At 62.4% G+C, this 229,274-nt stretch carries 199 protein-coding genes, 5 tRNA genes and 1 pseudogene (2 of these 205 running past the window's edge); 107 read left to right on the top strand and 98 right to left on the bottom strand.

Annotated elements, in window-relative coordinates:
• On the top strand, positions 1–9,859 hold the 3' portion of the coding sequence (locus R2B70_RS11020; protein WP_318161469.1) for a retention module-containing protein. The gene continues 3,350 nt to the left of window position 1, outside the view; only the last 9,859 of its 13,209 coding nucleotides appear in the window; its start codon lies beyond the left edge, outside the window; the stop codon is at positions 9,857–9,859.
• 137 nt (positions 9,860–9,996) lie between these two features.
• Here the strand turns inward: R2B70_RS11020 and glpC are convergent, their stop codons facing one another.
• The 5 genes from glpC to R2B70_RS10995 all read right to left on the bottom strand — a co-directional run bounded on the left by glpC (position 9,997) and on the right by R2B70_RS10995 (position 14,976).
• On the bottom strand, positions 9,997–11,199 hold the full coding sequence (gene glpC / locus R2B70_RS11015) for an anaerobic glycerol-3-phosphate dehydrogenase subunit GlpC (protein WP_318161468.1): 1,203 nt from the start codon (positions 11,197–11,199) through the stop codon (positions 9,997–9,999).
• 51 nt (positions 11,200–11,250) lie between these two features.
• A complete protein-coding gene (locus tag R2B70_RS11010) occupies positions 11,251–11,388 on the bottom strand; it encodes a hypothetical protein (protein WP_318161467.1) in 138 nt (45 codons plus the stop codon).
• Position 11,389: 1 nt separating this feature from the next.
• Entirely contained in the window at positions 11,390–12,655 is a 1,266-nt protein-coding gene (glpB, locus tag R2B70_RS11005; protein ID WP_318161466.1) for a glycerol-3-phosphate dehydrogenase subunit GlpB, read from the bottom strand.
• Entirely contained in the window at positions 12,645–14,327 is a 1,683-nt protein-coding gene (gene glpA, locus R2B70_RS11000) for an anaerobic glycerol-3-phosphate dehydrogenase subunit A (protein ID WP_318161465.1), read from the bottom strand. The genes glpB and glpA overlap by 11 nt, the downstream gene beginning before the upstream one ends.
• A 193-nt stretch (positions 14,328–14,520) precedes the next feature.
• Positions 14,521–14,976 (bottom strand): YchJ family protein, encoded by a 456-nt coding sequence (locus R2B70_RS10995; RefSeq protein WP_318161464.1) that lies wholly within the window; start codon positions 14,974–14,976, stop codon positions 14,521–14,523.
• A gap of 131 nt (positions 14,977–15,107) precedes the next feature.
• Here R2B70_RS10995 and R2B70_RS10990 point away from each other — a divergent pair, with 131 nt between their 5' ends.
• The gene (locus tag R2B70_RS10990; RefSeq protein ID WP_042076974.1) at positions 15,108–16,775 is read left to right on the top strand and encodes a methyl-accepting chemotaxis protein; all 1,668 of its coding nucleotides are present in this window, start codon (positions 15,108–15,110) and stop codon (positions 16,773–16,775) included.
• 104 nt (positions 16,776–16,879) lie between these two features.
• The gene (locus tag R2B70_RS10985; RefSeq protein WP_318161463.1) at positions 16,880–18,091 is read left to right on the top strand and encodes an ROK family protein; all 1,212 of its coding nucleotides are present in this window, start codon (positions 16,880–16,882) and stop codon (positions 18,089–18,091) included.
• Between the two features lie 139 nt (positions 18,092–18,230).
• On the opposite strand, the gene R2B70_RS10980 is transcribed toward R2B70_RS10985, so the two are convergent.
• The 3 genes from R2B70_RS10980 to R2B70_RS10970 form a co-directional block, all read right to left on the bottom strand.
• Positions 18,231–19,763 carry a lytic transglycosylase F gene (locus R2B70_RS10980; protein ID WP_318161462.1) on the bottom strand — a complete coding sequence of 511 codons (1,533 nt, stop codon included), beginning with the start codon at positions 19,761–19,763 and terminating at the stop codon, positions 18,231–18,233.
• Positions 19,764–19,953: 190 nt separating this feature from the next.
• Entirely contained in the window at positions 19,954–21,639 is a 1,686-nt protein-coding gene (locus R2B70_RS10975; protein ID WP_042076971.1) for an aspartate:alanine antiporter, read from the bottom strand.
• Between the two features lie 772 nt (positions 21,640–22,411).
• Positions 22,412–22,487, bottom strand: a tRNA-Asn gene (locus tag R2B70_RS10970).
• A 132-nt stretch (positions 22,488–22,619) separates the two neighbouring features.
• Between R2B70_RS10970 and uvrB the strand changes: the two genes are divergently transcribed.
• From uvrB to R2B70_RS10955, 3 genes are all read left to right on the top strand, one after another.
• The gene (gene uvrB / locus R2B70_RS10965; protein ID WP_318161461.1) at positions 22,620–24,632 is read left to right on the top strand and encodes an excinuclease ABC subunit UvrB; all 2,013 of its coding nucleotides are present in this window, start codon (positions 22,620–22,622) and stop codon (positions 24,630–24,632) included.
• Positions 24,629–24,886: a YkvA family protein gene (locus R2B70_RS10960; protein ID WP_042076969.1), complete on the top strand. Its 258-nt coding sequence runs from the start codon at positions 24,629–24,631 to the stop codon at positions 24,884–24,886. The genes uvrB and R2B70_RS10960 overlap by 4 nt, the downstream gene beginning before the upstream one ends.
• Positions 24,887–25,056: 170 nt before the next feature.
• Positions 25,057–25,710, top strand: coding sequence for a DedA family protein (locus tag R2B70_RS10955; RefSeq protein ID WP_042076968.1), 654 nt, complete (start codon positions 25,057–25,059; stop codon positions 25,708–25,710).
• 222 nt (positions 25,711–25,932) lie between these two features.
• On the opposite strand, the gene dsbB is transcribed toward R2B70_RS10955, so the two are convergent.
• Positions 25,933–26,454: a disulfide bond formation protein DsbB gene (gene dsbB / locus R2B70_RS10950; protein ID WP_209792551.1), complete on the bottom strand. Its 522-nt coding sequence runs from the start codon at positions 26,452–26,454 to the stop codon at positions 25,933–25,935.
• 85 nt (positions 26,455–26,539) lie between these two features.
• Positions 26,540–28,114 (bottom strand): Na(+)/H(+) antiporter NhaB, encoded by a 1,575-nt coding sequence (gene nhaB / locus R2B70_RS10945; protein WP_318161460.1) that lies wholly within the window; start codon positions 28,112–28,114, stop codon positions 26,540–26,542.
• Between the two features lie 333 nt (positions 28,115–28,447).
• Between nhaB and fadR the strand changes: the two genes are divergently transcribed.
• Entirely contained in the window at positions 28,448–29,161 is a 714-nt protein-coding gene (gene fadR, locus R2B70_RS10940) for a fatty acid metabolism transcriptional regulator FadR (protein WP_042076965.1), read from the top strand.
• A 67-nt stretch (positions 29,162–29,228) separates the two neighbouring features.
• On the opposite strand, the gene R2B70_RS10935 is transcribed toward fadR, so the two are convergent.
• The 4 genes from R2B70_RS10935 to R2B70_RS10920 form a co-directional block, all read right to left on the bottom strand.
• On the bottom strand, positions 29,229–30,749 hold the full coding sequence (locus R2B70_RS10935) for a SpoVR family protein (protein WP_318161459.1): 1,521 nt from the start codon (positions 30,747–30,749) through the stop codon (positions 29,229–29,231).
• Positions 30,750–30,759: 10 nt separating this feature from the next.
• The gene (locus R2B70_RS10930) at positions 30,760–32,031 is read right to left on the bottom strand and encodes a YeaH/YhbH family protein (RefSeq protein WP_209792546.1); all 1,272 of its coding nucleotides are present in this window, start codon (positions 32,029–32,031) and stop codon (positions 30,760–30,762) included.
• 24 nt (positions 32,032–32,055) lie between these two features.
• Positions 32,056–33,978: a PrkA family serine protein kinase gene (locus tag R2B70_RS10925; protein WP_042076962.1), complete on the bottom strand. Its 1,923-nt coding sequence runs from the start codon at positions 33,976–33,978 to the stop codon at positions 32,056–32,058.
• 555 nt (positions 33,979–34,533) lie between these two features.
• Positions 34,534–36,456 carry a RecQ family ATP-dependent DNA helicase gene (locus R2B70_RS10920; protein WP_318161458.1) on the bottom strand — a complete coding sequence of 641 codons (1,923 nt, stop codon included), beginning with the start codon at positions 36,454–36,456 and terminating at the stop codon, positions 34,534–34,536.
• 331 nt (positions 36,457–36,787) lie between these two features.
• Between R2B70_RS10920 and sstT the strand changes: the two genes are divergently transcribed.
• Entirely contained in the window at positions 36,788–38,038 is a 1,251-nt protein-coding gene (gene sstT, locus R2B70_RS10915; RefSeq protein ID WP_209792542.1) for a serine/threonine transporter SstT, read from the top strand.
• A gap of 746 nt (positions 38,039–38,784) precedes the next feature.
• Here the strand turns inward: sstT and R2B70_RS10910 are convergent.
• The 3 genes from R2B70_RS10910 to pabB all read right to left on the bottom strand — a co-directional run bounded on the left by R2B70_RS10910 (position 38,785) and on the right by pabB (position 42,275).
• Positions 38,785–40,083, bottom strand: a complete 1,299-nt coding sequence (locus tag R2B70_RS10910) for an HAAAP family serine/threonine permease (protein ID WP_042076959.1) — start codon at positions 40,081–40,083, stop codon at positions 38,785–38,787.
• 191 nt (positions 40,084–40,274) lie between these two features.
• A complete protein-coding gene (locus R2B70_RS10905; protein ID WP_042076979.1) occupies positions 40,275–40,865 on the bottom strand; it encodes a CoA pyrophosphatase in 591 nt (196 codons plus the stop codon).
• Between the two features lie 39 nt (positions 40,866–40,904).
• The gene (pabB, locus tag R2B70_RS10900) at positions 40,905–42,275 is read right to left on the bottom strand and encodes an aminodeoxychorismate synthase component I (protein WP_216990352.1); all 1,371 of its coding nucleotides are present in this window, start codon (positions 42,273–42,275) and stop codon (positions 40,905–40,907) included.
• 210 nt (positions 42,276–42,485) lie between these two features.
• Between pabB and R2B70_RS10895 the strand changes: the two genes are divergently transcribed.
• Positions 42,486–44,009, top strand: a complete 1,524-nt coding sequence (locus tag R2B70_RS10895) for a fumarate hydratase (protein WP_042076956.1) — start codon at positions 42,486–42,488, stop codon at positions 44,007–44,009.
• Between the two features lie 188 nt (positions 44,010–44,197).
• On the opposite strand, the gene R2B70_RS10890 is transcribed toward R2B70_RS10895, so the two are convergent.
• A complete protein-coding gene (locus tag R2B70_RS10890) occupies positions 44,198–44,677 on the bottom strand; it encodes a cell division inhibitor (RefSeq protein WP_042076955.1) in 480 nt (159 codons plus the stop codon).
• Between the two features lie 233 nt (positions 44,678–44,910).
• On the opposite strand from R2B70_RS10890, the gene R2B70_RS10885 reads away from it, so the two are divergent.
• Complete coding sequence (locus tag R2B70_RS10885; RefSeq protein ID WP_005323525.1) at positions 44,911–45,108, top strand: DUF4250 domain-containing protein; 198 nt, start codon at positions 44,911–44,913, stop codon at positions 45,106–45,108.
• Between the two features lie 393 nt (positions 45,109–45,501).
• A complete protein-coding gene (locus R2B70_RS10880) occupies positions 45,502–47,976 on the top strand; it encodes a glycogen/starch/alpha-glucan phosphorylase (protein ID WP_042076954.1) in 2,475 nt (824 codons plus the stop codon).
• Between the two features lie 67 nt (positions 47,977–48,043).
• On the opposite strand, the gene R2B70_RS10875 is transcribed toward R2B70_RS10880, so the two are convergent.
• The 3 genes from R2B70_RS10875 to trxC form a co-directional block, all read right to left on the bottom strand.
• The gene (locus R2B70_RS10875) at positions 48,044–48,598 is read right to left on the bottom strand and encodes a cytochrome b/b6 domain-containing protein (RefSeq protein WP_042076977.1); all 555 of its coding nucleotides are present in this window, start codon (positions 48,596–48,598) and stop codon (positions 48,044–48,046) included.
• A gap of 242 nt (positions 48,599–48,840) precedes the next feature.
• Positions 48,841–50,226 carry an SLC13 family permease gene (locus tag R2B70_RS10870; protein ID WP_318161457.1) on the bottom strand — a complete coding sequence of 462 codons (1,386 nt, stop codon included), beginning with the start codon at positions 50,224–50,226 and terminating at the stop codon, positions 48,841–48,843.
• Between the two features lie 154 nt (positions 50,227–50,380).
• Positions 50,381–50,821 carry a thioredoxin TrxC gene (gene trxC, locus R2B70_RS10865; RefSeq protein ID WP_042076951.1) on the bottom strand — a complete coding sequence of 147 codons (441 nt, stop codon included), beginning with the start codon at positions 50,819–50,821 and terminating at the stop codon, positions 50,381–50,383.
• Between the two features lie 154 nt (positions 50,822–50,975).
• Here trxC and R2B70_RS10860 point away from each other — a divergent pair, with 154 nt between their 5' ends.
• From R2B70_RS10860 to R2B70_RS10850, 3 genes are all read left to right on the top strand, one after another.
• The gene (locus tag R2B70_RS10860) at positions 50,976–53,774 is read left to right on the top strand and encodes a response regulator (RefSeq protein ID WP_042076950.1); all 2,799 of its coding nucleotides are present in this window, start codon (positions 50,976–50,978) and stop codon (positions 53,772–53,774) included.
• Positions 53,775–53,911: 137 nt separating this feature from the next.
• The gene (locus tag R2B70_RS10855) at positions 53,912–55,648 is read left to right on the top strand and encodes an ABC transporter transmembrane domain-containing protein (protein ID WP_042076949.1); all 1,737 of its coding nucleotides are present in this window, start codon (positions 53,912–53,914) and stop codon (positions 55,646–55,648) included.
• A 109-nt stretch (positions 55,649–55,757) separates the two neighbouring features.
• The gene (locus tag R2B70_RS10850) at positions 55,758–57,509 is read left to right on the top strand and encodes an ABC transporter transmembrane domain-containing protein (protein ID WP_318161456.1); all 1,752 of its coding nucleotides are present in this window, start codon (positions 55,758–55,760) and stop codon (positions 57,507–57,509) included.
• A gap of 53 nt (positions 57,510–57,562) precedes the next feature.
• Here R2B70_RS10850 and R2B70_RS10845 read toward each other — a convergent pair whose 3' ends face one another.
• On the bottom strand, positions 57,563–58,744 hold the full coding sequence (locus tag R2B70_RS10845; RefSeq protein ID WP_209792528.1) for a hypothetical protein: 1,182 nt from the start codon (positions 58,742–58,744) through the stop codon (positions 57,563–57,565).
• Positions 58,745–59,176: 432 nt separating this feature from the next.
• Here R2B70_RS10845 and R2B70_RS10840 point away from each other — a divergent pair, with 432 nt between their 5' ends.
• Positions 59,177–59,650 (top strand): DUF4442 domain-containing protein, encoded by a 474-nt coding sequence (locus tag R2B70_RS10840; protein ID WP_290435114.1) that lies wholly within the window; start codon positions 59,177–59,179, stop codon positions 59,648–59,650.
• A 39-nt stretch (positions 59,651–59,689) separates the two neighbouring features.
• Here the strand turns inward: R2B70_RS10840 and ybcJ are convergent, their stop codons facing one another.
• The 4 genes from ybcJ to R2B70_RS10820 form a co-directional block, all read right to left on the bottom strand.
• Positions 59,690–59,923 carry a ribosome-associated protein YbcJ gene (ybcJ, locus tag R2B70_RS10835; RefSeq protein ID WP_010674882.1) on the bottom strand — a complete coding sequence of 78 codons (234 nt, stop codon included), beginning with the start codon at positions 59,921–59,923 and terminating at the stop codon, positions 59,690–59,692.
• A gap of 175 nt (positions 59,924–60,098) precedes the next feature.
• Positions 60,099–60,503, bottom strand: a complete 405-nt coding sequence (locus R2B70_RS10830; protein WP_209792525.1) for a MaoC family dehydratase — start codon at positions 60,501–60,503, stop codon at positions 60,099–60,101.
• Complete coding sequence (locus R2B70_RS10825; RefSeq protein WP_318161455.1) at positions 60,500–62,284, bottom strand: class I poly(R)-hydroxyalkanoic acid synthase; 1,785 nt, start codon at positions 62,282–62,284, stop codon at positions 60,500–60,502. The genes R2B70_RS10830 and R2B70_RS10825 overlap by 4 nt, the downstream gene beginning before the upstream one ends.
• A gap of 92 nt (positions 62,285–62,376) precedes the next feature.
• Positions 62,377–62,727 carry a phasin family protein gene (locus R2B70_RS10820; RefSeq protein ID WP_042076941.1) on the bottom strand — a complete coding sequence of 117 codons (351 nt, stop codon included), beginning with the start codon at positions 62,725–62,727 and terminating at the stop codon, positions 62,377–62,379.
• A 293-nt stretch (positions 62,728–63,020) separates the two neighbouring features.
• Here R2B70_RS10820 and R2B70_RS10815 point away from each other — a divergent pair, with 293 nt between their 5' ends.
• The 3 genes from R2B70_RS10815 (at position 63,021) to pdxY (ending at position 65,627) form a co-directional block, all read left to right on the top strand.
• The gene (locus R2B70_RS10815; protein ID WP_318161454.1) at positions 63,021–63,581 is read left to right on the top strand and encodes a VC2662 family protein; all 561 of its coding nucleotides are present in this window, start codon (positions 63,021–63,023) and stop codon (positions 63,579–63,581) included.
• 78 nt (positions 63,582–63,659) lie between these two features.
• Positions 63,660–64,415 (top strand): DUF429 domain-containing protein, encoded by a 756-nt coding sequence (locus R2B70_RS10810; RefSeq protein WP_318161453.1) that lies wholly within the window; start codon positions 63,660–63,662, stop codon positions 64,413–64,415.
• Between the two features lie 348 nt (positions 64,416–64,763).
• The gene (gene pdxY / locus R2B70_RS10805) at positions 64,764–65,627 is read left to right on the top strand and encodes a pyridoxal kinase PdxY (protein WP_318161452.1); all 864 of its coding nucleotides are present in this window, start codon (positions 64,764–64,766) and stop codon (positions 65,625–65,627) included.
• Between the two features lie 40 nt (positions 65,628–65,667).
• Here the strand turns inward: pdxY and R2B70_RS10800 are convergent, their stop codons facing one another.
• The 4 genes from R2B70_RS10800 to cyaB all read right to left on the bottom strand — a co-directional run bounded on the left by R2B70_RS10800 (position 65,668) and on the right by cyaB (position 67,682).
• Positions 65,668–65,976, bottom strand: coding sequence for an antibiotic biosynthesis monooxygenase (locus tag R2B70_RS10800; protein ID WP_318161451.1), 309 nt, complete (start codon positions 65,974–65,976; stop codon positions 65,668–65,670).
• A gap of 139 nt (positions 65,977–66,115) precedes the next feature.
• Entirely contained in the window at positions 66,116–66,622 is a 507-nt protein-coding gene (locus R2B70_RS10795; RefSeq protein ID WP_318161450.1) for a GNAT family N-acetyltransferase, read from the bottom strand.
• 99 nt (positions 66,623–66,721) lie between these two features.
• Positions 66,722–67,114: an NUDIX domain-containing protein gene (locus R2B70_RS10790; RefSeq protein WP_318161449.1), complete on the bottom strand. Its 393-nt coding sequence runs from the start codon at positions 67,112–67,114 to the stop codon at positions 66,722–66,724.
• 16 nt (positions 67,115–67,130) lie between these two features.
• Complete coding sequence (gene cyaB, locus R2B70_RS10785; RefSeq protein ID WP_318161448.1) at positions 67,131–67,682, bottom strand: class IV adenylate cyclase; 552 nt, start codon at positions 67,680–67,682, stop codon at positions 67,131–67,133.
• Positions 67,683–67,955: 273 nt separating this feature from the next.
• Here cyaB and R2B70_RS10780 point away from each other — a divergent pair, with 273 nt between their 5' ends.
• The 4 genes from R2B70_RS10780 to R2B70_RS10765 all read left to right on the top strand — a co-directional run bounded on the left by R2B70_RS10780 (position 67,956) and on the right by R2B70_RS10765 (position 70,384).
• Positions 67,956–68,801, top strand: coding sequence for a DUF5718 family protein (locus R2B70_RS10780; RefSeq protein WP_318161447.1), 846 nt, complete (start codon positions 67,956–67,958; stop codon positions 68,799–68,801).
• A gap of 268 nt (positions 68,802–69,069) precedes the next feature.
• On the top strand, positions 69,070–69,402 hold the full coding sequence (locus R2B70_RS10775) for a YnfA family protein (RefSeq protein ID WP_039038590.1): 333 nt from the start codon (positions 69,070–69,072) through the stop codon (positions 69,400–69,402).
• Between the two features lie 23 nt (positions 69,403–69,425).
• Positions 69,426–69,881 carry a GNAT family N-acetyltransferase gene (locus R2B70_RS10770; protein WP_318161446.1) on the top strand — a complete coding sequence of 152 codons (456 nt, stop codon included), beginning with the start codon at positions 69,426–69,428 and terminating at the stop codon, positions 69,879–69,881.
• Positions 69,882–69,943: 62 nt separating this feature from the next.
• A complete protein-coding gene (locus tag R2B70_RS10765) occupies positions 69,944–70,384 on the top strand; it encodes an acetyltransferase (RefSeq protein WP_167826382.1) in 441 nt (146 codons plus the stop codon).
• A gap of 70 nt (positions 70,385–70,454) precedes the next feature.
• Here R2B70_RS10765 and R2B70_RS10760 read toward each other — a convergent pair whose 3' ends face one another.
• A complete protein-coding gene (locus tag R2B70_RS10760) occupies positions 70,455–71,843 on the bottom strand; it encodes a DEAD/DEAH box helicase (protein WP_069651325.1) in 1,389 nt (462 codons plus the stop codon).
• Between the two features lie 261 nt (positions 71,844–72,104).
• On the bottom strand, positions 72,105–72,581 hold the full coding sequence (locus tag R2B70_RS10755) for a glutathione peroxidase (RefSeq protein WP_318161445.1): 477 nt from the start codon (positions 72,579–72,581) through the stop codon (positions 72,105–72,107).
• Between the two features lie 208 nt (positions 72,582–72,789).
• Between R2B70_RS10755 and R2B70_RS10750 the strand changes: the two genes are divergently transcribed.
• The 4 genes from R2B70_RS10750 to R2B70_RS10735 all read left to right on the top strand — a co-directional run bounded on the left by R2B70_RS10750 (position 72,790) and on the right by R2B70_RS10735 (position 76,454).
• A complete protein-coding gene (locus R2B70_RS10750) occupies positions 72,790–73,398 on the top strand; it encodes a 2OG-Fe(II) oxygenase (protein ID WP_318161444.1) in 609 nt (202 codons plus the stop codon).
• 250 nt (positions 73,399–73,648) lie between these two features.
• Positions 73,649–74,638, top strand: a complete 990-nt coding sequence (locus tag R2B70_RS10745) for a D-alanine--D-alanine ligase (protein ID WP_318161443.1) — start codon at positions 73,649–73,651, stop codon at positions 74,636–74,638.
• 151 nt (positions 74,639–74,789) lie between these two features.
• Complete coding sequence (locus tag R2B70_RS10740; protein WP_318161442.1) at positions 74,790–75,539, top strand: tRNA-uridine aminocarboxypropyltransferase; 750 nt, start codon at positions 74,790–74,792, stop codon at positions 75,537–75,539.
• Positions 75,540–75,674: 135 nt separating this feature from the next.
• Positions 75,675–76,454: a TSUP family transporter gene (locus R2B70_RS10735; protein ID WP_318161441.1), complete on the top strand. Its 780-nt coding sequence runs from the start codon at positions 75,675–75,677 to the stop codon at positions 76,452–76,454.
• 54 nt (positions 76,455–76,508) lie between these two features.
• On the opposite strand, the gene R2B70_RS10730 is transcribed toward R2B70_RS10735, so the two are convergent.
• Together R2B70_RS10730 and R2B70_RS10725 are read right to left on the bottom strand one after the other, a co-directional pair.
• Complete coding sequence (locus R2B70_RS10730) at positions 76,509–77,372, bottom strand: LysR family transcriptional regulator (RefSeq protein ID WP_318161440.1); 864 nt, start codon at positions 77,370–77,372, stop codon at positions 76,509–76,511.
• A 52-nt stretch (positions 77,373–77,424) separates the two neighbouring features.
• A complete protein-coding gene (locus R2B70_RS10725; RefSeq protein ID WP_216990330.1) occupies positions 77,425–78,342 on the bottom strand; it encodes a DMT family transporter in 918 nt (305 codons plus the stop codon).
• 188 nt (positions 78,343–78,530) lie between these two features.
• On the opposite strand from R2B70_RS10725, the gene R2B70_RS10720 reads away from it, so the two are divergent.
• The 9 genes from R2B70_RS10720 (at position 78,531) to yjjG (ending at position 85,325) form a co-directional block, all read left to right on the top strand.
• Complete coding sequence (locus R2B70_RS10720; protein WP_318161438.1) at positions 78,531–79,418, top strand: AraC family transcriptional regulator; 888 nt, start codon at positions 78,531–78,533, stop codon at positions 79,416–79,418.
• A 261-nt stretch (positions 79,419–79,679) separates the two neighbouring features.
• Entirely contained in the window at positions 79,680–81,314 is a 1,635-nt protein-coding gene (locus R2B70_RS10715; protein WP_042076919.1) for an ATP-dependent endonuclease, read from the top strand.
• A gap of 112 nt (positions 81,315–81,426) precedes the next feature.
• A complete protein-coding gene (locus tag R2B70_RS10710; protein WP_103243070.1) occupies positions 81,427–82,146 on the top strand; it encodes a hypothetical protein in 720 nt (239 codons plus the stop codon).
• Positions 82,147–82,384: 238 nt separating this feature from the next.
• Positions 82,385–82,461, top strand: a tRNA-Met gene (locus R2B70_RS10705).
• Positions 82,462–82,558: 97 nt separating this feature from the next.
• A tRNA-Met gene (locus R2B70_RS10700) sits at positions 82,559–82,635 on the top strand.
• Between the two features lie 97 nt (positions 82,636–82,732).
• Positions 82,733–82,809: transfer RNA gene (locus tag R2B70_RS10695), tRNA-Met, on the top strand.
• A gap of 97 nt (positions 82,810–82,906) precedes the next feature.
• Positions 82,907–82,983: transfer RNA gene (locus R2B70_RS10690), tRNA-Met, on the top strand.
• A 144-nt stretch (positions 82,984–83,127) separates the two neighbouring features.
• Positions 83,128–84,612, top strand: a complete 1,485-nt coding sequence (locus R2B70_RS10685) for a leucyl aminopeptidase family protein (RefSeq protein ID WP_318161435.1) — start codon at positions 83,128–83,130, stop codon at positions 84,610–84,612.
• A gap of 32 nt (positions 84,613–84,644) precedes the next feature.
• Entirely contained in the window at positions 84,645–85,325 is a 681-nt protein-coding gene (gene yjjG / locus R2B70_RS10680; RefSeq protein WP_042075643.1) for a pyrimidine 5'-nucleotidase, read from the top strand.
• Positions 85,326–85,398: 73 nt separating this feature from the next.
• Here the strand turns inward: yjjG and R2B70_RS10675 are convergent, their stop codons facing one another.
• The 4 genes from R2B70_RS10675 to elyC all read right to left on the bottom strand — a co-directional run bounded on the left by R2B70_RS10675 (position 85,399) and on the right by elyC (position 90,748).
• Positions 85,399–86,655 (bottom strand): amidohydrolase, encoded by a 1,257-nt coding sequence (locus R2B70_RS10675; RefSeq protein WP_318161434.1) that lies wholly within the window; start codon positions 86,653–86,655, stop codon positions 85,399–85,401.
• Between the two features lie 1,318 nt (positions 86,656–87,973).
• Positions 87,974–88,945, bottom strand: coding sequence for a 6-phosphofructokinase (gene pfkA / locus R2B70_RS10670; protein ID WP_128344258.1), 972 nt, complete (start codon positions 88,943–88,945; stop codon positions 87,974–87,976).
• A 141-nt stretch (positions 88,946–89,086) separates the two neighbouring features.
• A complete protein-coding gene (tpiA, locus tag R2B70_RS10665) occupies positions 89,087–89,842 on the bottom strand; it encodes a triose-phosphate isomerase (RefSeq protein ID WP_209792494.1) in 756 nt (251 codons plus the stop codon).
• 135 nt (positions 89,843–89,977) lie between these two features.
• On the bottom strand, positions 89,978–90,748 hold the full coding sequence (elyC, locus tag R2B70_RS10660; protein ID WP_318161433.1) for an envelope biogenesis factor ElyC: 771 nt from the start codon (positions 90,746–90,748) through the stop codon (positions 89,978–89,980).
• A gap of 97 nt (positions 90,749–90,845) precedes the next feature.
• Between elyC and cmoM the strand changes: the two genes are divergently transcribed.
• From cmoM to R2B70_RS10625, 7 genes are all read left to right on the top strand, one after another.
• Positions 90,846–91,622: a tRNA uridine 5-oxyacetic acid(34) methyltransferase CmoM gene (cmoM, locus tag R2B70_RS10655; RefSeq protein WP_318161432.1), complete on the top strand. Its 777-nt coding sequence runs from the start codon at positions 90,846–90,848 to the stop codon at positions 91,620–91,622.
• Between the two features lie 115 nt (positions 91,623–91,737).
• Entirely contained in the window at positions 91,738–93,057 is a 1,320-nt protein-coding gene (mukF, locus tag R2B70_RS10650) for a chromosome partition protein MukF (protein ID WP_318161431.1), read from the top strand.
• On the top strand, positions 93,038–93,775 hold the full coding sequence (mukE, locus tag R2B70_RS10645) for a chromosome partition protein MukE (protein ID WP_318161430.1): 738 nt from the start codon (positions 93,038–93,040) through the stop codon (positions 93,773–93,775). Before mukF ends, mukE begins: the two co-directional genes overlap by 20 nt.
• Before the next feature lie 45 nt (positions 93,776–93,820).
• Positions 93,821–98,248 carry a chromosome partition protein MukB gene (gene mukB, locus R2B70_RS10640; RefSeq protein ID WP_318161429.1) on the top strand — a complete coding sequence of 1,476 codons (4,428 nt, stop codon included), beginning with the start codon at positions 93,821–93,823 and terminating at the stop codon, positions 98,246–98,248.
• Between the two features lie 171 nt (positions 98,249–98,419).
• On the top strand, positions 98,420–98,815 hold the full coding sequence (locus R2B70_RS10635) for a septal ring lytic transglycosylase RlpA family protein (RefSeq protein WP_209793139.1): 396 nt from the start codon (positions 98,420–98,422) through the stop codon (positions 98,813–98,815).
• A 147-nt stretch (positions 98,816–98,962) separates the two neighbouring features.
• Positions 98,963–99,436, top strand: coding sequence for a cupin domain-containing protein (locus R2B70_RS10630; protein ID WP_216990320.1), 474 nt, complete (start codon positions 98,963–98,965; stop codon positions 99,434–99,436).
• 47 nt (positions 99,437–99,483) lie between these two features.
• Positions 99,484–99,975, top strand: a complete 492-nt coding sequence (locus tag R2B70_RS10625) for a SixA phosphatase family protein (RefSeq protein WP_318161428.1) — start codon at positions 99,484–99,486, stop codon at positions 99,973–99,975.
• A 104-nt stretch (positions 99,976–100,079) separates the two neighbouring features.
• Here the strand turns inward: R2B70_RS10625 and R2B70_RS10620 are convergent, their stop codons facing one another.
• Together R2B70_RS10620 and R2B70_RS10615 are read right to left on the bottom strand one after the other, a co-directional pair.
• Positions 100,080–100,670: a hypothetical protein gene (locus R2B70_RS10620; RefSeq protein WP_318161427.1), complete on the bottom strand. Its 591-nt coding sequence runs from the start codon at positions 100,668–100,670 to the stop codon at positions 100,080–100,082.
• A gap of 129 nt (positions 100,671–100,799) precedes the next feature.
• Positions 100,800–101,003 carry a hypothetical protein gene (locus R2B70_RS10615; RefSeq protein WP_042075622.1) on the bottom strand — a complete coding sequence of 68 codons (204 nt, stop codon included), beginning with the start codon at positions 101,001–101,003 and terminating at the stop codon, positions 100,800–100,802.
• Positions 101,004–101,242: 239 nt separating this feature from the next.
• Between R2B70_RS10615 and R2B70_RS10610 the strand changes: the two genes are divergently transcribed.
• Positions 101,243–102,109, top strand: coding sequence for a PhzF family phenazine biosynthesis protein (locus R2B70_RS10610; RefSeq protein WP_318161426.1), 867 nt, complete (start codon positions 101,243–101,245; stop codon positions 102,107–102,109).
• 380 nt (positions 102,110–102,489) lie between these two features.
• Here R2B70_RS10610 and R2B70_RS10605 read toward each other — a convergent pair whose 3' ends face one another.
• Complete coding sequence (locus R2B70_RS10605) at positions 102,490–103,068, bottom strand: PhnA domain-containing protein (RefSeq protein ID WP_216990316.1); 579 nt, start codon at positions 103,066–103,068, stop codon at positions 102,490–102,492.
• A 179-nt stretch (positions 103,069–103,247) separates the two neighbouring features.
• On the opposite strand from R2B70_RS10605, the gene R2B70_RS10600 reads away from it, so the two are divergent.
• From R2B70_RS10600 to R2B70_RS10570, 7 genes are all read left to right on the top strand, one after another.
• On the top strand, positions 103,248–104,441 hold the full coding sequence (locus R2B70_RS10600; protein WP_318161425.1) for a methyltransferase: 1,194 nt from the start codon (positions 103,248–103,250) through the stop codon (positions 104,439–104,441).
• Positions 104,442–104,637: 196 nt separating this feature from the next.
• Positions 104,638–106,083, top strand: coding sequence for a chitinase (locus tag R2B70_RS10595; protein WP_318161424.1), 1,446 nt, complete (start codon positions 104,638–104,640; stop codon positions 106,081–106,083).
• A 122-nt stretch (positions 106,084–106,205) separates the two neighbouring features.
• Positions 106,206–106,577 carry a VOC family protein gene (locus R2B70_RS10590; protein WP_318161423.1) on the top strand — a complete coding sequence of 124 codons (372 nt, stop codon included), beginning with the start codon at positions 106,206–106,208 and terminating at the stop codon, positions 106,575–106,577.
• A 174-nt stretch (positions 106,578–106,751) separates the two neighbouring features.
• Positions 106,752–107,150, top strand: coding sequence for a GFA family protein (locus tag R2B70_RS10585; protein ID WP_216990312.1), 399 nt, complete (start codon positions 106,752–106,754; stop codon positions 107,148–107,150).
• Between the two features lie 29 nt (positions 107,151–107,179).
• Positions 107,180–107,389: a DUF4287 domain-containing protein gene (locus tag R2B70_RS10580; protein WP_209792468.1), complete on the top strand. Its 210-nt coding sequence runs from the start codon at positions 107,180–107,182 to the stop codon at positions 107,387–107,389.
• A gap of 71 nt (positions 107,390–107,460) precedes the next feature.
• The gene (locus tag R2B70_RS10575; RefSeq protein ID WP_318161422.1) at positions 107,461–108,072 is read left to right on the top strand and encodes a histidine phosphatase family protein; all 612 of its coding nucleotides are present in this window, start codon (positions 107,461–107,463) and stop codon (positions 108,070–108,072) included.
• Between the two features lie 125 nt (positions 108,073–108,197).
• Positions 108,198–108,608, top strand: a complete 411-nt coding sequence (locus R2B70_RS10570) for an SRPBCC domain-containing protein (protein WP_318161421.1) — start codon at positions 108,198–108,200, stop codon at positions 108,606–108,608.
• A gap of 41 nt (positions 108,609–108,649) precedes the next feature.
• Here R2B70_RS10570 and smrB read toward each other — a convergent pair whose 3' ends face one another.
• A complete protein-coding gene (smrB, locus tag R2B70_RS10565) occupies positions 108,650–109,174 on the bottom strand; it encodes an endonuclease SmrB (RefSeq protein ID WP_209792461.1) in 525 nt (174 codons plus the stop codon).
• 82 nt (positions 109,175–109,256) lie between these two features.
• Here smrB and prmB point away from each other — a divergent pair, with 82 nt between their 5' ends.
• Positions 109,257–110,192, top strand: a complete 936-nt coding sequence (gene prmB, locus R2B70_RS10560; RefSeq protein ID WP_042075606.1) for a 50S ribosomal protein L3 N(5)-glutamine methyltransferase — start codon at positions 109,257–109,259, stop codon at positions 110,190–110,192.
• A gap of 16 nt (positions 110,193–110,208) precedes the next feature.
• Positions 110,209–111,297, top strand: a complete 1,089-nt coding sequence (gene aroC / locus R2B70_RS10555; protein WP_209792459.1) for a chorismate synthase — start codon at positions 110,209–110,211, stop codon at positions 111,295–111,297.
• A 74-nt stretch (positions 111,298–111,371) separates the two neighbouring features.
• Here aroC and R2B70_RS10550 read toward each other — a convergent pair whose 3' ends face one another.
• Positions 111,372–112,184, bottom strand: coding sequence for a substrate-binding periplasmic protein (locus R2B70_RS10550; RefSeq protein WP_412055144.1), 813 nt, complete (start codon positions 112,182–112,184; stop codon positions 111,372–111,374).
• Positions 112,185–112,491: 307 nt separating this feature from the next.
• On the opposite strand from R2B70_RS10550, the gene R2B70_RS10545 reads away from it, so the two are divergent.
• Positions 112,492–113,892 carry a DEAD/DEAH box helicase gene (locus R2B70_RS10545; RefSeq protein WP_318161420.1) on the top strand — a complete coding sequence of 467 codons (1,401 nt, stop codon included), beginning with the start codon at positions 112,492–112,494 and terminating at the stop codon, positions 113,890–113,892.
• A 118-nt stretch (positions 113,893–114,010) separates the two neighbouring features.
• On the opposite strand, the gene R2B70_RS10540 is transcribed toward R2B70_RS10545, so the two are convergent.
• Positions 114,011–114,397 carry an MAPEG family protein gene (locus R2B70_RS10540; RefSeq protein ID WP_318161419.1) on the bottom strand — a complete coding sequence of 129 codons (387 nt, stop codon included), beginning with the start codon at positions 114,395–114,397 and terminating at the stop codon, positions 114,011–114,013.
• 152 nt (positions 114,398–114,549) lie between these two features.
• On the opposite strand from R2B70_RS10540, the gene R2B70_RS10535 reads away from it, so the two are divergent.
• The 4 genes from R2B70_RS10535 (at position 114,550) to R2B70_RS10520 (ending at position 118,671) form a co-directional block, all read left to right on the top strand.
• Positions 114,550–114,741, top strand: coding sequence for a hypothetical protein (locus tag R2B70_RS10535; RefSeq protein ID WP_318161418.1), 192 nt, complete (start codon positions 114,550–114,552; stop codon positions 114,739–114,741).
• Between the two features lie 285 nt (positions 114,742–115,026).
• Positions 115,027–117,102, top strand: a complete 2,076-nt coding sequence (locus R2B70_RS10530) for a DUF637 domain-containing protein (RefSeq protein WP_318161417.1) — start codon at positions 115,027–115,029, stop codon at positions 117,100–117,102.
• A 76-nt stretch (positions 117,103–117,178) separates the two neighbouring features.
• Positions 117,179–118,081, top strand: coding sequence for a PoNi-like cognate immunity protein (locus R2B70_RS10525; RefSeq protein ID WP_318161416.1), 903 nt, complete (start codon positions 117,179–117,181; stop codon positions 118,079–118,081).
• A gap of 158 nt (positions 118,082–118,239) precedes the next feature.
• Complete coding sequence (locus R2B70_RS10520) at positions 118,240–118,671, top strand: hypothetical protein (RefSeq protein WP_318161415.1); 432 nt, start codon at positions 118,240–118,242, stop codon at positions 118,669–118,671.
• Between the two features lie 105 nt (positions 118,672–118,776).
• On the opposite strand, the pseudogene R2B70_RS10515 reads toward R2B70_RS10520, so the two are convergent.
• From R2B70_RS10515 to cra, 5 genes and pseudogenes are all read right to left on the bottom strand, one after another.
• Positions 118,777–119,765: pseudogene (locus R2B70_RS10515) on the bottom strand (integrase core domain-containing protein).
• A 144-nt stretch (positions 119,766–119,909) separates the two neighbouring features.
• Positions 119,910–120,593, bottom strand: a complete 684-nt coding sequence (locus R2B70_RS10510; protein WP_318161414.1) for an RES family NAD+ phosphorylase — start codon at positions 120,591–120,593, stop codon at positions 119,910–119,912.
• A gap of 8 nt (positions 120,594–120,601) precedes the next feature.
• Positions 120,602–121,006, bottom strand: a complete 405-nt coding sequence (locus R2B70_RS10505; protein WP_318161413.1) for an MbcA/ParS/Xre antitoxin family protein — start codon at positions 121,004–121,006, stop codon at positions 120,602–120,604.
• A gap of 252 nt (positions 121,007–121,258) precedes the next feature.
• On the bottom strand, positions 121,259–122,452 hold the full coding sequence (locus R2B70_RS10500; RefSeq protein ID WP_318161412.1) for an aromatic amino acid transport family protein: 1,194 nt from the start codon (positions 122,450–122,452) through the stop codon (positions 121,259–121,261).
• A gap of 302 nt (positions 122,453–122,754) precedes the next feature.
• Positions 122,755–123,759: a catabolite repressor/activator gene (gene cra, locus R2B70_RS10495; RefSeq protein WP_209792449.1), complete on the bottom strand. Its 1,005-nt coding sequence runs from the start codon at positions 123,757–123,759 to the stop codon at positions 122,755–122,757.
• 303 nt (positions 123,760–124,062) lie between these two features.
• On the opposite strand from cra, the gene fruB reads away from it, so the two are divergent.
• The 3 genes from fruB to fruA are packed head-to-tail and all read left to right on the top strand — an operon-like array spanning position 124,063 to position 127,873.
• Positions 124,063–125,163 (top strand): fused PTS fructose transporter subunit IIA/HPr protein, encoded by a 1,101-nt coding sequence (gene fruB, locus R2B70_RS10490; protein ID WP_209792447.1) that lies wholly within the window; start codon positions 124,063–124,065, stop codon positions 125,161–125,163.
• Complete coding sequence (gene pfkB / locus R2B70_RS10485; RefSeq protein WP_318161411.1) at positions 125,163–126,152, top strand: 1-phosphofructokinase; 990 nt, start codon at positions 125,163–125,165, stop codon at positions 126,150–126,152. The genes fruB and pfkB overlap by 1 nt, the downstream gene beginning before the upstream one ends.
• Positions 126,149–127,873: a PTS fructose transporter subunit IIBC gene (gene fruA, locus R2B70_RS10480; RefSeq protein WP_318161410.1), complete on the top strand. Its 1,725-nt coding sequence runs from the start codon at positions 126,149–126,151 to the stop codon at positions 127,871–127,873. The genes pfkB and fruA overlap by 4 nt, the downstream gene beginning before the upstream one ends.
• Before the next feature lie 73 nt (positions 127,874–127,946).
• Here the strand turns inward: fruA and R2B70_RS10475 are convergent, their stop codons facing one another.
• Positions 127,947–128,198, bottom strand: a complete 252-nt coding sequence (locus tag R2B70_RS10475) for a DUF1289 domain-containing protein (RefSeq protein WP_042074209.1) — start codon at positions 128,196–128,198, stop codon at positions 127,947–127,949.
• A gap of 150 nt (positions 128,199–128,348) precedes the next feature.
• Between R2B70_RS10475 and mltA the strand changes: the two genes are divergently transcribed.
• Positions 128,349–129,500, top strand: a complete 1,152-nt coding sequence (mltA, locus tag R2B70_RS10470; protein ID WP_209792441.1) for a murein transglycosylase A — start codon at positions 128,349–128,351, stop codon at positions 129,498–129,500.
• 117 nt (positions 129,501–129,617) lie between these two features.
• On the opposite strand, the gene yfaE is transcribed toward mltA, so the two are convergent.
• The 5 genes from yfaE to ubiG form a co-directional block, all read right to left on the bottom strand.
• On the bottom strand, positions 129,618–129,932 hold the full coding sequence (yfaE, locus tag R2B70_RS10465; RefSeq protein WP_318161409.1) for a class I ribonucleotide reductase maintenance protein YfaE: 315 nt from the start codon (positions 129,930–129,932) through the stop codon (positions 129,618–129,620).
• A gap of 66 nt (positions 129,933–129,998) precedes the next feature.
• Entirely contained in the window at positions 129,999–131,132 is a 1,134-nt protein-coding gene (gene nrdB / locus R2B70_RS10460; RefSeq protein WP_200164787.1) for a class Ia ribonucleoside-diphosphate reductase subunit beta, read from the bottom strand.
• 78 nt (positions 131,133–131,210) lie between these two features.
• Positions 131,211–133,478: a class 1a ribonucleoside-diphosphate reductase subunit alpha gene (nrdA, locus tag R2B70_RS10455; RefSeq protein WP_200164786.1), complete on the bottom strand. Its 2,268-nt coding sequence runs from the start codon at positions 133,476–133,478 to the stop codon at positions 131,211–131,213.
• Positions 133,479–134,044: 566 nt separating this feature from the next.
• Positions 134,045–134,728, bottom strand: a complete 684-nt coding sequence (locus R2B70_RS10450; protein ID WP_318161408.1) for an HAD-IA family hydrolase — start codon at positions 134,726–134,728, stop codon at positions 134,045–134,047.
• Positions 134,728–135,444: a bifunctional 2-polyprenyl-6-hydroxyphenol methylase/3-demethylubiquinol 3-O-methyltransferase UbiG gene (gene ubiG, locus R2B70_RS10445; RefSeq protein ID WP_209792432.1), complete on the bottom strand. Its 717-nt coding sequence runs from the start codon at positions 135,442–135,444 to the stop codon at positions 134,728–134,730. The genes R2B70_RS10450 and ubiG overlap by 1 nt, the downstream gene beginning before the upstream one ends.
• A 199-nt stretch (positions 135,445–135,643) precedes the next feature.
• On the opposite strand from ubiG, the gene gyrA reads away from it, so the two are divergent.
• Complete coding sequence (gene gyrA, locus R2B70_RS10440; protein ID WP_318161407.1) at positions 135,644–138,391, top strand: DNA topoisomerase (ATP-hydrolyzing) subunit A; 2,748 nt, start codon at positions 135,644–135,646, stop codon at positions 138,389–138,391.
• An 82-nt stretch (positions 138,392–138,473) separates the two neighbouring features.
• Here gyrA and R2B70_RS10435 read toward each other — a convergent pair whose 3' ends face one another.
• A complete protein-coding gene (locus tag R2B70_RS10435) occupies positions 138,474–139,871 on the bottom strand; it encodes an alpha-amylase family protein (protein WP_318161406.1) in 1,398 nt (465 codons plus the stop codon).
• Between the two features lie 297 nt (positions 139,872–140,168).
• Here R2B70_RS10435 and R2B70_RS10430 point away from each other — a divergent pair, with 297 nt between their 5' ends.
• Positions 140,169–140,324: a hypothetical protein gene (locus R2B70_RS10430; RefSeq protein WP_318161405.1), complete on the top strand. Its 156-nt coding sequence runs from the start codon at positions 140,169–140,171 to the stop codon at positions 140,322–140,324.
• A gap of 31 nt (positions 140,325–140,355) precedes the next feature.
• Here R2B70_RS10430 and R2B70_RS10425 read toward each other — a convergent pair whose 3' ends face one another.
• Positions 140,356–141,411, bottom strand: a complete 1,056-nt coding sequence (locus R2B70_RS10425; RefSeq protein WP_318161404.1) for a PA0069 family radical SAM protein — start codon at positions 141,409–141,411, stop codon at positions 140,356–140,358.
• Positions 141,412–141,577: 166 nt separating this feature from the next.
• Between R2B70_RS10425 and R2B70_RS10420 the strand changes: the two genes are divergently transcribed.
• A complete protein-coding gene (locus tag R2B70_RS10420; protein WP_318161403.1) occupies positions 141,578–142,168 on the top strand; it encodes a tetratricopeptide repeat protein in 591 nt (196 codons plus the stop codon).
• 4 nt (positions 142,169–142,172) lie between these two features.
• Here R2B70_RS10420 and R2B70_RS10415 read toward each other — a convergent pair whose 3' ends face one another.
• Positions 142,173–142,385, bottom strand: coding sequence for a hypothetical protein (locus tag R2B70_RS10415; RefSeq protein ID WP_128313741.1), 213 nt, complete (start codon positions 142,383–142,385; stop codon positions 142,173–142,175).
• 341 nt (positions 142,386–142,726) lie between these two features.
• Here R2B70_RS10415 and thrS point away from each other — a divergent pair, with 341 nt between their 5' ends.
• From thrS to R2B70_RS10350, 13 genes are all read left to right on the top strand, one after another.
• The gene (gene thrS / locus R2B70_RS10410) at positions 142,727–144,655 is read left to right on the top strand and encodes a threonine--tRNA ligase (RefSeq protein ID WP_318161402.1); all 1,929 of its coding nucleotides are present in this window, start codon (positions 142,727–142,729) and stop codon (positions 144,653–144,655) included.
• A 21-nt stretch (positions 144,656–144,676) separates the two neighbouring features.
• Positions 144,677–145,207: a translation initiation factor IF-3 gene (gene infC, locus R2B70_RS10405; RefSeq protein WP_234923365.1), complete on the top strand. Its 531-nt coding sequence runs from the start codon at positions 144,677–144,679 to the stop codon at positions 145,205–145,207.
• Positions 145,208–145,293: 86 nt separating this feature from the next.
• Complete coding sequence (gene rpmI, locus R2B70_RS10400; protein ID WP_005300673.1) at positions 145,294–145,491, top strand: 50S ribosomal protein L35; 198 nt, start codon at positions 145,294–145,296, stop codon at positions 145,489–145,491.
• 15 nt (positions 145,492–145,506) lie between these two features.
• Positions 145,507–145,863, top strand: coding sequence for a 50S ribosomal protein L20 (rplT, locus tag R2B70_RS10395; RefSeq protein ID WP_010674800.1), 357 nt, complete (start codon positions 145,507–145,509; stop codon positions 145,861–145,863).
• Between the two features lie 310 nt (positions 145,864–146,173).
• Positions 146,174–147,157: a phenylalanine--tRNA ligase subunit alpha gene (gene pheS, locus R2B70_RS10390; protein WP_016350663.1), complete on the top strand. Its 984-nt coding sequence runs from the start codon at positions 146,174–146,176 to the stop codon at positions 147,155–147,157.
• A 12-nt stretch (positions 147,158–147,169) separates the two neighbouring features.
• On the top strand, positions 147,170–149,557 hold the full coding sequence (gene pheT / locus R2B70_RS10385) for a phenylalanine--tRNA ligase subunit beta (protein WP_318161401.1): 2,388 nt from the start codon (positions 147,170–147,172) through the stop codon (positions 149,555–149,557).
• A 3-nt stretch (positions 149,558–149,560) separates the two neighbouring features.
• Positions 149,561–149,857 carry an integration host factor subunit alpha gene (gene ihfA / locus R2B70_RS10380; RefSeq protein ID WP_005300715.1) on the top strand — a complete coding sequence of 99 codons (297 nt, stop codon included), beginning with the start codon at positions 149,561–149,563 and terminating at the stop codon, positions 149,855–149,857.
• A 54-nt stretch (positions 149,858–149,911) separates the two neighbouring features.
• The gene (locus tag R2B70_RS10375; RefSeq protein ID WP_318163343.1) at positions 149,912–153,832 is read left to right on the top strand and encodes an ATP-binding protein; all 3,921 of its coding nucleotides are present in this window, start codon (positions 149,912–149,914) and stop codon (positions 153,830–153,832) included.
• A 1-nt stretch (position 153,833) separates the two neighbouring features.
• Complete coding sequence (locus tag R2B70_RS10370) at positions 153,834–155,084, top strand: response regulator (RefSeq protein WP_318161400.1); 1,251 nt, start codon at positions 153,834–153,836, stop codon at positions 155,082–155,084.
• Between the two features lie 3 nt (positions 155,085–155,087).
• Complete coding sequence (locus R2B70_RS10365; protein ID WP_318161399.1) at positions 155,088–155,702, top strand: GNAT family N-acetyltransferase; 615 nt, start codon at positions 155,088–155,090, stop codon at positions 155,700–155,702.
• 72 nt (positions 155,703–155,774) lie between these two features.
• Positions 155,775–156,548, top strand: coding sequence for a Sir2 family NAD+-dependent deacetylase (cobB, locus tag R2B70_RS10360; RefSeq protein ID WP_318161398.1), 774 nt, complete (start codon positions 155,775–155,777; stop codon positions 156,546–156,548).
• An 84-nt stretch (positions 156,549–156,632) separates the two neighbouring features.
• Complete coding sequence (locus R2B70_RS10355) at positions 156,633–157,109, top strand: hypothetical protein (RefSeq protein ID WP_042074189.1); 477 nt, start codon at positions 156,633–156,635, stop codon at positions 157,107–157,109.
• Positions 157,106–158,764 carry a sensor domain-containing diguanylate cyclase gene (locus R2B70_RS10350; protein WP_318161397.1) on the top strand — a complete coding sequence of 553 codons (1,659 nt, stop codon included), beginning with the start codon at positions 157,106–157,108 and terminating at the stop codon, positions 158,762–158,764. Before R2B70_RS10355 ends, R2B70_RS10350 begins: the two co-directional genes overlap by 4 nt.
• A gap of 57 nt (positions 158,765–158,821) precedes the next feature.
• Here R2B70_RS10350 and R2B70_RS10345 read toward each other — a convergent pair whose 3' ends face one another.
• The 7 genes from R2B70_RS10345 to R2B70_RS10315 form a co-directional block, all read right to left on the bottom strand.
• Entirely contained in the window at positions 158,822–159,847 is a 1,026-nt protein-coding gene (locus R2B70_RS10345) for a substrate-binding domain-containing protein (protein WP_318161396.1), read from the bottom strand.
• The gene (rbsK, locus tag R2B70_RS10340) at positions 159,847–160,779 is read right to left on the bottom strand and encodes a ribokinase (RefSeq protein WP_318161395.1); all 933 of its coding nucleotides are present in this window, start codon (positions 160,777–160,779) and stop codon (positions 159,847–159,849) included. Before rbsK ends, R2B70_RS10345 begins: the two co-directional genes overlap by 1 nt.
• Before the next feature lie 94 nt (positions 160,780–160,873).
• Positions 160,874–161,749 carry a ribose ABC transporter substrate-binding protein RbsB gene (gene rbsB, locus R2B70_RS10335; protein ID WP_318161394.1) on the bottom strand — a complete coding sequence of 292 codons (876 nt, stop codon included), beginning with the start codon at positions 161,747–161,749 and terminating at the stop codon, positions 160,874–160,876.
• 30 nt (positions 161,750–161,779) lie between these two features.
• The gene (gene rbsC / locus R2B70_RS10330; protein WP_318161393.1) at positions 161,780–162,748 is read right to left on the bottom strand and encodes a ribose ABC transporter permease; all 969 of its coding nucleotides are present in this window, start codon (positions 162,746–162,748) and stop codon (positions 161,780–161,782) included.
• Positions 162,745–164,277: a ribose ABC transporter ATP-binding protein RbsA gene (rbsA, locus tag R2B70_RS10325; protein WP_318161392.1), complete on the bottom strand. Its 1,533-nt coding sequence runs from the start codon at positions 164,275–164,277 to the stop codon at positions 162,745–162,747. The genes rbsC and rbsA overlap by 4 nt, the downstream gene beginning before the upstream one ends.
• A gap of 18 nt (positions 164,278–164,295) precedes the next feature.
• Entirely contained in the window at positions 164,296–164,715 is a 420-nt protein-coding gene (gene rbsD / locus R2B70_RS10320; RefSeq protein WP_209792390.1) for a D-ribose pyranase, read from the bottom strand.
• A gap of 261 nt (positions 164,716–164,976) precedes the next feature.
• Positions 164,977–165,594 (bottom strand): glutathione S-transferase family protein, encoded by a 618-nt coding sequence (locus R2B70_RS10315; protein ID WP_318161391.1) that lies wholly within the window; start codon positions 165,592–165,594, stop codon positions 164,977–164,979.
• Positions 165,595–165,866: 272 nt separating this feature from the next.
• Between R2B70_RS10315 and R2B70_RS10310 the strand changes: the two genes are divergently transcribed.
• Positions 165,867–166,622 (top strand): hypothetical protein, encoded by a 756-nt coding sequence (locus R2B70_RS10310; RefSeq protein ID WP_318161390.1) that lies wholly within the window; start codon positions 165,867–165,869, stop codon positions 166,620–166,622.
• 63 nt (positions 166,623–166,685) lie between these two features.
• Positions 166,686–167,351: a DUF2987 domain-containing protein gene (locus R2B70_RS10305; RefSeq protein ID WP_318161389.1), complete on the top strand. Its 666-nt coding sequence runs from the start codon at positions 166,686–166,688 to the stop codon at positions 167,349–167,351.
• Between the two features lie 72 nt (positions 167,352–167,423).
• Here the strand turns inward: R2B70_RS10305 and ttcA are convergent, their stop codons facing one another.
• The 11 genes from ttcA to ccoN all read right to left on the bottom strand — a co-directional run bounded on the left by ttcA (position 167,424) and on the right by ccoN (position 177,637).
• The gene (gene ttcA / locus R2B70_RS10300) at positions 167,424–168,332 is read right to left on the bottom strand and encodes a tRNA 2-thiocytidine(32) synthetase TtcA (RefSeq protein WP_042074174.1); all 909 of its coding nucleotides are present in this window, start codon (positions 168,330–168,332) and stop codon (positions 167,424–167,426) included.
• A gap of 67 nt (positions 168,333–168,399) precedes the next feature.
• Positions 168,400–169,347, bottom strand: a complete 948-nt coding sequence (uspE, locus tag R2B70_RS10295) for a universal stress protein UspE (RefSeq protein ID WP_209792386.1) — start codon at positions 169,345–169,347, stop codon at positions 168,400–168,402.
• 139 nt (positions 169,348–169,486) lie between these two features.
• Positions 169,487–170,242, bottom strand: a complete 756-nt coding sequence (locus R2B70_RS10290) for an FNR family transcription factor (protein ID WP_042076225.1) — start codon at positions 170,240–170,242, stop codon at positions 169,487–169,489.
• 68 nt (positions 170,243–170,310) lie between these two features.
• The gene (locus R2B70_RS10285; RefSeq protein ID WP_318161388.1) at positions 170,311–170,997 is read right to left on the bottom strand and encodes a sulfite exporter TauE/SafE family protein; all 687 of its coding nucleotides are present in this window, start codon (positions 170,995–170,997) and stop codon (positions 170,311–170,313) included.
• On the bottom strand, positions 170,981–171,181 hold the full coding sequence (ccoS, locus tag R2B70_RS10280) for a cbb3-type cytochrome oxidase assembly protein CcoS (RefSeq protein WP_318161387.1): 201 nt from the start codon (positions 171,179–171,181) through the stop codon (positions 170,981–170,983). Before ccoS ends, R2B70_RS10285 begins: the two co-directional genes overlap by 17 nt.
• A 131-nt stretch (positions 171,182–171,312) precedes the next feature.
• Positions 171,313–173,709, bottom strand: a complete 2,397-nt coding sequence (locus R2B70_RS10275; RefSeq protein ID WP_318161386.1) for a heavy metal translocating P-type ATPase — start codon at positions 173,707–173,709, stop codon at positions 171,313–171,315.
• A gap of 88 nt (positions 173,710–173,797) precedes the next feature.
• Positions 173,798–174,286: a FixH family protein gene (locus R2B70_RS10270; RefSeq protein WP_318161385.1), complete on the bottom strand. Its 489-nt coding sequence runs from the start codon at positions 174,284–174,286 to the stop codon at positions 173,798–173,800.
• Between the two features lie 125 nt (positions 174,287–174,411).
• On the bottom strand, positions 174,412–175,389 hold the full coding sequence (ccoP, locus tag R2B70_RS10265) for a cytochrome-c oxidase, cbb3-type subunit III (protein ID WP_042076230.1): 978 nt from the start codon (positions 175,387–175,389) through the stop codon (positions 174,412–174,414).
• Positions 175,389–175,568 carry a CcoQ/FixQ family Cbb3-type cytochrome c oxidase assembly chaperone gene (locus tag R2B70_RS10260; protein ID WP_042076232.1) on the bottom strand — a complete coding sequence of 60 codons (180 nt, stop codon included), beginning with the start codon at positions 175,566–175,568 and terminating at the stop codon, positions 175,389–175,391. Before R2B70_RS10260 ends, ccoP begins: the two co-directional genes overlap by 1 nt.
• Before the next feature lie 11 nt (positions 175,569–175,579).
• Positions 175,580–176,194, bottom strand: a complete 615-nt coding sequence (gene ccoO, locus R2B70_RS10255; RefSeq protein ID WP_042076233.1) for a cytochrome-c oxidase, cbb3-type subunit II — start codon at positions 176,192–176,194, stop codon at positions 175,580–175,582.
• An 18-nt stretch (positions 176,195–176,212) separates the two neighbouring features.
• Positions 176,213–177,637, bottom strand: coding sequence for a cytochrome-c oxidase, cbb3-type subunit I (gene ccoN / locus R2B70_RS10250; RefSeq protein WP_042076236.1), 1,425 nt, complete (start codon positions 177,635–177,637; stop codon positions 176,213–176,215).
• Positions 177,638–177,916: 279 nt separating this feature from the next.
• On the opposite strand from ccoN, the gene R2B70_RS10245 reads away from it, so the two are divergent.
• The 14 genes from R2B70_RS10245 (at position 177,917) to rmf (ending at position 198,220) form a co-directional block, all read left to right on the top strand.
• The gene (locus R2B70_RS10245) at positions 177,917–178,375 is read left to right on the top strand and encodes a hypothetical protein (RefSeq protein ID WP_318161384.1); all 459 of its coding nucleotides are present in this window, start codon (positions 177,917–177,919) and stop codon (positions 178,373–178,375) included.
• Positions 178,376–178,486: 111 nt separating this feature from the next.
• Positions 178,487–178,945 carry a GAF domain-containing protein gene (locus tag R2B70_RS10240; protein WP_042076238.1) on the top strand — a complete coding sequence of 153 codons (459 nt, stop codon included), beginning with the start codon at positions 178,487–178,489 and terminating at the stop codon, positions 178,943–178,945.
• Positions 178,946–179,047: 102 nt separating this feature from the next.
• Positions 179,048–179,692: an RNA chaperone ProQ gene (proQ, locus tag R2B70_RS10235; protein WP_042076240.1), complete on the top strand. Its 645-nt coding sequence runs from the start codon at positions 179,048–179,050 to the stop codon at positions 179,690–179,692.
• An 8-nt stretch (positions 179,693–179,700) separates the two neighbouring features.
• Positions 179,701–181,716 carry a carboxy terminal-processing peptidase gene (gene prc, locus R2B70_RS10230; protein WP_042076241.1) on the top strand — a complete coding sequence of 672 codons (2,016 nt, stop codon included), beginning with the start codon at positions 179,701–179,703 and terminating at the stop codon, positions 181,714–181,716.
• 138 nt (positions 181,717–181,854) lie between these two features.
• Complete coding sequence (gene pepN / locus R2B70_RS10225; RefSeq protein ID WP_318161383.1) at positions 181,855–184,476, top strand: aminopeptidase N; 2,622 nt, start codon at positions 181,855–181,857, stop codon at positions 184,474–184,476.
• 72 nt (positions 184,477–184,548) lie between these two features.
• The gene (locus R2B70_RS10220) at positions 184,549–184,770 is read left to right on the top strand and encodes a DUF2835 family protein (protein ID WP_042076245.1); all 222 of its coding nucleotides are present in this window, start codon (positions 184,549–184,551) and stop codon (positions 184,768–184,770) included.
• A gap of 274 nt (positions 184,771–185,044) precedes the next feature.
• Complete coding sequence (locus R2B70_RS10215) at positions 185,045–189,886, top strand: NAD-glutamate dehydrogenase (protein WP_318161382.1); 4,842 nt, start codon at positions 185,045–185,047, stop codon at positions 189,884–189,886.
• A gap of 59 nt (positions 189,887–189,945) precedes the next feature.
• Positions 189,946–190,956 (top strand): quinone-dependent dihydroorotate dehydrogenase, encoded by a 1,011-nt coding sequence (gene pyrD, locus R2B70_RS10210; RefSeq protein ID WP_318161381.1) that lies wholly within the window; start codon positions 189,946–189,948, stop codon positions 190,954–190,956.
• Positions 190,957–191,041: 85 nt separating this feature from the next.
• Complete coding sequence (locus R2B70_RS10205) at positions 191,042–191,578, top strand: cell division protein ZapC (RefSeq protein ID WP_042076249.1); 537 nt, start codon at positions 191,042–191,044, stop codon at positions 191,576–191,578.
• Positions 191,579–191,852: 274 nt separating this feature from the next.
• Positions 191,853–194,021 (top strand): bifunctional 23S rRNA (guanine(2069)-N(7))-methyltransferase RlmK/23S rRNA (guanine(2445)-N(2))-methyltransferase RlmL, encoded by a 2,169-nt coding sequence (gene rlmKL / locus R2B70_RS10200; RefSeq protein ID WP_209792365.1) that lies wholly within the window; start codon positions 191,853–191,855, stop codon positions 194,019–194,021.
• Entirely contained in the window at positions 194,021–194,248 is a 228-nt protein-coding gene (locus R2B70_RS10195) for a glutaredoxin family protein (protein WP_209792363.1), read from the top strand. The genes rlmKL and R2B70_RS10195 overlap by 1 nt, the downstream gene beginning before the upstream one ends.
• Before the next feature lie 72 nt (positions 194,249–194,320).
• Complete coding sequence (locus R2B70_RS10190; protein ID WP_042076254.1) at positions 194,321–196,231, top strand: ABC transporter ATP-binding protein; 1,911 nt, start codon at positions 194,321–194,323, stop codon at positions 196,229–196,231.
• A gap of 8 nt (positions 196,232–196,239) precedes the next feature.
• Positions 196,240–197,883: a DUF3466 family protein gene (locus tag R2B70_RS10185; protein ID WP_042076256.1), complete on the top strand. Its 1,644-nt coding sequence runs from the start codon at positions 196,240–196,242 to the stop codon at positions 197,881–197,883.
• Between the two features lie 157 nt (positions 197,884–198,040).
• Complete coding sequence (rmf, locus tag R2B70_RS10180) at positions 198,041–198,220, top strand: ribosome modulation factor (RefSeq protein WP_005315693.1); 180 nt, start codon at positions 198,041–198,043, stop codon at positions 198,218–198,220.
• An 87-nt stretch (positions 198,221–198,307) separates the two neighbouring features.
• Here rmf and fabA read toward each other — a convergent pair whose 3' ends face one another.
• The 3 genes from fabA to R2B70_RS10165 form a co-directional block, all read right to left on the bottom strand.
• A complete protein-coding gene (gene fabA, locus R2B70_RS10175; RefSeq protein ID WP_042076258.1) occupies positions 198,308–198,868 on the bottom strand; it encodes a 3-hydroxyacyl-[acyl-carrier-protein] dehydratase FabA in 561 nt (186 codons plus the stop codon).
• Positions 198,869–198,946: 78 nt separating this feature from the next.
• Positions 198,947–200,923 (bottom strand): Lon protease family protein, encoded by a 1,977-nt coding sequence (locus R2B70_RS10170; protein WP_042076261.1) that lies wholly within the window; start codon positions 200,921–200,923, stop codon positions 198,947–198,949.
• A gap of 80 nt (positions 200,924–201,003) precedes the next feature.
• On the bottom strand, positions 201,004–201,492 hold the full coding sequence (locus tag R2B70_RS10165; protein WP_318161380.1) for a helix-turn-helix domain-containing protein: 489 nt from the start codon (positions 201,490–201,492) through the stop codon (positions 201,004–201,006).
• On the opposite strand from R2B70_RS10165, the gene R2B70_RS10160 reads away from it, so the two are divergent.
• The 10 genes from R2B70_RS10160 (at position 201,491) to R2B70_RS10115 (ending at position 208,417) form a co-directional block, all read left to right on the top strand.
• Entirely contained in the window at positions 201,491–201,742 is a 252-nt protein-coding gene (locus tag R2B70_RS10160; RefSeq protein WP_318161379.1) for a hypothetical protein, read from the top strand. The genes R2B70_RS10165 and R2B70_RS10160 overlap by 2 nt on opposite strands.
• Entirely contained in the window at positions 201,729–203,198 is a 1,470-nt protein-coding gene (locus tag R2B70_RS10155; RefSeq protein ID WP_318161378.1) for a replication initiation factor domain-containing protein, read from the top strand. Before R2B70_RS10160 ends, R2B70_RS10155 begins: the two co-directional genes overlap by 14 nt.
• A 27-nt stretch (positions 203,199–203,225) precedes the next feature.
• Complete coding sequence (locus tag R2B70_RS10150; protein ID WP_223949935.1) at positions 203,226–203,546, top strand: hypothetical protein; 321 nt, start codon at positions 203,226–203,228, stop codon at positions 203,544–203,546.
• A gap of 300 nt (positions 203,547–203,846) precedes the next feature.
• Positions 203,847–204,059: a hypothetical protein gene (locus R2B70_RS10145; protein WP_042076273.1), complete on the top strand. Its 213-nt coding sequence runs from the start codon at positions 203,847–203,849 to the stop codon at positions 204,057–204,059.
• Positions 204,060–204,250: 191 nt separating this feature from the next.
• Positions 204,251–205,438: a hypothetical protein gene (locus R2B70_RS10140; RefSeq protein ID WP_318161377.1), complete on the top strand. Its 1,188-nt coding sequence runs from the start codon at positions 204,251–204,253 to the stop codon at positions 205,436–205,438.
• Positions 205,439–205,441: 3 nt separating this feature from the next.
• Positions 205,442–205,756 carry a DUF2523 family protein gene (locus R2B70_RS10135; RefSeq protein WP_042076275.1) on the top strand — a complete coding sequence of 105 codons (315 nt, stop codon included), beginning with the start codon at positions 205,442–205,444 and terminating at the stop codon, positions 205,754–205,756.
• A gap of 3 nt (positions 205,757–205,759) precedes the next feature.
• Positions 205,760–206,962 carry a zonular occludens toxin family protein gene (locus tag R2B70_RS10130; RefSeq protein ID WP_318161376.1) on the top strand — a complete coding sequence of 401 codons (1,203 nt, stop codon included), beginning with the start codon at positions 205,760–205,762 and terminating at the stop codon, positions 206,960–206,962.
• Between the two features lie 81 nt (positions 206,963–207,043).
• Positions 207,044–207,283: a hypothetical protein gene (locus R2B70_RS10125; protein ID WP_318161375.1), complete on the top strand. Its 240-nt coding sequence runs from the start codon at positions 207,044–207,046 to the stop codon at positions 207,281–207,283.
• A 298-nt stretch (positions 207,284–207,581) separates the two neighbouring features.
• Positions 207,582–207,935: a hypothetical protein gene (locus R2B70_RS10120; RefSeq protein ID WP_318161374.1), complete on the top strand. Its 354-nt coding sequence runs from the start codon at positions 207,582–207,584 to the stop codon at positions 207,933–207,935.
• 53 nt (positions 207,936–207,988) lie between these two features.
• Positions 207,989–208,417, top strand: coding sequence for a hypothetical protein (locus R2B70_RS10115; protein WP_318161373.1), 429 nt, complete (start codon positions 207,989–207,991; stop codon positions 208,415–208,417).
• Positions 208,418–208,444: 27 nt separating this feature from the next.
• Here the strand turns inward: R2B70_RS10115 and R2B70_RS10110 are convergent, their stop codons facing one another.
• The 3 genes from R2B70_RS10110 to R2B70_RS10100 form a co-directional block, all read right to left on the bottom strand.
• Complete coding sequence (locus R2B70_RS10110) at positions 208,445–208,795, bottom strand: DUF3653 domain-containing protein (RefSeq protein ID WP_318161372.1); 351 nt, start codon at positions 208,793–208,795, stop codon at positions 208,445–208,447.
• A 219-nt stretch (positions 208,796–209,014) separates the two neighbouring features.
• Positions 209,015–210,292, bottom strand: coding sequence for a site-specific integrase (locus R2B70_RS10105; protein WP_318161371.1), 1,278 nt, complete (start codon positions 210,290–210,292; stop codon positions 209,015–209,017).
• A 289-nt stretch (positions 210,293–210,581) separates the two neighbouring features.
• The gene (locus tag R2B70_RS10100) at positions 210,582–210,887 is read right to left on the bottom strand and encodes a YebG family protein (RefSeq protein WP_318161370.1); all 306 of its coding nucleotides are present in this window, start codon (positions 210,885–210,887) and stop codon (positions 210,582–210,584) included.
• Positions 210,888–211,140: 253 nt separating this feature from the next.
• Here R2B70_RS10100 and R2B70_RS10095 point away from each other — a divergent pair, with 253 nt between their 5' ends.
• From R2B70_RS10095 to rsmF, 4 genes are all read left to right on the top strand, one after another.
• Positions 211,141–211,785, top strand: a complete 645-nt coding sequence (locus R2B70_RS10095) for a paraquat-inducible protein A (protein ID WP_209792353.1) — start codon at positions 211,141–211,143, stop codon at positions 211,783–211,785.
• Positions 211,763–212,371 carry a paraquat-inducible protein A gene (locus R2B70_RS10090; RefSeq protein ID WP_318161369.1) on the top strand — a complete coding sequence of 203 codons (609 nt, stop codon included), beginning with the start codon at positions 211,763–211,765 and terminating at the stop codon, positions 212,369–212,371. The genes R2B70_RS10095 and R2B70_RS10090 overlap by 23 nt, the downstream gene beginning before the upstream one ends.
• Positions 212,372–212,423: 52 nt before the next feature.
• The gene (locus R2B70_RS10085; RefSeq protein ID WP_318163306.1) at positions 212,424–214,976 is read left to right on the top strand and encodes an MlaD family protein; all 2,553 of its coding nucleotides are present in this window, start codon (positions 212,424–212,426) and stop codon (positions 214,974–214,976) included.
• A gap of 142 nt (positions 214,977–215,118) precedes the next feature.
• Positions 215,119–216,549 carry a 16S rRNA (cytosine(1407)-C(5))-methyltransferase RsmF gene (gene rsmF / locus R2B70_RS10080; RefSeq protein WP_318163342.1) on the top strand — a complete coding sequence of 477 codons (1,431 nt, stop codon included), beginning with the start codon at positions 215,119–215,121 and terminating at the stop codon, positions 216,547–216,549.
• 211 nt (positions 216,550–216,760) lie between these two features.
• Here the strand turns inward: rsmF and R2B70_RS10075 are convergent, their stop codons facing one another.
• The 16 genes from R2B70_RS10075 to R2B70_RS10000 form a co-directional block, all read right to left on the bottom strand.
• Positions 216,761–217,018, bottom strand: a complete 258-nt coding sequence (locus tag R2B70_RS10075) for a RepB family protein (RefSeq protein ID WP_042076293.1) — start codon at positions 217,016–217,018, stop codon at positions 216,761–216,763.
• A 172-nt stretch (positions 217,019–217,190) separates the two neighbouring features.
• Positions 217,191–218,180: a site-specific integrase gene (locus tag R2B70_RS10070; protein ID WP_318163341.1), complete on the bottom strand. Its 990-nt coding sequence runs from the start codon at positions 218,178–218,180 to the stop codon at positions 217,191–217,193.
• 324 nt (positions 218,181–218,504) lie between these two features.
• Positions 218,505–219,284, bottom strand: coding sequence for a TatD family hydrolase (locus R2B70_RS10065; RefSeq protein WP_042076296.1), 780 nt, complete (start codon positions 219,282–219,284; stop codon positions 218,505–218,507).
• A 12-nt stretch (positions 219,285–219,296) separates the two neighbouring features.
• On the bottom strand, positions 219,297–220,244 hold the full coding sequence (gene holB, locus R2B70_RS10060) for a DNA polymerase III subunit delta' (protein WP_318163305.1): 948 nt from the start codon (positions 220,242–220,244) through the stop codon (positions 219,297–219,299).
• The gene (tmk, locus tag R2B70_RS10055) at positions 220,229–220,870 is read right to left on the bottom strand and encodes a dTMP kinase (protein ID WP_318163304.1); all 642 of its coding nucleotides are present in this window, start codon (positions 220,868–220,870) and stop codon (positions 220,229–220,231) included. The genes holB and tmk overlap by 16 nt, the downstream gene beginning before the upstream one ends.
• Positions 220,870–221,871, bottom strand: a complete 1,002-nt coding sequence (gene mltG, locus R2B70_RS10050) for an endolytic transglycosylase MltG (protein WP_042076299.1) — start codon at positions 221,869–221,871, stop codon at positions 220,870–220,872. The genes tmk and mltG overlap by 1 nt, the downstream gene beginning before the upstream one ends.
• Complete coding sequence (pabC, locus tag R2B70_RS10045; RefSeq protein WP_318163303.1) at positions 221,861–222,715, bottom strand: aminodeoxychorismate lyase; 855 nt, start codon at positions 222,713–222,715, stop codon at positions 221,861–221,863. The genes mltG and pabC overlap by 11 nt, the downstream gene beginning before the upstream one ends.
• Before the next feature lie 17 nt (positions 222,716–222,732).
• Positions 222,733–223,974 carry a beta-ketoacyl-ACP synthase II gene (gene fabF, locus R2B70_RS10040; RefSeq protein ID WP_042076303.1) on the bottom strand — a complete coding sequence of 414 codons (1,242 nt, stop codon included), beginning with the start codon at positions 223,972–223,974 and terminating at the stop codon, positions 222,733–222,735.
• An 81-nt stretch (positions 223,975–224,055) separates the two neighbouring features.
• Positions 224,056–224,292 carry an acyl carrier protein gene (gene acpP / locus R2B70_RS10035; RefSeq protein ID WP_005300909.1) on the bottom strand — a complete coding sequence of 79 codons (237 nt, stop codon included), beginning with the start codon at positions 224,290–224,292 and terminating at the stop codon, positions 224,056–224,058.
• A gap of 157 nt (positions 224,293–224,449) precedes the next feature.
• Entirely contained in the window at positions 224,450–225,184 is a 735-nt protein-coding gene (gene fabG / locus R2B70_RS10030; protein WP_216990270.1) for a 3-oxoacyl-ACP reductase FabG, read from the bottom strand.
• 13 nt (positions 225,185–225,197) lie between these two features.
• Entirely contained in the window at positions 225,198–226,133 is a 936-nt protein-coding gene (fabD, locus tag R2B70_RS10025) for an ACP S-malonyltransferase (RefSeq protein ID WP_209792327.1), read from the bottom strand.
• Positions 226,134–226,198: 65 nt separating this feature from the next.
• Positions 226,199–227,158 carry a beta-ketoacyl-ACP synthase III gene (locus R2B70_RS10020; protein ID WP_042076307.1) on the bottom strand — a complete coding sequence of 320 codons (960 nt, stop codon included), beginning with the start codon at positions 227,156–227,158 and terminating at the stop codon, positions 226,199–226,201.
• Between the two features lie 9 nt (positions 227,159–227,167).
• Entirely contained in the window at positions 227,168–228,184 is a 1,017-nt protein-coding gene (gene plsX / locus R2B70_RS10015) for a phosphate acyltransferase PlsX (protein ID WP_318163302.1), read from the bottom strand.
• 9 nt (positions 228,185–228,193) lie between these two features.
• Positions 228,194–228,361, bottom strand: a complete 168-nt coding sequence (gene rpmF / locus R2B70_RS10010) for a 50S ribosomal protein L32 (protein WP_005300935.1) — start codon at positions 228,359–228,361, stop codon at positions 228,194–228,196.
• Positions 228,362–228,381: 20 nt separating this feature from the next.
• Positions 228,382–228,903 carry a 23S rRNA accumulation protein YceD gene (gene yceD / locus R2B70_RS10005; RefSeq protein ID WP_029314532.1) on the bottom strand — a complete coding sequence of 174 codons (522 nt, stop codon included), beginning with the start codon at positions 228,901–228,903 and terminating at the stop codon, positions 228,382–228,384.
• A gap of 185 nt (positions 228,904–229,088) precedes the next feature.
• Positions 229,089–229,274 carry the end of an START domain-containing protein gene (locus tag R2B70_RS10000; protein WP_318163301.1) on the bottom strand. It continues 474 nt past the right edge of the window, so only the last 186 of its 660 coding nucleotides appear in the window; the start codon falls outside the window, past its right edge; its stop codon occupies positions 229,089–229,091.

Here is a 229,274-nt window from a genome sequence, read left to right as displayed (position 1 = left end):
CGACAAGGACGGGGACAGGGTCTCCACCGACTTGCCGCTCATCGTCAAGGACGGCAATGCGCCCGTCTTCGTGGCAGGCAGCGGGGTGAGCCTGGATGAGCGCCATCTCGACGGCAGCAACCCCCTGACCGGCACAGGCCACTTCCAGATTGACGCGGGCTCGGATCGGGTGAGCGAGGTGTCGTTTGCCGACATCAGCGAGCAGCCGGCCCTGACCGCCCTGGGTCAGAGCGTGAAATACGAGCTGGTGGACGGGGATCCCGCCATCCCGGGCAACCAGATCCTGAAGGGCTACGTGGAAGTGAACGGCGTGCGCGTCGAGGTGCTTCAGGTCGAACTGGTGGGCAAGCTGGACAACGCCGCCAGCAACGGCTTCGACTACAAGGTGACCCTCTATCAGGGGGTACACCAGAGCGACGGCAACGCCACCGAGCTGCCGTTCAAGATCAGTGTCGTCGACAGCGACAAGGGCAGCGGCAACAACGACAGCACCACGGGCACCCTCAACGTCAGCATCGTCGAGGGCGATACCCCGACCCTCACCCTGACCGGGGTGACGCTCAGTGAAGGCCGCTTCGACGGCGCCGCCAACAACCAGACCGGCGATGATCAGCAGGCCACCGGCACCCTGACCATCACGGCGGACTCCGATCCCGTGGTGGACGTGCGGCTGACCCTCTCCGGCCAGGTGATGGATGGGAGCGGCAACCCCATCACCCACAACGGCGAGACCCTCACCTGGCAAGAGGTGGCGGGCAGCAACGGCCACGGCTTCCAGGCAGTGACTGCCAGCGGCACCCTGGTGCTGACGGTGACCCTGCCGAGCGTACCGGGCCGCATCGAAGCCCACACCCAGGCGACGCTCGACTACCAGGTGAAGGTACATACCAACCTGGATCACGGGGCCGACGACAGGCTCGACCTGATCCTGCCGGTCAAGGTGACCGACAGCGATGGCTCGGTGATCACCGGCAGTACCACGGCGGTGATCACCGATGCCGCCGATCCTCATCTTGACCTCGACGCCGGCGGCAGCCTGCAAGAGGGCGGTGCCAGCCAGATCCTGGACGGCCAGCTGCCGGTCAATGTGGGCAGCGATCGCCTGGTGTCGCTGAACTTCGAGGCGAACCAGCCCGGCCTGAATGGCCTCACCAGCGGCGGCCAGCCGACCCACTATGAGGTGAACGGCAACCGGATCACCCTGCTGGATGCTGGCAACAAGCCCATCCTGACCGTGACCCTGGGGCTGGATGGCAAATATCAGGTGGCGCTCGACGGCGTGCTGGATCAACCGGTCAGCACCAACAGCGTCAACCTGGGGCTGCAAGTACAGGGCACCGACTTTGACGGGGACAAGAGCAACCTTGGCACCCTCAATATTCATATCACCGACGGCGCCTTGCCCCAGGTGGACCCCGTCTCCCTCACCCTGGTGGAGGACAGCGACTGGAGCGCGGCCCAGACCCTCAGCGGCGATCTCAATATCACCGCAGGCGCCGACCCCCTGGTCCATATCGGCTTCGATGCCAGCCAGCCCGGCCTGCAGGGCCTCACCAGCGGCGGCGCGCCTGTGGTCATCAGCGTCAGCGGCAACAGCATCAGCGGCACGGTCAACGGCCAGAACGTCTTCACGTTGACGCTGGATCAGAACGGCCACTACGTCTTTACCCTGAACCAGCCGCTGGATCAGGGCAGTGTCGACAGTCTGCTCAAGGCGGGCTTCACCTTCACGGACAGCGACGGCGACACCGTCTCCTCGACCCTGACCGTGGCCATCGGCGATGGGGCCAATCCGGTCATCAGCGCCGTGACCGGCACCGAGATGACGGAGGCGAACCAGGGGGCGAAGGATGTGGTGAGCCACATGAGCTTCACCGTCAACCACGGTGCTGATGCCTTGGCGCCCGATAGTCTCAAGTTCGATATCGCGGCCATTCAGCAGAGCCTGGATGGCAAGTTCAGCAGCCACGGCAGCAAGGTCACCTTCACCCTGGATGCCAACGGGGATCTGGTGGGCACCAGTAGCGACGGCCACGAGGTGCTGCGGGCCGAGCTGGAACTGGTGGAAACCGACGGCAACTGGAGCGTCACCGCCAAAGTTGTCTTAAGCGGTGAGCTGGATCACCAGGGGAGCGAGTCCCTCAATTTGCCGCTCACCGTCACCCTGACCGACAAGGACGGGGACAGGGTCTCCACCGACTTGCCGCTCATTGTCAAGGACGGCAATGCGCCCGTCTTCGTGGCAGGCAGCGGGGTGAGCCTGGATGAGCGCCATCTCGACGGCAGCAACCCCCTGACCGGCACCGGCCACTTCGATATCCATGCCGGTTCGGATCGGGTGAGTGAGGTCTCCTTTGCGGACGTGAACGAGCAACCTGCCCTGACCGCCCTGGGTCAGAGCGTGAAATACGAGCTGGTGGACGGGGATCCCGCCATCCCGGGCAACCAGATCCTCAAAGGCTACGTGGAAGTGAACGGCGTGCGCGTCGAGGTGCTCGAGGTCGAGCTCGGCGGCAAGCTGGACAACGCCGCCAGCAACGGCTTCGACTACAAGGTGACCCTCTATCAGGGGGTACACCAGAGCGGCGGCAACGCCACCGAGCTGCCGTTCAAGATCAATGTCGTCGACAGCGACAAGGGCAGCGGCAACAACGACAGCACCACGGGCACCCTCAACGTCAGCATCGTCGAGGGCGATACCCCGACCCTGACCCTGACCGGGGTGACGCTCAGTGAAGGCCGCTTCGACGGCGCCGCCAACAACCAGACGGCGGACGATCAGCAGGCCACCGGCAGCCTGACCATCACCGCGGACTCCGATCCCGTGGTGGACGTGCGGCTGACCCTCTCCGGCCAGGTGGTGGATGGGAGCGGCAAGGCCATCACCCACAACGGTGAGACCCTGACCTGGCAGGAGGTGGCGGGCAGCAACGGCCACGGCTTCCAGGCAGTGACCGCCGGCGGTACCCTGGTGCTGACGGTGACCCTGCCGAGCGTGCCGGGGCGTATCGAAGCTCACACCCAGGCAACCCTGGACTATCAGGTGAAGGTGCACACCAACCTGGATCACGGGGCCGACGACAGGCTCGACCTGAGCCTGCCGGTCAAGGTGACCGACAGCGATGGCTCGGTGATCACCGGCAGCACCACGGCGGTGATCACCGATGCCGCCGACCCCGTGATCTCGGCCATAGAGTCCGTGCGGGTCGAGGAGGCGGATCTGGATGGGAGCAGTATCCAGCATCCTGGCACCACTCCGACCGAAAGTGGGGAGACGGCCGGTGGCAAGGTGACCATCAGCGCCGGCTCGGACCGTGTTGCCTCTCTTGAACTCGATGTGGCGGCCTTCAATCAGGCGAACCATCTCAGCTCGGGTGGCAAGGCCGTGACCCTGGCGGCCCATAGCCCCGGCTGGTATCTGGCGAGTGCGGAGGGCGGCAAGCCGGTGTTCTGGATCCATCTCGACGTCAATGGCAGCTACAGTGTGCATCTGGTGGGCCAGCTCGATCACGGCGCCCAGGGCAAGGATGAACTGGGTATCGACATACCTCTGTTCGTGACCGACTTTGATGGGGATCGCAGCCCCAATGTGACGGTGGAGGTGAAGGTGCAGGATGACATGCCCATCGGCACGCATCTGACCCATCACCTGAGCGAGACCGGCAGCGCCGTGAGCGGCGATCTGCTGCCCCCCGCCAACGAGGGGGCCGACGGCGCCAGAGTGGCCTCGGTCACCGTGAACGGCCAGCAGCATGCCATCAACGGCAGCCTGACCCTGGATGTGATGAGCCCGGACGGCAAGCAGGTGATGGGATCCCTGACCATAGGGCAGGACGGCAACTACAGCTTCACGCCGAGGCCAGGCTTCGATCACGATGCCGCCAGCCTCAACCAGATCATCAAGGCTCAGTTGGTGGACGGCGACGGCGATACCGCCGAGAGCACCCTGACCCTCCACCTGCAGGATGAGGCGGTGAGCTTCACCGTGAAGGCGGTCACCGGGCAGGAGGATCAGGGAGCCCAGGATCCGAGCCAGGGCATTGCCATCGACATGCGCCTCGATATCGGCGATTTCGACCGGGGCGAACACGTGGATCAACTGCTGATCCAGGCGCCGGCCAACGCCCACGGTACCTTCTACTACCACGGGGTGGCCCTCACCACCACGGCTGATGGCAAGTGGTTCATCGTGCCGCCGGCGGCCATGGTGACCGCAGACAACGTCAACTACCGGACCCAGGGTCTCACCTTCGTGCCGGCGGATGACTGGTCCAGCTGGAGCAACAACAAGCAGCCGCTGCACTTCCAGGTGCAGTTGCAGGTCGGGGTAAGCGAGGGAACGCCACCGCCCGCCGTGACCGGCGATCTCGCCATCACGGTACAGGGCATCGCCGACAAACCCCTGTGGGATGCGGGCAGCACGCACCAGCACTACAGCACGGACGAGGACAGCAGCGGCATCGCCCTCAACGTCAAGGCCAGCCTCACCGACACGGACGGCTCCGAGACCCTGAGCTACCAGATCGAGTGGGCCTCCGGTGAGGGCTCTCTGACCCTGAACGGCAAGGTGCTCCATCCGGGCAGCAACGGCCTCTACACGGTGACGGCAGGGGATATCAACAAGATCACCGTGGTGCCCGGCAAGGACTACGGCGGTGACATCAGGCTCATTGTGACGCCGGTGAGCACGGAGAAGAGCCCTGTGGTCAGCGGCCAGAACAAGGCGCTCGGGGATCCCCTGGATCTGGTGATCAACGTCAACCCGCAGGCGGATGACGCCAAGCTCACCGTGCGCGAGATCCAGGGCAAGGAAGACACCCTGATCGATCTGGGCAGCAAGATAGGGCTCGCCCATCTGGGAGACACCACTGATGGCTCCGAGAGTCTGTTCGTGCGCATCAGCGGCCTGCCCGCCGGTGCCAGCCTGTTGCTGGGCGGGGTGGCGGTCACCCTGGATGCCAACGGGTACTACGAGGTGCCCTATGACCGCATCAATGACCTCAAGCTGCAGCCGCCCAAAAACAGCAACGTCGACTTCGATCTCACCATCAAGGGGGTGGTGAAGGACACCGCCATCCTGACCGATGCCAACGGCCAGACCCACACAGTGGTGAACGAGAAGGAGACCGGCAGCCAGAGCCTGCACGTGGATCTGGTGGGGGTGGTGGACGAACCCCATTTCGATCTCAATACCAGCGACTGGACCCAGGATGGCAACGGCTACAGCATCACCATCCAGGAGGATGGCCGGGCACCGCTGGACTTCAAGCTCACCTCGGGGGAGTGGACCGACACCCCGCTCGATCACTCGGAAACCCTCAACCTGGTGCTGGAAGGGCTGCCGGAAGGGGCCAGGGTGTTCGACGGCAGTGGCAAGGAGCTGACCCTGACCTTCGCCGGACTCGATGGCAAGGGCAATCCTCTCTATCAGGTGGATGTCTCCAGCCTCGGCAACCTGCAGATCCAGCCTCCCCCCAACAGCACAGCCGATCTGCACCTGGTCGGCCACGTGGTGGTGACCGAGAATGACGGCGACCACAAGAGCTTCGACGTGCCCCTCACCATCAAGGTGGAGCCCGCGATCGACGCCACCGACTATGCCAGGACCAGCCATGGCCTGGAGGATCAGTTCACCGTGCTGGACTGGCAGCCGGACCTGACCGACGGCGCCGAGCAGGTGACGCACCTCAGCCTCTCCGGTATCGAACCCGGTTATGAAGTCTGGATCCGGGTCGGGGGCGTGGATACCCAGCTGACGGTCGCCGGCGGCGCCGTGGATCTGACCCCGAGCCAGCTCGACAGCCTGTTAAACGGCGGCCAGCTGCTGGTGAAAGGGCCCGAGGACAGCGACAGGGACACCACCCTCCAGAGCCATGTCACGGTGACGCAAGTGGATGTGGACTCCAGCGCCACCGCCCAGAAGGTGATCGACGGCACCCTGCACCTGGATATCCAGGCGGTGGTGGAGCCCGATGGCAACCTGGTGCAGACCGGCCAGCTGGAGAGCCCGGACGGGCACGCCATCCCGCTGGACGGCGTCTTCGTGTTCCAGGATCTGGATCCCAGCAGCGATGAGGTCATCGACTACCTGGTCATCAGCGATCTGCCGCCCGGCTTCGTGGTGGTGGGCGGGGTCAACGACGGTCAGGGCAACTGGACCGTGCCCCACGACGCCCTCGGCAACTATGCCCTGCGCTCGCCGGACGGCTTCACCGGCACCGTCACCTTCAAGGTCAGTGCCAGGGTGATCGACCTTGGCGACAACAACGAGGGGGATGTGAGCGCCCCGGCCTATCGGGAGATCACCGCCAGCGCCGACTTCCATGCTGCGACCCACTCGGGCCAGGTGGCGGCCGATGTCGATTTTGACAACAGCGCCCCCATCACCGGGGTGGAGGATCAGGGCGTCAACTTCGGCAGCCAGTTCAAGGACATGGTGACCCTGGGCACGGCGGACATCGGCGACGACGAGCTCAGCATCGTCATCACAGGTCTGCCCCCGGGCGTCAACGTGCAGGGGCTCACCTTCGACTTCGTCAACGGCGAGTACCTCATCAAGCTGCCGGGCGGCCTCGATGATCTCGACAAGCTGACCCTGACCCTGCCGCAAGACTATGCCGGTGACGGCCTGCACTTCAACGTGCGCCTGGTCAACACCGACACCGTGAGCGGTGACACCAAGATGGTGGAGAAGGACGTCACCCTCTCCATCACCCCGGAGGTGGACATCAACGGCGGGGCGGACGGCCTGCCCGAGCTGCAACTGAACGTGAAGGATGTGAACGGCGACGGCCAGCCTGACAACCTGGAAGACACCGACATTCATCTCGATCTTTCGGTCAAGCTCGCTGACATCAGCCCCTCGGTGGCCGATGGCGGTCTCGAGACCGTGGAGCGGGTGGTCGTGACCGTGGATCCCCAATATGGTCACTTCCTCGACAAGAACGGCCAGCCGGTCTCCACCCTCACGGTGAACGACCCGGCGGATCTCAAGGATCTGGTGTTCGTGCCCAAGGAGCACTTCAGCGGCAAGGTGCCGCTGGCGGTGACGGTGGATATTCTTGATACCGCCACCACGGGCACGGATCGGGGGAGCTGGAGCGGCAACGTGAGCTTCGAGGTGCTGCCGGTCAACGATCCGGCCAACCTCACGGTCCAGAACGTCACGGGCCAGGAAGATGGCAGCGTGAGCCTGGGGGGGCTGGGGGCCAGCCTGATCGACAACGATGGCTCCGAGCAGATCGTCGGGCTGCAGATCAAGGGGGTGCCGGATGGCTTCACCCTGTCCGCCCCGGCGGTCAACAACGGCGGCGGGGTGTGGCAGGTGCCTGTTGGCACCGACTTCTCCAAGCTGACCCTGATCCCGCCTGCGGACTTCAGCGGCACAGTGGATCTGACCCTGAGCGCCTTCACCCTGGACAAGGGGCTGACCCTGCCCCTTGAAACCAGTGCGGGCTTCACCGTCACCGTCAATCCGGTGGGAGATGCGGTCATCACCGACATGCAGGATCAGGCGAGCGGCACCGAAGGGGATGTGATCACCCTGCACCTGGGGGTGGAGACCCGGGACACCCATGCCACCGGCGGCAGCGCCGGCAATGTGCACGAGAACGGGCCCGAGCAGGTGCGCGTCACCCTGGAAGGGGTGCCAGACGGTGCAGAAATCCGCTTGCCGAGCGGGGTCAGCGGCACCGTGGTGGATCTCGGTGGCGGCCGCTGGCAAGTCACCACGGACGGGGGCAGGCTCGACGGGGTGGAGCTGGTGACTCATGACGCCAACGGCGCCATGGCGATCAAGGTGACGGCCCAGAGCCTGGACAACGGCGCCCTCGGCCCCGAGGTGAACGGCAGCATCCAGGTGGACGTGAGCCCGGTGAACGATGCCCCCGTCAACGTGCTGCCCGGGGAGCCCCAGGTGGCTCAGGAGGACGAGCCCTTCGTCATCCAGGGTCTGCAGGTCAAGGACGTGGATGCGGGCAACGGCATCATGGAGGTGCGTCTCTCGGTGGAGCACGGCACCCTGACCCTGCCGGCAGGCAGCGGCGTGACCCTGACCGGCAACGGCACCGGCGATGTGGTGCTGACCGGCACCCTGGCGGATCTCAATGCCCTGCTCGCGGGCGGGGTGACCTATCAGGGCGAGCGGGACTTCAATGGTCAGGATGCCCTGACCATGGTGACCAACGACAGGGGCAACACCGGTAGTGGCGGCGCCCTGAGCGACACCGACGTGCTGCCCATCCTGGTACAACCGGTCAACGATGCCCCCGTCAACCAGCTGCCAACGACGCCCCAGGTGGCGCAGGAAGATCAGCCCTTCACCATTCACGGGCTGCAGGTGAGCGATGTGGATGCGGGCAACAGCCCCCTCTCTGTCACCCTCTCCGTGCTGCACGGTACCCTGGAACTGGCGGCGGGCAGTGGCGTGACGGTGAGCGGCAGCGGCAGCAACACCCTGGTGCTGAGCGGTTCCCAGGATGCCATCAATGCCCTGCTCGCGGGCGGGGTGACCTATCAGGGCGAGCGGGACTTCAATGGTCAGGATGCCCTGACCATGGTGACCAACGACAGGGGCAACACCGGTAGTGGCGGCGCCCTGAGCGACACCGACGTGCTGCCCATCGAGGTGCAACCGGTCAACGATGCCCCGATCAACCAGGTGCCGGACGCCATGGCGGTGAAGGAGGACGGTTCGCTGTCGCTTTCCGGCATCAGCGTCAAGGATGTGGATGCGGGCAGCGCCCCCATGTCCATGGTGCTGCGGGTGGAGCACGGGGTGCTGACCCTGCTGGGTACGGCCGGCGCCGTCTCGGTGCAGGGGGCGGGTACCAACGTGGTGACCCTGGTGGGGTCGCTCGATGATCTCAACAGCCTGCTCAACGGCAATCTGCACTACGAGCCGGCCAGGGATTTCTGGGGCGAGGACAACCTCACCATCACCACCTCGGATCAGGGCAACACGGGGGCGGGCGGTGCGCTGACCGATACCGCCACCGTGGGCATCACGGTGACCGCCGAGGCCGATGAGCCGCGGCTCGGCCTCGGGAGCCACGACATCCACGCCCTTCAAGGGGCCTGGGTGCCGCTCAACCTGAGCGCCAGCGTGGTCAACCCGGCAACCGGCGAGCTGTCGGTTCGGATCCAGAACCTGGGCGGTGCCCAGGTGGTGGACGAGCACGGCCAGAGCATGGGCCATGCCGACAACAACGGCGACTGGTTGCTACCCATGGATCACTCGGTGCCGCTCTATGTGAAAGACCTGGCGGCCGGGGAGCACAGCCTGATCCTGACCGCCGAATCGAGTGCGGGGGGACGCACCCTGAGCTCGGCCCAGGAGACCCTCAACATCCACAGCCAGAGCGGCCACGACCTGGTTGGCTCGGATCAGGGGGACTGGTTGTTCGGCTCCACCGGCAGTGATCGGATCCTGGGCGGTCTGGGAGACGACCTGATCCGGGGGGGTCAGGGCAACGATAGCCTGAGCGGCGGTGCGGGCAGCGATCTCTTCGTGTGGGGTCAGGGGGACGAGGGCACGGCGGCGCAGCCTGCCATCGACACCATCACCGACTTCCGCCCCGAAGAGGGGGACAGGATAGATCTGGCGGACCTGCTCAAGGGGGTGACCGGCAACAGCCTGGATGGCTTGCTCAATCACCTGTCGGCCTCCGTCACCACCGGCAGCGGTGGCCTGGGAGACGTCAATCTCTCGGTGTCGCCGGCAGGGGATGGCCACGTCACCCAGCAGATCACCCTGAAGGACGTGGATCTCAGCGGCTGGAACCTGAGCGGCGGCTCCTCCTCCCACGAGATCCTCCAGTCCCTGCTGGATCAGCACAGCCTGATCATCCAGCATCCCTGATGGGAGCGCGCTGAATAAAAAGAGCCGGCAATTGCCGGCTCTTTGTTTATCTGGGTGGAGGACTATGGCTAGCTCATGCTTGCGCCCGGGCCAGCAGGTGGAAGGGGCGTTCACAGGGGAGCATGGCAGTGCTCATCTCAAGCCAGGGCTCTTGCCAACAGGTGGATCGGATGTTCACAGGGGAAGGCCGTGCTCATCTCGATCTGCCACTTGCAGGTCTCGCAGTCGGTGATGACCAGATCGGGCTTGAGCCGGTTTATCTGATCAAACAGCCCCTGGCCTATGGCCTGGCTGGTGTCGTAGTTTTCCGATTTGAAGCCGTAGGTGCCGGCGATGCCGCAGCACTGGGAGTCGAGCACCGTCACCTTGACCCCGGGAATGGCGCGCAGCAGTTCCAGGGTATAGATGACGCCCCCCATCTTCTCCATGTGGCAGGGGGTGTGGTAGGCGATGTGCAGATTGAGCGGCTTCATCGCCGGCTTGTTGCCCTGATAGAACTCGTTCCAGATAAAACGGGTTACCAGCGAGATGCGATCCCGCACCTTATGGTTGTCCTGCTCCAGCAGGTGGGGATATTCGTCCCGCAGGGTGAAGCCGCAGGTGGAGGAGGTGGCCAAGAGCGGCATCTCGTTGCCGAGCAGGGTGTTCTCCAGCTGCTGGATGTTGAAGGCCGCCTGCTGCTTGGCCTTGTCCATGAAGCCGTTGGCGATCAGCGGTACGCCGCAGCACTTCTCCCGCGCCAGCAACTGGACGCCGATGTTCATGGCGTTGAGCACCTGCACCAGCTCCTTGCCGAGCTGCGGGTGGTTGTAGTTCACGTAGCAGCCGTGGAAGTAGGCAACTTGGCGCTCGAAGCGGGCCTGACTCGCTTTCTGCTTCTTGTACCAGCCGCGGAAGGTGCCCTGGGAGTACTTGGGCAGATCGCGGTGGGAGGAGACCCCCAGCGCCTTGTCCAGCACCAGCTTCATCGGCTTGAGGCTGGTGGTGAAGTTGACCACCGGGGCCATCAGGGTGGACATGCCACCCATCAGATCGGTGTGGGAGAGCACGAACTCGCGGATCCCCGGCTTGAAGCCGCTGTACTGGTGCTTGGCCCGGGCTATGATGTCGCCGATGCGCACCCCGCTCGGGCAGGCCACTTCGCAGCGCTTGCAGTTGGTGCAGTATTTGAGGGCGCTGTCGAAGAGTTCCGGGCTCTTGATGCGCAGGCGCTCCCCATCCGGGCCCGCCTGCTTGGGGCCGGGGTAGGCCGGGTTGGCCTTGGCCACCGGGCAGTAGGCGGTACAGACGGTGCATTTGATGCACTGATCGAAAGTTTGGTTGGCATGATCCAGTAGCATGTCAGTTCTCCTCCCGTTTGGTGTGAAGGCACGGGATATGGGACAAATACATCATTGTGCTGCGTTCAGAATATGGCCGGCGGCCTGCCAGCCGGTGGCAACCGCCACGCCTGAGCCTGACCCTTCCTTGGATTGGGCATCGTAGTGGGCCAGCACGCCGTGTCGTGCGAGTGGGAATGTGTGATTCATCTCAGCCCTCCGCCAGAATATGGCCGGCGGCCTGCCAGCCGGTGGCGACCGCCACGCCTGAACCTGACCCTTCCTTGATGGGGTCATAGTGGGCCAGCACGCTGCCGGCGCCAAAGAGGTTGGCGAGGGGCTTACCGCCCCGCAGCACCCGCAGCTGGTCGTCGGTCTTGACCCCGAAGCCCATGAAGGGGTGGTGATCGAACAGGCGGCGACCGGCCCAGGCGTCGCGCTCGGACAGGCTCAGCACATCGGCGTCGAAGATGGGCTCGCGGATGCCGCCAAGGCGTGACTCCAGGCCGCGGCTGAAGAAGCTGCCGGAGGCGAGTACGAAGTTATCCGCCTCGAACAGCTGGTCGTCGCCGTTCTGGCTGTGCACCCCGAGCACCCTGTCCCCCTGGTAGCGGGCACCCAGCACCCGCTCGCTGGTGAGGAAGGTGCCGCCGAGGGCCATGAAGCGCCGCTTGAGGGCCTCCTGCATCCGCATCCCGATGAGGGACGGCGGCATGGTGGCGACTTCGCGAATGGTGCAGCCGGTGCGCTTCTCCAGCTCCGCCAGGCGGGGCCCCACCAGCCCCAGCGACAGGCAGGCGGGCAGCACGATATGGCGGCAGCCCGGCTCGCCGCACTCGATCACCATGCGGCTGATCTCGCGGGCCAGATCCGCCAGCAGTTCCGGTTGGCGGTCGAGCAGGCGGGCGATATCGGCGGAGCGAAACTCGTGGGGATTGCGGCTGAACTCGGCCAGCTGGGGCAGGCGGATCTCCCCGGTCAGGATCCGGCTGTGGGCGAAGCGTGCGTGGGTCGCGAGATTGGCCGCCGCGAGCGCCGGGTGAAAGTCGCGAAAACCGGCCAGAGTGGCCAGCAGCAGGGCGCCGGGGGCCGGGGCCTCGGTGAGGCAGGCACAGGTCTCGGGGGAGAGCCAGGTGGACTTGAGGGTGCCGATGGGGGTGAGGCGCTGGTGGTTGCGCTCCTGGCGAATGAGGGTCAGTCCCTCCTCGGCGCACTGACGCTGCAGCGCATCGAGGCTCGCCAGGATGTTGGCCAGTCCCACCTTGCTGTAGGGGTGATCCGGATGAGTGGCCATGAAATCGGGCAGGGCGGTGCGGGGATCCCCCTCGCTCTCCAGCAGATCGACCGAGCCGGAGGAGAAGTGCAGGGCGCTCTGGCCGGAGGCCATCAGCAGGGTCTTCTGGCCTGCCTCGGCCAGGCGCAGGGCCGCCGAGAGGCCCGCCATGCCGCCGCCTATCACTATGCTGTCAAATTTCATGGCTGCGCTCCTTGGTGGGGTTGGCTGGGGTGCGGGGGGCGAGCGGGAAGGGGGGATCACTCACCAGGTGGGGGGCCGTCCACTCGCCAAGGCCGAACAGCCCCTCGTAGATCCAGTAGGTAAACTCGGCTTCGCGCAGGGCATCCCCCCAGAGCACGGGGCGGGTGCCCTTGTAGCGCTCCTCCAGGAACTGGCGCAGCATGACGCAGGCCTGACGGCCGTCGGCCTTGCCGTATTCCTGCATCAGGCCGGCGGCGCGATAGGCGCACAGCTCCCCCTGACAGGGACCCATGCCCAGGCGCGTGCGGCGGCGCAAGTCCACCAGGTTGTCCACGTCGAGCTCGCGCAGGGCGTATTCAATCTCCCCCGCGGTCACCATCTCGCATTCGCAGATGAGGGCGTTGGCCTTGGGGTTGTCGCGGAAGAAGGCGATGACCCGCTCGCCGTGACGGTACTGGGCCGAGCCTTCGGCGGGCACCGAGAGACCGGGGGCTGAGACCTTCTCCGGATCCCGCGAGCCCGGCAGGGCCAGCTCGGCGGTGCGGCAGGGCTTGCTGTTGCCAAGCTTCCTGGCCAGCAGGTCGGTGGCCCATTCGGCCATCAGGCGGTAGGTCATCAGCTTGCCGCCGGTGATGGTGTTGAAGCCCTGAAGACCGTCGCGCTCCGCATGATCCAGCAAGACGATGCCGCGGCTGATGTTGCGGCCCGACTCGTCGCCGTCCACCGCCACCAGGGGGCGTACACCGGCATAGGCGCGCAGCAGCCGGGTGCGCGCCATGACGGGGGCGAGCTTGATCCCCTCGCGCAGCAGCACCTCCACCTCGCTGGGCTCGACGGTGAGCTGGTCAATCTTGTCGTAGTCGATGCGGCTCGAGGTGGTGCCGATGAGGGAGATGGTGTCGCCCGGCACCAGGATGTCCGCATCCGCCGGCTTGCGGCAGCGGTTGAGCACCAGCTGGTTGAGGCGGTAATCCATGATGAGCAGGGAGCCCTTGGCCGGGAACATGCGGATGCCGAGGTCGGCGTACTCGCAGATCTGCTGGCCCCAGATGCCGGCGGCGTTGATCACCTCCCGGCACTCCACCTCGAACGCCTCTCCGGTGCGGGTGTTGATGGCCTTGACCCCGTGCACCCTATCCTGGGTGCGGAGCAGCCCCAGCACCTTGCTGTGGGTGAAGATGCGGGCGCCGTGTTCTTTCGCGTCCAGTACGTTGGCGGCGGCCAGGCGGAAGGGATCGACCGTGCCGTCCGGTACCTGTATGGCCCCGATCAGCGCCGGGTTGACGTTGGGTTCGAGGCGCAGCGCCTCTCGGGGATCCAGCTGGCGAGTCTCGATGCCCGCCAGGGCGCAGGCATCCATGAAGGTGCGCTGAAAATGGAGGTCATCTTCCGGCAGGGTAATGAAGAGGCCGCCGGTATCCTCCACGCAGTGGCTGGCGATCCGCTTGAGGATGCGGTTCTCCTGAATGCACTCGCGGGCGGACTCCTGATCCGTTACCGCGTAGCGGGCCCCCGAGTGGAGCAGGCCGTGGTTGCGCCCCGTGGTGCCGGCGGCGATGTCGTCCCGCTCCAGCAGGATGCAGTCGATGCCGCGCAGCGCGCAATCGCGCATGATGCCGGCGCCGGTGGCGCCCCCCCCTATGATGACGACTTCCGTGGTTATTCTTTTCATTCTTGCCCGTCTCATCTCTTCCAGATGGGGCCAGTGTGGCGCTTCCCTGGTTGGAAATGTTTGATATGGGCCAAGTTAATGTTCGCAAACGCTCATAAAAAGGGGTGTTAATGAGCGAAACGTGATTGTTGTCACACTCCAGCAACAGCAGAGGGGGCCACCGGGCCCCCTCTGTCGACACGAGTCACGGCGCTTAGCCGCAGCACTTCTTGAACTTTTTGCCGCTGCCACAGGGGCAGGGGTCGTTGCGACCAACCCGCAGCGGCGCCGGATCCTGCTCGCCGTCGGTGTAGACCCAGCGCCCCTGATGACGCACGAAGCGGGATCGCTCGTGCAGGCAGTGACGCTCGTTCCCCTCCAGGAACCAGGCCTTGAACTCCACCGTGCCGGTCTCATCAAGGGGGCCGCCCTGGCTGGCGAGGATCTCGAGGCCGTCCCAGCGGGTATCGGTCCGGGAGAGCTCGGCCGCCGTCAGGCCGTGCAGAAAGTCAGGGTGCCAGCTGTGGACCAGGTACTCCCCCAATCCCAGCACGAAGGCGCTGTAGCGCGAGCGCATCAGCTGCTCCGGGCTGGCGGCGGTCTGGCCTGCGTGGAGGGCGCCACAGCACTGGGAGAGGGGGAGGGAGGAACCGCAAGGACATTGGCTCATGGGTCAGCTCATCGGGTCGATAATAAAAGGTGGCGGGATTGTAGCGAAGGCACTCCCCCCTCGGCCAGCACTCCATGGCTGAGCGAGTAGGAACGAAGCACCCACAATAAAATGGCTAAAGGAAGTACAAGATGACGCTAAAGCAGAAAATTCTGTTGCTGGGGGCCATCCCCGTGCTGCTGATGGCCCTGGTGGTCAACCTCAGCAACTACCTGGTGGCCAGGAACGGTCTGGAGTCCGATCTGGTGGTGGCGAGGGAGAAGGCGGTCAAGGAGCGCAAGGCCCTGCTCAGCAGCTACCTGATGCTGGCCAAGACGGCCATCGAGCAGGCCTATGCCGGGCCAGACAACCCAGAGACCCGCCAGCGGGTGACCGAGATCCTGCGCCCCTTGCGCTATGGCAGTGACGGCTACTTCTTCGTCTACGACTATCAGGGGAACACTGTGCTGCTGCCGACCCGCCCCGAGATGGAGGGCAAGAATCGCTGGCAGGACAAGGATGCCAAGGGCACCTTCCTGATCCAGGGGATCATCAAGTCGGCGCGGGAGGGCGACGGCTTCTCCGAATACTGGACCAACAAGCCGTCCCTCGGCCGGGATGCCCCCAAGCTCTCCTTCAACCTGGTGCTCGACAAGTACCAGTGGGTGGTGGGCACGGGCTTCTACATCGACGATATCGACAACGAGCTGGCGGCCCTGCGCAGCGAGCGCGAGGAGACCATGCACGCCTCCCTGCAAAGCAGCGTGCTGCTCATCCTGGTGATCCTGGGGGTGACCCTGGCTGCCACCGTGGTGATCGGCAACCGGGTCACCCGGCCGCTGGCGGACGCGGTCTCGGCCCTCAACGACATCGCCGACGGGGAAGGGGATCTGACCCGGCGCCTCAAGGTGCAGAGCAAGGATGAGGTGGGTCAGCTGGCCACCGCCTTCAACCGTTTCGTCGAGCGGATCCAGTCGGTGGTGAGCCAGGTGGGTGAGACCAGCCATCAGCTGCTCGGCGCCGTGGACAGGCTGCACAGCCTGAGCGAGCACGCAGACAGGCAGATGCAGGGCCATGGCAAGGAGACGGATCAGGTGGTCACCGCCGTGACCGAGATGAGTTCCACCGCCCAGGAGGTGGCGGCCAGCGCCTCCAACGCGGCCAGCGCCACCAGCGATGCGGCCCGCGAATCTGACGCCGCCCGCGGTGTGGTGAACAGCGCCATCGGCAGCATCAACCGGCTGGTGGACGAGGTACACGTGGCCGCCGGTGTCATCGAGCAGCTCGCCCACGAGACCGGCAAGATAGGGTCCGTGGTGGAGGTCATTCGCGGCATCGCCGATCAGACCAATCTGCTGGCGCTCAACGCCGCCATCGAGGCGGCACGGGCCGGCGAGCAGGGCCGCGGCTTTGCGGTGGTGGCGGACGAGGTGCGCTCCCTGGCCGGTCGCACCCAGCAAAGCACCAAGGAGATCAACGAGATGCTCCAGCGGCTGCAGGGCGGGGTCAGGCAGGCGGTAGAGGTGATGCAGGCGAGCGAGGCCCGCAGCCAGGAGACGGTGCAGGAGGCGAGCCACATCGCCAGCTCCCTCGACAGCATGGTGGCGGCCGTCGGTACCATCAACGACATGAACATCCAGATAGCGACCGCCGCCGAGGAGCAGCACGCGGTCTCCGAGGAGATCAACAAGAACCTGGTGGCCATCCAGCAGATCGTCAGCGAGCTGACCGAGGCGGCCGGGGAGTCCAACACCACCACCCGCGCCCTGGCCGGTACGGGTGACAAATTGCGTCAACTCGTCTCCCGCTTCCGTTACTAGTCACATTTTTGCCGTCTGGACGGGATATCCAGACGGCAAATTTGGGGATCGGCACAGAATGTGGGAAAATCGCGCCATTCGTTCCTTTCGTTAGCCCCAACCCTATGAATGAGATCGTGAAAGGCAGTATCGATTTGATCCGTCAGCTCAACTACGGCCTGGTCTACGCCAGCCTGGAGGAGCACAAGGAGCTGTCCCGTACCGATCTGTCCCGTTTGACCGGCCTCTCTCCCGCCAGCATCACCAAGATCACCCGCGAGCTGCTCGATGGCGGTCTGGTGGTTACCTGTGGCGAGAGCTCGGTGGGCCGTGGCCGCCGTCAGACCCTGCTGCGCATCAACGAGCGCCGCTTCCAGTTTCTCTCCATGCGCCTTGGCCGCGGCTATGTGGACATGGCCCTGTTCGATCTGGCGGGCCGCTCCATGGCGCGCCATCGCCACGTCTTCAACGAGGGGGAGCGGGCCTCCCTGCTGGCGAGCCTGGTGCGGGCCATCGAGGGCTTCCTGCCCAAGAAGGCGCTGCGCCTGGCCTGCATCGCCCTCTGCCTGCCGGGGCAGGTGGAGCGCCACTCCGGCATGGTCAAGCACTTCCCCTACTACGATCTGCGCAACTGGCCCCTCGGGCCCACCCTGCAGGAGGCCTTCTCGGTGCCCGTGCTGGTGAGCGGTGACGTGCGCACCTGGATCCAGGCCGAGCGGGAGTGGGGGGCCGCCAAGAACTGTGCCGATGCGGTGCTGGTGTTCGTGCACAACGACATCGGGGTCGGCATGGTGGTCAACGGCCAGCTCATCGAGAGCGAGGCGGCCCTGCTCGGGGATCTCAGCCACCTGCAGCTCGAGCCCTACGGCCAGCGCTGTTACTGCGGCGGCTTCGGCTGCGCCTGTACGCTCGTGACCAATCAGGCGCTGGAGGCCCAGTACCGGGACCTGCGCGAGCGGATGCAGGAGCACGATCTGCCCGAGGTCGTCACCATCCGCGAGCTGTGCGAGCTGGCGCTGGCGGGCAACAGCCTCTGCCAGGATATCCTGCACCAGGCGGCGGGGCGCCTCTCCCGGGTGCTGGCCAACCTCATCTGCCTGCTCAATCCGGGCAAGCTGCTGCTGGGGGGGGAGATCACCCGGGCCGATCGCCTGCTGTTCCCCATGCTGCACCAGTCCCTGGCGAGCCAGCTGCCGGCCGACTACCTGGTGCGTCTGCAGATCGAGTCCACCCATTTCTATGAAGACCCCACCAAGCCCACCTCGGTGCAGGTGCACAAGGCCCTGCGAGACGGCAGCCTGCTGCTCGAGCTGCTGCGAGGCGAAAAGGAGGCCTGACTGCCTGCCGCAGTGCCGCCCCATCCTGCACTGGCCGTCTTAACTCCGTGGGAGGAGGGGGGCTCTGATTAGGGGGCAAACAACAGGCGGGCCTTCCGAGGAAGGCCCGCCTGTTGTTTGCAAACGCCGGGTGGCGGCTCTAGGACTTGGTCTCCTTGGCGGGCGCCTTGTCGGCGGGTTGCTCCTGCCGTTTGAGGGTCTCGCTGGCTTGCTGTCTCAGCTGCATCTGCTCCATCACCAGCTTGTAGGCGATGTAGTACTTGTAGATGTTGCCCACATAGGTGACGGTCTCGGCTCCTATCTTCTCCGCCGCCACGTATTCGACGTTGTGGAACCAGACGTTGGGATCCAGCCCCCGCTTCTTCGCCTCGGTGCGCAGCCGCGCCACCCGGGCGGGACCGGCGTTGTAGGAGGCAAACGAGAACAATGCCTTGTCGAGGGCGGTCATGGGCTCGTCGGCGTAGTAGTGATCGATCATCCAGCGCATGTATTTGACGCCGCCGTGGATGTTGGGCTCGAGCTGGCGGATGTCGCCCACCTTCAGCCCCTTGCCGGTGGCGGGCATGATCTGCATGATGCCGATGGCGCCGACATGGCTGCGCGCCTTGTGGTTGAGGGCGGACTCCTGATAGCCCTGGGCGACGACCAGCAGCCAGTCCACGTCGTATTTCTCGCCGTATTCACGAAACAGTTCCACCACCTGCAGGAACTTCTTGCGCTCGGCCTCGGCGGCGGCGCTCTTGACGAACTTGTTCTGCTTGAGATAGCGCGCCAGTACGTCCTCCCCCGTCGCCTTGCCGCGGATTGCCTTGATCTGCTCGTTGAGCATGGCGAGCAGCTTGGGACTGTCCTGGCGTACCGCCCAGGCGATGATGCCCCCCTCCCGGAACACCGGGGTCTCATGAATGGTGATCTTGGGGAAGATCTTCTGCCAGAAGCGGGCCTTGTGCTCGTCCATGACGATGAAGGGAAGCAGGCCCGCGTTCACCATCTCCACCAGATCTTCATCTTCCAGCACTTCGGAGGCGGGCTGGATGTCGATGAGGGGCTCTCCCGCCGCCTTGCGGGCCTGGTTATAGGCCATGAGGCTCTCGAAATAGCTGGAGGAGGGGCGCACGAAGATGGTCTTGCCACCCAGATCGGCGGCGCTCTCCACCTTGGGGGAGTCGGGGCCCGAGACGAGCAGCTCCCGCACGTTCTCGAGCAAGGGATCGCTGAACACCACCCCCTGCTTCTTGCGCTTGTCCGTGATGGTGAGGTTGGCAGCGGCGATATCCCCCTTGCCTTCGATGAGGGAGGTCAGCAGGGCCTCGCGGGCGACGGGAATGAAGACGAAGTGCACCTTGAGGTGACGCTTGATGGCCTTCTGCTTGCGCAGTTGTTCGTTGAGGCGTTTCTCCACCTGCATGAAGGCGTCGTAAGTGACCCCCCGTTGCACCCCCTTGTTGATGAAGTAGCCGGTCTTGTTATAGGTGGTGAGCACCCGAATGGTGCGCCGCTCCAGCATGGCGTCGAGATCCCCCAGCATGGGTTTGGCGAGTTCCTCGCTGTCAAAGGCCAGGGCGCTGCGCTCCTCTTCTTCCTCGGTGGTGGCTTTTTTATCTGGCTCGGCACTCCAGGCCGGGGACAGGGAACAAAGCACCCAAAAAATGACAATCCATAAGCGTTTCATGATGTTCACCTCACTCGTTTTATTGAGTGTAAGCGTGGCTCAGAGGACCCCTTAGCTCGTTGGGTTTGATTGCGCTCGGGTGATAGCACGATCTTCACTATCGGTAGGGGGCCTGGCCGGGGAGAACACCAAATGAAGAGGGAGCCCGTGGGCTCCCTCTTTTCATTGCATATTCAATACCCGAGCCGGCCTAGAACCAGAAGCCGATGATGAAGGAGCCCGCCAGGGTCAGCATGACGTTGGCTACCGCATAGGTGCCGGCATAGCCGAGCGCCGGGATGGAGCTGTTGGCCGCCTCGTTCACCACGTCCATGGCCGGGGCGCAGGTGCGGGCCCCGGTGATGGCCCCCAGCAGCAGGGCCGGGTTCATCTTCAGCACCCAGACCCCGAACAGGTAACCCACCAGCACCGGCAGTGTGGTTACCAGCATGCCGGAGAAGAGCACCACCATGCCCACCTCGCTCAGGTGATCCAGGATGCCGCCCCCCGCTTTCAACCCGGTGCTCACCATGAAGACGGCGAGGCCGAGATCCTTGGCTAGGCGCAGGGCGCCCGGCGGCACATAGCCCACAGTGGGGTGGTTGGCCCGAAGATAGCCCATCAGGATCCCCGCCAGCAGCAGGCCGACGGCGTTGCCGAGGCCGAATTCTATCTGGCCGAACACCAGGGAGACGGAGCCTATCAGCAGCCCCAGCACGAAGAAGGTAGTGAAGGCCACCAGATCCGTGGTCTGGCTATGGATGCTGATGAAGCCGATCTTGTTGGCCAAAAGCTTGACCCGCTGTTTCTCGCCGCTGATCTGCAGCACGTCACCCTTCTGCAGCATGATGTTGCGATCGAACGGCATCTCTATCTGGGATCGCACCACCCGGTTGAGGAAGCACCCCTTCTCGGTGAGGTTGAGTTCCACCAGGTGGCGGCCGACCACGGCATCGTTCTTCACCACTATCTCTTCGGTGACGATCTGCAGGTCCAGCAGGTTGCGATCGAACACTTCCTTGCCGTTGCGGTAGTTGACGTCCAGCTTCTCGTGGCTCTCGGGGTAGCCCACCAGGGCGATCTCGTCTCCCTCCTGGATGACGGCGTCACCATCGGGGCTGGCCAGTATGCCGTTGCGGCGAATGCGCTCCACATAACAGCCGGTGTGGGGGTAGATACCGGTCTCTCGCAGGGTGCGACCGCCGATCCAGGCGGCGAGCTCCGGGCCGACCCGATAGGCGCGGATGATGGGCAGGTAGGTCTTGCGGCTCTCGCTGTCGGAGAGGCCCCGCTCGCGGGCGATCTTCTGGGCCTCGGTGTTGAGGTCGAGCCGCGCCAGGGAAGGCAGGTAGCGCACCACCAGCATCAATCCCACCAGCCCCACCAGATAGGTGAGCGCATAGCCGATGCCCATGTTGTCGAGCACCGACTGCATGTCGGTCTGGTGGGGCAGGTTGAGCAGGCCGCTGCGCAGGGCATCCTGGGCGCCCACCAGCGCCGGGGTGGAGGTGAGCGACCCCGCCAGGATGCCGGCCGCCATGCCGGGCCCCAGGTTGAAGAACTTGGCCAGCCCCACGGTGAGCAACAGGGCGCTCAGCAGGATCACCAGGGTCAGGGTGATGTAGTGGATGCCGTCGCGCAAGAAGACGCTGAAGAAGTGCGGCCCCGCTTCAATCCCCACGCAGAAGATGAACAGCATGAAGCCGACGTTTTCGGTGGAGGTGGAAAACTGGAATCCCATCTGGCCGAACAGCAGGGCGGTGAACAGCACCCCTATGGTATTGCCTATCTGGAAGTTGCCGATGCGGACCTTGCCCAGCAGCAGGCCGAAGGCCAGTACCACGAACAGCAGCAGGGAGTCGCTTTGATGTAGCAGTGTCACGAAATCTATGGTCATGCCCGGAAAAACCGAGGAAAAAAGTGGGGCCGATATTGTGCCGTATCCCTTGGCAAGAAAGAAGCGCCAAAGCGGATCGACAGCCAGTTAAGTGGCGCCTCGACCAGAGGGGTGAGGGATGCGCGGCGCCCAGGAGGAAAAATACTCTACTTTACGCTGCCGGATCCGGTGTCAATGAGTGATTTCTGCTGTCGGGAGGGGAAGGGCCGACGGCCCTGTGGACAATTTATTACCTGCTGTATGGGGAGCGATTGGGCATGGTTTTCAGCATTTTTCACTGAGGTCAGTGAAGGGATACAAAAGAACCCCATTTGTCGTCCGGCGAGGGCTGACCCGTGGCACGGGGCATGGCGAAAAAAGACCGCGCCGGGGTGGGGGCGTTGCCCTGGTTGACCCCATTTAGGGGGGCGGACAAAAACAGCAGAAAATGGGGCGAGCGGTGCGTCGCCTCGCCAAACCGGAGACAATCGCTGCCAACCCAGATGAACATTGGCTTTGGTCAACTTACCCACAGAAACTGTGGATAACCCTGTTCATGAAACTTGGTGATCAGGCTGTAGCCCGCGCTATTACTGGGCTTCAAGGGCTGTTCAAAAAATACCGGCAATAAATTGTTTCTATAAAAATCAAATAGTTATGCGCGACAGAACAAAACGCTGCCGGTCAGTGACGGGGGTTCAAAAGGGAGGCGTGCAGCAAGGCAGGGCTTGTGCATTAAAATTGGCAGAGGAAAGCACTAAAGTGGATAACTTGCACCGAGATGGTGAGGAATTGGCTCCCCCGACTGGACTTGAACCAGTGACATACGGATTAACAGTCCGCCGTTCTACCGACTGAACTACGGGGGAACATCAGGCAAGGAGGTGCATCATACAGAGGTCGTATTTCGGGGTCAATAGCCATCAGGGCAGGCCGGCGGATACCCAGGCCCGTCAACTCGGGGTACACTGCACTCTTGCCGTTTTTTGCCGGGAGTCGTCATGAATAAGCCTTTCAAGCTGGCCAGCCAGTTTCAACCCGCCGGGGATCAGCCGAGGGCCATCGCCCAGCTGCTCGACGGCATAGAGTCCGGGTTGGCCCACCAGACCCTGCTCGGGGTGACCGGCTCGGGCAAGACCTTCACCATGGCCAACGTCATCGCGACTCTCAATCGCCCCACCATGATACTGGCGCCCAACAAGACGCTGGCGGCCCAGCTCTACGGGGAGATGAAGGAGTTCTTCCCAGATAACTCGGTTGAGTATTTCGTCTCCTACTACGACTACTACCAGCCGGAAGCCTATGTGCCGACCACGGACACCTTTATAGAGAAGGATGCCTCCATCAACGATCACATCGAGCAGATGCGGCTCTCGGCCACCAAGGCGCTGCTGGAGCGGCGCGACGTGGTGATCGTCGCCTCGGTGTCGGCCATCTATGGCCTGGGGGATCCCCAGGCCTACCTCAGCATGATGCTGCACCTGAAAGTGGGGGACCTGATCAATCAGCGGGATATCCTGCGTCGCCTCGCCGAGCTGCAGTACACCCGCAACGACATGGCGTTCCAGCGCGGTACCTTCCGGGTACGGGGGGAGGTGATCGACATCTACCCCGCCGAATCGGACAAGCTGGCCCTGCGGGTGGAGCTGTTTGACGAAGAAGTGGAGCGCCTCTCCCTGTTCGACCCGCTGACCGGCGCCATCGAGCAGACGGTGGTGCGCTACACCATCTACCCCAAGACCCACTATGCCACCCCGCGCGAGACCATACTCGGCGCCATCGAGCACATCAAGGAGGAGCTCAAGAGCCGCCGTGAGCAGCTGTTGTCGCTGGGCAAGCTGGTGGAGGAGCAGCGCATCAGCCAGCGCACCCAGTTCGACATGGAGATGATGCAGGAGCTCGGCTACTGCTCCGGCATCGAGAACTACAGCCGCTACCTCTCCGGCCGCGCGCCGGGGGAGCCGCCGCCCACCCTGTTTGACTACCTGCCGGGGGACGGCCTGCTCATCATCGACGAATCCCACGTCACGGTGCCGCAGATAGGTGCCATGTTCAAGGGCGACCGCTCTCGCAAGGAGACCCTGGTGGAGTACGGCTTTAGGCTTCCCTCGGCGCTCGACAACCGGCCGCTGAAATTCGACGAATTCGAGGCCCTGATGCCGCAGACGGTGTTCGTCTCGGCGACCCCAGGCCCCTATGAGCTGGAGAAGTCTGGCGGCGACGTGGTGCAGCAGGTGGTGCGTCCCACCGGCCTGCTGGATCCCGAGGTGGAGGTGCGGCCCGTCAGCACCCAGGTGGACGACCTGCTCTCCGAGATCCGCAAGCGGGTGGCAGTGGAGGAGCGGGTGCTGGTGACCACCCTCACCAAGCGGATGGCGGAGGACTTGACCGAATACCTGGCGGATCACGAGGTGCGGGTGCGCTACCTGCACTCCGACATCGATACCGTGGAGCGGGTGGAGATCATCCGCGATCTGCGCCTCGGCAAATTCGACGTTCTGGTGGGCATCAACCTGCTGCGCGAAGGCCTCGACATGCCAGAGGTCTCCCTGGTGGCCATCCTGGATGCGGACAAGGAGGGCTTCCTGCGCTCCACCCGCTCGCTGATCCAGACCATCGGCCGGGCGGCGCGCAACCTCAACGGCAAGGTGATCCTCTACGGGGATACCATCACCAACTCCATGCAGGTGGCCATTGAGGAGACCGAGCGGCGCCGCGCCCTTCAACACGCCCACAACCTGGAACACGGCATCGTGCCTAAGGGGCTCAACAAGTCCATCGGGGACGTGATGGACATGGGGGGCAGCCGCACCGCGGGCAAGGCCGGGCGGGGCAGCCGCAAGGCCGCCGAGCCGCAGGGGGAGTACCATGCCCGCTCCGCCAGCGAGATCGCCAAGGAGATCAAGCGGATGGAGGAGCAGATGTTCCAGCATGCGCGGGATCTGGAGTTCGAGCAGGCGGCGGCGCTGCGGGATCAGATCCAGCGGCTGCGCAGCGAGTTGATCGAGTCGTGAGCGCCAGACGCTGGCTTATCTGGCGGCGGCTGCGCCGCCTCTACCTGGGGTTTCGCCATCCGGCCACCCCCTGGTGGGCGCGGGGGCTGGTCATCTTTATTCTGCTCTACGGCATCAGCCCGGTGGATCTGGTGCCCGACCTGGTGCCGCTCTTTGGCTGGCTCGACGATATCAGCCTGTTGCTGCTTCTGTTATGGGGCTGGGAGAGGTGCTTGCCCGATGTCGTGCTGACCTCTCTGGACAAGGCCGATTGATCCCAATCTGACCCCGTTCATGGCAGTTTTTTTCTTGCCACCGGGTGCGCCAGTTAAGGGTATTGAATGGCTCCTTTTGTATGAGGGCGAAAAAGGGGACCATGGGGTGATTGTGAGCCAGGTCTCATTGGCGTAGACTCCACGCCGTTCACTTCATGAGTACCCAAAAAATGGATCTGATCCTCTTTGCCATCGACTTTATCCTGCACGTTGACGTGCACCTGAAAGAGCTGTTCGAACACTACGGGATCTGGGTGTACGCCATCCTGTTTCTCATCATCTTCTGCGAGACAGGCCTGGTGGTCACCCCCTTCCTGCCTGGCGACTCCCTGCTGTTTGCCGCCGGGGCCCTGACGGTGGGCAGCGTGCTGGACGTGCATACCCTGGCAGGGGTGCTGATCATCGCCGCTGTGCTCGGCAACGTGGTGAACTACACCATAGGGCACTTCTTCGGCGAGCAGCTGTTCCGCAATCCGGACTCGAAGATCTTCCGCCGCGATTACCTGGTCAAGACCCACGCCTTCTATGCCAAGCACGGGGGCAAGACCATCATCATCACCCGCTTCCTGCCCATAGTGCGCACCTTTGCGCCCTTCGTGGCGGGGATGGGTGCCATGACCTATCCACGCTTCCTGGCGTTCAATCTGGTGGGCGGCCTCCTGTGGGTGCTCTCCTTCGTCTATGCGGGCCACTTCTTCGGCAATCTGCCGGTGGTGCGTCACAACTTCACCCTGCTCATCTTCGGCATCATCGGCATCTCCCTGCTGCCCATGGTGGTCGGCATGGTGAAGGCCAGGATGGATGCCGGCAAGGTGGCCTCCTGAGCTTCTTGTCCCTGTGGCAATGAAATGAGAAAGGGAGCCGATGGCTCCCTTTCTGTTTGTGGCCTGCTCACTGTCAGATTGCCGATGGTCACGATGGCAATCGGCAATCTGGAGACGAAGATGGCAACTCACCGCTGTGGAACTATGGTCCAGGCGTGATCTGACGCATAAACAAAGGAGGGAGCCATCGGCTCCCTCCTTTGTTTATGCGTGCCTCCCGGCTCAGTTGCAGCAGCGACCCTTGATCAGGTTGCCAATGGCGACCACCACAAAGACCAGCAGATAGGCGGCGAAGATGGCGACCAGCCACTGGGGCATGGAGAAGCCGAGGAATTGCCAGCTGATCTCGCTGCAATCTCCGTCCGGATAGAACATCCAGGGGATCCACTGATCCAGCGGCGCCCAGCTGGGGAAGTCGACAAAGCCCTCGCACACGTTGAAGGGGGAGGGGTTCATCTGATAATCCACATGCTTGAGCGCCAGCTTCAGGCCCCAGAAGGCGCTGTAGCCCCACAGCAGCATGGCGCTCCAGCGCACATACCACTTCTGGGGCGCCACCATGCCGAGCAGGCCGGCCGCCAGCACGCCCAGGATGGCGATCCGCTCGTAGATGCACATGACACAAGGGTGCAGGCCCAGCACGTGCTGGAAGAAGAGGGCGCACAGTTCGAGGAAGAGAGCGGACGCGGCCAGCAATCCCCAGGCCAGACGATGGCTGGCAATGCGGCGAAGAAACTCGATCATCTGATTGATCTCACAGAGAAAATAGTGGCTGAATTAGAGCAGAGCCCCATCCAAAAAGAAAGGGGCCGTACAGCCCCTTTCACCATCAGTGTGCCGCCGGCGCCGACAGAGGCACGGCGGCGTGCTCCATCAGCCAACCCGCCTGGTAGAACCATTCGGTGGCGGGGCCGAGCAACAGCTCCACGGAGAAGAAACCGACCAGGCCCAGTACCAGGGTATAGGGCAGGGCCATCCATACCATGCGGCCGTACGAGAGGCGCAGCAGGGGGGCCAGGGCCGAGGTCAGCATGAACAGGAAGGCGGCCTGGCCGTTGGGGGTGGCGACCGAGGGCAGGTTGGTGCCCGTGTTGATGGCCACCGCCAGCAGATCGAAGTGGGCGCGGCTGATGGCCCCGTTGATCAGCGCCGTCTTCACCTCGTTGATGTAGACAGTGCCGACGAAGACGTTGTCACTGACCATGGAGAGCAGGCCGTTGGCCAGATAGAAGAGGGCGAGCTGATCCTCGGGCTTGGCCGCCAGCACCCACTGGATCACCGGCTTGAACAGCTGTTGATCGATGATCACCGCCACCACGCTGAAGAAGACGGTGAGCAGGGCGGTGAAGGGCAGCGCCTCATGGAAGGCCTTGCCGAGGGCGTGTTCCTCGGTGATGCCGGTGAAGGCGGTGGCGAGCACGATGACGGTCAGGCCGATCAGCCCCACGGCGGCCAGATGCAGGGCCAGCCCCGTGATAAGCCAGGTGGCGATCAGTGCCTGGACGATCAGCTTGGCCTTGTCTTGCGGGGTACGCTGGGCTTCTTCCTCGCGTTCGTACGCTTCCATGATGTGGCGTACGGGCTCGGGCAGCCGGGTGCCATAGCCGAACCAGCGGAACCTTTCGACCAGGATGCAGGTGAGCAGACCGCAGAGGAACACGGGGATGGTGACGGGAGACATGCGAACGGCAAACTCGCCGAAATGCCAACCCGCCTGCTCGCCGATGATGAGGTTCTGGGGCTCGCCGACCAGGGTGCAGACGCCCCCCAGTGCGGTACCGATGGCCGCGTGCATCATCAGGCTGCGCAAGAAGGCCCGAAATTCGTTCAGATGCCGACGGGAGAGCTCGTCGATCTCCTCGTCATCGTGGTGCAGATTGCCGGACTCATCCCGTGAGGCCACCTTGTGGTAGATGGCGTAGAAACCGGTGGCGACGCTGATCACCACGGCGATCACGGTCAGGGCATCGAGGAAGGCGGACAAAAAGGCCGACACCAGGCAGAAGGCGAGGGAGAGCAGCGTCTTGGAGTGGATGCGCACCAGCATCTTGGTGAAGACATAGAGCAGCAACTGCTTCATGAAGTAGATGCCGGCCACCATGAAGACCAGCAGCAGCAGCACTTCTATATTGGCCACCAGCTCATGCTTGATCTGGTCGGCCGAGGTCATGCCGATGAGTACCGCCTCGATGGCCAGCAGACCGCCGGGTTGCAAGGGGTAGCACTTGAGGGCCATGGCCAGGGTGAAGATGAACTCGACGACCAGCAGCCAGCCAGCCAGGAAGGGATCAAGGTGAAAGACGATCGGATTGATCAGCAGGAATAGGACGATGGCAAGCTTGTACCATCGCGGGGCATTGCCCAGAAAATTCTTTGTAAACGCGCGCCCTAGGCTGATTGGCATAATGATGGTTCTCGATTCTGTTGTTGGTATCTGCGTCTATGCAGTCGAGCCCGGCTCGACCCGAACTTCCGGATATTCACCTGTATCAGATTGATTGCACATGATTTTAATCAAGGGAGCGATAACTATAAATAACGCGGCGAAACTTGCACAGGGATGAAGTGTGTATCACACCCCCATTGGGGGTTGGTTGGCTCTCGCGTTGTCGCCGCATACATATTTTTAACAAAAAGATCGGGTTAATGTGAGCAGAGGACTGACCTTATGCTTGCCAGCATGACCGGCTTTGCTATTATTCGTGAGCCTTTTTACGTACTACAACAGAGTCACTACATGGTCATAAAAGCGCAAAGCCCTGCCGGGTTTGCCGAGGAATACATCATCGAGTCCATCTGGAACAATCGCTTTCCTCCTGGATCCATTCTGCCGGCGGAGCGTGAATTGTCCGAGCTGATTGGCGTGACTCGCACTACCTTGCGCGAAGTGCTGCAGCGCCTTGCCCGCGATGGCTGGCTCACCATCCAGCATGGCAAACCGACCAAGGTGAACAACTTCTGGGAAACCTCAGGCCTCAATATCCTGGAGACCCTGGCGCGCCTCGATCAGGACAAGGTGCCGGATCTGGTGGCCCAGTTGCTGTCGGCTCGCACCAACATCTGCACCATCTTCATCCGTGGCGCCATTCGCAACAATCCGGATCAGGCCGCCGAGATCCTGCGCGGTGCCGACGAGGTGGAAAACACGGCCGAAGCCTATGCGGACTTCGATTACCGTCTGCACCACCAGCTCTCGTTTGCTTCGGGTAACCCCATCTATGCCTTGATCCTCAACGGGTTCAAGGGGCTCTATAGCCGCGTCGGGCGTTATTACTTCTCCGACAAGCAGGCGCGCGAGACGGCGGATGCCTACTACAAGACGCTGCTGAAACTGGCCGAGACCAAGGACCACGAAGCCGTGTTCATGACGGTGCGTCAGTACGGCATCGAGTCGGGCAAGTTGTGGACCCGGTTGCGCCAGGACATGCCAAGCAATCTGTGTGACAACTGATTGCCGCGATCAAGAAAAACGCGCCTGATGGCGCGTTTTTTTATGCTTGCGACTCCTGCCTTGCCCATCAGGTCGCGCTCTTGCGATCCGGGCAGCGACCTATGATGTCCGCGGAGAGCTCGCCGTTGTCCTGCTCCAGTATCACATCGAACCCCCACAGCTGGTGCAGGTGTTTGAGCACCTCGTGGCGCGACTCACCCAGGGGAATGCGGTTGTGGGGCACGTAGCGCAGGGTGAGGGAGCGATCGCCCTTCACCGCCACGTTGTAGACCTGAATGTTGGGCTCCAGGTTGCTCAGGTTGTACTGGGCTGACAGCGTGTTGCGCACCAGCCGGTAGCCCTCCTCGTTGTGGATGGCGGAGACCCTGAGGTAGTTCTTCAGATCGTCGTCGTCGATGGCAAACAGCTTCATGTCGCGCATCACCTTGGGACTGAGGAACTGGCTGATGAAGCTCTCGTCCTTGAAGTTCTGCATGGCGAAGTGCAGGGTATCGACCCAGTTGGTACCGGCATAGTCGGGGAACCAATGCCTGTCCTCCTCGGTCGGGTGCTCGCAGATGCGGCGCAGGTCCGTGAACATGGCGAAGCCGAGGGCGTAGGGGTTGATGCCGGAGTAGTAACGGCTGTTGTAGGGGGGCTGGTATACCACATTGGTGTGGCTGTGCAGCACTTCTATCATGAAGCGGTCGCTGATCTTCCCCTCGTCATAGAGGTGATTGAGGATGGTGTAGTGCCAGAAGGTGGCCCATCCCTCGTTCATCACCTGGGTCTGTTTCTGCGGGTAGAAGTACTGGCTGATCTTGCGCACGATGCGCACCACTTCCCGCTGCCAGGGCTCGAGCAGGGGAGCGTTCTTCTCGATGAAGTAGAGAATGTTCTCCTGGGGCTCGACCGGATAACGCCTGTCCTCGACACCGGAGATCTTGTGCTGCTTGGGCAGGGTGCGCCACAGCTCGTTGACCTGGGTCTGCAGATAGTCTTCCCGCGCCTTCTGGCGCCGTTTCTCTTCGGCCAGCGAGATCTTCTGGGGGCGCTTGTAGCGATCCACCCCGAAGTTCATCAGGGCATGACAGGAGTCGAGCAGGCGCTCGACCGCATCGATACCGTGTTTCTCCTCGCACTCGGTGATGTAGTTCTTGGCGAACAACAGGTAATCTATGATGGAGGAGGCATCGGTCCAGGCCTTGAACAGATAGTTGTTCTTGAAGAAGGAGTTGTGGCCATAGCAGGCATGAGCCATCACCAGAGCCTGCATCGGCATGGTGTTCTCCTCCATCAGGTAGGCGATGCAGGGATCCGAATTGATGACGATCTCGTAAGCCAGCCCCATCTGGCCGCGCTTGTAGTTGCGCTCGGTGTGGATGAAGCGCTTGCCGAACGACCAGTGCTGGTAGCCGATGGGCATGCCGACACTGGAGTAGGCATCCATCATCTGCTCCGCCGTGATCACCTCGATCTGGTTGGGGTAGGTGTCCAGCCGATAAAACTTGGCAACCCGGGCAATCTCCTGGTGATAGATCTCCAGCAGATCGAAGTTCCAGTCAGGACCATCGTCCAGCGGCGCTATTTTTCTCGCGGTTTCTACCATATGTGATCCCTCAAGCCGCTTGCTTCTTGAACAGCTCCCGGAAGACCGGATAGATGTCTTCCACCTTGCGGATGTGCTCCATCGCGAAGTGGGGGTACTGCTCGGCCACCGCCTCGTACTCGTGCCACAGGGTCTGGTGGGCGCGGGTGGTGATCTCGATGTAGGAGTAGTAGCGCACCCTAGGCATGATGTCGCGCATCAGGATCTCCCTGCACTGGGGGGAGTCATCCGCCCAGTTGTCGCCGTCGGATGCCTGTGCCGCATAGATGTTCCACTGGTTGGCCGGGTAACGCTCGTTGATGATGTCGTTCATCATCTTGAGTGCGCTGGAGACTATGGTGCCGCCGGTCTCCTGGGAGTAGAAGAACTCGTGCTCGTCCACCTCCTTGGCCTGGGTGTGGTGACGAATGTAGACCACTTCCACATTCTTGTAGGTCCGACTCAGGAAGAGGTAGAGCAGAATGTAGAAACGCTTGGCCATCTCCTTGGTGGCCTGATCCATGGAGCCGGAAACATCCATCAGGCAGAACATCACCGCCTGGCTGGAGGGAACGGGTCGTTTGACGAAGTTGTTGAACTTGAGATCGAAGGTGTCGATAAAGGGCACCGCCTCGATGCGCCGCTTCAGCTCACGGATCTCTTTCTCGAGCTGGGCCATCTCGGCGAAATGGTCGTTGGGTTCGCGAACCAGCTGGGCCAGCCGCTCCTCCAGTTCGCGCAGCTGGCGTTTCTTGCCTGCCTGCAGCGCCATGCGGCGTGCCAGCGAGTTCTGCAAGGATCTCACCACGTTGATGTTGGCGGGCACCCCGTTGGAGGTGTAGCCCGCCCGGTAGGTCTTCATCTCCATCAGCTGGTTGAGCTGGGTCTTTTGCAGCCGTGGCAGCTCGAGATCCTCGAACAGCAGATCGAGGTATTCATCCTTGGAGATCTGGAAGACGAAATCATCGACTCCCTCTCCTTGATCCGAAGCCTGGCCCTCGCCACTGCCCTGGCCGCCGCCCCCCCCTTTGGGCCGGTCAATCTTGTCACCGGAGACGAACTGGTCGTTGCCCGGATGCACCATCTCCCGTTTGCCGCCTTGCCCCTGATGAAAATGGGGCTCGCCGATGTCCTTGGTCGGGATGCTGATGCTCTCGCCCTTGTCCACGTCCTGGATGCTGCGTTTGGAGACAGCATCCGAGACCGCTTGTTTTATCTGCTTCTTGTAGCGGCGAATGAAGCGCTGCCGATTGACAGCGCTTTTGTTTTTGCCGTTGAGCCTGCGGTCGATAAAATGCGCCATAACTCCCCCTTGAACACGGCAGGGTCAGGATGACTTGCGTACCCTGAGATACCACTCGGAGAGCAGGCGCACCTGTTTGCGGGTGTAGCCCTTCTCCATCATCCGTTCGACAAAGTTATCGTGCTTCTTCTGCTCCTCGGCCGAGGTTTTGCTGTTGAAGGAGATAACCGGCAGCAGCTCTTCCGTGTTGGAGAACATCTTCTTCTCGATCACGGTGCGCAGCTTCTCGTAACTGGTCCAGTTGGGGTTACGGCCTGCGTTGTTGGCTCGTGCACGCAGCACGAAGTTGACGATCTCGTTGCGAAAATCTTTCGGGTTGCTGATCCCGGCGGGTTTTTCTATCTTCTCCAGCTCGCTGTTGAGGGATGCGCGATCAAACAGCTGGCCGGTCTCGGGGTCACGGTATTCCTGATCCTGGATCCAGAAGTCGGCGTAGGTGACGTAGCGATCGAAGATGTTCTGGCCGTACTCGGAGTAGGACTCGAGGTAGGCGGTCTGGATCTCCTTGCCGATGAACTCCACGTAGCGCGGGGTCAGATAGCCCTTGATGAACTCCAGGTAGCGATCGTGCAGCTCCTGCGGGAACTGTTCCCGCTCGATCTGCTGCTCCAGTACATAGAAGAGGTGCACCGGGTTGGCAGCTACTTCCGCGTGGTCGAAGTTGAAGACGCGGGAGAGGATCTTGAACGCGAAGCGGGTCGACAGGCCGTTCATGCCCTCGTCCACCCCGGCGTAGTCGCGATACTCCTGATAGCTCTTGGCCTTGGGATCCGTGTCTTTCAGGCTCTCGCCGTCATAGACCCGCATCTTGGAGTAGAGGCTGGAGTTTTCCGGTTCTTTCAGGCGAGAGAGCACCGAGAACTGGCCCAGCAGCTCCAGGGTCCCCGGGGCGCACTTGGCATCGGTCAGCTCGCTGTTGAACAGCAGTTTTTCATAGATCTTCACCTCCTCCGAGACCCGCAGGCAATAGGGCACCTTGACGATGTAAACCCGGTCGAGGAAAGCCTCGTTGTTCTTGTTGTTGCGGAACTGCTGCCACTCGGATTCGTTGGAGTGGGCCAGCAGGATGCCGTCGAAGGGCAGGGCGGACAGCCCCTCGGTGCCGTTGTAGTTGCCCTCCTGGGTGGCGGTCAGCAGCGGGTGAAGCACCTTGATGGGGGCCTTGAACATCTCCACGAACTCCATCATCCCCTGGTTCGCCTTGCACAGGGCGCCGGAGTAGGAGTAGGCGTCGGCATCGTCCTGGGCATAGTGTTCCAGCATGCGGATGTCGACCTTGCCGACCAGGGAGGAGATGTCCTGGTTGTTGTCATCGCCAGGCTCCGTCTTGGCGATGGCGATCTGATCCAGGATGGAGGGGTTGACCTTCTCCACCTTGAACTTGGTGATGTCGCCGCCAAATTCGTGCAGGCGCTTGGCGACCCAGGGGGACATGATGGGCCTCAGGTAGCGGCGTGGGATGCCGTATTCCTTCTCCAGGATCTCGCCATCCTCTTCGATGTCGAACAGGCAGAAGGGGTGATCGTTGACCGGTGAGCCCTTGATGCGATAGATGGGGACTTTCTGCATCAGGGACTTGAGTTTCTCTGCCAGCGAGGATTTACCACCGCCAACGGGGCCAAGCAGGTAGAGGATCTGTTTCTTCTCTTCCAGGCCCTGGGCCGAGTGCTTGAGATAGGAGACGATCTGCTCGATGGCATCTTCCATGCCATAGAAGTCTTTGAAAGCGGGATAGCGCGCGACGACGCGGTTGGAAAAGAGGCGGCTGAGGCGCGGATTGGTCGAGGTATCGATCATTTCCGGCTCGCCGATGGCGGTCAGCAGGCGTTCTGCGGCGGAGGCGTAGCAGGATTTGTCCTGTTTGCACATATCCAGAAACTCCTGGATGCTGTACTCCTCCTCTCTGGCCTTCTCATACCGCTGTTGATAGTGCTCGAAGATGCCCATAACTTAGCCCTCGTTATAGTCGCTTGCCCTGAAAAAGAGTGGATCACTACTTTTGTTCTGTTTACCTCTTAAGCCTAGTCAACAGCCCCCAGTAATCCATCGCCATCATTGGTTTAAGTTTGTACGGGAGCTTCCCGATCCTGGTGCGGGAAGAGACAGCCAATGACATACCTATGTTACTGACTGTTAAATTATTTTTGCCACGACAATGATGCCGATGTCAAAGACATAAAAAATAAATATTTGTGCGGTACGGGTGGAAAACGCGGGTTGTCCGCCTTGCGGTGGCGTGCAGCAGGCGGGGCAAGGGATAGAGGCGTAAGGAGAGGAAATGCGATGTCGTTTACGTCAACGTAATGTATTCTGTTTGGTGTTTTAACTCTAATTTTTACATTGACGCTACATTTGGGCTGATTTAGATTGGCCCTGTGTCGAGCAGCCATCGCTTTAGCAAGAGAGTGGGTGACTGTGCAGATACTAAGCTCTGTTTAAGCACGTTTCCGTTGGCTTGACCCTCGCACCCGCGAGGGTCTTATTTTTTCAGCATCCGGCAGATCAGGATTCGTCGGGATAGAGGCTGGAGACCGCCGCCAGCACGTCCGCGAAGGGATGGGTCGCCAGCTGGCCAAAACCGGCCAGACTCCTGGCCTTGAGCCGGGTGGTCAGCGGGGTGGCGATGCCGCACAGGAAACGGGTCAGCAGGCGGGGATCCCGGCTGCGACACAGGGCCACCAGGGGATCGCACCAGGCGCGCAGGCCATGCTCGTTCGGCAGGGCGGGCGTCGGCAACGGGGGCAATAGGGCGACCTCTCCCCGGCAAACGGAGCAGTGCCCGCACCGCTCGGGGGCAGCGTCATCGGCAAAATAGCGGGCCAACTCATGGCTGAGACAGGTGGTCGAGGAGAAGAAGGTCAGCAGGGCTTGCAGCCGGGCCAGTTCACTCTGCTCTTTTTGCTCGAACAGGGCATGGAGCTGATCTGCCAGCGACGCCACGTCGATCCCCTGGCGCAACACCCGATACACCTCGGTCATCTGTTTGCTTTCAAGCTCTATCCAGCCCTGCTGCTGCAGATAATCCAGCGCTGCCGCGGCGCGCTGGCGTTCCCCCTGATAGCCTTGCCACAGCGCCTCGAAGTCCATGGTGCACCAGGTGCGCGCCTGGGGGGCGCAGGCAAACACCTGCTCCAGAAACTGGCGGCGCTTGGGATCGAACCGGGCCAGGATCGCCTGTTTTTCCAGCACGAACCTGAAGCGGTACTCGGCAAAGTAGTTGTAGGCCGGCGCTATGATGCCCGCCATCTCCAGATAGACCAGCAGGGTCTTGAGGGGCAACTGGCGGATGTTGGTCTCGTTGGAGAGGCGCAGCAGACCAAATTCCCACTCGCTGCCAGCCTCTTGCAGGATCCCGAGCAGCCCCAAGATGGCGGTGCGGTCGGGTGTATCCCCATAGACGAAGTTCTCCAGTACTGGCAACTGGACGCGGCTTGCCAGCACGGTGCAGCGGGAGGGGAGGCCATCGCGCCCGGCGCGGCCTATCTCCTGGCTGTAGTTCTCGATGGATTTGGGCAGATCGTAGTGAATGACCCGGCGAATGTCGGCCTTGTCGATGCCCATGCCAAAGGCGATGGTGGCGACGATGCAGTCTAGCCTGCCCGCCATGAAGTCGTGCTGGATCTGGCTGCGCAGGGCGGGATCCAGCCCCGCATGGTAGGCACATGCCCGGATGCCGCTGGCCTGCAACTGCGCGGCGCACTGCTCTGCACTGTGCTGCAGGGTCACATAGACGATGGTGGGGGCGGCCGGATCCCGGTGCAGCTCCTCGCGCAGCCAGGCGTCGCGGGCGCTGCCGGCCAGCGGGATGACGGCCAGATCCAGGTTCGGACGATAGAAGCCGGTCACCACCAGATCGTCCCCGTCGATGCCGAACTTGGCCTGCATGTCGGCCATGACCGCCGGGGTGGCGGTAGCGGTCAGCAGCAGCACCTGGGGAATGGCCAGCTCGCGGCGATGATCCGGCAGCTTCAGGTAATCGGGGCGAAAGTTGTGGCCCCACTCCGAGATGCAGTGCGCCTCGTCCACCACCAGGAGGGACAGGGGGATCTGGGCGATGAAGCGGCGAAAGCGCTCGTTCTTGAGGCGCTCCACCGAGATCATCAGGATCTTGAGCCGGCCATCGCTGGCCTGCTGCATCACGCGCCGGCTCTCCTCCGGTGTCTGGCTGGAGTCCAGGGTCGCGGCGGCGATCCCCTTGCGCTGCAAGAAGGCGAGCTGATCATGCATCAGAGCGATCAGCGGCGAGATCACCAGAGTCAGGTGGGGCAGGGCGAGGGCGGGTAACTGATAGCAGAGGGACTTGCCGGCCCCGGTCGGAAAGATGGCGGCCGCACTCTTGCCGGCCAGCAGGCGGCTGATCACCGCTTCCTGCCCGGGCCGCAAGCGATCGAAACCGAAGTGTCGGCTTAACAAAGAGGTGATCATGGCAAGGCTCCCTGAGAAAGGGCCGCATCATACCACTTCTGGTCCAGCGTTGACCGAGGATCGGACTGGTTTGGTGACATTTTGGTCGCGGTTGATATTGTGTTATCACATTGTTGTAGATTTTTTGTGAGGTGACCCTGATATTTTTCAGTGATTATGTGGAAAAAAACGGTGGCAGATGGGATATTCCTTGTCCGCAACCCCACGCGAACGGACGGATCCAGCAGAAGATCTGCCGACGGCGCCATGGTCCCCGGACAGGTGTCCTTGCGTGGGCGGGTTGCCAACAGGACTAATGATTCACGCACCATGGGTGCACAGGGACTATTTGATGACACAACAACACCCCCTCATTCGACTGGTGAACAGCACCAGTCTGGTTAGCCAGATCCTGGTCGGTCTGGTACTCGGTATCCTCCTTGCCATGTTCATGCCGGAATGGGCGAAGGCGGCGGGCCTGCTTGGCAGCCTGTTCGTCGGTGCCCTGAAGGCGGTTGCACCCTTGCTGGTCTTCGTGCTGGTGATGGCGGCGATCATCGGGCACAAGCAGGGTCAGAAGACCAACATGAAACCCATCCTGCTGCTCTATCTGCTGGGAACCTTCCTGGCGGCTGCCGTGGCCGTGGTCGCGAGCTTCCTGTTCCCCTCCAACCTGCACCTGGTGGCCAACAGCGCCGAGATCTCCCCGCCGGGCGGCATCACAGAGGTGCTGCAGACCCTGCTGTTCAACGTGGTGACCAACCCGGTGAAGGCGCTGCTGGAGGCGAACTACATCGGCATCCTGGCCTGGGCCATCGGCCTTGGCATCGCCATGCGCCACGCCAATGAGAGCACCAAGGCGGTGATCACCGACCTGTCCCACGGGGTGTCTACCATCGTCAAGGCCGTGATCCGCTGCGCCCCGCTCGGCATCCTGGGCCTGGTCGCCTCCACCCTGGCCGAGACCGGCTTCGACGCGCTGTTCGGCTATGCCCAGCTGCTGGTGGTGCTGATCGGCTGCATGCTGTTCATCGCCTTCGTGGTCAACCCACTCATCGTGTTCTGGAAGATCAAGCGCAACCCCTATCCCCTGGTGCTGACCTGCCTGAAAGAGAGCGGCGTGACCGCCTTCTTCACCCGCAGCTCCGCCGCCAACATCCCGGTCAACATGGCGCTGGCCGAGAAGCTGCGCCTGCCGGAAGACACCTATGCGGTCTCCATCCCGCTGGGTGCCACCATCAACATGGCCGGTGCGGCCATCACCATCACAGTGCTCTCCATGGCGGCGGTGCACACCCTGGGGATGGAAGTGGATCTGGCTACCGCCATTCTGCTCTCCGTGGTCGCCACCGTCAGCGCCTGCGGCGCCTCCGGCGTGGCCGGTGGCTCCCTGCTGCTGATCCCGCTGGCGTGCAGCCTGTTTGGCATCAGCAACGACATCGCTATGCAGGTGGTGGCGGTCGGCTTCATCATCGGGGTGCTGCAGGACTCCGCCGAGACGGCCCTCAACAGCTCCACCGACGTGCTGTTCACCGCGGCCGCCTGCATGGCCGAGGATGAAAGCCTGCTGGACGTGGCTCCGGTCCCCAGCCGCGAAGCCTGATCCCCTCGCGTGCCATGAGTTGCCAGCGCCCTCCTCGGAGGGCGCTTTTTATTGCTGGCCCTGTCCTCCACATTCCGCATGTCCCGCATTCCCTGGATCTAGCCTTCCACCCCACAGGGTCGCCATGGCCGCGGTGGGGGCTCCCCAAATTGACCTTGGGCCGCCAGCGTGCCGCTGCCAAGGCCGGTCTGCGTGCGCGGCTTCCCGTGGTTCCGCCATGAGTGACGTTGCTTCCTGCTGCCTGAGCGGCGGCGTGGCGCATCGCATCATGAGGATGGGCAAGCGCGGGGGGCAGGCGAGACGGCCGGGCAGCCTGTACGGCGAAGTGCAGTGGCCACGCTACCGGAGCGTGCCTGTGCCCTGTGGCCACCCCATCCCTCGAGTCGGAGGGCTATTGCCAAGCGGGATCCTGCCGTCCTGCGCAACCCCGTCAGAGGGACGCGTCGTGCTGGGGCCTGATGCGATGCAAGCCGATGCCGCTGCGCCTGCAAGGGCCAGGGGAAAAGGGCGGTGAGGGGAGAGGGCAGGAGCCCCTCTTTGGGTGAGGGGGATGGGCAAGGCGGAGCTGGGTACTCAAGAAGGCTGGGAGCTGGGCCGAGGAGTGCGCCATGGGCCGCGGGAAGGAACTATCTGAACGCCTGCTCCCGGGAGCATGATCCTCACAATGAACACAGCCCGGCAGAGGGATCTGCCGGGCTGCGGGGAGTGTCGGGCCAGAGGCTGGCCCGACACTATCGGTGGCGGGATTAACCGACCAGCTGATACAGGATGGCGGAGATGGCGATGAGGCCCATGACTGCCACGAAGACGTTGCTGATCTGACCCTGGTATTTCGCCATGGCCGGCACGCGCTTGATGGCGTACATGGGCATGAGGAACAGGATGGTGGCGATGATGGGGCCACCCAGGGACTCGATCATCCCGAGGATGGAGGGGTTGATCACGGCCACGGCCCACAGGGTCAGGATGAAGAAGGCGATGATGAACAGCTCGATCTTCTTGTGGTTCGGGGTCTTGCCGGAGTTGCGCATGTTCTGGACGATCATCCCCTTCAGGCCTTCACGGGCACCCAGGTAGTGGCCGAAGAAGGAGGAGACGATGGCCACGAAGGCAACCAGCGGGCCGAAGTAGGAGATGATGGGGCTCGCATGCTGGTTGGCCAGGTAGGAGAGCACGGCGATGTTCTGGGACTTGGCCTCCGCCAGCTGGGCCGGTGTCAGGCTCATCACGCAGGAGAAGACGAAGAACATCACGAAGCCCAGCAGGATGACGGCGGTACGCTTGAGGATGGCATCGGACTTGGCGACCGCATGGTCACCGTGATCGCGGCGCTGGGCCAGGGCGAAGCTGGAGATGGCCGGGCTGTGGTTGAAGGAGAAGACCAGCACCGGAATGGTCAGCCACAGGGTGGTGGCGAAATCCTTGGCGCTCGGCACTTCACTCAGGGCCGCGCCGGTCCAGTCCGGAATGAGGTAGAGGGAGATACCGGCCAGGATGGCGATGAGCGGGTAGACCAGGAACTCGGTGACCTTGAGCATCAGCTTCTCGCCGGCCAGCATCACGGACATCATGGCCATGATCAGCACGATGGAGAGGATCCAGCGCGGCGGCGCCGTCATTTGCAGCTGGTTGACCAGGAAGCTTTCCACCGTGTTGGTGATGCCCACCCCGTAGATCAGCACTATGGGGTAGATGGCGAAGAAGTAGAGCAGGGTGATGAGCTTGCCGGCACCCATGCCGAAGTGCTCTTCCACCACCTCTGTGATGTCGGCATTGGGCTGCTTGGAGGAGAGCACGAAACGCGCCAGACCGCGGTGGGCCAGGTAGGTCATGGGGCCGACCAGCAGCGCCATCACCACCAGTGGCCAGAAGCCGCCCATGCCGGCGTTGATGGGCAGGAACAGGATGCCGGCGCCGACGGCGGTACCGAACAGGCTGATGACCCAGGTGGTGTCTTGTTTGCTCCAACCGCGAGCCTGGGTTGAGCGGGTTCCTTGCTCCTGTACGGCTGCAACATCCTGTGCGCCAGTGACTGTATTGGACATGTGTCTCACCCCGAATGTGTGGTTTTAATTAATCGGCGCAAGAATACTTTTTTTTTCATCAAAAATGTTGATCAAATTCACCTTTATGAGGCAGAAACCCGTACTTCCTTGTAGAAATGTGATCAAAAGAATAAAAAATCAAAATTTATTTATCAAATGCAGTGTTATTTGAATGTTAATCGGTCGATTCTTCATCCCTGCATGTTGTCAATATGTTGCTCTGAGAGGTGTTGGGACAGCTGGCGGATCATGCTGGCGGTCGCCCCCCAGATGAAAGAGTGCTCCCAGGGGATCCAGTAGATGGTGTGGCGTTTTCCCGCCCTGGGCAGGGTCAGGGCGATGTGATGGGCCGGATCCAGCACATGGCTGAGGGGCACTTCGAAGGCCTGATCCACCTCGTCCGGGCTCAGGGTCACCCGATAGCCGGGATCGAGCATGGCCAGCACCGGCAGCACATCGTAGCGGGAGATGGTGTTGAGGGGGGTAAGGCTGCCGATGACCCGGATCTGGGAGGCGGGAATGCCGAGCTCCTCCTCGGTCTCTCGGAGCGCCGTGTGGATGAGGCTCTCATCGTCCGGATCCTGGCGCCCGCCGGGGAAGCTTATCTGCCCCGGATGGTGGCGCAGGGCGGGACTGCGACGGGTCAGCAACAGGTGCAGGCCCCGGGGGCGCTCCACCAGGGGGATCAACACCGCCGCCGGTTTGAGCCCCCCCAGCGCCAGGCGATGGGCGGGGGCGGGGCGTTGCAACAGGAAGCGGGTCAGCAGCTCGCTGCTCGTCATCTCCATGGGTCTCCATATTGCGGCCCGGAGGGCCTGGGTTCACAGGGTATCCAGCAGCGGCAGGATGCGGGCCACCTTGTCGAAGGTCTCCTGATACTCGGCGTCGGGGTTGGAGTCGGCGATGATGCCGCCCCCCGCCCAGCAGTGGAGCTGGCCTGCCTCGGCGATCAGGGTGCGAATGCAGATGCTGGTGTCCATCCGCCCGTGCTGGCTCAGGTAGCCGATGCTGCCGCAGTAGGCGTTGCGTCTGTGGGGCTCCAGCTCCTCGATGATCTCCATCGCCCGGATCTTGGGGGCGCCTGTGATGGAGCCGCCGGGGAAGCAGGCCCGCAGCAGATCCACCCCTTGCCAGCGCGGGTCCAGCTCCCCGTGAATGGTGGAGACCAGGTGATGCACCGCGGGGAAGGACTCCACGGCGAAGAGGTGCGGCACAATGACCGAACCCGGGCGGCTCACCCGGCCGATGTCGTTGCGCAGCAGATCCACGATCATCAGGTTTTCCGATCTGTCCTTGTCGGCGTGGGCGAGCGCGTCGGCCACCCGGGCGTCGATGACGGGATCCGGATGGCGGGGGCGGGTGCCCTTGATGGGCTTGGTCTCGATATGGCGCTCGTCGAGCAGCAGGAAGCGCTCCGGGGAGAGGCTCATAATGGCGCTCTGGGGCAGGCGGACAAAGGCCGAGAACGGCGCCTTGTTGGCGGCGCTGAGGGCGCAATAGGCGGACCACTCGTCTCCCTCATAGGGGGCACTGAAACGCTGGGTCAGGTTGATCTGGTAGCAGTCTCCCGCCGCCAGATAGGCCTGGATGCGGGCAAACTTGTCACCGTATTCGGCTCGCGTCATGTTGCTCTGCCAGGGTCCCAGCAAGGCGAGAGGGGCAGATGAGCGCCCGGTCTGCGCCATCAGCCAGGCGAGGCGACGGGCGAGTCCGGTCTCGTCTCCCCAGTGCACCAGTTGCCAGCGGTCGGTCGCCACGTCCCGCAGCAGTGCCCAGTCGTAGATCCCCACCGCCATGTCCGGCACCTGGATGTCCGCCTGTGCCTGCGCTGGCAGGCGCTCGAATCGCCGTCCCAGATCGTAGCCAAAAAGCCCCATGGCACCCCCGATAAACGGCAGACCCGAGTCATCGTCAACCAGATCCCCGAGCAGGGCCCGCTGGACGTCGGCGAGCAGGGCGAGGGGATCGTCGTCATGGTGGCTCAGGTGGCCAGCCTGGTTCAGGCAGGTACTGTCACCCCGGGTCTCCAGGGTGGCGAGGGGATCGGCGCTGACGATGTCAAAGCGGTTGTCGGCCCCCTGGGGACCGGCGGACTCCAGCAGGATGGCCCAGGGCTGGTGCTGCAACCGGGCGAACAGGCCATGCAGCGAGGTTTGCGGGTCGAAATGGTGGATATGCAGTCTTGGTTTCATTTTTTGTTACATAGGCAACAGTTTGCACCCGGCTCCCTAGCCGGTTCGGGTGCTCAAGCGTATCATGGCCGCCGGCATTTTTAAGAAAAACACCGTTATAAAAACACGCCGTAGTCTGCCGGCTCCGGGCGCGCCTGCCGCCTGCCGAAGGCCCGGCTCATATGGAAGCCCTTGCTCGCGCAAGCGAGGACAAGGACCAGTGAGGATGATATGAGCATCATTAGAAAACAGGACTTTATCGATTCCATTGCTGACGCCCTGCAGTACATCTCCTTCTACCACCCCCTCGATTTCGTTCAGGCCGCCAAGGCCGCCTATGACAGGGAGATCAACCCGGCTGCCAAGGACGCCCTGGCCCAGATCCTGATCAACTCCCGCATGTCCGCCGAAGGCCATCGTCCGCTCTGCCAGGATACCGGCATCGTCACCTGCTTCGTGAAGATCGGCATGCAGGTGCAGTGGGACAGCGACATGACGGTCCAGGAGATGGTGGATGAAGGCACCCGCCGTGCCTATACCAACCCGGACAACCCGCTGCGCGCCTCCGTGCTGGCCGATCCGGCGGGCAGCCGCAAGAACACCAAAGACAATGCCCCTGCCGTCGTGCACATCGACATGATCCCCGGCGACAAGGTGGAGGTGAGCATCGCGGCCAAGGGTGGCGGCTCCGAGAACAAGTCCAAGATGGTGATGCTCAACCCTTCCGACGACATCGTCGAGTGGGTGCTCAAGACGGTGCCGACCATGGGGGCCGGCTGGTGCCCGCCCGGCATGCTGGGCATTGGCATCGGCGGCACCGCCGAGAAGGCGGCCGTGCTCGCCAAGGAAGCCCTGATGGAGCACATCGACATCCAGGAGCTGATCGCCCGTGGTCCGCAAACCACCGAAGAGAAGCTGAGGGTCGAGCTCTACGACAAGGTCAACAGGCTGGGGATTGGTGCCCAGGGCCTCGGCGGCCTCACCACAGTACTGGACGTGAAGGTGAAATCCGCGCCGACTCACGCCGCCTCCAAACCCGTGGTGATGATCCCCAATTGTGCCGCCACCCGTCACGTGCATTTCGAGCTCGATGGCTCGGGCCCGGCCGAGCTGACCCCGCCCAAGCTGGCCGATTGGCCCGAGATCACCCGCGAGGCGGGGGGCAACGTGCGCCGGGTCAACGTCGACGGTATCACCAAGGCCGAGCTCGCCAGCTGGAAGAGTGGCGATACCGTGCTGCTCTCCGGCAAGATCCTGACCGGTCGCGACGCCGCCCACAAGCGCATCGCCGACATGCTCAAGAACGGTGAAGGGCTGCCGGAAGGGGTCGATTTCACCAACCGCTTCATCTATTACGTGGGCCCTGTCGATGCGGTGCGTGACGAAGTGGTCGGCCCGGCCGGCCCGACGACCTCCACCCGGATGGACAAGTTCACCGACATGATGCTGGGAGAAACCGGCCTCATCGGCATGATCGGCAAGTCCGAGCGCGGCCCCAAGACGGTCGAGAGCATCAAGCAGCACCAGGCCGTTTATCTGATGGCGGTCGGTGGCGCCGCCTATCTGGTGGCGAAAGCCATCAAGAAGGCGCGGGTAGTGGCCTTTGCCGATCTCGGCATGGAAGCCATCTACGAGTTCGAGGTGGAAGACATGCCGGTCACCGTGGCGGTCGACTCTCAGGGCAACAACATCCATGAAACCGGGCCGGCCTACTGGTCCGCCAAGATTGCCGAGCTGGATACCAAGCTCGCGTGATCCGCAGCCCCCGTCGGGGGTCGGGCAGGGAAACTGCCACCGGCATGGAGATGACAGAAGGCGACCTCAGGGTCGCCTTTCTTGTGCGCCTCGTTTGCCGATCGCCACGCCTTGATAATGGTGCTCTGTTCTTATAACCCTATGACGCAAGGGGCTTTTCAGAGACCAGCCCGGAGCCGTAGGTCTACTCAATGGTTCAGGTAGACATCCTGGCCGCCGTAGCCAAGGGCGCCTCCCCGGGAGGGCACGGGTTCGAAGAAGCGGGTCAAGACGCCGGCGCGCTGGCCCAGGGTGTTCAGTCTGCCGCGATCCAGGGCAACCTGTTCGGGCAGCCAGGTCAGCACGGCGGCACAGTGGCCATTGATCAGGCTCTGCTCCAGCAGACGCTGCCAATTCTTGATCTTGCGACCGTGCACGACCAGCACCCTGGCAGGGTTGATCCCCTGTGCCTGCAACTGCTCGGCGACGGGCAGGCCGGGCGGCGCGATGAGCAGGATCCAGCCGCGGTCGCTCTGGCTCAGGTGGCCCAGCGCATCGAGCAGCGGTGTCTCGTGAAGGTTGGCACCGAGCCGCTGCTCATGCCCCATCTTGCTCTGATGGCGGGTGGGCCAGGTGGTGATCAGACCGGCAGAGGAGGAGAGAGGGCGGTGACTCAGGGGCTGGCTCATATGTTGTTCCTGTATGAATAACCATGCTGTATGCGCATACAGTAGTTCCATCTTGCGGGAGTGACAAGTCGCTTGTGGCTAAAAATGTGAGCAGATTGGCAATATCAATACTTAAGGTTATGAATAAAAAGAATATTTTTATTTGGCATGAGGTGGGTGTTTTGTGAGCTGTAGACAAATGGCGGGTCGGCGCCCATGGTTATACAGTCTGTGTGACGAGAGGAGGGAGCAAGATGGACGTCAGTACCTTGCAGCGGCTGGATGCCAACATTCTGCTCGGGATCATCAACGAGAAGCTGCGGCTGGAGTGCGATGGTCTGGAAGAGCTGCTGGCTTATTACGACATGACGGAGGATCAACTGGCCACCCGTCTGCAGCAGATTGGGTATCACTATGATCCCATGAGCAACCAGTTCAAGGCCCATGGCTAATTGGCAGGGCAGGGTGCTCCGCTTGGAGCACCTTCCTTTTATTGCCGCCTGAACATTGCAAGCATTGAAAGCGGTTTCACCTTCAATCATATTGGCAGTTATTTTCACGTATTTTCAGCCGCAGGCAAACATTGAAAACCTATTCATGAATTTATCTTTTGTGAATTCATGCATTGTGTTGATTTAAAAGGTTATTTTTATTTCCCATCCCAAAATTTAAGGAAAGGGTTTTCATGGTGAAACTGTCATTTTTATGCGTTAAAGTGTGACTCACGTTAACTTTTCAACCCCTGGCTTTAGCTAGTATGCCCACGCCGGAGCATATTCTGAGATAACAACAGCGCCGGTCCCCAATGGGATGACATTTTTATTTGTAACGAAGGAAAATGGTTTATGGCTACCAAGAAGAAGACAGACCAGGATCTCCAACTGGATAAAGATCAGCTCAAGGCGAGTATCGTGCGTCACCTGCGTTCTACCTTGGGTACAAGCGAACAGAAAGCCTCTCCGGATGCCTGGTGGAAAGCGACCGCTGCCGCCGTCAATGAACAGGTGTACGAGCGCCTGACCCGCACTCAGCAGACTCACTTCAAGAAAGATACTCGTGCGATTCACTATCTATCTGCTGAATTCCTGATGGGGCGTTTGACCTCCAACAACCTGCACAACCTCTCCCTGTACAAGATCTGCGAAGAGGCGCTGGGTGAACTCGGTCTGGAACTGACCGATCTCTGCGAGCAAGAGCCCGACATGGCCCTCGGCAATGGCGGCCTGGGCCGTCTGGCCGCCTGCTTCATCGATTCCCTGGCCACCCTGAACTACCCGGCGGTGGGCTATGGCATCCATTACGAACACGGCCTGTTCCGTCAGGAAATTCAGGATGGCCGCCAGATCGAGCGTCCGGACTCCTGGCGCGAATATGGCAACCCCTGGGAGATCTGCCGCCCCGAGTCTGTGCAGGAGATCCCGCTCTACGGCTACGTGGAGACGGTGTTCGGTGACAAGGGCGGCCTGAAGAAGGTGTGGCACGCCGGTCGCAAGATCAAAGGGGTGCCCTGGGATATCCCGGTCGTCGGTTTTGGCGGCCACACCGTCAACATCCTGCGCCTGTGGGAATCCCGCGCCTCCGAGTTCTTCGACTGGGACGTGTTCAATGCCGGTGGCTACGTCGACTCCCAGGCCGAGAAGGCCCAGGCTGAGACCATCTCCAAGGTGCTCTACCCGAACGACGAGACCGACGCGGGCAAGGAGCTGCGCCTGATCCAGCAGTACTTCTTCTGTGCCTGCTCCATCAAGGACATCATGCGTCGCTACAAGCGGGTCCATGGCGCCGATTTCGGCAACTTTGCCGCCCAGATCGCCATCCAGCTCAACGACACCCACCCCACAGTGGCCATCCCCGAGCTGATGCGGGTGCTGGTGGACGAGGAAGGGCTGACCTGGGATACCGCCTGGGGCATCTGCTATCAGGTCTTCTCCTACACCAACCACACCCTGCTGCCCGAAGCGCTGGAGAAGTGGTCCGTCAGCCTGTTCGAGAAGGTGTTGCCCCGTCATCTCGAGATCATTTATGAGATCAACGCCCGCTTCCTGAACGAGCTGGTCGAGCCGAAATGGCCGGGCAACGACGCCATCAAGGCCAAGCTCTCCATCATCGAAGAGGGTAACGTGCGCAAGGTGCGCATGGGCAACCTGTGCGTCATCGGCTCCTCCAAGGTGAACGGCGTGGCCGAGATCCACTCCAAGCTGGTGAAGGAGGATCTCTTCCCCGAGTACGCCGAGCTGTGGCCGGAGAAGATGTGCAACGTCACCAACGGCGTGACCCCGCGTCGTTGGCTGCTGGCCTGCAACCCCGAGCTCGCCGAGCTCTACAACGAGGTGGTGGGCAAGGAATGGCCGCTGCAGCTCGACAAGCTGCGCAGCGTGGTGAAGTTTGCCGACGACCAGGCCTTCCAGCAGCAGTTCATGACCATCAAGCGTCACAACAAGGAGAAGCTGGTCAAGGTCATCAAGGCCGAAACCGGCATCGAGGTGAGCGCGGAGGCGATCTTCGACGTCCAGATCAAGCGTCTGCACGAGTACAAGCGCCAGCAGCTGAACCTCATCCACATCATGGCGCTCTACCGCCGTCTGCTGGCGAACCCCGACTATGACATGCACCCGCGCGTGTTCATCTTCGGCTCCAAGGCGGCGCCCGGTTACAAGCTGGCCAAGGACATCATCTACGCCATCAACAAGCTGGCGGAGCGGGTCAACAACGACGCCCGCATCCAGGGCAAGCTGAAAGTGGTGTTCATGCCGAACTACCGCGTGAGCCTGGCCGAGAAGCTGATCCCGGCGGCCGACGTCTCCGAGCAGATCTCCACCGCCGGTTATGAAGCGTCCGGCACCGGCAACATGAAGATGGCACTGAACGGCGCCATCACCATAGGTACCCTGGACGGCGCCAACATCGAGATCGCCGAGGAAGCGGGCGCCGAGAACTGCGCCATCTTCGGCCTGAACGTGGACGAGGTGAAGTCCCTGAAGGCGCGCGGTTACAACCCGTACGACTTCTACTACGCCAACTCCGAGCTCAAGGCCGTACTGGACTGGTTCGATACCGACTACTTCACGCCGGGTCGCCCGGGGGAGCTCGCCTCCATCAAGCGCTCCTTGCTGGAAGGGGGGGATCCCTACCTGACCCTGGCGGACTTCGAGTCCTACTCCGAGGCGCACAAGCTGATCGATGCCTGGTATCGGGATCCGGCCCTGTGGGCGAAGAAGGCCATCATCAACTCCGCCACCATGGGCAAGTTCAACTCCGACCGCTCCATCCAGGACTACGTGGACCGGATCTGGAAGCTCAAGAGCTGCAGCGTCGGCTGATCGCCACCCCTATGAAAAACCCCGCGATGCGGGGTTTTTTTATGCCATCAGCTCCAGGGCTCTGTCATCAGGGTCTGTCGACCACCCGGGTGCCTGCCGGCACGCGCTTTTTGCCGGTGATCATCCCCCTGACGAGATCCCCCCGCACCAGGCGATCGAGGGCGATGACCGCCAGCACATGGACGAAGATGGCGATCTGCAGCGCCTTGGCAAAGAACTCGTGCACCTCCTCCATGAGATGGCTGCCCGCCAGCGGCCCGTATTCGGTCATGATCCCGCTCGCGGCGGTGCCTACCAGGCAGGTCAGGAGCAGCAATACCATCAGGGAGCCCAGCGGATTGTGGCCGGCGTAGTAGGGATGCCGTCCCTGCAGGGTGCTCTTGAGATAGGCGATGACGCCGGCCGGCGTCGGCAACCACTGGGCAAACCTGGCATGGTAAGAGCCGATGAACCCCCACAGGATGCGCAGCACCAGCAGTCCTGCCAGCGCATATCCCGCATAACGGTGGTTGCGCTCCCCCTCCTCGAGGATGAAGAGGTTCAGCACGCATAAAAGCACGGTGGCCCAGTGAAAGCCCCTGACCACCCAGTCCCACACCTTGATTTCATTGCCGCTCTGCATCGTGTTCCCCATGACATGATCCTCTCGTCGTGATGTGTCGAGCCCTCCGCGTCACGGGTGGCTCGCCTGTCGTTGTCCTGCATCATGGGAGGGATTTCTTAAGGCAGTGTTAATGCGAGCACGGCCGGGAAGCCGAGGGGGCTGGTTGCCATGTCGGCGCGATGAGGGAGGCGACCGCGGGCAAAACAAAGCCCCGGCGAAGCGGGGCTTTGAGGGTCATCAGGGCCGCCTGCGGGCGAACATCAGTGGAGGATGTCCCCCATGAAATAGGCGAGCAGGGTCAGAATGACGGTGAACACTAGGTTCAGCACCAGACCGGCCCGCATCATCTCCCGCTGCTGGATGTGACCGCTCGCAAAGACGATGGCGTTGGGCGGGGTGGCCACCGGCAGCATGAAGGCGCAGGAGGCGCCGACCGCGATGAGCACGGACACCACCACGGGGGAGACCCCCAGCGCCTCGGCCACCCCGGCGAACAGCGGCACCAGCAGGGCGGCGGTGGCAGTGTTGGAGACCAGCTCGGTCAGGAACACCACGAAGGCGGCTAGGCAGAGCAGGATGACGAAGATGGGCATGGCGGAGAGGCCGCTGGAGAGGTGCTCCGCCAGGAAGGCGTTGGCCCCGGTCTGTTTCAGGATGGCGCTCAGGGTGAGGCCGCCTCCGAACAGCAGTAGCACGCCCCAGTCGGTGTTCTGGTTGATGTCATCCCAGCTGGCGACCCGGCTGACGGCGATAGCCAGGATGGCACCCATGGCGATCAGGGTATCGAATTGGGGAATGCCGCCCAGCGCCGCGGCGAGGGGCTGGGAGCCGATCCACAGCAGCACAGTAGTGAGGAAGATGAGCAGAGTTGTCTTGCGCTGGCCTGTCCACTCTATGGTGACCCGCTCGGTGCTGACCTGGTGGGAGAGATTGGGACGGGTCACCCAGTAGAGCAGGCTTATGCCCACCGGCATGAAGATGAGCACCACAGGGATGCCGAATTTCAGCCAGTCGGTGAAGCCAAGGCCCATCTGGGCGGCGGCGATGGCATTGGGCGGGCTGCCCACCAGGGTGCCGATGCCGCCGATGCTGGCGCTGTAGGCGACGCCGAGCAGGACGAAGACCAGGGTACGACGCTCCTTGTGCACATCCAGGCCCTTGAGCATGCCGAGGGCGAGCGGCATCATCATGGCGGCGGTGGCGGTGTTGCTGATCCACATGGAGAGGGCTGCCGTGATGGTGAAGAGCACGATGGCGGCCCAGCCGAGGTGCCCCTTGGCGAGCTGCATCACCTTGCCGGCGATCTGGGTATCGAGTCCCTGCTTGGAGAGCGCCGCCGCGAGGGCGAAGCCGCCGAAGAAGAGGAACAGGACGGGGTTGGCGAAGTCGGTCAGCGACTTGCTCATGTCAAACACCCCGAGCAGGGTGGCGAGCACCGGGATGGAGATGGCGGTGATGGTGATGTTCACCGCCTCGGTCAGCCAGAGGATGGCGATGAAGATCAGGATGCCGAGCCCCTTGTTGACCATGGGATCAAACGGGAGCCAGGCGAGCATGGCACAGAGCAGCAGGAGATCCAGGATGACGATCCCGGACTTGATGTCCAGCCAGCGTGAGGGGGTGGAAGGCAGTGCAGAGGTTGGCATGTTGTTCTCTCGGTTAATTTATGGTTGTTGTTGTGTTGCCGAGATTACATTCAAGCCCCTGTTTGAAACAGGGGGTTGTGGTCAAACCATGTGGCGACTCACAGAGTCAAGTGAAGATGGATCTGAAATTAAACACAAATCAAACATTTCATTTTCATTTTGGCGTGATCGCGAAGGAGAGCAGCCACTCCTTGAACATCCCCTTGGGCAGGGCCCCGCTGCGCTGGGCCAGGATCTCCCCCCGCCGGAAGATCATCAGAGTCGGAATGCTGCGAATGGCGTAGCGGCTGGCGATGGCCGCCTCCTGCTCTGTGTCGAGCTTGACGAAACGGATGCGGGGTTCGAGCTCCCGGGCCGTCTCCTGAAAGACAGGGGCAAATTGCAGGCAGGGGCCGCACCAGCTGGCCCAGAAGTCGACCACCACCGGAATGTCGGACTGGATCAGGGCATCGAAGTGCGCCAGCCGGCCGGTGACGGGGGTGTACGCGAACAGGGGATGCTGGCAGCGACCACACTTCGCATTTGAGTCTGTTTTTTCGGCGGGCAGGCGATTGCGGGTAAAGCATTGGCTACAATAGGTAGTGACAAGTGACATATTTGCTTCCTTATTTCATGGCCCGGCAACATCTTTATTGCATTCAGAGCGCCGACTAACGGTAACATAGCACCCAGTTGTTTTTCACAGTGGGCCCTCCGGCCGTGACCCTGTGTCACCGGATGGCCGACCATGACATGAGAATCGAGACGGGATGAAGAGTGTGGCACGGGTCAATCGTGTGGTCTTTGGCCTTATCATCGTATCGCTGCTGGCGTTTTCTGCCTATTGCTGGCAATTGCTCAGCCAGCAGCAACGCGCCTTCGATCTGAGTGTGGCCGCGGAGTTGGTGCTCAATCGGGTCAATACCGACACCGTTTATCTGCTGGGGCGCGAGAAGGCCAGCGATGGCAGCGTGCAGCAGCGTCTCAGCCTGCTGTCGAGCAGTCTGGACCGGTTCGTGAGCCAGGTGCGCGACGATCCGGCGTCGGCCGAGGATCCCGGCGCCCAGACCCTGCAACGGGACATCGACGGTTATCTGCTGGATCTCGCCAGGCTCTACACCATGGAGATGACCATAGAATATCTGGCGCCTCGCTTTCAGGGCCAGCTCAAGGCGCTGCAGACGACCCTGCCGGCCGGGGAGGGGCAATACCGCGACCTCACCGAGCTTGTCCGGCTGAGCCACTATCTCAGGCGCAGCTGGGACACAAACGAGCAGAAACACCTGTTGCAACTGCAGCAGCAACTGCTGGACACCTATGGCGGTCAGCCCAGGATGGTGGCGGTGGTCCGGCTGAGCCAGGAGCTCAACCAGCAGGTGATGGAGTACCATCGCCTGCGCAACCAGATCGTCGAGATGAAGGGGCTGAGCTCGCTGCCGGCCTGGAAGCAGAGCAAGCTGGAGCTGGCCTCCTCCCTCAAGAGCCGCTTCTATCTGATGGTGCTGGGGGGGGCGCTGCTCTGCTTCTCGCTGGTGGCCGCGACCCTGTGGCGCCGCAACCAGAAGCTGAGCGATCTTTCCCGCCATGCCGGCTTGCTGGCCCAGGCCAAGAGCGACTTCCTGGCCAACATGAGCCACGAGATCCGCACCCCCATGAACGCCATCATCGGCTTCAGCGCCCTGGCGCTGCAGACCAACCTGGATCCGCAGCAGCGGGACTATCTCAACAAGATAAAATCCTCGTCTGACACCTTGCTGCTGCTCATCAACGACATCCTGGATCTCACCAAGGTGGAGTCCGGCAAACTGACCTTGGAGGAGATCGACTTCGATCTCAGCGAACAGCTCGACTCCCTGGCCGCCATGTTCGCGGATCTGGCGGAGCGCAAGCAGATCGAGGTCATCATCAACAAGTCCCCCGCCGTGCCCGACTTCCTGCGCGGGGATCCGCTGCGCCTCGGCCAGGTGCTGGTCAACCTGGTCAACAACGCCATCAAGTTCACCGAGCGGGGGGAGGTGGAGGTGGCCATCACCCTGGTCAACCAGCACCCCATGCGGGTCTGTTTCAGCGTGCGGGACACCGGCATCGGCATCGCACCGGAGAAGGTGGCGCAGCTGTTCCAGCCCTTTACCCAGCTGGAGGCGGGCAACACCCGCAAATACGGCGGCTCCGGGCTGGGCCTCAACATTTCCCAGCGGCTGGTGGGACTGATGGGGGGCGAGATCCGGGTGCAGAGCAAGCCCGGGGTGGGGTCCACCTTCCGGTTCGAGATCCCCATGTCCCAGGCGGTCTACGGGGTCTCCGGGCGCCGGGTATTCTTCGATCACCAGCCCCTCATCCTGATGATGGATGACAACGAACTGGTGCTGGAGCTGGCCAAGGACATCCTGGGCCGTGCCGGCGCCTCGGTGATCGCGGTCAACAGCCTCTCCCGCGCCCGCCAGGTGCTGCGCGAGGAGGGGCACCATATCCGGCTCGCCATCCTCGACTGGCGCATGGGTCAGGAGGACGGCCTGGATCTTGCGCTCGAGATGTACCAGCACAGCCAGTGGCGGCGCTTGCCCATCCTGATGACCAGCGCCTGGTCCAGGGAGGGGCTGCACGGGCGCATGGAGAGCATGGGGCTGACCCACTTCCTGGCCAAGCCGATGACAGAGAACGCCCTGCTGGCCAAGGTGGACGAGCTGCTCAATGGCAGCTCCCACGACAGCAAGGTCCGCCAGGCCGAGGTGCAGGGGGATCAGCAGCATTTTCGCGATCTGCTGCGCGGCACCCGGGTGCTGCTGGCCGAAGACAACAGGGTCAACCAGCAGCTCATCCTGGAATACCTGCGCCGGGTGGAGGCCAAGGTCACCGTGGTGGACAACGGACGCGAGGCGGTGGAGCAGGTGGCGGAGCAGCCGTTCGACGTCATCCTGATGGACTTGCAGATGCCGGTGCTGGACGGGCTGGATGCGACCCGCCAGATCCGCAAGATGGTGGACAAGCACGACGTGCCCATCATCGCCCTGACCGCCAGCGCCATGCCCGGGGATCGGGAGCGCTGCCTTGGGGTGGGCATGAACGGCTATGTCACCAAGCCGGTCAGCAAGCTGGATCTCTACAACAACCTGTTGCAGTGGGTGAAGAGCAGCGGCGGGGAGTCCAAGGTGCCCCTCGAGGTCAAGCCGCCGGCTCTGATGGGGGTGCTGGATCTGGACGATGCCCTGCGCCGGCTGGAGCAGGACAGGGAGGCGCTGCAGATCCTGTTCAAGTTGTTCCTCTCCGAACACAAGGACGATCTGTGGGACATCCGCTCCGCTCTGCGCCGCCAGCAGCCCGAGGTGGCGTGCCGGCTGTTGCACACCCTGAAGGGGGTGTCGGCCAACATCTCCGCCTCCCGCCTGCAACTGCTGGCCGGGGAGCTGGAGTGGCGGCTGCGGCTGCAGGAGGAGCTGAGCGAGGGGGATCTGAACCAGCTGCAGCAGGTCTTCACCCAGACCCGGGAGGAGGTGTCCCACTTCCTGCTCACCGGGGAGCAGCAGGAGTCGGTCGCCTTCCCGTTCTCCTCCTCCGACAAGCGGATCTGAGGGGCAAAGATAGCAATCGTTCTCAAGTCGCCCGCTTCAGGCTATGATGATCGACCCAATCGCCCCCGCCACGGGGGCGATTGTATTGGGCTTTTTTCACGATCACGCGGCAGCGCGCCGCGACCAAGGACTTCTCTGTGAGCGTATTTCTGCGGCTAGGCTGGTTTTTCAAGGATCAGTGGCGGCGTTATCTGGTGGCCATCTCATTGCTGATGCTGGTGGCCCTGTTGACCGTGATCCCCCCCAAGGTGGTGGGCTGGGTGGTGGATGGCATCGCCAAGGGCGGGCTCGACGGCAGCACCCTCACCGGTTATCTGGCTGGGCTCTTCGGCCTGGGCCTGCTTATCTACCTGCTGCGCTACGTGTGGCGGGTCATGCTGTTTGGCGCCTCCTATCGCCTCGCCTACGTGCTGCGCAACCGGCTGTTCACCCACTTCACCCGCATGAGCCCGGATTTCTACCAGCGCCACCGCACCGGCGATCTGATGGCCCATGCCACCAACGACATCCAGGCGGTGGAGATGACGGCCGGGGAGGGGGTGCTGACCCTGGTGGACTCCTTCATCGTCGGTATCCTGGTGCTCTCCATCATGTGCAGCCAGTACTCCTGGCAGCTGACCCTGCTCTCCCTGCTGCCCCTGCCGGTGATGGCCTTCTTCATGAACCGCTTTGGCACCCAGATCTACAAGGAGTTCAAGGCGGCTCAAGGGGCCTTCTCCCGCCTCAACAACAAGACCCAGGAGGCCCTCTCCGGGGTGCGGGTACTGAAATCCTATGCGGTGGAGTCCCTCGAGGATCAGGGTTTTGCCGAGCTGACCCGTCAGGCGGGGGAGCGCAACATGGCGGTGGCCCGCATCGACGCCAAGTTCGACCCCGTCATCTACCTGTGCATCGGCTGCTCCTACTTCCTGGCGGTGGCGGGCGGCAGTGCCCTGGTGCTGCGTGATGAGCTGACCCTGGGGGAGCTCACCAGCTTCACCATGTACCTGGGCCAGCTCATCTGGCCCATGTTCGCCATCGCCTGGTTGTTCAACATCATCGAGCGGGGCAGCGCCGCCTACTCGCGCATCGAGAGCCTGCTCGGCGAGCGCAGCGACATCGAGGAGCCTTCCTCCCCGCTGCCGTTCACCTCGCCCTTCCCCCTGGTGATGAAGGGGGTGGCATACCGGCTGGAGTCGCGCACCCTGCTGCTGGGAATAGACTTCACCCTGTCAAGGGGCGGCATGCTGGGCATAGTGGGACGCACCGGGGCGGGCAAGAGTTCCCTGCTCAAGCTCCTGATGCGTCTGGCCAACCCGGGGGCCGGACAGATCACCATGGGGGGGCAGGCCATAGAGCAGCTCTCTCTGGAGGCGTTGCGCAGCCAGTTTGCCTATGTGCCGCAGGAGCCCTTCCTGTTCTCCACCACCATAGCCGCCAACATCGCCCTTGGCCGGCCGGACGCCAGCCAGGAGGAGATAGAGCGGGTGGCCCGCATCGCCTGCGTGCACGACGACATCGTCCGCTTCCCCAGAGGCTATGAGACCGAGGTGGGGGAGAAGGGCGTCACCCTCTCCGGCGGCCAGAAGCAGCGGCTCGCCATCGCCCGCGCCCTGTTGTTGGATGCCCCCATCCTGGTGCTGGACGACGCCCTGTCGGCGGTGGATGCCCACACCGAGCAGCAGATCCTGCTGGCGCTCAAGGCCCACAAGCGCACCCTCATCCTGGTCAGCCACCGCATGACGGCGGTGGAGCAGGCGGACGAGATCCTGGTGCTGGAGCAGGGAGAGATCAGCGAGCGAGGCCGTCACGACGCCCTGATGATCCACAACGGCTGGTACGCGGACATGGTCCGCTATCAGCGCCTGGAACAAGACGTGGAGGAGAGCCTGTGAGTTTGATGATGAGACGAGTGGTTCCCCTCATCCCCAACCCTGCTCCTGCGAGGGGAGAGGGGAGCAAAGAGAGTCAATCCCATTGGAACGCTGCGCTGGAGGCAAGTCTGTGAATCCCACGATCAAACGCCTGCTGGCCTACTGCACCCACTATCCCCGCTGGTTGGTGCAGGCGGGCATCTGCCTGCTGCTGGCGACCGGTGCCGAGGTGGCGGGCCCCTTGCTCATCAAGCTCTTCATCGACGACTACCTGGCGCCGCGCCGACTGGAGTGGGGGGGGATCGCCGCCATCGCGGCGGGCTATCTCGGCTTGCAGGTGCTCTCGGCGGCCGGCTTCTATCTGCAATCCCTGCGCTTCAACCGCATCGCCCAGGCGGTGGTGCAGCGCCTGCGCGAGCAGGTGTTCGCCACCGCCATCCGGCTGCCTGCCCGCTACTTCGACAAGCACCGCTCCGGCTCCCTCATCTCCCGCATCACCAACGACACCGAGGCGATCATGAACCTCTACGTCCAGGTGATAGGGCTCCTGGTGCAGAAGGTGGTGCTCCTGTGCGGCATCCTCCTCTCCATGGCGCTGCTGGACTTGCGCCTGATGCTGGTGTGCGCCACCCTGCTGCCGGCGGTGGGGGCCGTGATGTGGCTCTATCAGCGCCTGAGCGTGCCCGTGGTGCGGGCGACCCGCTCCTTGCTCTCCGACATCAACAGCCGCCTCAACGAGTCGCTGCAGGGGATGCCGGTGATCCAGGCCATGGTGCAGGAGCATCACTTCGCCAACGCCTTCGCCGGGGTGAACCAGCAGCACTGGCAGGCGCGGATCAAGAGCCTCAAGATCAACGGCATCCTGCTGCGCCCCCTCATCGATCTCTTCTACATGATGGTGCTCATCGGCCTGCTTGCCCTGTTTGCCCACGAGGGGCTGAGCACGGCAGGAGCCATCCAGGTGGGGGTGCTCTACGCCTTCATCAGCTATCTGGGGCGGATGATCGAGCCCCTCATCGAGATGACCAACCAGCTCAACCAGTTGCAGCAGGCCATGGTGGCGGGGGAGCGGGTCTTCACCCTGCTCGACGAACCCCGCGAGAGCACTAAGGGCGAGACGCTCCCCCTTGAGGGGCGGGTGCGTTTCGAGGGGGTGAGCTTCTCCTACGACGGGGAGCAGCCCGTGCTGAGGGACGTGAGCTTCGCCACCCGGCCCGGCCAGATGCTGGCGCTGGTGGGCCACACCGGCAGCGGCAAGTCCACCATCATCAGCCTGCTGATGGGCTTCTACCCCCTGGATCAGGGGGCGATCCACTTCGATGATCACCCCATGACGGGGCTGTCGCTCGCAGCGGTGCGCCGCAGCATCGGCCTGGTGCAGCAGGATCCCTTCATCTTTGTCGGGACGCTGGCAGAAAACCTGCGCCTTGGGCGTGACGGCATCGTGGAGGAACGGCTCTGGCAGGCCCTGGAGGAGGTGCAACTGGCCGACTTCGTGCGCCGCCTGCCGGATGGCCTGGCCACCCTGATGGAGGAGGGGGGCAAGAACCTCTCCGCCGGCCAGCGCCAGCTGCTCTCCTTTGCCCGCGCCCTGGTGGGGGATCCGCGCATCCTCATCCTGGACGAGGCGACCGCGAGCGTGGACTCCCAGACCGAGCTGGCGCTCTCCCAGGCGCTGGCGGCGGCGCGCCGCGGCCGCACCACCATCGCCATCGCCCACCGCCTCTCCACCATAGTCGATGCCAACGAGATCCTGCTGCTCTCCCGCGGCCAGGTGAGCGAGCGCGGTACCCACAACGAGCTGATGGCCGAGGGAGGCCACTACGCCCAGCTGTTCGAGATGCAGAGCCAGGGGGCCTGGCTCGAAGAGAAGCGGGCCTGAGGCCTTTCATGAAGAAAACAGCCGGCATCTGCCGGCTGTTTTGATTGGGGGGGTTACACCGTGGCCTTGCTGCGGGCAACCAGCTTGGGCTCCAGGGGCGGGAAGTCGTCATTGAAGAAGGTGTCCGCCTCCTCGATCTGCGCCTTGCGCTGCTTCTGGATGAAGTTGTCGAAGTCGCGCTTGATCTCCGGATCCTTCAAGGCCTCGTAGTCGAATACGTTGGCGGCATAGAGGTAGTTGAAGTAGATGTCGACGAATTCGGCGCTGGCACAGGCGGAGGTGAACTTGCTGTTCTGGCGGTCGAAGTTGACGCGGTACTGCTTGATCTTCGGCACATAGACCAGCTCGTTGCCCACCCTGAACACCTCCACCGTGACCCCCACGGTGATGGTCTTGTAGAAGTCCTTGTTGTTCTCCACCCCGAAGCGGATGGCATCCCCCTGCTTTTGCAGGAACTTGTTGAAGCTCGCCAGCGCCGTGGTGCCCTGGCTCACCACCACGTCCATGATGAAGTTGATGAAATCGGTGGCGATGCTGAGCCCCTTGATGTGGCGGCTGTAGCTCTGCTGATCGATCTTGCTCGGCCCCATCAGGGGGATCTTGGAGAGGGCCCTGGCCCAGAGATCCGCGTCCGTCTTGTACTGCTCGCCATAGGCTTCGGCGTAGCGGTTGATGTAGGCGGTGACCACAGAGGTGATGGCGATGAGGTAGGCCTTCTGCTCCGCCAGCCTGGCCATGACGGCGGGATCGTCCAGCAGCTCGTTGGCCACGATGAACTCCACCAGGCCGTCCTTGTCGGCATAGGGATCATTGCCCACCGCCCGGACGGTGTCGGGCAGGTTGACGTCGTTGAAGAAGGCCTCGGCCTCGGCGAACTGGTCATGGTGGTTCAGACGGCTGGCCGGGGCCTCGCGCACCAGCTGGCAGAGCACGATCTCGGCCTCGTAATCGGACTCGCGCCACAGGGGGGCCTGCGCCTGGTTGCCGAAGGTCTTCTTGTAGGCGAGGTTGAAGTCGAGCAGCACAGAGCTGCAGCCGCAGTCCATGGCGAAGTCGACGGTGTAGCTCAGCGGCCCGGTGGGCAGGGGCTTGCTCATCCGGCCCTTGACGCCGAGGTTGGCGTAGCACTTGAGGTACTCCCGGCCAAACAGCTCAAAGGCCCGGTTGTTGTTGAAATTGAGCTGGAAGGTGCCGGCGCTTTCGCCCCCGTTGAACAGCTGTTGCACGTTACTCATCTCTCTGTCCTTATGTTGAGATTGGTGTCGTATGGCTCGGTGCCATCCGGCCAGTCACGAGCCTGCAAGAGCCTAGCGAGGGGTCGGGCATTTGGTTACTGTGACTATTGTCAGTGGCGTGGCCAGGTTCCTGGGCTAGCACCCAGGGGGAAGAATTTGTCGTTGCGTTTCATTCGGCTAGGGCTGTCATGCTCCCGTCATCCGGCGCCGGGCGCGATCGAGGGACCGCTAAAAATAAGGACTCAATAGAGCGCATTCACGGCGTTCGGTCGCAGGGGGCAGTGCCATTGACCAGTCAAATGCCACTGGCCTGCGGCATGGATCAGGCAAATACCTTTGGGGGCTTGCTCACAGGGTGGAGAGTGGGGGCTTGTCTATTGGGGAGGGGGCTGGCAACATTTCGGTCACACTCACTCATCGGATCAGTTTGCAATGGACCTGCAACGCCTCAAAGCCAACCTCGCCCTGCGCCTGTTCGCCTGGCGCTACATTCCCGTCATCGGCTTCTGCGCCCCGGTCATCGAAGAGATGAACGCCAGGGCGCTGCGCATCCGCATTCCGCTGGGCTGGCGCACCCGCAACCACCTTGGCAGCATGTATTTCGGGGCGCTCGCCACCGGCGCCGATCTGGTGGGGGGCCTGCTGGTGATGGAGAAGGGGCGGGCGCGGCGCAAGAAGGTGCACTTCGCCTTCAAGGACGTGCAGGGGGAGTTCCTGAAGCGCCCCGAGGGGGACGTGCAGTTTGACTGCGAGGCGGGGGAGCTTATCGACGCCATGATAGACGAGTCCCTGGCGAGCGGTCAGCGCATCAACCGTCCCATCCAGGTAGTGGCCACCTGCCCGTCGCGCAACGGGGATGAGGCGATGGCCCGCTTTGTGCTGACCCTGTCGATCAAGGCCAGCTGAATACTAACGGGCGCGTTGGCGCCCTTATTCAAGCAGGGATCAGAGGATCTCGGGGCTGACGCCTTCTTTCACCACGACTTTCATGCCGTTGAAGTTGACCACCTGCTCGGCGACTATCTTGCAGCGCTTGCGGGTCTCCACCTGGCCGTCCACCTCCACCAGGCCCTCGGCGACCAGCGCCTTGGCCGCACCGCCGCAATCGGCCCAACCCTGATGCTTGATCAGGTCACACAAGGCAACGAAGGGGTGACCTTCGAGCAGAAACGTCTCCATGGGAAATCCTCTAGCTGGATGAATGGCTGAAAACAGCGGGGGCTCATTTTAGGCAGTTAGGCGGGGCAGGGAAAGGACCTGGGCCGAATTGCCCCGAAAAAGGAGGCGAGGGTCGCGGGGGAGTACAATCAGCCCGGCAGGGACCGGGCTGATTGTGTCTGCTTGCCGCCGGAGCTTAAGGCAGCTTGACCACGGCTTCCCCCGTCACGGCGAGGGCGCCACTTGAGGTGAAGATGCGGGTGGTCAGGGTGGCGATGGGCTTGTCGCTGCGAAGGGCGGTCACCTCCACCTCGGCCGTCACCTCGTCGCCGACGAAGACCGGCTGCTTGAAACTGAGGCTCTGGCCCAGGTAGATGCTCCCCTTGCCCGGCAACTGCTGGCCCAGCAGCCCCGAGAAGAGGCTCGCCAGCAGCATGCCGTGGACGATGGGACGCTCGAACGGCGTGGTGGCGGCGAAGGCCGGATCCAGGTGCAGGGGGTTGAAGTCCTCGGACAGGCCGGCAAAGGCCGAGACCTCGGCCTCCCCGAACCGCTTGGTCAGACGCGCCTTCTGGCCCACGGCGAGGGCTGGTACATTCATGCTGCATCCTCCTGCTGGGCGCTGGCAAACACCGGGTTGAGCCGCACCTTGACGTAGCTGCCTGGCGCCGCCTCCAGCCCTTCGGCCGGCACGCGTGCGGGGACGGGCTCGGCCCCCTCGTCACGGCCCTGGATGAAACGGATCATCTCGGGCCACCAGGAGCCGGTGCTGTGGGTCGCGCCCGCCAGCCACGCCTCTGGGCTGCCGGCCTCGATCTCGCTCTGCCAGAAGCCGTATTTGTTGGCCGCCGGCGGGTTGATGATGCCGGCGATATGGCCCGACTCGGCCAGGAGGAAGCGCCGCTCGCCGCCGAACAGCGCCATGCCCTGCCAGGTGCCCTGCCAGAGGGCGATGTGATCGTCCACGGCCGACACCAGCAGCACCGGGGTCTTCACCTTGGCGAGCTCGATGCGGGTGTTGCGGATCCTGAGCTCCCCCTTCACCAGCTGGTTCTCCAGGTAGAGACGGCGCAGCAGACTGCTGTGGGTCTTGCCCGCCACATGGGTGCTGTCGCTGTTCCAGTGCAGCAGATCGAAGGCCACCGGGCTCTGGCCCTTGAGGTAGCTGTCGATGTAGTAGTTCCAGTAGAGGCTGTTCTCCCGCAGCAGGCTGAAAGAGACCGCCAGCTGGCGACCGTCCATGATGCCCTTGGCTTCATTCTGGGCCTCGAGCGCCGCTATGATGGGCTCGTGGATGAAGATGCCGAGCTCCCCGGGCTGGGAGAAGTCGAGCAAGGTGGTGAACAGGGTGGCGCTGCGTACCCGCTGCTTCTGGCGCCGGGCCGCCAGCCATCCCATGGCCAAGGAGAGGGCAGTGCCGCCGATGCAGTAGCCGATGCCGTGCACCTCCCGCTCGCCGGTGGCCGCCTCCACGGCGTCCAGGGCGGCGATGACCCCGTCCACCACGTAGTCGTCGAGATCGATCTGGGCCTGATCCACGCCCGGATTGCGCCAGGAGATCATGAACACCGTCTGGCCCTGGGCGACCAGCCAGGCCACCAGGGAATTCTGGGGCCGCATGTCCATGATGTAGTACTTGTTGATGAAGGGGGGGACGATCAGTACCGGGGTCTTGCCCACGGTTTCCGTGGTGGGGCTGTACTGGATCAGCTCAAAGAGCTCGGTGCGATGCACCACCCGGCCCGGGGTGGTCGCCAGATCCCGCCCGAGCTCGAAGGCGGACTCGTCGGTCAGGCGGATGTTGAGCTGATCGGCGCTGCGTTCCAGATCCTCGGCCAGCAGGGCCAGCCCGCGCACCAGGTTCTGGCCGTCGGAGTCCAGGGTGAGCCTGAGCAGTTCCGGGTTGGTGGCCAGGAAGTTGCTGGGAGCCATGGCGTTGATGTACTGGCGGGTGAAGAACCGCAGCCGCTCCCGGCTCTTCTCGGGCAGGCCGTCAAGGGCATCCACCGAGGCCAGCAGGTGTCTGGCGGTGAGCAGATAGGATTGCTTGAGATAATCGAAGATGGGCTGTTCGCTCCAGGCGTCGGCCTTGAAGCGGCGATCGCTGCGCTCCGGGGTGATCACGGGGTCGCTCTCCTGGCCCGCGCTCTTGAGCAGGGTGTGCTGCATCAGCTTGAGCTGATCCTGCCACCAGTTCATCTGGGCCTGGATCAGCTGCCAGGGTTGCTGGCTGCCCTGCTCCAGCACCTTGCCCAGATCGTCCAGATTGGTCTGCAGCAGGGCCTGGGCTGTGCGCTCGGTCTGGGCCTTGGCCATGGCCAGCAGCTTGTCATTGTAGTGGGCCAGGGCCTCGAACAGCGGGCCGTAAGATGGTTGGCTCATGTGTTCTCCTTCACCCACACCCGAGGCGGGCAGGGGCCCGCGCACTCGTGTCGTGGGGAGATGTGGCTGCCCGGACGGGCAGCCAGGGGTTATCAGGCCTTGCCCGTGCTCTTCTTGATGCCGTCCGCGGTCAGGGCATCCAGCTCTTCCTTGAACTGCAGGCCGAGGGCGTTGAGCTTCTGGATGTCATCCAGCATCTGGCGGGAGAGCTGGCTGGCGGTCTCCAGCTGCACCGTGCCGAGAGCCGCCAGGCTCTGGGCATCCTGCACCTTGCTCACGGCCTGCAACTGGTTGAGGCCCAGTTCGGCGTAGGCGTTGGCGGAGGCCAGCTGCAACCGGGTCAGCTGTTCGATGTTGCTGGCCAGCAGCTGGTTGTAGCGGGTGAGGGGGGCGGCAAAGCCTTGCATCTGCTCGGTAAAGCTCTTGATCACGTCCATATTCATCATGGGTCTCCAGTTCGGCAGAACAGTATTGTTGTGGGCCATGTGGCCCTTCTTGCGGGTACGGCACGTCATCCCTGTCTCCGTGTTGTTTGCTCTGTTCAAACACACGTTTGAGCATTCTGCAACCAAATCGGCTTTGGTGTAAATGACATAAATGTTAATTTCTGTTTGAATTTTTCTGTCAGTCGCCACGGATTCAGACGAGAGGTGACGCAAGGGGGGTGGCGGGACCTCGTTCCGCCGATCATGGGCTGATACCCTTGGACATCACTCCGATCCTCAAGGAATGCCCGATGAAGCCTCTTGCCCTGCTGCTCGGCAGCACACTGCTCCTCGCTGGCGCGGCCCAGGCCAGCACCCCGGTCCAGATCTCCCTGCCCGGCGTCAATCTGCCCTCGTCCCACCAGGTGGAAGGGGCGCGCGCCTCCCTCCTCTATGGCCGGACCGGTCAGGTGAAGGGCATCGATCTGCCGGTGTTCGCCCTCTCCGACGTGGATCAGTTCACCGGCCTGCAGCTTGGCGTTTTCTTTGGCGCAGGCCGGGTGCGCCACCAGTTCGGCGGTGTGGCCATCAACGCCGTCAACTGGCACCAGGGTCAGGACACCGGGCTCAACCTGGGCTTCGTCAACCTGACCAACAACGTGCAGGGCCTCAACTGGGGGGCGGTCAACGTGGCGCAGGGCAACGCCCTGGCCAACGTCGGCTTCGTCAACTATGCCGAGCGCACCACCTTCCAGCTCGGTTTCATCAATGCCACCAGGCACCTCGACGGCCTGCAGATAGGCCTCGCCAACTACGCCGAGAACGGCATCTTCCCCATACTGCCCCTGGTGAACTTCAAGAAATCCTTCTAACCGTGCCGCCGCCCCTTGCTTTAGGAGGGGCAGTCATTACCCTGTGCTTCATCAATAGTGCGTGGAGGTGACAGGGGCATGACAACGGAACACATGGATGCCATCGGCATCGGCTGGGATGTGAGGGGCTGGCAGGGCAATGCCCAGGCGGTGGCCGTGGTGGGCTGGCAGGCTCGCGAGCGGCGCCTGCACTGGCTCGGCATTTCCCCGCTGTTTCGGCTGAGCTCCCGGGTGGCGCCGGATCTGGACGCCTTGCTGCGTCCGGCGCTGCAAGACGAGATGGCGCTGATGCAGGTTCTGGCCTGCCCGCACCTCGCGCTCGGCATCGACGCCCCCCTGGCATTTCCACGAGCCCTCGGCGAGCTGCTGGCGGGGCGGGGGCCCGAGTGTGCCGTGCCCCAGCGGGAGATAGACAACCCTTACGCCTATCGGGACTGCGAACGCTGGCTCCATGAGCAGTACGGCAAGAAGCCGCTCTCGGCCACCTTCGACAGGCTGGGCAACAACGCCACCCTGGCGCTCTCCATGCTGCCGCGCCTCGGTGATCTGCAGCTGGTGCCAAAACAGGTGAGGGAGGCGGATCGCGCCGTGCTGGAAGTCTATCCCGCCCTGGCCAAGGTGGGGGGCAAGGCCTCGGCGGTGCGGCCCGAGTTGCAGCCCCATCTGCCGGCCTCCCTGGTGCCGGGCACCGATCTCTACGATGCCGCCCTCTGCGCCCTGATGGCCCTGCAGTATGCGGCCGGGGGGCGCGTCTCCTCGCTGCCTCCCCTGGTGTCGCCAGTGGCCGACTTGGCCCTGGACGAGGGCTGGATCTACCACTTCGCCCGGGATTGAGGGGCCCAGACAGGGGACAGCATTTCCGTGCTGCCCCCTGTCGTCCACTCTCCTGTGAACCTTCGGACTCTGGCCCCGGCATCATCACCTGTTTAAAAACACATCTCATATGCCATCAAACAAGAGTCTCGATAGACCTGACAATGCCTGGTGACAATAGCGGTTTGTGTCGGGGTGGCATGGCAGGAGAGCGGCAGAGCGGGGGATGGCTACATCCTGGTGGCCAAATCTGCCGCAGATCCCGGCTTCTCAAGCATAAATAGAGGTTGATGGCGGTAATTGCTGGATGCGCCGTCTCCTCATCCGATATATTGCCTGTTTTCTCATGCTTCTTGTGCGGTGGTTTCGATGAAACGCATTCTCTCTATCCAGTCCCACGTGGTGTTCGGCTGTGCCGGCAACAGCGCCGCCGTGTTTCCCATGCGCCGTCTCGGCATGGAGGTCTGGCCCATCAACACGGTGCAGTTCTCCAACCACACCCAGTACGAGGCGGGCTGGCAGGGGATGGCGATGCCGGCGGGCCATATCGGTGCCCTCTGTCAGGGGCTCGGCAACATAGAGGTGCTGGGGGGTTGCGATGCGGTGCTGAGCGGCTATCTGGGGTCGGCGGAGCAGGGGGACGAGATCCTGGCGGTAGTGGCGGCGGTCAAGGCGGCCAATCCGGCGGCCATCTACTTCTGCGATCCCGTCATGGGGCACCCGGAGAAGGGTTGCATAGTCGCTCCGGGCGTCACCCGCTTCCTGACGGAGAAGGCGCTGCCGGTGGCAGACATCATGGCTCCCAACCTGCTGGAGCTGGAGACCCTGTGCGGCGTTCATCTGGCGACCCTGGCCCAGACCCGCGCCGCGGCGCACCAGCTGCTGGACAGCGGCGTCAAGATGGTGCTGGTCAAGCACCTGGGCCGCGCCGCAAGCGTGGCCGGGCGCTTCGAGATGCTGCTGGCCACCCCAGAGGGGGATTACCTTATCGCGCGCCCGCTCTACGACTTTGCCCGCCAGCCGGTGGGGGTGGGGGATCTCATCAGCGCCCTGATGCTGGCCAATCTGCAGGCGGGGTTTGATGCGGTGAGTGCGTTTGAGCGCACCAACGCCGCGGTGGATGCGGTGCTGCGCCAGACCTGGCAGACACAGGCTTACGAGCTGCAGCTGATCGCGGCCCAGTCGGCCTTCGCCGAGCCGCAGATCGCCCATCGGGCAGAGTGCCTGGCCTGAAGAAGTTGATCAGCCCGTGACAGGCCACGCTAATCAAGGCTTAGCTTGCGGCGCTGATCGGTGTTGCGTCCTGAAAGTGTTCGACCGTGGGGAAGGGGTCGTAGAAGTGGTGCAGCAGGGCCTTCCACTCCTGATACTGGGGAGAGCCCCGAAACCCCTGGGTATGATCCTCGAGCCGCTGCCACCGGACCAGCAGCAGGTAGCGGTGGGGATCGGTCAATGAGCACTGCAACTGGTGCCCTTTGTAGCCCGGCATGGCGCTGATGATGCGCTGGGCCTCCTCGAACGCCTGCTCGAAGGCGGGGGCCTGGCCGGGAATGATCTGCAGGTGGGCGACTTCCAATATCATGCTGGCTCCTTGCCAATGGGATCTGGTTGAACGGGAAGAGGGAGAGAGCCGCGCCATGCCGGCAAGCCGCGGCCCCATGGACAAGGCCGGCCCGAGGGCTGGCCTGGTTGTATGGGGAGGCCGCCGATCGGCGCCTGCCTCAGAGCTGCTTGTAGAAGAACTGGGTGGCGGCCAGGGTGCCGTCCCCATTGCGGGCGAAATTCGGGATCTGGCCGGCCTCCTGATAGCCGAGCTGACGATAGAGGGTGGAGGCCACGTCGCCGACCCGGGTGTCCAGCACCAGCAGGCTGCGCCCGGCATCCCGGGCTCCCTGCTCCATGGCCTGCATGAGGGCGCGGCCCACTCCCTTGCCACGGGCCTCGCTGTGCACCATCAGTTTTTCCACCTCGGCCCTGTGGCCGCCGTTGGCTTTGGTGCACAGGGAGAGTTGCAGGGCGCCGATCAGGTGATGCTGATCGAACGCCACCCAGAGCCTGCGCACTCCGTCGGCCAACTCCCCTTCGATGCCTTGCCAGTACACCAGCCCCTGCTCTTCCTGCAGGGGGGGCAGGAAGCCCACGGATGCACCGCTGGCCACGCAATCTTGCAGCAGGGTGATCAGCGCCGGTTTGATGCCTCTGGTGCTATCGACCTCAAGGATCTCCATTGAAACTCCTCATCTTCTCACTTGACCCACTCGGGATCATCTTTCACGGGAGGCGCCGCCCGCTAGGGCGACCGCACGCCTGTCAAACGGTGTTCAGCCTTAGCGGATCAGGCCCTGCTCCGCCAGCCACTGGAACAGCAGGCGGGAGACGGGGGAGATCTGGTCCTGGTGACGGCTGTCGAGCCAGCGCAGCTCGGCGATCTCCGCCGAGGCGACGGGAGTACCGTCGGCGTCCCCCGTGTAACAACGCAGATTGACATTCACCCCTTGCGGCTTGCCATCCGCCTGGGCGCTGAATTCGCAGGCCAGGCGCAGAGTCTCGGGGTGGAGCCTGACCGCCAGCTCTTCCTCGATCTCGCGCACCAGGGCGGCCTCGTCGCTCTCGCCCGGCTCGCGCTTGCCGCCGGGAATGTAGTAGAGGGCCTTGCCGTGGGAGCGGGCGCACAACAGTTGCCCCTCCTTGAAGGTCAGCCAGGCCAGTTTGTCGATCATGGGCAGAGTCCTCTTGTCAAAGGGAGGCCCGCTGCTCGCACAGGGTGCGATAGGAGCGGGTCTCCAGCATGTCGGGGGTGAGCCCCAGCCTTGCGGCCAGCGTCTGCAGCTGCGCGCGATGGGCGGGCAGGGCGGCCTCGTCGTCGGTCATGATGGCCAGCTCGGCGAAGTCGCCAAGGCCGGCCAGACTGTCCAGGGTGACGTGGAAGGGACCCAGGAAGTAGATGCTGCGCCGCTTGTCGATGGTCAGCACCGGCTGGTAGCCCAGGGTGCGCACCATGCTGGCGGCCTTGTCGGCGTCGGTGATGTTGACCGCCTCGCAGCGATCGGGTCCGGGCCCTTTGACTATCCAGAGCCGGATGCCGCTGGGGGCCATGGTGCGGATGATCAGGCTCTTCTCTGCCCGAGCCAGGGCGCCGTCTGCCGTGTCGAAGTAGCAGTCCTGCTCATGATTGTCCGCCACCATCACCTCGGGGCCGAGGGCCGTGAGGGTATGCACAAAGGCGGCGCTGTCCGTCAGGCGGTATTTGAACTCCACCTCGAAGCGCCCCTGAAAGTGGGTGGTCATGGCCTTGCGACGGCTCCCGAACGGCAAATGAATAGGGCAGCCTAGCAAAAGTGCCGGGCTCTCCCAAGCATCGGGATCACAGCTTCGCATCGACTGCCGACTTTATGACCAGATGGTGAGGGAAAATCCGCCCTGGTGCACAGCTTGTGGCCCGGTGGCTGGGCGCCGTACGGGGGCTGTGCTCTAATAAGCTCCCTCTTTGGCGGTATTGCCGCCCTGAACAACGACAACGACAACGAGGCGGCGGCCCCGGCCGCGCCAGTGGAGCCACAGATGCAGATCACCTCACAGACCCCCTTTATCGGACTGGGCGTGGCGGGCAACTTCGCCGGTCACCTGGAGCAGGCAGGGGAGGCGGCGGATTTCGTCGCCGTCAAGGTTGACGACAAGGTCGCCCCCAAGGCGCTGTTCCCCTTCTATGTGCCGAACCATCCCGGCCAGCTCGGGGTCTTTCCCCTGAGCGGCGAGGCCATCTTCCTGCCGGAGGCGGCGGTGAGCGGGGACGAAAAGGTGCAGATTGAACCCGAGGTGGCACTGTGGTGCGAGCTGGAGTACACGGGGGAGCAGGTGGTGGCCATCCATCCCAAGGCGTTTGGCGCCTACAACGACTGCTCCATCCGTCGCCCCAATGCCAACAAGATCAGCGAGAAGAAGAACTGGGGTGAAGAGAGCAAGGGGCTGGCCGCGAACCTGCTGCCCCTGACCCACTTTGCCGCAGGATGCGAGCTCGATGACTACCGCATCGCCTGCTACCTGGAGCGCGGCGGTGAGCTGCATCCCTACGGGATCGACAGCGCGGCGGTGGATTACAGCTACTTCCATCAGCAGTTGCTAGACTGGGCCATCGGCAAGTTCAACCATCAGCAGGACGAGGGGCCGGCCGAGCATATCCAGGGGCTGCTGGCCCAGGCGGGATGCCCGGCCCATGCACTCATCAGCATTGGCGCCACCCGCTACACCCCCTTTGGCGAGACCCACTTCCTCGCTCCCGGTGACACCGCCTGCGTGGTGGTCTACCCCGCCAGTCGCTACGACGAGCAGGATATCCAGGAGGCCATCCGAGCCCGCCGCTTCGGGCCGGATGTCTCCGTGCTGCTGCAGGCGGTCAAGACCCGCTAATCCTGTCGTCAGGCCCGCTTCGGCGGGCCTGACTGTTTTTAAGCACAGCGCAGCCCGTTCCCTGTCGGCTTTCTACCCCCTGTTTGCATACCCTCTATACCTACCGCACGCCATGCCAAGCGCATGATGTTCCTCGATCCTGTTCGCGCTCCGCCATCTGCCTCCCGTGCCCTGAACCGTGCACCTCGAAAGCCGATTGCAGTGGCTGGATATAACAGTATGATTTGCCACAAGAAGTCCATTCTGCCTGCAAGGATCCCGAGTATTCATGGTTGAACTCAAGACCCTGGCCCTGTTTCTGGTGACTGCGGTTGCCGAGATCCTGGGCTGTTATCTCCCTTATCTCTGGCTGACCCAGGGCAAGAGCGTCTGGCTGCTGCTGCCCGCGGCCCTGAGCCTGGCCCTGTTCGCCTGGCTGCTCTCATTGCACCCGACCGCCGCTGGCCGCGTCTATGCCGCCTATGGCGGCGTCTACATCTTCGTGGCCATTCTCTGGCTCTGGGCCGTGGATGGCATCAAACCCAGCCTGTGGGATCTGGTGGGGGCCGGGGTGGCCCTGATCGGCATGGCCATCATCATGTTTGCCCCAAGACCCGCCTGATATCGATGCCAAGGGAGATCAGCATGATGACGACAGTGGTGATAAGAGAGTGTGAGGCGCAGGACTTGGCCGGGCTGCTGGCCCTTTATCAGGAACTCAGGCCTCAGGACCCCGTGCTCGACGAGCAAGGGGCCTGCGAGGGATTGGCGGCGATGCTTGATCTGCCCCATACCCGCATCATGGTGGCCCTGGTGGAGGGCCAGCTGGCCTCCAGCTGCCAGCTCGGGGTGATCCCGACCCTCACCAACGGCGGCCGACCCTTCGGCATCATAGAGCATGTGATCACGGGCGCCGCGTTTCGCCGCCAGGGGCTCAGCCATCAGTTGCTGGAGCATACCCTGGCGCTGGCCTGGGAGCTGCATTGCTACAAGGTGATGCTGCTCTCAGGGGAGGGGCGGGAGGCCGCTCATCGCCTCTATGAGGGACTCGGTTTCAAGGCCGGCATCGAGAAAGGGTTTGTTATCAAGGCGCCGCAATAAGTCCCATGGACTGCTGCATCATCAAAGGCGTGGGCTGTTATCCGCAACATATTGAGGTAGCGATGAAAATTGACGCCGCACAAAAGTGCGATCACCCAACCCTTATCACCATCTGGGAGGCCTCGGTGCGCGCCAGCCACCACTTCCTGCAAGAAGCCGACATAGCGGCCCTGAGGCCCTTGATCCTGGAGCACTATTTCGATGCCGTGACGCTGAACTGTGCCAGAGTAGACAATGGCGAGATCGTCGGTTTTATCGGGGTGGCCGAGGGCAATATCGAGATGCTGTTCGTCGCCCCCGCCGGGATGGGGCAGGGGGTGGGTCGCCAACTGGTGGCCCATGCCATCGCCAATCTCGGGGCGCGCCGGGTGGATGTGAACGAGCAAAACGAAGGGGCCTGTGGGTTTTACCGACGGATGGGCTTCGAGGTGACGGGGCGCTCCCCCCTGGATGGCCAGGGCAAGCCCTATCCCCTGCTGCACATGGCCTTGGCCGCCGGTTAAGGGCGCCAGAGCATAAAAAAACCGCCCTCGGGCGGTTTTTTGTTGTTCAGGAGGTTTGGCTCGCACCCCCTCACTCCTCGCTGGAGTTGTCCTGATAGTCGCCCCGCTGGGCCTTGGGTAGACGGCGCATGGGGGCGAAACCGATGTCCTCGCCCACCACTTCCCGCTTGCGGGCTGGGGCTGGCTTCTTGCCGCCATCGCTCTTCGCCTTGCTCTTGCCTGCGGTTGTTTTGCCGTTGCCACCCTTGGTATTGGCGGCGCCACGGGCGCGGGGCGGGTTTTGCACCGGCTTGCTGCCCGGTAGGGTCTGGCGGCTCGGCTTGCCGCTCGGCTCGTACCCTTCCAGGATCTCCACGGTCAGGGATTGGCCGATCAGCGCCTCGATCTCCTTGAGCTGACCCAGCTCGTCCTGGCTCACCAGAGAGATGGCCTCGCCGCCACGCCCGGCACGGCCGGTGCGGCCGATGCGGTGGATGTAATCCTCCGCCATCTGGGGCAGCTCGAAGTTGATCACGTGGGGCAGCTGATCGATGTCCAGACCCCGTGCGGCGATGTCGGTGGCAACCAGCACCCGCACCTTGCCTTCACGAAAATCCGCCAGCGCCCGGTTGCGGGCCCCCTGGCTCTTGTCACCGTGGATGGCGACCGTATCCAGGCCATCTTTCTGCATTTGCTGGGCGAGTCTGTCGGCAATCTGCTTGGTGCGCACGAACACCAGCACCCGCTGCCAGTTGCCACGGCCAATCATGTGGGAGAGCATCTCCCGGCGGCGCTCCCGATCGACCTGGATGATGCGCTGGCTTACCTGCTCGGCGGCGGTGTTGCTGGGATCCACCTCGATGAGGGTGGGATCCTTGAGCAGATCGTCCGCCAGCGCCTTGATGTCATTGGAGAAGGTGGCGGAGAAGAGCAGGGTCTGACGTTCCTCCGGCAGGGCCTTCATGATGCGGCGAATGTCGGTGATGAACCCCATGTCGAGCATTCTGTCCGCTTCATCCAGCACCAGCACCTCGAGGGCGCTCAGGGTCAGGGCGCCCTGGGTCAGCAGATCCAGCAGGCGGCCCGGGGTGGCGACCAGGATGTCGACCCCGAGCTTGATGGCGTCCAGGTTCGGCTTGATGCTGACGCCGCCATAGGCGATCAGGGTACGAAACGGCAGGTGGTGGGCATATTTGATGATGCTCTCGCCCACCTGGGCGGCCAGCTCCCGGGTCGGAGTCAGCACCAGGGCTCGCACCTGGCGGCGACCTCCACGGCCATGGTTGGCCAGCAGCCGATGAAGCATGGGCAGGGTGAAACCGGCCGTCTTGCCCGTGCCTGTCTGGGCGCCGCCCAGCACGTCCTGCCCGGCCAGGATGGCGGGAATGGCTTGCTGCTGGATGGGGGTGGGTTGTTCGTAACCCAGCTCCTTGACGGCCCGCAGGATGTGCGGTGACAGACCCAGTTCATTGAATGACATGTTCGAGGGACACTCCGAGCCTTGGGCTCAACGGGTGACGGCAGCCTTGGTCCGTCACGACATGGAAAATAGGGTGGGTCGCCATCGAGGCTGGGCCTGAGCCCGGCAAAGCGACCGCACAAGAGACAGTGGGCGCGTAATATAGCAGATGCGAGGCGCACGCGCAGCAGCCGTGTCGCGAGCAGGGTTGCCACGGCCATCCCGGTAGGGAAAGGCCAGGGGGGCGCGAAAAGGGGCCCGCTTCGCCTCGGCGGACGCCCGTCAGAGCAGTCCCTCGATGGCCTGCACCAGATCCTCCGGCCTGGTCTGGGGGGCGAAGCGGTCCACCACCCGGCCTTCACGGTCAATCAGGAACTTGGTGAAGTTCCACTTGATGGCCTCGCTGCCAAGGAGCCCCGGCTTTTGCTCCTTGAGCCAGCGATAGAGGGGGTGGGCCCCGGCGCCGTTGACCTCGCACTTGGCCATCAGGGGGAAGCTGACCGGGTAGTCGAGCGAGCAGAAGCGGGCGATCTCCTCGGCATCGCCCGGCTCCTGATGGCCGAACTGATCGCAGGGGAAGCCCAGGATCTCGAAGCCTTGGGGGCTGAACTGGCGATAGAGGGCCTCAAGCCCGGTGTATTGGGGGGTAAAACCGCAGCGGCTTGCCACGTTGACCACCAGCACGACACGGCCCTGCAGATCGGCGGTGGACCAGGGCGTGCCATCGAGTCGTTGCAGGGGGATGAGGGGCAGGGGCATGGTTTCTCCTGATGCAAGAGGGGCGACAAGGCGCCCGGGGGACAATCCTTGCACGTTAACGGGCCGAGGGCCGGGGAGCAAGGGGGAGGGCGTCTGTGCCCCCCAGACTCCTATTGATGGCGGGACTTCTCAAGAGAAGCAATCCGGTTTGTGCCGATGGTCCGAAGTCGCTACAAAGCGCACTCTCTCCCCTCGCTGTGAGCCTATCTTGGACTATCAAGCCGTCATGGATGCCATCTACACCCAGGGTTGGGTGATAGTGGATGATTTTTTAATCGCCGCCGAGGTGGATGCCCTCAAGGCTTGCCTGCCGGACGAGTGGCGACCGGCGGGGATCGGGCGCGAGACCCTGCATCAGGACAACCGCGATATCCGTCGGGATCAGATCCACTGGCTCGACGCCTCCCTCGGCGCCCCGGTGGCCGACTATCTGGCGAGGATGGAGGCACTGCGGCTGGCCGCCAACCGCAGCCTGATGCTGGGGCTGTTCGACTACGAGGCCCACTTCGCCCGCTACCGGCGTGGCGACTTCTACGCCACCCATCGCGATGCCTTCGCCGGGCGCTCCAACCGCCGCCTCACCTCGGTGTTTTACCTGAACAACGGCTGGCAGCCAGAGGCGGGGGGAATATTGCGGGTCTATGACGACAACGAGCAGTTCCTGATGGACGTCTCCCCCAGAGGTGGGCGCCTGGTGTTGTTCTTGTCGGAGGAGTTCCCCCACGAGGTGCTGCCCGCAAGCGAGGAGCGCTACAGCATCGCCGGCTGGTTTCGGGTCAACGGCAATGGTGGCGGGCGGGTCGATCCGCCGCGCTGAGCGCATTTCACCCAGTTTCTGACACAGACGGGCACTTTTACGGGTCTGGATGGGGGGAGGGCAGTCCCATCGGCTGACAAGGCTTCCCCTCCCTTGCTACACTGCCCGCACTTATGTTCGTTTCCGGCTTCGTCCTGTGATGGAACATGCTCGCCCTTCGGCCGGTACTCGCCGGCGGGGGCGAACAGGCTCTTCGGTTGGTTTTTGACAGGGTGATGACGAAGCCGCTTCTCCCAAGGGATCACATCTAATGAAGAACATGCATGTCTTGCTGCTGTGCGGTGGCGGTGGCTCCGAGCACGAAGTCTCGCTGCGCAGCGCCAATTTCCTCGAAAAACAGCTCGGGCTCCTGCCCGGCGTCGAAGTGACCCGGGTCGAGATGTTTGCCGACCGCTGGCTCAGCGCCGACGGCCGTGAGTGCAAGCTGGGGCTGGACAAGCTGCTCTCCTTTGACAGCGTGGCCCGTCCGGTGGACTACGTGGTGCCCTGCATCCACGGCTATCCGGGCGAGACCGGCGATCTGCAATCCTTCCTGGAGCTGGCGGGCCTGCCCTATCTCGGCTGCGACGCCGAGGCGAGCAAGATCTGCTTCAACAAGATCACCACCAAGCTGTGGCTCTCCGCCATCGGCATCCCCAACACCCCCTATCTGTTCCTGACCGAGCAAAACGACGCGGCGCAGGCGCAGGCGAAAGCCGCGCTGGCCAAGTGGGGCAAGGTCTTTATCAAGGCGGCGTCCCAGGGCTCCTCCGTGGGCTGCTACTCCGCCAGCAACGAGGCCGATCTGGTGAAGGGCATTGCCGATGCCTTCGGCTATTCCGAGCAGGTACTGATCGAGAAGGCGGTCAAACCCCGCGAACTGGAAGTGGCGGTCTACCAGTACGGTGACGAGCTGGTGGCGACCTACCCCGGGGAGATCTGCGTGCCCCAGGACAAGTTCTACACCTACGAAGAGAAGTACAGCAGCGCCAGCCACACCGAGACCGCGCTGCGGGCCGAGGGGCTGACCCAGGCCCAGGCCGATGCCATCCACGAGTACGCCCTCAAGGCGTTCTGTCAACTCAAGTTGACCCACCTGTCGCGCATCGACTTCTTCCTGACCGAAGAGGGGGAGATTTTGCTCAACGAGATCAACACCTTCCCGGGCATGACCTCCATCTCCATGTTCCCGAAACTGCTGGAGCATCACGGTCACAACTTCGCCGACTACCTGGAGCGGATCCTGCGCAAGGCGCTCTGACGCAGCCGCAGCCGTGCAACCTGAGGGGCCCAAGGGCCCCTCTGTCATATCCCCTGGTCAGCTGATGGTTGCGCGCCTTGCCGCAGAGTGCGCCCCCCGCTACAATCTGCCCCCTTTTCTCCCGCCGAGTGCATCCCCAGAGCCGCGCCCCATGAAGCCCATTCCCGATCACGCCGTCAATCGCCTGCGCCTGTGGCGCAAGAGCGTCTCGACCAGGCCCTTTCTCGCCCGTGGTGGCAGCGTGCCGCGCTGCGACGCCTGCCAGCTGCGCCACGACTGGTGTGCCTGTGACTGGCGCCCCGCGCTCAAGGCCGAGGCGGGCTTTTGCCTCTTGATGTATGACAGCGAGCCCATGAAGCCCTCCAACACCGGGCGCCTCATCGCCGACGTGCTGCCGGATTCCACCTGGGCCTTTCTCTGGTCGCGGACCCAGCCCCATCCCGAGCTGCTGGCCCTGCTGGCGGATCCCGCCTGGCAGCCCTACGTGGTGTTTCCCGCCAGCGAGAAGGCGCCCGCCCGTCTGACTGGCGAGGTGGCGCTGGCGCCGGGCAAGAAGCCGCTCTTCATCCTGCTGGACGGCACCTGGCCCGAGGCACGCAAGATGTTCAACAAGAGCCCCTATCTGGACGGCTTTCCGGTGCTTGCCATCAAGCCCGATGCGCTCTCCACCTACGGCATGCGGGTCGCCCACAGCGACGAGCACCTGTGCACCGCCGAGGTGGCCGCCTGCGTGCTGGAAGTGGCCGGGGAGCTACGGGCGGGTCAGGCATTGCAGCTCTGGTTTAATCTCTTCAGCCGCCGCTATATGGCGGGCCGGGTGAGCCGGGCGCCGGGGGATGACGAGACGCCGTTGCTGCAAGGGCTCGAGGCCATCAAGGAGCAGGCCGTCTCTTGCGCTTGATTGATGAAAATAAGGAATCGATTGGCTGCCACTGTTTCGTTGGCTTCATGTGCCCGTGGCCGCTAGGATAGCGTCCTGCTGACTCATTCAGGCTCCAGGCAGCACCGGGAGCCGCCAATCACACGAGGTCTATGGATGGAACTGGAATTGTTCACCCTGGTCGCCCTGTTCGGGGTGGCCCTCATCGCCGGCTTTATCGACGCCATCGCCGGGGGCGGGGGGCTCTTGACGGTGCCGGCCCTGCTGGCCACCGGCATGCCGCCGGCCCTGGTGCTCGGCACCAACAAGCTGCAGAGCAGTTTCGGCTCCTTCTCCGCCACCTGGTTCTATGCCCGCAAGGGGCTCCTGGAGTGGGCCATCATCTGGCCTGCCGTCATCTGCACCTTCATCGGGGCGGCCATCGGCACCCTGGCGGTGCAGACCATAGACGCCGCCATTCTGGAGCGGCTGCTGCCCTTCCTGCTGATGGCCTTCGCCTGCTACTTCTACTTCTCCCCCAGGGTGAGCGATGCGGAGAGCCAGCGCCGCCTCACCCCCATGGCGTTCGCCCTGCTGGTGGGCGGGGGCGTAGGCTTTTATGACGGCTTCTTCGGGCCGGGCACGGGGTCGTTTTTTGCCATCGGCTTCGTGGCCCTGGCGGGCTTTGGCATGGCCAGGGCCACCGCCCACACCAAGCTGCTGAACTTCACCTCCAACATCGCCTCCCTGCTCTTCTTCACCCTGGGGGGCAAGGTGGTGTGGAGCGTGGGCCTGTGCATGGCGCTGGGACAGTTCATCGGGGCACGCATGGGCTCCAAGCTGGTGCTCAAGAAAGGGGTGACGCTCATCAAGCCGCTGCTGGTGACCGTCTCCCTGCTGATGTCCGCCAAGCTGGTGTGGAGCCAGTACCCCGAACTCTTTGCCTGGCTGGGCTGATCCTGGCACCAAGAATGGCGAGGGTCCGATCCGCTGGATCGGGCCCTCCTGTTTTCAGCCCTGGGAACTCAGGTGCCGGAAATGGGTTTGCAGGGTCTGCACCAGGCGGGCAATGCGATCGCGCTTGAGGCTGTTCGGCCGATAGACCAGGTGGAGCGGGCGGCCCAGCCCCGGCAGGGGACGGGCACTCTTGCCCTGCTCGCCCACCAGGGCCAGCAGGCCGGCGGGCAGCAGCACGGGCCCGATCCCCGCCTTGGCCAGCTCGATCAGCGCCAGGTAGGAGTCGAGCTCCATGGCGGGGGTGAGCCCGAGGGCGGCCAGGGGCTCGCGCAGGTAGCGGTTGGAGGGGTTCTCCAGATCCATGGTCAGTATCCTGCGCTCCTCCTCCTGATCCCCAGGCGTGGCCTCCCCCTGATCATCGCCTACCAGGTAGAAGGGCTCCTCCAGCAGCCGCTCGGCGCACAGGCCGTGGCCCGGCGGCAGCCGACCGGCGCAGATGCCGAGCAGGGCGTCCCCGCCGCGGACCCGGGCCAGGATGACAGGGGTGTGATGGGTGGAGAGCGCGATGTGAGGATCCTGCTGCAGGTAGTCGTGCATAAAGCGGGCGAGGTAGCCCGCCAGCAGGGTCTCCGAGCAGGCGACGGGCAAGGGGGTATGGTCGGTGAGGATCTGGCTGTCCGCCAGCACCCCCTTCATCTCGGCCAGGCTCGGCGCCACCCGGGCGAGCAGCTCCCGGGCCTGGGGGGTGAGGCGGGTATGGCGGCCATCGGGCTCGATGAGCTTCTTGCCGAGGCGCTGCTCCAGCTGGGCGATGCGCTTGCTCACCGCCGACTGGCTGATGTAGAGGCGGCTCGCGACCTTGGCCATGGTGCCCTCGCTCGCCAGCAGGCAGAGTGTCTCCAGCCCTTCCAGTAACATGCGTCTTCCCGTTCTCGTCTGTTGAAAGCCGTTACCTTAGGGGCTGGTACCATCATGGGCAAGTACCGTTTGCAGCCCTCGATAACGGCCAGCGCCACGCCTTGACGGGGGGCGCGAAGATCACCAGGTTGCCGATGAGGCTCACCACCACGCCGACGATGGAGACCGTCTGCCAGACGAAGCCCTCATAGAAGGTGGAGAGGGTGAGGGCCACCAGGGGGAAGAGCACGGTGGCGTAGGCCGCCTTGCTGGCGCCGATGCGTCCCACCAGGGTGAGGTAGGCGGTGAAGGCGATGACGGAGCCGAAGATGGCCAGATAGACCATGGACGCGAGGTAGCGGGGGTCTGTGGGCAGGGTGAGGGACTGGCCGAGTACCGTGACCCAGCCCAGCAGCAGCGCCACACCGTACACCATGCCCCAGGGCACCATCTGCAGCACCTGATAGCCCTGGCGCTGGCCCCGGGCCGAGACCAGGTTGCCCAGGGAGAAGCAGAGGGTGCCGCCGCAGGCAAACAGCAAGCCCTTCCAGCCGTTTGCACCCAGTTGCGCATCCGCCAGCACAGGCCAGAACAGCAGCAGGGTGCCAAAGAGCCCCAGCAGCGACCCTTGCAGCCAACGCAGGGTGGGCCGCTTGCCCTCGAACAGCCAGAGGTTGAGGCCGTTGAAGATGCTGGCGCTGGCGAAAATCACCGCCGACAGGCCGCTCGGGATATAGAGGGTGGCGTGGTAGAAGCAGAGGAAGTTGGTGGAAAAGAGCAACGCGCCGAGCAGGGCCGCGTAACGCTGGCCCGCCCAGGGCAGGCGCGGAAACTTGCCGCTCACCGTGAGCAGGGCGAACAGCGCCAGGGCCGCCAGGGCGAAACGATAGAGCACCGAGACCTCGATGGGGATGGGGCCAAGCTGCCAGGCGATGGCAATCCAGGTGCTACCCCAGATGAGGACGGTGGAAACATAGAGCATCAGATTCATGGTGTGACCGCTTCGAGAGGAATGACGTGGGATCAGCATGGACCGGGAGGCGGGGCGGCGGCTTGCACCATCTTGCGGTTTTTTCCACGGGGGCGCAGCCTTTGGTCATGAGGCGCGATAAGATGGTGACAAGAGAGGCGAGGGTGGGCCGAGGGGAGGACAGGGTGCCGCATGCAATGCAGCCAATGATGCCGCAAATCAGACAGGCGGGGGTCTTTGATGCCCTGGTCAGTACCGGGGCCAGGCTGGAGGACTCCTGCTGGCTGGAGCCCGGGCTCGGGGTGGCGAGCTGGCGCAACCGCTACGATCAGACCCGTTACCACAAGCCGGGTCATCACACCATCAGCGTCTACCTGCAGGGGGGTGAGCAGACCGAGCGCCTCGACGAACCCGGCGGCCACGGCGGCGCCGGCAAGGTGTGCATCATGCCGGATCACCACAGATCCGAGTGGCTGGTGCGCGAGGAGTTTCGCTTCTTCCACCTCTACTTCACCCCGGCCCACTTCACCCGCATCGCCGAGCAGGTGTGCGACAAGGAGGGGCGTCACCTGCAACTGGAAGACAAGACCTTCATCGAGGATCCCCAGGCGGCGGCCCTGGTGCAGGGGCAGCTGATGCAGCTGGACTGGCAGCACGGCATCGATCGCATGGCGCTCTCCCACGGCGCCTGGATGCTGATGTTGCACGCCTATCGCCACCACACCCGGGAGGCCCCGGCGCTGCCGGAGGTGCGGGGGGGGCTCGCGCCCGCCGTGGTGCGCCGGGTGCAGGAGTATCTGATGGCGCATCTGGCCGAGCCGGTGACCCTGGGGGAGCTCGCCCGGGAGGCGGGCTTGAGCGAATACCACTTCGCCCGGATGTTCGGCCAGAGCCTGGGCTGCCCACCCCACCGCTATCTGCTGGGGCTGCGGCTCAAGCGGGCCAAGCAGTTGCTGGCGGGAAGCGAGCCCCTGGCCAGCATCGCCGCCCAGTGCGGCTTCTCCTCCCAGGCCCACTTCGGCAACCGTTTCCGGGAGGCCTTCGGCCTGAGCCCGGGCCAGTGGCGCGCCCAGCTGTCATTCTCCTGTCACAGATAACGCTGAGACTCTGGGCAAAAGAGGTGTACCCTCTGTCTCTTGTCCATTGAAAGGAATGCCCATTGAATCATCGCAAACGTCAGACCCGCACCCGCCATCTCTGGTTCAGTCACTGGAATGCCCCCCAGGATCGCGCCAGCCTGCCCACACCGCCCGAACCTCTCGTTCCTCACAGTTCCCGCTGAAAACGCCGCAACCCGGTAGGATTTTTCCGGCAACTTTGCCACTATTGCGCCATCAGGATGGACTGGATATGGCCGCATGTTTCTGGAACGCATTGAAGTCAAAGGTTTTCGCGGAATAAATCGCCTCTCGCTCGGGCTGGACAACACCACAGTGCTCATCGGCGAAAACGCCTGGGGCAAGTCCAGTCTGCTGCGCGCCCTCTGGTGCCTGCTGGGGGACGCCGAGCCCTATCAATTTGGCCTGGATGATTTCCATCGGCCCGAAGATCCCGAGCTCGAACCCTCGCGCAACTTGCAACTGGTGCTCACCTTCAGCGAGTACCGCCCCCAGATGTGCCAGCACTCCCGTCGTCTGGCCCGCCTCGGGGCAGCCTGGATCCCCCACAAGGACAAGTTCCACCGGGTGCACTACCGCGCCAGCGCCGAGCTGCAGGACGATGGCACAGTGCTGACCACCCACGACTTTCTCGACGGCATCGGCAAGAGTCTGGCCATCGACAACAACGAGGCGCTGGTGCGCCTGCTCATCACCATGAACCCAGTGTTCCGGCTGCGGGACGCCCGTACCGCCCGGGACGGCATCGAGCGGCTGCCCTGGGGGGATCTCTGCGAGCAGCGGCTGGGGGAACTGGCCGGCAAGCTCACCGACGAGCCCCAGCGCATCGGCGAGCCCGAGCTCAAGGAGGCGCTGCAGGCGGTGCAACAGCTGATGGAGCACTACTTCAGCGCCCTGGCCCCCATCAAGCACAAGCCCCGCAGCCAGCGGGAGATCGTCAACCGCCCCATGACCCTGCGCAACCCCGGCAACCTGCAGGTGCTGCTGCGCAATGCGGACAACCGGGCGCTGCAACTGGCCATGGCGGGCATGGCGGCCATGCTGCTCCACGCCCGGGGCAACCGGGAGCTGGAGGAGGGGGCCAGGCCCATACTGATGCTGGAGGACCCAGAGAGCCGGCTGCATCCCACCATGCTGGCCCTGGCCTGGGGGCTGCTGGAGCAGTTGCCCGGCCAGAAGCTGCTCACCACCAATTCGGGGGACCTGCTCTCCTCCCTGCCGCTCAATCAGGTGCGCCGCCTGGTGCGTCGCCAGCAGGACATCCTCTGCCACCAGTTGGGAGGGGAGCGCTACAGCAGCGACGATCTGCGCAAGATAGCCTTCCACGTGCGCATCAACAGGCCCATGTCGATGTTCGCCCGCTGCTGGCTGCTGGTGGAGGGGGAGACCGAGATCTGGCTGCTCTCCGAGCTCGCCCAGATCTGCGGCTACAGCCTGCGGGCGGAAGGGGTGCGGATCATCGAGTTCGCTCAGTGCGGTCAGGCCCCCCTCATCAAGGTGGCCCGGGACTTTGGCATAGAGTGGCACCTGCTCACCGACGGTGACGAGGCCGGTGCCAAGTATGCGAGCTCCGCCCGCTCCCTGCTCAAGGGGGAGCGCGAACGGGACCGACTGACCCAGCTGCCGGCGGCGGACATAGAGCACTACCTCTATCACAACGGCTTCGAGGGGGTGTTTCGGCGCGAGGCCGGGGTGGGGGGCCGCTCCACCCTGAACGCCGGACGCATCATCGCCAAGGCGATCCACCACCGCAGCAAGCCCGGCATGGCCCTGGCGGTGGTGGAGGAGGCGGAGCGCCTCGGCAGTGAGCACATCCCCCCCGTGCTCAGGCAGATGTTCGCCCGGGTGGTCGCCCTGGCCCGCGGGCAAAGCTGAGCCCGCGGCGTTGGGAACGGGGAGGAGTTTGGCTATACTCCCCGCCTCTTGTCATTCCTTGTCCTGTGACGGGCGCGCCGGCGCCCGGACTCACACTGTTGCCGGAGACCCTATGTTCGTCCAACTTCCTTTTTGGCTCTTTCCCCTGACCGGTCTGATGGCCCTGGGGGCCCTGATCGCCGTCGGCCTCGTCCTGTGGCGCGGCGATCTCTGCCCGGGCCAGCGTTCGCGGATCACCACCCAGATCTTCTCGGTCTGGGTGATCACCGGGCTCTCCCTGATGCTGGCGATCGAAGCCGGCATTGAGGGCTGGCTGATCTGGAGCGGAGGCGCCGCCCTGATCCTCGGCGTCGTGCTCTCCCTGGCTCAGTCCCGTCTGGAGGGCAAGCGCGCCATCCCCGCCAGCCTGCTGTGGCTGCCCGCCCTGCCGCTCGCCCTCTATGGGGCGGGCCTGCTGCAGATCCAGGGCTGGCTCGGCGGCCTGCTGCAGATGGTGCTGCTGGGATCGGCCTTTGCCCACCTGATGCTGCTGCGGGCTCGCCATCGCCTGCAGGCCTTCAACCTGCTGCTGCCCCTGGCGGGGCTGGTGGCAGCCATGCTGAGCCTCATCTGGCTGGCGGTGCTGGTGGGCTGGCAGGGGAGCGGCGAGGGGCTCGACGCCCTGATCCCCGGGGTCCTGACCCAGGCCGGCCTGCTGGTGGCCGCCCTGCTGCTCTGGTTCAGCCCCCTTTACCGCCAGCAGGAAACGGCCCCCGTGGTGCTCTCCGTGACCCTGTGCGGTCTCATCATCGCCCAGATTGCGGCGACCAGCGTGCTGCACCAGCTGGCCTGAGCCCGGTGCCGTCGCGCGGCCCGCCCCCCCGGGGTGCGGGCTTTTTTTATGGCAAAGAGGCGCCAGACAGGGAGCGTGGAGGGGAGGGTACTGAGGCCCGGAAAATGTCGGGCTGCCTGAAAAAACTGCGATCTGTTGCAAAAGAAAACAGCATGTGACGGTTTAATCCTCGAATAAACTTTTTTTAGGATAATTACTTGCAATCTCAACGTTGGCGCCTATTATGGGCGACCTCGGACGCGGGGTTGAGCAGCTCGGTAGCTCGTCGGGCTCATAACCCGAAGGTCGTCGGTTCAAATCCGGCCCCCGCAACCAACTTATTTGTGTCCATGGCAAGGCAAACGCCTGGCGGCGGAGACGAAGACAGCAAGGGGCATCTGCTCTGCCTCTTGTGGTGGCAGTACAATTCGGACGCGGGGTGGAGCAGCTCGGTAGCTCGTCGGGCTCATAACCCGAAGGTCGTCGGTTCAAATCCGGCCCCCGCAACCAACTTATTTGTGTTCATGGCAAGGCAAACGCCTGGCGATGGAGACGAAGACAGCAAGGGACCACTGCTCTGTCTCTTGTGGTGGCAATACAATTCGGACGCGGGGTGGAGCAGCTCGGTAGCTCGTCGGGCTCATAACCCGAAGGTCGTCGGTTCAAATCCGGCCCCCGCAACCAACTTATTTGTGTTCATGGCAAGGCGAATGCCCTGTGGTGGAGACGAAGACAGCAAGAGGCATCTGCTCTGTCTCTTGTGGTGGCAATACAATTCGGACGCGGGGTGGAGCAGCTCGGTAGCTCGTCGGGCTCATAACCCGAAGGTCGTCGGTTCAAATCCGGCCCCCGCAACCAACTTCTGACTGCTTTTCTTCTGCGTTACCTCTCTGATTCTCTCCAGCATCTGTTGCTTGCACACAATAATGTGTGTTTTTCCGATCCCTCTCGCCAATTGTTCGGTATCATCCTGGTTTCTGTTCATGGATGAGGCCGCAACCTGTGATGACCCCTTTCAGCTATTCCCCTCCCACAATCACGATGCAGACCGCCTCCCTCACCGAGGTAATGGCGAGCAGGGTGCCCGTCAAGCTCCTGCTCATTGCCGAGTCAGAGCGGGAGACCCTGCTGGCTCAGGCCCCCTTCGCCCCCGTGGCGGCCCAGATAGCCCTGGGTCAGAAGGCCCCCTATTCCCTGACCGACAGCCAGGGCCTGCAACAGGTGATCTTCGTCGAGCCCAGCCCCGCCCTGGATCATCGACTCTACAAGCAGGTGCGTACCTGGGTGGCCCCCCTTTCGGGGCTCAAGGCGACGGAGCTGGCGCTGCACCTGGAGGGCTTCGATGCCGTCCACAGGGCGCGGCTGGCGGAGCTGGTGATCGCTGCCCTGCTCGCCGCCGACGTCCCCCTGCCGACCCAAAAGCGGGACGAGGAGGCAAGGCCCGGCTATCAGCAACTGTACCTCTCTCCCCCGTGCGAGCTGGACCCGGCTCGGGTGGCGGCGGAGGCCGAAGGCAACGGCCTGGCCCGCCACCTGGCGGTGCTGCCCGCCTCCGAGCTTGACGCCCAAGGCTACCGGGCCTTTGTGCAGCAACTGGCGCAGCAGGAGGGGTGGCAGTGGCAGGAGTTTGACGAGGCGGCCCTCGCCACCCTGGGCGCCGGTGCCTTCCTGGCGGTGGCCAGGGGCTCGGCAAACGGTCAGGCCGCCATCGTCAGGCTCAGCTACTGCCCGGCCAACCCGGTACGCCGCCTCGCGCTGGTGGGCAAGGGGATCTGTCACGACTCCGGGGGCTACAACCTGAAAGTCGGTGGCAGCATGTATGGGATGCACCTGGACATGGGGGGCAGCGCGGTGGCGCTGGGGACGCTCCATGCCATCAGCCGGGCGAAACTGCCCGTTGAGGTGCACTGCTGGCTCGCCATCGCCGAGAACCACATAGGCCCGCAGGCCTACCGGCCCGGGGAGGTGGTGACTGCGCTGAACGGCACCACCATAGAGGTGGTGGACACCGACGCCGAGGGGCGCATGGTGCTGGCGGATGCCCTGACCCTGGCGGCCGGGGACAAGCCCGATCTGCTCATCGACTACGCCACCCTGACCGGGGCCTGCAAGCGAGCGCTCGGCAGCCGCTACAGCGGCGCCTTTACCAATCGATCCGAGTGGCTACCCGAGCTGATCAGCCTGGGCCAGCAGAGCGGGGAGCGCGTCTGGCCCTTCCCCCTGGACGAGGATTACGACGACAACCTCGAGAGCGAGTGGGCGGATCTGTTACAGTGTGCCCCTGGCGCCTCGCCGGATCATATCGATGCCGCCCGTTTCCTCAGCCGCTTCGTGCCCGAGCAGACGCCCTGGCTGCACCTCGATCTGAGCGGTTTTCGCAGCAAGGGGGGCAACGGCGTGGTCGGCAGCGAGGTGACCGGTTTTGGCGTCAGGCTGACCCTGACCCTGCTCGACAGCCCATTGGGGATGGCCGCGCCCGACGCATGACATGTGGCCAAGCACAACCAATAAGGACAAGCGTGAAACAAGCAAGCTATGACTGGGTGCTGTTCGATCTGGACGAAACCCTGCTCGATTTTCCGGTCGCCAGGGCGCTGGAGCGGACCCTGCAGATCTACGGCGTGGCGCCGACTCCCCCCAAGATGGCGGAGTACCATGCCCTCAATCAGCGGCTCTGGCAGCAGTACAACTCGGGCGAGATCGACGCCGCCCACCTGCAGCAGACCCGTTTCTCCCTGTTTGCCGAACAGGTGAACGTGGCCCCCATGGCGATGAACGACACCTTCCTGCAGCAGATCATCGCCCTGAGCGTGCCGCTGGAGGGGGTGGAGGAGACGCTGAAGACCCTCAAGGACAAGGTCAGGATGGGGATCATCACCAACGGCTTCAGCCTGCCCCAGCGCGGGCGCCTCGACAAACTGGGCTGGAACGCATGGTTTGAGCCTCTCGTTATCTCTGACGAGGTGCAGGTGACCAAGCCGGCGGCGGCCATCTTCCAGCATGCCCTGGCGCAGATGGGGCAGCCGAGCCCGGCGCGGGTGCTGATGGTGGGGGACAACCCCAAGACCGACATCGCCGGCGCCGCCGCCCAGGGGCTGGCCACCTGCTGGTACAACCCGGGCCGCGAGGCGGGGCCCTGCGACGCGACCCACGAGATCCACCACTTCGCCCATCTCTCCGCCATAGTGCTGGGAGCCTAGGCACAACCCTTGCCCGCAAGGGCGTAAAAAAACAAGGCAGCCCATGGGCTGCCTTGTTTGCATCCGGCGCCAGCTATCGCCCGAGGCGGGCGAGCAGCCAGGCTTCCAGCAGCGCCACACCGGGGGCCAGCACGGCCTCGTCGAAGTCGAACTGCGGGTGGTGGTGGGGCGCCGCCAGGTTGGCCCCCAGGATGACATAGGCGGCCTGACCGCCGTGCTGCTGCACCCGCTCGATGAGAAAACCGGCGTCCTCGCTGGCCCCGAAGCGGCGGGTGTGGATGGTCTCGAGCGCTATCTCCTGTGCGAGGGGCACGAGCTCCTCGATCAGGGCCGGGCTGTTCTCGATGCCGATGGCTTCCCCCTGTTTGCGGATGAGGTAGGTGGTGCCCTGCATCAGGGCGGCCCCTTCCACAATCCGCTGCACCTGATTGAACATGTAGTCGTTGAGGGCCGGCGTCGCGCCGCGGGTCTCTCCCATCAGGCGGGCATGGCCCGGGATGACATTGCGCCCGCTGCCGCCGTTGAGCTGGCCCACATTGATGCGGGTCATGCCGTCCCGATGGCGGGGAATGCCGAGCATGGCCGTGGTGGCCATGCAGGCCGCCGCCAGGGCATTGTGGCCCGCGTTGGGCTCGAGCCCCGCATGGGCGGCTTGCCCCATAAACTCCACATCGAACTTGGTGGAGCAAAGAAACTCGGTGGGGTTGACCACCAGCTCGCCGCTGCTCGCGTGAATGCCGATATGCAGCGCCAGCAGGGCGTCCACGTCGTCGAGCTGGCCCCCTGCCGCCAGCGCCTTGCCGCCGCGGCATCCCTCTTCGGCAGGCTGGAAGAAGAGCTTGATACGGCCATGGAGGCGATCGGCGAGGGCCGCGATCCGCTCGGCCAGCACCAGCCCGATGGCGGTATGACCGTCGTGGGCACAGGCGTGCATCCAGCCCGGGTTGGCGGAGTGCCAGTCTCCCTGGCCGGGCAGGTGTGACGCCTCCTGGCTCTCTTCGACCTCCACCGCATCGATGTCGAAGCGAAACGCCAGGGTGGGGCCGGGACGAGCGCTCTCCCAGAGTCCCATCACCCCGGTGAGCTCGTCGATGCGTGCCAGCCACTCCGGGTGCGCACCCTGGTGCAAAGCGCGCGCCTTCTGGGCCTCGACGTCTATTTCCCGTCCCATGATGAGGTTGCTGGCGAGCAGCTGATCCCCCAACACGACGGAGAAACCGAGCTCATGGAGACGTTGGGCGATGAGGGTGGTGGTGCGAAATTCACACCAGGCGGCTTCGGGGTGACGGTGAAGGTCGCGGCGCCAGTGGCGCAAGGCATCCTGAGTCATGGTGATTCCTGCATGGCAAATCCAGCGGCCATTGTGACGGGCAGGGGAGCAAGAGTAAATCCCGGGATGGCGGATGCGACAAGGGGAGCCTGGGCTCCCCTTGAAAGATGGCATGGATGCCGCGAGGTGGCTTTATGACCGCCCATGGCGCTCAACGAGAGATTGGCACTCGATTTTTCCCAGACGGCTCAAAAACTCACGTTGCCGTCTGTTTTTTGAACCCGTTCGGCCTGTGTCGAGTCGCAGGCGAACAACAGTGGCTGATTGACCGGCTTAGAGCTGTGCCAATGAAGGCATGGAGACGGCAACCAGGGTGAAAAACACGGTGAAAACGGCGGTAACTACGAACTCTTTCATGATTCTATCTCCCTTGGTTGGCTCATGATGGAACCAAGATACCACAACGGAACGATAAAACAACGAAAAATGTAATTATGGGGCAAAAGTGGTTGGTAGGTGAAATATGGCTGCATTTGTGCAAGTTTAAGGGCGTTTTTTGTCCTGACAAGGATTTCATGGTGATGTCAGTGAAAGAAGATATATATAAATCCTTTAAATACATTTGGTTATGTTGTTGTTGTAACTCTTTCTATTGTGGTTTCGATTGGAGTCTTCGTGGTGGCTTCCATTTTACGGTAGCAAAATGGCCTGCGGGATGCGCCGATTGATGTCGTCATGGGACGGTTGGTGGCTGCCAGCCAGGTTTTGTCATCCCATGTCATGTTTTCTCACGACTTGTGCCCTAACCCCAGTCTGCAAGGCTATTTCCAGCCAGGGTTATCCGATGAAGGCTCAATTTTCTGCTCATCCCAAACAGGATGGGAGCAAAAAGAGTACGGAAAAACGACAAAACGGTCGCCAAAGGAGCATGGAAGTGAAAGGGGGAGGCGGGAAAATGGGGGATCGATCTTCATGGGGCCTTGGGTGGCCGGACGCCCCGTTTCTCTCTGTTTTCTTGGGGGGCGAGCCACCGGGCCCGCGCGCAGGAGGAGCGGGAGATATCGTCGGCCCACCCGGGTTGCTATATGGCGCCTGTGTGATGGGATGAAGGGCAGGGGAGCCCTGGCGCAGGGCCGTGGCACTGCGGCACGAAGGCCTTTATCCAGACCTGTCGCGAACAAGGTGAGCAAGAAGAAAAGCAGGGGAAAGAAGTAAAGGAGAAGGTCGTGGGGTCAGAGGCTCAGGGCCGTCGGGCAAGGGGTAAGACATGGCGACAGTGGCAAGTGGATAGTCGGGCGCCCCACAGAGGGGGCTGGGGGGTGAGGAGCCCGCATAAAAAAACCCTCCAGAGGAGGGTTTTTTTGTCAGGCCACCGCGCTTAGAACAGGGTGGTGGAGAGATCGTACAGCTCCTGGTTGAACGGGCGCTTGAGGTTCTCGATGCAGTCGATGATGTCGTGGTGCACCATCTCGTTGCCCTGGATACCGACGCAGCGGCCACCCTGGCCGGCCAGCAGCTGCTCGACGGCGAAGGCGCCCATGCGGCTGGACATGATGCGATCACGGGCAGTGGGGGAACCGCCGCGCTGGATGTGGCCCAGGATGGTGGCACGGGTCTCGCGGCCGGTCATGGCCTCGATGTCTTTTGCCAGGGCGTTGACGTCGGTGACGTGCTCGCAGATGGTGATGATGGCGTGCTTCTTGCCCTTGGCTTCGCCTTCCTTGATCTGTTGCAGCAGCTTCTCCTTGTCGAAGGCCACTTCCGGCACGATCACGTACTCGGCGCCACCGGCCACGGCAGCGGACATGGCCAGATCGCCGCAGTGGCGGCCCATGATCTCGACCACTGAGATGCGGTGGTGGGAGCTGCAGGTGTCGCGCAGGCGGTCGATGGCGTCAACCACCACGTTCAGGGCGGTATCGAAGCCGATGGTGAAGTCGGTACCGGCGATATCGTTGTCGATGGTGCCCGGCAGGCCGATGCAGGGGAAGCCCTCTTCGGTCAGCTTCTTGGCGCCCATGTAGGAGCCGTCACCGCCGATGACCACCAGGGCGTCGATGCCGTGCTTCTTCAGGTTCTCGATCGCTTCGGCGCGGACTTTCGGGTCCTTGAAGGCGGGGAAACGGGCAGAGCCCAGGAAGGTGCCGCCGCGGTTCACCACGTCGGAGACGCTGTGACGCTCGAGCTTGACGATACGGTCCTGGTGCAGACCGAGGTAGCCATCATAGATGCCGTAGACTTCCAGGCCATGATGCAGACCGGCACGCACCACGGCGCGGATGGCTGCGTTCATACCCGGTGCGTCACCACCACTGGTCAAAACACCAATACGTTTGATTTGTTTGGTCATGAGTGCCTCTGGATCTGAGTTGTCGAAAATCAATATCTGAAAAATACGGACAGCCGTTTTTACTATATCGGCTTTCCTATGGCGAAGGGTCCATAGGAAAGCGATATGCAGAGAGGGGCGGGGCCCCTCTCTCCTGGCCGCTTACTTGGCGGCGCCAGCGATGATCTGGGAGAAGTCGTCCACCTTCAGGGACGCGCCACCCACCAGGCCGCCGTCGATGTCCGGCTGACCGAACAGATCGGCAGCGGTGGCACCGGTCACGGAGCCGCCGTACAGGATCTGTACCTTGGCAGCCACGTCTGCATCAAAACCGGCCAGGTACTGGCGGATGTGAGCGTGCACGGCCTGTGCGATTTCCGGGGTGGCAGTCTTGCCGGTGCCGATGGCCCAGACCGGCTCGTAGGCGATGACGGCGTTGGCAAAGGAGGCGATGCCGCAGCGATCGATCACGGCCTTGAGCTGGGTCTCGACCACCTGGTTGGTGGTGCCGGCTTCGAACTGGGCCAGGGTTTCACCGATGCACAGAACCGGGATCAGGCCGCCCTTCTGGATGGCTTCGTACTTGGCCGCCACCACGTCGTCGGTCTCTGCGTGCAGGGTACGACGCTCGCTGTGACCCACCAGGGAGTAGGTGCAACCGAAGGCTTTGAGCATGGAGGGGGCGTTTTCGCCGGTGAAGGCGCCGGACTCGTGGACGTCGGCGTTCTGGGCACCGTAGGCGATCTTGCTGCCGGCGGTCAGCTGTTCAACCAGACCCAAAAAGATAACCGGAGGGCAGACGGCCACTTGCACGGACGGATGAGCGGCAGCGGCCGGGGTCAGTCCTTTGATCAGGGCTTCTACAGAAGCCTTGGTGCCGTTCAGTTTCCAGTTACCCATTACCAGGTGCTGTCTCATCTTCTATATCTCCTAGGCATTTGATTGCGCAACATTATATGAATTGAACCGAGCCCAAGATAGCTGACCCGGCGGCAAATGACGTAATTTTTTTTCGCTTTCCTGATCCAAATCAGGAATGCAAGGCGCGATTGCTCACTCGGTGACCTGCCCCCGCAAACGGGCCCACCATACTCCAATCCACTCGTGAATGGCAGCCTCGGAATACATCAGATAACGCCCCTTCGGCAGGTAGCTGTAGAGGGGTTGCGGCTCCTGACTCTGCTTGGCGGTGTAGTCCGTGGGAGCCGGCACCGCATCGAGTCCCTGACCGCGATACAGGGCCATGGCTCGGGGCAAATGGGTGGCAGAGCTCACCAGGACCACCCGCTTGCCCTTGAGATGGCGGGCGATGCTGACAGCCTCGTCGTGGGTGTCTTTGTTGTTTTCAAACAACGTCATCCGGGCGCGGGGGATGCCGAGCGTCTCGGCCATGCGGGCGTTGACCTCGGCATTGGAGAGCGGATCCCCGGAAACATAACCGGAGAAGACCAGCTCGGCTCCTGGATAGGCCTGGGCGAGGCGCACCCCCTCCAGGGTGCGAGCCAGGGAGATGTTGTTCTGCCAGGAGCGCTCGGGCACCGCCGGATCGCTCACATGGCCGTTGCCGAGCACCACGATGGCCTGGATGTCCGGATGCTGGCTCACCTCGAACGGCGGATAGGTCTGCTCCAGGCTGCGGGCCAGTTCATAGCTCACCGGCCGGGTCCCCATCAGGGCGATGATCACCAAGGAGAGGGTCGCCAGCAGCTTGCCGGTTCTCTGAAAGCGGGTGAACCAGAGCAGCACGAGCGCCAGCACCAATAAGGAGAGGGAGAAGGGGAGCGGCATCAACAGATGACCCAGCCACTTTTTAAGCTCGAACACGGCAGACACTTCCTTGAGTTTTCAGCAAATTCGGGATGTGACAGAATACCCCTCTTTTTGGTCTGGCCCAATCCTGTGGCCAAGAGTTGAGAGTGTCTTGAAGCAAGATCAGAGTTTTGACGGGCGTGCGGACAAGTTCGCCCGCAACATTTACGACTCCACCAAGGGGCGCATTCGCACCACCATTGTCTGGAGCGACATCGAAGCCTGCCTGGCGCGCCTGGGCAATCGGCCCCTTCGCATCCTGGATGCCGGCGGCGGCTTTGGCTACTTCGCTCAGAAGCTGGCGACCATGGGCCATCAGGTGGAGCTGTGCGATCTCTCGGCAGAGATGCTGGATCTCGCCCGGGAGCAGATCGCCCAGAAGGGGCTGGAAGACAGAATTCGTCTCATCCATTGCCCCATTCAGGCTCTCAGGCAGCACCTGAGCGGCACCTTCGATCTGGTACTCTGCCACGCGGTGCTGGAGTGGCTCGCCGAGCCGCGCCAGACCTTGCTGGGTCTGTTCCCTTTCGTCAAGCCAGGGGGCATACTGTCGCTGCTTTTTTACAATCGTCACGGCCTCCTGTTTCAGAGCCTGGTGGTGGGCAATTTCGACTATGTGCGTCTGGGCCTTCGCAAGAAACGCCAGACCGCCCTGACGCCCACCAACCCTCAGTTGCCGGAGCAGGTCTACGACTGGATAGGCCGGGGGGGATTGCGGATCATCGGCAAGACGGGGGTGCGCGTCATCCACGACTACATGCGCCACAAGCAGGATCAGCACGAGAAGTTCGAGGATCTGCTCGCCATGGAGCAGCAATATTGCCGTCAGGAACCTTTTGTCTCCCTTGGGCGCTACATCCATGTGATGGCCCAGAAACCGGCCGGTTGAGACACACCGGCGTGAATGCGATGCGGGATCCAGCCGCCGGGGCGCCACCGACCCCGGCCTATATCACCACGGCGGGCGAGTGACCCGCCGACTATAACAACGAGATGATAACGTCATGATGAGTACATCCCGTACCCTGCCAGAGACGGTGGGATGGGTCAGACAGGAGGGGTTGTCCCTGAACCTCCCCACCGACAGGCTGGCCTTTCTGATCGCGATCAAGACGCTGTCCGAGGACGAGTCTGATCTCTCCGAGGCCGCGCTGCACGACGCCTTTGGCTATGTGAGCAGTGCCTTCGGCCAGATGGACGAGACCCTCACCGGTCGCGCCAACAACGCCATCAACGATCTCATTCGCCAGCAGCTGCTGTCGCGTTTCACCACCGACATGGTGGCAGGGGAGAGCCTCTACCGCCTGTCGCGCCTTGGCATGAGCATCGTCGACTTCTTCCTGGAGAGCCGCCAGGTGGACTCCATCAAGCTCTCCATCCTGCTCGAGCACCTGGCCGCCGAGCTCGACACCGCCCGCAAGGCGGCGCTCGAGACCAACACCCGGGAGCAGTGGGATGCCGAGGTGCTGCCACGGCTCACCTTCTCCCTGGAGGAGACGCTGGGGCGCATCGATCTCACCCAGCGCGCCATGGACGAGCAGCAGAACCAGGTCAAGAGCGAGATCGCGGCCCTGCTGACCCAGAACTGGGTCGACGCTATCCACAGCTGTGAAAAACTGCTGCACGAGACCGGCCAGACCCTGCGCGAGCTGCAGGACACCCTGGACGCCGCCGGCCACCGCCTGCAGGCGGGGCTGCTCAACATTCAGGAAGCCGCCCAGGGGCGCGACGATCTCTTCCACGTCGAGGAGCTGACCCACGCCCTGCAGGGGCGTCTGGACGTCATCACCGCCTGGGGCCAGCAGTGCATCGAGCTCTGGTCCCGCTACGACAGGCACGTCCACAAGTTCATCCGCAACGCCATCGACATGGACAAGAACCGCGCCTTCAGCCAGCGGCTGCGGGAATCCATCCGCAACTTCGAGCAGCACAGCTTCTTGCTGAAGGTGGCCGAGGAGCTCCGTCTGCTGGAGCTGCGGGATGAAACCATCGCCATCCACGACGAGGAGGTGACCGGCGAGGTGCCCCTCGAGATGGAGTACGTGGAGATGGTGGACATCAACCAGGAGCTGGCGGAGCGCATCGAGCGCTACCTGGCCCGCTACCCCGAGCAGGGGGATCGGCTGGATCTTGCCGACGTGCTGCGGGAATACCTGCTGGACTACCCGGCCCATGCCCACTTCGACGTGGCGCGCCTCCTGATCGATCAGGCCGTGCGTCTCGGCCATGCCAGCGGTGAGCGCGAGCACCACCGCCAACCCGCATGGAAACCCATCAACCAAGCTGGATCCAAGGTTCAGGCCTATGTCATCGATCAATACTGATTTCCCCTTGCCCCTGCGCCTCGCAGAGGCCATCGCCAACCCCTTGTTTCCGCGCATCGATACCGCCCTGCGCTCCGGTCGCCACATCAGTGCCGACGAGTTTGAGCAGCACTCGGCCCTGGTGGAGTACCACCAGGAGCTGGAGCTCTTCTACGGCCGCTATCAGGTGGAACTCATCAAGGCGCCAGAAGGCTTCTTCTACCTGCGTCCGCGCCCGAGCGCCGACATCGGCACCACTGTGCTCTCCGAGCTCGATATGCTGGTGGGCAAGGTGCTCTGCTACCTCTTCTTGAGCCCGGACCGTCTCGCCTCGGAAGGGGTGTTCGCCATGAGCGAGCTGCAAGAAGAGGTGCTGGGTCTGGCGGACGAGAAGCAACTGCTGCGTATGGTCAACAGCCGCTCCGGCGGCACGGATCTGGACAAGAAGAAACTCCTCGAGAAGATCCGCACCTCCATGCGTCGCCTCAAGCGCCTCGGGATGATCACCCCCCTTGGCAACAGCGACAAGTTCAGGGTCAACGAATCCGTGTTCCGCTTCGCCGCCGACGTGCGCTCCGACGAGGATCCCCGTGCGGTGCAACTGCGGATGATCCAGGAAGGGGAGGCCATCTTCCACGACGACGAGATGCCGAGCAGCGATTCCCTGTTCGAGGATATCGAAGAGGATCTGGACGAAGAGCAGCTGGAGCTGGAGGTGGAAGATGATCTGCAACGTTAATGTTCTGGCACAGATGGTGTCTGCCGGTTTGATGGAGAGTGTGGCGTGAGAGGCAAATTCAAATCCCTGACCATGGTCAACTGGAACGGCTTCTTCGCCCGCACCTTCGATCTCGACCAGCTGGTCACGACCCTTTCCGGCGGCAACGGCGCGGGCAAGTCCACCACCATGGCGGCCTTTATCGCGGCGCTCATTCCCGACCAGTCACTGCTCCATTTCCGTAACACCACGGAGGCGGGCTCCTCCAGCGCGTCCCGGGACAAGGGGCTCTACGGCAAGCTGCAGCGCGGCCACTGCTATTCGCTGCTGGAAGTGATGAACAGCCGCGAGCAGCGGATCTGGGTCGGCGTCCACCTCGAACAGGTGGCGAACCGGGACAACAAGGTCAACATCACCCCGTTCGCCCTGGTGGATGTGCCCGAGCATCTGGCGCCCACGGATCTGCTGCTGGAGAAGCTCGACGACGGCAAGGGCCGGGTACGTGCCTTCGCCGATCTGAAGGGGGCGGCAGCGGAGCTCGGCGCGCTCAAGGTCGCCAAGTTCAATACGGTGACCGATTATCACAACTTCATGTTCGAGTTCGGCATCACCCCGAAGAAGCTGCGGGATCAAAAGGATCGCGGCAAGTTCTATCGCCTGATCGAAGCCTCCCTCTACGGCGGTATTTCGTCTTCCATCAGCCGCTCCCTGCGTGAATACCTGCTGCCGGAGAACTCCGGGGTACGCAAGGCGTTCCAGGACATGGAGGCGGCCATCTACGAGAACCGCCGCACCCTGGAAGCCATCAAAGAGACCCAGGGTCAGCGGGATCTGTTCAAGAATCTCATCACCGAGACCACCCACTATGTTGCGGCTGAGTATGTGCGGGGCGCCGCCGAGAAGAGCCGCCTCTCCGAGCTGGCCCTCAAGGCCAGGTCCGAGCTCGCGGGCAAGCGTCGCCTGCTGGCCGAAGAGAAGCAGCGCGCCATCTATCTGGCGGACGAGGTGGATCAGCTCACCAACCGCGAGAAACTGCTGACCGACGAGCTGGAGTCCGCCGCCGAACACCTGGCCAAGGTGATGGCGGCCGTGGCCCTACAAAAGAAGATTGCCCTCTATCGCGCCGATCTGGCGGAGCTGGTGGACAAGCTGGAGCAGCAGCAGGCGGTGGTGGAAGAGATCCACGGCCAGCTGCTGGAGGTGGAGGAACGCAAGGAGCTGGCCCAGGCCGAGGTGGACAGCCTCAAGACCCAGCTCGCCGACTACCAGCAGGCGCTGGACATCCAACAGACCCGCGCCATCCAGTACCGCCAGGCGGTGCAGGCGCTGGAGACTGCCCGCGAGCAGTGCGAGCTGCCGGGGTTGACCGCCGAGCAGGCGAGCGACACCCTGCATCAGTTCCGCGCAGCCGAGCAGAGCCTCACCAGCCGGGTGCTGGGGGCCGAGCAGCAGCTGGCGCTGGCCAAGGCGGCGGTGGCCGAGCACGAAGCGGCGTTGGCGCTGCTGCTCAGCATCGCCCCCGAGACAGTGCGCGAGGCCGCCTGGCCCACGGCGCAGGCGCTGCTCAAGCGCCATATCGAGGACAAGGCCCGCATTGCCCAGGGGCAGGGGCTGCGCGCCGCCCTGGCTCGCCTCGAGAAAGAGAGCGAAAGCCAGAAGACCCTCTTGCGGCTGCGAGACGAGCTGGCCCAGGCGTCTGGTCAGCACATTGCCAGCAGCGACGAGCTGGAGATCTTCCTCGAAGCCCAGCGCACCCGTCAGGAGGAGCTGAGTGAGCAGCAGGCGGAAGTCAACCAGCGCCGCGCCAGCCTCGAGCATCAGGGCACCCAGCTCGGCCGAGATATCGCGGAGCTGACCAAGCTGGCGCCGCGCTGGCTCAAGTCGTTCGAGAAGCTCGAACAACTGCGCGAGCAGAGCGGATTGCCGCTCGCCACCGCCGAGGCGCTCTCGGCCGGCATGCAGAGCGTGCTCGACAAGGAGCGGGAGTTCGAGCAGGAGAGCAATCGCATTCAGGGCCAGAAACAGGCGCTGGAGCTGCAAATTCGCAACCTGCAGCTGGGGGCCGGCGAGGCCGACCCGCGCCTCGCCCGCGTTGCCGAGCAGGTGGGGGGCGTGCTGCTCTCCGACGTCTATGACGACATCTCCATCGACGATGCCCCTTACTACTCCGCGCTCTACGGCCCGGCTCGCAGCGCCCTGGTGGTGCTCGACCTTGAGGGCGCCATCGAGCGGCTGAAAAAGCTGGAAGATTGCCCGGAGGATATCTACCTCATTCAGGGCAACCCCGACTCCTTTGACGAGGATCTGGTCGAGGCCGACGAGCTGGGGGACGCCGTGCTGGTGCGCACCAGCAAGCGTCAGGTGCGCTTCTCCCGCTACCCCGAATTGCCGCTCTTTGGCCGCGCCGCCCGGGAAAAACGGATCGAACAGCTGGAGCTCGAGCGGGAAAACCTGGTCGAGGGTTACGCCAAGGCCGCCTTCGAACAGCAGAAGTACCACCGCCTCTACGGTCACTTCCGCGACTTTATCGGCCAGCATCTGGATATCGCCTTCCGCCCGGACCCCGAAGCCGAAGTGCAGGCCAAACAGCACGAGCAGCGTAAGCTGCAAGAAACCATAGCCGAGTGTGACAAGCAGCTGGCCGAGGGCAAGGCGGCGGCCGCCCAGCTGATCCGATATATCCAGCTGGTGCAGGGGATGCTGCCCTTTGCCCACCTGTTTGCCGAAGCCGACCTGGCGGCCCGACTCGAGGCGGCCCGTGCCGACGTGGAGGCCCTGAAACAGGCCGAAGCCTTTATCGCCAGACACGGCAAGGCGCTCGAGAAACTGGAAACCCAGGTGCAGGTGCTGCGTCAGGATCCCCAGGATCTCGCCGCCCTGCAGGCGGCCTATGATGAGGTCAGCGACCTGCTGGCAGAGCAGAAGCGCCGCTGCTATGCCCTCGATCAGCTGGTGGCCCGTCTGCCGCACTTTGCCTATCAGGACGCGCAAGACCTGCTCGGCAAGGCCTCCGAGATGAGCGAGCGGCTCAAAGAGAAGCTGAAAGCGGCCGAGCTTGCCGCCCGCACCGCTGGCGAGCAGCACAAGCAGATCACCCAGCGTCACACCGAGGCGCTGCAGCTGCGCACCGCGCTCGATTCCAGCGCCTCGGCCAAGGGCCAGACCCTGGCGGAGTTCGAGCAGGAGCTGGCGGCCATGGGGCTGACCCTGTCCGACGACATGGAAGAGAAGGCCCGCGCCCACAAGAAGGAGATCGAGGAGCTGCTTATCCGCACCCGGACCCGTCGCACCAGCGCCGAGGCCCAGTTGCAGGTGTGCAAGCGCGAGATCGAATCCCTCGGCGGCCGTCTCAAACTGGAGGGTAAGGATTACTACGGCGCCCGCAAATCCCTGGTGGGCCACAAGGCGAGCTGGTCGCGGGTGGTGCGTCTGGCGCGGGAGACCGACGTCGAGAAGCGCCTCAACAAGCGCGAGCTGGCCTATCTTGACAGCGACGAGCTGCGCTCCATGTCGGACAAGGCCCTCGGCGCCCTGCGAGTGGCGGTGGCCCACGACGAGGCCCTGCGCGATGCGCTGCGTCTGTCGGAAGGCAACCGCAACACCGAGCAGAAGGTCGCCTTCTACGTGCAGGTCTACCGTTACCTCAAGGATCGCATCCGCAACGACATCATCCGCTCGGACGATCCGGTGGAGGCCATCGAGGAGATGGAGATCGAGCTGGCGCGGCTCGCCGACGAGCTCAAGCAGCGGGAAACCCATCTGTCGCTCTCCTCCCACGAGGTGGCGGCCAAGATCACCAACATCATCCGCCGCGAGCAGAACCGCATCCGGGTGCTGAACCAGGGCCTGCAGAACATCGCCTTCGGCCTGGTGCGCGGGGTGCGCCTCAACGTCAATATCCGCGAGGCCCACACCCGTCTGCTCACGGCGCTCGCCGATCAGAGCGCCATGCACAACGATCTGTTCGCCGACAAGGAGCTCAGCTTCTCCGAGGCCATGGCCAAGCTGTTCCAGCGCCTGAACCCGCAAGTGGAGCAGGGGGAGCGCAACTACCAGGTGATGGGGGATATCTTGCTCGACTATCGCAACTACCTGGAGCTGGAGATCGAGGTGCAGCGCGGGGCCGATGGCTGGCTGCGGGCCGAGAGCGGCGCGCTCTCCACCGGCGAGGCGATCGGTACCGGTCAGGCCATCCTCTTGATGGTGCTGATCAGCTGGGAGGAGGAGTCCCGCCGCCTGCGCGGCAAGGACATCGCCCCCTGCCGCCTGTTGTTCCTCGACGAAGCGGCGCGCCTGGATGGCAAGTCCATCGCCACCCTGTTCGAGTTGTGCGAGCGGCAGGACATGCAGCTCCTCATCGCGGCGCCGGAGAACATCAGCCCGGAGAAGGGCACCACCTACAAGCTCATCCGCAAGGTGCAGGGCAAGCACGAGCACGTGCACGTGGTGGGACTGCGCGGCTTCGGCTTTGCCGACGACAAGCTCATCGCCTGACGGGGATACCCTGACAGGGGCTGACGGAGCGATACGCAAAACGGGAGGCCTGGGCCTCCCGTTTTCCATGGGAAATATGAGAGAGTAGGCCCCTGTTCGCGGGAGCCCGCCTGGCCATGAAAGCCGGGCGGGGCAAACGCGATATCTCATAACGGGTCGAGGAAGTCGATGATGAGGACCATGGTGCAAAGAGGGCTGCTGTTGCCCCTCGGCTTTTTGCTGGCGGCCTGCAGCAGTCAGCCGGACGTGAGTGGCGGATCGGACGGCAGCTGGCGTGGCTATACCCAGACGGGGCTGGCCTCCTACTATGCCGATCGCTATCACAACAAGAAGACGGCGAGCGGCGAGCGATACAACAACAGTGCCAGCACCGCCGCCCACATGACGCTGCCCTTCGGTACCATGGTGAGGGTGACCAATCTCGCCAACGGCAAGAGCGTGGTGGTGCGGGTCAACGACAGGGGCAACTTCGCCAGGGGGCGCATCATCGATCTCTCCAGGGCGGCCTTCAGCCGCATAGGCAACACAAGATCCGGCCTTATCAAGGTCAGGCTCGAGGTGATCTAGGGGGTGGCAGGGGCCTCAGTCTGCGCCTGTGGCAAGTGCCCAGGACTGCTGACTAGCCCTTCCACCCCTTGACCGTGTTTCGCCGCCAAGATCCGGGGTCAAGGTTCGGGGTATAACTAAGAGAGCATCCACAAGGAGGGTCAAGACATGGCTGGCAAGAGGCCCATTCAGGCAACGGCAATTCCCGAGAACACGGCAAAGTCCCTCTATCCGGAGCCCTTTGCCACCCTGGTCAAGCACCGCACCAAGCGCAAACTCGGGGATCATTTCGGCCTTGCCAACTTCGGGGTCAACCTGACGACCCTGGCGCCAGGCGCCATCTCGGCGCTCAAGCACCATCACGGCAGGCAGGATGAGTTCGTCTATGTGCTCTCGGGCACGCCCACCCTGCGCCACGGGGAGGAGGAGTACCAAATGTCGCCGGGGGAGTGCATCGGTTTCAAGGGGGGCAGCGGACTGGCCCACCAGCTGCGCAATCACGGGGAGGTGGACGCCGTCTATCTCGAAGTGGGGGACAGGCTGCCAGGCGACACCGTCGAGTACCCGGACGACGATCTGGCCCTGGTGCAGGGTGCCGATGGCACCTGGTCTGCCCGACATAAAGATGGTTCGCCTTATTGAGCATGGGTTCGGTGGACGGTCGCAGCCCGACAAGTGAGGAAGGGCAGATGAAGAGAACGTTGATCCTGGTGCGCCATGGCAAGTCGAGCTGGGAGCAGGTCAGCCTGGCGGATCGGGAGCGCCCCCTGGCCGCACGGGGGCTGCGCGATGCCCCCCTGATGGGGGGGCGCCTGGCAAGGGAGGGGGTGAGGCCAGATCTCATCCTCTCGAGCCCGGCCTGCCGGGCGCTGTCGACGGCCCGGCTGCTCGCCCATGAGCTGGGCTATCCAGAGGGCAAGATAGCCATCGACGATCGCCTCTACGAGAGCGATGTCGAGACCCTCCTCGGGGTGATGGGTGAGCTTGCTGACGAGCTTATGAGCGTGCTGCTCGTGGGGCATGACCCCGAGTTCACTGCCCTGGCCCACGGCTTCTCCCGCGGGATCGTCCGGATGCCGACCTGCGCCGTCGCCCGCTTCACCTTCGATGCCCCCTCCTGGTCTAGCGTCCCGTCCCGCAAGCCGGTGACGGCGGAGCTTGACTATCCGAAACAGGGGTAGGGGGCCGCAGCGCTGCCTCCCGCGGGCCGACGGGCCCGCAAGCATGACGACAGATCAAACAGCAAGGGGAGCCTGGCGCACCCCTTGCTGTCATCCTTGTGCGCCTATCTGGCCGCGATGGGCCCCTTGGTTCCGGCGTCCTTGTCGACCCAGCCATCTTCTCCCTTGAGGCGGCGATCCCCCTGGATGCGATAGGTGACCATGCCGTCCTCGAACACCAGGGCGCCGTCGGATTTCCTGGCACTGACCTGCTTGTCGTTGACCCACACCTGATCCTTGTCATCGATGCGGATGCTGGCCACGGTGGCTCCCGTTTCGGGGAAGGTGGCGACCCAGTTGCCGGCATAGGGGCTGGCGCTGGCCGCTGCGGGGGCGGTGCCAAACCCGGCGGCCTCGTTCTCGGCCCTGGTCTTGTTGATGTCACAGCCATTGAGTTCGCTCACCTGGGTACAGCCTGAGCGCGCCAGCTTCTGCTCATAGCTCATGTTCAATCCGCCTTCGGCGGCCGGTGCGGCGGTGCCAAATCCTGCCCTGGCGTTTTCCGCCTTGCTCTTGTGAATATCGCAGCCCTGGGCTTCGGTGACCTGGGTACAGCCTGAGCGTTCGAGTTGCTCGGCGTATTTGGCGTTGATGGCCTGAACCTGGGCGCTGCCCAGCAGGGAGAGGGTCAGGGCGAGAGCGGCATGTCTGAACATGGTCAATTCCTCGGGAGGTGGGGCATTCAGGCGCGCCGCCCCCTGGCGGCAACGCACGTGGGTCGGCAATGGCGAGTGCGCGACCGTCTCTCACGATAGCAGGGCGGCGCGGCGCATGACACCGCGCACTCAGCTCTGGGGAATGCGCACGCCCTTGTCGAGGTAGAGGCTGCTGTAGTGGGCGCGGTGGGTGACGAACATCACCTGATGGCGGCTGCCGTCGGAGAGGATGAGGAAATCGCCGGCCTGGGCCGGGCTTTGCAGGCGGATCTCGTGCTCGGGGGCGGTCAGCTTGTCGGCCTCCTCCCGGAAGGTGAGGGTGTAGGAATACATATGGCGCTCCACTGCAGGCTCATATCCGGACACATCAGTACAACTCTAGCCCCGACGCCCGGGGTCTGCGGCGCCCAAGCGGCACCGCTGCTGCAGAACACCCTGGCGCGCCGCCAGGCCCTGTGCGTCCGCCCCTTTTATGGGTAAGCTGGCCTTCAATCCCTGACGTGCGGGGCTGGCACGCCAGGATGCACGCAGGATCACCCTGAGCATGAGATGATGAGAGACAAGGAGTCACCATGACCACACTCGCCACCGAGCTGGTACGGATCGCTGCCTTTTCCGAGGGGGAGCAGGGGGGCAACCCCGCCGGTGTCTGGATAGGGGATGACCTGCCCGCGCCGGAGGCGATGCAGCGGATCGCCGCCGAGGTGGGATTTTCGGAGACCGCCTTCGCCGCCCCGCTGGCCGGGGCGCCAGGGGAGGGAATACGCCGATGGCGGGTGCGCTACTTCTCCCCCGAGGCCGAAGTGCCCTTCTGCGGTCACGCCACCATCGCTCTCGGGGTGGCGCTGGCCCGCCGCGTAGGGGGCGGGGAGCATGAACTCTGCCTCAGCCAGAGCCAGATCAGGGTAACTGGCTGGCAGGACGACGCGGGGCAGTGGCAGGCGGCGCTGCAATCACCGCCGACCCGCAGCCGGCCGGCGCCCGCCGATCTGATGCGCGAGGCTCTGGCGCTGTTTGGCTATGACGCGGCCAGCCTGGATCCCCGCATTCCTCCTGCACTCATCCACGGCGGCGTCGACCACCTGGTGCTGGTGCTCAAGGAGCGCTCGGCACTGGCGGCCATGGAGTATGAGCTGGCCCAGGGGCGGCTGCTGATGCGCCGGGAGGGGCTGGTGACCATACTGCTGGTCCATGTGCAAGGGGATAGGCTGTTCCATGTCCGCAATCCCTTCGCCTATGGCGGCGTCTACGAGGATCCGGCCACGGGCGCCGCGGCCGCGGCCTTCGCCGGTTATCTGCGGGATCTCCACTGGCCCCACGGCGGGGCCATCGAGATCCGGCAGGGGGAGGAGATGGGCATGCCGTCGCGGCTCCATGCCGAGATCCCGACCGAGCCCGGCAGCGGGATCCGGGTTTCTGGCCGGGCCCGTCTGATGTAGCCCTTCCAATAAAAAAACCGCCTGATGGCGGTTTTTTCATTGCGCAGCCCCTATTTCAGGGCTTTTTTCAGCTTCTTGATCTTGCCTTCGTGCTTGGCAATCTTCGCCTGGCGGGCGGCGATCTGCTTCTTGATCTCTTTCTTGCTGGCCATGGGGCTGCTCCTTGGTGTCTTGGGCGTCATGGGGATCATGGTGCCCGGGGTCTCTCCATGCGTGCCGGGAAGGCCCTCTCCATTGGCGCACTGGCAGCCAGGGGAGGGGGCACACCGCGGAACTGGTTTGCAGGATAGTCCAGTTTTCCGGTCGCGCCATTCCATTTTCGCCCGCAGGGGGCAAGAAAAAAGCGCCCCTGGGGGCGCTTTTGGCAGGCTGGGGCGGTATCAGGCCTTCTTCAGGTAGGCGGCCACCAGCACGATCTGCATGCCGTTCACCTTGCCCTCGATGTGCAGCGGGTTGTTGGTCAGGCGAATGCCCTTGACCAGGGTGCCGCGCTTGGCGGTGAAGCCCGCGCCCTTGACGTCCAGATCCTTGATCAGGGTGACGGAGTCCCCTTCGACCAGCACGGCGCCGTTGGAGTCGACGGTCGGCACGCTGTCGTCATCGTCGCTCGCCATGCCGGCTTCTGCCCAGGCCTTGACCTCGTCTTCCATGTACATCATGTCCAGCATGTCCTGGGCCCAGAGCTCGCCCCGGGCGGCGAGGGCCTTCAACTGGCGCCAGGCCATCACCTGCACCGCCGGCACCTGGCTCCACATGCTGTCACCCAGGCAGCGCCAGTGGTTCACCTCGGTGGTGTCCGGCTGCTCCAGCTGGCCGCGGCAGGTGTCGCAGAGTGCCACGCTGTGGTCGTCGTCGCTGGCGGGGGAGTGCGGCACCGGGAAAGCAGTCAGCGCATGTTCTGCGCCACACAGCTCGCATTTGGCGTTTGCACGGGCTTGCAGGATGGCATTGATGGTCATGATTGGGTTCCGTTTATAGGGGTAAAGCGGCCCGCCGTGGCGGGCTGCGCGAATGAGGGGGCGGAATATAGCACAAATCCCTGCTCTTTGTCAGGCTACCGGAGACCCACGGGCGAGTGCTTTTTGACGGCAGATCGCTAGAATAAGCCTCCCTTTTTGCGCCAAAGGACAGGTTCACCGTGCTGGCCCACCGTTTTCGACAACTGGACTGCTTGCTCACCGACGAGCGACGCTGGTGGCAATACCAGCCCTATCACCACCTGGGGCTCGCCTTTGCCAGCGAGGTGCCAGCTCTTGCGAAGTGCCTGGAGACGCTGAGCCTGGAGGAGATAGCGCGCCTCGATGGCGACATGGACGCGCTCTGCACCCTGCTCGCCCCCTGGATCCCGGCGGGGGCCGAGTTGCAGGCCCTGAGCGAACTCGCCGACTTCGTCCCCGAACCCGTCCAGTGCGCCAGGACCATGGCGATGTACATGCCGGGGCGCAAGCAGGCGCAGATAGAGGCCTTCACCGGCTGTCTGCCCCCCCACCCGGGCCCCTATCTGGAGTGGTGCGCCGGCAAGGGGCATCTGGGGCGCCTGGTGTCGCTGCACCGTGGCGCCGACATCCTGAGCCTGGAGTGGCAGGGGGCGCTCTGCGAGGAGGGGCGACGGCTCGCCGCGCGCGACGGCGCCAGCATGCAATTCGTGGAGGCGGACGCCTTCGCCGCCGAGTCCGGGGGGCTCATCGCCCCGCACCATCACGCCATGGCGCTCCATGCCTGCGGCGATCTGCACACCCATCTGCTGGCGCGGGTGGCCGAGGGGCGCGCCCAGGGGGTGACTCTCTCCCCTTGTTGTTACCACCTCATCAGGGGAGAGCGCTACGCGCCCCTCTCCCGGGCCGCCAGGGCCAGCGCCCTGCGCCTTGGCAAGAGCGACCTGAAGCTGCCGCTGCAGGAGACGGTGACCGGCGGCGCCCGCATCGCCCGATTGCGGGAGCAGGAGGTGGTGTGGCGCCTCGCCTTCGACTGCCTGCAGCGCCGGGTACGCGGGGTGGATGAGTACCTGCCGGTGCCCAACCTGCAAAAGAGCCTGCTGGCGGGGGGCTTCGAGGCCTTCTGCCACTGGGCCGCCGAGCGCAAGGGGATAAGGTTGCCGACGGGGCTCGACTACGCCGCCTTCCTGGCACAGGGGGAGCGACGTTTTGGCGATGTCGCCCGCATGGAGCTGGTGCGCCACCTGTTTCGCCGCCCCCTCGAAGTCTGGCTGCTGCTCGATCGCGCCCTCTTCCTCGAGGAGCAGGGCTACCGGGTGGAAGTGGGTACCTTCTGCCCGAAACCCATGACCCCGCGCAACCTGCTGATCCGGGCGGTGCGCGCCGGCGGTGTCTGAGCAAGACCCCTGACCGGCGCTGGCGGCTGCGCCAACAAGACCATGGGCCGGGGCTGGATATCCCTGCTAAACGAGCGCCATCTGAGTGCTGGGTGGCATGGCTCACAATTTCGCCAAATTCTTAATTCTTGTCGTGAATTTAGTTGTGCGGATGCCTATGCTCGCCCTGACATTTTCAAGACAAGGATGCTTACCCATGTTCATGCTCACGCGCACCATCTGCCTGGTTGCCCTCGTCTGGGCGCTGCCCGGCCAGAGCGCCATGACAATCCAGCCCGATCCCCAGAACAGCGGCGGCTATGTGATCGCCGCCGCCGATCTCGCCAGTGCGGCCCAGGTGAAGACTGCCAACCCCATGTACGGGCTCTGGGCCAAGGCTCTGGCCACCCGGCCCAATACGGTGGTGGAGGCCATAGTGGCGCGAGCCCCCGGCAACCCGGACAACGTCAAGCGAGTCGAGCGGGTCTTCACCGAATCGGACTGGGAGTTCCTGACCCAGATGGCCGCCCCGGAGTACACCTACGAGCGCTTCCTGCGGGCGGTGGGCAAGTTCCCCGCCTTCTGCGGCGACTACACGGACGGGCGCAATGCCGACGTCATCTGCAAGAAGTCCATCATCACCGCCTTCGCCCACTTTGCCCAGGAGACCGGCGGTCACATCGCCAGGGAAAATGTCTCCGACAACCCCCTGGGGCTGGAGGAGTGGCAGCAGGCGCTGGTGCACGTGCGGGAGATGGGCTGGTCGGAAGGGCAGACCGGCTACACCACGGGGTGCGGCCAGAATGACTGGCAGAACAGGAAATGGCCCTGCAGCACCGGCCAGGGGTACTTCGGTCGCGGCGCCAAGCAGCTCTCCTACCACTTCAACTACGGCGCCTTCTCCGAGGCCATGTTCGACGGCGACGCCACCGTGCTGCTGAACAACCCCGGCCTGGTGGCGGACTCCTGGCTCAACCTCGCCTCCGCCATCTGGTTCTTCCTGACCCCGCAGGCCCCCAAGCCCGCCATGCTGCACGTGATCGACCGCACCTGGGTGCCCTCTCAGCGTGAGCTGGCGGCGGGCATCGGCTACGGCTTTGGCACCACCATCAACATCATCAACGGCGGCATCGAGTGCGGGGAGCAGAACAGGGACAAGGGCCAGCCGGTCAACCGCATCCGCTACTGGGAAGGGCTGGCGGCCCACTACGGGATCCCGCTGCTCCCGGACGAGAAGAACACCTGCTGGCAACAGACCCCCTATGGCAGCCTCAACCTGAACGGCGCCACCGACGTGCTCTACACCAACTGGGACGGCAACTGGAAATACTACCCGGACAGGCCGGGCGGCTACTCCTTCGAGTGCGAGCTGGTGGGATTCCAGACCGCCTACTCGGCCCTGGTGCCGGGGGACTACGAGAAGTGCGTGACCAACTTCTACGGCTCCCACGCCAGCTGGCCCAAGGTGCGGGTGGTCGCACAGCTGGATCCGGCACCCGTCGATCCCGGCACGCCGCCGGTGGACGGGGTGCCTGCCTGGGAGGCCGGCAAGGTCTATACCGCGGGCAACAAGGTGAGCCACAAGGGGGTCATTTATCAGGCCAAGTGGTGGACCCAGGGCAACGAGCCTGGCAAGGGGGATCCCTGGGCGCCGGTGACCTGAGAGTCAGTACAAGAGCAAGCACCCCAGGGAGGCCGCGCGCCTCCCTTGTTGATCGCCGCGCTGGCTTGCTGCGCCTCTTTTGGCACTGATAGAGTGCGGATTCACACCGAGGGAGGATGACCATGAACATCGCCATTCATTTTGAAATTCCGGTACAGGATCTGGAGAGAGCCATCCGCTTCTACGAAGCGGTCTTCGACCTTGCTCTGGAGTCGGTCGAGATCGATGGCAACGAGATGGCGCTCTTCCCCCTGCATGAGGGGCAGGAGGGGAGTTCAGGCGCTCTGGCGAAAGGGGAGAGCTATGTGCCGAGCCTGGATGGCACCCGGATCTATCTGCAGGTGCCTGACATCGAGCGGACCCTGGGGCGGGCGCTGCAGTTGGGTGGGGAGTGTCTCTACCCCGTGACCCGGGTGAGCGAACAGATCCGGGTGGCGGAATTCAGGGATTGCGAGGGCAACCGCATCGCCTTGCAGGAGATGGGGCGAACCTGACTCATCAGGGGCATGGTGCCATGAACGGGATGGGACCATTCCCCGCCTTGAGCCTGGTGACGCTACTCAAGATGGTCAGTTGCCCCTTCCTGGTTTGCGTGCTACTTCATCGGGTGCGGCAAGGAGCCAGGATAGTCTTGATTCCGTCTGCCGCCCCAACTCTCAGGAGGCATCATGGAAGGTCATTGTCTGTGTGGCGGGATCACCGTCTCGAGCGGCGATCACAAGGAGGTCAACCTCTGTCACTGCACCATGTGCCGGCGCTGGTCCGGCGGACCCATGTTCGCGGTACACGGCGGCAAGGAAGTGCGCTTCACCGGGATAGCCCCGGTGGCCTACCGCTCGTCGGAGTGGGCGGAGCGCGGCTTCTGTCCCACCTGTGGCACCCATCTTTTCTACCATCTGCTGCCGACGGACGAGTACATCCTCTGTGCCGGGCTGTTTCAGGAACAGGTGTTCGAGCTTACCGGGCAGATCTTTATCGACGAGAAACCCGATTTTTATGCGCTCAAGAACGACACCCCGACCCTGACAGGGCAGCAGGTGTTCGAGCAGTTCGCCCCCAAACCCTGAGCCTGTGGTTACCCCGAGGAGAAGCCATCATGGATGAACAACAGAAGGTGAGGGGGCCTGCCTCCTATTTTCCCGCCATCGAGCAGAAGTACGGCCAGCCGATCGCTCACTGGCTGACCCTGCTGGCGGGGCGGGAGGAGCGCAAACACATGGCCCTGGTGGCCTGGCTCAAGGCCGAGCATGCCATGGGGCACGGTCATGCCAATGCCCTGGTGGCCCATTTTTTGGCGCAGGGCTGAACCCCGTCTCGGCCCTGATCGCTTTCGGGTGTCAGGGCTGTCGACCACGGCTGATGAAGCAAGGATGGAAGATGGAACTGGTGGTGATCCGCCATGGACAGACTCAGGCCAACGCCGAGGGACGTTATCTGGGAGCACTGGATATCGGGCTTAACGAGATAGGGTGGGAGCAGGTGGCAGCGCTGGCCCAGGATCTTGCCAGAGAGGTGCCGTTTCAGCGTTTGTTGACCTCCCCTTTGTTACGGGCGAGGCAGAGCGCGCTGCGGATCTCCTTGGCACTGGATCTGCCCATCAAAACGGTTCCTGCATTTCGTGAACGCCATGTGGGGCTGTTCGAGGGGCTGACTCAGACAGAGGCGAGGGATCGATACCCCGAGTTGTGGGCGCGCAACATCACCCGACGTTGGGCTGAGGGGCCGCCCGGCGGTGAGTCGCTGGATGCGGTGATAGTGCGGATTTCCCAGGGCTTGGCCGAGTTGGTGCATGACTACCCTGGTGAGCGGGTATTGCTGGTGGCACACGGGGTGGTGGCCAAGGTGATCCGCGCCCTCACGAGAGCAAGTTTTGACGACTTCTTCGAGTGGCAGTTGCATAACGGCGGCAGATTGGTGGTCAAGCTGGACTCGGCTCAGCCACCGATATTTTACCATCGTCCCACAGGGCAGGATGAGCTTCGCTATTGACTAAGGCATAGCCGAGTCGTTCAGCTGGCGCCTTACCGGTGAGATCAGGGGGCCGGCTTTGTATTGCAAGAGAAAGTGACCGCTTGGCCGGAGTGCCGGTCAGGCCTTTTGCACAGGAGTGTGAGATGAAGATAAGCGTCAGCGTATGGGTCGCGCGGCCGATTGACGCCGTGTGGCAGGGCTGGAACACCCCCGCCAGCATCATGGCGTGGAACGCCGCCTCCCCCGAGTGGCACTGCCCCAGCAGCCGGGTGGATCTGCGGGTGGGTGGGCGCTTCTGTCACCACATGGCGGCCAGGGATGGCAGCATGGAGTTCGACTTCGAGGGCACCTTCACCGAGGTCACGGCGCCGACGGGGCTCGGCTATGTCATGGACGATGGCTGCGAGGTGAGCGTGCGGTTCGTGGCAGAGCGGGGCGGTACCCGGGTGGAGGAGGCGTTCGATGCCGAGTCCCTGCACAGCGGCGAGCAGCAGCGGGCCGGCTGGCAGAGCATACTCGACCACTTCAAGCGGCATATGGAAAGCGCGCCCTGAGGCGCGCTTTTCGATCCGGTGGATGGGGGCTGATGCGACCTTTACTCTTCGACATCCAGCAGCACCAGGATGGCGCTCTCGCCCCCCCACTCCCGCGGCGCCTGGTGAAAGGCGCGCACATTGGGGTGCTGGGCCAGCCAGCTCGGGATGCGCTGCTTGAGGATGTGCTTGCCGATGCCGTGCATCACCGAGGCGACGTGAATGTTCTCCTTTTGGCACAGGGTCAGCAGGGCCGCCAGCTCCTGCTTGGCCTGGTGCTGGGTCATGCCGTGCAAGTCGAGGTAAATTTCCGGCGGATAGCTGCCGCGCTTGAGCTTTTTCAGCTCGAATTTTGACACGTCTTCGCGCACGTAACGGGTCGGTCCGTCCGCCTCGAGATGGGGCTGGTACTCGTCGCTGAAAAAGTGGTCAACCCCAAGCTTTTCGCGGCTTTCCCGCACTTCGCGTTTCTGCTTGACCGGGCGCAACTCGGCCCTTATGGTATCTTGCCTAATTTTCCGGGTACCTTTGACCGCATCGCGAAACAGCAGGCTTTCCTCGTCTGTGGGGGAGGGCGTTTTTTTCATCAGAGACTCGTTTTTTAGAGATGCGTCTTGCCCGCTATACAGTGGGTGCTCGGGCCGGATATTACTCGACTTGGAGGTGGATTTGGACAAGATATTTATCGATGAGGTGGTTGCCGAGATGCACACCATCCAGGACATGTTGCGCTGGGCCATGAGTCGTTTCAACGACGCCGGGATCTTCTACGGACATGGTACCGACAACGCCTGGGATGAGGCCGTGCAACTGGTGCTGCCCGCGTTGCATCTGCCGCCGGACGTGGATCCCGCCATGCGCCACTCCCGCCTGACCACCAGCGAGCGTCACCGCATCGCCGAGCTCATCATCCGCCGGGTGCAGGAGCGCATTCCCGCCCCCTACCTGACCAACAAGGCCTGGTATGCGGGCTGGGAGTTCTACGTGGACGAGCGGGTGCTCATTCCGCGCTCCCCCATCGCCGAGCTGGTGGCCAACCGCTTCGCCCCCTTCCTGAAAGAAGAGCCGACCCGGATCATGGATCTGTGCACCGGCTCCGGCTGCATCGCCATCATCATGGCCCACGAGTTCCCCCACGCGGAAGTGGATGCCATCGACATCAGCGTCGATGCCCTCAACGTGGCCGAGCGCAACATCAACGATCACGGGCTGGAGCAGCAGGTCATCCCCATCCGCTCCGATCTGTTCCGGGATCTGCCGGCGGGTGACAAGTACGATCTCATCGTCTCCAACCCCCCCTATGTGGATTCCGAGGACATGTCGGATCTGCCGGAGGAGTTCCGGCACGAGCCTGAGCTGGCCCTGGCGTCGGGCTCCGATGGCCTCAAGCTCACCAAGCGCATCCTGGCCAACGCCGCCGATTTCCTGAAGGATGACGGCGTGCTGGTGGTCGAGGTGGGCAACAGCATGATCCACCTGGAAGCCCAGTTCCCCGAGGTGCCCTTCACCTGGGTCGAGTTCGAGAACGGCGGCCACGGCGTCTTCGTGATGACCCGTGCAGAGCTCGAGCAGTACCAGGCCCATTTCGCGATTTACAAGAACTAAGCAGCAAGGAGCATCCATGGCAGGGAACAGTTTTGGCCAACTCTTTCGGGTCACCACCTTCGGCGAGAGCCACGGCCTGGCGCTGGGCGCCGTGGTCGACGGCTGCCCGCCGGGGCTCGAGATAAGCGAGGCGGATCTGCAGGGGGATCTGGACAGGCGCAAGCCCGGCACCTCCCGCTACACCACCCAGCGCCGCGAGGCGGACGAGGTGAAGATCCTCTCCGGGGTGTTCGAGGGCAGGACCACGGGTACCTCCATCGGGCTCTTGATCGAGAACACCGATCAGCGCTCCAAGGACTACTCCGAGATCAAGGACCTGTTCCGCCCGGGCCACGCCGACTACACCTATCACCAGAAGTACGGCCAGCGCGATTACCGTGGCGGCGGCCGCTCCTCCGCCCGTGAGACCGCGATGCGGGTCGCGGCGGGGGCCATCGCCAAGAAGTACCTGAAACAGGTGCACGGCATCGAGATCGTGGGCTTCCTCTCCCAGCTCGGCCCCATCAAGGCGGAAGGGTTCGACGAGAGCCAGATCGAGCAGAACCCCTTCTTCTTCCCCGATGCGGGCAAGCTGGAGGCGCTGGATGAATACATGCGTGCCCTCAAGAAAGAGGGCAACAGCGTGGGGGCCAAGGTGTGCGTGGTGGCGCGCAACGTGCCGGTCGGCCTGGGTGAGCCGGTGTTCGACCGCCTCGACGCCGACATTGCCCACGCCATGATGGGCATCAATGCGGTGAAGGGGGTCGAGATCGGTGACGGCTTCGCGGTGGTGGAGCAAAAAGGCTCCGAGCACCGGGACGAGATGACCCCGAGCGGTTTTGCCAGCAATCACGCGGGCGGCATTCTGGGTGGCATCTCCTCCGGTCAGGAGATAGTGGTGAGCATGGCGCTCAAGCCCACCTCCAGCATCACGGTGCCGGGCAAGACCATCACCACCAGCGGCGAGGCCACCGAGATGATCACCAAGGGACGTCACGACCCCTGCGTCGGCATCCGTGCCGTGCCCATCGCCGAGGCCATGCTGGCCCTGGTGCTGATGGATCACTTGCTGCGTCACCGCGCCCAGAACCAGGGCGTGCACACCCAGACCCCGCAGCTGCGCTGATCGCGCAGAGGTCAGGGTGAGTGATCACCAGAGACGACAAGGCGACCCCAGGGTCGCCTTTTTGATGGGGCTGGTTAAGAGCCTCCGTCGTCAGGGGGCGGGGTGGCATCGAGGCGGCACTCCGGCGTGGCAAAGGCGGGGCTGGGCGGGGGCAGGGTGGCGATGGCGGCATCGATGCGGGCCAGGGTTGCCTCGCTCACGGCTTCCCTTGCAAGCATCAGGCTCACCGGCTGCTGGTGCAGCAGCACCTGGCACTGGGTGAAGCCGCTTGCCCCGAGCTGTTCGAGCCTGTGGTGGGCGTGTTGCCACTCCATGATGACGCCGTCGAGGCGACGCGCTAGCAAGAGGGTGATCAGCCTGTCGTCCGAGTTGTATTCGGTTGCCTGCCTGAGGGCGGGGCACTCCTCGCTCAGGGGCAGGGGGCGGGTGCCCCGCAGCTTGCCAAGGTGCAGCCCAGTCGTTTGGCACAGATCCGTCAGCCGCTCCAGCCCTTGCCAGCGATCGGGTTCGCCCGGCCCGGGGCGATGGCTCAGCAGCACGAAACTGGCGCGCCGGTAGGGGGCCGAGAAGCGGGCGAAACGCTCCCGCTCCGGGGTCTTCAGGGCGCCCATGGCGACATCCAGCTGCTGGCGCTCCACGAGGTGCAGGGCCCGGGCCCAGGGGAGGTTGCGAAAGGTGGGGTGAAGGCCAGCCTCGCCCAGGATCCGGCGGGTCAGGGTCACGTCCAGCCCGCCGAGTTCGCCATCGGCCTCGATCTGGCTGAAGGGGGGCCAGTGGCTCCAGGCCACCGACAGTGTCTCCCTGGCGCTGAGCGGCAGGCTCAGGACGAGGGGCAAGGCGAGAACCAGCATGCGCCGGATGACGGTGGGGGTGAACATCCTTCTCAAGCAGAACCTCCTGTTCCGTGTGTTGCGCCGCCCTCTCCATCATGTGCAGGGGCCCAGATCCATACGGCCGCATTTTCGCCATTCTGCCGTGCCCTGACCGGCTTTTCCACCCGTGCTGGGAGGCCCATCACATTTTCCTCGTGTAAGTGCGCCAACTCCGTTAGACTGCGCCTCTATTCTTTCCCCTTTGCTCTGCTCCCCGGGGAAATCGTGTTTTCTCCATAGGCCCGGATCCTGTGAGATGGCATCGGCTCAGCAGAGGAGCCCCACCACAAAACCCCGGCGCCCCTATCCCTAGCAGGTAACTATGAGTTTTACTTCCCTCGGTCTGGCCGAACCCTTGTTGCGTGCCGTTGCCGAGCAAGGCTACGACACCCCGTCTCCCATCCAGCAACAAGCGATCCCCGCCGTCCTAGCTGGCCGCGACCTGATGGCCGCCGCCCAGACCGGGACCGGCAAGACCGCAGGCTTCACCCTGCCGATGCTGCAGCGTTTGACCGAAAGCAAGCGCAAGGTCTCCCCCAATCGCATCCGCGCCCTGGTGCTGACCCCGACCCGCGAGCTGGCCGCCCAGGTGGGCGAGAGCGTGCGCAATTACGGCAAGCACCTGCCCATTCGTAGCCACGTGGTCTTCGGCGGCGTGAGCATCAACCCCCAGATGATGGCGACCCGCCGTGGTCTGGACGTGCTGGTGGCCTGCCCGGGCCGCCTGATGGATCTCTACAACCAGAACGCCGTGAAGTTCGACGAGGTGGAGATCCTGGTGCTGGATGAAGCGGATCGCATGCTCGACATGGGCTTTATCCGCGACATTCGCCGCATCCTGGCCCTGCTGCCGAAGAAGCGCCAGAACCTGCTGTTCTCCGCCACCTTCGCCGACGAGATCCGCGAGCTGGCCACGGGCCTGCTGGACAACCCGGCGGTGATCGAAGTGGCCCCGCGCAACAGCACCGCCGAGCGCATCGAGCAGCTGGTGCACCCCTGCGACAAGGCCAACAAGATCGCGCTCCTGAGCCACCTCATCTCCAGCAACGACTGGCAGCAGGTGCTGGTGTTCACCCGCACCAAGCACATCGCCAACCGGGTTGCCGAGAAGCTCGAGAAAGACGGCATCAGCGCCGCCGCCATCCACGGCAACAAGAGCCAGGGCGCCCGTACCCGCGCCCTGTCCGGCTTCAAGGACGGCAGCGTGCGGGTGATGGTGGCGACCGATATCGCGGCCCGTGGCCTCGACATCGACAAGCTGCCCCAGGTGGTGAACTTCGAGCTGCCGAACGTGGCGGAAGATTACGTGCACCGCATCGGCCGTACCGGCCGTGCCGGCGCCGCCGGTCATGCCATCTCCCTGGTGGCGGCCGACGAGGGCAAGCTCATCAAGGCCATCGAGCGGTTGACCAAGCAGAACATCCCCTGCGAGCAGGTGCCCGGTTTTGAGGCCTCCCGCGAGACGCTCGATAACATAAGCCGCGGCATAGGTGCGCCGCTGCGCAAGGAGCCCCGGGATCCGAGCGAGCAGCGCCGTGCACCCCGTCCGCAAGGTCAAGGCCAGGGCCAACGCCAGGGCGCCGGCCGCTCCGGTAATGGTGTCAATGCAGGCGGTGGTCGTGGTGGCAACGGCGGCAAGCCCCAGGGCGGTGCCCGTCCGGAAGGCGGTGCAGCCAAACCGGCCCAGGCCCGTCGCCCCCGCCGCGCCAGCCATAACCAGTAAGCGGCTCGGGAGCCAGGCTCCCCGGCTGTTCGGTTGTTAAAAAAGCCCCGCCAATCTGGCGGGGCTTCTTTTTTTGGTGAATCGGGTTTTGGTGAATCAGATGTTGGCAGTGAAAGAGTCAGGGGAGCAGGGGGGTGATCAGGATATGGGCCGCGCTCACCAGGATCACCGTGAAGGTGAGCCCCATGCCCAGTACCCTGTAGCGGAAATTCTCCGGCGTGCGGCTCATGCCAAAGGCGTGGCAGAGGCGGGCAAACAACAGGGTGGCTCCCAGCAGATGGACTAGCCAGGGCGTGTGGCCGGAGGCTTCGACAAAATAGATGAGCAGCAGCGCGAGGGGGACATACTCGGCAAAGTTGGCATGTACCCGCATGACTCGCAGCATGGCGGGATCATCCCCGTGCCCCAGCGCCACTCCCTGACGGCGGCGGGTGCGAATGGTGCGTACGCTGAGCAAGACAAAGAGCAGGGCGAGCAGGGCCGCGTAGATGGGCACTATGGTCATGGCATCTGGCTCTCGAGTGGATGTGTTTGCCTGGATATTGCTTAGCGCCTCAATGGCTTGCTTCTGAGGGTCGCAGCAAGATGTGGTGAGTTGGCGAGAAACCCAAAGCATCATTGCCACCCTTTCTGCTGTTTGTCAGCCAGTGAAAACGTATGGTCTATACCTTTACCGATTATCTGATGCTGGTGGACTGGACCGGTCGCTCCATCAGAGCAGACAAGCGTGGCCATATTTCGGCTCATCTTGCTCCCATCCTGGCGCGGTTGGGGCTGAATGAGATTCGCTGGCTGAAGCGAGTGACGCTGCTTCAATGCCAAAGCATCAGAGTGGTGGGTGACAGGTGATCACTAGATCGCACAATCTGGGACTATTGCAATTTACCCGGCATTGCGGCCAACGGTGCTGTCACCAGCCGCTACTTTGATGCGTCAAATCCTGCTTTATTTCAAATTCAGATATTTCTCTGGTGTCGGTCATGGTCTGTCTAAACAAGGGGCTCCAACTCATTCTGGTCAGTTTGTCTTCCCCGCGCATAACCCTGACATCGACATCCATCACAGCATAGATAACCAACCAAGACGCACTACTCAGAAAGGTAGTAAAAAGGTGGGTGTCCTAAGTACTTCGACTTGTTGACCGCCACCGATGAACACTTCTATCGCAAGGATGAGAAGAAGAGCGGTGTCATGGTGAAGATGTCCGGCAATGGCACCAACAGCACCACAGAACGCCAGAACCAGTTGGACGGGGCCGAGATCAACATCACCGCGGGTCAGGGGGTGTTGTTGCAAGTGGGCCAACGTGAAGGTGAAAGCCTACAGGCACGGCTGGATACATTGGCGACGCAACCCGGTATGGCTTGGGTGGAACAAGTACGTACCATGCCGGGCGTACAGATGGAGGCAGTGCAGGAAGCGTATGAGCAGTGGAGCTATAGCCAGCAAAGTTTGAGTCCTGTTGCTTCAGCCATTATTGCCATTGCCTTGGCTGTTGCAACAGGAGGGGCCGGCGCCTTGGCGATGGGGGCAGCTGAAGGAACGGTCTCGGCTGCAATGGCCAACGCGGCGTTTAGTACCTTGGTCAGCCAGGCGACAGTTTCCACGATCAATAACGGTGGCAACCTGGGTGCGGTACTGAAGGAGATGGGCAGCAGTGCCAATATCAAACAATTGGCGACTTCGGTGGCTAGTGCAGGGGCGTTGCAAGGGCTGGACAATGCGATGGGGTGGGCGCAAAAGGCTAATGCAGCCAGCCAGCCTGCCACATCCGACCTACTTTCCTGGGATACCTTCAACCGGGTGACGAGCCACTCAGCCGTAACTGCAGGCATTAACACCACCATCAATGGCTCCCACTTTGCGGATGCGTTTAAAGCCAGTTTGCTCTCCAATATTCAGGGGGAAGTGGGTAAGTCCACCGCCAACTGGATAGGGGATCAAGGCATTAAATTTGATGCTGCCAACAGCCCGTTGGCAGAGGCAGGAAAAATTGCCGCTCATGGGATCACCAGCGGGGCCATTGCCGAGATTACCGGGGGCAAGTTCGCTGCAGGCGCTGCAGGCGCTGCAGGCGCTGCAGGCGCTGCAGGCGGTGCCATGTCGGAACTTGCCAGTAACTGGAGCTTGAGTGCATTTGGCGGTAACGAGGAGTATCAGGTCGCGCTCAATAAGGTGTTGGGTGGGTTGGCGGCAGTAGCCGTCACTGGGGATGAAAATGACTTCGATACCGGTGCTGACCGGGCGGAGACGGTGCATAGGTATAACTACCTCAGCCACCAACAAAAGGCACAAAGAGATAAAGAGTTGTCTAACTGCACCACCCCCCAAGCCTGTTTGCAAACTCGGGTTAAATGGGCTGCTATCGATCTGGGACAGGATGGGAGCTTTGCGGCGGGAATGGCTGCGGGAGTACCTGCCAGTCTGTATGAAACGGCTGAAGGGATAGTGAAAGCAGCCAGCAGCCCCATAGAAACCCTTGATGCGCTGAAGGCACTGTTTAACAGTGGTGATGCATTGGGAAAAGTCTCGGATGTAATGAAGCAATCTTACATTGCACGGATCGAGAAGCTGAAAGCGGAATACCAAAAAGCCGGGGCCAGTGGCTCATTCAATGTAGGCGTTGAAAGCGGTAAGCTGGTGACCGATATCGCGAGTCTGGTTGCTGGCGGTGCCGGTTTGGCGAAAGGTGGGGCTCTGGTTGTCACTAAAGTGACGGGCAAGGCCACTTCAGTTGCTTTGGATGCGTTAGGCGGAGGGCTGACCAGTTATGAGTTGCTGGTCAAAAATGGTGGCACATTTGCCAGCAATGGCCGTCCTCTGATGGATTTTCGGACGTTAACCAATGCGCAAAAAGGGGTAATTGGCGATTTGTTGGGTTCGCAGAAGATCCAGCAGGCTATCCCTGGTGCACAGGAAATCGGCCGAGTTCCCGGAGTGGGTCAAACTGGTATTGATGGTTTGTACATAATCGATAAACCGGGTGTGGATTATCTTGTGGTGGAGTACAAGTTCGGCTCGTCAAAACAAGGGATGACCAAGGATGGTTTACAAGGGAGTGATGGTTGGCTATTGGGTAGTAAGACTCATTACAACCGAATATTAGAGTCAGCTGGAAAAAATGAGCGCTTAGCCGACAATATAATTAAATCAATGGATGCAGGTAGAATAGAGAGGTGGTGGTGCATACGGATCCTCATGGTAGGGTGACTGTTGGTATTATGGGCAAGGATGGGAAACTTATTTCAAATCCCGATGTGTCATCAAAAATAATATGGAATAAGAAATGATTAGAGCGGCTGAAGGAAGTCAGCATTACTGGGATGAGTGGGTAATTTATGGCGATGAGTCTATAGCTGATTTTTTTAGTCAGAGCTGTTTGCCATCAGAAAATAAAGAGTATAGGCCTCAATTTTTATTTGAAATAGTGAAAAAAAATTGGCACGAAATACTTCGCCGCTATTCACGAGGTGATGGCATTAAAGAGCTGGCCCAATATTTTCCGCCCTTGCTAGACGCTTGGGAGGAGTCCGAACGATTGGGCCGAGACGTTTTTACCGAGCAACAGCAATATACTCGTCATGCTTGGCAAGTAAACCTTGACCATTATATCGTCTGCTTCTGGCTTGTTGGATTGGCGTTGGCGTTGGATATTCCCGATGAACAGTGGCAACGTTTACTGGCGTTGATTGGCAATGAGGGTGAGGATGCTTTGCTTGATCGAGTGATCGCCAGCCGCCAGCAAGGGCGAACAATTGGCGAAGCGCTCTGCCACCCCAAGCCTTATCAGCGGTTACTTAACGCCATAGATGCTCCCGTAGAGCAACAGCCGTGTCTACTGGCTGAGTTTGTTGAAAACTGGTACCGAGAGCTGGACCGCCCCGCTAAACCGGGGAATGCACCAGCCACTGCTATGTATGAGCGTCCATATTGGTATACCTACGGCGATCAGAATTTTGAGGGAGGCGCATATTTTGGACGGTGGTGTGTAGAGGCCGTTGCAGCAGTCAAAGCATTTGGATTGGATGATAGTTTGTGCCTTGGCCATGAACACTACCCTGGCGATTTATTGCGCCCAGATGGGCCTAGCACTCACCCAGTACGTTCAGATGTTGAAACTCAACCGGAAGCATCTCCTCCTGCTACTACTCCAGCTAAAAACTGGTTCAAGAAGTTGTTAGGGCAGTAAGGGCGTATTGGAACACACATCTTTTTGAGACGCAATTCTGGGACAGCCACCATTTTGTTGAGAGAAAATATGATAAAGCGTGGTTATGAACCAGCTAAGGTCGATAACGCTATAGGTCTAATTATTGAAAGGAATCGACAAATAGGAGTTATTAAATAATGTTGATGTGGAGTGATTTGATTGGGGTTTTAGGTCGTCAGATAATGAGTGGCGAGTTTATCAATGTTTCTCAGAAACTTAATGAGTTGCCTATTATTGATAGTAGTGTTTTGGGCGACCGAGATTATTACTCTTTTTACAGGTCAGGTGTTTTAATTTTGCTGGAGGATAGTTTGATAAGTCAAATTAGTCTGTACATGCAAGCTTCCGAAGGTTTTTCTGTATATGCCGGAGAGTTACCCTTACCTGCTTATGGTTGTGAGTCAGATTTCATCCAGTTATTTGGAACGCCTTCGGCAACTGGAGGTGGGAGGGGGGATGCACTTTTAGGTTATATCGAGCGATGGATAAAATACCGAGTAGATAATTACATTCTGCATCTTCAGTTTGATCGGAGTGATCAGTTGTCTAGAGTGACATTAATGCAGTAAAGATTCCGCGCAAACAAGTAACTTAGCTATGGATTGGACCGGATATATATACAGATTGTACAGATCTAGTTATCACCTGACACCGGCATCAAACCGGTGTCTTGCTTATTCTATTTCATAGCACACTTCCTTCAGTATCAATTTCAGACCCTTTTTGAACATGGAGTGGGGGGTCTGCCCCTCCATCATCCTGCCCTGATGTGGCCGCTGGGTGTTGTAGTGTTCTAGGTAGCTATTCAGGTCTGTTTGCATCTGCTCAATCTACTCATACCAGGTTGTCCGCCCCTTGATACGGAAGTGTTCATCCAGCAGTGTGCGATGCAGCCGTTCGATAAAGGCGTTGCTTTGCGGCCTGTGTTTATTGGTTGTCCGCTATTCAATCCCCTCAAATTGCAGGAACAGCTCGTAGGGATAATGGTCAGGGTGCCCACAGAACTCGCGCCCGTTGTCCCACATGTGCTTCGTGAGCCTCGAAGAATGGCAGCACCGTTTCGTTGAGCACATGAACCGAGCTCACCGGCAGCTTGCTGGTTTAGAGCCGTCCCTAAGCCTGGCGGCTGTAGCAGCCCAACTCCCTTGAGCGCCCCTATCGACGCCACCAGTTCCCCGGTGTAGTGGACCTCAATCTGGCGTTCGCGAAACTCGGGGCTGAAGCGCTCGAGCAGGCGAATCTGCTCGTCATTGAGCTCAATCGTCTGCTCCCAATGGGTTTTCTCGAGGCGCAACAAGCGATCCTGCTTGGAGAGCAGGTCGTGACGTTGCCACACGTCACGTATCCCACCGGCACTGGCGTTGATGCCTTGCAGAGCGAGCTCTTGCGCCACCCGCAGCGGGCCGTGAGTAGGCTTGGTGAGGGAGTAATCGAGGATAGCCTGCTCAATCTCGGGATCGACCTGGTTGGGATGAGCTCCTTTACAGCCGGACAGTTTGTCGAGCAAGCCCTCGGCGCCATAGGTCTGGTAGTTACGGCGGATTTCGTAGAACTGCTGGTGGCTGTAGCCGATGAGCTTGCAGGCTTTGCTGACGTTATTGAGCTCTTTGGAGAGCTTTAGCAGGCTGAGTTTGCGACGTGTTACTTTCTCGTTGGTGGTCATACGGTGACTCCAGATAACACGGTAGGGGTTCCGTTTTGTTATCCGGTTTGAAACCGTATGACCACTCCCTTTTGTGGGCAACTACCAGGTGAATACCATCTCCATACACCCATTAAATTGGCAGGATTTTTATGTTTTGGGTGGTTATTCCCCGTAGAGCCTTATCTCGAGCACATTGGCGATGGCGCTGCCGTTCCAGTGGTATTCCAGATGCTGGGTCTGGTGAATTTTGGTGATGAGGCGGGGGCGGTAGAGCACATAGCAGTCGTGGCCGCTGTGGCGCACCGAGCGATAGTGAATGCCGTCCGCCCCGCCGTGCCTCTGCTCCCGGGCGAAGGCCTGGGAGTGGCCATAGTCGGTGGCGTGATAGAGGGGGGAGGCGAGGTAATCCTCCCCCCGGATATCGACGAGACGGGCGCAAAACTCGGTGTGCAGCACCCGCATCTGCAGCTTCTGGGGCGGTTCATTGGTGTAGCCGAAGATCCGCTCCTGGTGATAGACGGTCTCTTTCACCGCGGTGTCGAGCAGGGGGGCGCAGTAGTAGCCGCCGAAGTCCCCCGTGGTGAAGCGGGCCCCCTCGGGATTGAGGTGGGTGAAGGCGGCCATCACATAGCTACCGCCGGCCAGCCCCACCAGCCAATCCTCTTTCGGCACTCGCGCCAGCTCCCCGGCCTCTTCCCGCAGGCGATCGTTGGTCAGGGCCTCGACGGCCCAGACCGCCTCCAGCTCGTCCGCGTTGGCCACGTCCTCATAGAGGCAGATGGGGGGATAGCGGCTCGGGATGATGCGAAAGGCCTGCTGATCCAGTAGCTCGCGCGATGGCGGCATCGCGGACATCAGGCCATGCCTCCGCGCCAGGCGTGCAACCGGGTGGCCACCTCATAGAGATCGGCGACGCGACCCCCCTGCATGACGTCCATGGCGCTGCGCCCGGCGAAGAAGGGGTGGCTGTTGGGCTTGCGCACCCAGCCGTAGATGCTGTCATCGACGCTGAACAGCACCCGCAGGCTCTTGTGGATGTTGAGGATGTAGCTCATCCGCTCCTGCAGATCGGCGCTGAGACGGATGCCACCGCTCGCCTCCTTGTACTTGTTCAGAGTCGAGCGGGAAGAGATGCCGAGCAGCGTCAGCTGTTCATCCGTGCTGCACCGCCATTTGTCCAGGATGCGGAACACCACCGGCAGCGCCTTGCTGGGATCGACGGCATTGTCCCGGTGAGTGGCTTGTGCTGTGGCGACCATGGCTCCTCCTTATGGGTTGCATCGGGGCGAACCTCGGTGTGGGTTCGCCTTGTTCTCAGTATGGTGGAGTTGTCCATATATGTACATACATATGGCATTTTGTTCATATCGGGACGCGGATGGAGAGAGTGAAAGCAGAGAGTGGAGGCAGAGGGACAAGGACCGGCATCCCGCCGCAGGGCGGGCAAATGGCGAGAGGCCCCGCCAACCCGGTTGGCGGGGCCTCTCGCGAGCCGCAGGGAAAGTCGCGGCTTAGAGCGCGGGCAGCATGCCGAGGCTGACGCTGACCTGGACGCCGACGATCAGTACCCCCATGGCACCGGCCAGACCCAGGGCCAGCACGCCGCCCGGAACCCGGTAGTGGTGGGGCTCGGCTTGCTTGCGGCTCTGCCACACTAGGGCCACCGGCAGCAGCACCGCCAGCACCGCCAGCGCGATGGCCGCGTAGCCGAGCGCCATGATGAAGCCCTGGGGGAAGTAGAGGGCGAACAGCAGCGGTGGCACGAAGGTGATGAGACCGGTCTGGGTGCGCCCCTGCCAGTTGTCCTTGCGTTGGGTCACCTTGGCCATGAAGTCGAACAGCCCCAGCGTCACCCCGAGGAAGGAGGTGGCGAGCGCGAGATCCGCAAAGAGGTGCATGGCCTGGTTGAAGGCGGGCCAGTTCACCAGGTTGCCGACGCTGGCGAGCAGGCTGTCCAGGGCGCCACCGGTCTGGATCAGGGATTGCTGGCCCAGCAGCCCCAGGATCGCCACCTGCCACAGCACGTAGAGGATGAGGGGGAGGGCGGAGCCCCACACGAAGACCCTGCGTAGCTGCCTGGGGCAATCGCCCAGGTAGAGCATGACGCTGGGGATGGAGCCGTGAAAACCGAAGGAGGTGAAGATCACCGGCAGGCCCGCCAGCAGCAAGCCCTGACCGAGCGGCATGGCAAGCAGGTGTTGCCCCTCGGCGCGCGGCAGCAACAGGGCCAGTACCCCCACCATGATCACCAGTTTCACGGTGAACATCAGGCGGTTGAGGTAATCCACCTGTTTGGTGCCGACGCAGACCATGCCGCCGAACAGCAGAGTGAAGGCCCAGGCCGCCTGCTCCTGGCTGACGCTCATGCCGGCATCGGTCAGGGCCTGAACCAGCAGGCTGCTGCCGCCGCTGATGTAGGCGGAGGCCAGCGCGTAGAACAGCATCAGGATGCAGAAGGAGGCGATGCGCTTGCCCCAGGGGCCGAGCAGGTGATCCGCCAGCTGGTGCAGGTACCACTTGCCGGTGTTGAGGCTGGCTTCCACCTGCAGCATGGCGGTGAAGGCCATCAGGGCCCAGAGGCCGACCATCAGCAACAGGGTGGCGGGGCCACCCAGGGACGAAGAGGCCAGCGGCAGGGCCAGCATGCCGGCCCCTATGGTGGTGCCGGCGATAAGCAGGGTACAACCGAGAGTCTTGGTGTTCATAGTATCCATCCGGGATTGAGAAAAAGAGTGCCAGGGCAAGGAAGGGGGCGCCTCCGGGGTCGAGGCCGGAGGCTAGCAATATCGGAGTGGAGACATCGTTACGAACAGCCGCAGGTTGTAAAACAGGGTTGCCAACTTAACGGATTAAAATATCGAAAACAAGCGAGATTGCGCGAGTGTTCTGCTGTGAAAGGCAAAAAGGTGGAAATAAAAGATGACAGTTCGGCTATGGCCGTGGGGCGGCGCTGTGGGGCCAGCATGACCGAAGGCGACCCTGTCGCCCCCGGCGTCTGCGCCCCGGCCTAGCGGCGGCGTTTCAGGGTGCGGCTCACGTAGTGCAGGCCGGCGCGGTAGGTGCCGTTGATGGCCTCGAGGGCCAGGGTGAGCGCCTGGCCGGCCAGGGCGTCATGTTGTTGGGGCAGGGAGTTGATGCCAAAGGGGAGGAAGTCGAGCAGGCGGTCATCCCCGAAGGTGGCCATGGCGATCCGGCTCATGTCGCTCTCCTGTCCCAGCTCTCTTTCCAGCAGATAATCGAGCACCCCCTCCATCAGAATGTAGGAGGTGGTCACCAGGGCCTCGGGCAACTGGCCGAGTTGCCGGTGCAACGCCTTGATCAGGCGATACCCCTCGGCGCGGGAGAACTGCGCACCTTCGCAGATGTGGGCCGTCAGGGGGCTGGCATGGCTGGCCAGGGCCTGTTCGAAGCCGGCGCGTCGCTCATGGCTGATCGTGAGGGTGGGCAGGGCGGTGATCAGCGCCACATGGCGCAGGGCGGGGCTGAGCAGGGAGGCGGTGAGATCGAAGCTAGCCTTCTGGTTTTCGCTCGCGACGGTGACGAAGTGATCGGCGCTCATGGCCCGGTCGATGGCGAGGATCTGCACCCCCCTGGTCTGCTGTTCCAGATAGAAGGGATCCGCCGGGGGCAGGCAGCTCGCCACCAGCAGTGCATCCACATGACGGCTGACCAGCATGCGGGCCAGCTCCTTCTCGGTGTCCGGTTCGTCTTCCGAGCAGACGATCAGCAGCTGATAACCCTGGGTGCGGGCCCCCTGTTCGAGGCGCTTGGCGAGCTTGGCATAGCTGGCGTTCTCGAGGTCGGGCAGGATGAAGCCCAGTGTCCTGGTCTGGCCGCCACGCAGGGAGGCGGCACGGCTGTCCGGCTGATAGTTGTGGGCATGGACCACGGCCATCACCTTGTCGCGGGTGGCCTGGCTGATGCGGTATTGATCGGCCTTGCCGTTGATCACATAGCTGGCCGTGGTACGCGAGACACCGGCCAGCGCGGCGATTTCATCCAGTTTCATCATATTGGCTCTGTTTGAGTTGCAAGGCCCGCGCCGGTTCCTGGTGGGGGCACCGAAAAAGTGTGCGCGGGATCATATCATTGAAACCTACTCTCCGTGGGATCTTGAACAATTGGCTGAAACGATTCAGTCTGAGTGTAAGTGAAACGATTCAGCTTGTCAGTAGGCGATGATTATCTGAGCTTTGAAATGGGTTGCGGCTCACCAAAGCGAGAGATCCCCGTCTACTGTCAGCAGGCTAGTTACCCGAAAATTGAGTTGAGCCGGTACGCCGCGAGGCGCCGCCGGACCTGATGGAGAATCTCTATGTTGAAGTTGGCGCGACAGCAAATCCTGCTGGGACAAACGGTGACGACCAAGGCGGACGCCATCGCCCTGCTGGCAAGCAAACTGACCGAGGCCGGTCTGGTGGAGGCGGGCTATGTGGACGGCATGCTGGCGCGGGAAGCGCAGCACGCCACCTACCTGGGCAGCGGCATCGCCATTCCCCACGGCACCACCGACACCCGCCATCTGGTGAAGAGCACAGGCGTCATGGTGGCCCAGTTCCCCCAAGGCATCGAGTGGGACGACGGGCAGACTGCCTATGTGGCCATCGGCATCGCCGCCAAGTCCGACGAGCACCTGGGCATACTGCGCCAGCTCACCCACGTGCTGGGTGACGAGCAGGCGGCCGCTCAGTTGAAGGAAGCCACCGATGAAGAGACCATCATCAATATCCTGACCGGGGCGACGGCGGCCAAAGAGGTGCAGTTCCTGACCCTGGCCGACTTCCCGGCGGACGATCGCGACCAGCTGTTGCTGGGCGCCGCTGCCCGTGCCAAATCCGCCGGCTGGGGGGAGTCCGCCATGGTGAGCGCCCTGCTGGCTAGCGAGCCCGCCTACCTGGGCGAGGGCATCTGGCTGGCGCGGGCACAAGCGGCCCAGACCGGCTGGGTGTTGGCCACGCCTAGCACTGTGCTGAGCGTAGGGGAGCAACCGGTCAGCGCCCTGCTGCTGCTGTGCGCCGCAGATAGCGGTCATCTGGCGCAGCTCGATAACCTGGCCAAACTGGCCGCCGCCGGTCAGCTCGGGACGCTCGCGGGCGCCGACGGGTTGAGCATGCTGCAGACAGGCCCGGCCAGCGGTCTTTCCGACACCTTCACCATCGTCAACCCCCACGGGTTGCACGCCCGCCCGGGCGCCATGCTGGTCAAGGTGGCCAAGGAGTATGAATCCGACATTCGCGTCGCGAACCTGGATGGCAGCGGCGAGGCGGTTTCCGCCAAGAGCCTGATGAAGGTCATCGGCCTTGGGGTCAAGTGCGGTCATCGCCTCGCGTTTCGTGCCGAAGGGCCGGATGCCGAAGCGGCCCTCAAGGGGCTGGGCGAGGCCATCGCCGCCGGTCTGGGCGAGGGGGCGCACTGATGGACATCGTCACCATCACCCTGAACCCGGCGCTGGATCTCACCACCCGCCTGGAAGCCATGCACCTGGGGGAGGTGAACCTGGTGGGCGAGGCCAACTTGCGCGCCGCCGGCAAGGGGATCAACGTCGCCATGGTCTTGAAGGATCTCGGTCGTGACGTGGGCCTGACCGGCTGGCTTGGCGCCGAGAACCAGCAGAGCTTCGTCACCCTGTTCGAGGAGCGTGCCCTGGCCGATCGCTTCGTGCGCGTGGCGGGGAGCACCCGGATCAACGTCAAGATCTCCGAGCAATCGGGCCGGGTCACCGATCTCAACCTGCCGGGCCTCACCGTGCGAGACGCCGACGTGAGCGCCCTGGAGGCGGCGCTGGACGAACTGGCCCCTCAGGCCGACTGGTTCGTGCTGGCGGGCAGTCTGCCCAAGGGGGTCGCCCCCAATTACTGCGCCCGGCTTATTCGGCTGCTCAAGGCCAGGGGCAAGCGGGTGATCTTCGATTGCAGCGGCGCGGCTCTGGGGGAAGGGCTCAAGGCGGCGCCGACCCTGGTCAAACCCAATCTGGAGGAGCTTGAGCAGTGGGCCGGGCGCCCCATCAGGACCTTGAGCGATCAGGCCGAGTGTGCCCGCGTCCTGCAGGCCGCCGGGATCCCCCACGTGGTGGTCTCCAACGGCGCAGACGGCCTCGTCTGGTTTGGCCCGGACGCCACCTGGCAGGCCATTCCGCCGCGCATGGAGGTGGTCAGCACGGTCGGTGCCGGCGACTCCCTGGTGGCGGGGTTGGCCCATGGCCTCAGCCTCGGCTGGACGCCGGAGCAGACCCTGCGTCTGGCCACCGCCGTCTCGGCCCTGGCGGTCAGCCAGGTCGCGGTCGGTTTCGACGATGTGCGCGAGCTGGATCCCTTGCTCGAGCGGGTGCGCGTACAGCGTCTGGATGACCTGGCACCGGCTCAACCCCATACCCATTCAATGTCTAACTCAGGAGATGCCCAATGAAAGCAATTCTGGTTACGGCTTGCCCGGCGGGCATTGCCACCAGCTTTCTCGCTGCAAAACGGATAGAACAGCAGGCCAAGCAAGCGGGTTGGGAGCTGACGCTTGACGTCGACTCCAGCGTGCAACCCCGTCAGGTGCCGGGCAAGGAGCAGATTGCCGCCGCCGAGCTGGTGCTGGTGGTGGCAAGCAGCCCCGTTGATCTCGCCGCCTATGACGGCAAGCCGCTCTATCGGGGTGACATGGACCTGGCGCTGCAGGATCCTGCTGCCCTGCTGGAGGCCGCCGCGAGCGGCGCCAGCGTCTATCGCCACCAGGCCGCGCCCGCCGTGGCCAAGGCGGCTGCCGGGGCCAAGCGCATCGTCGCGGTGACCGCCTGCCCCACCGGGGTGGCTCACACCTTCATGTCGGCCGAGGCCCTGGAGACCATGGCCAAGCAACTGGGCCACCAGATCCGTGTCGAGACCCAGGGTTCGGTCGGTGCCCAGAACGCCCTGACGGCGGACGAGATTGCCGCCGCCGATCTGGTGTTCCTCGCCACCGACATCGAGGTGGACATGGCCCGCTTCGACGGCAAGCCTGTCTATCGCACCAGCACGGGGGCGGCCCTCAAGAAGACCCGCGCCGAGCTCGACAAGGCCTGGACCGAGGCCAAGACCTATCGCCACAGCGGCGGCGCCCAACCCAAGAAAGAGGAGAAGGCGGGCCCCTACAAGCACCTGCTGACCGGCGTCTCCTTCATGCTGCCCATGGTGGTGGCGGGGGGCCTTATCATCGCGCTCTCCTTCATCTTCGGGATTGAGGCATTCAAGGAGGAGGGAACCCTGGCCGCTGCCCTGATGAAGATCGGCGGTGGCTCAGCCTTCGCCCTGATGATCCCGGTGCTGGCGGGTTACATCGCCTACTCCATCGCCGACCGTCCGGGTCTGGCCCCCGGCATGATCGCCGGCATGCTGGCAAGCTCCCTGGGCGCCGGTTTCCTCGGCGGCATCGTCGGCGGTTTCCTGGCTGGTTACAGCGCCAAGTACCTGAGCGACAAGGTGCGCCTGCCGGTGACCCTGGAGGCACTCAAGCCCATCCTGATCATCCCGCTCTTTGCCAGCCTGTTCACCGGCCTGGTGATGATCTACGTGGTGGGCGGCCCGGTGGCCGGCATCATGAACGCCATGACCGAGTTCCTCAACAACATGGGCTCCGCCAATGCCGTGCTGCTGGGGGTCATCATCGGCGCCATGATGTGCTTCGACATGGGGGGCCCGGTCAACAAGGCGGCCTACGCCTTCGGGGTTGGCCTGCTCGCCTCCAAGACCTATGCCCCCATGGCCGCCGTGATGGCCGCCGGCATGGTGCCGGCACTGGGGATGGGCATTGCCACCTTCCTGGCCAGCAAGAAGTTCATCAAGGCGGAGCAGGAAGCGGGCAAAGCCTCCTTCGTGCTGGGTCTGTGCTTCATCTCCGAGGGGGCCATTCCCTTCGCAGCCAAGGATCCCATGCGCGTCATCCCGGCCTGCATGGTGGGTGGCGCCCTGACCGGTGCGCTCTCCATGCTGTTCGGCTGCGAACTGGTGGCGCCCCACGGCGGTCTGTTCGTGCTCTTCATCCCGAACGCCATCAGCAACGTCATGATGTACATCCTGGCGATCGCGGCTGGCTCGCTGTTGACCGGTGTCTCCTACGCCATGCTCAAGCGCGGCGAGGAGCAGGCCAGGCTGGCTACCGCCTGAGTCGGATGTCGGTGAATGAAAAAGGCGGCCTGCGGGCCGCCTTTCTTATGGTTGGCAAAAAGGGTGGAAAGCGTCAGAGATCCAGACCGGGCTGCGGGGGGGATTCGGGCGGTTCGCCCTCTCTGGCCTTGCGACGGGCGGCCTCGACCCTGGCCTTGCGGCCCCGGCACAGGCGCATCACCTCCTGCTGCTGGGCCGGGGTCATGGCGAGCCAGTTGAATCGCTCCTCGCGGCTGCGCAGGCACCCCTTGCAATACCCCTTGTTGTTCAGCTCGCAGACCCCGATGCAGGGGCTCTGGAGCGGGAAGAATTCGAGCTGTTCCATCCACGATCCCTCACATCCTGTCACCTTGTTATAACCCAGAAGATCCCCGCAGGAGAAATCCGCCGTGCGGGGGCGGAAGGCGTTTGCTTTCCCCGGGCAATTTTGGCATCTTCCCCGCCGTGCAAGACACTCGGTGTTATATGAGGACATATGAATAGACATGCGTACTGGCTGGCCGCCGCCGTGGTGGGGCTGGCCGGTTGTGCGGGCAGCCCTGAACCGGTCAAGGTGCCCCAGAAGAAGGCGGGATCCGGATGTTTTCTGAACTGTGAGGTGCCGGAGAATCTGGGCAAGCAGTATCTGGACGGTGCCCTGGCGGGGGATCTGGTGCGGGTGGAGCGGGTCAACAGCCGCGCCGGCGCCGACTACAGCAAGTTCGGCCCCCAGAGCCGGATGGTACTGGAGCGCTCCGGCCGCATGGCGAGCCGCTATGGGGAGCTCTATCGCCAGCTCTCCCGCTGGGTCGCCAATGGCGGCAATCCCGCCCATATCACCCAGTACGGCATCAGCCTGGCCCAGCTTGGCGGCGCCGATCGCATGGGCAACGTGCTCTTCACCGGTTACTACTCGCCGGTGCTGGAGGTGCGCCACCGCCCGGATGCCGAGTACAAGTACCCCATCTACGCCATGCCCAACTGCGGCGGCCGCTGCCCGAGCCGGGCCCAGATCCACGACGGGGCCTTGGCGAACCGCGGGCTGGAGCTCGGCTACAGCAAGTCCCTCATCGACAACTTCCTGATGGACGTGCAGGGCTCCGGCTTCGTCCACTACGGCGACGACGACAGGTTGCAGTATCTGGGCTACAGCGGCAAGAACGGTCACGGCTATGTCAGCATCGGCCGGGTGCTGATCGACCGTGGCGAGGTGCCCAAGGAGCAGATGTCCATGAAGGCCATCAAGGAGTGGGCCAGCCGTCAGCCAGAGGAGAGCGTCAAGGAGCTGGTGGAGCAGAACCCCTCCTATGTCTTCTTCGAGCGGCGCCCCACCAACGACGTGGTGGGGGCCGCCGGCATTCCGCTCTTGCCCATGGCGGCGGTGGCCGCTGACAAGACCCTGCTGCCCATGGGCACCCCCATCCTCGCGGAAGTGCCGCTGCTCGACAAGGCGGGCAACTGGACCGGCAGGCACCAGCTGCGCCTCTTGATCGCGCTGGATGTGGGTGGCGCCGTGAAGAAGGGCCACCTCGACCTCTACCACGGCATGGGGGAGAAGGCCGGGGTGGCTGCGGGTCACTACAAGCACTTTGGCCGGGTCTGGAAGCTGGGCCTGCACCACGGGCCGACCGCCGCGCCCTGGTTGTAAAGCATGAGGGGTCACGGCCCCTCACTTCGCCCGAGAGACGGGACATCCCCATGAAAAAAGCCGCCGGAGCAATCCGGCGGCTTTTTGTTTCGTGACTGGCTGGCGGCAGACGGTATCTTAGCCCTTCTTGATGTCCAGCCGGATGGCGCCCACCGGCTGGCAGAAACAGGGGAGGCACTCACCCACCGAGACAAAGGCGAGCGGGGCGGCAGGGTAGTGCACCTTGCCTGCCAGCAGCGGGGTGCGACAGGCGCCGCAATAGCCGCTGCGGCACTGGAACTCGACCCTGTGGCCGTGGCGCTCCAGGGTCTCCAGCAGGCTCTCGCCGGGCTCTGCGTGCAGCACGTCATCCCGGGTGTGGATCCGGGGTGCGGCCGCTGCCTCACCGGTCGCCAGCGGGGCAGGGGCCAGGGTGCCGATGGCGTCACTCATGGCGCCATCCCACCGGGTATTTCGGCGGTGATGTCGTCAACCAGGCCTGCATCCCGGCGCCCGTGATCACAGTTCGAAGTCACCCAGATCGTCGGCGTGCACTTCGCTGTCGATCTGACCCACCAGATAGGAGCTCACCTCCACCTCCTGGGGCGCCACCTGCACGTTGTCGGATGACAGCCAGGTGTTGATCCAGGGGATGGGGTTCTGCTTGGTGCCTGCGAAGGCCGGCTGCAAGCCGACGGCCGCCATGCGCAGGTTGGTGATGTATTCCACGTACTGGCAGAGGATGTCCTTGTTCAGGCCGATCATGGAGCCGTCCTGGAACAGGTACTCGGCCCACTCCTTCTCCTGCAGGGCCGCTTCCTTGAACAGCTCGAAGCAGGCCTGCTCGCACTCGACGGCGATCTCCGCCATCTCGGGGTCGTCGTTGCCGCTGCGCATCAGGTTCAGCATGTGCTGGGTGCCGGTCAGGTGCAGCGCTTCGTCACGGGCGATCATCTTGATGATCTTGGCGTTGCCCTCCATCAGCTCGCGCTCGGCGAAGGCGAACGAACAGGCGAAGCTCACGTAGAAGCGGATCGCCTCCAGCGCGTTGACGCTCATCAGGCACAGATAGAGCTTCTTCTTGAGATCCCGCAGGGTGATGGAGACCTCGCGGCCCCCCACCCGGTGGGTCCCTTCACCGTGCAGGTGGTAGACGGAGGTGGCCTCGATGAGATCGTCATAGAAGTGGCTGATGGAGCCGGCGCGCTTGAGGATCTGCTCGTTGGTCACGATGTCGTCGAACACCTGGCCCGGGTTGTTGACGATGTTGCGGATGATGTGGGTGTAGGAACGAGAGTGGATGGTCTCGGAGAAGGCCCAGGTCTCGATCCAGGTCTCCAGCTCAGGGATGGAGACCAGGGGCAGCAGCGCCACGTTGGGGCTGCGGCCCTGGATGGAGTCCAGCAGGGTCTGGTACTTCAGGTTGGAGATGAAGATGTGCTGCTCGTGGGGCGGCAGGGCCTGGAAGTCGATGCGGTCGTGGGAGACGTCCACCTCTTCCGGGCGCCAGAAGAAGGAGAGCTGCTTCTCGATCAGCCGCTCGAAGATGTCGTGCTTCTGCTGATCATAACGGGCCACGTTGACCGACTGGCCGAAGAACATCGGCTCCTTGAGCTGATCGTTTTGGGTCTGGCAAAAAGTTGAATAGGCCATGGTTCGAATGTCGTGAAATAGGGGAAACAGGAAGGCGGGAGCTTCTGCTCCCGCCCGGTTCATCGGATCGTTTCGCGGTTAGATCTTGCAGGCCCCACCGGCACAACCGTCATCCTGCAGATCGGTCTGGGTGTCGTCGGCCCCGTCGCGGGTGTTGTGATAGTAGAGGGTCTTGAGGCCGTATTTGTAGGCGGTCAGCAAGTCCTTGAGCAGCTGCTTCATCGGCACCTTGTTGCCTTCGAAGCGGGCCGGGTCGTAGTTGGTGTTGGCGGAGATCGCCTGATCCACGAACTTCTGCATGATGCCGACCAGCTGCAGGTAACCGTCGACGCTCGGCTGCTTCCACAGCAGCTCGTACTGATCCTTGAGGCGGTGGTACTCGGGCACCACCTGCTTGAGGATGCCGTCCTTGGAGGCCTTGACCGAGACCAGGCCACGGGGCGGCTCGATGCCGTTGGTGGCGTTGGAGATTTGGCTGGAGGTCTCGCTCGGCATCAGGGCGGTCAGGGTGGAGTTGCGCAGACCCACGGTGCGGATCTCTTCGCGCAGCGCTTCCCAGTCGAGGTGCAGTGGCTCGTTGCACAGGGCGTCCAGATCCTTCTTGTAGGTATCGATGGGCAGGATCCCCTGGGCATAGGTGGTCTCGTTGAAGGCCGGGCAGGGGCCGAACTCGCGGGCCAGCTGCACGGAGGCCTTCAGCAGGTAGTACTGGATCGCCTCGAAGGTGCGGTGGGTCAGGGCCAGACCGGAACCGTCGGAGTAGCGGGCACCGTTCTTCGCCAGGTAGTAGGCGTAGTTGATGACACCGATCCCCAGGGTGCGGCGGTTCATGCTGCCCTTCATCGCGGCCTTGAGCGGGTAGTCCTGATAGTCGAGCAGGGCATCCAGGGCGCGCACGGCGAGATCCGCCATCTCTTCCAGATCTTCCAGCTTCTCGATGGCGCCGAGGTTGAAGGCAGACAGCGTACAGAGCGCGATCTCGCCATCCTCGTCATCCACGTTGTTGAGCGGCTTGGTGGGCAGCGCGATCTCGAGGCAGAGGTTGGACTGGCGCACCGGTGCCACGGCTGGATCGAACGGGCTGTGGGTGTTGCAGTGATCCACGTTCTGGATGTAGATGCGACCGGTACCGGCGCGCTCCTGCATCATCAGGGAGAAGAGATCCACCGCCTTCAGGGTCTTCTTGCGAATGGCCGGATCCTGCTCGTACTTGACGTAGAGCTCTTCGAACTTGTCCTGGTCCGCGAAGAAGGCGTCATAGAGGCCTGGTGCATCGGACGGGGAGAACAGAGTGATGTCGCCGCCCTTGATGAGGCGCTGGTACATCAGCTTGTTGATCTGCACGCCGTAGTCCATGTGACGGACCCGGTTCTCTTCCACGCCGCGGTTGTTCTTCAGTACCAGCAGGCTCTCCACCTCGGTGTGCCACAGGGGGTAGAAGAGGGTGGCCGCACCGCCGCGCACGCCGCCCTGGGAGCAGCACTTCACCGCAGTCTGGAAGTACTTGTAGAAGGGGATGCAGCCGGTGTGGAACGCTTCGCCGCCACGGATGGGGCTGCCCAGACCCCGGATGCGACCGGCGTTGATGCCGATGCCGGCGCGCTGGGAGACGTAGCGCACGATGGCGCTGGCGGTCGCGTTGATGGAGTCCAGGCTGTCGTCGCACTCGATCAGCACGCAGGAGCTGAACTGGCGGGTCGGGGTGCGCACGCCGCTCATGATGGGAGTCGGCAGGGAGATCTTGAAGGTCGAGACCGCATCGTAGAAGCGCTTGATGTAGTCCAGACGGGTATCTTTCGGATACTTGGAGAAGAGGCAGGCCGCCACCAGGATGTAGAGGAACTGCGGGCTCTCGTAAATCTCGCCGGTGACGCGGTTCTGCACCAGGTACTTGCCTTCCAGCTGCTTGACCGCCGCGTAGGAGAAGTCCATGTCGCGCCAGTGGTCGATGTGGGCGTTCAGCTCCTCGAACTCGGCCTGGGTGTAGTCTTCCAGCAGGTGCTTGTCGTACTTGCCCATGTCTACCAGCCTGGCTACGTGCTGGTAGAGGTGGGGCGGCTCGAACTGGCCGTAGGCCTTCTTGCGCAGGTGGAAGATGGCCAGGCGGGCGGCCATGTACTGGTAGTCCGGGCTCTGTTCGGAGATGAGGTCAGCAGCAGCCTTGATGATGGTCTCGTGGATGTCGGCGGTACGGATGCCGTCATAGAACTGGATGTGGGACTTGAGCTCCACCTGGGAGACCGACACGTTGTCGAGCTTCTCGGCGGCCCAGTCGAGCACGCGGTGGATCTTGTCCAGATCGATGGGTTCTTTGTGTCCGTTACGCTTCGTCACAAACAAGTTCATTGGCTGATGACCCCTTTAGTTGATGCCTGGCGGCATCGGTGGATTCCCGAAAAACCATCGCGCGACGCTCCCGACGGACCAATCCTGGCGACGGGGTAGGGGCGTAATGCGCGATGAATCACAAGATATAGTGTTATTTTGAATGCGAACTACAAGATAGTGAGGTCGGCACGGCATTGCAATCTGTGGATAACGCAATTGCTGTGGATAAATTGTGGGTGTCGGGAGTGGAGTTAGTGGACGCTCACAGCGAGTGGGTTTTCATGCGTCCGATCCGGCAAATGCAAGTCCGGCGATCGAAGATGGAAAATTAAAATAACTTTTTTTGCTTGCGAAAGCGGGGTGTTTTTACTAGCAAATTCAGTCTGGTTATCCCTTGCGCAGACAGGGTCAAAAGGTGTCCTGTCCCCCTCTCTGGAGGCTTGCCAAACCGTGAAAAAGAGGGATCGTTTGAGATCCCTCTCTCACTTGGCACGTCGGGCCGTCAGGCATGAATGGTGCTCATATGGACATCGATGATCCCAAAAGCTGCCCGGGCAATCCATCTATAAGATGGCGAGGCGAACTCAGCCCAGTTCGTAGCGCAGCCAGTGGTGCAGGGCATGCACCGTATCGAAGTGCAAGTCAGCGCCCCAAAGGGCGGGATCCTCGTCGCCGTGCAGATAACCCCAGCCCGCCACCGCGGTACGCATGCCGGCGTTGCGGCCCGCCTCGATGTCCCGCACATGATCCCCCACATAGAGGCAGTGCGCCGCGTCCACCCCGAGCCGCTCGCAGGCAAAGAACATGGGGGCGGGGTCGGGCTTGCGCACCGGCAGGGTGTCGGCGCTGACGGTGACGCCGCAGTTGGCCAGCGCAGGCAGGGCGGCCAAGAGTGGCTCGGTGAGAAAGCCCGGCTTGTTGGTGACGATGCCCCAGGGCATCTTCCGTTCGTCGAGCCATTCGATGAGGTCCACCATGCCGTCATAAGGGCGGGTGCCGACGCAGAGGTTGGCCGCGTAATGGTCGAGCAGGGCGGTGCGAAGGCGAGTGGCCCCCAGCTCCTCGAGTAGCTCGTCGCCAAGACCGGCCCTGAGCAGCCCGAGCGCCCCGTGGGAGGTGGTCTGGCGGATGATGTCGTCAGAGAGCGGCGCAAAGCCCTCGCTGACCAGCACGTGGTTGACGGCGGCGCCGAGGTCCGGCGCCGTGTCGAGCAGGGTGCCGTCCAGATCGAACAGCACGCAGCGCAGGGGGGCAGTATGGGTGCTCATCAGCCTTGCTCCGGGCGCTCGAACGCCACCATGTAGTTGACGTCGACGTTCCTGCCGAGCTTGAAACGGTTGGAGAGCGGGGCGTAGTGCACCCCGCTCATGTCCCGCACCAGCAGGCCCGCCGCCTCACCCATGCGGCACAGCTCCGCCGGGGTGATGAACTTCTTGTGGTCGTGGGTGCCCTTGGGGACCATCTTCATCAGGTACTCGGCGCCGAGGATCATCATCAGATAGGCCTTGGGGTTGCGGTTGATGGTGGAGACGAACACCTTGCCGCCCGGTCGTACCAGGGTGGCGATGGCGCGCAGCACCGAGGCCGGGTCCGGCACGTGCTCCAGCATCTCCATGCAGGTCACCACGTCATACTGGCCAGGGGCCTCATCGGCGTGGGCTTCGGCGGTGATCTGGCGATACTCGAGCTCCACACCTTGCTCCAGAGCGTGCAGGCGGGCGACGCCGAGGGGCTCCTTGCCCATGTCGATGCCGGTCACGCGCGCGCCGCGGCGGGCCATGCTCTCGGAGAGGATGCCGCCGCCGCAGCCGATGTCGAGCACGCGCTTGCCGAACAGGCCGCCGCTCTTGTCGGTGATCCAGTCAAGGCGCACCGGATTGATCTGGTGCAGCGGCTTGAATTCGCCCTCCATGTCCCACCAGCGGGAGGCGATGGCTTCGAATTTGGCGATTTCTGTCAGATCGACATTGGCGTCACTGTGCATTTTTTGATGATCCTGTGGCAGGGCGCACGGCTTGGAGTCTGGTGCGCAATCTATTGTCCTGGCGGGCATTATAACGGACGGACTTTGTCACACCAGCCCGACTTGTTACCGGATTTGTGGCTTAAGGTATTTGGCTCAGTGTGTTACCATGTCGCGCTGTTTAAGCCAAAGAACAACTAATTAGGGATTAAGGCTTTCTATGAGCGATCTGGCCAGAGAGATCACGCCGGTCAACATCGAAGAAGAGCTCAAGAGTTCCTATCTGGATTACGCCATGAGCGTGATCGTAGGACGAGCTCTGCCGGATGTGCGTGATGGCTTGAAACCGGTTCACCGCCGCGTTCTGTATGCAATGAACGAGCTGGGGAACGACTGGAACAAGCCCTATAAAAAATCGGCCCGTGTGGTCGGTGACGTAATCGGTAAATATCACCCCCACGGCGACAGTGCCGTGTATGACACCATCGTCCGCATGGCGCAGGATTTCTCCATGCGCTACATGCTGGTCGACGGTCAGGGCAACTTCGGTTCGGTGGACGGCGACAACGCCGCGGCCATGCGTTACACCGAAGTGCGGATGGCGCGCATCTCCCACGAGCTGCTGGCCGATCTGGACAAAGAGACCGTGGACTGGGTGCCGAACTACGACGGCACCGAGATGATCCCGGCGGTCATGCCCACCAAGGTCCCCACCCTGCTGGTCAACGGCTCCTCCGGTATCGCGGTGGGCATGGCGACCAACATCCCGCCTCACAACCTCACCGAGATAGTCAACGGCTGTCTGGCGCTGATCGAGAATGGCGACCTCACCATCGACGAGCTGATGACTCATGTCACCGGCCCGGATTTCCCCACAGGTGGCATCATCAACGGTCGTTCCGGCATCGTGCAGGCGTACCGTACCGGTCGCGGCTCCGTCTATGTGCGGGCCAAGGCCGAGGTGGAGGTGGACGAGAAGAGCGGTCGCGAGACCATCATCGTCCACGAGATCCCCTATCAGGTGAACAAGGCGCGGCTCATCGAGAAGATCGCCGAGCTGGTCAAAGAGAAGAAGATCGAGGGCATCAGCGCCCTGCGCGACGAGTCCGACAAGGACGGCATGCGCATCGTCATCGAGATCAAGCGCGGCGAGTCCGGCGAGATTGTGCTGAACAATCTCTACAAGCACACCCAGATGCAGACCACGTTCGGCATCAACATGGTGGCGCTGGACAACAACCAGCCCAAGGTGATGAACCTCAAGGAAATCCTGGATGCCTTCTTGCTGCACCGCCGCGAGGTGGTGACCCGCAGGACAGTGTTCGAACTGCGCAAGGCGCGGGATCGGGCCCACATCCTGGAAGGGTTGGCGGTGGCCCTGGCCAACATCGACCCCATCATCGAGCTCATTCGCCACAGCGCGACCCCGGCGGATGCGAAAGTGGCGCTGGTGGCCAAGGGCTGGGCGCTCGGCAACGTGGCCGCCATGCTGGAGAAAGCCGGCGACGACGCGGCCCGCCCCGAGTGGCTGGAGCCGGAGTTCGGCATCCGTGAAGGGCAGTACTTCCTGACCGAGATCCAGGCCCAGGCCATCCTCGACCTGCGTCTGCACAAGCTGACCGGCCTCGAGCACGAGAAGATCCTGGAAGAGTACCAATCTCTGCTGGATCTCATCGCCGAGCTGTTGCACATCCTGGCAAGCCCGGAGCGCCTGATGGAAGTGATCCGTGACGAACTGCTGGCCGTGCGCGAGCAGTACGGCGACGAGCGTCGCACCGAGATCAGCATGTCCAGCGCCGAGATCAACATCGAAGATCTGATCACCCCGGAAGACGTGGTAGTCACCCTGTCTCACCAGGGCTATGTGAAGTATCAGCCGCTCTCCGACTACGAGGCCCAGCGCCGAGGTGGTCGTGGCAAGTCGGCCACCCGGATCAAGGAAGAGGACTTCGTGGAGCGTCTGCTGGTGGCCAACACCCACGACACCATTCTGTGCTTCTCCACCCGTGGCAAGGTCTACTGGCTCAAGGTCTATCAGCTGCCGGAGGCGTCCCGTGGCGCCCGCGGCCGTCCGATCATCAACCTGCTGCCGCTGGAAGAGGGTGAGCGCATCACCGCCATCCTGCCGGTGAAGGAATATGAGGCCGACAAGTACGTCTTCTTCGCCACCGCCAACGGCACCGTGAAGAAGACCAGCCTGTCCGACTTCAGCCGTCCGCTCTCCTCCGGCATTCGCGCCATCAACCTCAAAGAGGGGGATGAGTTGATCGGGGTGGACATCACCGACGGCAGCAACGAGATCATGCTCTTCTCCGATGCGGGCAAGGTTGTTCGCTTCGCGGAAGGCAGCGGTCGCGCCGATGCGGATGCCAGCGACGAAGTCGAGGCCGACGACGATGCCGGCAACGACGATGACGGCAGCGACAACGGCGAAGGCACCGAGAGCAAGGGCACCTTCAAGGGCGTGCGTCCCATGGGTCGTACCGCTGCCGGTGTGCGCGGCATCAAGCTGGGCGCCGGTGACAAGGTGGTGTCCCTCATCGTGCCGCGCGGGGTCGGCGCCATCCTCACCGCCACCGAGAACGGCTACGGCAAGCGCACCGCGCTGGACGAGTACCCGACCAAGAGCCGTGGCACCCAGGGTGTTATCTCCATCAAGGTGGATGAACGCAACGGCAAGGTGATCGATGCGATCCAGGTGGAAGATACCGACCAGATCATGCTGATCACCAACGGCGGTACCCTGGTACGTACCCGGGTGTCCGAGGTGAGCGTCATCGGCCGCAACACCGGCGGTGTGCGTCTGATCCGTACCGGTGAAGATGAGACCGTGGTCGGTCTGCAGCGCGTTGCCGAGAGTGACGAAGAGGAAACCGAGACCCTGGCCGTCGAGGGGGAGGTGTCCGAAGGCACCGATACCGCGGCTGACACGGGATCCGTCGATGCAGGGGAGGCGGGCGACGAGTAATCGTTCCCCCTGACCAGAAAAAAGAGCGACCTTCACGGTCGCTCTTTTGTTTTCTATCTGGCTCGGCGTTACCAGCCCACTGTCACTCCTGCAGCCACATTCTGGCGCCGCGGGCCGGGATGGTCAGCCTTATCCACTGGCTCTGCACGTTGACCACGGCATTCTGGTCGAGCACATCCCGGTAGTTGCGATACCAGTTCATCTCGAATCTGGCGGTATCGAGCCAGTACTCCTGCTCGTAGTCGCACTTGTTGATGCCGACCAGACCCTGCTTGCCACGCTTGAACAGCACGAAGCAGTCGTTACTGCCGATGAGCTGCATCGGTTGACCCTGCACTGTGTTATGGAAGCGGATCATCCCTTTGAGATCGGTGCGCAGATAGTAGTCCTGCCAGCGCAATCCGTCCTTGTCCCTGGTTTCACCGTGATCGGAGTAGACCAGAGGCGAGCCGCCATCGCGACCGAGCAGGTAGGCATAGGCCAGTCTCTCGTCGGTCTGGTTGAGGATCTGGTAGCGGAAACCGTCGTTGGTGGGGATGTCGTGGGTGATGGCGAAGGTGACGGCGCGGCTACCCGGCAGCGCCTGACCATAGGCACCGGGATCGGCCAGCAGGTTCATGCTGCCGCCGTAGCCCAGCGCTCCACGCAGGGAGGCGAAGAGCGGGAAGTCGTAGGCCCCCTGGCCGCTGCTGTCGAGGTAGGGTTGGAGGAAGTTCTCATAGTCGCTGTTGCCGGCGCCCCCCGTGGTGATCACCTCGCCAAAGACGTGCATCCCCTGTTTGATCTCGGGGGTGAACACGGCGTTGATCTGGTAATCGCTCATGTGCTTGACCGCATCGACCCGAAAACCCTTGATCCCCATCCCCTTGAGCGCCTGCAGGTAAGCCTGTTGCTGGCTCACCACCCAGTTGTTGGGGTCCAGATCCGGCAGCCCCTTGTCACCCGCCCCGCCGCACAGTCGCCAGTACTGGACATGGCCCGGATTGTTCCAGTCGGTGATGCACCCCTCCGAATGAAAATCCTGGGCGGCGAGGAAGTTCTGCCCCAGATCGCCAAAGAGCTTCTGGCGTTCAAAGTAGGCCGGATTGCCGGCGTAACTTTGCAGCAGCTCGCTGCCGGGGTAGTTGAGGTCGCTGCGCTTCCAGCTCTCGTTGGCCATGTGGTTGAGCACCACGTCCGCGTAGACGGCAATGCCCCGGGTCTGCATCGCGGCGATCAGCTGCTCCAGATCCTGCTTGTTGCCAAGGGGGGTGTCGACCAGGCGCAGATCCTGGGGCTGGTAACGAGCCCACCACTCGTCGCCCGAGGACTTCAGAGGCGGTGAGATGAGCACCTGCTTGTAGCCGGCAGCCTTGATGAGATCGGCCTTGGCGGTGACTTCACTGTATTTCCAGTTGAAGGCGTGCAGTATGACATCGGCATGCGCCAAGGGGGCGATCAGCATACCTGCGATCGCCAGCATTCCCGCTGTGTGTTTCATTGTTATGTCCCTGTCTTGTTGTTGTGACTCTGCCTGAAATGGGCGGTTCAGCTTTGGCACAACCGGGAACACTCGCAATCGAATTCCGGTCGATTTGTGATGAATTTCAAGGTGAATTCGCTGAAGTTGTGAGTGGTTTCAGGTTTCAATGACGCTGACCCATAGGCTGTCAGGGCCGTATCATTTGGTCATTTGTCTGTCACTCGGGTGTCATGGCTGAGGGTTATCTTGCTCGGCGAGCGGTGCCTCCTGGTATCGCCTTCAGCGTGGATCACATCGAGCGAACGGGAGTGGCATATGACCAGTTGGATAACCTGGGAGATCTGGTGGAGCAGGGTATGGGGCGAGGCCGAGCTGTCAGCCCGTGGCGAAGAGTGGCTGGAAGTGGCCCATGAACCGTCGAGGCTGCCCGCCGAGCTGCTGGAGCAGGGCAGGGACGAGCGCACTCGATGAGATCACTCGTTACTGCCGGGGTTAGCCGCTCCTAGAAGAGCGTCAACTGCTCGCCGGGGCGGATGAAGGCATCCTGGCGCAACTGAATGTGGCGCTTGCCAAGCCCGAGCCGCTTGCTGATGAGCCGAAAACGCTGGGCCAGCAGATCGGCAAATTGCCCTTCACCGCGCATGCGGGTCCCGAATGCGGGGCTGTTGAGGGTGCCGCCCCGGCTGGTCCTCAGCTGATTCAGGATGGCCTCTTTCTGGCCGGGGTAATGCTCATCCAGCCAGTCGCAAAACAGGGTGGTGAGCTCGTGGGGCAGGCGCAGCAGAATATAGTCGGCGCAGCCGGCCCCGGCCTCTGTCGCCGCCTTGATGATCTGCTCGAGCTCGGGCTCGTTGAGCCGGGGGATCATGGGAGCCGCCAACACCCCGACCGGCACCCCTGTCTGTGCCAGTTTCTCGATGACCTTCAATCGCCCGGCCCCGGTGCTGGCCCTGGGTTCCAGCTGCCGCCTGAGCGTCTCGTTCAAGGTGGTGACCGACACCATTACCTGGCAGAGCCCGGCTTTGGCCAATTCGGCCAGTAGGTCCAGATCCCGCAATATCATGGCGCTCTTGGTGATGATCCCCACCGGGTGGCGGTGTGCCAGCATCACTTCCAGCAGAGCACGGGTCAGGCGGTAGCGATGCTCGATGGGCTGGTAGGGATCGGTGTTGGCCCCCAGCACTATGGTCTGTGGCTGGTAGCTCGGCTTGACAAACTCCCGGCGCAGCAGTTCGGCGGCGTTGAGCTTGGCGAACAGCCTGGTTTCAAAATCCAGACCTGGAGAGAGCTCCAGATAGGCGTGGCTGGGCCTTGCGTAGCAGTAGATGCAGCCGTGCTCGCACCCCTGATAGGGGTTGATGGAGCGGCCGAACGGGACATCGGGGGAGTTGTTGTAGCTGATGATGCTGCGAGCAGTTATCTCCCGCACCTCGGTACGGGGATCGCTGGCGGCGAATGCCGCCTCCCACTCGGTTTGGGCCCAGCCGTCATCGACCGCTTCGACGAGCGGACCGCTGAAGCGGTGATCGACATTGTGGGAGCTGCCTCGTCCTGCCATCTCATCAAATCTAGATACTGTTCATACATACAGTTATTCTGGGGCGTGGCACCTCAAACTGCAAGTCCGGGCCCGTGTAAAGGGGTCGGGCTGGATATCTCCCGCTTGATCTGTTGCTACATTTCGTTTACATAGACGAAATGCGAACTGGATCACGGAAATCATCATGCAACCCACCACCTCCCGCTGGCTCTTCATCGCCATCATCGCCCTGGTCATCTGGCGTCTGATCCCGCTCTCCACCGAGCAGGAGCTGGCGGCGGCCAACCGTGCCTGGCGCAGCGGCCATTTCGATGAGGCGACCCGGATCTGGCAGCCGCTGGCGGACCAGGGCGAGCCACGAGCCCAGGCGCTGATGGGCTGGAGCCACGAGGTGGGGCAGGGGAGCGAGCAGGACATGGGCCAGGCCATCCGCCTCTACCGCCAGTCAGCCGAGGCGGGGGATGCCTTCGGCCAATACCGGTTGGCAGAGGTTTATCTGCGCGGCGCCGGGGTGACGCGGGATCTGCGCGAGGCGTTTCACTGGATGGAGCTGGCGGCTCGCAACGGCGATGTGCCCGCCATGTTGAAGGTGGGGGTGCTTCACCTGGTAGGGGCCAATGGCCGTGTCGACCTGGCCGAGGCCAAGCAGTGGCTCTATCAGGCCTCGCAAAAGGGAAACAGGCAGGCATTGCAGGTATTGCAGGAATTGGCGCTGGCCGAGGAGGGACGCAGCGCCTTCGATTTCAACGGTCAGTCCTTCCTGAATGCCGGCTAACAGGTCAGCGGCTGGCGGTGACCTTGCCGGGCGTCACGTCGGTGACATAAAGCGTACTGCGATCGGCGCTGTGCACTATGCTGCATACCTCGCGCTTGCTGCCGTCGCTCAGGATCACCAGCTCCCCGATATGAACGGGGCAGTGTGTCGTCAACAAGTGGTCCGGGTGGATGATCTTCTCTGCATGCTCCGGAAACGAAATGTCATAGGTGTACATCTTGCTCTCCTTGCTCGGGCTGACGCCTCACTGGAAACCTAGCACAGGGCGCGGCGTTGCGGGTCGGGCATCGTCAGGGCACCATCCGGCAACCGGCGCCTGTCATGACCCATGGTATGCAAAATCGCCAAGACAACTTGTCTGAGTTGTCGCGTCTGATACAATCCTCCGCTGTACCTGTCAATCGAGCGCCATGCACAGCCTGCGTCTGTGTGCCACGGCGTGTAGCAACCGCATTGTGAGCGGTGAAACACAAAGGTGAATAGTGCTCGATATAAAAGGACATCTCTATTTCACATGTGCCCTTTGGTAGGGGGCACCACTGTCTAAGGAAACACCGAATGCCAATCATTACTCTGCCTGACGGCAGCCAACGTCAATTCCCTCACGCCGTTTCCGTCATGGACGTCGCCGCAGACATCGGTCCCGGCCTCGCCAAGGCGTGCATTGCCGGCCGGGTGAACGGTGAACTGGTGGATGCTTGCGAGCTGATCGAGGCCGATGCCTCCCTGGCCATCATCACCGCCAAAGACGAAGAAGGTCTGGATATCCTGCGCCATTCCTGTGCCCACCTGCTGGGTCACGCCATCAAGCAACTCTGGCCCCAGACCAAGATGGCCATCGGTCCCGTCATCGACAACGGTTTCTACTACGACATCGACCTCGACCGCACCCTGACCGAGGAAGATCTGGCTGCCCTGGAAGAGCGCATGCTGGCGCTGGCCGCCAAGGATTACGACGTCGTCAAGAAGAAGGTCTCCTGGCAGGAAGCGCGCGACGTGTTCGAAGCCCGTGGCGAGACCTACAAGGTCGAGATCCTGGATCAGAACATTGCCCGTGATGATCAGCCAGGTCTGTATCATCACGAAGAGTACATCGACATGTGCCGCGGCCCGCACGTGCCCAACATGCGTCACTGCCACCACTTCAAGCTGCAGAAGATGTCCGGCGCCTACTGGCGCGGTGACTCCAACAACAAGATGCTGCAGCGCATCTACGGTACCGCCTGGGCCGACAAGAAGCAGCTCAAGGCCTATCTGCAGCGCCTCGAAGAGGCAGCCAAGCGCGACCACCGCAAGATCGGCAAGCAGCTCGACCTGTATCACATGCAGGAAGAAGCGCCGGGCATGGTGTTCTGGCACAACGATGGCTGGACCATCTTCCGCGAGCTGGAAACCTTCATCCGTGGCAAGCTCAAGGAGTACGACTATCAGGAGGTGAAAGGCCCCTTCATGATGGACCGCGTGCTGTGGGAGCGTTCTGGTCACTGGGAAAAATATGCCCAGGCCATGTTCACCACCCAGTCCGAGAACCGCGAGTACGCCATCAAGCCGATGAACTGCCCGGGTCACGTGCAGATCTTCAACCAGGGTCTGAAATCCTACCGGGATCTGCCGCTGCGCATGGCCGAATTCGGCTCCTGCCACCGCAACGAGCCGTCTGGTTCCCTGCACGGCCTGATGCGGGTGCGCGGCTTCACTCAGGATGACGCCCACATCTTCTGTACCGAAGAGCAGATCATGGAAGAGGTGTCTGCGTGCATCCGCATGGTCTACGACGTCTACGGTACCTTCGGCTTCGAGAACATAGTGGTCAAGCTTTCCACCCGTCCCGAGCAGCGCATCGGCTCCGACGAAGCCTGGGATCGCGCCGAGGCCGCCCTGGCCGAAGCGCTGGAGCTGAACGGTCTGAAGTTCGACCTGCAGCCGGGCGAGGGGGCCTTCTACGGTCCCAAGATCGAGTTCACCCTGCACGATTGCCTTGATCGTGCCTGGCAGTGTGGTACCGTGCAGCTCGACTTTGCCCTGCCGGGTCGTCTCGGCGCCACCTACGTGGGCGAAGACAATGAGCGCCACGTGCCCGTGATGATCCACCGCGCCATTCTGGGCTCGCTGGAACGCTTCATCGGGATCCTGACCGAAGAGTACGCCGGCTTCTTCCCGACCTGGCTGGCTCCCACTCAGGCGGTGGTGATGAATATCACGGATAACCAGGCCGATTATGCAGTGAAAGTTGCCAAAGCATTGAATGATGCGGGCCTTCGCGCAAAAGCGGACTTGAGAAATGAGAAGATTGGCTTTAAAATCCGCGAGCATACTTTGAAGCGAGTGCCCTTCATGCTGGTCTGCGGCGATAAAGAAGTAGAAGCCGGCAAGATTGCAGTGCGTACTCGTAAAGGGGCTGACCTGGGCTCTTATCCTGTTGAAGAGTTGATTGCTCTGTTGACCCAGGAAGTTCAGACCCGCGGACAAAAGAAAGTGGAGGAATAAGCTATAAAAGGCGGAAAAAAACTGGGCAAGCAACCGCAAGCCCGCGCTCACCGGATCAATGAAGAGATCCGTCTGAAAGAAGTTCGTTTGGCTGGTCTGGATGGCGAAGCACTTGGCATCGTTTCCATTCAGGAAGCACTGAACTTGGCCGCTGAGGCCGAAGTGGATCTGGTCGAGATCAGTCCGAACGCTGAGCCGCCCGTTTGCCGGATCATGGATTACGGCAAATTCCTCTACGAAAAGAGCAAGACCACCAAAGAACAGAAGAAGAAGCAGAAAGTCGTCCAGGTCAAGGAAATCAAATTCCGTCCTGGCACCGACGAAGGCGACTATCAGGTAAAACTACGCAACCTGGTTCGCTTTCTGGAAGACGGGGACAAGGCGAAGGTCACCCTGCGCTTCCGTGGTCGTGAAATGGCCCACCAGGATCTTGGTATCAAGGTTCTGGAGCGAGTCAAGAACGATCTGGAAGAGCTGGCCGTAGTCGAATCGTTCCCGAAAGTCGAAGGCCGTCAAGCTGTGATGGTCCTCGCACCCAAGAAGAAATCTTAAGGCCCACAAGAAATTGACTCATGGGGCTGACCCCATGAGTTGGTTCGCCTTGCGATTTTGTTGTCACTCACAATGCGGAGTATGAAATGCCGAAGATGAAAACCAACCGGGGCGCCGCAAAGCGCTTCAAGAAGACTGGCTCAGGTCGCTTCAAGTGCAAGCACAACCACCTGCGTCACATCCTGACCAAGAAGAGCAGCAAGCGTAAGCGTCAGCTGGGACCGAAGTTCTTTGTTTCCGCTGCCGACCACAAACGTGTTGTCGCTTGTCTGCCGTACGCATAAGGGGGGATGTGAAAAATGCCAAGAGTTAAACGTGGTGTGACCGCTCGCGCTCGTCACAAGAAAGTAATGAAAGCCGCCAAGGGTTACTACGGCGCCCGTTCCCGTGTCTACCGCGTAGCGGTACAAGCGGTAACCAAAGCTGGTCAGTATGCCTACCGTGACCGTCGCCAGAAGAAGCGTCAGTTCCGTCAGCTGTGGATTGCGCGTATCAACGCTGCAGCCCGTCAGAACGGCCTGTCCTACAGCCGTCTGATCGACGGTCTGAAGAAGGCTTCCATCGAGATCGATCGCAAGATCCTGTCCGATATCGCCGTTCACGACAAGCTGGCTTTCACCGCCCTGGTTGAAAAGGCCAAAGCAGCTCTGGTTTAATCCGGTTCTGTTTTATAGATGATAAAAGGAGGCTCAGGCCTCCTTTTTTGTTGCCTGCTGTTTTATGACGGCCAGGTAGCCAGCCTGATCAAGAGATGCGGCATTTGTCATATGCCAACAAACTAATAATGATCACCCATATCGACATAAAGTGAGGCAGCACTTGGGGCTCACTCGATATAACAAAATGATTTGCAGGGAGAAAAGCCCACCATAACTATGGTCAGCGAAGGGGCTTTTTTTGTATTATTCCCCTCTTGACCTTATTTAGCCTAAAGGCTCCTGTTCCGGGAGTGGTGACGAGGAAGACATGCAACAGCTTGAAGAAGTAGTCGGCCAGGCCAGAGCCGAAATTGAGGGCGTGAGCGACATCGCCGCCCTCGACGAAATCCGGGTCAAATATCTGGGGAAAAAGGGCTTTTTTACCGAGCAGATGAAGGGCCTGGGAGCCCTGTCTGCCGAAGAGCGTCCCGCCGCGGGCGCCGTGATCAACCAGGCCAAACAGCAGGTTCAGGATGCCCTGAACGAGCGTCGTGAAGCGCTCGAAGTCGCCGTGCTCAACCAGAAGCTGGCTGCAGAGACCATCGACGTCAGCCTGCCGGGCCGCCGCATCGAGAATGGCGGCCTGCACCCGGTGACCCGCACCATAGAGCGCATCGAGCGCCTGTTTGGCGAGATGGGCTTCAAGGTTGCCCGTGGTCCCGAGATTGAAGATGGCTTCCACAACTTCGATGCGCTGAACATCCCGGCTCACCACCCGGCGCGTACCGATCACGATACCTTCTACTTCAATCCTGATCTGATGCTGCGTACCCACACCTCGGGTGTGCAGATCCGCACCATGGAACATCAGCAGCCGCCGATCCGCATCATCGCGCCGGGCCGCGTCTATCGTAACGACTACGACATGACCCATACCCCGATGTTCCATCAGGTCGAAGGCCTGCTGGTCGACGAGCATGCCAGCTTCACCGAGCTCAAAGGGATACTGCACGACTTCCTGCGCAACTACTTCGAGGAAGACTTGACCATTCGCTTCCGTCCTTCCTACTTCCCGTTCACGGAGCCGAGCGCCGAAGTGGACGTGATGGGCAAGAATGGCAAGTGGCTGGAAGTGCTGGGCTGCGGCATGGTGCACCCGAACGTGCTGCGTTCGGTCGGCATCGATCCGGAAAAATACTCCGGCTTTGCCTTCGGCATGGGCGTTGAGCGCCTGACCATGCTGCGTTACGGGGTCAACGACCTGCGTGCCTTCTTCGAAAACGACCTGCGCTTCCTCAAGCAGTTCAAGTAAGGGCGAGAGAACATGAAATTCAGTAAATCCTGGGTGATGGAGTGGGTCCGCACCGAGTTGAGTGACAACGCACTGGCCGAGCAGATCACCATGGCCGGTCTGGAAGTGGACGCCGTGGAAGCGGTGGCCGGCCAGTTCAACAACGTGGTGGTGGGTGAAGTGGTCGAGTGCGCCCAGCACCCGGACGCCGACAAGCTGCGGGTGACCAAGGTCAACGTGGGCGAGGCCGAGCTGCTGGACATCGTCTGCGGCGCGCCGAACTGCCGTCAGGGCCTCAAAGTGTGCGTGGCCAAGGTCGGGGCGACCCTGCCGGGCGATTTCACCATCAAGAAAGCCAAGCTGCGTGGCCAGCCGTCTCACGGCATGCTCTGCTCCTTCAGCGAGCTGGGGATCGACGTCGAAGCCGATGGCATCATCGAGCTGCCGCTGGATGCGCCTATCGGGACCGACATCCGCGACTACCTCGCGCTCAACGACGTCAGCATCGACGTGGATCTGACCCCGAACCGTGCCGACTGCCTCGGCATCGCGGGCCTGGCCCGTGAAATCGGCGTGCTCAACAGCGTGGACGTGGTCGAGCCGACCTGGGCGCCTGCTGTTGCCACCATAGACGCCACCTTCCCGATCCGGGTCGAAGCGCCGGCCGATTGCCCTCGTTATCTGGGCCGCGTCATCAAGGGGCTGAACCTGCACGCCCAGAGCCCGCTCTGGATGCAGGAGAAGCTGCGCCGTGGCGGCATTCGCTCCATCGACGCCATCGTCGACATCACCAACTACCTGCTGCTGGAATACGGTCAGCCGATGCACGCCTTCGATCTGGCGACGCTTGAAGGGGAACTGGTGGTGCGCCGCGCTCGTAGCGACGAGCCCATGACTCTGCTCGATGGCAACGAGGTGAAGCTCAAAGAGACCACGCTCGTGATTGCCGATGCCCAGGGCCCTGCCTGCATGGCAGGTATCTTCGGCGGCGATCGCACCGGTGTCTCCGAGACCACCACCGACATCCTGCTGGAGTGCGCCTTCTTCGCGCCGCTCTCCATCACCGGTCGTGCCCGTGCCTATGGTCTGCACACCGACTCCTCCCACCGCTTCGAGCGTGGGGTGGATCCCGAGCTGCAGGCCAAGGTGATGGACAGGGCCACCCGTCTGCTGCTGGATATCTGCGGCGGCGAAGCCGGTCCGGTCATCGAGGTCAAATCCGAGGCCCATCTGCCCAAGGCTGCCCCCATCCGCTTGCGCCGCACCAAGCTCGACAAGGTGATCGGCATCAGCGTGGCGGATGCTCAGGTGGTCGAGATCCTGACTCGCCTCGGCATGCAGGTGACCGTGGAGGCTGACGGCTGGACCGCGCTGGCACCCTCCTGGCGTTTCGACATCGCCATCGAGGAAGACCTCATCGAGGAAGTGGCCCGCATCTACGGCTACAACAACATCCCGAACCTGAAACCCGCCGCCTCTCTGGCGATGGTGGAGCAGGCCGAAGGGCAGGTGACCTTGAAGCGGGTGCGCGACCTGCTGGTTGACCGCGGCTTCCAGGAAGCGATCACCTACAGCTTCGTCGATCCCAAGGCTCAGCAGACTCTGTTCCCGCAGAGCGATGCCATAGTGCTGCCGAACCCGATCTCGGTCGAGATGTCCGCCATGCGCGTCTCTCTGTTCCCGGGTCTGGTACAGGCCGTGGTTTACAACCAGAACCGTCAGCAGCCGCGGGTGCGCCTGTTCGAGCAGGGCCTGCGCTTCATCAAGGACGAGAATGCCGAGAACGGTATCCGTCAGGAGCCCATGCTGGCCGGCATCATCACCGGCAACCAGGGTGACGAGCACTGGGACATCAAGAGCCGCGCAGCTGACTTCTTTGATCTGAAAGGGGATCTGGAAGCGGTGCTGGATCTGACTGCCGAAGGGGCCACCTTCACCTTCGAGCGTGCCGAGCACAGCGCCCTGCACCCGGGCCAGAGCGCGGCCATCCTGCGCAATGGCGCCGTGATCGGCCATATCGGCGTGATCCACCCGAGCCTCGAGAAGAAGCTGGGTCTGAAGAGCCGGGCCGTGATGTTCGAGCTGGAGCTGGACAAGCTGACCCCGGCCAAGGTGCCGGTTGCGGCCGAAGTATCCCGCTTCCCGGCCAACCGCCGCGACATCGCCGTGGTGGTGGACAGACAGATCCTGGCAGGCGACGTTCTGGCAGTAATTAAAAAAGTTGGCGGAAATCAGTTAGTTGGAATAAACTTGTTCGACGTATACCAGGGTGCTGGTATGGCAGAGGACAAGAAGAGCCTGGCTATCAGTCTCGTGTTGCAAGACACCCAGCGCACCCTGGAGGAGAAAGAGATCGCCGAGACCGTAGACAATGTCGTGCGGGCCCTTGGTGAAGAGTTGAATGCATCCTTGAGGGATTGATCTATGGCGCTTACCAAAGCCGACATTGCAGAGCACCTGTTCACCCAGCTCGGGATGAGCAAGCGTGAAGCCAAAGATATGGTGGAAGCCTTCTTTGAGGAGATCAGACAAGCGCTTGAACGTGGTGAGCAAGTCAAGATTTCAGGCTTCGGTAACTTCGATCTTCGCGAGAAGAACCAGCGTCCCGGACGCAACCCCAAGACGGGGGAGGATATTCCCATCAGCGCCCGTCGCGTGGTGACCTTCCGGCCCGGCCAGAAGCTCAAGGCCAGGGTAGAAAATGTTGAACCCAACGAGTGACAAAAAGCCAGGCAACCGCCTGGCTTTTCCGTTTCGATGATAAAAATCCTGCTCCTGTCCGGTGCGCTGCTGGCCCTGCCACTGCGTGCCGCCATGCTTCCCCTGTCACCCGGTACCCAGGCCTATGCCGATTCGCTCACCGGGTTGACCTTCTGCTATCCCGCCCTGCAGCGCCCTCCCTATCTGGAAGAGCAGGGGGGGTTGCTCATCGATCAGGTGACGCGCCTGGCAGGACTGCTGCCGGTGCCGCTGCGCTTCGAGACCCTGCCCAGCTGGGCGGCGACCCTGCAGGCCTTGCAGGACGGGCGCTGCGATCTCGTTCCCCATGTGGGACCATTGCGGCATACACCGTCCGGCATGGGGCTGAGCCGGGCCATGCTGGAGGCGGAGTCCGCCATCCTTTACCGGGGGGAGCTGGATAAGGCCAGGTTCCTGATGTCGCCCATCTGGCAAGCACAGGACATCCTGACGCGGCTCTATCCCCACGCATCCCAGCTGCAGCTGACCGAGGCGGAGAACTGGTACGGCGCCCTGGTGGCGGGGCGGGGCAGCGCCTACCTCGGCGACTATCTGCAACTGCGTTACCTGATGCGGGAGTACCCGGACGAGGGGCTCAGGCTGCGTCGCCTGCGCAGCGACGATCTGGTGATCAGCTACCGGCTGATGATGCGAGACAAGCCCGAGCTGCGCGAGTTGGTGGACACGGCGATCCGCTTCCTGCCTCCGGGCAGCCTCTATCGGGATCTGGGGCGTTACCTGCCCCAGAGCGAGCAGGATGTGAACCCCTTGCACTTCACCGACAAGGAGCAGGCCTGGCTCGTGGGCAAGGCCCACACCATCAGGGTGGTGGCGGATCCCGGCTTCATGCCCTACAGCGGCGTCAGCCAGCAGGGAGAGCTCATCGGCTGGAGTGCGGATGTCTTGCGGGAAGTGAGCCGGCAGACCGGGCTGCATTTCGAGCCGGTGCCAGCCGCCAGCAAGGAGGAGGCGCTGGCCAAGCTGCGCAGCGGGGAGGCGGCCATGATGGCCGGCCTGCTGGAGTCTCCGGCGCTGGGGTCGGAGTTTGAATTCACCCGGGTGGTGGCGACCAGTCGCTACGCCCTGGTCAGCCGCAAGCAGGGGGCCCCCAGATCCCTGGCGGAGGTCAGCGGCAAGGTGATGGTCCCCAGGATGCTCTATGACACCAGCCTGCTCGCCCGCTTCGGCCAGCACGAGTGGGAAGTGACCGACAACCTGCTGCAAGGGCTGGCGGCGGTACAGCACGGCGATGCCCAGGCCATGCTGGCGGAGCTGTACCAGCTGCAATACCCCCTTCGCAACAACCAGTTGAGTGACCTCGCCATCACTGAGCTGCCCCAGCGCTTTGGCCTCGGCTTTGCCATCCGGCCGGGCCAGTCCAGACTGGCGGGGGTGCTGGAGCAGAGCCTGATGACCATCAACGATCGCCAGGTGAACGAGCTGGATCAGCGCTGGCGGCGTCTCGTCCTGAACCAGCAGGAGGGGGTCAGCTACGGCTTCTGGCTCGGCTCCGTCATGCTGGCCCTGGTGATCAGCATGGCGGTGATCTGGCTGATCTGGCGCTCCCGCCAGCAGCTGGCCCAGGAGGCGCGGGAGCGCCAGAAGGCGGAGCAGGCGCTGGCGCTGGAGAGCAAGTTCCGGGAATCCCTCTTCCAGGCGCTGCCGGTCCCCGTGTTTCTTCGCAATGACAAGGGGGAAGTGATCAAGCGCAACAAGCGGGCCAAGCGGATGGAGGCGCGCTACGCCGCCGATCTGGTGCTGCCTGCTCCCCAGTTGCAGGGGGCGGAGGGGGAGCTGGCGCTGCACGAGCAGGTCTACTCCTATGCCCAGATCCCGCTGCGCCTGGGGCCGCAGGCCCCGGCCGGGGATCTCATCGCCCTCTCGGACATCAGCGCCCTGCGCGAGCGCACCCGGCTGCTGCGCCAGGCGGAGCGGCGCCTGCGGGCCCTGACCAATACGGTGCCCGGCGTGGTGCTGCAATTCACCCTGCTGGACGGGGCCATCACCCGGGTGGAGTTTGTGAGCCGCGGCAGCCACGAGCTGCTGGGGCTGGCCAGCCAGCAGATCCGGAGCAATCCCAACGAGACGCTCACCCGCATCTCTCGCCAGGACAGGCGCGAGATGCGGGCTCCCATGCTGACCATGTTGCAGGCGGGGCACCCCTTCTCCCATCTGCTGCGCTACCAGCACCCTGCCAAGGGGCTGCGCTGGCTGCAGTTCTCCGGCAGGGGGCGTCGCCAGGGGGAGGGGTGGCGCGTCTACGGGGTGGTGCAGGATGTGACCAGCAGGGTGGAGCAGGAGCACTCCCTGCAGCTCTCCCACGAGCAGGCCCAGCAGGCCGTGCTCGCCAAGGGGCGCTTCCTGGCCGCCGTGAGCCACGAGATCCGCACCCCCATGAACGCCATGCTCGGCCTGCTGGAGTGGCTGGATCAGACCGAGCTCTCTGCCGAGCAGGCCTCGGTGCTGGCGCACGTCAGGCAGGCGGGCAACGAGTTGCTGGGGCTGCTCAACGACGTACTCGACTTCAGCCGCAACGAGACGCGCCAGCTTCGGCTCTCCTTGCAGCCCACGGATCTGGTGGAGCTGTGCGAACACGTGGCGGCGGTGCACTGGTCCAAGGCGCGCTCCCGGCATCTGCAGCTGCGCCTCAACCTGGATCCGGCGCTGCCCGCCCTGATGGAGCTCGATCCCCACCGGGTGCAGCAGGTGCTGCACAACCTGCTCTCCAACGCCATCAAGTTCAGCGAGCGGGGAGAAGTGGTGCTGTGGGCTCGCCGGCAGGGGGAGTGGATCTGGTGCGGCGTGGACGATCAGGGGCCCGGCATCAGCGCCGAGCTGCTGCCCCGGTTGTTCCAGCCCTTCGAGCAGGGGGAGGAGCCGGGACAGATCCGGGCCCAGGGCACGGGGCTCGGGCTCGCCATCTGTCGCCAGTTGATGGAGCAGATGGGCGGCGAGATCCGGGTCGAGCCCGTGGCCACCGGCGGCAGCCGCTTCATCTGTGTCTGGCCCCTCAGACAGGTGCAGGAGAAAGCGCCCTGGCAGCCCAGAGTCAAGCGGCTGTCCCTGCAACTGCCCCCCGAGGAGCAGGCCTACCTGCGTCCCTGGCTCGCCGAGCTGGGGGTCGCCGAGGATGGGATGGCCCCCGGCCTCGGCGTCCTGGTGGATGAGCGGGGGCTGCGCGCCTGGTCCTGGCAGGGGGAGCCCTGGATCCCGGGCTCCGTGGTCAGCCTGCTGCAACCCAGGCTTGCCCAGGAGGGGGAGGAGATCAGGGATCTGCCGGGCGCCGGCCTGTGCGTGCTCCTGGTGGAAGATCACGAAGTGAACCGGGTGCTGATCAGCATGCAGCTCGGTCAGCTGGGGGCCCGGGTACTGAGCGCCGCCAACGGCCGCCTGGCCCTCGAGATCCTGCGATCGGAGACGGTGGATCTGGTGCTGACCGATCTGCAGATGCCGGTGATGGACGGGGCCGAGCTGTGCAGGCAGCTGCGGGCCTCGGCACACTGGCAGCATCTGCCGGTCTACGTGATCACCGCCGATCTCAGCGAGCAGGCGGCGCAGCGGCTCGCCGAGTGCGGCTGCCAGGGACATCTGGACAAGCCCGTGCTGCTGAAGGAGCTGGCCATCCTGCTGCGCACCGTCTCCGGTCGCAACGGGGCTGAGGTGGCACAGGCTCCTCAGGCCATGCCCTTGTCCGCGCTGCTGAGCCCGGCCCTCATCGGAATTTACCTGACCTCGGTTCGCCAGGAGCTGGCGGACATTGAGCAGTGCCTCGCACAAGGGGACCCCCATGCTCTCAATGCGGCTTTACACAAGATGAAGGGGGCCGCCAAAATGGTGGGGGCCACCTCGCTGGTCCGGGTGATCGACCGTTGGCAGGAGGCCCCCGACCACCCCCTTGCAACTGAGTTGAGGCTGGCCGTGGAAGAGGTCTGTCGGCAACTGGGCGAAAGAGCATGAGATGATCATCACCGATGAAGAGTTGTTGGCCCTGCTGGAGTCGGATGACAGCCAGGGGCCCGTGTTTCACCCCGTCAGCGTCTATGCCCTGGACGCCGCCTCCCATCAGGCGGCGAAGGCGGCGGGCCTGCCGGCCTACGCCAGCCTGCATCGCACCCTGCCCGATGCCGGCTGGCAATGGGAGGGACTGTTTGCCGCCGGGGCCATCGCCCTGTTCGATCCCGCCTCCCATGCCGGGGCCGACTACCTGCCGCAGCTGCTGACCCCGGGAGTGGGGATCTATCGCCTGTCCGATCCCTGGCTCGAAGGGGTACAGGCACGGGAGCGGGAGTGGCGGGCCTGGCTTGCCCGGTTGCGGATCCTGCTGCTCGAGGATCACCCCTTCCAGGGAGCCTGCATCCAGCAGGAGATCCAGGCCCTGGGGACACCCTGCCACTGGGTGCAGGATGGCGAAGGTTGCCTGCGGGCCCTGGAGGAGGGGGGCGTGGGGCTGCTTATCTGCGATCTCAGCCTGGCGGAGCAGGATGCCATCAGCCTGCTGATGAGCCATCCCCAATATCGTCACAGCGGCCTGCCCATCATACTGCTCTCCGCCCACGATCAGACCCTGATCGACGGGGCCAGGCGTCTGCTGCACGACGCGGGTTTCAACGTGCTGGCAGCCCTGGCCAAGCCGCTGCAGAGCGACGATCTGCTGCGGCTGCTCAAGGTGCTCTATCTGGGGCCCCAGCGCCGGCGCCGACTCGGCGGCCTGAAGCGAACCATCCGCAGTTGGCAGGGGGAGCAGAGGGGGCAGCTTGGCCTGCTGGCGGAGGCGGAGTCGTTCACGCTGCCCGTCTGGCTGACCCTGAACGGCCTGTCGCCGCACTGGGAACCGCTCAAGGCCTGGCTGGAGCACCACGGGCGTCCGGCGAGCGAGCTGACCCTGGTCATCCATCGGCGGGATAACCTGCTGAGCCATGCGGATCGCTTCGCCCTGGTGTTGCAGGCGAGCCTGGCGGGGGCGAGGCTCGCCCTGCTGCTCGACAACGCTCAGCACCTGCCGTTCGATCTGCTGGAGCGTCTGCCGCTGCAATCCCTGCTGCTGGGGCAGCACATGCTGCCCGAGCTGGAGGCGATGGCCGCGGATTCCCTGCTGGCCCGCTTCATCCAGCGGGCCAGGGAGCTCGGCATCGCCCTCTACCTCGATGATCCCTTCAATCTGCTCGACGCCGCACAGTGGCAGGACTACGGCATGGCGGGGCGCTGGTAAGCCGTGCCGCACTATCTCTGCTGGCCCCTCGATGAGGCGCGCCTGGACAGGGGACTGAGCGGCTGGACGCCCCCCGTCTCGCGGGCTTCCCTGCCGGTGAAGATGACGGTGGGCGGGGTGCGCTGCCGGCTGCAGGAGCTGGCTGGCAGCGATCCCGAGCGCGTGCGGGCCGCCTATGAGGCGCTGAGCGAGCAAAGCGTCTACCTGCGCTTCATGCGCGCCAAGCAGCCCCCGACCCCGGAGCAGCTCGCGCTCTTTCTCGACTACCCCAGGGCGCCCCAGATAGGGCTGCTGCTCACCGATGAGCAGGGCCTGCCGCTGGCCATGGCCCAGTCCGTGCGCCGGCGCCTGCATCCCGACAGGGCCGAGTTCTCCTGCATAGTGGCGGATCATTTCCAGCATCGCGGCGCCGGGCGGCGCATCCTGCTGGCGCTGGCCCTGCTGGCGCACGGGGAGGGGATCCGGGAGTGGACCGCCGAGGTGCTGGGCCAGAATCGGCCCATGCTGGCGCTCTTGAAGGGGCTGGGGCTGCCGCTGACCCTGGTGACGGGGCGGGAGATGGTCTTCGCCAGGCTGGACCTGAGCGTCCTGGCGGGTCGTATTGCTGCCCGGCCATAAGACCAAGGGCGAATGGGCCGCCCCCCTCTCTTGTGCTAAGGTCAGCCTGTCACCCGTTGGAGGAGAACAACCATGGTGCAGTCAGCCAAACATATCGTGATCCTCACCGGTGCCGGCATCTCGGCCGAATCCGGTATCAAGACCTTTCGGGCCTGTGATGGCCTCTGGGAGGAACACAGGGTGGAAGACGTGGCGACCCCGGAGGGCTATGCGCGAGATCCCGAACTGGTGCAACGCTTCTACAATGCCCGGCGCCATCAGTTGCAGCGGGACGAGATCCACCCCAACCCTGCCCACTATGCCCTGGCCCGCCTCGAGCGCCTGTTCCCCGGGAGCGTGACCCTGATCACCCAGAACATCGACAACCTGCACGAGAGCGCGGGCAGCAAGAACCTCATCCACATGCACGGGGAGCTGCTCAAGGCGCGCTGCCCGGGGTCGGGCCAGGTGATCGAATGGCGCGGGGATCTCCACCAGCACGAGCTCTGCTCCTGCTGTCAGCTGCCCCAGCCGCTGCGGCCTCATGTGGTCTGGTTCGGCGAGATGCCGCTTGGGCTGGATCGCATCTATTCCGCCCTGGCCCAGTGCGATCTCTTCCTCTCTATCGGTACGTCCGGCGCCGTGTATCCGGCTGCCGGCTTCGTGCATGAGGCCGGCCTGAACGGAGCCCATACAGTGGAGCTCAATCTGGAGCCGAGCGAGGTGGGAAGCCAGTTTGACGAGAAGCGCTACGGCCCGGCATCCCTGCTGGTGCCGGCCTTCGTGGACGAACTGCTGCAAAGCTGCGGCGTGCACCAGCCCAGACAGATAGAGGGGCACAACTGGATGGAGATGCGTGGCTCATAACTATTGAGAATAAACACAGTTGCATTGGCTCTATGAAGTCGCCACACTGACTCCAACAACAAGGATGTGGCTGACGCAACATATATGGATATTCGAAAGTTCGGGTTCATTTCCCTTCTGCTGGTGCTGATCTCGTTCGGGACTCAGGCTGCTACTCCCCTGTTGCAATTGATCCTGCCGGACAAGCGGGAAGTCACCCTGGACGAGGCGGCACTGGCCGCCTTGCCCCAGGTGGAATTCGAGACGGCCACCCCCTGGACCGTCGGTGTCCACCGCTACCGCGGTCCGACCCTGGTCAGCGTGCTGGCGGCGCAAGGGGCCGCCGGGGCCAGCGTGCTCGATGTGGTGGCGCTCAATGGCTACCGGCAACGGGTCGATCTCTCCCTGTTTGCCAAGGTGCCGCTCACCCTGGTGCGCCACCAGGATGGCAAGCCGCTGACCCGCCGCAACAAGGGGCCGCTCTGGCTGCTGATCCCTCTCTCGGCGCACCCCGAGATGGATGTCTCCGCCATCCACAACAACATGGTCTGGCAGACGATCCGCATCGAGGTCGTCAAGTGACCCGTCGACAGCGCCACAATCTGCTGCTGGCCGCCATCTCGCTCTGCTTCCTGTTTTCCTCCGTGTGGGGCCTCTATCTGCAGAGCCGACACGAACAGCTGGTCGACATCTTCTACCGCAACACCCACTGGAACATCAGCCAGGTGATGCTGGAATCCCAGCGTTTCCTCTACAACCTGCGCCTCTACCGGGCCGACGGCCTCGACATGGAGACCCTGAGCCTGGATTACGATCTGCTGTGGAACCGGCTGGATGTGTTTCTGGTCGGCACCGAAACCGCAGATGCCCGCGCCCGGCATGGGCTGGGCGAGGTGCTGACCAAGCTGTTTGACGAGATCAAGATGCTGGAGCCTCAGGTCCAGGCTGGTGCGCTGCAAAAGGGCGAGGCCCTCGATCGGGCGCTTGTCCGGATTGCCGACCTGACCCGCCAGGTGGAGCTGATAGGGGATCAGATCCTCTCCGGTCAGGAGCGGGAGGCGTCACTCCACCAGCTGCGTCAGAGCCTGTTCTGGATCCAGATCTGGCAGCTGATCCTGCTGGTGATGGGGGGCGTGCTGGTCTTCGCCCTGATCCGCACCAACCTGCAGAATCGCCGGCTCTCCCTGCTCGATCCCATGACCCGGCTGGGCAACCGCCGGGCCTTGCAGGGGCAGCTCAGGCAGTCCCTGCAGCGGGGCCGGATCCAGGCCCTGGTGGTGCTCGATCTCAAGCGGTTCAAGCAGGTCAATGATCTGCTCGGCTACCAGGTCGGTGATCGCCTGTTGCAGGCGGTCGCCGCGAGACTGCGGCAAGCCTGCCCCGGCCTGGCCTATCGCCTGGGGGGAGATGAATTTGCCGTGGTGCTGGCCACCGACCATGAGGAGCTCGAGGCCCGCATGGAGGCCATGGTGAATCTGCTGCAGTTCGAGTTCGTGACCCGGGAGAGCAGTTTCGACCTCGCCTGCCGCTTCGGGGTGGCCAGGGTCGAGGGGGGCGAGGAGGCCGAGCAGCTGCTGGAGCAGGCCATATTGGCACTGAATGAAGCCAAACGCAGCAATGGCACCCTGGTCTGGTACCAGTCGGCGATGAAGGCGACCCTCAGCATGAACCAGCGGCAACTGCACCAGTTGCGGGAGTGGCTGGCGGGGGCCGCGCCCTCGCCCCTGGAGACCGTCTTCGAGCCCCTGCAAGACGAGCGGGGAGAGCGGGTGACGGCCATCGGCGTGCGCTGGCGGGTGGGGCAGCAGGTGTGTGACGTGGACTGGATGCAGGAGCGCGGCGTTCTCGGTCCCGTGGTGGCCAGGTTGCTGATGGACGCGGATCTCCGCCAGCCCCTGCTGCTGGCGCTGCGCCAGCCGTCGCAACTGGCCCATGTGCTGGCCTTCCTGCCGTCCCTGCCACAAGGAGCACTGATCCTGGCGCTGCCGACCCTGACGGAGGACGCGGCCCTGCTGGACAAGGTGCGCCAGCGTGACTGCGTGCTGGCGCTGGGTGAGCTCGGCAGCCGGGTTCCCGCGCTCTTGCAGGCGGGCTGGCCGATCCGCTACTGGCTGCCCGAGCCCTCCGATCACCTTGCTCTGCTGCACCCCCTTGCCAGGCAACTGGGGTTGCGGCGCCTGAACCGTACGGGGGCGGCGGGGCAGGGCGACGTGCTCAAGCAGCGCGAGCCCTATTGATGGGACAAGGAAATAAAAAAGGGCGGCTCGGGCCGCCCTTCTCGTATCTGCTGATCCTCAGGAGGCCTTGCCGTCCGGGGAGGGGAAGGGGGCGCAGGAGTTCCTGATCACCAGATCCGGCTCCACGGTGATCCGGCGATTGTCTATCTGCTCGCCGTTGATGCGAGCCAGCAACCGGGTGACGGCGAGGCGGCCCAGCTCCTCCTTGGGCTGGTTGACCGTGGTGAGCGGCGGCGACATGAACTGGGCCAGTGCCACGTTGTCATAGCCGACGATGGAGAGGTCGCGCGGGATCACCAGCCCCGCCTGATGGGCGGCACTGATGGCCCCCATGGCCATCATGTCGTTGCACACAAAAAGAGCGCTGGGACGCACGGGCTGTGCCAGCAGACGCTCCATGGCGGCGGCGCCGCTGGCGCAGTCGAAGTCCCCCTCCTGGATCCAGGCCGGATTGACGGCGAGCCCCGCTTCCTGCATCGCCTGCTCGAAGCCTGCCAGCCGCTGATCGGCGGGGGCGCGCTTGTGGGGACCCGTGATGCAGCCGATGGCGGTGTGACCCAGCCCCAGCAGGTGGCGGGTCGCCAGGTAGCCGCCGCGATGGGAGTTGTCGGCGATGAGATCCACTTCGCCGTTCTCCATGCCCCAGTCCATCACCACCACCGGCAGGCTCTTGAGCCAGTCGAGCTGGTTGAACACCTCCTGCTGCCCCTCGCTGCACATGATCAGCAGGCCATCCACTCGTTTTCTGAGCATCATCTTGAGGTAGGAGAGGGCGGTCTCGGCCTGTCCCTCGGTGTTGCCCAGCATGAGGTTGTAACCCTGCTCGAAGCAGTAGCGCTCCACCCCGCGCACCACCTCGGCGAAGAAGGGGTTGCTGGAGGTGGTAACCAGCATGCCGATGCTGTTGGTCTCCTTCACCTTGAGGCTGCGGGCCACCAGGCTGGGGGCATAGTTGAGCTCGCGCATGGCGGCGAAGACCCGCTCCCGGGTCTCCTCGGCCACGAAACGGGTCTCGTTGATGACATGGGAGACTGTGGTGGTGGAGACCCCCGCCTGCGCCGCCACCTCCTTGATATTGGCCATCAGTATCCCTGCGCCGTCTGTTCAAGGAGGAAGGATTCCACCTCCTGCTTGCTCGGGATGGAGCTCTGGGCCCCGAAGCGGGTCACAGAGAGCGCCGCCGCGCCGTGGGCGAAGCGCACCGCGTCGTGGAAGTCGGCGCCGGCGAGCTCGGCCGCCAGCAGGGCACCGTTGAAGGTGTCGCCTGCTGCCGTGGTGTCCACCGCCTTGACCCGAAAGCCTGGAATAAGTTGCTGTTGTGTCCCGTTGCTGAAATAGACCCCCTGGGAACCCAGGGTGATCATCACCTCCGCTATGCCCATCTGGTGGAAGCGGGCGGCGGCCTGGGCCGCAGTCGCCTCGTCGGTGACCTTGACCCCGGTCAGCAGCTCGGCCTCGGTCTGGTTCGGGGTGATGAGATCCACCAGCGCCAGCAGCTCCTGCGAGAGCGGCCGGGCAGGCGCGGGGTTGAGCACCACCCGGGTGTCGTGGGCACGGGCCAGACGGGCGGCCTCCAGCACAGTCTCCAGGGGCACTTCCAGCTGCAGCAACAGGGTGTGGGCAGCGGCGATCAGCCCTTCGTGGCCTTTCACCACGGCCGGGGTGAGGGCGCCGTTGGCCTCGGCGGAGATGCCGATGCTGTTCTCCCCCTCGTCGCTCACATAGATGATGGCGATGCCGGTGGGGAGCTTGGGGTCGAGCGCGACGGCGCTCACGTCGATGCCGTCCTGGGCGAAGCCTTCTCTCATCTGACGGCCGATGGCGTCATCGCCGATGCGGGCGATGAAGGAGACTTCTGCACCTAACCGAGCGGCGGCCACCGCCTGATTGGCGCCCTTGCCGCCGGGGACGACCTGATAGCTGTGACCGGTCAGGGTTTCACCGGGGCGGGGAAAGTGGGGGACACGCAGCACGTGATCCGCATTGACGCTGCCGAGGACTACGAGACGATTCATTCCTATCACCCTTGTTGAGAACATCCTGATCTGGGTGGGCCCAGATCGGGAGGCTCTGCCGAAGAAAGGGGGAGGCGAGCCTCCCCCCACGGACTTACTTGTTGACGATCTGCAGCGGTACCGGGATGGACTTCTCCACCGGCTGGCCCTTGAGCACCTTGTCGGCGGTTTCCACGCCGATGGCGCCGATGAGGGCCGGCTGTTGGGCCACGGTGGCGGCCAGTTTACCCTTGGCCACGGCGGCCTTGCCATCGTCGGTGCCGTCGAAGCCCACGATCATCACCTCTTTGCCGGCGGCCTGCACGGCGCGGATGGCCCCTAGCGCCATCTCGTCGTTCTGGGCGAACACCGCCTGCACGGTCGGGTGCGCCGCCAGCAGGTTCTCCATGACGTTCAGACCCTTGGTGCGGTCAAAGTCGGCGGGCTGGGAGGCCAGCACTTCCAGCTTGTTGGCGGCCACCGCCAGGGCGAAGCCTTCGCCGCGGTCACGGGCGGCGGAGGTGCCGGCGATCCCTTCGAGCTGGATCACCTTGGCACCGCTGCCCAGCTTCTCGGCGATGAAGTCGCCGGCCAGCTTGCCGCCCGCCACGTTGTCGGAGGCGATGTGGGCCTTGACGTCACCCTGGGCCGCACCGCGGTCCAGGGTCAGCACAGGGATGCTGGCCTTGTTGGCCAGACGGATGGCGTTGCCCACGGCTTCGGAGTCTGTCGGGTTGATCAGGATGGCGTTGACCTTGCGCACGGTGAGATCTTCCACGTTGGAGAGCTCCTTGGCCGGGTCGTTCTGGGAGTCCAGCACCACCAGCTCGTAGCCAAGTTCCTTGGCCTTGGCTTCGGCCCCCTCCTTCATGGTGACGAAGAAGGGGTTGTTGAGGGTGGAGACCACCATGGCCAGGGTCTGATCGGCGGCCTGGGCGGTACCCAGCACGGACATGATGGCGGCAGCGAGCAGGGTATTTAGCTTTTTCATCATTTCATTCCTTGTGTGTGGCTTGTGGTATCAACGGTTGCTTTTGTTATCGATCATCACGGCGAGCAGGATCACGCTGGCCTTGGCGATCATCTGGTAATAGGAGCTGACGTCGAGCAGGTTGAGGGCGTTGTTGAGGAAGCCGATGATGAGGGCGCCTATCAGGGTCCCCATGATGCGGCCCTTGCCCCCCATCAGGCTGGTGCCCCCCAGCACCACGGCGGCGATGGCATCCAGCTCGTAACCCATGCCGGCAGTCGGCTGGGCGGAGGAGAGGCGAGAGGTGACGATGAGCCCGGCCAATGCCGACAGCATGCCGCACAGACCGTAGACCGCGAGCTTGACCCGATCCACATTGATGCCGGAGAGGCGGGTGGCCGACTCGTTGCCGCCCAGGGCATAGATGTAACGGCCCAGGCGAGTGTGGTTGAGCAGGTACCAGGCCAGCAGGAAGACGATGGCCATCAACCAGATGGGCACCGGCAGGCCGAGCAGGTAGCCGGTTCCCAGCCAGGCGAAGTGATCGGCGCCGTCACTGAAGCCGGTGGAGATGGGACGCCCCTCGGTGTAGACCATGGTGATGCCGCGCAGGGCGGTCATGGTGACCAGGGTGGCGATGAAGGCCTGCACCTTGCCCTTGGCGATGATGAGACCGCTGATGCCGCCGAGCAGGGCGCCGGCCCCCAGGGTGAGGGGGATCACCAGCATGATGGGCAGCTCCATGGCAACCATGGTGGCGGCCAGGGCGCCGCACAGGGCCAGTACCGAGCCGACTGACAGATCGATACCGGCGGTGAGGATCACCAGCGTCATGCCGACCGCCATGATGGCGTTGACCGAGGTCTGGCGCAGGATGTTGAGCAGGTTGTCGGCGGTGAAGAAGTTCGGGCTCAGGAAGGAGACCACGCCGATCAGCACCAGCAGCGCCACCAGGGATTTGTTCTCGATCCACCAGGCCTTGCTCATGATGCCGCGGCGGGGAAGGGTTTGGGTTGTCATTGTGCTGCCTCTTGCTCTGCTTGCCACTGTTTACCCACGGCGGCCGCCATCAGCTTCTCCTGATTGGCGTCCCGGGTATTGAACTCTGCGCTGATGCGCCCCTCGTGCATCACCAGGATGCGATCGCTCATGCCGAGCACTTCCGGCATTTCGGAGGAAACCAGGATGATGCTCATCCCCTCCTGCTTGAACTGGTTGATGAGCTGATAGATCTCCTTCTTGGCCCCCACGTCGACGCCGCGGGTCGGCTCGTCCAGGATCAGCACCTTGGGCCGGGTCAGCAGCCCCTTGGCGATGGCCACCTTCTGCTGGTTGCCGCCGGAGAGCAGCTTGATCAGCTGATCCTGGCTCGGGGTCTTGATGTTGAAGAGGCGCACGTAGTCCCCCACCGCCTGGCGCTCGGCCTGGCCGTCAATCTTGCCGGCGCGGATGAACTCGCCGAGGGCGCACAGGCTCATGTTCTCCCGCACGGAGAGCTCCAGCACCAGGCCGTCCCCCTTGCGATCCTCGGAGATGTAGGCGATGCCGGCCGCCAGGCCATCGGCCGGGCTCCTGGGGACCAGGGCGTGACCATCCACGGTGATGTCACCGCCGCTGATGGGGCTGGCGCCGTAGATGAGCTTCATCAGCTCGGTACGGCCGGAGCCCATCAGGCCGCTGAAGCCCAGAATTTCCCCCTGACGCAGGGAGAAGCTCACCCCGCGCACGCCGGGGCCGGCCAGATCCTTGACCTGCAGGCTGATCGGACCGAGCTCGCGCTTAAGACGCGGATACTGCTCTTCCAGCCGGCGGCCCACCATCATCTCGATGATCCTGTCTTCGTCGAGATCGCTCACCGCCTGCTCGCCGATCCATTTGCCGTCCCGCAGCACTGTCACCCGATCGCAGATCTCGAAGATCTCCTTGAGACGGTGGGAGATGTAGACGATGCCACAGCCCTGCTGGCGCAGCTCGCGAATGACGGTGAACAGCTGCTCTGTCTCGGTGTCGGTCAGGGCATCGGTGGGCTCGTCCATGATGATGACGCTGGCATCGAACGACAGCGCCTTGGCGATCTCCACCATCTGCTGTTCGCCGATGGAGAGATCCCCGAGTCGGGTATCCGGGCCATGCTTGACGCCCAAACGGGCCAGGAGGGTGCTGGCCCGCTCGCGCAGCTGCTTGTGGTCGATGCTGCCAAAGCGGGTGCGCGGCTCGCGGCCGAGGAAGATGTTGGCGGCAATCGACAGTTCCGGCAGCAGGTTCAGCTCCTGGTGGATGATGCTGATCCCCTGATCCTGGGAGTCGCGCGGCCCCTTGAAGTGGACCGGCTGGCCGCGGTAGCTGACGGTGCCCGCATCGGCCTGATAGATGCCGGTCAGCACCTTCATCAGGGTGGACTTGCCGGCGCCGTTCTCGCCGAGCAGGGCCATCACCTGGCCCGGATAGACCTTGAGGCCCGCCTCGTCGAGGGCGCGTACCCCGGGGAAGGTCTTGACGATCCCGGCGAGCTCCAGAATGGGCGAGGGGAGCGGGGAGCTTGTGCTCATGGCTGCGTCCTCCAAGACTTAGAACGCCACACCGGCGCAGAGGATGAGGTTGGCGTAGGGGGTCACCTCGCCGCTGCGCACAATCGCTTTGCTCTGGCGGGTGCGGGCCTTGAATGCCTCGTGCAGGCAGTATTCGATGGTGATGGGCTTGCCTTGGGCAGCGGCGTGCGCCTCCAGCTGATCCACCAGCGCCTGGTGAGCGGCGGGGCTGATCAGCTTGATCTCGCTCGCCATGATCACCTTCTCCACCACCAGGTCGGTGAGCAGGGCGCTCAGCACTGTGTCAAGGCTGGGAGTGCCTGCCATCAGCGCCAGATCGATGCGCTCGGGGCCCGCCGGTATGGGCAGCCCGGCGTCGCAGACGGTGATCTCGTCGGTATGGCCCATGTGGGCCACCAGCGAACTCAGGGGAGCGTTGAGCAGCTTGCCTCGTTTCATACAGCACCTCGGCGGTTTGTGACCGCATATCCGATATTGAACAGGGCAACCGGTTACGCAACCGGTTGCGTCGTTGATGCGAAAGATAGGCGCTAACCGTTAACGGGTCTAGGTACAGATGACGAAAATGTGAAAACGATCTCAGTGATGGGGAGCAAAGAGGAGAAAGGGGTGCCAGAAGAGCACCCGTCAGGTCATGAGAACCGGGTGCCCGGGAGCGGGGTCGGTGCCTCGAGGGAAGAGCGACAGAATGGGGCGGGATCAGACGGCGAGCGCCTCCTGCACGGCGGGGCGGGTCTGCATGCGCCTGTAGTGGTCCGCCACCCCGGGAAACTCGTCGATGGCCACCCCATCGCTCTCGAGCCAGCTTGCCACCACGAACAGGTAGATGTCGGCCAGGCTGAAGCGCTCCCCCAGCACCCAGGGACCGGCCAGGTAGTGGCGCTCTATCTGGTCGAAACCCTCGCGCATGTTCTGGGGCATCTTGGCCAGCATGGCCGCGATGGCCTGTGCCTCATCGGCCCAGCGGCTGCCGCGCCGGCCATGGGCGTGGGCGACGTGCACGGTGGAGGCGAGGAAGCTGTGCACCTCCTGCATGCGGGCCAGCAGGAAGGGGTCCTCCAGGGGCGCCAGTTTGGCCTCCGGGAAGCGCTGGGCCACGTAGAGCAGCAGGGCTGGGGTCTCGGTCAGCACACCCTGCTCGGTGACCAGGGCCGGCACCCGGCCCTTGGGATTGATGGCCAGATATTCAGGAGTACGCTGCTCGCCGGCGGCCAGATCGAGGCGCTTGACCCTGTGTGGGGCGCCGGCTTCCACCAGGGCGATGCGGACCGCCATGGCACAGGTGCCGGGGGCGAGATAGAGGGTCAGTTCGGACATGGCCGTTCTCCTTGTGTGAGCGATGGGGGGAGGAACCCGCCGATGAGTGCACCAGAGTCTGACGGGTCCAGGCATCATCCTACGCCCGTTGACGGCGGGGGCCAAGCCACGGAGTGTGCTGCCAGGGCTGGCCGTATTTTTGCGGCTGGTATCAACGGCTTTCTGAACGGAAGATAACAGGAAAAACGGCTACGCATGCCTGGTCAAACCGCTATAATGTGCCACCTTGGATCAGTCGCTAGTGAATGTTGGATAGTCAATTGAGTAATAGAATGCGGATCGGTGGAACCCTCGAACAGTCCCTCAGCCAGGGATACCGTCTGGACCTGCAAGGGGTGCTGAAAGAGGCGTGGCAGCAGACCCGGCGGACCGGTTTCGGCCTGGCGCTGGCCATCGCCGGTGTCATGGCAATCTGGATCCTGCTGAGCAATACCCTGCTGGCCCCCCATGTCGCCCAGGAAGGGGGTGACATGGACATGGCCCTGATCCTGAGCCTGCTCATCACAGTGATCATGTCCCCCATGACCTCTTCCCTCGACATGCTGGGGTTGCAGCAGTCGGTGGGAGTGCGGGCCCGGCCGAGCCAGGTGTTCGACTTCTTTCGCCACTTCCTGCGCCTGGGGAGCCTGAGCCTGCTCGGCAGCCTGATCACCAGCCTGTTCGGCCCCCTGTTCGAACTGCTGGGACTGCCGGTGATGCTGGCCTTCATTCCCTCTGCCCTGGTGGGCATGGGGCTGGTGTTCACCGTCCCCCTGGTGCTGGAGCGCGGCCTGTCGCCGGCTCAGGCCATTCTGGTCTCCCTCAAGCTGTTTGCCCGCGGCTGGCCCAGCATAGTGCTGCTGCACGGGGTCATGCTGGCGCTCTTCTTCCTGGCGCTCATCCCCATGGGGCTGGGGCTTATCTGGGTGGCGCCCCTCTATTTCAACTGCAAGGGGATCCTCTACCGGGATCTGTGCGGCGTCGCCGTGGAGGTGACCGAGGTGGCGGACAACGCCGGTGGGCAGGGGCCGGACCATTTCAATGCCTGACGGGCAGGCCGTGGCGATGGCCGATGTCGGCCGAGGAGAAGGCAAGATGCAAGAGGATGGCATATGACGAATCGATACGGGGTGGCGGCAGCCCTGCTGCTGGTGCCCATGCTGGGGCAGGCGGCGCCGTCCCTGGAGCTGGCCTACGGCACCTTCTACAGCCAGATGAAGACCTTCGCCAAGGGGGAATTCGGCCACGCCAGGCTGGGGTTTTATCTGACCGATCCGCAAAATGGCCGGCGCTGCCTGCTCACTTCGGCCAGGGTCTCGACCCCGGACAGGGATGTGCCTGCCGAGGTCACGGTGGACAGCGAGCTGCGCCTGCCCTACGACGATGATCTCAATCTGGACAAGGCGACCGTGGTGGTCGAGCTCACCGAGCCACACGCCGCCTGCGACATGTCGGTGCAGGTGATGGCTGACGCCCCCGCCACCCCCGAGGTGCCGCTGGCGGAGATCGCCCTGCGCCAGCAGCAGATGCAGCAGTTGCTCGACAAGATGGCCGGCATGGTCGGCAAGTATTTCCTGCCGCGGATGGAAGGGGTGCGCTTCTCCCTGGTGGCGCCTTCGGGGACGGCCTACCTAGTCGAGGGCGCCCGCCAGGAGGCGGTGCCCTGGCAGCAGGGGCAACTGCTGCTGAGCAATGCCCAGCTGGCGGCCTTTGCCAACGGCAGGCTGCAACTGCAGGGAGAGATACTGCGGCTGACCCCCTGGTTGCACAAGGGCTGAAGAAGCCGGGTGCCAGACAGGCAAAGAAAAGGAGCGCATGGCGCTCCTTTTTCGTGCTCGCTGGCAGGGAGCTCAGCGCACCTCGATCACGTCCAGCATGTCCATCTCGTCGATGTCCAGCAGCGGCGCCTTGGGCAGCTCGGGCGGGTCGAATGCCTTGTCACCCCCGTCGATGATGCCGGAGTCCCGGTTGATGCTCTTGAAGTCAAACAGCTTGTGATCGAGCAGGTGGCTCGGGATCACGTCCTGGATGGCGGTGAACATGGTCTCGAGACGGCCGGGGAAGCGGCGATCCCACTCCTGCATCATCTGCTTGATGGCCTGGCGCTGCAGGTTCTCCTGGGAGCCGCACAGGTTGCAGGGGATGATGGGGAAGGCCTTGACCTCGGCATAGCGCACCAGGTCTTTTTCCTTGCAGTAGGCGAGCGGGCGGATCACCACGTTCTTGCCATCGTCGCTCACCAGCTTGGGCGGCATGGATTTCAGCTTGCCGCCGTAGAACATGTTGAGGAACAGGGTCTCGAGGATGTCGTCCCTGTGATGGCCGAGGGCAATCTTGGTGCAGCCCAATTCCTGGGCGGTACGGTAGAGGATGCCGCGGCGCAGGCGGGAGCAGAGCGCGCAGGTGGTCTTGCCCTCCGGCACCTTCTCCTTGACGATGGCGTAGGTATCCTCTTCGACGATCTTGAAGTCGATGCCGAGGGTGCTCAGGTATTCCGGCAGCACGTGCTCGGGGAAGCCGGGTTGCTTCTGATCCAGGTTGACGGCCACGAGATCGAAATGGATGGGGGCGCTGGCCTTCAGGCTCATCAGGATGTCGAGCATGGCAAAGCTGTCCTTGCCGCCGGACAGGCAGACCATGATCTTGTCACCCTCTTCAACCATGTTGAAGTCGGCGATGGCCTGGCCCACGTTGCGCCGCAGGCGTTTCTGCAGCTTGTTGAAACTGTATTTCTCTTTGGCGTTAAGCTCTTCTAGCATGGCCTCAAACCCGGGACAAAAATAAGCGGCTTATTATAGCCATGTCCCGGGGGAGGGCAAGAAACGCTTATGCGGTATGCCGCCTGTCATCCACCGGGCAGCTGTAATCGTCGGGCTTGAGGATGAGGATGTCGCAGTTGAGCCTGTCCACCACGTGCTCCGCCGTGTTGCCGAGCAGGGCGGCGGAGAGCCCGGTGCGACCGACGCAGCCCATGATCATCAGGGTGGCCTTGAGCTCGTCCGCCATGTCCGGCAGCACTTCTTCGGGGAGGCCTTCCGCCACCTTGGTCCACATGTGGTTGATGCCGAACTGATCGGCATGCTCCCTCAGCAGGTCTTCGTGATGCTTGCGAATGGCGTCGTTGTAGGCGTTGGGATCGAACTCGGGCAGCTCGATGGCCACGTTGACCGGGGTGCCCGGGTAGGTGTTGACCAGATAGAGGTTGGCGCCGAGCAGCTCGGCGATGGCGATCCCCTCGCGGGTGATGCGATCATTGAGGACCTTCTGCTCCTTGTCGTCGCTCGAGCAGTTGATGGCGGCGATGAGGCTGCCGCCCCGTTGCCAGTGACCCTCCTTCACCAGCAGGACAGGGCAGGGACACTTGCGCAGCAGGTGCCAGTCGGTCGGGGTGAAGATGAAGGTTTGCAGGAAGGAGTGCTTGTGGGTCGCCTTGACCACCAGATCGTGGCGCTGCTCCAGCACCTCCTGAATGACGCACTCGAAGGGACGATTGTGCCACAGGACCTTCACCTCGCACTCCACCCCCCTGTCTCGGTAAGGCTGGAGGATCTCGTCGAGCCACTCCCGACGTTGGGCGATGACGCCATGGCGCATCTCTTCCCGCTCGTCCGCCGACAGCATGGCAGTCATTTCATACGAGAAGTCGTAGATCGTCAGGAGCAGGGTCAGCTGGGCGCCCTGCTCCAGCTCGGCGACCTTGACCGCGCGTTCGAGGGCGATCTGGCGCTCCTCTTCCGGGTTGATCACCACCAGAATGTTTCGGTACTTGACCATGTTCTCCTCCTTGGCAAAAAGGCCAATGATGGCAACTCTTTAGCCATTACAGCTTAGTCCAAGGGGGGAGGCGGGAAGGTGTGCCGGATCAAATTTCAGGGCGAACAGATCCGGCTGAGAATGGAGTAGGCGGGGGAAATCAGCCGCAGGGGGGACGGGTAGCACCGGCCATGACGCCGAGGGCCACGTGATCCAGCACGGTAATGTACTTGCCCTTGACGCTGATGAGACCTGACTTCTGGAAGCGGCCGAGCAGACGGCTGATGGTCTCGACGGTGAGGCCGAGGTAGTTGCCGATGTCGCCCCGGGTCATGGAGAGGCGGAACTCCTTGGCGGAGAAGCCGCGCTCGGAGAAGCGCACCGACAGGTTGTGCAGGAAGGCGGCGAGGCGCTCCTCGGCGTTCTTCTTGGAGAGCAGCAGGATCATCTCCTGATCCCCCATGATCTCGTTGCTCATCAGGCGCATGATCTGCTGGCGCAGCTTGGGCATCTTGCCGGAGAGATCGTCGAGCACGTCGAACGGAATTTCGCACACCATGGCGGTTTCCAGTGCCTGGGCGAAGGAGGGGTGTGCCTGCTTGTGGATGGCGTCGAAACCGACCAGATCGCCGGCCAGGTGGAAGGCGGTGATCTGCTCGTCCCCCTGCTCGGTGATGGTGTATGACTTGATGGTCCCGGAACGGATGGCGTAGAGCGACTTCAGCTCGTCACCGGCCTTGAACAACTCTTCACCCTTCTGGATCGGCTTCTTGCGCTCGATGATACTGTCCAGCTGATCGAGCTCGTTGTCGTTCAGGGTGAAGGGGATGCAGAGCTGGCTGATGCTGCAATCCTGGCAATGAATTGCACAGCCACCGCTCTGAATACGTCTGCCAGGTTTCTTGTCCGGGATCATAGGCTCAAATGAATAATTGATTTATATCAAACAAGTTTACCACCATCTCATCCGTTTTGGATAGGGTTTCAAAAGGACGCCAGCCCGATCCAGAGGGTATGAAGTCCGTATGCCATGAGCAGCAAGGCGCCGCCCAGGCGCAGGCTGCGCAGGGTCAGCCAGTAACGCAGCCGATCAGCAAGCCCCCCCAGGGCAAACAGGGTTGGCAGGGTGCCGAGGCCGAAAAAGAGCATAATGAGTGCCCCGCCACCGGTCGAGCCTGCCGCCGCGCTCCAGGTCAGCATGGAGTAGACCAGGCCGCAGGGCAGCCAGCCCCATACCATGCCAAAGGGAAGGGCCTGCCAGGCCGATGTGAAGGGGATAAACTTGCCCGCCAGCGGCTTGATATGGGGCCATAGTCTGGCGCCCATGCGCTCCAGCAGCAGCACACCCTGCCACCAGCCGGCCAGATAGAGGCCGAGCGCTATCATCAGCAGGGCCGCAATGAGACGCAGCCCTGCCAGGGCGTGCCTGCCCGCACCCAGCTCGCTGGTGGTGGCCAGCAGCCCCCCCACCAAGGCGCCGGCGATCACGTAACTCAGGATCCGGCCGAGGTTGTAGTTGAGCAGATAGCCGAGCCGGCCCCAGAAGTGCTGCTTCCGGGCGGGAATGGCCATGGAGAGCGCGGCCGAGACGCCGCCGCACATGCCGATGCAGTGACCGGATCCCGCCAGCCCCACCAGCAGGGCCCCCATCAGATCAAGGCTGGTGGTCATGATGCTTGCCGTCCTCCTCTGGCGTCTTCTCCCGGGGGGCCGGCTGCTCCTCGTCAAACAGGATGTTGGAGCCCTGCCTGTCGAGATCCTCGAACTGCTCGGAGCGGATGGCCCAGAAGAAGACCACGCCCGCGATGATGACGAACAGGATGGCGATGGGGATGAGGACGAAGATGATGTTCATGATCTCTACCTTGGTGAAGGAGTCGCTTTGACGACTCGGCTCATGTTAACCCCGTTCGGGCCCAGAGCCAGCCGCCATTGGCGAGAAATGTGGCCCGCCACGCAGGCTGGCCGTTCAATCCATGGCCGGGATCAGCGATTGAGCCGCATGGAGTTGGTGACCACGATGAGGGAGCTTAAGGACATGCCTGCCGCCGCGAGATAGGGGGGCAGCCAGCCGCTCGCCGCCAGCGGCAGTACCAGCAGGTTGTAACCGATGGACCAGGCGAAGTTCTCCTTGATGATCTTGCGGGTGCGCAGCGCCAGGGTGCGGGCGGCCAGCAGGCGGGAGAGATCGTCCGCCAGCAGGATGGCGTCGGCGCTGTTCTTCGCCAGATCCGTGCCTCCCGCCATGGCGAAGGAGGCGTGGGCACCGGCCAGCACCGGGGCATCGTTGATGCCGTCCCCCACCATGATGCTGATATCCCCGGCCGCCTCCCGGGCCTTGAGGTAGGCCAGCTTGCCATCCGGGGTGACCCCCTTGACCAGCTCGTCGACTCCCAGCTCCCGGGCCAGCCTGTCGCTCTGGGCCGAGCCGTCACCGGTGAGTATGGTGGTCTGGAGACCGGCGGCCTGGAAGGCCTGGATCAGCGCCCTGGCATCCGGACGTAAGGTATCCGCGAGCACAAAGCGGGCCAAGGGCCCGTGCTCGTCGGCCAGGTAGATGGCCAACCCTTGTGCGGCATCCTGGTCATCAGCCAGCCCGATCCAGCGGGCGCTGCCGAGGCGATAAGGCTTGCCCGCTATCTTGCCCTCTATGCCGTGACCGATGACGGGAGTGACGTCGCTTGCAGCCGGCAGCACCCCGTCCACCACGGGCTGGTTGCGAAACGCGCGGGCGATGGGGTGTTCGGAGTAGGCCTCCAGGGCCTGGGCGATGGCCAGACACTGTGTCTCGTCGAGCTCGGCCAGCGTCCGAGTCTGCACCAGGCTGATGTTGCCCGTGGTCAGGGTGCCCGTCTTGTCCATCACCACCCGGTTGGCCTTGGTCAAGATGTCTAGCACATGGCCGCGGCGCAGCAAGATGCCGCTGCGGGTGAGATGGGCGGTGGCCGAGGTGAGCGCGGTCGGGGTGGCCAGCGACAGGGCGCAGGGGCAGGTCGCCACCAGCACCGCCAGAGTGACCCAGAAGGCGCGTTCGGGAGCGTGGAAGTGCCAGAAGGTCCAGACCAAGGCGGCAATCACCAGCAGCACCAGGATAAAGTGGCGGGATAGCACGTCTGCCAGCTGGGCGATGGCGGGTTTGTCGTCCAGCGCGTGATCCTGCAGGCGCATGATCTGGGCGAGGCGCGACTCCTCGATGGGGTGGCTGACCCGGATCTCCAGCGGCGCGTCCGTGTTGATGGTGCCGGCGTAGACGGGATCCCCCGCCTGCTTGAGCAGCGGCAACTGCTCGCCGGTCAGCATGGCCTCGTTGAGGCTGGCCTGACCCTGGAGAATGAGGCCGTCTGCAGGCAGGGTGGCACCGGCCAGCACCCGGACCCTGTCCCCGATCCGCAGCGTCTTGGCCGCCACCTCGCGCTCGCCATCGTCGTCGATCCGGGTGGCCATGACGGGGACCAGGCGCGCCAGGTTGGAGCTGGACTCCGACGCCTTGCGCCTGGCTCTCAGCTCGAGCAAGCGCCCCAGCAGCAGGAAGAAGACGAACATGGTGATGGAGTCGTAATAGACCTCGCCGGTGTTGAAGACGGTGGCCCAGAGGGAGGCGACGAAGGCTCCGATGAGGGCCAGCGACACCGAGACGTCCATGGAGAGGTGGCCCTGCTTCAGGCTGCGCCAGGCCCCCACATAGAAGGGCTGGGCCGAGTAGATCATGATGGGGGTGGAGAGCAGGAGGCTTATCCACTTGAAGTAGATCATGAACTCCTCCTCCACGCTGATGAAGAGGTCCATGTAGAGCGCCACGGCGCACATCATCACCTGCATGGAGCCGAGGCCGGCCAGCGCCATGCGGAACATGTAGCTGCGCACCTCGCGGGCGTAGAGCGCCTCCTGGCTGTGGGTCTGGAAGGGGTAGGCGCGGTAACCTATCTTGGCGAAGCCCTTGAGGATGTCGCTCAAGCTAAGCCTGTCCGGATCCCACTTGATGCGGGCGCGGTGGGTGGTGGTGTTGACGTTGACATAGTGCAGGCCAGAGAGCTTGCTCAAGTGGCGCTCGATAAGCCAGGCGCAGGCGGCGCAGGTCAGCCCCTCCACGGTGAGCTGGATCTCCCGCATTCGCTGGCTCCCCGTGCCCGTCTCGGTGACGAACTCCTGTTGCACCTCGGCAAGATCATAGTGGGTGAGGGCGGCCAGCTCGCTCGGCACCAGCTCCCCCTTGCTGCCCGGGGCGGTGCGGTGTTCGTAGTAACTGGCGAGGCCGCACTCGAGAATGGTCTGCGCCACGGCCTGGCAACCGGGGCAGCACATGGGCTGGACTATGCCTTTGATCTCTAGGGTAAAGTGATTGTCAGTGGGAACCGGTTCACCACAGTGAAAACAGCCGGTCATGGGCATGATCCCTCTTTGCTGCAGCCCTCGTGGGCAAGATAAGGGAGGAGGCTCGCATGCCGGGAGACGGCTGCTCCTCCTCCATGGTTCAACGTCCCTTGGGATCGAGTTCGACGGGGGCCCGGGTCGGCAGTTGTGTCGTCTCCTGCAGGCGCCATTCATGATTGAAGGCGTCGACCCGCACATGCCATTTGCCGGTGACGGGTTGCTCCAGCAGCAGGCGATAGACGCCGTTGCCATCCGCCGTCAGCAGGTGTTCGCTGTCCTGGCCCGCCAGGGTCGGATGAAACAGGGAGAGGCGCAGCGCCTGGCCGGGGGGAATGTCTCCCGACAGGGGTTTCAGGGTCAGCTCCTTGTCGCTGACCGAGAGGGCGATGCGGATGCCGAGGGCCTCGGCGCGATCGAACTTGCTGAGATCCTGGTTGATCTCCTTGCCCTGCTTGTAATAGTCCTCCGCCACCAGGTTGACACCGTCCTGGCTGGCGATGATGGCGGTGGCGATGCTGCCGATGACGGCGGCGCAGGGGAGGGCGATGATGAACCAGGGCCAGAATTGGCGATACCAGGGTTGGGACATGGTGCTACCGAAACCTATGATTAACAAGATGGAGGCTTTTCAGCCAACACAAGATAACAAAAAGCCTCGAAGAGTCGAGGCTTTTTGCTGAGTAATCACGTGCTTATCACATGTTACTGCTTATGTTACTGCGCCTGGTGGGACAAACTATAGACATAGGATGCCAGCAGGTGGACCTTGTCTTCACCCAGGATATCCTTCCAGGCCGGCATCACGCCGTGACGCCCGTGGGTGATGGTCTGCTCGACCACCTGACGGGAGCCGCCGTAGAGCCAGGTGTTGTTGGTGAGATCCGGCGCCCCGAAGGCGATGCCGCCCTTGGCATCCGGGCCGTGGCAGGCGGCGCACATGGCGAAGCGCGCCTCACCCTTCTTGGCTTCCACCAGATCCACCTTGCGGCCGGAGAGACTCAGCACGTAGGAGGCCACCTCCTTCACCCCGTCCTGACCCAGGATCTCGCCCCAGGCGGCCATGACCCCCTGACGACCGCCCATGATGGTGGTCTTGATCTGGTCGGGCTGGCCACCCCACTGCCATTCGCTGTCGGTCAGGTTCGGGAAGCCGCGACCACCGCGGGCATCGGAGCCGTGGCACTGGGAGCAGTTCTGCAGGAACAGGCGCTGACCCACCTTCAGGGCTTCAGGATCCTTGGCGATCTCGGTGATCTCCTTGTAGTTCTTGCCGTCCGCCTGATAGGTCAGCTCGCGGAACTTGGCGCCATAGACCTCGTCGGCCTTGGCAAGCTCACGGTCGTACTCCACCGCGCGCCCTTCGGCCTTGGCAGACTCGGCTGCAGCCTTGGACTCGGCCAGCGAGCGAACGTCCTGGTTGGAGCTCTGCCAGCCCAGCAGACCCTTGAAATTGCCAAGGCCCGGGAAGGCGAGCAGGTAGATGAGCCCGGTGACGATGAAGAAGAGGAACATATAGGACCACCACTTCGGCAACGGGTTGTTGATCTCCTCGATGCCGTCGAAGGCGTGGCCCATGGGCTTGCCCTCTTCGGTTCCCATCTTGTCTCTCATGCACCAGGCCAGCAGCAGGAAGCAGCCGAGAATGGTGCCAAGACTGATGACGGTCACAAAAATGCTAAACAGAGTGCTCATTATTGCTTCGCTCCTGCGTTCTTGTTATCAGCACTGGGTTGCTCGTCGTCGGCAAAGACCAGGTTGGCGGCCTCGTCGAAGGAGGCCTTGCGGCGCTTGCTGTAGGCCCAGACGATGATGCCGATCATGATGGCCATCAACAGCAGGGTGTACAGGCCGCGGAAGGTGCCGTAATCCATATTTCGACTCCTTATTTCAGGGCATGACCCAGTGATTGCAGATAGGCCACCAGGGCATCCAGCTCCGTCTTGCCCTTGACCGCGTCGCCCGCGCCCTGGATATCGGCATCCGTGTAGGGCACGCCGAAGTGATCCCGGAACAGGGCCAGCTTCTTGCCGGTCAGCTCGCCGCTCAGCACGTTGGTCTCGAGCCAGGGGAAGGCAGGCATGTTGGACTCGGGCACCACGTCGCGCGGGTTGATGAGGTGGGCACGGTGCCAGTCATCGGAGTAGCGGCCGCCGACCCGGGCCAGATCCGGACCGGTACGCTTGGAGCCCCACAGGAAGGGGTGCTCCCACACGCTCTCGCCAGCGACCGAGTAGTGGCCGTAGCGCTCGGTTTCGGCGCGGAACGGGCGGATCATCTGGCTGTGGCAGACGTTGCACCCTTCGCGGATGAAGATGTCGCGCCCTTCCATCTGCAGGGCGGTGTAGGGCTTGAGGCCCTCCACCGGCTCAGTGGTCTGCTTCTGGAAGAACAGCGGGGTGATCTCGACCAGGCCCCCCAGGCTGATGGCAAAGATGATGCCGACCACCAGCATGGGAACGCTCTTTTCAAAAATTTCGTGACGGTTGTTGTTGCTCATGCGTTAGACCCCTTCAAATCAGGCTGGCTGTGCGACGGGTTCCAGGGAACCCTTGGGCGCAGTGACGGTGCGATAGGCGTTGTAGGCCATCAGCAGCATGCCGGTGACGAAGAAGCAGCCACCCAGGAAGCGCACGAAGTAGAAGGGATAAGAGGCCTGCAACGCCTCCACGAAGCTGTAGGTCAGGGTGCCGTCGTCGTTGACCGCACGCCACATCAGACCCTGCATCACCCCGGAAATCCACATGGCGACGATGTAGAGCACGGTGCCCACGGTCGCCAGCCAGAAGTGGACGTTGATGAGCTTGATGCTGTACATGCGGCCCTGGCCGAACAGGTTCGGGATCAGGTGGTACACGGCGCCGATGGACACCATGGCAACCCAGCCCAAGGCACCGGAGTGAACGTGACCGATTGTCCAGTCGGTGTAGTGGGAGAGGGCGTTGACCGTCTTGATCGCCATCATGGGGCCTTCGAAGGTGGACATGCCGTAGAACGACAGGGACACGATCAGGAAGCGCAGTATGGGGTCATAGCGCAGCTTGTGCCAGGCACCCGACAGGGTCATGATGCCGTTGATCATGCCGCCCCAGGAGGGGACGAACAGGATGAGGGACATCACCATGCCCAGCGACTGGGCCCAGTCGGGCAGGGCGGTGTAGTGCAGGTGGTGCGGACCGGCCCAGATATAGAGGGAGATCAGCGCCCAGAAGTGCACGATGGAGAGGCGGTAGGAGTAGACAGGGCGGCCCGCCTGCTTGGGCACGAAGTAGTACATCATCCCAAGGAAGCCTGCGGTCAGCAGGAAGCCCACCGCGTTGTGGCCATACCACCACTGCACCATGGCATCCATGGCGCCGGAGTACATGGAGTAGGACTTCATGCCGGACAGCGGCACTTCCATGTTGTTGACGATGTGCAGCACGGCCACCGTGATGATGAAGGCACCGAAGAACCAGTTCGCCACATAGATGTGGGAGGTGGTGCGCTTGGCCAGGGTGCCAAAGAAGACGATGGCGTAGCTGACCCAGACCACGGCGATGGCGATGTCGATGGGCCACTCCAGTTCGGCGTACTCCTTGGAGGTGGTGTACCCGAGCGGGAGGGAGATGGCGGCCGAGAGGATGATCGCCTGCCAGCCCCAGAACACGAAGGAGGCGAGCGGGCCACCGAACAGTCGGGTCTGGCAGGTGCGCTGCACCACGTAGAAGGAGGTGGCCATCAGCGCGCTCACGCCGAACGCGAAGATGACCGCGTTGGTGTGCAGGGGACGCAGGCGGCTGTAGGTCAGCCAGGGGGTATCGAAGTTGAGGGCAGGCCAGATCAACTGGGCTGCAATCAGTACACCCACCGACATACCGACAATTCCCCAGACGATCGTCATGACGGTGAACTGGCGCACAACGGTGTAGTTGTACTCAGGGTGGTTTGTTGTATGGCTCATCGTTGTATTCCGCTTCCGATGCTGTTGTTTGTCGTGCCCGGTGTGCTGGGCCATTTTCACCCCTGTTTTGCAAAATCCTCTCGTTAACATCTGTTAATAAAAGGAAAAGCAAAAGGTGGTTAAATGAAAATTCATTGGGAATGATACTGAAGTGACCAGTAAAATAACAGTACAAACAGTGATATATTTGGCTCCAGCGGGTCTGGTGTCCGCCAGTTTTTACCTTGCGCCAGATCACGAAAATCGCATTTTCAAAGTACCTTACAGGGCTGTTTTTTCATGAAAGAGAGACTCACTTCACGCAAAATCGGGCACTTGACCTTGGTGCTGGCCATTTTGCTCTCCCTGATGGCTTATCGGACCTGGTTTTCGGGCCCCCAAAGCGCGAAATCGGAGGAAACAAATGATCAGATTTGTGATCTGTCCCACAGCCCCTGTCCCCTGCTTGTCGGCGATGCGCCCCTGACGGCCAGCGTCGACGGCCTGCCGATCCGTCCTGAACATGACTTTGTCTTGCGCCTTCAGGGAGGTCATCCGGCCATCACACCGGTCACATCCTGGCTGGAGGGAAAGGAGATGTTCATGGGACGGATCCCGGTGCAATTTGAGGCCGGCAACGGGGGCTGGCAGGGAACGACCCAGGTGGGGAGCTGCACCACGGAGACAATGGACTGGTTGCTCAATATCGAGTGGAGCAATGGCCAGCGCCAGCAGCTGGCGCTCTCCGTCGCCCGCTGACCGGAGAGAACCTCAGGTGCCCCGGGAGGGGGGAGAAGTGAAAATTGATTTGAATTTTTCAGGCAGGACGGTACCTTGCATTCACTATCAAGGAGTGAAGCTCATTTAATCATGACTGAAAAACAAGCATTTTATCGCACCCTCAACCAGCAGGCCCAGGCATTGCTGGAGGGGGAGCCCGATCTGATCGCCACCCTGGCGAACCTCTCCGCCCTGCTCAACCAGGAGCTGACCGACATCAACTGGGTCGGCTTCTACCTGCTGCAGGGGGAGACCCTGGTGCTGGGGCCCTTCCAGGGCAAGCCCGCCTGCGTGCGCATTCCGGTCGGGCGTGGCGTCTGTGGCACCGCGGTCGCCGAGGGCAGGACCCAGCTGGTGGACGACGTGCACCAGTTTGCGGGTCACATCGCCTGTGACGGTGCCAGCAACTCGGAGATCGTGATCCCCCTTCGCCGCGCAGGCGAGATCATCGGGGTGCTGGATATCGATAGCCCAATCTTTAACCGTTTCGACGAGCAGGACCGCATCGGCCTCGAAGAAACGGTGCAAATTTTGGAAAGCATGCTCTAAGTCATTGCTAGATGGTTCGCAAAAGGTCCCAAGCTCTCTATAATGGGGCCTTTGTTGTGTTCGGGGCTGCCCCGTGCGTCTATATGAAAGCCAAGGTTATACATGGAAAACACTGAAAAGCTGAAGAACAGTAAAGAGATCGTCGCCTACCTGGTCGAGAAATTCCCGGCCTGCTTCATCGCCGAAGGAGAGGCCAAGCCGCTCAAGATTGGCATCTTCCAGGATCTGGCTGCGCGTCTTGCCGACGACGAGAGAGTCTCCAAGACCATGCTGCGCTCTGCTCTGCGTCAATACACCTCCAGCTGGCGTTACCTGCATGGCCTCAAGGCTGGCCAGGCCCGTGTCGATCTGGACGGCAACCCGGGTGAACTGCTGACAGAAGAGCACATCGAACACGCCAAGCAGGCCCTCAAGGAGAGCAAGGAGCGTGTCTTTGCCAGCCGCCGCACCAACACCAAAGAGAAGGAAGACAAGCCCAAGCAGCCTCGTCGTCCCGCTCCGCGCAAGGCTGAGGCCGCTGCCAAATCCGGCAAGCCGAAAGTGGCGCCCAAGGCGGCTCCCGTTGCCGACGAAGCCCCTCTGGTCAAGGTGGATGCCGCGACCCTGAAAGTGGAACAGGGTGTGCGCGTCGTGCTCGGCAAGTCTCCCGTGCCTGCCACCATCAAGGAAGTGACCAAGGATGACGTACAGGTTCAATTGCAGACCGGCATGATGTTGCGGGTCAAGTTCGAGCATCTGGTTCTCTAAGGAGACGAATGTTGAAGCATGGCGTGATTCGTTTTTCCCTCGTTGCCTGTAGCCTGGCGCTTGCCGGGCTCGCACAGGCCATCGAGCCGGTGCTCAAGGAAAGTGATTTGCCTGTGTTGGCTCAGGAGAGCCAACATGCTACGGCCAGCAAGCGAATTGCCAATCTGTTTACCCGCTCCCACTACAAACAGTTCAAGCTGGACGATGCCTTTTCCTCCGTGGTCTTCGACAAGTACCTGGAGAATCTGGACTACAGCCGCAACCTGTTTTTGGCCTCTGACATCAGCCGTTTTGAAAAGTACCGTACCGGCTTTGACACCGACCTCGAGAGAGGGCGGCTGGCGCCGGCCTACGAGATGTTCAACCTGAGTCAGCAGCGGCGTTACGAGCGGTTCGAATACGCCCTCAAACTGCTCGACACTCCCTTCGATTTTACCCAGCAGGACGACTACGTCTTCGATCGGGAAGGGGCTCCCTGGCCCAAGGATGAAGCCGAGCTCGACGAGCTGTGGCGCCAGCGGGTCAAGTTCGATGCCCTGAGCCTCAAGCTCAGCGGCAAGGAGTGGCCCGAGATCAAGGAACTGCTTGGCAAGCGTTACAACAACGCCATCAAGCGGATGTCCCAGACCGAGAGCGAGGACGTGTTCCAGCTCTTCATGAACTCCTTCGCCCGTGCCATCGAGCCGCATACCAGCTACCTGTCGCCGCGCAGCGCCGATCGCTTCAACACCGAGATGAACCTCTCGCTGGAAGGGATCGGGGCCGTGCTGCAGGCGGAAGATGACTTCACCGTCATTCGCTCCCTGGTGCCCGGCGGCCCGGCGGCCAAGTCCAACCACCTGAAGCCCGATGACAAGATCACCGGGGTGGGACAGGACGACGGCAAGATCGTCGATGTGATCGGCTGGCGTCTGGACGACGTGGTCGAGCTCATCAAGGGCCCGAAAGGCAGCAAGGTGAAGCTGGAGATCCAGCGCGGCAAGGGCGCCAGCGCCAAGACCGAGCTGGTGGAGCTGACCCGCGACAAGGTGCGCCTGGAAGACAGGGCCGCCAAGTCCAAGGTGATCACCGCCGAAGGCAAGAAGATAGGGGTGCTCGAGATCCCGAGCTTCTACGTCAACCTGCACGACGACGTGATCAAGGAGCTCTCCAGCCTCAACAAGCAGAAGATCGACGGTCTCATCGTGGATCTGCGCGGCAACGGCGGCGGTGCCCTGACGGAAGCCTCGGCCCTGAGCGGTCTCTTCTTCACGAGCGGTCCCGTGGTACAGATCCGTGATCACATGGGTCGCATCACCGTCAACGGCGACGACGACGGCAACGTCTATTACGGCGGCCCCATGTCGGTGATGATCGACCGCTACAGCGCCTCGGCCTCCGAGATCTTCGCCGCCGCCATGCAGGACTACGGTCGCGCCCTGATCCTCGGCGAGAACTCGTTCGGCAAGGGCACGGTGCAGCAGCATCGCAGCCTGGCCAAGGTCTACGACTTCTACGAGCAGCCGCTCGGTCACGTGCAGTACACCATCGCCAAGTTCTACCGCATCGACGGCGGCAGTACCCAGAATAAGGGGGTGGCACCGGACATCGCCTTCCCCACGGCGGTGGCACCGGACGAGACGGGGGAGAGCCGCGAGTTCAACGCCCTGCCCTGGGACAAGATCGCCTCGGCCAGCTACGAGCGGCTGGGTGACTTCTCCCGCCTGCTGCCCAGGTTGAAGACGGCCCACGAGGCGCGGATTGCCAAGGATCCCGAGTTCGCCTACGTGCTGCAGGACATCAAGGAGTATCAGGTGGACAAGGACAAGAAGTCGGTCTCCCTGAATGAAGCCGTGCGGCTGGACGAGCAGGCCACGCAGGACGAGAAGGCGCTGGTGCGAGCCAACGAGCGACTGGCCCGTCTTGGCAAGCCGGCGGTGAAGAGCCTGGATGAGCTGCCCACCGACTTCGAGGCGCCCGACGAGTATCAGGTCGAAGCGGCGAACATCACCGCGGATCTGGCGACCCTCAGCAAGCAGGGCTGATCCTCGGCAGCGGTATCCGCAGTCTACAAGGGCGACGTTGGTCGCCCTTTCTTTTGCCTGAATGCAAACTATTTGACCCTGCCGATCCGTTGTGACAGCCTCTGACACGTCGATAACAAAGCGTGGAAGCACACAATAATGACCGATCACTCCCAGGCCATGACGGCCAAATACCGCCAGGACTACCGGGCGCCCCTCTACTGGTGCGACAGCATCGATCTCGATTTCCAGTTGCAGGAGCCCCTGACCCGGGTCACCGCCATCTCCCGACTGCGTCGCAGCGGCGATCACAACGAGCCGCTGGTGCTGGACGGCGAGGGACTCACCCTCGTCAGCGTCAACGTGGACGGCGTGCCCTATCAGCAATACGAGCAGGGAGAGGGCAGCCTGACCCTGTTCAACCTGCCCGCCGAGTGCGTGCTGACCCTGGTCACCGACATCGATCCCGCCGCCAACACGGCGCTGGAGGGGCTCTACAAGTCCGGCGACGCCTACTGCACCCAGTGCGAGGCGGAGGGCTTTCGTCGCATCACCTATTACATGGACAGGCCGGACATCCTGGCCCGTTACAGCACCCGCATCAGCGCCGACAAGGCCAAGTACCCCTATCTGCTCTCCAACGGCAACAAGGTGGCGAGCGGCGATCTGGAGGGTGGCCGCCACTTCGTGCAGTGGCAGGATCCCTTCCCCAAGCCCAGCTACCTGTTTGCCCTGGTGGCCGGTGACTTCGACGTGGAGCGCAACCATTACGTCACCCGGAGCGGTCGCAAGGTGGCCCTCGAGATCTTCGTGGACAAGGGCAACCTGGACCGCGCCGGTTTCGCCATGGAGAGCCTCATCAAGTCCATGCGCTGGGACGAACAGCGCTTCGGCCTCGAGTATGACCTCGACATCTACATGATCGTGGCGGTGGACTTCTTCAACATGGGCGCCATGGAGAACAAGGGGCTCAACATCTTCAACTCCAAGTTCGTGCTGGCCAACCCGGCCACCGCCACCGACGCCGACTACCACGGCATCGAGCGGGTGATCGCCCACGAATACTTCCACAACTGGACCGGCAACCGCGTCACCTGCCGCGACTGGTTCCAGCTCAGCCTGAAAGAGGGGCTGACGGTGTTCCGGGATCAGGAGTTCTCCTCCGATCTGGGTTCGCGCGGCGTCAACCGCATCAACAACGTGCGCACCGTGCGCGGCCCGCAGTTTGCCGAAGACGCGGGCCCCATGGCGCACCCCATCCGCCCGGATGTGGTGATCGAGATGAACAACTTCTACACCCTGACCGTCTACGAGAAGGGCTCGGAAGTGATCCGCATGATGCATACCCTGCTGGGCGAGGCCGCCTTCCAGGCAGGGATGAAGCTCTATTTCGAGCGCCACGATGGCTCGGCCGCCACCTGCGACGACTTCGTGCAGGCGATGGAAGACGCCTCCGGGGTGGATCTCGGCCGCTTCCGCCGCTGGTACAGCCAGTCCGGCACCCCTGAGCTGACCGTGACCGACGAGTACGATGCCGCCAGCGGCGTCTACCGCCTCCATGTGCGTCAGCACACCCCGCCGACCCAGGATCAGCCGCAAAAGCTGCCACTGCACATTCCCCTCGATATCGAGCTGTACGACGAGCAGGGGACCGTGATCCCGCTGCAATATCGGGGGGAGGCCATCGGCAATGTGCTGAACGTGCTGGAAGAAGAGCAGACCTTCGTGTTCGATCGGGTTCCGGTCAAGCCGGTGCCCTCATTGCTGCGGGACTTCTCGGCGCCGGTCAAGCTGCACTTTGATTACAGCGACGAGGCGCTCGCCTTCCTGATGCGCCATGCCCGCAACGAGTTTGCCCGCTGGGACGCGGCCCAGATGCTGGTCAACAAGGCGGTGATCGCCGGGGTGGCCCGGGTGCAGCAGGGGCAGGAGGTGCAACTCTCCGGGGCGCTGCTCGGTGCCTTCGTCGCCATCTTCGACGACGCCGCGCTGGACCCGGCCCTCAAGGCGGAGATCCTGGCGCTGCCGGGGGAGGCGACCCTGGCCGAGCTGTTCGAGGTGGCGGACATCGACGCCATCCATCGGGTGCGCAATGCCATCCATGACCAACTGGCCGAGGCCTTCGGTGCCCGGCTGGCCAGCACCTATGAGGGGCAGCGCCTGACGGGCTATCGGGTGACCCATGCCGACACCGCCAGGCGTGCCCTCAAGGCCGTGGTGCTCGGCTATCTGGCGGCCCTGGATCCAGAGCAGGCCGATGCCCTGGTGCGGGAGCAGTACCAGGGGGCCGACAATATGACCGACACCCTGGCGGCCTTGCAGGTGGCCAACGCTCATCTGCTGCCATGTCGCGCCGCACTGATGGCCGACTTCGAAGGCAAGTGGGCCCATGACGGCCTGGTGCTGGACAACTGGCTGCGTCTGGTGGGCAGCAAGCCCGCCGCCGATGTGCTCGGCGACGTGAAGCAGGCGATGGCGCACCCCACCTTCAGCATCCGCAACCCGAACCGGCTGCGGGCGCTCGTCGGCAGTTTCGCCACGAACCAGGTACAGTTCCACGCCGTGGACGGCAGCGGCTACCGCTTCCTGACCGATCTCCTGATCGAGCTCAACGAGGTCAATCCCCAGGTGGCGTCCCGCCTCATCACCCCGCTCATCCAGTTCAAGCGGCTTGACGAGGGGCGCAAGGCGCTCATTCGCACCGAGCTGACCCGTCTGGCCAGGCTGGACGGGCTGGCGCGGGATCTGTTCGAGAAGGTGAGCAAGGCGCTGGCGCAGTAAGCCCATCGGCAGCGGGCAGGGGAGCCAGGCTCTCCTGCCCGTTTTTCATGACTATTCCCGGGAGGAGGGAAAATGCGGCAATACACCTTTCGGCTGGCCCTCGGGCGCGACGAGATCATGCTGATGTACCAGGGGCACGTCAGGCGGCTGGTGGTGCGCACCGAGCAGGGCCTGACCCTGGAGCTGGGGTTGGAGAAGCTGCGCGGCTTCGTGTCGGACAGCGGTGTATACGGCTACTTTCGGCTGAAAACCCAGGACGATCATCGCTTCATTTCTCTGGAACGCATAAATTAACAAAAGTTGAACATTATTCCGGGTAAATATCTGCTTTAAGTCACTATCTATCCGGTAAATTCCTCAGCATCCAGTGTGATTTTCTAAAATTTGCCGACTTGGCAAAATTTATCACAACCCAAGCCGTGATCTGCCCCTTGTTTTTAACATCTCGTTATCACCTTTGCTCGCCTTCCTCGATCCAAGCCATTACACTTCGCTGCAACTCTGTACCGGTGGGCATCCTGGGTGGATGTCGCCGTGTCTGTGATGTCGTCCGATAAGGAAACTAGCAATGGCATTGAAAGACGCCCCTACCTCAGTTCTGCTCGAAAACGTTCTCAGCCTGGTCCATCAGAAATTGCCCAAAAACAGCGCTTCCCTGGTCGAATGCTTCGTCGCCAAGTTCTACGGCAACATGGCGAGCACCGATCTGCACGATCGCAATGACAGCGATCTCTATGGCGCCGCCCTCAGCCTGTGGAATGCGCTCAACCTGCGCACCGGCACCGATCCCTACATCCGGGTCTACAACCCCGAGCTGACTCGCCACGGATGGCAGTCTCCCCATACCATCGTCGAGATCATCCTGCAGGATTCCCCCTTCCTGGTGGACTCCATCCGCATGGCCCTCAAGCGTCGCGGCATCACGGCGCACATGATGCTGCACCAGCCGCTGCACCTGATCCGCAGCGAGGGGGGCAAGATTGGCGCCATCCTGGATCTGGACAACACGGCGTCCCAGACCTCGGTGGAGACCGCCTTCCTCATCGAGATCGATCACCTGACCGAGGAGGAGGAGATGGAGGCCCTGACCGCCGAGCTCAATTCGGTGGCACGGGAAGTGGCCCTGGCGGTGGGGGACTGGCAGCCCATGCTGGCGCGCCTGAACGAGATCATTGAGGAGCTGCCCAAGCGCAAGCACCCGGTCAGCCAGGCAGAGGTGGACTCCTGCGTCGCCTTCCTCAAATGGGTCGCCGCCCACAACTTCACCCTGATGGGATATCGTCGCTACGACGTCAAGGCGGTGGAGGGGGATCACGAGATCCTGCCCCGGCCCGAGTCCAGCCTGGGCCTGATGAAGAATTCCATCAAGGACGAGGGGCAGCGCCTGGGCACCATGCCGGCCAGCGCCCGCCACGCGGCCCTGAGCTCCTCCTTGCTGATCCTCACCAAGTCCAACAGCAAGTCCAGGGTGCACCGCCCGGCCTACGTGGACTACATCGGCATCAAGCGTTTCGACGAGCACGGCAAGGTGGTGGGGGAGGATCGCTTCATCGGTCTGTATGCCTCCTCCATCTACAACACCAGCGCCACCCAGATCCCCCTCATCAGCCATCGCCTCGAGCGCATCATGGCCGCCTCCGGCTTTGAAACGGGCTCCCACGCCTACAAGGCGCTGCTGAACGTGCTGGAAACCTACCCGCGCGACGAGCTGATCCAGGCCCGGGAAGAGGAGCTGCTGGCCACCGGTCTCGGGGTGCTGGAGATGCAGGAGCGCGACATGCTGCGCCTGTTCGTACGCCGGGATGTCTACGGCCGTTTCTTCTCCTGCATGGTCTACGTCACCAAGGAGCGCTACAACACGGCGCTGCGCATCAAGACCCAGCAGATACTGCAGAAATATTTCGGCAGCAGCGAGGAGGTGGAGTTCAACGTCTACTTCACCGAGGGCGTGCTGGCACGGACCCACTACATAGTGCGGGTCAACAACAACAACGTGGATGTGGATGTGAACGAAGTACAGAACAACCTGATCGAAGCCGCCCGCAGCTGGGATGACCGCCTGGACTCCGTGCTGCTCTCCCACTATGGCGAGGCCCGTGGCAACGAGCTGCGCCGTCGCTTCAGCACAGCCTTCCCCCGCGCCTACAAGGAAGACGTGCTGCCGGGCTCCGCCGTCGCCGACATCATGGCCCTCGACGGCCTGAGCGAGGCTGAGCCGCTGGGCATGCTGTTCTATCGCGCCCAGGAGGAGGAGAACGATCGCCGGGTACGCCTCAAGCTGTTCCACCGCGCCGAACCCATCCACCTCTCCGACGTCCTGCCCATGCTGGAAAACATGGGGCTGCGCGTCATCGGTGAGACCCCGTACCAGGTGCGCACCCCCACCGGCGAGGTGTTCTGGATCCTGGACTTCTCCATGCTGCTGCGCGGTGATCAACCGTTCGATCTGGAGCAGAGTCAGCAGCGGTTCCAGCAGGCCTTCGCCGCCATCTGGAACAAGCAACTGGAAGATGACGGCTTCAACCGTCTGGTGCTGGGGGCCGGTCTCAGCGGCCGCCAGGTCTCGGTGCTGCGTGCCTATGCCAAATACATGCGCCAGACCGGTGTCTCCTTCAGCCAGTCCTACATCGAGGAGACCCTGACCCGTTATCCGGATATCGCCGAGCTGCTGTTCACCCTGTTCGAGCAGCGCCTGGACCCCGCCGGCAAGCAAGACGCCAAGGTACAGGCCAAGCTGCACGAGCAGCTCGCCGCCAAGCTGGATCAGGTGGCGAACCTGGACGACGATCGCATCATCCGCCGCTATGTGGAGATGATCGACGCCACCCTGCGCACCAACTACTACCAGCTGGACAAGGAGGGCAAGATCAAGCCCTACATCTCCTTCAAGCTGGCGCCTTCCAGCATCACCGACATGCCGCTGCCGCTGCCGAAGTTCGAGATCTTCGTCTACTCCCCGCGGGTGGAAGGGGTGCACCTGCGCTGGGGCAAGGTGGCCCGTGGCGGCCTGCGCTGGTCCGATCGCAAGGAGGACTTCCGTACCGAGGTGCTGGGTCTGGTGAAGGCGCAGCAGGTGAAGAACACCGTCATCGTGCCGGTGGGCGCCAAGGGCGGCTTCTACTGCAAGCAGATGCCGGCGGGCGCACCCCGTGCCGTCATCCAGGAGGAGGGCAAGGCCTGCTACCGCCTGTTCATCCGCGGCCTGCTGGATGTGACCGACAACATCATCAAGGGTGAGGTGATCCCGCCCAGGTCCGTGGTTCGCCACGACGAGGATGACTACTACCTGGTGGTGGCCGCCGACAAGGGCACCGCCACCTTCTCCGACATCGCCAACGAAATCAGCCTGGAATACGGCCACTGGCTCGGCGATGCATTCGCCTCCGGCGGCTCGGTCGGCTACGACCACAAGAAGATGGGCATCACCGCACGCGGTGCCTGGGAGTCGGTCAAGCGTCACTTCCGCGAGATCGGCGTAAACTGCCAGACCACGGACTTCACCTGCGTCGGCATCGGCGACATGGCGGGGGACGTGTTCGGCAACGGCATGCTGCTCTCCGAGCACACCCGGCTGGTGGGCGCCTTCAACCACATGCACATCTTCGTCGACCCGACCCCGGATGCGGCCAGAAGCTTCGTCGAGCGCCAGCGCCTGTTCGAACTGCCGGGCTCGAGCTGGGATGACTACAACCGTGAGCTGATATCGCAAGGGGGCGGCATCTTCCTGCGCTCCGCCAAGTCCATCAAGCTGAGCCCCGAGATGCAGACCCTGCTCGGCACCGACAAGGCCAGCATGGCCCCGAACGAGCTGATCAAGGCCCTGCTCTGCCTCAACGTGGACCTGCTGTGGAACGGCGGCATCGGCACCTATGTGAAGAGCGCTCGCGAGAGCGACGCCGACGTCGGGGATCGCAGCAACGACGTGCTGCGGGTCAACGGCCGCGATCTGCGTGCCCGCATCGTGGGCGAGGGGGGCAACCTCGGCTTCACCCAGCTGGGCCGGGTGGAGTACGCGAGCCAGGGTGGCCGCATCAACACCGACTTCACCGACAACGTGGGCGGGGTGGACTGCTCCGACAACGAGGTGAACATCAAGATCCTGCTCAACCAATTGGTGGCAGCCGGCGATCTGACCCTCAAGCAGCGCAACCAGATGCTCTACGAGATGACGGATGCGGTGGCGCAAGTCGTCATCACCAACGCCTACCGTCAGTCCCAGTCCATCTCGGTCACCGCCTTCCGCGGCGCCGAGCAACTCAAGGAGCAGCAGCGCTTCATCCAGGGGCTGGAGCGCGAAGGCAAGCTGGACCGTGCCCTGGAGTTCCTGCCCTCAGACGAGGAGCTCTCCGAGCGGATGGCGGCAGGGCAGGGGCTGACCCGTCCCGAGCTTGCCGTGCTGGTGGCCTACGGCAAGATGGTACTGAAAGAGCAGCTCAACTGCCCGGAAGTGACCGAGGAGCCCTTCCTCGCCAACATGCTGGTCACCAGCTTCCCGGCCCAGCTGCAGCAGCAGTTCGGGGCCCAGCTTGCCCAGCACCCGCTGCGGGGCGAGATCATTGCCACTCGCGTTGCCAACATGCTGGTCAACGACATGGGGCTCAACTTCGCCAGCCGGATGAAGGACGAGACCGGCGCCTCGGTGGCCGAAGTGGCCTGCTGCTTCGCCATGGCCCGGGAGGTGTTTGGCCTCGGTACCCTGTGGCGCGACATCGAAGCCTGCGACAACCTGGTGGACGCCAACACCCAGCTCGAGCTGATGTTCTACAGCCGTCGCATCGTGCGCCGTGCCACCCGCTGGTTCCTGCGTGCCCGCAACCGCAGCTGGAGCATCGGCGAAAACATCGCCTTCTTCCGTCCGGCCTTCGAGACCCTGGGGGAGCACCTCTACGAGGTGATGGACGAGAGCGAAGTGGCCGAGCACAGACAGGCGGTCGCCGCCCTGATGGCCAAGCAGGTGCCGGAGGCCATCGCCCGTCAGGTGGCGCACATGAGCAGTCTCTTCTCCTGCCTGGATCTGGCGCAGATCGCTGCGGAGCACAAGACCGACATCCTGCGCGCCGCCAACGTCTACTACCGTCTCGGTGCCAAGCTGGATCTGCACTGGTTCCTCGAGCAGATCAACCATCAGCCGGTGGGCAACCACTGGCAGGCGATGGCGCGGGCCTCCTTCCGCGAGGATCTGGACTGGCAGCAGCGCAGCCTCACTTCCGTGGTACTGGAAGGGTGCAAAGAGCAGGGGGAATGCGCTACCATACTGGCCGACTGGATTTCGGAGCATGAGCAGCTCTTGTCCCGTTGGACCCACATGTTGGCCGACTTCAAGACCACCAGCACCCACGAGTTCGCCAAGTTCTCCGTGGCCTTGCGAGAGTTGAACCTGCTCCAGTTGAATTGCCGAACTTCGATATAACGTTTATTGGCATCATCAAAGCCCCGGCCAGTCGCCGGGGCTTTTTTTAAGGAGCAAGCATGCTGTACCCCCTCGCCAGGCATTTCCTGTTCAAGCTCAATCCGGAACAGGCCCACGATCTCTCCATCAAATATTTGCCCCGCCTTCTCGGTACACCGCTCGATTGTTTCTTCCGCCATTCACTGCCCCAACGCCCCGTCACCTGCATGGGGCTTAATTTTGCCAATCCGGTCGGTCTGGCGGCCGGGCTGGACAAGGATGGCGAGTGCATCGATGCCTTTGGGGCCATGGGATTTGGCTTTATTGAAGTCGGTACCGTGACCCCCAGACCCCAGAGCGGCAATGACAAGCCGCGCCTGTTCCGGGTTATTCCGGCAGAGGGGATCATCAACCGGATGGGATTCAACAACAAGGGGGTCGATCACCTGGTCGCCCGGGTACGGGAAGCCAAATATCAGGGCGTCATCGGCATCAATATCGGCAAGAACAAGGATACACCCATCGAGCAGGGCAAGGACGATTACCTGATCTGCATGGACAAGGTGTATGACCATGCCGGTTATATTGCGGTCAATATCTCCTCGCCAAACACCCCGGGTCTGCGTCAATTGCAATACGGCGATGCATTGGATGAATTGCTGGCCGCACTGAAACAGCGCCAACAGGAGCTGGCGGAAAAATATAAAAAGTATGTGCCGCTGGCCGTTAAAATTGCCCCCGACTTGAGCCAGGATGAAATTAACCAGGTGGCGGCCTCCCTGATCAAAAACGGCATCGATGGGGTCATCGCCACCAATACCACCCTCGAGCGCGACATGATTTACGACATGCCCCACGCCGGCGAGGCGGGGGGCCTCAGCGGCCGTCCGCTCCAGCATAAGAGCACCGAAGTGATCCGTCAGCTGGCCAAGGCCCTCGATGGTGCACTGCCCATCATAGGGGTAGGGGGCATCGACAGCGCCATGGCGGCCCGGGAGAAACTGGCGGCGGGTGCCACCCTGGTCCAGATTTACAGCGGCTTTATTTATAAGGGGCCGAACCTGGTGAAAGAGATCGTCACCAATATATAAAAAATAACCGGCGGCCCTTATTTAACGTTGCTCAAATTCTCGACATGGAATAAAGTCGAGGGACGGCTTAGATAAGGGCTCCACCATGTGCATCCAACCCAATGATAATTGGCAGTGGCATTATGACGCTCAGGATGATCGTCTGATGCTGGATTTATCCGATCGCATGATATTTGCCACCGAATATAAAGGTCGGCAACTTGTCCCCAGCTCCTTCACCACCCAGCCTTTTTGCGTGGACGATGCCGCCCTCTATTACCAGTTGATGGACAAAGCCGCCGAACTTGATTGGAGTGTGCCCCATCAGGTGCAGCTGGTACTCAATGCCATCGCCGTCAGCCGCTTTTATAAACCCTTGATGCCACAAAGCTGGTTCTTTCATGAACAGCAGACTCACTTTATTCCGGATATGGGCGCCCTGGTGTGGATGGAGACTCCCCATGGCCGGGGGGAATTCATGGTCATCGAAGCCGGCGAGCAGGCCAGCGTCTGTCTGAATCTGACCGAGGAACTGGTGCTGACCACCAGCAAGACGCTGCCACGGTTTGCCGTGATCAAGGTGATGAATAACCGGATGCAATCCAGAGTCCGAGTGCAGGCACAATATCGCCACGTCAGCTGACCTCGAATATTGCGAGCGTAGCAGGTTGAAATATGAGCAGGCCTGCAGCCATCCTGTCCCGTTATTTGCCGCCGTACTGCCAATCTGTGTGATTTTTGCCACCGGCGGGCAAGACCTTCGATATCGTTCCCTTGAAATAAGGAGGCATCGCCCGTTCATTCCGGAGATCCTGCTGCCTGCGAGGGGAGGAGGGCGACCTCATGCCGTACCCGGCGCCGTTAATATTCGTGTGATGCCCAAGGTTCGGGTGCCGAGCGCGGGCCGATAAGGTATAATGCGGCACTATTTTTATGGCATCCCCGTGAGCGTGATGAAAGAATTTTTTGCAACCTGCCCCAAGGGGCTGGAAAACCTGCTGGCCGTCGAGCTGACCAATCTGGGCGCGGAGCAGGTCCGTGAGACCGTGGCCGGCGTCCACTTCAAGGGCGAACTGGCCATCGGCTACAAGGCCTGCCTGTGGAGCCGCTTTGCCTCCCGCATCGTGCTGGTGCTCTCCGAATTCCAGATGAACGACGATCTGGATCTCTATCTGGGAGCCCACACCATCCCCTGGGAAGAGCACTTCTCCGGCACCGCCACCATAGCGGTGGACTTTACCGGGACCAATGCTTCCATCCGCAATACCCAGTACGGGGCGCTCAAGATCAAGGATGCTATCGTCGATCGCTTCACCAAGCGCGGCCACGTGCGCCCGGACGTGGACAAGAAGTCCCCGGACATCCGCATCATGGCGCATCTGGGCAAGGGCAAGGCCAACATCACGCTGGACCTGTCCGGTCCCGCCTTGCACCAGCGCTTCTATCGCCAGGGCACCGGCGAGGCGCCCCTCAAGGAGAACCTGGCCGCGGCCATGATCGCCCGCAGCGGCTGGGCCGGCGAGCCCATGATGGATCCCATGTGCGGCTCCGGTACCCTGCTCATCGAAGCGGCCTTCATCGCCGCCGACATGGCGCCGGCCCTGCGCCGCGAGCGCTTCGGCTTCGATCGCTGGCTGCAGCACGATGGCGAACTGTGGCAGAGCCTGATGATGGAGGCCCAGGTGCGTGCCAAGCGCGGCATGCAGCGCTGCGAGGTGAAGCTGTTCGGCTGTGATGCGGACTCCCGCGTGCTGGCGAAGGCCCGTGACAACGCGAAAGCCGCCGGCGTAGCCCACCTCATCACCTTCAAGCAGGCCGACGTCACCGCCCTGGAGAACCCGCTGCCCATGCCGGCCGAAGGGGAGGCGCGCCAAGTGGGCATGCTCATCTCCAACCCTCCCTATGGCGAGCGTCTTGGCGAGTTCCCGGCGCTGCTGGAAGTGCACCAGGCGCTCGGCGACGCCCTGCGCCGCAGCTTCCAGGGCTGGCGAGTCACCATCCTCTCCGCCTCGCCCGAGCTGCTGAGCTGCCTGCGCCTGCGCGCCGACAAGCAGTACCGCCTGTTCAACGGGGCGCTCGAGTGCCAGCTGCGCAACTACCAGATCGCGCTGGACTCCGTTGCCTCCCAGAAAGAGGTGGCCCAGGACTTCGCGAACCGCCTGCGAAAGAACCTCAAGGCCCTGGAGAAGTGGGCCAGCAAGGAAAACCTCGACTGCTATCGCCTCTATGACGCGGACTTGCCGGAATACAACGCCGCCATCGACCGCTACCGGGATTATCTGGTGGTGCAGGAGTATGCCGCGCCCAAGGACATTCCCGCCCAGAAGACCCGTCAGCGTCTGCTCGACATGGTGCAGGCCGCCATCAAGGTGACCGGCATGGACGGCGAGAAGGTGATCCTGAAGGTGCGCGAGCGTCAGGAGGGCAAGCAGCAGTACCAGAAGCTCTCCGAAGAGCAGCACCGGATGGAGGTGCAGGAGTACGGGGCGCGGCTGTGGGTCAACCTCTACGACTACCTGGACACCGGCCTCTTTCTCGATCACCGTCAGACCCGCCGCATGCTGGGCCAGATGGCCAGGGGCAAGCGCTTCCTGAACCTGTTCGCCTACACCGGCAGCGCCACCGTGCACGCGGGGCTCGGCGGCGCCCGCGAGACCACCACGGTGGACATGTCCCGCACCTATCTCAACTGGGCGCAGGACAATATGCGCCTGAACTCGCTGGTGGGCCGTGAGCACAAGTTCGTCCAGGCGGACTGCCTGAAGTGGCTCTCCGAGGCGGATGAGCAGTACGACCTCATCTTCATCGATCCGCCCACCTTCTCCAACTCCAAGCGGATGGACGAGAGCTTCGACGTGCAGCGGGATCACCTGCTGCTGATGCAGCATCTCAAACGCCTGCTGGCGGCGGACGGCACCCTGGTCTTCTCCAACAACAAGCGCCACTTCAAGATGGACCTGGCCGGACTCGAGGCCATCGGCCTCAAGGCCCAGAACATCACCGGCAAGACCCGGCCGAAGGATTTCGAGCGCAACCAGCATATCCACAACTGCTGGATCATCACCCACGCCGAGGCGCAGGGCTGATGCTGACCCTGTTTCACACCGACGGCTGCCACCTGTGCGAGCAGGCCTGGGCGCTGGTGAAGCAGGCCGGGCTGGCGGGGCTGACCCGCCGCTGCGACATCCTGGACGATGACGCCTGGCTCGCGGCCTACCGGGTGCGGATCCCGGTGCTCTGCGATGAGGCCGGCCGCGAACTGGGCTGGCCCTTCACCCTGGCGGAGCTCCAGGCGTGGCAGGCCCAGGGGTGATACCGATTTGACGATGAAACGGGGGCAGATCCAGTCTGCCGCCCGTTTTTTCATAAGCAACAAGGAACAAACATGGCTCTTTTGACATTGCACGGCGCCTCCCTGTCGTTCAGTGACTTCCCGCTGCTGGATCAGGCCGAGCTCACCATAGAGCGGGGAGAGCGCCTCTGCCTGGTGGGGCGCAACGGGGCGGGCAAGTCCACCCTGATGAAGGTCATCGCCGGCGAACTGCCGCTGGACGACGGTCGCCTGGTGTTGCAGCAGGACTTGAAAGTGACCCGTCTCGAGCAGGATCCCCCCGCCTCGAGCGAGCTCACCGTGTTCGATTACGCCGCCGAAGGGCTGGCCGGGGTGGGGGAGCTGCTCAAGCAGTATCACCATGTCTCCATGGCGCTGGCGAGCGACCCCTCCGATGCCAACATTCGCACCATGAGCCAGTTGCAGGAGCAGCTTGACTATCAGAACGGCTGGCAGTTCGAGACCCGCATCAACCAGGTGCTGACCTTGCTCGATCTCGACCCCGATGTGACCCTCGACAGCCTCTCCGGCGGCTGGCTGCGCAAGGTGGCCCTGGCCCGCGCGCTGGCCTGCGATCCGGATCTGCTGCTGCTGGACGAGCCGACCAACCACCTGGACATCGATGCCATCAACTGGCTGGAAGAGTTCCTCAAGGACTTTCGCGGCGCCATCGTCTTCATCTCCCACGACCGGGAGTTCATCCACAAGCTGGCGACCCGGATCATCGATCTCGATCGCGGCGTGATCACCTCCTGGCCCGGCAACTATGACGACTACCTGCAGGGCAAGGAGGAGTGGCTGCGGGTCGAGGAGCTGAAAAACGCCGAGTTCGACCGCAAGCTGGCCCAGGAAGAGGTGTGGGTGCGTCAGGGGATCAAGGCCCGCCGCACCCGCAACGAGGGGCGGGTGCGCGCCCTCAAGGCGATGCGCATGGAGCGTACCCAGCGCCGCGAGCTGCAGGGCAAGGCCAAGCTGCAGCTGGACGAGGCGGGCCGCTCCGGCAAGCTGGTGTTCGAGACCGAGGGACTGGGTCTGGACTTTGGCGATCGCACCCTGTTCCAGGGGCTGGATTTGCAGGTGCTGCGCGGGGACAAGATAGCCCTGGTTGGCCCCAATGGCTGCGGCAAGTCGACCCTGATCAAGCTGCTGCTGGGCCAGCTCGAGGCGTGCCGCGGGTCGGTGCGCCAGGGAACCAACCTGGAGGTGGCCTATTTCGATCAGTACCGCGAGCAGCTCGATCCCGAGAAGACGGTGGTGGACAACGTGGGGGAGGGCAAGCAGGAGGTGATGGTGCGCGGGCGTTCCCGCCACATCCTCGGCTACCTGCAGGACTTCCTGTTCGAGCCCAAGCGGGCGCGTACCCCGGTGAAGGCCTTGTCAGGGGGCGAGAAAAACCGTCTACTGTTGGCCAAGCTCTTCCTCAAACCCAGTAACTTGTTGATTCTCGATGAACCAACCAACGACCTGGATGTCGAAACGCTGGAATTGCTGGAGGAGCTGCTCACCGATTACCCGGGCACCCTGCTGCTGGTCAGCCACGATCGCCGTTTCATCGACAATACGGTGACAGGCTGCTGGCTGTTTGAAGGGGATGGGCGGATCAGCGATTATGTCGGGGGCTATGCCGACATGATGGCCACCCGCGCCCAGCAGGCTTCCCTGCTGGCGGCCAAGGCGGCGCCGGTCAAGGTGGCAGAGCCTGTCGCGCAGGCGGCAGAGCCGGCGAAAAAAACGCGCAAACTCTCTTACAAGTTGCAACTGGAGCTGGATAATCTGCCGGCCCGGCTGGAGCAGCTGGAAGCCGAGCTCGATGCCCTGCAGGCCGAGATCAACCACCCCGGTTTCTTCTCCCTGCCCGCGGAGCAGACCCAGCCCAGACTGGATGCATTGAATGCGGCAGAAGCCGCATTGGAACACGCCTTCTCCCGCTGGGAGGAGTTGGAAGCGTTGAAACATCAAGACTAAGGAAGTAGATGAAAAAGCAATTATCCATGCTGGCCATCCTGGTCGGCGCCAGCCTCAACGCGCAGGCGGCACAAAGCTCCTTTTTCACCATCGTCGATGACGAAGTCAAAGGCTATGCCAGCGCGATCAGCGCGGATGGCAGCGGCCTCGTCGGGATCAACACCAAGAACAACATGGCCGAGTACTTCTCGACCGTGCGCTCTGCCGACTTCCTGGTCGATCGTTTCCGTTTCGAGCAGGGCTGCTTCTTGTCTAGCTCCGTCTGCGACTCCTTCTGGGATGACAATGCCGGTTTTGCCTACCAGTGGCGCCGTGACTTCCTCGACAAGGTCGATCAGCGCAACAACCTGGGTTACGTGCAACAGAGCGAGACCGACGGCCTGGTGACCGCGCTGGGGGAGGTGCCGGCGGATCGAGTGGGTTACAAGATGGATGGCAAGCTGCGCACCGCCTTTGCCATCGTCAATGACGGCAATCCGGTCGCACTGAAGGATGCGGCCAGCACCCATGGCGTGAGCGTACCGGCCGCCATCAAGAAGCTGGACAACGGCCAGTATCTGGTGACCGGCACCGCCGCCACCGACAAGTATCGCCACAAGGTAGGCGGCGATTTCTACAAGTGGTGCTTCGAGGGCAACGACGATGAGTACGGTGACTTCCGATACTGCCCAGGTGCCGATACCCAGGCCAGCTTCTGGCTGCTCAATGGCTCCGGCGGCCTCAACAAGCTGATGCAGGCACCCGACTATGCCCATCGACGGGATGAGGTGCTGCAGACGGCCTCCGCGCTCGGCGCGGCCGAATACAATGGCACCCTCTATGGCGTGGGTTACAGCTCCACCGGCGAGGTGGGGTCGGGGGACCTGGATGGCCGCAACCTGGCCAGCTACTGGGCTCTGGATCTGAACGCCGGCACAGTGGGCGCCACCAAGGTCATTCCGCTGCCGGATGGCGAGCCGGGCAAGGACGACGGCGTGCTGCAACATAGCTGGGCAGTGGCGGTCAACGACAACGGCTACGTGATAGGCAACCAGCGCTACCGCATCAACAAGGGTCAGAACCGCCCGGTGGAGATGTTCCTGTTCAATCTGGGCAAGCCCGGCACGGCGGCCACTCTTCCCCTGCAGGACAAGCCGCTCTCCGGCTCCGGCTCCGAGGCGGCGGCCATCAATGACCACAACATGGTGGTCGGCTGGCGCGACTCCCGTCATCAGACCCAGCCGGTGGTCAACGGCACCAACCGCATGCAGGAGGCCTTCCTGCTCAACGCGGCTGCCCCGAGCAACAGCTGGTATCTGAACGACCTGATCTGCGGCCTGAACGATGCGGGTGCCAAGCAGTGCGCCCAGAACGGTTACTACTACCACATCGCCTATGCCAGCGGCATCAGCAGCGATGGCACCATAGCCGCGACCGCCTACCGCTACGCCAGCGAGAGCGATCTGAACAACCGCACCAATGCGACCGTGGTGGCCGTCAAGCTGACGCCGGCGGTGGCGGACTACCAGGGCAACACGCCGGCCAGCTATGTGGTCAGCAATGCCCCGGTCAACAACCAGACCGGTCAGGATGGTGAAGGTGGCGGTGGCAGCCTGTTCTGGTTGACTCTGCTGGCCTTGCCCTTTGCCTGGCTGCGTCGTTACCAGCGATAAAAATGTGTCATGAAAAATTAATGCGCTTCAGTATCTTGTGTCACAACCCCTGAATAGCATGGAATTTTTTGTTTGACCCTGCCTCCCCCCTGGGGTAAAGATGAAGGCGACCGGTGAAAAACTGGTCGCTTTTTTTGTTCCACGAAGAGGGTCGTAGATGATGAAGAGACAGAAACGGGACCGTCTGGAGAGAGCTCGCGCTCGTGGTTATCAGGCTGGCGTAGTCGGCAAACAGAAAGAAGCGTGTCCGTATCAATGCCTGGATGCCAGAGGGCACTGGCTTGGTGGTTGGCGCGACGCCATGGAAGGGCGAGGCTCAGGCCTCTTCATGAAGTAACCGATACTTCATCACTCATTTCAAACAGGAAAGGGGCCTTGGCGGCCCCTTTACGTTATCCCTCTGGCACTGAACCAGAGCGGAAGATCAGAATGCGGTGGTGTCTTTGAACAGACCCACTTTCAGGTCGGTCGCGCTGTAGATGGGACGACCGTCCACTTCCACCACGCCGTCGGCAATGCCCATGACCAGCTTGCGATTGATGACGCGCTTGAAGGTGATCTTGTAGGTGACCTTCTTGGCGGTCGGCAGGATCTGACCGGTGAACTTGACTTCACCGACACCCAGCGCACGGCCTTTGCCAGGGCCGCCTTTCCAGCCCAGGAAGAAGCCGACCAGTTGCCACATTGCATCCAGCCCCAGGCAGCCCGGCATGACGGGATCACCGGGGAAGTGGCAATCGAAGAACCAGAGGTCCGGGGTGATGTCGAGCTCGGCCAGGATTTCGCCCTTGCCATGCTCGCCGCCGTGGTCATTGATCTTGACGATGCGATCCATCATCAGCATGTTGGGGGCGGGCAGCTGGCTGTTACCCTCACCAAATAATTCGCCACGGCTGCAGGCAAGCAGCTCTTCACGGGTAAAGGACTCTTTGCCTTGTTCGCACAGGGAGAGGCGGGGATTAGTGGTGTCGTTGTCTAGGGTCACGCTGTTTATCCTTCATATGGGTCAAAGCCGGGCCAATTTAGCGTACAGTTGTTCGCCAAACAACTCCGATCACTTCATTCAATGGCCGAATAGCCGGTCGAGCAGGCGCCGCAGCAGGCCGCTCTTGGCGGTCGTGCCATTGAGCTCGTCCAGCCGCTCCTGAATGCGGCCAAACAGGGTATCCGGCATGTCGGGTTCACCCGCGACGCAACCGGTCAGCAGTTCGATGGCCTCTTCCACGTGATCCACCGGATGGATATGGAACTGGCCAGCCTCGACGGCGGCGATCACCTCGTCGGAGAGATTGAGCTGCTGGGCGTTGGTGCCGGGCAGCAAGATACCTTGCTTGCCGGTGAGACCGTGGATCTTGCACACCCGGAAGAAGCCTTCGATCTTCTCGTTCACGCCGCCCACCGCCTGCACGTTGCCAAACTGATCGACCGCACCGGTGACGGCGAAGTGCTGGTAAATGGGCTGGCGGGCGAGGGCGGAGAGCAGGGCGCACAGACCGGTCAGGGAGGCGCTGTCGCCATCGATCTCGTGGTAGGACTGCTCGAACACCAGGTTGGCCGAGAGGGGGGAGGGGTTCTCGGCACCGAACTTGTTGGAGAGGTAGCCGTGGATGATCATCATCGCCTTGGCATGGATGTGTCCGGCGAGTTCCGCCTTGCGCTCGATGTCCGCCACGTCCCCGTCCCCCAGGTGAACGGTGGCGGTCAGGCGCACCGGCTCGCCGAAGTCGTAGGGGTGACCCGCGACCTGGATGACGGAGAGGCCGTTGATCTGGCCGACCTCCTCACCGTCGGTCTGCAGCAGGATCTGGCCGTCGATGACCCCCTGATCCGACTGTTCCACCAGGTAGTTGAGGCGGTAATCCTGCTCCTCCAGGGCGAGCATGATGTGCTCATCGGTCACGCTGCCTGCTTCCAGCTCGCGGGCCAGGCTGTCGGCCATGCGCATGATGGCGCCGAGCTGTACCTCTTCGATGGAGAGCCACTCCTGATGATCGCACAGGCGGCTGGCGTGGCGACAGAGGGCGAGAAGGGCGCTTGGGGTGAAATCCAGCAACTCCCAGCGCTCGCGCAGCCAGGCCAGATATTGCAGAAATTCGGGCAAGTCCTCTTCGATATTGACCTCGGAAACCAGGTCGGCGCGCAGGAAGATGCGTTCCGCCATGTCTCGGTCCAGCATCTGGAACTCGGCCACCTCCAGTCGATCGCCCACCAGGATCAGCTTGAACCGGATCGGTGTCGCCTCCGGGGTGAAGAAAGGCGTCAGCGTCTTGCCTTCCTGATAGGCATTCCAGTCCAGCTCGCCTTTTTGCATGGCGTTCTTGAGCTTGAACCAGAGGTGGGGCTGATCCAGCAACTCGTCGAGTTGCAGGATGAGGTAGCCGCCGTTGGCTTCCCGCAGCAACCCCGGCTCCAGCAAATGCTGGTTGGCATAGACCGAGCCTTGTTCCGTCTGGTAGTTGATGGAGCCGAACAGGGTGTCCCAGTTCAAGTCGCGACCATAGATGACGGGGGCCTGCTGATCTTCATGATGAATGAGCAGGTTGATGAGCACGGGGTGCTGGAACTCGAGCCCCTGGGCCACATGGGCGGCAAGATCGGAGAGAAAGTCCACGATCTTGGGGTCGTTGTTCTGCTTGCGGATGATCCGGGTGACGAGGCGCTCGGCATCCAGGTGATGGCTCATCAGCTTGAGCAATTCACCGACCATTTCGCAGAATTCGAAACCGGAGCCCGGTTGCAGCCTGAGCCAGATGGGCTTGAACGGGTTGTTCAGGTTCTCGGTGTAACAGAGATCGAACAGATCGCCATCCTTGCCATTGGAGGTAGCGATCAGGGTCTGGCAGACATTCTCATAATCCGCACCGGGGAAGCCGTTGAGGATCATGACCGGGCAGTCACCGTCAAAACTGGCCAACCGCTTGATGCCCGAAATGGCTCTGGGCTGCAGGGCGGCAAAAGGGATGGGGTCGAGCTCGCTGAGCGCGGGAAACTGCTCAATCGTGAAAGCGGGTTTTAGTTGTTCTGATGTTAATTCAGCCACTTAAGACATCCGGTCGGGAATAGGATCAATTGTCAGCATTATACACAGTTCAATTGAGGGGAACAGGAAACAAGCATATGTTATTTAACATAATATACATTATGCGCGGTTAGGTTAGGCCCGTTCAGGGGTGCCAGAAACACAGCCGCCGCAAGGGCTACCGCCGTGCCTGCACCTTTTGAATACTTCGCCAGGATCTCGTACCACGCCTTTTTCAGCTCGGGATCCGTGGCCCTGACTGCCGCCATGCTTAACAGCACTTCGCTGACGTCCAGACCTGCGGCTTCTGCCATTTTTTTTGCAGTGGCATCAGTGAGTTGCGACTTTCCTTTGTTCACAGCAGAGATGTATGAGGTGGTAAATCCCAGCTCTGCGGCAACTTCCTGAAACTGGCTGTACTTTTTGGCCCTCATGTAGGCCAGAAGCAGCGCTTTAGAGTCCATGTTTCTGTCTCCTGAGTGGTTAGACAATCGGCCCATCATACCGATTTTGCCGGAAAACGGCTTGTTTCCATTCAACTCATCACATGGTTGAATGCAATCAACAAACCATTTGATTGCATGAACCATGACCCACTCTAGCCCACAAAACCAAGATCTGCCCGCGCTCATCGAGCGCAAGGTCTACTGGCAGCCAGAGCCGACAGGCGATTACTCCGCCTGCATCGCGGGTCAGGTGGAGATGTTCCGCGACCTGCACGAGCTGCGGGTCTATCTGACGATGACGTACCCCGACACCGTATTCGAGCTGGTCGAGGTCACGGAAGAGACCTGGCAAGGCTTCTATGACCAGGGAGTGTTTTTCGATGACTGGTCATAGCTCCGTGATGCCGATAAATAGGGTTATCGGCGCCAACACCCTGATCGACTATCTGTCCTTTACCTGGGCACCGGATGAACTGCGCCGGATGACCGACTTGGCCAAGCAAGGCGCACTGCTCAAAGCCATCCCGCGCTTTGACACTGCCAACAAGGCGCTCCAGGCGGCGTTTGCTGCCCCTGCGGTGGAAGGTCTGCGCTACCTGTGGAAACGTCCGGTGGGCTTCGCTCCCCTCACCCGTTTTGACAAGGTGACGGAACGGCTGTGTGAAAAGGCCGCCCCCAAACCCTTGGCCGTCAAAGCCCCCTCCCCTGTGCTCACGCCGTCCATGACCGAAATGATGGAGCAGGCCCTGCACTCTGGGTACAAGTCCCGGGCTGACATGCGCCAGGAGCTCAAGGCCGTCTGCTCTGCCCTGCTCCAGTTCTCCGAGTTCGAGGTTGTCCAGGGCGCCAAGTATTGGGAAGCCTACAACGACTTGATCGACTGCTACGGCGTCCAGTTCCTGGATGCCCTCTGCTGCAACGAGATCGAGCTGTGGCTGGAAGAGCTGAATCAGCGTATCGGAGTGCCCATCCCCGAGCCGCGCTTTACCATGCGCCCTCGCCGCTCCGGTCTGCATGGCTACGCCAATTCCGCCGACCTGCTGTGTGATGGCCTCCCCTGCGGCCTCATTGGTTGGGGTGCCGCTAACCATGGCTGTATGGTGAGTTTTTCCGGCGTGGGTTGTGCCGCCCTGGATTTCCAGGCTTTGCATGCTGTTATCTCTCACATTCCTGGCGTGCGCATCACGCGGGTGGATCTCGCCCTGGATGACTACAGCGGCGAGCACATCACCTACCAGGGTGCCATTGCCGGCGCCGAGGCTGGCGAGTTCCATCCCCAGCGGGGCCGCGCCCCGTCCTGGATGAAGATTGAATCCGGCGAGTTCGTGATCTCCGAGGTGTCCAAGGGCATCGCCAAGCGCTTTGGCATGGTGCCGACCAAGGGCTGTTCGTTCTACGTGGGTAGCCGCATCAACGGTAAATGCGCTCGGGTATACGAAAAGGGCAAACAGATGCAGTCGGCAGAGTATCCGAACTGGGTACGCGCCGAAGGCGAGTTGCACAACAAGGACCGGATTATTCCGCTGGACGTCCTGGTAAACCCTGATCCCTATTTTGCGGGCATGTATCCGCAATTTGAAAAATGGCTGACGGCAATGCAGCAAGCGGAAATAAAACCCGTGCGCCTGACCACCTTTAAAAACAAGTTCAAAACGTCCAGGGATAACGCCGTTTTTAATATGTCCAGGATGGCGGGTCGCCTTGTTAATTGGTTAGCAAACATCGAGGGGCTATCCCCTGAGAAGATTGTTAACCAATTAACTGCGCACCTGGAAGAAACAGATATTCCAGCGCGATTAAGAATGCCGCTCCCTCCTGACCTGGATGAGCTGCCCCTATTTTCGACCTAACCAAGGTTCTTCAACGAGGTAATAACAATGTCTATTCTGTCCGGTGTTCTGGTCACTCGCGTGACCCATGGCTATGGTGTTTCCCGCAAATCTGGCGCTCCGGTGCCTTATGACTTTGCCCAGGTGGAATACCTGGCACTGGCAAATAACGTCAACAAGCCGGAGTGCAATATCACCTCCTGGGGTTATGAGGTTCGCCAATTGGCCCTGCGTAATGACGCCGCCACCATCAAAGAGCTGGCCGATTGCCCTAAATTGGTGGCCGTGGATCTCGTCCTGGAAGCCGATCCCCAGAATCCGACCCGTAACGTGGTCGTCGGTTTCCAGCCCACCAAAAAACCGCTGTAATCGGCGCGCAACGAGGAGGAGGAGCGAGGGCGCGCAGCGACCGACGACGAGGGCGCAATCATGCTTTGTCTCGATATTACCTCTGAGGGATATACCCGCCTTGCAGAGGGGGATTCATGTCAATACTTGCTCCTGACTGTCCAGGAGCACACCAAACTCACCGATATATCCAACTGGTTTCAGTTCGATATAGCGGTTGTAGGAATAGCCTTTAGCTCTGGCATCGTTATATGGGCTTTGGGTTTAAAAGTGGGCGCAATTGCCCGATTAATCGTAGGTGCAAAAAGAGGATAAACGAGTATGCAAAATTATATCCGTAATGGTTCCATCGCTCTGGTGGGTTCCCTGGTCGCCATGGGTGCGAATGCTGAAGGTGGTGGTGCTGCTGCCGCTGCGGGGGCTGCTCTGGATCAGGCGCAAACTGACGTGAACATGACGTCGCCGAAGGTGATGATGGTCGTGGCTTCGGTCGTCGCCGTCACCATCCTGATCGGCCTGATGCGCAAAGCCTAAGCATGTCTTTGCTTATCGGGACGCTGTGGTTCCTGTTCTTTGTGGAAGGCTACAGATCATCGTTTTCGATATGACACAAGGCGGCCTCGGTCGCCTTTTTTATTGGGGGTCGTGTGAGAGTCCTTTATCTGCTGTTCCTGTGGCCGCTAGGGGCTCTCGCGAGCTGTCCGGCAGGTATCCAGTTATCCAACGTGCCAATCAGCACCGCGCTGCCCTATTGCGTCAAATGGGAGTCATCCACCCTGGGCGGCTGTGCGGTGGACTGCAAGGGCGTGTGCGTCGAGTTTCCGGCTAACGGCACCAAGGGGCCAATGGAGACGACGGGCGGGGAATGCGAGCTAGGTGGTGGTGATCCAGGTGGTGGTGATACGGGCGGCGGTGATACGGGTGGTGCGCCATATTATTACCCCTTTAAAAACCAAATAAGCCCTATTGGTGTTGGCGGTCAATATCAAGAGGCTGCGACGGCGGCTTTAAAGCAAATTGATGAGGATTTGCGTTGGACTGCTATTAAATTATATGGGCAAGGTGAGGAATCACTCGCCACATTCAAAACTTTTAGCCGTGACCTGACGAAAGTTACCGATGCCTTGACGATTCAAAGTAATAATGCCGAGGAATCAGGCAAGACTCAACTTGCTATTTGGCAGACTCTTAGCCGAAGTGAAGATTCATTGCTGCGTTTAACAAATTGCGTGACCAATCCGTTTAATAATAATTGTGGGCACTTGGCTGGTTCTGGTGAAAGTGGTGGTTCTTCGTCGGGTGATACGGCGGCAATTAAAAGCATGATGCAAACCGCCATGGGTTGGTGGGGCGGTACTCCTGGTGCGCTAAGTTCCATTAATTATGGCATGTCGTCTTTATCCACTGATGTCGCTCAATTAAAGGGCATGACAGAATATTTTGAAAAGCAGCAGGTGGGTTTTCAGGGACAGATGGCCGGTGATTTGGCGGCTATTAAAGATATGATGAAAAATGGTCAAGGTTCCGATGGCGAGGGTAATGCGGGCATAGACTATTCAAAAATGCCAGGGGCAGCGGATAATCCATTGCACGTGGCCGAATCAAAATATGAATCCACACTGTGCCAGGATGGTGATAATTGCGCGTTTAACCTGGGAAAAATCAATAAACAGTATGATGACAAGAAAACGGAGTTAAAAGATAAATACAAGGCGATTAAAGATGAAATTGCCGAAATATTTAGATTCCAATTCTCCGGCTCGGCCTCGGTGCCCAAGTGTTTTGATATGTATTCATTCGCTGGCAAGTCGTATTCTATTTGTCCTGATGTGGGCGCTTATTGGGAGCTGCTGGCGGCAGTCATGATGTTTATTTTCTATTTTATCGCCTTAATGATGGTGGCAAAGAGGTAAATCATGGAGTGGCTAGGTGATTTGTTTAGCGGGTTATTCAACGATATATATAATCTTGCTGTCCAGGTAACGGCCTGGATAACGGTGAAACTGGCGATTGAATGGGTCGAGTTCAAGCTGTTCATGCTGGCCTTCTCCTGGGATGTTGCCAGGGAAATCCTGATTAACCTGCAATTCAGCGACTTGATTTCGCAGTCCTTTAATAACTTGCCGGATTCGGTACGGGAGATATTGCTCTATCTGCACTTTGACAAGGGCCTGTCCATCATCACCCAGGCATTTGTTACCCGTTTCCTGCTTAACATATTCGGGTGGTGAGCCATGTCCATCAAAATCCATCACGGCGCCCCTGGTTCTTATAAGTCCTCCGGTGCCATTCATACCGATGTGATCCCGGCCATCAAGGCGGGTCGCTACATCATTACCAACGTGCGGGGCTTCTCGGTGGAGCGCTGCCGCGAGGTGCTGGGTAAGGATGTGCCAGACGGCTTTGAGGTGCTCTATGTTGAGACCGAATCCCAGGAGGGGCGTGATCATCTGGCTCGGTTCTACCACTGGGCACCCAAGGGGGCATTCTTCCTGGTCGATGAGGTGCAGCGGATATTTCCGCCAGCCTGGCGCCAGAGTGACCTGGATAGACTCGATTATCCTGGTGGGCCGGATAAGGCCAAGGAAGATGGCCGACCGGAAACTATCGACGTGGCTTTTGATATGCACCGTCACCACAACTGGGATTTCGTATTAACCACCCCGAACATTAAAAAGGTGCACCAGGTAATCCGGGCTGCTGCAGAAACCGCAATCCGCCATACCAATATGGCGATATTGGGGATTGGTGGCCGTTATAAGACCGTGCTTCACCTCTCCGATAACTCCGGCACCTCTTTATCTGACGTGCTGCAAGCCAAGCCATTCAACAAGGTGCCGAAATATGTTTTCAAGCTTTATGACTCGACTACAACCGGTAAAGTCTCGGATACAATCGCAGGCAGCTCGGTATTACGAGATCCTAAAGTTCTCTTTATTCTGGCGGTTTGGGGACTCTGTTTATATTTTGGCTTCATCAAGCCTGAGTATATTGACGCGCCTGCTAAGGCCCCTGCGCCCTCTCCTGCCGCTGCTTCGACTCCTGGGGCGGTGGGTGCTTCGCCCACTGCTGATGTACGTCCTGGTGGCGCTCCTGCTGCGTCTGCTGATGGCGTCTTTGCTGTAGGGCCCTTTGCGGGCTATCGCCTGATCATCAACTGCCATGTGCTGACCAAAAACAGCCGGGACGTCTACAACGTCGAGTATTGCTTTGCCCTGCGCAAAGGTGATGACGAACAAGCCATCTATGCCGAGGAGTGGCCGCAGTTCTTCGTGGACTTGAAGCCGATGACGGCCTGCCATGCGGTGATCCAGTACCAGGGGCAACCCGTGGATGTGTACTGCGACCCTGACGGGGATGCGCTGCGTAAACGGGTCAATGCTGCCCTCTTCGCGGGCCGGGATAGCGCAACTGAGCCAGTCGATGACCGGACATAACAATATCGGTGTCCGGGTATAAAAATGGTCACTGCGTAACGCGGTTTCTTATGTTAAATAAGGCTGTTAAAAGGAGTCGATGTGCTTGGGATCGTTGTGGTTTGCATTGATATTGCCATTCTGATCACGATTGGGAGCAATCCCGACTATTCCACCGAGGCCCGTTGGGCCTGCTTCGCCCTGGTGGTGCTGTTCTCACTGCCTTCCCTGCTCTGGCTCTTTGGAGGCCACCTCATGGAGCTGGAGGCTAAGTGGCAACACCACTGCCGCGCTAAACGCCGTGCTCGCGCTGCTGCTGCTCGCCTCAAGGCTGGTCACTGAACCCCAGGGGCGTGAGCCCCTATAAGGCGACACACTGAGGCCCATTGTCGGGAAGGTGGTAGGCTCGCCGAAACTTCTTTGGAGTGCCTCTGTGTGGCTGTAACCCTCCCCTTCCCTGCTAAACCGGCTTTTGAGGCTTTCCGACTCTGAGAGAAGTAAACGCCTCAGCGCAATATTCATGTCTAAACCATGCTGCTTTGAATAGGGTCTAAGCAAATGGGATGGGTTTCTCAGAATTAGTTGATTATAGCTTCTCTTCTGGGGCAGAATTTGTTGAAACGACTAAGGAGAGAGCGTTATGTTTGAGCTAAATAATCTTTATGGTGTGCTGATACCAGCGTTGTTTGCGTTGGCTTGGAGCAAGCCAGAATTATATATCCAAGAATCTAGCAAGTTATATGCATTGCTTTTTATTATTACTTCTGTTTTTGGTGTTTGGACTCTTTCTGTAAATATGATACATCATGGTATTTCTGACTTAGGCCTACCTATCGAATCATATAAGAAAGTTGTAGCTTATATAAATACCTTTAATATCCCGCCTGCATTATCTTTTATGCCGACAGTGCTCATTGTTTGTCATGTTTTTTTAGTGTGGTTTTCGGGCAAGCTTGTGGCTCATGAAAAGCAGAAGGCGACCCCCCCCGTGTAGTAATACGGGGGGAATTGTTACACTAGGACTATGCAACAGAAGATGGGTGCACAATGGGTCAAGATACAACCGAGCAACACCACACGACGAAGACGATTGCTGAAAGGCTTTCCAAGCTCTACATGTCCAGATCAGATTCGCAGCTGAGTTTTAAAGAGAAGCTTGACCTCTTGTTGGAGGATTTCCACAAAAGGGGGGCAGCAGGGGAGACATTGGAGGACGCAAAGAGTGGCCTTAATGGCCAGATGTACCCTATGCGTATGTACCACTCTTTGATCCGTGAATATACAGAGCAAGAGAGGCTGTATAAATATGCTGTAGATATAAAGAAAAATTCAGACTGGAATGAGTTAAAGGTTCATTTCAGAGGCTTGGTTTTTCGAGGCCTTACCACGCTGACTATCGGTGGTGCAATCATGTTTATCTATTGGCTTGCTGCTAGATGGGGTATTCAGTTACCGCTTCTTCGTATCCCTGTGTAAAAAGGGGGCTTCCGCCCCCTCTCCTGTCTAGTTGATGCCTAGCTTCTTCCGCCAGTAGAAGGCTTCCCTCTGCTTCTCTGACATTTCCGCCTGGATGATGGCCAGCGCCTCGATCCTCCTCTTGTCGAACATCACACCATTAGGTGCGATCAGACAGTCATTCTTCATACGCCAGCCTTCCCAGGCCTTGAAAATCGTGGGCAGCTCCCGCCCTGATGCCATACGCATAAGCCGTTTATAGACAGGTGGGATCTCTTTACCCTTATCCCAATATGTGACCTGTCTCACAGAAACGAAACATAGATTTGCCGTCTCCTCTTCCGATAAACCGCATTCAAACCAACGAAAAATGAAGTTTTTGGTCAACTCTCGTTCCATCCAAGTAAATACCTGATAAACCAGCAAAATTGCGTGGGCTGGCTTATCGGCAGGTTTCAGATGGGCATTTAACCAAACGCGACATTATACGCGGTTAATGGATTTCAGGGAAACCAACGGGCGATGGTTCGCCACCTCAGTATGACTTTTGTCGTGTCTTGATCTTGATGAACAGGTATTCGTGACTTGTCATCTGTTATCTCTCACCGCTCACGACCTCTACTCTTTCAGCCTGTCCAGCGGTTTGCGACTGGCGCTCTCGTGGCGTTCGCTGTTGCCGGTGTGCAGATATTTGGAGGTGGTGTCTATGCTGTCGTGTCCGGCGTCGGCTTGCACGTGGGACAGAGGCCGGCCATGCAGATTGATGTCGTGGGTGATGCCGGTATGGCGGATGGAATGCGGCGTCAGGGTGCGCATCTCGGCGGCATCCTGGGCAAAGCCATCCTGCTCGGCTAGGCTGGCCGCTTGCTCGAATACCGCCATCACCAAGTCGCGCAGTTGGCGGATCCCGAGATTGGCATTGAGCTCGCCTTGCTCCCGGCCATGGGCGGCCGCCTTGTGGCGTACGAACAGCGGCGTCTGTTCGCCCGGGGTTGGCAGCGGCGAGAGCCCAAGAAAGGTGCGATAACGTGCCAACGCCTCCAGCAAGGCCTGGGAGACGGCCACGGTGCGGCGTTTGCCGCCTTTGCTGCGGGGTATGTCATAGCCCCAGACCCCGGTCTTGCTGTCGCGGCGAAACTGGCTCATGACGGGACTGAAGCCGGGTCTGGCCGCCACCTCGGAGATCCGCAGATAACAGGCGTACATCAGGCAGATGAGAAACCGGCTGCGCTCATGCTGAGCCGGACATTCGGTTGCCAGCTGTTCGGCGGCCTGCATCACATAGGACCACTGCAGTTCGGTGAAGGATTGGGCCTCTTCGCCCGTATCCTGGCTGTCCGGTCGCTTCACCCGTTGCAGCAGGAGCGCCGGATTGCGGTCCATGTACTCCTCCTGAATGAGAAACTGGAAGAAGGCGGACAGGATGGCGAGCTTGGTTTTCATCGCCTGTTCGCTCAGACGATACGGCAGTTCCCGGCCGAGCTCACGTTTGCCCAGAAACGGACGCCACTGGGGATTGGGCAGCCTCTCCCCCCACTCCTTGTCGAATACGAACTGGGCGACGTTGCGATAGGCAATAAGCTCGGATGGCGGTGCCTGACAATAGTCGAGATAGCGCATCATGATGCGCCTGGTGAGGTCTTTCGGGCTGATGGCCACCTCGCAGAAGCACCAGTGCAGGAAGGTGGTCAGCTCGCTGCGGTAGGTCTTGTAATTGTTTTCGCTATGGCGCTGCTCCAGCAGCCAGTCGACGGCCAGCTCGTAGACGAGGCCCGCATCGGGGACAGTGCCAAGGCTCAGGGTGGCCAGGTACTGGTTGACCTGAGGGTTGCCGGCCTCCAGATGATTGACGCCATCGAACAGCGGCATGGCGGGTGGCAGTGAGGGATCTGTCATGGTGGTACTTGTGGTGTCGTTTGTTTGAATGAGTCTGGGTGGGCGCCACTGAACCCTGATGCCGATAAATAGGGTTATCGGCATCAGGGCCTGCCGGTTGTCTTGAGGTCGATGACCTGGAGATCCCGGTGTGGCCCCCATCATGACGAATACCAGGATTATTCAATGAATATGCAGCTTGGTTGGAAAATTCTCGGGGTAAATACCATTTAAAATGACTTGAATTGCTTTTTAAGTGCATATTCAGAGGGCCGCCGTTTTCTCGCAGCCCCCTGCCCGTTCGTTCGTGTCAGGCCACGCTCTTGAGGGCCTTGCCCTTCGGCGGCTCGGCATCCGCCTTCTCTTCCCTGGGGGCACTTCCCTGCCCTTTGCCCCCGCGCAGCACGTTCTGCAGCTGATCCCGCTGCTCGGCTAGGTAAAAGGCCAGGCTCTCCTGTTGCTCTGGTGCCAGCGCGATAGGGGCACCTGCCAGCAGCGTCATCAGTTCGTCGGCGGTATCCAGCAGCTTGTCATAGGCATCGGCCTCTTTCTTGCTGGCAAAGGTCATCTTCTCCACTCCCCCACGGACCACAACATACTTGATTTCAACGGCCATAGCGGCGTCCTCCTCTGATAGTGCACATGAGTATATGTATGGATATACAGTATTGCAAATCAGGATACGGAGGACGCGCAACCCAGCCCAGTGACGCTGAGCGAGTTGCGTTGACACTCCCCCTCGCCTGTCGCCCATTCTTCAGCCTTTTGCGCAGGCAGAAGGCCTTTCTTGGCGACAAGTCGGTGGTACGGCAAGACAGCGGAGGCGTTTTAGGGTAAATTTTATCAATTCCTTCAACAGGTTGAATCGTATGTCGGATCCGCACTCCGTGATCGTCTGTCCGGCCTGTGACTTGCTGATCGAACGCAAGTTGCTGCCGCTGCGCCGTCACGCCCATTGCCCCCGCTGTCACCAGCACCTCTACGGGCGCTATGCCTTTCGCCCTTCCCAGCTGATGGCGCTCACCATCACGGGTTTCCTGTTGTTGCCCTCCGCCTTTTTTGAGCCCCTGATCTATCTGCGTCTGGCCGGGGTCAACTCCGATGCCAACCTGGTCAAGGGCATACTCATGCTGTTTGCAGAGAGCGAAGTCTGGGTGGCGAGTCTGGTTCTCTGGTGCGCCGTGCTGGCGCCGACGGGGCTGTTGCTCGGAATTTTTGCCCTCGCCTCCGGTCTGGCCAAGCGCTGGCACTTGCTGGCGCCAACGCTGAAGTCGGTCGAGGTATTCCGGCACTGGGCCATGCTGGAGGTCTACATCGTCAGCCTGCTGGTCGCCCTGTTCAAACTGATCGACATCGCCGACGTGCGTCTGGGAGGCGGTCTGCTGAGCCTCGGCTGCCTGATGCTGCTCAACATGACGCTCTTGATCCTGTTCGATCCCGCCCCCTACTGGGAGCGGATACCGCTGCAACCAGCCTCCCTGGAGCCGGAACATGCACCCGACCAGCGCCCGTGAACTGGGGCTTTGCCGCTGCCATACCTGCGGCTTGCTGGTGCGTTACCAGAGCGCCATGAGCTGCCCGCGCTGTCACACCTCCTTGCAGATGCGCATCCCCCATTCGCTTGCCTGGTCGTGGGGCCTGCTGGCGCTGGCTACCTTCATGCTGCTGCCGGCCAACCTGCTGCCCATCACCCACTTCTACAACAAGGGATTATTGCAGTCCGATACCATTTTCAGCGGTATCATGGCGCTCTATCGCAGCAAGATGTCCGGCATCGCCACCATAGTGCTGACCGCGAGCATCATAGTCCCCATCGGCAAGATCCTGGGCCTTGGCTGGATCTGCTGGCAGTTGCAGCGCAGCAAGCCGGTGCGGCGCAAGCGCCAGCTCATCATGTACCGCATCATCGATTTCATCGGGCGCTGGTCCATGCTGGATCTGTTCGTCATCTCCCTGATGGTGGCCCTGGTGGATCGCGGTGTGCTGCTCAACGTGCGTGCAGGCCCTGGGGCGACGGCCTTCGCCGGCGTGGTGGTGCTCACCATGATGTCGGCCCGGATGCTCGATACCCGCCTGTTGTGGGACAAGGCGGCCCGTTAATCTCTTTTGTCTCGGATGTGCCGTGCCATCACGGCCAATGTAAGGAGTCGGTATGATCGGGGCTGAACCCGTCATTAAGAAACATCGCTGGTTATCCCCGGTCTGGCTGTTGCCCTTCATCGCCCTCTTGCTGGCGGGAGGCTTCATCTATCAGCAGTGGGCGAGCAGTGGCCAGCTGATCCGCATCAACTTTGCCCAGGGCAACGGCATCTTGCCGGGCAAGACCCAGCTGCGCTATCAGGGGGTGGCCATCGGCGTGGTCCAGGAGCTGGAGCTGGCGCAGGATGGTCGCAAGATCGCCGTGCTGGCCAAGGTCGACAGCCGCGCCCGCCCACTCATTCGCAAGGGGTCCGACTTCTGGCTGGTGAGCCCCAAGGCGTCGCTCACCGAGATCTCTGGCCTGGATACCCTGGTGTCCGGCAACTACATCAACCTTCAGCCCGGGCGGGAGAACAACCCGCTGGAAGATGAATTCGACGCCCTGGACGGCCCTCCCCCCGGCTATCAGGCCCAGGGGCGCACCCTGCACCTGACGGCCGACTCGCTGGGGTCGGTCGGCATCGGAGCCAAGATCTACTTCCGGGGCCTGGAGGTGGGCAGCGTCATCAACACCCGCCTCGGGGAAGAGAACCAGCACGTGATCCTGGATCTGGTGATAGAGCCGCGCTTCGAGCATCTAGTCAAGGTGGACAGCCGCTTCTGGAACATCAGCGGCATCAAGGGTTCCTTCAGTCTGGCGGGCGTCAGCGTGGAGGCCGGCAGCCTCACCTCCATCCTGAGCGGCGGCATCGCCTTCGATTCTCCCAAGGCTTCTCCGGTAGCCGAGAAGGGGCTCAACTTCGTGCTCTACAAGGGGCTGGCCGAGGCGGCCAGGGGCGAGCGCATCACCATCCAGGCGGGCGATCTGCCCATCATGGAGGGCATGCCCATTCTCTATGAAGGGATAGAGATTGGTCGGGTCGACCCCATTCGACTCACCGAGCAAGGCCGGGTCGTCACGGCGCTGATCAACCCCGAGCAGGCGTTTCGGATGACCGGCAAGAGCCGCCTCGTCTGGGAGACGGTCTCCCTCTCCCCGTCCGGGCTCAAGCATGCGGATCGCCTGCTGGCCGGGCCCGCCATCCGCCTCGACTATGCGGCGGGCGAGCGGGTCAGCACCATGACGCTGGAGAGCCAGGCCCAGCGCGGCGGCATCCCGCTGACCCTGCAGGCGGATGACCTCGCGGGATTGACCGAGGGGGCACCGCTCTGGTTCAAGGGTCTGCAGATAGGCCAGCTGGGGGCGCTGACCCTGGACGCCGGTGGCAATGCCAGCGTCGATCTGCTGGTGAACGAGCGGTATCGCCACCTGCTGCAGCGGGCTCGCTTCTATCGCGCCTCCCCCTTGCAGGTCGAGGCAGATCTGAGCGGCGTCAAGGTGGAAACCAGCCCGGCGAGTGCCTGGCTGGGGGGCGGGATCAAGCTGGTGCAGGCACCGGAGGGCGAGCGAATCGATCGCCTCTACCCCAGCCAGGAGCTGGCCCTGCTGGGCAGCCGCCACGCCAAGCCAGAACGCTGGGTGCTGCGCGCCGAGCAGGCCGATGGAATAGGCGTTGGCTCCCCTGTCCTCTACCTGGGGCTGGAGGCGGGCAAGGTCAAGGCGCTGAAGGCCGAGGGCAGCGGCGTGGCGATCACCCTGGAGATCGATGCCGTCTATGCGCCCCTGCTCAGGCAGCAGCCCCAGTTCTGGAAGAAGGCCGCCATCGACGGCAAGATCCGGCTCGATGGGGTGCAGGTCAAGATGGGGAACCTCGCCACCCTGCTGCGCGGCGCAATCGAGTTCGACAGGCTCGGCACCGGTCGCAGCAGCCATCAGCTCTTTGACAGCAAGGAGCAGGCCGGTACCCAGGTGCGTACCCTCACCCTGACCGCCGATCACAACCCGGGTCTCGGGGTGGGCAGCCCCATCCGCTATCGGGGGGTAGACATCGGCAAGGTGGAGCAGGTCGAACTGGATCCCTCCCTCGGACAGGTTCGTTTCAAGGCCGAGCTGGATCAGCAATATGCCGCCCGTTTCCTGCAGTCCGGGGCGCGCTATACCCTGGTGCAGGCCAAGGTCGGGCTCGGCGGGGTCGCCCATCTCGACACCCTGATCAAGGGCGCCTTCGTGGAAGCGAGCCCCGGTCAGGGGGCGGGCAAGGAGCGCTTCCCCCTGCACCAGAGCGGCCCCGTCGGCCTGGCGCTGACCCTCAAGAGCCCCTCCGTCGATGGCATCGGCGTCGGCAGCCCCCTGCTGTTTCGCAAGATGGTGGTGGGCAGCGTCACCGGCGTGACCCTGGCCCGGGATGGCAGCGAGGTGCTGATCGACGTGAACGTCGACGGGAATTATGCCCACCTGGTGCGCGCCAACAGTCGCTTCTGGAACGTCTCCGGCGTCAAGGCAGACATCGGCCTGACCGGCGGCACCATAGAGGTGGAGACAGTGCAGAGCCTGCTGGCCGGCGGCATCGCCTTCAATACCCCGGAGCGGGAGATGGGCGCCACCGTCAAGGCCGGCCATCGTTATCCGCTTCATGCCAAGGCCGAGAAGGAGTGGCTGGCGTGGAGCCCCCGCATCCTGCCCTGAGCCATCCCACATTCGTCAAAAACCGGCCCTGCGCCGGTTTTTTTATTGATTGGCCTCCTGTGGCCAGAGCAAAGGCGCCTGAAGAACAGGCCGGTGCTGTGGTAAGATGTCGCCCCTCATTTTGGGTCAGCGAGATTGCGCCGTGCACGACAACACCTACCTCCCCGATCACTTCCTACGCCACATTGCGGCCTTCATGCCGCCCCACCTCTCCATGGAGGACTTTGTGGCGAGTTGTCGGCGACCGCTGCGGCGCAGCATCCGGGTCAACACCCTCAAGATCTCCGTGTCCGACTTTATCGCCCGCATAGCGCCACTGGGCTGGCAGCTGGATCCCGTGCCCTGGTGCGACACCGGCTTCTGGCTCACTCGCAGCGATGAAAGCGTCCCCCTTGGCAACACCGCCGAGCACCTGTGCGGCCTCTTCTACATCCAGGAGGCGAGCTCCATGCTGCCGGTGACGGCGCTCTTCGCCAGCGATCGGCTCAAGCACGATGGCATGCTGCTGGATGCGGCGGCCGCTCCCGGCTCCAAGACCACCCAGATCGCGGCGCTGATGGAGAACCAGGGCATGCTGATCGCCAACGAGTTTTCCAGCAGCAGGCTGAAAGTGCTGAGCGCGAATCTCCAGCGTTGTGGCGTGACCAATGTCGGCATGACCCATTTCGATGCCAAGGTCTTTGGCCAGTGGCTGCCGGAAACCTTCGACGCCATTCTGCTCGACGCCCCCTGCTCCGGCGAGGGGACGGTGCGCAAGGATGAAGACGCCCTGCGCAACTGGAGCCTCGAGAGCATCGAGGAGATAGCGGCGGTGCAGCGGGGTCTGCTGGAGAGCGCCTTCCACGCCCTCAAACCCGGCGGCGTGCTGGTCTACTCCACCTGTACCCTTAGCCTGCAGGAGAATCAGGCCGTCTGTCAGTCGCTGCAGGAGAAGTTCGGCGATGCCCTGAGCGTTGACTCCCTGGCCGACCTCTTCCCCGATGCAGAGAAGGCCTGTACCCCGGAGGGATTCCTGCACGTCTGGCCCCAGATTTTCGACAGCGAGGGCTTCTTCGTCGCCAGGCTGCGCAAGCACCACTCGGTGCCCAACACCATGTTCAAGCCGGGCAAGCTCGGCAAGTTCCCCTTCTCTCCTCTGCCTGAGAAAGAGGCCGACCCCATGCTGCGGGAGATAGCGGCGAGCTTCGGCATCGCCCCCAGTGGCCGGCTGTTTGGGCGCAACGATGAGATCTGGCTCTTCCCCCGAGCCTTCGAGCAGGTACAGGGCAAGCTGCGCTTCGATCGCATCGGCATCAAGTTGGCGGAAACCTTCAAGAAAGGGTATCGACTGACCCATGAATGGGCGCTGGCCTACGGCACGCTGGCCACACGGGGATGCGTCGAGCTCGATGCCGCCAATGCGCGGGAGTTCATGATGGGCCGGGATGTCTGGCCCGAGCAGGATGCGGGGAGCGGCGAGGTGATCGTCCGCTATCAGGGGCACCCGCTCGGCATGGGGAAATGGGTGGGGAGCCGCATCAAGAATGCCCTACCCCGTGAGCTGGTACGGGACAACAACCTGTTCAATGAGTGAGGCCGGCACCCAGGAGTGAAAATGGCGCCTGTTCGAGTCTGAAAAACCCACACTCTGGTTGAACTTTTACCCGGTTCTTGAAATGCCCCTAGCCTTGTCTAAGCTTAAGGCTATCCGCATACCAGTTAGCGCACGGCTCTGCAAGGAGCCAATTCCCCTATGCCAGGTACAAGGAATTCGTACCTGGCTTTTTTTATGCTCCGTCTCTGTCCTACTCCAGGGCCTCCACCGGCGAATGCTCGGCGCGCACCCGGGTGACCAGTTCGTGCTGGTAGAGCAGATCGATCGCCTGCTCGATGAGGGAAGCCTGGCTGTCCTCCAGATGGAGACCCAGCTCCTGCAACCGTTCGGCGTGACGATTGCTTATCCAGCATTGCAGCCGGCTATGGGTCTCCTGCTTGCGCTTCACATGCTGGCGCTGCCGTTCGGCATTGTCTTGTGCCCCGGCGCTTTTGATTTCCTGGCTCATTATGTCCTTGCTGAATTGGATAAACTCGACACGTTATCTCTCACGCCTTCCTGTACGGAGAGCATCGGGAGGCAAATCCTCCCCTGCGGATAGGTATGCGGAGAAGTGCGGCAAATATATCATCAAATCAACTAGATGCCATTTAACATAAGAAACAAAGTGACGCGGTTTTTCAGAGCAGGCCCGCGAGGGCGTGATCGGAGAACTTGTGTGCGTCGTCGAAGTACTCCTGCAGGGTGCGCATGTCCTTGTGGCGAGTCACCTCGATGATCTTGTTCATGGGCTTGCCCGCCGTCACCGCCGAGGTGATGAAACCTCGGCGCAGGCTGTGGCCGCTGACATGGAGGTCGTCGATGGCCTGGCCGGTACGACGCTTGATCATAAGGTTGATCCCCTGTGGTCCCAGGGGATCGGCCGTGAGTTGTCCCCAGCGGTTCATCCGGCGAAACAGGGGGCCCGCCTCTATCCGGCTCTTCTTCAGCCAGCACTGCAGCGCCGACACCGGGCAGTAGTGCTGGCCCGGGATGAGGGCGATCTCGGACTCATGGAGCTGATGCTTGCTCGGCTTGAGGCGAAGCCGTATCCCCTGCCCCACGAACTGCAGGTCATCCACCTCGATCCTAGCCGCCTCCGAGCGGCGCAAGGCGCCGCTGAACATCAGGAGCAACAGGGTGTAATCCCGAAGCCCCGCCAGGCTGTTGGTATCTATCTCGTCCAGCACGCAGGCGAGCGGTGTCAGGGTCAGCGCCCCCGTCTTGCGTTTGCGGTTGTCACCGAGACGCACTATGCCGCGCATCATCTCCTTGATCTCCGCATGCTCGGTCGGCATGGGATGGATGCCCTTCTGCTTGAAGGCATAGCGAATACCGGCAAGCCGTCGTACCAGAGTGGCTGGTTTGCGAGGCTCCCCGTTGCGAAGCTCCCCCTTCCCCTCTTCCTTGTCCAACCATACCCAGTCCGCCAGGATGCCGTCCGCCTGATCCGCGAGAAAGTTCATGATGTCGTGGTGAGTGGTCTGCAAGGGATCCAGTCCGTGCAACTGGCACCAAAAGACAAAGATACGGGTATCCGCCTGGTAGGCATTGAGGGTGGAGCCGGCTTTGGCACTGCGTAAAAAACGTCTGGCCCGGCTATTGAGCTGTGAGTCGAATACGGCCTGCAGCGAGTGCTGTGCCGGACTTGGGAAGGTGGAGTGGGTCACTTAACTCTATGATTTAATGTGAAGTTGAGGAGGATCTTACAGGATCTTGCGGATCCATCAAGTATCGATAATGAATATTATCGATACTTATAGAGGTATGTATTTAAGCAGCTTCCAACCTCCTCTCATTTCATCGACAAATTTGATACCGGGTATATTGTTATTCAGGTAGCTATCCCATCGGAGAGTATTTGTGAGAGATAACGACATGGCCTATTGATATTATTGAGGGGGTTGCCGTAATGATTTGAAATAAACAGCCCCGATATTCGGGGCTGTTTATGATTATTTCTTCGCCAGCTTGAATAATTCGAAGAAATTGCGGCTGGTGGCCTCGGCCAGCTCGGCGAGCGGGATCTGGCGCAGGTCGGCGATAAACTGGGCAACGTCCCGAACGAAAGCCGGTTCATTTTCCCTCCCCCTGTGGGGAACGGGGGCAAGGTAAGGGGAATCCGTCTCGACCAGCAGGCGCTCCAGGGGCAACGCCTTGACCACCTCCTGCAAGGCTGCGGCATTCTTGAAGGTGGCTATCCCTGAAATGGAGATATAGAACCCCATTTCCATCGCGGCCTGTGCCATCTCGAGGGACTCGGTGAAGCAGTGCAACACGCCGCCCACCTGGCTGGCCCCCTCCTCCCGCATGATCTGCAGGGTATCCTCCTGGGCATCCCGGGTGTGGATGATGAGGGGCTTGTTCAGCGCCCGCGCCACCCGGATATGTTCCCGGAAGGAGGCCTGCTGCACCTCCTTGTTCTCCGGCGAATAGAAGTAGTCGAGCCCGGTTTCACCAATGGCCACCACTCTCTCATCCGCAGCCTGGGTCAGCAGCAGTTCACCATCCACGCCGGGATCCTGATTGAGGGGATGCACCCCGCAGGAGGCAAACACCTGGGGATAGGGCGCGATGGCGGCCAGCATGGTCGGAAACTGCGCCTGGGTCACGCTCACGCAGAGAAAATATCCCACATCCTGTTTTGCCGCCTTGGCCAGCACATCGGCCATGTCGGTCTGCTTGCTGCCATAGCTCAGGCGATCGAGGTGGCAATGGGAATCAACGAGTAACATAGACAACCTTGTTCATAACCAGCGGTGGAGCCAGTTCATCAGATGAATGGTGGGATTGGAGAGCTGCCCCGGCTGACAGGCCTCCTTGAGCGCGACGAGTTGCTGCTCCGCCTCGAGCAGCCGCTCGCTGCCGTGACGCTCGGCCAGTTGCTGGCTGAGGGTCGCCAGATCCGGCATCGCCAGCTGGTGATGGCCACAGCCCGCCTGGGTCTTGAGCGCATCGCATAGGAAGAGCTGCAGCCAGTGCAGCCTGACCTGGCAGTCCTCCGCCAGCTGGGCGCAGACGCTGGTCGCCCGGGTCGGCGTCTGGGACAGGGAGACGAAACTCTCCAGCAGCTCCCGGCGGGCAGCGTCCTGCTGCTCCTCGATATAGCGCAGCACCCGCAGCGGCGCTCCCTGGCAGATCCGCACCTGAGCCTGGGTAGCCTGATACCCCTGCTGTGCCAGCCAGGCCAGGGTCTCTCCCTCCGCCGGCAACCGGCAGACATGCTTGTGACAACGGCTGAGAATGGTGGGCAACAAGCGGGAGATCTGGGAGGCGATAAGCAGCAAGAGGCTGTCACCCGCCGGCTCCTCCAGGGTCTTCAGCAAGGCGTTGGCGGCGGATTCGGTCATGCGCTCGGCATCTTCAATGATCACCACCTTGCCGCGGCCGAGCTGGGCCGTGCTCTGCAAGCGGCCGCAGATCTCGCGGATGGCCTCGACCCCTATGGTCTTGCCCTCGGGCCCCAGGGTGCCGAGATCCGGGTGATGGCCCTTCTCGAACAACTGGCAGGAGTGACACTGACCGCAGGGCTCGCCCCGTTGCGGTTGCTGGCACAGGTGCAGTCGGGCCAGGCGCTCGGCCAGCAGCTCCTTGCCAAGGCCGGGATCCCCGAGCAGCAGCCAGGCGTGTCCGAGCCGTCCGGCCTGGGCCGTCTGGCTCAGGGCATGCCAGTCCGGGATCAGCCAGGGATGCATAGCCCCTCGCTTGCGAGGTAGTGATCCAGCGCGGTCTCGATGGCAGCCTTGACCCGGTCCGGCGTCTGGCCGGCATCGATCACCAGGATGCTGTCATCCTTGGCCGCAAGTTCCAGATAGCGGGCGCGGGTGCGCTCGAAGAAGCTGAGCTGCTCCAGCTCGATCCTGTCCAGCTCGCCGCGGTGGCGGGCCCGCTGCAGACCGATGGCGGGATCGATATCGAGATAGAGGGTCAGGTCCGGCTTGAAGTCGCCGAGCACCGCCCGCTTGATGGCTCCGATGAGATGGGCATCGATGCCGCGCCCGCCACCCTGGTAAGCCTGGGAGGAGAGATCGTGCCTGTCCCCCACCACCCAGATCCCCTCGGCCAGCGCCGGCTTGATGCGGGTCTCGACCAGCTGGACCCGGGAGGCGTACATCAGCAGCAGCTCGGCCTCGACGGTCAGACGCTCGTCGTGCACCTCCTTGACGATGGCGCGCATCCGCTCCGCCAGCGGTGTGCCGCCCGGCTCGCGGGTGCACTCGATGCGCTCGATACCGTGGGCCCGCAAATAGTCGGTCACGTAGCGCACAGCGGAGCTCTTCCCTGCCCCTTCCAATCCTTCAATCACGATAAATTTAGACATTAGGGCTTCTTCAATATGTATTCGCGTACCGCCCGATTGTGTTCATCGAGGGTCTTGGAGAAATAGTGGGCCCCGCCTCCCTTGGCGACGAAGTAGAGATAGTCGGTCGACTTGGGATTGAGGGCCGCCTCGATGGACGCCTTGCCCGGCATGGCGATGGGGGTAGGCGGCAGGCCATCGATCACATAGGTGTTGTAGGGGTTCACGTCGGTCAGATCGCTGCGGCGAATGTTGCCGTCGTACCTGTCTTTCACCCCGTAGATGACGGTGGGATCGGTCTGCAGCTTCATGCCGAGGCGCAGGCGATTGACGAACACAGAGGCGATCTGGGCCCGTTCATCCGGCTGACCCGTCTCTTTCTCTATGATGGAGGCCATGATGAGCGCCTCATAGGGGGTCTTGTAGGGCAGATTGGCCTGACGTTTCTCCCAGGACGCGTCCAGGAAGGCTTTCATGTCCTGGTAGGCGCGGCGCAGGATGGAGATGTCGCTGGCATGGGTGGTATAGGCGTAGGTTTCCGGCAGGAACCAGCCCTCCAGCTTGCCATTCTCGATGCCGAGCTCCTGGGCCAGATCCGCCTCGCTCTGCTCCACGGTGAGGCGCTCCAGATAAGGGGCGCTGGAGAGCTGCTTCAGCCAGTCTTCGAAACGGGAACCCTCGACAAAGGTCAGACTGAAGTGAAACTCCTTGCCGGAGGCGAACAGGGAGAGGGTCTCCTTGAGCGGGGCCCCTTCCTTGATCTCGTAAGTGCCTGACTTGATGGCCACCAGTTCAGGATGGCCGCGCAGCCAGAGCCGCACCGCCCAGGGACTGGTTTCCCCCTCCCCCAGCTCGGCAATCAGGCGCGCCGCGTGGGCGCCTTTCTCGACGGTAAAGAGGCGGGTCGGCCCCTTGTTGGTGAGCGTCTCCACCTGCTGCCATTTGTAATATACGTACCCCCCCGCGGCGGCAACGGTCAACGCCGCCCCCGCGAGCAGGGTGTAGAGCCGATTAAACTTCAATGACCAAACGCTCCTGTAAACGGCGGATCAATACCGGGCTGGGATAGTGCACATCCCCGATGCTGGTGATCGGCACTATGCCCATCAGGGTATTGGTCAACCATACTTCTTCGGCCTGCCACAGCGACTCCAGCGGAGCCTCCACGACACGCAGTTCAATGCCCATCTGTTTAAGCATCGTCATCACTCGCTTGCGCATGATGCCATCGATCCCGGCGCGGGAGAGATCCGGCGTGAACACCGTCCTGCCGCGACGCCAAAACAGATTTGCGCTGACCCCTTCTACCAGAAATCCCCGGCTGTTCAAGACTATACCTTCGACCCCGCCGCGCGCCGCAAGTTCGCGTTTCAGCATCACTTGTTCGAGGCGCCCCAGCGTCTTGAGGCCCGCCAGCATGGGGGCCTCACCGAGCGGCTGCTGACAGACAAGGGTCGCGATGCCGTGCTGCTGCCAGCCAGGATAATGCTCCGGGTAGGGGGCGAGGGAGACGATGCGGGTCGGTGCATCGCAGCCGCCGCTGTCATAACCCCGTCCGCCAACGCCTCGGGTCAGTACGACCTTGACGACAGCCTGCGTCTGTCCTGCCGCCATTTGCGCCACCTCGGCGGCAAGGGCATCCCAGGGTTGTTCGGCAAGGCCGAGCCTGGCGTTGGCATGCTGCAACCTGGCCAGGTGCGCCGGCCACCAGACCACCTCCCCTGCTTTCACCAGCATGGTGGTGAAATGGCCGTCGCCATACGCCAGACCACGATCCCTGGCGCTGAGGCTTTCTGTCGCTATTCCATTAATCAGCAAGGGGATCCCTCCGATAAAAAAGGCCCGATACTGGGTATCGGGCCTCATGGTTCGCCCAAGGCGAATTATACGCGTTTGAAGATCAGGGAGCCATTGGTGCCGCCAAACCCGAAGGAATTGGACAGGGCATACTCGAACTGGCCTGCCTTGGCCACATGGGGCACCAGATCCAGATCGCACTCCTCATCCGGGTTGTCCAGGTTGATGGTGGGGGCCACCATCTGGTCGCGCAGGGAGAGCACGGTAATGATCGCCTCGATGGCGCCCGCCGCCCCCAGCAGGTGGCCAGTCATGGACTTGGTGGAGCTGACCATCAGGGACTTGGCATGTTCGCCAAACACCTTCTTCATGCCGCGCAGCTCGGCCACATCGCCGAGGGGGGTGGAGGTGCCGTGGGCGTTGATGTAACCCACCTGCTCGGGCGCGATGCCGGCATCCTTGATGGCGTTCTTCATGGCGCGCGCGCCACCGTCACCGTCAGAGGGCGGTGCCGTCATGTGATAGGCGTCGCCACTCATGCCAAAACCGACCAGCTCGGCGTAGATCTTGGCGCCGCGGGCCTTGGCGTGTTCGTACTCTTCCAGCACCAGTACGCCGGCACCGTCACCCAGCACGAAGCCGTCGCGATCCTTGTCCCAGGGACGGCTCGCCTTGGTCGGCTCGTCATTGCGGGTGGAGAGCGCCTTGGCAGCAGCAAAACCACCCATGCCCATGGGGGTGGAGGCCTTCTCGGCACCGCCGGCGACCATCACGTCCGCGTCACCGTAGGCGATCATCCGGCCTGCCATGCCGATGGCATGGGTACCCGTGGTACAGGCGGTGGTGACGGCGATGTTCGGACCCTGCAGGCCTTTCATAATGGAGAGATGACCGGACACCATATTGATGATGGTGGACGGCACGAAGAAGGGGCTCAGCTTGCGGGGGCCGCCGTTGACGAGGCTGCTGTGGTTCTGCTCGATGAGACCCAGGCCGCCGATGCCGGAACCGATGGCGACGCCAACCCGCTCCGCGTTTTCTTCGGTGATGGCCAGGCCGGAATCGTCCAGGGCCTGCACGCCCGCCGCCACGCCGTACTGGATGAAGAGATCCATCTTGCGGGCTTCTTTGCGGTTGATGCCGAACGCTTCGGGGTCGAAATCTTTGACCAGGCCGGCGAAACGGGTCGCATACTCGCTGGCATCAAAATGGTCGATGAGGGAAATGCCGCTCTGCCCCTTGAGCAGGGCTTGCCAGCTGGATTCGGCAGTGTTGCCCACCGGGGAAAGCATCCCCAAGCCGGTCACCACGACTCTGCGTTTTGACACTGAGGTAGTCTCCGAGAGGTGTTTTGAAAGGGGTAAACATAAAAGAAGCGGCCCTTGGGCCGCTTCCTTCAGAACAGGAACTTATTCCTGATTAGCGGTGATGTAGTCGATAGCCGCTTGAACAGTGGTGATCTTCTCGGCTTCTTCATCAGGAATTTCGGTATCGAATTCTTCTTCCAGCGCCATTACCAGTTCAACGGTATCCAAAGAGTCAGCGCCCAGGTCGTCGACGAAGGAAGCAGCGTTCTTCACGTCTTCTTCTTTAACACCCAGTTGTTCGATGATGATTTTCTTTACGCGTTCTTCGATGTTGCTCATGACCTGAATTTTCCTTTAAAAATACGCTATTGCGTCTGGTTGGGGTAGTGTATTCAATTGACGTGAGTTTGCAAGTGACTTGCCGCTGGTCAAACCACGAAATTCGCCAAACTTCGGCGTATTATCGCAAATTTGAACAGAACTCACGACAAATTGATTACACCATGTACATCCCGCCATTAACATGCAGGGTTTCGCCGGTGATATAGGCGGCATCATCCGATGCCAAGAATACCACAGCGGCAGCAATTTCCTTCGGATCGCCCAAACGGGCGGCAGGCACCTGGTTCATGATGCCGGCGCGCTGTTCTTCGTTGAGCGCCTTGGTCATGTCGGTCTCGATGAAACCGGGAGCAACCGCGTTCACCGTGATGCCACGGGACGCCACTTCACGGGCCAGCGACTTGGTGAAGCCGACCAGACCTGCCTTGGCAGCAGCATAGTTGACCTGACCGGCATTGCCCATGGTACCGACCACGGAGCCGATGCTGATGATGCGACCGTTGCGCTTCTTCATCATGGCACGCAGCACCGGTTTGCTCAGACGATAGAGAGAGGTCAGATTGGTATCGATGATCTCGTTCCACTCGTCATCCTTCATCCGCATCAACAGGTTGTCGCGGGTAATGCCAGCGTTGTTGATCAGGATGTCGATGTCACCGAAGCGTTCCTTGATGGCGGCAAAGACAGTCTCGATGGATTCCTGGCTGGTCACGTTCAGTGCCATGCCACAGCCCTGCTCGCCCAGATAGGCGCTGATGGCCTCGGCACCGCTCTCGCTGGTCGCCGTGCCCACCACTTTCGCACCACGGGCAGCAAACGTCTCGGCAATCGCACGACCGATGCCACGACTGGCACCGGTGACCAACACAACCTTATCGGTAAAACTCATGACTTGCTCCTGTTTACTTGATCTGGGCCAGTGCCTGCTCGAACGAGGCTGCGTCGTTGGCGTGAATGCCTTCCACCCGCGCATCGATGCGCTTGGCCAAGCCAGTCAGCACCTTGCCCGGCCCCATCTCGATCTCGAGGGTAATGCCGTCGTTGGCCATGCGCTCGACCGTCTCGGTCCAGCGAACCGGGCTGAACAGCTGGCGCACCAGGGCCTGCTTGATGGCGGCCGGATCCTGCTCACAGGATACGTCGACATTATTGATGACGGCGATGGCGGGAACCTTGATCTCGATCCCATCCAGGGCGGCGGCCAGCTTTTCGGCGGCCGGTTTCATCAGCGCGCAGTGAGACGGCACGGAAACCGGCAGCGGCAGCGCACGCTTGGCGCCCGACTCCTTCATCAGCACGTTGGCGCGCTCGACGGCCTCTTTGTGACCGGCGATGACCACCTGGCCCGGGGAGTTGAAGTTGACCGGAGAGACCACCTGACCTTGCGCGGCTTTCTCGCAGTTGGCGGCGATGCTGTCATTGTCCAGCCCGATGATGGCGGCCATGGCACCGGTGCCTTCCGGCACGGCCTCCTGCATGGCCAGACCACGCAGCTCGACCAGCTTGACCGCATCGGAAAACGCCAGCGCTCCGCTGCACACCAGGGCGGAGTATTCCCCCAGGCTGTGGCCGGCCATCACGGCGGGAGTTGCCCCCCCCTGCTGCTGCCACAGGCGCCACAGGGCGACGGAGGCGGTCAGCAGTGCGGGCTGGGTGCGCCAGGTCTTGTTCAGATCCTCGGCCGGCCCTTCCATGACCAGGGCAAACAGGTCATAGCCCAGCACCTGGCTCGCCTCGGCGAAGGTCTCTTTAATCACGGCGTGTTGCTCGGCAAGTTCAGCCAGCATGCCGACGCTCTGGGAGCCTTGTCCCGGGAAGGCAATGGCAAATCGGGTCATCATTGATTCCTTTAAGGTAAGACGAATTCGGTAAGCGGGCGCCCGGAGTCAGACGCCGCTCGGTATCAGAGGCGAACCAGCGCAGAGCCCCAGGCAAAACCGCCGCCGAAGGCTTCCAGCAGGACCAGCTGGCCGGGTTTGATGCGGCCGTCACGCACCCCTTCATCGAAGGCGATGGGCACGGAGGCCGCGGAAGTGTTGCCGTGACGATCCAGGGTCAGGATCACCTTGTCGAGCCCCATGCCGAGTTTCTTGGCGGTGGCGTTGATGATGCGGAAGTTGGCCTGATGGGGCACCAGCCAGTCCAGCTCGCTCGGCTCGATGTCGGCGGCGGCCAGGGTTTCGGTGACGATTTCGCTCAGGCGAGTGACCGCCACCTTGAAGACGTCGTTCCCCTTCATGTACATGTAGGCTTCGAGCTCGGCCCCCGGCATGCCACGACGGGGTTGCGGCAGCTTGAGCAGCTCCCCGTAACGGCCATCTGCATGCAGGTGGGTGGAGAGGATCCCCGGCGTCTCGCTCGCGCCGATGACCACGGCCCCTGCCCCATCCCCGAACAGGATGATGGTGCCGCGATCCTCGGGATCACACATGCGTGAGAGCACGTCGGCGCCCACGACCAGTACGTGGCGAGCGGCGCCGGATTTGACGAACTGATCGGCGATGGCGAGGGCATAGGTAAAGCCGGCACAGGCGGCGGCGACGTCAAAGGCCGGGATCCCCGGCACCTCGAGCAGCCCCTGCAGTTCGCAGGCGGCGGCAGGGAAGGCATTCTCCGCACTGGTGGTCGCCAGCACTATCATGTCCAGATCCGCCGCGGTCAGACCTGCGGCGTCCAGCGCCCGCAAGGCCGCCTGGTGAGAGAGGGTCGCGACGGTTTCGTCGCTGCCCGCGATGCGGCGTTCACGGATCCCGGTGCGTTCCACGATCCATTCGTCACTGGTTTCAACCATCTGCTCAAGATCGGCGTTGGTACGGACCGAACTCGGCAGATAACTGCCAGTACCCAGAATTTTGCTATGCATAGAGTTTTATTAATCCCTGTCGGAAAAGACAGATTCAAGGCGATCTGCAATGTGCAACGGAAGTTGGTGTTTGGCTTCTTGTGCGGCCAGCAGAATCGCATGACACAGAGCGCGGCGCTCGGCCCGCCCATGGCTTTTTACCACAATGCCGCGCAATCCTAACAGACTCGCGCCATTATACTGGTCGGGGTTCAGGTAAGAAAAACGCCGTTTGAACATAAATCCGGCGAGTCGACCAAGAAAACTGCGTTTTTTGCGCGGATATCCGGCCAGTTCGGCCATCATCCGCACCACCCCCTCGGCGGTCTTGAGCGCCACGTTGCCGACAAAACCGTCGCAGACGATGACGTCACAGTCGCCGCTGAAGATCCTGTCACCCTCGATGAAACCGGCGAAATTGAGGGTGTTGCACTGGCGCAGCAGCTCCGCGCTGTGGCGAACCAGGTCGTTGCCCTTGATCTCCTCCTCCCCCACGTTGAGCAGCGCCACCCGGGGGAAAGGGATCCCTTCGACCTTTTCGGCGACCACGGCCCCCATCACCGCAAATTGCAGCAAGGTATCGGCATCGCAGCTCACGTTCGCCCCCAGATCCAGCATCACGGTGCGCTTGCCATTCACGGTCGGCAGCGCCTTGATGAGGGCGGGTCTGTCGACGCCAGGCAAGGACTTGAGCACGCACTTGGCCATGGCCATCAGGGCACCGGTGTTGCCAGCGCTGACGCAGGCATCGGCGGCGCCGCTCTTGACCAGATCCAGGGTCACGCGCATGGAGGAGTCTTTCAGGGTACGCAGCGCCACGATCGGCTTTTCGCCCATGCCCACGACTTGGGAGGCATGCACGAGACGAACGCGGGGATGGTTGAGCAAGCCGTGTTGCTGCAACAGAGGAGCGGTCTGGTGTTGATCACCGACCAGGACAAGGCGTAGCTGGGGCAAAAGAGACAGTGCCTGCACGGCGGCAGGCACTGTTTCCGAGGGGCCGATATCTCCCCCCATTATGTCTAGCGCGACAGTTTGCGTAGACAAAGGCAATCCTTAAGCGATTACCTTTTTACCGCGGTAGAAACCATCGGCAGTCACGTGGTGACGACGATGAATTTCGCCACTGGTCTGATCAACAGTCAGGGCTGCGGTGGTCAGTGCATCGTGGGAACGACGCATGCCACGCTTGGCGCGGGTTTTACGGTTCTGTTGTACGGCCATGGTAGGCTAACTCCTAAAATTCACTTACGTTTGAGCGCTTCAAGAACTGCAAAGGGATTCGGCCGCTCATCAGCAGGTTCGATTTCACCCCAGGTCATCTCCATGTTTCCTCGCGGGCAGACATCCACTGGATGCATGGCCACCTGAGGCAACGAGAGGATGAGCTCATCCTCCAGGATTTGATGAAGATCTATCTCGCCGTTTTCGTCCAACTCAATGGGCTCATAAGCTTCCGGCAGTTCTTCCTCGTTTGTCCTTTCGAACAGCGGAGTGTAGATAAAACTAGCTTCACAAAGGTGTTCGAATGTCTCTCCACAACGCTGGCAAACCAGGTCGACCTTGGCATGGGCAGTGCCTTTCATAACGGTCAACTTCTGGACATCTTTGCCAAAGTGCAGGGTGACATCCACATCACTTCGCAAGCCTTCGGTTGATTCCTCCAGCCTGGGCATCTGCGACTTTTCCACTATCCCGACATAGTCGAGTAGCTTCAAGGCATTACGGACTGGATCAACCTTAACGGGCAACTTCACCTTTTGCATAGGGCGCGAATATTATAGGTCCAACAAGGGATAGTCAAAGGAAAAAGTCCTTACCACCGATGATTTTAACTGCACAGGTCCCTGCGGGGAGGAACTTGCGCTCATCGGTGGCCGATTATGCCATAAACCGCAGGATCCCGCACAGGATCCTCACCACCTCCCAGACCGGATATGGGGGCACTGTCTCACTCCGAAAGTGGCGGGCAGCGCTGGCTGGCGCCGAGCAGGTGCTGCGGATTCGCTACCCTGGGCTGCTCTTCCATCAGCCGGCGGATGGCCTGAAAACTCTCAAGGGCTCCCTTGATGGCCATGGGATTGGCCAGCCAGCCCGGCAGGTTGCTGCCCGGGTTGGTATAGGTCTCGAGTCTGAT

The sequence above is a fragment of the Aeromonas sp. XH genome (assembly GCF_033348475.1).
Taxonomy (GTDB): domain Bacteria; phylum Pseudomonadota; class Gammaproteobacteria; order Enterobacterales; family Aeromonadaceae; genus Aeromonas; species Aeromonas sanarellii.
This window is presented reverse-complemented; position numbering and strand designations above follow the sequence as displayed.

What these genes read in the sequence shown, in the direction of transcription:
- glpC (WP_318161468.1), bottom strand. Translation starts at nt 11,199, where the DNA reads ATGCTACTGGATCATGCCAACCAAACTTTCGATCAGTGCATCAAATGC.
- R2B70_RS11010 (WP_318161467.1), bottom strand. Translation starts at nt 11,388, where the DNA reads ATGAATCACACATTCCCACTCGCACGACACGGCGTGCTGGCCCACTAC.
- glpB (WP_318161466.1), bottom strand. Translation starts at nt 12,655, where the DNA reads ATGAAATTTGACAGCATAGTGATAGGCGGCGGCATGGCGGGCCTCTCG.
- glpA (WP_318161465.1), bottom strand. Translation starts at nt 14,327, where the DNA reads ATGAAAAGAATAACCACGGAAGTCGTCATCATAGGGGGGGGCGCCACC.
- R2B70_RS10995 (WP_318161464.1), bottom strand. Translation starts at nt 14,976, where the DNA reads ATGAGCCAATGTCCTTGCGGTTCCTCCCTCCCCCTCTCCCAGTGCTGT.
- R2B70_RS10990 (WP_042076974.1), top strand. Translation starts at nt 15,108, where the DNA reads ATGACGCTAAAGCAGAAAATTCTGTTGCTGGGGGCCATCCCCGTGCTG.
- R2B70_RS10985 (WP_318161463.1), top strand. Translation starts at nt 16,880, where the DNA reads ATGAATGAGATCGTGAAAGGCAGTATCGATTTGATCCGTCAGCTCAAC.
- R2B70_RS10980 (WP_318161462.1), bottom strand. Translation starts at nt 19,763, where the DNA reads ATGAAACGCTTATGGATTGTCATTTTTTGGGTGCTTTGTTCCCTGTCC.
- R2B70_RS10975 (WP_042076971.1), bottom strand. Translation starts at nt 21,639, where the DNA reads ATGACCATAGATTTCGTGACACTGCTACATCAAAGCGACTCCCTGCTG.
- uvrB (WP_318161461.1), top strand. Translation starts at nt 22,620, where the DNA reads ATGAATAAGCCTTTCAAGCTGGCCAGCCAGTTTCAACCCGCCGGGGAT.
- R2B70_RS10955 (WP_042076968.1), top strand. Translation starts at nt 25,057, where the DNA reads ATGGATCTGATCCTCTTTGCCATCGACTTTATCCTGCACGTTGACGTG.
- dsbB (WP_209792551.1), bottom strand. Translation starts at nt 26,454, where the DNA reads ATGATCGAGTTTCTTCGCCGCATTGCCAGCCATCGTCTGGCCTGGGGA.
- nhaB (WP_318161460.1), bottom strand. Translation starts at nt 28,114, where the DNA reads ATGCCAATCAGCCTAGGGCGCGCGTTTACAAAGAATTTTCTGGGCAAT.
- fadR (WP_042076965.1), top strand. Translation starts at nt 28,448, where the DNA reads ATGGTCATAAAAGCGCAAAGCCCTGCCGGGTTTGCCGAGGAATACATC.
- R2B70_RS10935 (WP_318161459.1), bottom strand. Translation starts at nt 30,749, where the DNA reads ATGGTAGAAACCGCGAGAAAAATAGCGCCGCTGGACGATGGTCCTGAC.
- R2B70_RS10930 (WP_209792546.1), bottom strand. Translation starts at nt 32,031, where the DNA reads ATGGCGCATTTTATCGACCGCAGGCTCAACGGCAAAAACAAAAGCGCT.
- R2B70_RS10925 (WP_042076962.1), bottom strand. Translation starts at nt 33,978, where the DNA reads ATGGGCATCTTCGAGCACTATCAACAGCGGTATGAGAAGGCCAGAGAG.
- R2B70_RS10920 (WP_318161458.1), bottom strand. Translation starts at nt 36,456, where the DNA reads ATGATCACCTCTTTGTTAAGCCGACACTTCGGTTTCGATCGCTTGCGG.
- sstT (WP_209792542.1), top strand. Translation starts at nt 36,788, where the DNA reads ATGACACAACAACACCCCCTCATTCGACTGGTGAACAGCACCAGTCTG.
- R2B70_RS10910 (WP_042076959.1), bottom strand. Translation starts at nt 40,083, where the DNA reads ATGTCCAATACAGTCACTGGCGCACAGGATGTTGCAGCCGTACAGGAG.
- R2B70_RS10905 (WP_042076979.1), bottom strand. Translation starts at nt 40,865, where the DNA reads ATGACGAGCAGCGAGCTGCTGACCCGCTTCCTGTTGCAACGCCCCGCC.
- pabB (WP_216990352.1), bottom strand. Translation starts at nt 42,275, where the DNA reads ATGAAACCAAGACTGCATATCCACCATTTCGACCCGCAAACCTCGCTG.
- R2B70_RS10895 (WP_042076956.1), top strand. Translation starts at nt 42,486, where the DNA reads ATGAGCATCATTAGAAAACAGGACTTTATCGATTCCATTGCTGACGCC.
- R2B70_RS10890 (WP_042076955.1), bottom strand. Translation starts at nt 44,677, where the DNA reads ATGAGCCAGCCCCTGAGTCACCGCCCTCTCTCCTCCTCTGCCGGTCTG.
- R2B70_RS10885 (WP_005323525.1), top strand. Translation starts at nt 44,911, where the DNA reads ATGGACGTCAGTACCTTGCAGCGGCTGGATGCCAACATTCTGCTCGGG.
- R2B70_RS10880 (WP_042076954.1), top strand. Translation starts at nt 45,502, where the DNA reads ATGGCTACCAAGAAGAAGACAGACCAGGATCTCCAACTGGATAAAGAT.
- R2B70_RS10875 (WP_042076977.1), bottom strand. Translation starts at nt 48,598, where the DNA reads ATGCAGAGCGGCAATGAAATCAAGGTGTGGGACTGGGTGGTCAGGGGC.
- R2B70_RS10870 (WP_318161457.1), bottom strand. Translation starts at nt 50,226, where the DNA reads ATGCCAACCTCTGCACTGCCTTCCACCCCCTCACGCTGGCTGGACATC.
- trxC (WP_042076951.1), bottom strand. Translation starts at nt 50,821, where the DNA reads ATGTCACTTGTCACTACCTATTGTAGCCAATGCTTTACCCGCAATCGC.
- R2B70_RS10860 (WP_042076950.1), top strand. Translation starts at nt 50,976, where the DNA reads ATGAAGAGTGTGGCACGGGTCAATCGTGTGGTCTTTGGCCTTATCATC.
- R2B70_RS10845 (WP_209792528.1), bottom strand. Translation starts at nt 58,744, where the DNA reads ATGAGTAACGTGCAACAGCTGTTCAACGGGGGCGAAAGCGCCGGCACC.
- R2B70_RS10840 (WP_290435114.1), top strand. Translation starts at nt 59,177, where the DNA reads ATGGACCTGCAACGCCTCAAAGCCAACCTCGCCCTGCGCCTGTTCGCC.
- ybcJ (WP_010674882.1), bottom strand. Translation starts at nt 59,923, where the DNA reads ATGGAGACGTTTCTGCTCGAAGGTCACCCCTTCGTTGCCTTGTGTGAC.
- R2B70_RS10830 (WP_209792525.1), bottom strand. Translation starts at nt 60,503, where the DNA reads ATGAATGTACCAGCCCTCGCCGTGGGCCAGAAGGCGCGTCTGACCAAG.
- R2B70_RS10825 (WP_318161455.1), bottom strand. Translation starts at nt 62,284, where the DNA reads ATGAGCCAACCATCTTACGGCCCGCTGTTCGAGGCCCTGGCCCACTAC.
- R2B70_RS10820 (WP_042076941.1), bottom strand. Translation starts at nt 62,727, where the DNA reads ATGAATATGGACGTGATCAAGAGCTTTACCGAGCAGATGCAAGGCTTT.
- R2B70_RS10815 (WP_318161454.1), top strand. Translation starts at nt 63,021, where the DNA reads ATGAAGCCTCTTGCCCTGCTGCTCGGCAGCACACTGCTCCTCGCTGGC.
- R2B70_RS10810 (WP_318161453.1), top strand. Translation starts at nt 63,660, where the DNA reads ATGACAACGGAACACATGGATGCCATCGGCATCGGCTGGGATGTGAGG.
- pdxY (WP_318161452.1), top strand. Translation starts at nt 64,764, where the DNA reads ATGAAACGCATTCTCTCTATCCAGTCCCACGTGGTGTTCGGCTGTGCC.
- R2B70_RS10800 (WP_318161451.1), bottom strand. Translation starts at nt 65,976, where the DNA reads ATGATATTGGAAGTCGCCCACCTGCAGATCATTCCCGGCCAGGCCCCC.
- R2B70_RS10795 (WP_318161450.1), bottom strand. Translation starts at nt 66,622, where the DNA reads ATGGAGATCCTTGAGGTCGATAGCACCAGAGGCATCAAACCGGCGCTG.
- R2B70_RS10790 (WP_318161449.1), bottom strand. Translation starts at nt 67,114, where the DNA reads ATGATCGACAAACTGGCCTGGCTGACCTTCAAGGAGGGGCAACTGTTG.
- cyaB (WP_318161448.1), bottom strand. Translation starts at nt 67,682, where the DNA reads ATGACCACCCACTTTCAGGGGCGCTTCGAGGTGGAGTTCAAATACCGC.
- R2B70_RS10780 (WP_318161447.1), top strand. Translation starts at nt 67,956, where the DNA reads ATGCAGATCACCTCACAGACCCCCTTTATCGGACTGGGCGTGGCGGGC.
- R2B70_RS10775 (WP_039038590.1), top strand. Translation starts at nt 69,070, where the DNA reads ATGGTTGAACTCAAGACCCTGGCCCTGTTTCTGGTGACTGCGGTTGCC.
- R2B70_RS10770 (WP_318161446.1), top strand. Translation starts at nt 69,426, where the DNA reads ATGATGACGACAGTGGTGATAAGAGAGTGTGAGGCGCAGGACTTGGCC.
- R2B70_RS10765 (WP_167826382.1), top strand. Translation starts at nt 69,944, where the DNA reads ATGAAAATTGACGCCGCACAAAAGTGCGATCACCCAACCCTTATCACC.
- R2B70_RS10760 (WP_069651325.1), bottom strand. Translation starts at nt 71,843, where the DNA reads ATGTCATTCAATGAACTGGGTCTGTCACCGCACATCCTGCGGGCCGTC.
- R2B70_RS10755 (WP_318161445.1), bottom strand. Translation starts at nt 72,581, where the DNA reads ATGCCCCTGCCCCTCATCCCCCTGCAACGACTCGATGGCACGCCCTGG.
- R2B70_RS10745 (WP_318161443.1), top strand. Translation starts at nt 73,649, where the DNA reads ATGAAGAACATGCATGTCTTGCTGCTGTGCGGTGGCGGTGGCTCCGAG.
- R2B70_RS10740 (WP_318161442.1), top strand. Translation starts at nt 74,790, where the DNA reads ATGAAGCCCATTCCCGATCACGCCGTCAATCGCCTGCGCCTGTGGCGC.
- R2B70_RS10735 (WP_318161441.1), top strand. Translation starts at nt 75,675, where the DNA reads ATGGAACTGGAATTGTTCACCCTGGTCGCCCTGTTCGGGGTGGCCCTC.
- R2B70_RS10730 (WP_318161440.1), bottom strand. Translation starts at nt 77,372, where the DNA reads ATGTTACTGGAAGGGCTGGAGACACTCTGCCTGCTGGCGAGCGAGGGC.
- R2B70_RS10725 (WP_216990330.1), bottom strand. Translation starts at nt 78,342, where the DNA reads ATGAATCTGATGCTCTATGTTTCCACCGTCCTCATCTGGGGTAGCACC.
- R2B70_RS10720 (WP_318161438.1), top strand. Translation starts at nt 78,531, where the DNA reads ATGCCGCAAATCAGACAGGCGGGGGTCTTTGATGCCCTGGTCAGTACC.
- R2B70_RS10715 (WP_042076919.1), top strand. Translation starts at nt 79,680, where the DNA reads ATGTTTCTGGAACGCATTGAAGTCAAAGGTTTTCGCGGAATAAATCGC.
- R2B70_RS10710 (WP_103243070.1), top strand. Translation starts at nt 81,427, where the DNA reads ATGTTCGTCCAACTTCCTTTTTGGCTCTTTCCCCTGACCGGTCTGATG.
- R2B70_RS10675 (WP_318161434.1), bottom strand. Translation starts at nt 86,655, where the DNA reads ATGACTCAGGATGCCTTGCGCCACTGGCGCCGCGACCTTCACCGTCAC.
- pfkA (WP_128344258.1), bottom strand. Translation starts at nt 88,945, where the DNA reads ATGACCAAACAAATCAAACGTATTGGTGTTTTGACCAGTGGTGGTGAC.
- tpiA (WP_209792494.1), bottom strand. Translation starts at nt 89,842, where the DNA reads ATGAGACAGCACCTGGTAATGGGTAACTGGAAACTGAACGGCACCAAG.
- mukF (WP_318161431.1), top strand. Translation starts at nt 91,738, where the DNA reads ATGATGAGTACATCCCGTACCCTGCCAGAGACGGTGGGATGGGTCAGA.
- mukE (WP_318161430.1), top strand. Translation starts at nt 93,038, where the DNA reads ATGTCATCGATCAATACTGATTTCCCCTTGCCCCTGCGCCTCGCAGAG.
- R2B70_RS10635 (WP_209793139.1), top strand. Translation starts at nt 98,420, where the DNA reads ATGAGGACCATGGTGCAAAGAGGGCTGCTGTTGCCCCTCGGCTTTTTG.
- R2B70_RS10630 (WP_216990320.1), top strand. Translation starts at nt 98,963, where the DNA reads ATGGCTGGCAAGAGGCCCATTCAGGCAACGGCAATTCCCGAGAACACG.
- R2B70_RS10625 (WP_318161428.1), top strand. Translation starts at nt 99,484, where the DNA reads ATGAAGAGAACGTTGATCCTGGTGCGCCATGGCAAGTCGAGCTGGGAG.
- R2B70_RS10620 (WP_318161427.1), bottom strand. Translation starts at nt 100,670, where the DNA reads ATGTTCAGACATGCCGCTCTCGCCCTGACCCTCTCCCTGCTGGGCAGC.
- R2B70_RS10615 (WP_042075622.1), bottom strand. Translation starts at nt 101,003, where the DNA reads ATGTATTCCTACACCCTCACCTTCCGGGAGGAGGCCGACAAGCTGACC.
- R2B70_RS10610 (WP_318161426.1), top strand. Translation starts at nt 101,243, where the DNA reads ATGACCACACTCGCCACCGAGCTGGTACGGATCGCTGCCTTTTCCGAG.
- R2B70_RS10605 (WP_216990316.1), bottom strand. Translation starts at nt 103,068, where the DNA reads ATGACCATCAATGCCATCCTGCAAGCCCGTGCAAACGCCAAATGCGAG.
- R2B70_RS10595 (WP_318161424.1), top strand. Translation starts at nt 104,638, where the DNA reads ATGTTCATGCTCACGCGCACCATCTGCCTGGTTGCCCTCGTCTGGGCG.
- R2B70_RS10590 (WP_318161423.1), top strand. Translation starts at nt 106,206, where the DNA reads ATGAACATCGCCATTCATTTTGAAATTCCGGTACAGGATCTGGAGAGA.
- R2B70_RS10585 (WP_216990312.1), top strand. Translation starts at nt 106,752, where the DNA reads ATGGAAGGTCATTGTCTGTGTGGCGGGATCACCGTCTCGAGCGGCGAT.
- R2B70_RS10580 (WP_209792468.1), top strand. Translation starts at nt 107,180, where the DNA reads ATGGATGAACAACAGAAGGTGAGGGGGCCTGCCTCCTATTTTCCCGCC.
- R2B70_RS10575 (WP_318161422.1), top strand. Translation starts at nt 107,461, where the DNA reads ATGGAACTGGTGGTGATCCGCCATGGACAGACTCAGGCCAACGCCGAG.
- R2B70_RS10570 (WP_318161421.1), top strand. Translation starts at nt 108,198, where the DNA reads ATGAAGATAAGCGTCAGCGTATGGGTCGCGCGGCCGATTGACGCCGTG.
- smrB (WP_209792461.1), bottom strand. Translation starts at nt 109,174, where the DNA reads ATGAAAAAAACGCCCTCCCCCACAGACGAGGAAAGCCTGCTGTTTCGC.
- aroC (WP_209792459.1), top strand. Translation starts at nt 110,209, where the DNA reads ATGGCAGGGAACAGTTTTGGCCAACTCTTTCGGGTCACCACCTTCGGC.
- R2B70_RS10545 (WP_318161420.1), top strand. Translation starts at nt 112,492, where the DNA reads ATGAGTTTTACTTCCCTCGGTCTGGCCGAACCCTTGTTGCGTGCCGTT.
- R2B70_RS10540 (WP_318161419.1), bottom strand. Translation starts at nt 114,397, where the DNA reads ATGACCATAGTGCCCATCTACGCGGCCCTGCTCGCCCTGCTCTTTGTC.
- R2B70_RS10535 (WP_318161418.1), top strand. Translation starts at nt 114,550, where the DNA reads ATGGTCTATACCTTTACCGATTATCTGATGCTGGTGGACTGGACCGGT.
- R2B70_RS10525 (WP_318161416.1), top strand. Translation starts at nt 117,179, where the DNA reads ATGATTAGAGCGGCTGAAGGAAGTCAGCATTACTGGGATGAGTGGGTA.
- R2B70_RS10520 (WP_318161415.1), top strand. Translation starts at nt 118,240, where the DNA reads ATGTTGATGTGGAGTGATTTGATTGGGGTTTTAGGTCGTCAGATAATG.
- R2B70_RS10510 (WP_318161414.1), bottom strand. Translation starts at nt 120,593, where the DNA reads ATGCCGCCATCGCGCGAGCTACTGGATCAGCAGGCCTTTCGCATCATC.
- R2B70_RS10505 (WP_318161413.1), bottom strand. Translation starts at nt 121,006, where the DNA reads ATGGTCGCCACAGCACAAGCCACTCACCGGGACAATGCCGTCGATCCC.
- R2B70_RS10500 (WP_318161412.1), bottom strand. Translation starts at nt 122,452, where the DNA reads ATGAACACCAAGACTCTCGGTTGTACCCTGCTTATCGCCGGCACCACC.
- cra (WP_209792449.1), bottom strand. Translation starts at nt 123,759, where the DNA reads ATGATGAAACTGGATGAAATCGCCGCGCTGGCCGGTGTCTCGCGTACC.
- fruB (WP_209792447.1), top strand. Translation starts at nt 124,063, where the DNA reads ATGTTGAAGTTGGCGCGACAGCAAATCCTGCTGGGACAAACGGTGACG.
- pfkB (WP_318161411.1), top strand. Translation starts at nt 125,163, where the DNA reads ATGGACATCGTCACCATCACCCTGAACCCGGCGCTGGATCTCACCACC.
- fruA (WP_318161410.1), top strand. Translation starts at nt 126,149, where the DNA reads ATGAAAGCAATTCTGGTTACGGCTTGCCCGGCGGGCATTGCCACCAGC.
- R2B70_RS10475 (WP_042074209.1), bottom strand. Translation starts at nt 128,198, where the DNA reads ATGGAACAGCTCGAATTCTTCCCGCTCCAGAGCCCCTGCATCGGGGTC.
- mltA (WP_209792441.1), top strand. Translation starts at nt 128,349, where the DNA reads ATGAATAGACATGCGTACTGGCTGGCCGCCGCCGTGGTGGGGCTGGCC.
- yfaE (WP_318161409.1), bottom strand. Translation starts at nt 129,932, where the DNA reads ATGAGTGACGCCATCGGCACCCTGGCCCCTGCCCCGCTGGCGACCGGT.
- nrdB (WP_200164787.1), bottom strand. Translation starts at nt 131,132, where the DNA reads ATGGCCTATTCAACTTTTTGCCAGACCCAAAACGATCAGCTCAAGGAG.
- nrdA (WP_200164786.1), bottom strand. Translation starts at nt 133,478, where the DNA reads ATGAACTTGTTTGTGACGAAGCGTAACGGACACAAAGAACCCATCGAT.
- R2B70_RS10450 (WP_318161408.1), bottom strand. Translation starts at nt 134,728, where the DNA reads ATGAGCACCCATACTGCCCCCCTGCGCTGCGTGCTGTTCGATCTGGAC.
- ubiG (WP_209792432.1), bottom strand. Translation starts at nt 135,444, where the DNA reads ATGCACAGTGACGCCAATGTCGATCTGACAGAAATCGCCAAATTCGAA.
- gyrA (WP_318161407.1), top strand. Translation starts at nt 135,644, where the DNA reads ATGAGCGATCTGGCCAGAGAGATCACGCCGGTCAACATCGAAGAAGAG.
- R2B70_RS10435 (WP_318161406.1), bottom strand. Translation starts at nt 139,871, where the DNA reads ATGAAACACACAGCGGGAATGCTGGCGATCGCAGGTATGCTGATCGCC.
- R2B70_RS10430 (WP_318161405.1), top strand. Translation starts at nt 140,169, where the DNA reads ATGACCAGTTGGATAACCTGGGAGATCTGGTGGAGCAGGGTATGGGGC.
- R2B70_RS10425 (WP_318161404.1), bottom strand. Translation starts at nt 141,411, where the DNA reads ATGGCAGGACGAGGCAGCTCCCACAATGTCGATCACCGCTTCAGCGGT.
- R2B70_RS10420 (WP_318161403.1), top strand. Translation starts at nt 141,578, where the DNA reads ATGCAACCCACCACCTCCCGCTGGCTCTTCATCGCCATCATCGCCCTG.
- R2B70_RS10415 (WP_128313741.1), bottom strand. Translation starts at nt 142,385, where the DNA reads ATGTACACCTATGACATTTCGTTTCCGGAGCATGCAGAGAAGATCATC.
- thrS (WP_318161402.1), top strand. Translation starts at nt 142,727, where the DNA reads ATGCCAATCATTACTCTGCCTGACGGCAGCCAACGTCAATTCCCTCAC.
- rpmI (WP_005300673.1), top strand. Translation starts at nt 145,294, where the DNA reads ATGCCGAAGATGAAAACCAACCGGGGCGCCGCAAAGCGCTTCAAGAAG.
- rplT (WP_010674800.1), top strand. Translation starts at nt 145,507, where the DNA reads ATGCCAAGAGTTAAACGTGGTGTGACCGCTCGCGCTCGTCACAAGAAA.
- pheS (WP_016350663.1), top strand. Translation starts at nt 146,174, where the DNA reads ATGCAACAGCTTGAAGAAGTAGTCGGCCAGGCCAGAGCCGAAATTGAG.
- pheT (WP_318161401.1), top strand. Translation starts at nt 147,170, where the DNA reads ATGAAATTCAGTAAATCCTGGGTGATGGAGTGGGTCCGCACCGAGTTG.
- ihfA (WP_005300715.1), top strand. Translation starts at nt 149,561, where the DNA reads ATGGCGCTTACCAAAGCCGACATTGCAGAGCACCTGTTCACCCAGCTC.
- R2B70_RS10370 (WP_318161400.1), top strand. Translation starts at nt 153,834, where the DNA reads ATGATCATCACCGATGAAGAGTTGTTGGCCCTGCTGGAGTCGGATGAC.
- cobB (WP_318161398.1), top strand. Translation starts at nt 155,775, where the DNA reads ATGGTGCAGTCAGCCAAACATATCGTGATCCTCACCGGTGCCGGCATC.
- R2B70_RS10355 (WP_042074189.1), top strand. Translation starts at nt 156,633, where the DNA reads ATGGATATTCGAAAGTTCGGGTTCATTTCCCTTCTGCTGGTGCTGATC.
- R2B70_RS10345 (WP_318161396.1), bottom strand. Translation starts at nt 159,847, where the DNA reads ATGGCCAATATCAAGGAGGTGGCGGCGCAGGCGGGGGTCTCCACCACC.
- rbsK (WP_318161395.1), bottom strand. Translation starts at nt 160,779, where the DNA reads ATGAATCGTCTCGTAGTCCTCGGCAGCGTCAATGCGGATCACGTGCTG.
- rbsB (WP_318161394.1), bottom strand. Translation starts at nt 161,749, where the DNA reads ATGAAAAAGCTAAATACCCTGCTCGCTGCCGCCATCATGTCCGTGCTG.
- rbsC (WP_318161393.1), bottom strand. Translation starts at nt 162,748, where the DNA reads ATGACAACCCAAACCCTTCCCCGCCGCGGCATCATGAGCAAGGCCTGG.
- rbsA (WP_318161392.1), bottom strand. Translation starts at nt 164,277, where the DNA reads ATGAGCACAAGCTCCCCGCTCCCCTCGCCCATTCTGGAGCTCGCCGGG.
- rbsD (WP_209792390.1), bottom strand. Translation starts at nt 164,715, where the DNA reads ATGAAACGAGGCAAGCTGCTCAACGCTCCCCTGAGTTCGCTGGTGGCC.
- R2B70_RS10315 (WP_318161391.1), bottom strand. Translation starts at nt 165,594, where the DNA reads ATGTCCGAACTGACCCTCTATCTCGCCCCCGGCACCTGTGCCATGGCG.
- R2B70_RS10310 (WP_318161390.1), top strand. Translation starts at nt 165,867, where the DNA reads ATGCGGATCGGTGGAACCCTCGAACAGTCCCTCAGCCAGGGATACCGT.
- R2B70_RS10305 (WP_318161389.1), top strand. Translation starts at nt 166,686, where the DNA reads ATGACGAATCGATACGGGGTGGCGGCAGCCCTGCTGCTGGTGCCCATG.
- ttcA (WP_042074174.1), bottom strand. Translation starts at nt 168,332, where the DNA reads ATGCTAGAAGAGCTTAACGCCAAAGAGAAATACAGTTTCAACAAGCTG.
- uspE (WP_209792386.1), bottom strand. Translation starts at nt 169,347, where the DNA reads ATGGTCAAGTACCGAAACATTCTGGTGGTGATCAACCCGGAAGAGGAG.
- R2B70_RS10290 (WP_042076225.1), bottom strand. Translation starts at nt 170,242, where the DNA reads ATGATCCCGGACAAGAAACCTGGCAGACGTATTCAGAGCGGTGGCTGT.
- R2B70_RS10285 (WP_318161388.1), bottom strand. Translation starts at nt 170,997, where the DNA reads ATGACCACCAGCCTTGATCTGATGGGGGCCCTGCTGGTGGGGCTGGCG.
- ccoS (WP_318161387.1), bottom strand. Translation starts at nt 171,181, where the DNA reads ATGAACATCATCTTCGTCCTCATCCCCATCGCCATCCTGTTCGTCATC.
- R2B70_RS10275 (WP_318161386.1), bottom strand. Translation starts at nt 173,709, where the DNA reads ATGACCGGCTGTTTTCACTGTGGTGAACCGGTTCCCACTGACAATCAC.
- R2B70_RS10270 (WP_318161385.1), bottom strand. Translation starts at nt 174,286, where the DNA reads ATGTCCCAACCCTGGTATCGCCAATTCTGGCCCTGGTTCATCATCGCC.
- ccoP (WP_042076230.1), bottom strand. Translation starts at nt 175,389, where the DNA reads ATGAGCACTCTGTTTAGCATTTTTGTGACCGTCATCAGTCTTGGCACC.
- R2B70_RS10260 (WP_042076232.1), bottom strand. Translation starts at nt 175,568, where the DNA reads ATGGATTACGGCACCTTCCGCGGCCTGTACACCCTGCTGTTGATGGCC.
- ccoO (WP_042076233.1), bottom strand. Translation starts at nt 176,194, where the DNA reads ATGAGCAACAACAACCGTCACGAAATTTTTGAAAAGAGCGTTCCCATG.
- ccoN (WP_042076236.1), bottom strand. Translation starts at nt 177,637, where the DNA reads ATGAGCCATACAACAAACCACCCTGAGTACAACTACACCGTTGTGCGC.
- R2B70_RS10245 (WP_318161384.1), top strand. Translation starts at nt 177,917, where the DNA reads ATGAAAGAGAGACTCACTTCACGCAAAATCGGGCACTTGACCTTGGTG.
- R2B70_RS10240 (WP_042076238.1), top strand. Translation starts at nt 178,487, where the DNA reads ATGACTGAAAAACAAGCATTTTATCGCACCCTCAACCAGCAGGCCCAG.
- proQ (WP_042076240.1), top strand. Translation starts at nt 179,048, where the DNA reads ATGGAAAACACTGAAAAGCTGAAGAACAGTAAAGAGATCGTCGCCTAC.
- prc (WP_042076241.1), top strand. Translation starts at nt 179,701, where the DNA reads ATGTTGAAGCATGGCGTGATTCGTTTTTCCCTCGTTGCCTGTAGCCTG.
- pepN (WP_318161383.1), top strand. Translation starts at nt 181,855, where the DNA reads ATGACCGATCACTCCCAGGCCATGACGGCCAAATACCGCCAGGACTAC.
- R2B70_RS10220 (WP_042076245.1), top strand. Translation starts at nt 184,549, where the DNA reads ATGCGGCAATACACCTTTCGGCTGGCCCTCGGGCGCGACGAGATCATG.
- R2B70_RS10215 (WP_318161382.1), top strand. Translation starts at nt 185,045, where the DNA reads ATGGCATTGAAAGACGCCCCTACCTCAGTTCTGCTCGAAAACGTTCTC.
- pyrD (WP_318161381.1), top strand. Translation starts at nt 189,946, where the DNA reads ATGCTGTACCCCCTCGCCAGGCATTTCCTGTTCAAGCTCAATCCGGAA.
- R2B70_RS10205 (WP_042076249.1), top strand. Translation starts at nt 191,042, where the DNA reads ATGTGCATCCAACCCAATGATAATTGGCAGTGGCATTATGACGCTCAG.
- rlmKL (WP_209792365.1), top strand. Translation starts at nt 191,853, where the DNA reads ATGCGGCACTATTTTTATGGCATCCCCGTGAGCGTGATGAAAGAATTT.
- R2B70_RS10195 (WP_209792363.1), top strand. Translation starts at nt 194,021, where the DNA reads ATGCTGACCCTGTTTCACACCGACGGCTGCCACCTGTGCGAGCAGGCC.
- R2B70_RS10190 (WP_042076254.1), top strand. Translation starts at nt 194,321, where the DNA reads ATGGCTCTTTTGACATTGCACGGCGCCTCCCTGTCGTTCAGTGACTTC.
- R2B70_RS10185 (WP_042076256.1), top strand. Translation starts at nt 196,240, where the DNA reads ATGAAAAAGCAATTATCCATGCTGGCCATCCTGGTCGGCGCCAGCCTC.
- rmf (WP_005315693.1), top strand. Translation starts at nt 198,041, where the DNA reads ATGATGAAGAGACAGAAACGGGACCGTCTGGAGAGAGCTCGCGCTCGT.
- R2B70_RS10160 (WP_318161379.1), top strand. Translation starts at nt 201,491, where the DNA reads ATGACCCACTCTAGCCCACAAAACCAAGATCTGCCCGCGCTCATCGAG.
- R2B70_RS10165 (WP_318161380.1), bottom strand. Translation starts at nt 201,492, where the DNA reads ATGGTTCATGCAATCAAATGGTTTGTTGATTGCATTCAACCATGTGAT.
- R2B70_RS10155 (WP_318161378.1), top strand. Translation starts at nt 201,729, where the DNA reads ATGACTGGTCATAGCTCCGTGATGCCGATAAATAGGGTTATCGGCGCC.
- R2B70_RS10150 (WP_223949935.1), top strand. Translation starts at nt 203,226, where the DNA reads ATGTCTATTCTGTCCGGTGTTCTGGTCACTCGCGTGACCCATGGCTAT.
- R2B70_RS10145 (WP_042076273.1), top strand. Translation starts at nt 203,847, where the DNA reads ATGCAAAATTATATCCGTAATGGTTCCATCGCTCTGGTGGGTTCCCTG.
- R2B70_RS10135 (WP_042076275.1), top strand. Translation starts at nt 205,442, where the DNA reads ATGGAGTGGCTAGGTGATTTGTTTAGCGGGTTATTCAACGATATATAT.
- R2B70_RS10130 (WP_318161376.1), top strand. Translation starts at nt 205,760, where the DNA reads ATGTCCATCAAAATCCATCACGGCGCCCCTGGTTCTTATAAGTCCTCC.
- R2B70_RS10120 (WP_318161374.1), top strand. Translation starts at nt 207,582, where the DNA reads ATGTTTGAGCTAAATAATCTTTATGGTGTGCTGATACCAGCGTTGTTT.
- R2B70_RS10115 (WP_318161373.1), top strand. Translation starts at nt 207,989, where the DNA reads ATGGGTCAAGATACAACCGAGCAACACCACACGACGAAGACGATTGCT.
- R2B70_RS10110 (WP_318161372.1), bottom strand. Translation starts at nt 208,795, where the DNA reads ATGGAACGAGAGTTGACCAAAAACTTCATTTTTCGTTGGTTTGAATGC.
- R2B70_RS10105 (WP_318161371.1), bottom strand. Translation starts at nt 210,292, where the DNA reads ATGACAGATCCCTCACTGCCACCCGCCATGCCGCTGTTCGATGGCGTC.
- R2B70_RS10100 (WP_318161370.1), bottom strand. Translation starts at nt 210,887, where the DNA reads ATGGCCGTTGAAATCAAGTATGTTGTGGTCCGTGGGGGAGTGGAGAAG.
- R2B70_RS10095 (WP_209792353.1), top strand. Translation starts at nt 211,141, where the DNA reads ATGTCGGATCCGCACTCCGTGATCGTCTGTCCGGCCTGTGACTTGCTG.
- R2B70_RS10090 (WP_318161369.1), top strand. Translation starts at nt 211,763, where the DNA reads ATGCACCCGACCAGCGCCCGTGAACTGGGGCTTTGCCGCTGCCATACC.
- R2B70_RS10085 (WP_318163306.1), top strand. Translation starts at nt 212,424, where the DNA reads ATGATCGGGGCTGAACCCGTCATTAAGAAACATCGCTGGTTATCCCCG.
- R2B70_RS10075 (WP_042076293.1), bottom strand. Translation starts at nt 217,018, where the DNA reads ATGAGCCAGGAAATCAAAAGCGCCGGGGCACAAGACAATGCCGAACGG.
- R2B70_RS10065 (WP_042076296.1), bottom strand. Translation starts at nt 219,284, where the DNA reads ATGTTACTCGTTGATTCCCATTGCCACCTCGATCGCCTGAGCTATGGC.
- holB (WP_318163305.1), bottom strand. Translation starts at nt 220,244, where the DNA reads ATGCATCCCTGGCTGATCCCGGACTGGCATGCCCTGAGCCAGACGGCC.
- tmk (WP_318163304.1), bottom strand. Translation starts at nt 220,870, where the DNA reads ATGTCTAAATTTATCGTGATTGAAGGATTGGAAGGGGCAGGGAAGAGC.
- pabC (WP_318163303.1), bottom strand. Translation starts at nt 222,715, where the DNA reads ATGAGGCCCGATACCCAGTATCGGGCCTTTTTTATCGGAGGGATCCCC.
- acpP (WP_005300909.1), bottom strand. Translation starts at nt 224,292, where the DNA reads ATGAGCAACATCGAAGAACGCGTAAAGAAAATCATCATCGAACAACTG.
- fabG (WP_216990270.1), bottom strand. Translation starts at nt 225,184, where the DNA reads ATGAGTTTTACCGATAAGGTTGTGTTGGTCACCGGTGCCAGTCGTGGC.
- fabD (WP_209792327.1), bottom strand. Translation starts at nt 226,133, where the DNA reads ATGACCCGATTTGCCATTGCCTTCCCGGGACAAGGCTCCCAGAGCGTC.
- R2B70_RS10020 (WP_042076307.1), bottom strand. Translation starts at nt 227,158, where the DNA reads ATGCATAGCAAAATTCTGGGTACTGGCAGTTATCTGCCGAGTTCGGTC.
- rpmF (WP_005300935.1), bottom strand. Translation starts at nt 228,361, where the DNA reads ATGGCCGTACAACAGAACCGTAAAACCCGCGCCAAGCGTGGCATGCGT.
- yceD (WP_029314532.1), bottom strand. Translation starts at nt 228,903, where the DNA reads ATGCAAAAGGTGAAGTTGCCCGTTAAGGTTGATCCAGTCCGTAATGCC.